Raw genomic sequence first — 228,878 nt, forward strand, 5'->3', positions numbered from 1 at the left:
CTGCTGGCGGCACTGGCCACCGGCACCGTCATTGAAGCCCTCGCAATTGCCTTCCTGGTGGCATCGACATGAGCGACGACAGTGGCCTCTGGCTGTTGGCGGCAGGACCAGCCGGCGCAACCGCGCTGTACTGGGCGCTGTACCGCTATTACCGCAACACCGACAAATCGCATTCCTTCGAGCACGAGACCGCGATCGAGGCCAAGCCGGTCACCGGCTCGGACCAGCAGGTGGGCCGGGTTACCGGCACCGAGGAGAAGCGCATCCGCGGTGACAACGTGTATGAGTACCGGAAACGGGTGGTAAGGGTGAAGCCCGAAGAATAGAGCAAGGCCATGCCTGGCTGCGGGCGGTGCCGGGCGCTGGCCGGCTCTCCTTTGACGCCCAGAGACCGAAGAAATGCCGGCCAGCGGCCGGCACTACCCGTCAGCTCTTCACTGGCCTGCCTCAGGGCGCACCCTCACACCGTCTCCCACCCCACCGGTTCGATACTCGCGCGATCCCCCCTTCCGAGGATCCTGCGATGGCTGCCCTGCTTGCCCGTAGCTGCCTGTCGGCGCTGTGCTTCCTGGCCCTGCCTGCCCTGGCCCAGGACGCCTCGTTCGGCTTCGGCGAACAGACCACCCGCACCGACCAGACCACGCAATCCAGCAGCACCCAGACCCAGAGCAGTAGCGCGGTGACCACCCAGACCACCACCAGCGGCAGCTCGCAGTCCGAATCACGCACCGAAAACAAAGAGATCGACGTGGGCTTCGGTTTCCACGACGACAACGACGACTGGAGCCATGACCGCCACCGTGGCGGCCGCGATGTGCGCGACAGCGATCTGTTCGGCAGCTGGACGCTGGGCCAGGAGAACGGCAATACCTGCACCATCGAGCTGAAGAACATGGAGTGGTTCGGCGGCTACAGTGCCTACGTGCCCGCCGGCTGCCCGGACGGCTTCTTCTCGGCCAACCGTTGGGTATTGTCGGGCAACCAGCTGCTGCTCACCGATACCAGCAACACCGTGTTCGGGCGCTTCCGCGCGTCAGGCGGTGGGCGCTGGACGGGCTACCGTGAATCGGATGGGGCGCGTTTGTACCTCAATCCCAAAGGGCGCTGATCGCGCCGTGCACGCAATGGGCACGCGCTGATCGGGAAGATCAGGCGTCCGCCTCGCCCCGCCGCCGACATGTCCGCTCCCACCGGTTCCCGTCTGGTCATCTATGCCGCCCTCGCGGGCAACCTGGCCATTGCCATCGCCAAGTTCATCGCTGCCGGCATCTCCGGCAGCTCGGCCATGCTCAGTGAGGGTGTGCATTCGCTGGTCGACACATTGAATGAACTCCTGCTGCTGTACGGGCTGCGCCGTGCCGGCAAGGCGCCGGATTCCCTGCATCCATTCGGCTACGGCCGCGAGCTGTACTTCTGGAGCTTCATCGTCGCCCTGCTGGTGTTCGCCGCCGGCGCCGGTGTTTCGGCCTACGAGGGCATCCAGCATATCCGCCGGCCGGAACCGGCCACCAACCATGCACTGAGCTACAGCGTGCTGGGCATCTCCATCCTGTTCGAGGGTGCCTCCTGGTGGGTGGCGCTGCGCGAGTTCCGGCGTACCAAAGGCAAGCTTGGCTACTTCGAAGCCTTCCGCCGCAGCAAGGATCCTTCCACCTTCACCGTACTGCTGGAAGACAGCGCTGCGTTGCTCGGGCTGGGCTTCGCGTTGATCGGCCTGGTGGCTGCGCAGGCGCTGGATATGCCGGTGCTTGATGGTGTGGCGTCGCTGTGCATCGCCGGCGTGCTGGCCGCAACCGCCTTCCTCCTGGCCCGTGAAACCAAGGGCCTGCTGGTTGGAGAGCCGGCCCACCCGGCGGTGGCCCAGCGGATCATGGCGGTGGCGGAAACTGATCCGGACCTTCGCCGCGCGAACGGCGTGACCACCATGCAGATGGGACCGGAACAGGTCGTAGCCATGCTCAGCGCCGAGTTCGAGGATGACCGGAAGACGCCCCAGATCGAGGCGTGCATCACCCGCATCGAAACGGCGGTGAAGCGCGAGTATCCGGAACTGGTGGCACTGTTCATCAAACCGCAGACACCCGAGGTCTATGCCGCCCGGCGCGCCGCGCTGGCTGCACCGCCCGCGCCGGAATGACACTGCGTCTGCGCCCGTTTCACCAGCCCAATGCCACAGTGCCACCAACATTTGCCCGAGCCTGCCTCTACCGTGCCGGATTGGTTGCCCGCCGCTCTTCAGATCCTCCCGCGCAGCTTCTACCGGCGCCCGCCCGTCGAGGTTGCGCCCGAGCTGCTCAACAAACTTCTGGTCCGTGACGATGGCCGAACGGGTCGCATCGTTGAAGTCGAAGCGTACGCGGGCAGCGTCGATCCGGCGGCGCATTCCTATCGCGGGCAGACGCCGCGCACGGCCAGCATGTTCGGTGAGGCCGGGCACCTGTATGTCTACTTCACCTACGGCATGCACTGGGGCAGCAACGTGGTCTGCGGAGAGGTCGGTGAAGGGGTGGCGGTGCTGCTGCGGGCCGTCGAGCCGCTGGCGGGCCTTGAGCGAATGCACGAACTGCGCCCCGCCGCGCGCCGGGACCACGATCTGGCCAGCGGCCCCGGCAAGCTCTCGCAGGCATTCGGGCTGGACCGCAGTTTCGACGGTGCCGACCTGGTGACTGGCAGCCACGGCATTGTCATCGCCAGCGATGGCGTGCAGCCCCCGGAGGATCCAGTGGTCGGGCCCCGCATCGGCATCAGCCGCGCTGTTGATTTCCCCTGGCGGTGGCACATCCGTGATCACCGTCACGTATCGATCCAGCCACGTCGCGCTTCCGCCCCCGCGAGGAAACGATGATGACCCCGCTCGACAAACCACTGCGCCGCGAACTGGACATTGATGGCCTGCCCTATACCCTCACCGTGGACCCTGAAGGCCTCAAGCTGGTTGAGAAGGGGCGACGCAAGGGCATCATCCTACGCTGGCAGGACCTGGTATCCGGAGACGCTGCGCTGGCCGCCGCCTTGCAGGCATCGCTCCAACAACACTGAGCCGGCGCGCCCACCTCACATCGGCATCACCCCGCCGTGGCGATACATAACGGCGCGCGCACTAGCGTAGCGCCAGACAGCCGCCGCAACCGCCCTCGCCACCCAGCCCTGAAAAGCGCCATGGACGAAGCCGAACGACTGCTCGAAATCGAACGACTGCATCTGCTGGATACGCCCCCGGAGCCGGTGTTCGATGCCATCGTCGCGGCGGCCCGCGCCGCGACCGGCCTGACCATGGGGCTGATTACCGTGGTGGCCGAAGACCGCCAATGGTTCAAGGCCAACATCGGCCTGGAGGGCGTCAGCGAAACGGCGCGCGAGATTTCATTCTGCACTCATGCCATACGCCAGGACGAGCTGTTCGAGATACCCGACGCGCGTCAGGACCCACGATTTTCCACCAATCCACTGGTCACCGGTGGGCCGCGCATCCGCCACTACGCCGGTATCCCTCTGGGTTCGGCCCATGGTGCACGCATTGGCACGCTGTGCCTGCTCGACCCGATGCCCGGTGTGCTGTCGCCCTCGCAGCGCGAACTGATGGTTCACCTGGCACGGGTCACCACCCAGGTGCTGGAACAGCGCAGCACCCTGATGGCGCAGGTTGCCCAGGCCAAAGCACTGCATCGCGAGTTGAAACGCAGTGAAGACTTTCTGGAGCGCACAAACCGCGCGGCGCGGGTGGGCGGCTGGGAGATGGACCTGCTCACCAACGAAGTGCGCTGGACCCGCGAAACCAAGCAACTGCACGGCGTGCGCAGCAACTTCGAGCCCACGTTGGAGACCGCACTCTCGTTCTATCGCGAGGACAGCCGCAACATCATCCAGGCGGCGGTACAGCGTTGCATCGACGAGGGGATATCCTGGGAAGTTCAGCTACCGATGACCACGGCCGACGGGCGCGCGATCTGGACCCGGGTGGTCGGCAGCCGGCAGCAGGTCGATGGCCGCCCGCGGCTGGTCGGGGCGATCCAGGACATCACCGAAGAGCGCGCCGCGCTGGATGCGCTGGAAGCCAGCGAGACGCGCTACCGCCGCCTGTTCCACTACAGCCTCGGCCTGATCTGCACACATACGCTGGACGGCACATTGACCTCGGTGAATCCGGCGGCGGTGCAGTCGCTGGGCTTCGAGGAAAGCCAGATGATCGGGCGCAGTCTGTGTGACTTGATGCCGCCGGAAAAACGCGAGGGTTTCAAGGCCTACCTCGCCCGGATCCAGGCCAACCACACCGACGCTGGCGTGATCGAGCTGATTGCCGCCGATGGTACGCGTCACTACTGGGCATACCACAACGTGCTCGACAACGAGGCCACTCCGCCCTATGTGCTGGGACATGCCCAGGACGTCACCGCGTTGCGGATGCAGGAACAGCAGCTGCGCGACATGTCCTTCAAAGACCCACTCACGCAGTGCTACAACCGGCGTTACCTGCATCGGCTGGATGAACTGATTGGCGAGCGCTGGGCCTGCGTGATGTTCGATCTGGACCATTTCAAGCACATCAACGACACCCAGGGCCACCGCCGTGGCGACGCTGTCCTGGTCGAGTTCGCCACCTTCCTGCGTTCACCCCTGGGCAAGGACGAGACTGTGGTACGGCTGGGGGGTGACGAGTTCATGGTGGTGCTGGTCGCGCCCGCGCATGGCCGGTTGAGCCAGCTGGAGCATTGGTACCAGGACCACGCCGCGCGCGCGCCCTGCGCGTTCTCGATGGGTGCGGCCATCAACACGCCCGGCGAGCCGGTGGCCGACACCATCCAGAAAGCGGACAGCCGCCTGTACCGCACCCGCGCACGGGTGCGCCGCGAGCGACGCGAAGACCCGGCCGCACGCTGATCACGCTCTGACGGTCACCCAGACCGGCGCGTGGTCGCTGGCCTTTTCCTGCAGACGTACCCAGCGGTCGACACCGGCGTCCTTCAGTCGCTCCGCCAGTACCGGATTCAACAGCAGATGATCGATGCGCAGCCCACGGTCGCGCTCGGCATGCTGGCGGAAATAGTCCCAGAAGGTATAGATCGTGGCGTCTCCGTGCACCTTCCGCACCGCATCGGTCCAGCCCTGCGCCAGCAGTCGTTCAAAGGCTTCGCGCACCTCTGGCTGGAACAGCGCATCGCGGCGCCACGACTTGGGATCATAGACATCGGCATCTGTGGGAATCACGTTGAAATCACCCAGCAGCAGCGCCGGGTGCGGCAGCTCAACCAAGCTGCGTGCATGCCGGGTCAGGCGCTCCATCCAGCGCAGCTTGTAGTCGAACTTGGGCCCAGGCTGCGGGTTGCCGTTGGGCAGGTAAAGGGCACCCACGATGACGCCGTGCACTGCCGCCTCCAGGTAGCGGCTCTGGGTGTCCTTGGGCTCGCCCGGCAATCGGCGGCGGCTCTCGACCGGTGTAGTCCCTCGGGCAAGCAGAGCCACCCCGTTCCACCGCGCCTCACCCTGCCAGAGCGCGCCGTAGCCAGCCTCTTCCAATGCCGCAGCCGGAAACGCGGCGTCGGTCGCCTTCAGTTCCTGCAGGGCAACCACGTCCGGCGACTCCCTGTGCAGCCAGTCCAGCAGCTGTGGCAGGCGCGTGCCGATGCCGTTGACGTTGAACGTCGCAATACGAAGCGTTTTGCGGCGGGGCATGGATAATGGCTCCTCGGCGCAGCGGGACGAGCATTCACTCTGCGCGCCCGGACATGCACGGGCCGTGGATACCACGTCATGATGCGGTGCCATTCGGTTCACGAACCGCTGCCATGACGCACAGCAGGCTGGTCACCCGTAAAATGTGCCGGAGAAGCCCCATGGCCGTGCGTCCGCTGCGCGCGATCTACCAGGTCGACCCGTATCTGTTCCGCGACAGCCAAGGCCGCGGCTGGGGCACCCTGGATGGCATCACCGAAAAGCTGGACTACCTGCAGTGGCTCGGCATCAGCCATGTGTGGCTGCTGCCGTTCTACTGCAACGCCGGCCGTGATGGCGGCTACGACGTCACCGATCACTACCGCATCGATCCACGCTTGGGCGACGAGACCGCCTTCCAGCGCCTGGTCGATGCGGCCGACGCGTGCGGCATCGGCATCATCGTCGAACTGGTGATGCAGCACACCGCCAGCGCGCACCCGTGGTTCGTCGCCGCGCAGCAGGGCGACCCGGCATGGCGTCGCTGGTACCTGTGGAGCGACCACATGCCTGACGACGGCCTGCAGCCGATGTTCCCGCCGATCGAGGCCTCGGCCTGGACATGGGATGCCGAGGCCGGCGCGTTCAACCGGCACATGTTCTACCGGCACGAGCCAGACCTCGACCTGGCCCATGCGCCGGTACGCGAGGAACTGCTGCGGGTAATGACGTTCTGGCTGCAGCGCGGCGTGGCCGGCTTCCGCGTGGACGCCGTTCCGTACATGGTCGAGCGCGCCCGCCGCGCCGACCCGCGTGACGGCGGGCTGTGGCTGCTGGAGGCGATGCGCGCCACGGCAGACGCGCAGCAGCCAGGCTTGCCACTGATCGGCGAAGCGGATGTCCGCGCGTCCCACTACGGTGACTTCCTGTGCCACGGGCGGCGGCTTTCGCACCTGCTGGATTTCCACCTCAACAATCATTTCTTCCTGGCACTGGCACGCGGCGATGCCAGCGAAGTGGCCCGGGTCATGGCCGAGTACGGCCCGCACGCGCAGCCGGACACACGCATTGCCTGGCTGCGCAACAATGACGAACTGGACCTTGAGCAGTTGGAACCGGAGGAGCGCGAAGCGGTGATGGAACGCTTCGCCCCTGAGCGTGGCATGCGCATCTATGGCCGTGGCATCCGCCGCCGGCTGGCACCGATGCTGGAGGGCGACATCGCATGGCAGGCCATGGCCTGGGCGGCGCTGCTGTCGCTGGGCCAGGTGCCGGTGATCCGCTATGGCGAAGAGATCGGCCTCGGTGATTGCCTGGAGCTGCCCGAACGCAATGCCGTGCGCATGCCGATGCACTGGCATGCCGGCCCAGGGGCTGGGTTCACCGACCAACCGCGGCATGCCTGGCGCGCGCCACCGGCAGACGGCCCCTATGGTTACCGGATGGTGAATGTCGAGGCGCAACGCGCGACGCCGGATTCACTGCTGCTGCGGGTGCGCGAGCTGCTGCAGCAGCGCACTGCACATCCCGTGCTGCAGCAGGGTCCTCACACGCTCGACCCACCCTCACCTGCGCTGCTGATGCTCCGCTACGGTGAGGCACCCCATCAGGCACTGGCACTGATCAACTTCGGCGACGAGCCGGTTGAGGTGGACGTGCCCCTGCGCGGTCCGTTGAACACGTTGGTGGGCCACGGCGCCAAGCTGCAGGATCGCCGCTGTTACCTGCAGGGCCATGGCTATACGTGGCTGGCTGCCGAGGGTGCCTGAGTGCGCAGCGCAGGCAGTAGGTGTTCGGCGAAATCATCGATGAAGCGTTCCTGCTCGCGGTTCACGTTGTGCAGGTAGATGCGATCGAACCCCAGTCCCTGCAGTTCCTGCAGCCAAGCCCGATGCTGGCCCAGGTCTGCCGAGACATGCACGTGCTGGCGCACCACCTCAGCGCTGACAGACCGGGCGTGTGTTTCGAACTGTTCGGGCTGGTCCAGGCCTTCGGCCAGTTCCGGCGGCAGCACGTTGGCGCTCCACTGCTCCATCGCACCTTCCAGCGCCGCCTGTTCGGCGCGCGCGTAGGAGAGCTTGGCCTGCAGGTACATCGGCTTGCCCCTGCCGCCGCCCGCCTCGAACGCTGCCACCACACGCTGTAACTGTGCCAGCGGTTGGCTGATGGTGATCAGGCCATCGGCCCAGCCCCCCATCCAACGTGCGGTCTCCTCCGTGACTGCTGCACCCAGCAGCGGCAGGGGAAGCGCCGGTCGGCTGTACAGGCGTGCCTTGCGCACCTGGAAGCCACCGTCGTGGTCGACCTGCTCGCCACCCCACAGCCGCCGCATCACCCCGGCCGCATCGCGCAGTGCCTTCTGCCGCTCCCGCTTGGCTGGCCACGGCTGGCCGGTGATGCGCTCGTTCAGGGCCTCGCCGGTACCCAGCGCCAGCCAGATCCGGCCCGGCGCCAACTGCTCCAGCGTCGCCGCTGCCTGCGCCACCAATGCAGGGTGCTGGCGCAGCATCGGGCAGGTCACCATGCCCAGGGTCAACGCGCTCTGCACCGCCAGCGCACCGGCCCACACCCAGCTGTGGCCGGACTGCCCTTGCGCAGTTGTCCATGGGTGGAAATGGTCCGAGCACATCACGGCGTCGAATCCCGCCTGTTCGGCGCGCAGCGCCAGGCCCAGCAAGGTGGCTGGCGGGAACTGCTCATGCGATGCGTGGTAGCCGATGGTCATCACGGATTCCGTGCGGGGACTGGACACGATGGCAACACCCCTCCAGCTAAAACGGCGTCATGGAAACGAACGCTTCCTGCATCGGGCATCGACGCTGGGCTATCGCCGAAGGCTACATTCCAGCCTGGAGCAACGGCCCGTCACCGGAGATGCAGAGTCACGAAACCTGCTGCCTACTCAATGCCGGCGACGAGCCTGCGCATGTCACGCTCACCCTCTACTTCGAAGACCGTGATCCGGTGGGCCCCTACCGGGTCACCGTGGCGGCGCGACGCACCTGTCACCTGCGCTTCAACGACCTGCAGGATCCGGCGCCCGTGCCGCGCGGCACCGGCTTTGCCACCCTCGTTGAATCCGACCAGCCGATCATCGTCCAGCATACGCGGCTGGATTCACGGCAACTGGCCAACAGCATCATGACCACGATCGCCCATCCGTTGTGAAGTCCCCAGCGCAGGCGTCCACGCTGCAACGACACCGCGCCCTCTGGCCGTTTACCCGCATGGAGGGAGACTGGCGCCGGTTTCCTTACGGAGAGTGACGATGGCCCTGCCCGACTACCCACGCCCGCCCTTCCCCGCCCAACAGCAATCCTTCCCCGGCAAGACCACGCAGATGCAACCGCGTCCGGACCACGGCGAAGACAGCTACCGCGGCCATGGCCTGCTGCAGGGCAAGAAGGCACTGATCACCGGCGGTGACAGCGGCATCGGCGCAGCCGTGGCCATCGCCTTTGCGCGCGAAGGCGCCGACGTTGCCATCGCGTTCCTCGATGGTGAACAGGACGATGCCCGCCATGTGCAGCAGCAGATCGAACAGGCCGGGCGCAAGGCCGTGCTAGTGCCCTGTGACATCAGCGACCCGGCACAGGCGCGCTCGCTCGTGGACCGCGTGGCCAGCGAGCTGGACGGTCTCGACATCCTGGTGAACAACGCGGCCTACCAGCGCTACTACGAGCACTTCGACGACATCACCCTGGATGACTGGAAGCGGACGTTCGATACCAATGTCCATGCGGTGTTCAATCTGACCCGGTTGTGCGTTCCGCACTTGCGCGGTGGCGGCACGATCATCAACACCGCATCGGTCAATTCCAAGCGACCGACTCCGAACATCCTTCCGTACTCCGCGACCAAGGGCGCCGTGGCCAACCTGACACTGGGGCTGGCGGGCCTGCTGGCCGAGCACCAGATCCGCGTCAATGCGGTGCTGCCCGGCCCGATCTGGACGCCGTTCATTCCGGCAGGCATGGCCGCCGAGGAGGTCGAGCAGTTCGGCTCGCAGACGCCGTTCGGCCGCCCCGGGCAGCCAGCCGAACTGGCATCGGCCTATGTGATGCTGGCTTCGGACAGTGCCAGTTATACCTCTGGTGCACTGCTGACCATTTCTGGCGGCGCGGCGACGCTGTAGCCTCCATGACCGGATTGCCTGCCTGGATCGAGGACTGGCTGACCGTGGTTGTGCCGGTGGCGGAGGTGCTGGCCATTCTCGGCGTCGCATGGATGATGGTGCGTGCGCTGGCGTGGCTGCTGGTGCAGGCCCGGCAACGCGGCAGGCTGGCTCCAGAGCTTCATGTGGGTCTGCGCCGCGGCGGTGCCCTGCTGCTGTATCTGGCGGCCGCGCTGCTGATACTGGAGCGACTGGGCGTGTCGCGCTCGGTGCTGTGGACCGCGCTGACCGGGTTCATGGCGGTCGGTGCGGTGGCGTTCTTCGCCGCATGGAGCGTGTTGTCCAACCTGTTCTGTTCGTTCCTGATCGTCGCCACACGCCCGTTCCGCATCAATGACACGATCGAAGTGCTGGAAAGCGTGGACAAGCCGGGCCTGTGCGGTCAGGTGGTGGACATCAACCTGATCTACACCACGCTGAGTGATCGTGGCGAAGGCGGGCGCGGTTGCCTGCTGCGCGTGCCTAACTCGTTGTTCTTCCAGCGCATTACCCGGCACTGGGGTGACAGCGGCTATCCGCGACTGCCAGGAAGCATGCCGATCAAAGGCAAGGTGCGCTGAGTCGCTGTAGAGCCGAGCCCAAGCTCGGCTCGCTGCACACAGCGCAGGGTGCCTTGCGGTCTGCACCGAGAGCAGCCAAGCGCGGGCTCGGCTCTACAGGTACCACGGCGGTCGACACTACTCCGCCGCCAATGCCTGGATAGGGTCCAGTTGTGCGGCATTGCGCGCCGGGAAGTAACCGAAGCCGAGACCGATGGCAGACGAGCATGCCAGCGCGGCAAGTACCGGTCCAGGCGTGAACAGGAACGGCACCCCCAGCGACAGCAGGCTGGACAGGGCGCCCGCACCCAACGCGAACAACACGCCCAGCACGCCGCCGAACAGGCAGATCAATACAGCCTCGATCAGGAACTGACGCAGGATGTCGCCCTGCCGGGCACCCACCGCCAGCCGCACGCCGATCTCGCGCACGCGCTCTTTCACCGACACCAGCATGATGTTCATCACGCCCACGCCACCGACCACCAGCGCCACCGCCGCAATCGCCGAAACCAGTGCCGCCAGCGTCTGGCTGGACTTCATCACCGCTTTGCGGATCTGGTCCGAGTTGTAGATGAAAAAATCCCGACGCCCATGCAGCCGCTGCAGTTCCGCACCCAGCGAGACCTCCGCTGCACGGGTCGGAACGTCATCGCGCACACGCACGGTAATGCTCTCCAGCCGCTGGCTGCCAAGCAGGCGCGAGGCCGCCGAGGTGTAAGGCACGTAGACGCTGGGCGTCGCGCCGCCTGCGAATGCACTGGCACCCACCACACCGATCACGTCCACCGGCATGCCGCCCAGCAGCACCGTGCCGCCGATCGGATTGCCGTTGAACAACGTCTTGGCCGCCTTCTGGTCGAGCACGGCCACCGCGCGATGCGCAGCCACCTCGGCATCGGTGAAGAACCGGCCCGCCTTCAGGCGCAGCCCGCGCACGCGAGGTAGATCAGCACCCACGCCAAGGACCTGTGTGTTGGCGCGCCGGTTGCCCTGCAGAGCGGCCACCGAGCTGCTCAGGTTGGGGCTTACGCTGTCGACATAACTCAATGCGGCCAGGTGATCGGCATCGTCCACGACCAGCGTTTCAATCTCGGCCGAGCGCGGGTCGCCGAAATCCGTACCCGGGAAGATCTCCAGCGTACTGGCGCCCAGTTCGTTGATCTGTGACTCGACCTGCGCCTGTGCGCCCTTGCCCAACGCCACCACGGTCACCACCGCGGCCACGCCGATGATGATGCCCAGCATGGTCAGCAAGGTGCGCAGGCGATGGGCCAGCATCGAACGTACCGCCATCCGTGCAGCTTCCCTGATTGCATCCAGGCGCGCGCGGCGCTCGGCGCCCGGTTCCGTGCAGCGCTCGGGCGCGACGGCTTGGCGTGCAACCGCGGGATCACCCGTACCACGGTCGGATACGACCCGGCCGTCTGCGATCTCGATCACGCGTGAAGCGTGCGCGGCAATCGCCGCATCGTGGGTCACCAGGATCACGGTATGGCCCTGCGCATGCAGGCGCTTGAGTTCGGCCATCACCTGCTGGCCACTGGCATGGTCCAGCGCACCGGTCGGCTCATCGGCCAGCACGATCGCGCCGCCGTTCATCAGCGAGCGCGCGATGGAGACGCGCTGCTGCTGGCCGCCGGACAGCTGACTGGGCCGGTTCGTGGTGCGCTCACCCAGCCCCAGCGTTTCCAGCAGCATGCGCGCACGGGTGGTGCGCGCATCGGCATCCACGCCGGCATAGACCGCCGGCAGCGCCACGTTCTCGGTAGCGCTCAGGTTTTCCATCAGGTTGTAGCGCTGGAAGATGAAACCGAAATGCTCGCGACGCAGGTGCGCCAGTTCATCGGGTGACATCTGCTCGGTTGGTGCGCCCTGCACGCGGTAGCTGCCTTCGGTTGGACGGTCCAGGCAGCCCAGGATGTTCATCAGCGTGGATTTGCCCGAACCGGACGGGCCGATGATGGCGATGAACTCGCCCGCCAGGATGCGCAGCGACACGTCTTTCAACACCGCCACCTCGCCGGCGGCCGAGCGATAGGCGCGCGATACGCCATGCAGTTCAAGCAGCGCGTCGGCCATGCTCACATCCCCAGCAGGCTGGTGGGCTCGGCTTCCGCGCCACTGGGCGCCTGCCCGACCACCACGTTCTCGCCTGCCTTGAGGCCGGACAGGATCTGCACCGCAGTAGCGGTGCGCAGGCCGGTCGTCACCGCGCGCTCGCGGGCACGGCCCTTGGCATCGATCACCTGCACGGTCGCGCGGTTGCCCGCCCTGTCATCGCTCTCGGACACTGCCGTCAACGGCACCTGCAGCGCGTTGGCGGCGCGCGCCAGCTGGATCGTCACCTTCACCGTCATCGACGGCTTCAGTTTCAGGCCCGGATTGGGTACGTCAAACAGCCCGGCGTAGTACACCGCCTTCGGCGTCTGCGCCGATCCACCGGTGTTGCCGGTGGCCACGTCGGCAATCGACGACGGCGCGGGTTCAAGCTGCTGCAGATGCGATTCGTAGCGGCGCCCGCCCGGTCCCAGCGTGGAGAACCACAGGGGTTGGCCAGGCGCGATCAACTCCACGTCGGCCTCCGCGATCTCGGCGCGTACGGTCATCGTGTCCATCTGTGCCAGCACTACGATGGTCGGCGTGGTCTGCATAGAGTTCAGCGTCTGCCCGGCCTTGGTGACGATAGCCACGATGTAGCCGTCGGAAGGCGATACGATGCGGGTGTAGCCCAGGTTGATCCGCGCCGTTTCCACCTGGGTCACCGCCTGGTCGATCTGGGCCTGGAGCGCTGCGACGTCAGAGCGCGCCGCTTCCCGCGCCACCCGCGCGGACTCGAAACCTTCCTGCGAGACCAGCCGCGACGCCACCAGCTGCGACTGGCGCTCATGCACGCGGATGGCCTGGGCGTAGCGCGCCTGGCTGGCCGCATGCTGGGCACGCAGCGCATTGGCAGCCGCTTCGGCGCTGCGCAAGGCGATGCGCTGCGGCTGCGAATCCACTTCGGCAATCAGATCGCCAGCGTGCACACGCTGGCCCAGCACCACATGCAGGCGCTTGACCTGGCCGGACACCTGCGCGCCCACCGCCACCAACTCTTTCGGGTTGACCCGGCCCACCGCCTGTACGGTCTTCTCCAGGTCCGCAACCCTTGCCGGCGCAGTGATCAGCGCGGCATCATCGCCGACTGTGAATGCCCACCAGCCGGCGGTGCCTGCAACGGCAGCTACGGCCGCGGCAATGATCCAGGTCCTGCGGTTGTTCATTGAAACGCCCGGCTTCGGGCGGCCACCCAGTGCGACCGCTGAGGCCGCAGTCTGCGAGCCCGGAGTGGACGTTTCTTGGAGCCACTGTGGAGATTGCATGGAGACGTGGCCGCCGTTCAGGCGCGCCACCGCCGGCTGAATCGCGCTCCCCGCGTCCACGCAATCTCGACACAATCTCGACCGAGTCTCCATCAATGGAGGCTAGCCTCGGCGCCCTTGTCGACTGCCTGCGCGCCGTGACCCGACCCTATCCAGATATGCCCTCGATCGACGTGCGTCGCGCCTATCTGGCCTGCTGCGCGCCTTCGCCGTGGCTGCTCGTGCTGGTGCTGGCCTCAACCGGCGTCTGCACGCTGGCCAGCCAGCACGCGCTGCCGTCCCTGCTGGCAGGCTTCGGCGCCGCCGCACTGGTGTGGTTCCACAGCGATGGCCCCGGCCGATTGAACCACCTCGGGTCGCCCGCTGCGTTGGCCCTGATCGGCCTGGCGGCATGGTGGGCGACCCACCCGGCAAGCGGTACTGCGCTGCATCTGCTGATCACCGCTGCCGCCGTACTGGTCATCGCCCTGGCGGCCCTCCGTCTGCGCACCGTCCTGCACATGGCAATGCGCCTGCAGGCGCGGGTGGATGCAACCACGATGGCGGCGCGCTGGATCAAGCTGCCCGCCGCCTTATCCGCACTCGCTGTACAGCAGCTGCTCAGCAAGGACCCGATGCAACCGTCATTGCATCGCACCCTGGTGCTGGCAACGCTGGCGTGGGCCGCCAATGAGGAAGCACAGGCCATGGAGCGCCGGCGATGACGCTGCCCCTGCCGACGCATCTGCCCACTCTCTTTCCGAATCCGCAGCACCCCATGAAACACGATCTCCGCACCCGACAACCACCTCTGGTATTGATTGCCGAAGATGAGGGTGAGATCGCAGACATTCTCGGCGCCTACCTGGCCCGCTCCGGGTTGCGCAGCGCCCGCGCCGCCGATGGCGAGGCCGCCCTGGCCAGCCACCGCCAACTGCGCCCGGACCTGGTGCTGCTGGATGTGCAGATGCCCAAACTCGATGGCTGGCAGGTGCTGAGCGAGCTGCGCCGGCGCGGCAACACGCCGGTGATCATGCTCACCGCGCTCGACCAGGACGTGGACAAGCTGACCGGACTGCGCGTCGGTGCCGATGACTATGTGGCCAAGCCCTTCAATCCGGCCGAGATCGTCGCCCGTATACAGGCGGTGCTGCGCCGAAGCGCGAAGCCTGTCGCCGAGGAGCCGGACGGGGTGATCCGCCTGGGACCATTCGAGATCGACCTGCGCAGCCACGAGGTCGCCGTGCGCACCGGGGATCATGTGCACGCGTTGAACTTCACGCTTACCGAGTTTCGCCTGCTGGTGCATATGGCCCGTGCACCGCGTCAGGTGCACAGCCGGCTGGACCTGTTGCAGACCTGCCTGCCTGAGGGCGATGCGCAGGAACGCACCGTGGACAGCCATGTCAGCAAGCTGCGTCGCAAGCTGGAAGAGGTAGGTGTCATTGGCATTCCTGCCACCATCCGTGGCGTTGGCTACCGCTTCCTGGACTGAATGATGAATCCCAAGGGCAAGAGCATCGGTCGTCAGATCACGCTGTCCATCACCGTCGCCTCGTTGTGCTCAACGGTGCTGTCGATCAGCGGTTTCTACCTGTTCTACTACCTGATGGAGGTGTTCTATCCGCGGTGGTACGACGAGCCGGAAACCATCATGCCGTCCGGACTGGAATGGCTGTGGATCGGGTTGACCGCCACCGTGGTGGTGGCGCTGGCCACGTTGATCGCTTCGCGCCTGACCCGGCGCATCATCACCCCGCTGAACTCGGTGGCCGCAAGCCTGCGTCGCGTGGCCAGCGGTGACCTGGAGGCGCGTGCGCGCGGCGGAGACACCTCGATGACAGAGGCCGCCACGCTGGTCAGCGACTTCAACTCCATGGCCGAGCGATTGAGCCGGATGTCTGAGAACCGCGTGTTCTGGAACGCGGCCATCGCACACGAGCTGCGCACGCCGATGACCATCCTGCGTGGCCGCCTGCAGGGTATCGCCGAGGGCGTGTTCGAGCCCGGCCCCGAGCAGTTCAACAGCATGCTCACCCAGCTGGAGGGCCTGACCCGCATCATCGAGGACCTGCGCGTGGTCAGCCTGGCCGAGAGTGGCCACCTCGATCTGCGCCTGCAACGCAGCGACGTCAGCGTGCAGGTCGCGGCGGTGGTGGAGGCGATGTCCGAGGCGCTGACCGAGAGTGGTTTCTCGGTGACGTTGGACGCACGGCCCTCGCTTGCCGACTGCGATCCGGCACGCATCCGCCAGGCGGTGCTGGCACTGCTGGAAAACGCACGCCGACATGCCATTCCCTGCCCGCTGCAAGTACACGTGTCGCTGGCTGAAGGCCATTGCACCGTGACCGTTGAAGATGGTGGCCCCGGCGTGCCAGACGACCTGCGCGACAGCATTTTCGAAGCCTTCCAGCGCACCGATGTGTCGCGCTCACGGCAGAGCGGTGGCTCAGGTCTCGGCTTGGCCGTGGTACGGGCGATTGCAGTGGCTCATCACGGAACAGCGCAGTGCCGTCCAACCGAACGCGGCGGCAGCGCGTTCGAGATCCGCTGGCCGGTGCATGCGCGTCGTTGACATTGCAACGCCAACCAACGTCGGCCACTAACGTTGCGCTGGTAGCGGCCCATCTTGGTGGGCGCCAGGTATCACGACGCCACGCGCGTTGCTTCGGCACCTGGGCCCGCGCAAACAACAGCCGAGCATGGCTCGGCGCTACAGGAAATCCGCCATGCGCTGAAGCTCGTCTTCGAGCGCGCCACGAAATACCTTGTCGCGGGCCAGCGACTTCCCGGCATAGCCCACGTTCGACATCAACTCACCCTCGCGCACGCTCAGGTTGGCCCAGCCCACCACCTGCTCATGCCACAACACTGGCAGCGCGTAGTAGCCGTACTGGCGCTTCGGTGCAGGCGTATACGCCTCGAATTTGTACACCCAGCCCCACAGCAGCTCGAAGCGGCGGCGGTCCCACACCACGGGGTCGAACGGCGCCAGCAGGCGCACCTGGTCGTCCGGCGCATGGCGGCGCGAGCGCGGGTTCTCGTCCGCCGGCCAGTACCAGGTAGTGCCCTCCAGCGTGCAGCTGGCCAGTTGTTGCCTGGCCAACGCCAACGCCTGACGGGTCTGCTCGGACAGGTGCGGTGCGCCATAGCCCAGCAGGCGCACCAGATAGGTCAGGCTCGCCGAGGGCAGCGGCGCGTACTTGCGCACCACCAGATCGATCAGGGCGGCAGCACGTTCGATCTGCGCCTGTTCGCTGGAATCGGGCTCGGCATGCTCAGCCACCGCGTAGATGCGCGTACCGCTGTCGCGTCGCTGCACCCGCAGCAGACCACGGTAGTGCATGCCGTCCAGTAGATGCGTGCTGGCATTGCTGGTGCCTCCCCAGTAGTTGGTCACCCGCCCATGCGCGAACGCCTGGTCGACCTCACGCGGGTGCACGCTGCCGCGCTCGCGCACGAAGGCCAGCACGTCGGCGGCGCGGCGATGGGTCTCGGCATCCCACTCGCGCTTGGAAACCCGTGGGTGCATCAGCGCCAGATGTTCACGCGGCAGGAAGCCGTAGTTCACCAGGCAGTCCTCTTCCACCGGCAGACGCGTGTAGCGCCGCTCAAGATCGCCCGCGCGGTAGTCCTTTACCCGGTGCCGAAGGGTCAGGTCCTGCGCGCGTGCCGGTGCACGGATCGGGTCGGCCTGCACGAAGCCCAGCCGTCGTATCGCGGTCAGCAGCGTGGTCGGCTTGAACAGGGTGCGCGCCACCGCGTGGCGGCGAAGATCATCGAGAGTAGGCGTGGCAGGCATGGCCGCATTGTAGAGTCGAGCCATGCTCGACTGCATTCATCGGGAAGATCCGTCGATCATGGCTCGACCCTGCAGGGCGCCGTCCGCCTCCACTAGCTGCAACGAGCCGATCACCAACGCCCGCATGCCCTGCTTGAACTCGGTGATCACCTGCCCTTCTTCATCGTCCGCAATCGCGTAGATGGTGTCGGCGCCGGCGATGCAGTAGAAGGCGATCGTGGCCAGCAGCCAGCGCGCCTTGTCCACCGGCAGGCCGAACACATCAGCCACGTGCGCCTGGTGCGAGGCGATCTTTTCCAGCATCGACGCGGTCGCCACCGTGCGCCGCAGGAGGTATGGGGGCAACCCGGGATGCGCCTTCACCACCTCGCACAGTGACTCCACGAACCCCATCAGGTAGGCCTCCAGCCCACCCGGTGCATCGACCGACGCAAGCGGAATCTGCCAGCGCTGGAACACCGTCTCCGCCACCAGGCGCTTCAATGCCTCCAGGTTGGCCACGCGCTTGTACAGCGCCGCCTGGGTCACCGCCAGTTCGGCGGCCACGTTGGCCATGGTCAGGTTGGGCAGGCCCAGGCGGATGCCGATGTCGGCCAGGCGCTCCGGGGTGATGGTCGGTGGGCGGCCACGGGTCGGCGCCGTTGGATCTGGGTGCGTGCTCATACCCTGCTGAGGGTGCCAGTAAAGGGACCCCCTTGTCCGCTTCGATTGATTTAGTTTAATTTACTCAACTAATTCGGAATGCGTCCAGCACGCTGCCCGTAGTCGAGCCCATGGCTCACCTCCCGCCAGGTCCCCACCCAGCCAACAACCCTGCGCTGCGCCTTCTTCCCGTGCTTGCCGTCGGCAGCGCGCCAGGCGCGCTCGCGCCTGCGATTCACAGGAATCTGGCATGAACGTGTACGACTTCTCTTCTCCGCAGCATCCTGCTGCCGCCCCCTTCTCCGGTCAGATGCATCCGCCGGGCATGCCCCTGCGCTACCGGGTGTCAGCCCTCACGCTGGGGCTGCTTGCCTCGTTCGCCGCGCTGGCCGACACCGCACCGTCCACCCTGCCCTCGGTGCAGGTGCAGGAACAGCGCCGGGTCACTGCGGACTACGCGGGCGGGCAAGTGGCTGCCGGCAGCCGCGTCGGCCTGCTTGGCGACAAGGACTTCATGGACACGCCGTTCAGTACGGTCAGCTACACCGAGTCCTTCATCCGCGACCGCCAGGCCAAGGACCTGACCGACGTCATCGCCGCCACCGACCCTACGGTGTTCAGCAACGGCGTCACCGGTTCGTGGAGCGAGAACTACGCGATCCGCGGATTCGCCTCCAACACCAGCGACACCACCTTCAATGGCCTGAGCGGCATGGCGCCGTACTACCGCACCTCGCCGGAAATGTTCGAGCGCATCGAGGTGCTGAAGGGCCCCTCCGCGCTGCTCAACGGCATGCCGCCGGGCGGTTCGGTTGGTGGCAGCGTCAATCTGGTCCCCAAGCGTGCCGGCGATCAACCGCTGCTGCGCGTCAGCGCCAACTTTGCCTCCGATGCGCAGTTCGGCACCCATGTGGATATGGGCCGTCGCCTGGGCGCCGACAAGCAGTTCGGCATCCGCTTCAACGGTGCCTACCGTGATGGCGATGGCGCGGTCGGCAAGCAGCGCAAGAAGGTACAGCTCGGCGCACTGGCGCTGGACTGGCGCGGCGAACGTGCGCGGCTGTCGGCCGATCTGTACAGCGCCGATGACCGTGTTGACGGTCCTGCACGTGGCGTCGGCCTGGCACCGGGCGTCGCCATTCCGCGCCCGCCGCGTGGCGATACGCTGATCAACCCGGACTGGGCCTACGTGGACAGCCAGGACAAGGGCGCGATGCTGCGCGGCGAGCTGGACATCAACGATAGCCTGACGACCTACCTCGCGTATGGCACCAGTAAGACCGACTACCGCTACAACGGTTCGATCAGCGCGCAGATCCTCAATCCAGCCGGCGACTTCAGCACGGTGATCGGCCAGCTCGCCTTCGATATCAAGAAGCAATCCGCAGATGCTGGCCTGCGTGGCAGCTTCCGTACCGGCGCTGTCGGCCACCAGTGGGCTGCCGACGTGACCCATTACCAGCACACCCAGAACGACTACGGCCGCCGCAGCGTGCCGGGCTGGGACTGGACCACCAACCTGTACAACCCGGTGTGGGGCCCGGCCGCGCCGTTCGTGGCACCGCACATCTCGCATACCGAGCTGAAGCTGGACAGCCTCGGTTTCGCCGACACCCTCGCCTTCGCCGATGACCGCGTGCAGCTGACGCTGGGCGTGCGCCGCCAGGAGGTGGTCAGCGAGACCTTCGACGTGTCCACGGGTGCACGCATCTCGCGCTACGTCGAGAGCGCCACCACGCCGGCAGCGGCCCTGCTGGTGAAAGCCACCGACACGATCTCCCTCTACACCAACTACATCGAAGGCCTCAGTCAGGGCGTCACCGCGCCGATGACCGCAGCCAACGCAGGCGAAGTGTTCGCACCGTTCCGCACCAAGCAGAAGGAGCTGGGCCTGAAGCTGGACCTGGGCAGCTTCGCGCACACCTTCAGCCTGTACGAGATCAAGCGACCGAGCAGCTACACCGACCCGGTCACGAATATCTTCTCGTTTGGCGGCGAGCAACGTAATCGCGGCGTGGAATGGGGCTTCTTCGGTGCGCCGCTGGATGGTGTGCGCCTGCTCGGTGGCGTGGCCTATGTACAGCCGAAGCTGACCCGCACGGCCGGCGGTGTGAATGAGGGGCGAATCGCCACTGCCGTAGCGCAACGGCAGGCCAAGCTGGGTGTGGAATGGGATGTGCCGACCTTGCAGGGCCTCACCCTGACCGGCAATGCCACGACGATGTCGAAGCAATACATCAGTGCTGACAATAGCCTGTCTGTGCCGGGACGCACGTTGTTCGATGTGGGGGCGCGCTACAGCACCACCGTGGCGGGTCGACCGCTTGCGCTGCGGGCCAGCGTGAACAACGTGACCAACAAGGCGTACTGGGGCATGCCGTTGCTGTCGAGTCTGGCGCTGGGTGCTCCGAGGACGGTGCTGGTGTCGGCGACGATGGATTTCTGAGCCGGGCGGCCTCCGCGCCAGACATGCATCGCCTGTAGAGTCGAGCCATGCTCGACCCGCTTTGCCGGTGACGTGTAGAGCCGAGCCATGCTCGGCTCGCCTCGTCAGTAGAGCCAGGCCATGCCTGCTGGCGCCATGTCGATCCAACGACAGCATTCACGCATGACGTGGATCTGTATTTCATTCCGGAAGCAGACGATAGATGGCATGGCTGGTCAACGCCAACACCGCCAGATGCCCCACGTAGTACCCATAAAATGCCCAGCGCCAGCGCGGCAGCTGCCACGGCACCCGCGCGGCCAACAGCACCACCGGAACAGCCAGCAGTGCCCAGCCGTTGTGGTTGGCCCAGCACACCGCCGCAAGCGCGACCAGCAGCGGCCACCACGCCCGATGCCGGAACGCGATCCAGGCCAGCAGCACGGAGCCAACGCCGGCCCACTGGTAGTCCACGAACATCGGCAGCACGCCGGCAGCCAGCAACAGCCGCACCGGCCGATTGTTCGCCAGCGCATGCACGGCCACCGCCGCCACAGTGAAGGTGAGCAGGATGTTGAGCGGAAGCCAGGAACCGAACGCGAGTGCGTGCAATGGCTGCGCGATCAGCCCCCATAGCGCGAGCCGGCGTATCGATTTGCGCAGGTCGGCTCCGGGCTGGGCCAGGTTGCAGGCCATCACCAGCGCGAACAGCGGGAACGCGATACGCCCCAGTTCGCTGACCACCGGCACGTAGCCGCCGAAGACCACCTTGGCCACATGATCGCCGGTCATGGCCAGCAGCGCGATCCACTTCAACAGCTCGCGCGCGCCGCTGCTGAGGCCGAGGTCGAAGGTGAACATCCGTGTCGGGGTTGCTTGCATCATCGAAGCTTATGCGCATCGGCAAGCGCATTTCCATCGCCGGGCAGGCAACCAGCGCTGCCGGATGCCACGGGTGGGGGTATGCTGGCCGCCCCTGCTTGTGAGGCCCCGCCATGCGTACCCTGTACCCCGCCATCGAGCCCTACCGTGAGTTCACCCTGCCGGTGAGCGATCTGCATACCCTGCATATCGAAGAGTGCGGCACGCCGGAGGGCATCCCGGTGGTGTACCTGCACGGCGGCCCGGGCGCTGGCATCTCGCCGACCCATCGCCGCTTCTTCGACCCGGCACGTTACCGCATCGTGCTGATCGACCAGCGCGGCAGCGGCCACTCCACGCCGTTCGGCGAGCTGCGCGACAACACCACGCAGGACCTGGTGGCCGACATCGAGAAGGTGCGCGAGCACCTGGGCATCGAGCGTTGGCTGGTCTATGGCGGCTCCTGGGGTTCAACTCTCTCGCTGGCCTACGCGCAGGCGCATCCCGAGCGCGCCACCGGCCTGATCGTGCGTGGCGTGTTCCTCGGTCGCGAGATCGAGAACCGCTGGTTTGCCGAGGCCAACGGTGGTGCGCGCTGGATCTTCCCGGAGCGCTGGGACCGCTATGAGGCCTACATTCCGGAAGCCGAGCGTAGCGACATGATCGCGGCCTACTGGGCGCGCTTGGATGGCCCGGACGAGGCGACCCGCATCGAAGCCGCGCAGGCCTGGCTGGGCTGGGAAGACAACGCCGCCACCCTGCAGCACGATGTGGATGCCGAATCCACCGATGATCCGCTGGATACGCTGGCGAAGGCCCGTATTGAAGCGCACTACTTCCGCAACGGCATCTTCCTGGAACACGACCAGTTGCTGCGCGACATCGATCGCATCCGCCACCTGCCCGGCGTGATCGTGCAGGGGCGCTACGACATCATCTGCCCGCCGCGCAGCGCATGGGACCTGGCCAAGGCCTGGCCGGAAGCGCGCCTTGAGATGGTGACCTCCGGCCACAGCGCGAACGAACCGGCCACGGTCGACGCTCTGGTGCGGGCGACGGATGTGTTTGCCGACCGGTTCGGCAACGGCACCTGAGCCGCAGCGTCAGCACGCCACCGTGAATCCCACCGTGGTCAGCCCGTCGCGGCTGGCCACGAACACATCCCCGCCGTGCAGCACGGCGATGGCCTTGACGATCGACAGGCCCAGGCCGTGATGGCGTTCGCCCCGGTACTCGCGGGCCTCGTCAACCCGGTAGAAGCGCTCGAACAGCAGCGGCAGGTGCTCGGCTGCAACGCCCTCGCCTTCATTCAACACGGCGATGCGCGCGCCCTCGCCGTTGGCCTGCAGCTGTACCCACACCTCGGTTGCGGGCCGCGCATGCTGTACCGCGTTGTGCAGCAGGTTGGTCAGGGCGCGCCGGAACAGCGAGGGATCGATGCTGGCAGTCGCATCACCTTCGATGCGCAGGGTCAGCCCGGCTTCCTCGAACAGGAACTCCAGGAAGTCCCCGGCGGCGGCCACTTCGTCGGCCAGGGCCACCGGCCGGGTCTCCATCGCGATATCGCCCTGCCCGGCCCGCGACAGGAACAGCATGTCGTTGACGATGGCGCGCAGCCGCTCCAGCTCCTCGAGGTTGGACTGCATGACCTCCTGCAACTGCGCGTTGTCGCGCGGACGTGACAGGGCCACCTGGGTCTGTCCCATCAGGTTGGCCAGCGGCGTGCGCAGCTCATGGGCCACATCTGCGTTGAATCCATCCAGACGCGTGTAGGCGGCCTCCAGGCGATCCAGTGCACCGTTGAAGGCATGCGTCAGGTGCCCCAGCTCTGCCGGCAGCGCCTGTGTGCCGAGCCGCTGGGACAGCCGCTGCGGGCTGAGCGAGCGCGCCTCGTCCGAAAGCGCGCGCAACGGTGCCAGTCCCAGGCGGGCGATCCAGTAACCGAGGCCGGCCACCAGCAGCACGCCCAGCACGCCGGCGATCCACAGCGCCACGGCGAAACGCTGCAACGCATGGGTGTAGGGCTCGGAATCAATACCGATCCACAGGTCCACCGCCGGCCGCACGCCTTTGCCGGGCACGCGCTCATACAGCGTGCGCAGCGGATGCTGGCCCTCGCGCTGCAACGTGCCCATGCCGCTGTCGTGGCCATTGGGTGGCTGCACCCGTGGGGGCTCGGCACCGATGCGGAAGGTCGGGTCCTCACTCCAGGCCCAGACCAGCGTGTCGCGGTCGCCGGAAATCAGGTTGCCGACCTTGTCGCGGACCTTGTTCCAGCGTTCGCGGGTATCGCACATCGCCACACTGCCGCTGACCGCGTGCAGCTTGGTCTGCAGCTCGGCGTGCTGGTAACGCACTACCTGCCGTTCCAGTACGCCGTACACGCCGATGCCCAGCAGGGTGAACACCAGCAGCGCGGCCAGCGCGAACATCGCCGACAGGCGCTGGGCGATCGACCACCTCATCGGCCATCGCCCTCGTCTTCGCGCACCTCCAGCACGTAGCCCATGCCGCGCACGGTATGCAGCAGCTTGCTGGGGTACGGACCATCGAGCTTGCCGCGCAGGCGCTTGATCGCCACTTCCACCACGTTGGTGTTGCTGTCGAAATTGATGTCCCAGACCTGCGCGGCGATCACCGTCTTGGACAGGATCTGCCCGCGCCGTTGCGCGAGCAGGGCCAGCAACGCAAATTCCTTGCCGGTCAGGTCCAGTCGCGCGCCGTCACGATAGGCGCGGCGCGCCAGCAGGTTGACCTGCAGGTCGCCCACCTGCAGTTCGGTCGGCTCCTGCTGGCGACCGCGCCGGACCAGCGCCTGAAGGCGCGCCAGCAGTTCGATGAACGAGAAAGGCTTGACCAGGTAGTCATCGGCACCCTGCCCCAGCCCATGCACACGGTCGTCCACGCGGTCGCGCGCGGTCAGCATGATCACCGGGGTCTGCTTGCTGCGGCGCAGTTCGCGCAGCACGTTGAAGCCGTCCATGCCGGGCAGCATCACGTCCAGCACGATCACGTCGTAGTCGAACTCGCGGGCAAGGTGCAGGCCGGTCACGCCGTCGGCGGCCAGGTCCACTGCCCAGCCCTGTTCGCCCAGACCGGTGCGCAGGTAGTGGGCGGTCTTGCTCTCATCCTCGACGATCAGCAGTTTCATCCGGGCTCCGTCAGCGCGGCACCGGCCGCCGCCCTGCGCTCGCGTCGGCGCTGCAGGAACAGCCGGTCCAGGGCCAGGTAGATCACCGGGGTACTGTACAGGGTCAGCAACTGGCTGATCAGCAGGCCACCGACCACCGCCACGCCCAGTGGCTGGCGCAGCTCCGAACCGGTGCCGAAGCCGATCATCAGCGGAATCGCACCCAGCAGCGCCGCCAGCGTGGTCATCATGATCGGGCGGAAGCGGGTCAGGCAGGCCTCATGGATGGCCTGCAGCGGGGTCAGCCCGCGGCTGCGCTGGGCATCCAGCGCGAAGTCGACCATCAGGATGCCGTTCTTCTTGACGATGCCGATCAGCAGCACGATGCCGATCAACGCCATGATCGAGAAATCCAGCCCCCACAGCCACAGCATCAGCACGGCACCGATACCGGCCGACGGCAGCGTGGACAGGATGGTGAGCGGGTGCACGAAGCTCTCGTACAGCACGCCGAGGATGATGTAGACGGCGAGCAGTGCGGCCAGGATCAGCAGCGGCTGACTGGCCAGCGATTCCTGGAACGCCTGTGCGGTGCCCTGGAAGCGCCCGTTGATGCTGTCGGGCATGCCGATCTGCGCCTGCGCCTGCTCAACCAGGGTGACTGCCTCACCCAGCGAGACGCCCGGCGCCAGGTTGAACGACAGGTTCACTGCCGGCAGCATGCCGTTGTGGCTGATCGACAGTGGCCCGTTGCCGGGCGGCTGCACCTGCGCCACCGCCGACAGCGGCACCATCTGCCCGGTCAGCGGCGAACGCAGGTGGAAGTAGGACAGCGCATCGACCTCGCCAAGCAGGCCGGGCGCGATCTCCAGGATCACCCGGTACTGGTTGGTCTCGGTCTGGAACTCGTTGATCTGGCGCTGGCCGAACGCATCGTAGAGCACCTGGTCGATATCGTTGGCGGTCAGGCCGAAGCGGGCCGCAGCGGTGCGATCGATCTGCAGTCGGGTAACGCTGGCGCCCACCTGCTGGTCGTTGGACACGTCGCGCAGCTGCGGCAGCCCGCGCAGGCGTTCGGTCAGCTGCTCGGCCCAGCGTGACAGATCGCGGCTGTCCTGGCCGCGCAGTGCGTACTGGTACTGCGTGCGCGCCGGCCCCGCGCCCAGGTTGATGTCCTGCGCGGCACGCATGTACACGGTGATACCCGGCACGCTGGCCATCTTCGCGCGCAGCCGGTCGATGAAGCCGTGCACATCCACGTCGCGGTCGCCACGGTCCTTCAGGATGAACCAGAAGCGGCCGTTGGAGAGGGTCTGGCTGCCACCGGTGGCGCCCACCGCATGGTTGTAGGCCTGCAGCGCCGGATCCTCGGCGGCGATCTTCGCCAGCTGCTGGTGCTTGGCGGCCATCTCCTCGAAGCCGATGTCCTGTGCCGCTTCGGTGGTGGCGAACACGAAGGCCGTGTCCTGCAGCGGGAAGAAGCCCTTGGGGATCACCACATACGAGGCCACCGCTACCGCTACCGTCGCACCGAAGCCGAGCAGCACCAGCCGCTGTTGGCCCAGCGCCCACTGCAGGCTGCGGTCGTAGCCGGCCAGCAGGCGACCGGCCAGCGTGTCCTGGCCGTCGCGATGGGCCGGCATGCGCTTCATCAGGTGCGCAGCCATCATCGGCGCCAGGGTCAGCGACGCGACGATGGAGATCAGGATCGCGACCGTGATCGTCAGCGCGAATTCGGCGAACAGGCGCCCGACCACTCCACCCATGAACAGCAACGGGATGAACGCCGCGATCAGCGACAGGCTGATCGAGACCACGGTGAAGCCGATCTCGCCCGCACCCTTCAGCGCCGCCTCCACCGGTCCCAGCCCAGCCTCGCGATGGCGGTGGATGTTCTCCACCACCACGATGGCGTCGTCCACCACGAAGCCGACCGCCACCACCAACGCCACCAGCGTGAGGTTGTTGAGGCTGAAGCCAGCCACATACATCGCTGCGAACGTGGCGACCAGCGCTACGACCAGCACCGCACCGACGATGAGCGTGGCCGAGAGCTGGCGCAGGAACAGCCCCATCACCAGCACCACCAGCACGATGGTCAGCACCAGGGTCAGCTCCACCTCGTGCAGCGACGCGCGGATGGTGCGCGTGCGATCGTTGAGCACGTCCACGTCGACGCTGGCCGGCAGGTTCGCGCGCAGCTCCGGCAAGGCGGCCAGCACGGCATCGGTGGTGCGAACGATATTCGCGCCCGGCTGCCGGCTGATGATCAGGCCCACGCCCGGCTGCCCGTTCGGCCACGCCTGCACATAGGCGTTCTCGGCACCGTCGACCACCTGCGCGACATCACCCAGGGTGACCGGTGAACCCTGCCGATAGGCGACCACCAGCTGGCGGTAGTCCTGGGCATCGAACAGCTGGTCGTTGGCCTCGAAGGTGGACGTGCGCTGTTCGCCCATCAGCGCGCCCTTGGCCTGGTTGAGACTGGCGTTCCGGGCCACGCCGCGCAGGTCGGACAGGGTCATGCCCATTGCCGCCAGCCGCTCCGGTTGCGCCTGGATGCGGATGGCCGGGCGCTGCTGGCCGACGATGTTGACCTCGGACACGCCACTGATCTGGCTGATTGAACGCGCCAGGCGGCTCTCGGCCAGATCGCTCAACTCGGTCATCGACATCTGTGCCGAGACCACGCTGAGCACCAGGATCGGGCTGTCGGCCGGATTGACCTTGCGCCAGGTTGGCAGGTTCGGCAGGTCGCTGGGCAGGCGCCCGGCCGCGGCGTTGATCGCCGCCTGTACTTCCTGGGCGGCAGTATCGATGTTCTTTTCCAGGTCGAACTGCAACGTGATCGAGGTACTGCCGAGCGCACTGGTGGAGGTCATCTCGATGATGCCGGGCACGCCGGTCAGCTGCGTTTCCAGCGGCGTGGCCACCGCCGATGCCATGGTCTCGGCACTGGCGCCGGGCAGGCTGGCATTGACGCGGATGGTCGGGAATTCCGCTTCCGGCAATGGCGCCACGGGCAACCGCGGCAACGCGGCCACACCCAGCAGTATCACCGCCAGCGTCAGCAGCGTGGTGGCCACCGGATGCCGAACAAACCAGCTGGACAGCGAAACGCGGGGACTCATGGTGCGACTCCGGCCTTGGCAGCCGGTGCGCCAGCCTCGGTAACAACCACGCCCGGACGCAGGCGTGACTGGCCATCGCGCACGATCACATCGCCCACCCGCAATTCACCCTGGACGGCCACCCACCCGTTCTCGGCTTCACCGACGGTGACCGGCAGCACTTCGACGCTCCCATCGGCCACTACGCGGTAGACGAAGCTGCCCTCGACACCACGCTGGATTGCGGCAGCGTCCACCACCAGTGCGCCCGTGCTCTGGCCGATGCGTACCCGCACGCTGACCAGCTGCCCGGGCCACAGCCGGTCGTCGGCATTGGCGAAGCGGGCACGCAACCGCACCGTGCCGGAGGTCTCGTCGATCTGATTGTCGATCACCTGCAGCGTGCCTTCGGCGAGGCGCTGGCCACCATCGCGGTCCAGCGCCTGCACCGCCACGTCGCCCGCAGCCAGTGCCTCCCGCAGCTGCGGCAGCGCGTCCTGCGGCAGCGCGAACACCACCGAGATCGGATCGGTCTGCTGCACTGTCACCAGCCCCTGCGTGTCGGTGGCACGCACCAGGTTGCCGGGGTCCACCTGGCGCAGGCCGATGCGGCCATCCATCGGCGCCAGGATACGGGTGTACGACAGCTGCACCTGTGCGGCATCCACCGCCGATTGGTTGCCACGCCCGGTGGCCTGCAGCTGCTGCACCGTGGCCGCCTGCTGCTCCAGCATCTGCCGCGAAACCAGCTGGTCGATAGACAGGTGCTGCAGCCGCGCCAGGTCCGAGCGCGCGGCATCCAGCGTGGCCCGGTCGCGAACCACCGCAGCCTGTGCGCCACCCAGATCGGCACGGATCGCGCGATCATCGATACGGGCCAGCAACTGGCCCTTGCGCACCTTCTGGCCCTCCTCGAACAGCACCTCGGACAGCACGCCATCGACCTGCGGCCGCAGCACGGTGCTCTGCAACGACTGCACCGTGCCCACGCCGCTGCGCCAATGCGCCACATCACGCTGCTCGACACGGCCGGTCACCACCGGTACCGGCGGCGGCGCATTGGCCGGTTGCGCGTCGCTGCGCGACACACCCTGGAACAGCATCACCAGCGACAACACCACCAGCAGCAACACGCCCAGGACAAGGTGGCGGCGACGCATTCGCGGGGACAGGAAGGGAATTCGCATGACAGGGGTCCATACCGGTGCCGGCGCGGGGGCTGCGCAGGCCTGATGCCATCCTCCCGGCTGGCCTCCGGCGCCTTGCTGTCGCCTGCCTGACAATTTCGTCAGGTGCCGCCTGTGCACGCATGGGGCGTGCGGGTGAACGGTGGCCCACCGCCACTTGGCGACCCTGTCGGTTCTTCGCAGCTCGCTTACAGACCCGGGCCGAAGATCCGGCCGTGGCCATCCACAACCATGGCCCACGTCCCCTCTTCTGGAGCCTGTCATGACCGGTATTCGCTACGTTCCTGCTGTCCTCATCATCACCATCGGCCTGCTGCTGGGCGCCTGCTCCAAGCCCCAGGAGGCCAGCAGACCCACCGCCGCCGAGGACGTGACCGAAGTGAAGCTCATCCCTGCCTACGAAACGCTGGACAAGGACAAGGATGGCATTGTCACGCTGGCCGAGGTGGATGCGGTGGCGCCGGACTGGGCCGAACGCCTGCATGCCTGCGATACCGACCGTGACAAGACGTTGACCCGCGGCGAGTACGACGTGTGCAAGCAGACCAGCGCTTCGCAATGATCCATCACTGAACCCTCGATTGGCGCTGCGCATGCCCGGCTATACCAAGGTATAGCCCGGCTAACCCACGAGCCTCTAGGCCTGCCCCATTCAGGGGCGGACAATAGCGCCACTGGCCAGGGCAATCCTGGCCGGCACCCTCGCCTCATGGAGACGCAGATGGACCCCGACCCTGCCGGGCGCACCGCGCCCCGGATGACCGCTTGTTGCCTGTTCCTGGCGCCTGCCCGCCGGTCCCTGCCTGCCTGAGTGACGGGGGACCGCCAGGCGCCGCCTGCCTGGAGATCGCCCCCATGTCCTACAAGATCCTCTACATCACCCTGCGCCGCCTGATTGGCGAGCGCGATGTTGCCGCCCTGCGCAGCCAGCTGCTGCAGCACGGCCCCGTGATGTTCGCCCGTTCGCTGTCGCTCGGTTCGCCGCGCGTGGTGGCTGACGCCCTGTCGCTGCTGCCGATCAGCGAGCGCATCACTGTGCTGCGCCATCTGCCCTATCCCCTGCGCGATGCGATGAAGCCACTGTGCATCGGTGGCAGCCAGCGCCTGCACATGCAGCCGTGGTCGCCGGCGGTGCTGGCGATGCGCCACGCCTGACCTTTCCAACTATGCCGTTCGTGTTCCGGCTGCGGCCGGCTCTGACATTCGAGGAGCGTCCCATGAGCCTGCTCAACGCCTGGTTCAACGCCTTCCTGCGCAGCCGTCGCGCAGGCAATCTGTTCCGCCGCCGTGCGATGCCCGAAGCCGGATTTGGCCCGGGTAGCACTGAAGCAGCGCCGTTCGCGCTCACCACCGGCCTGGTCACCCTCGCCCAGCAGGATGAAACCCAGCTGCTGCTCACGCTGGATTCGCATGCCGATGGCCTCAGCCCGCATGAGGCCGAGGAGCGGCTGGCGACGCTCGGTCCCAACGAGGTGGATCACGAAAAGCCGCTACCGTGGTGGCGGCACCTTTGGCAGTGCTACCGCAATCCGTTCAACCTGCTGCTGACCGTGCTGGCGGCGGTGTCCTGGCTGACCGAGGACATCAAGGCCACCATGGTGATCGGTGCAATGGTGCTGCTGTCCACGCTGATCCGCTTCGTGCAGGAGGGTCGCTCCAATCGCGCGGCCGAGCGGCTGAAGGCACTGGTCGGCAACACCGCCCGCGTGCTGCGCCGCAATCCCGGCACCGAAGCTGCGGACGTGGCCGACCAGTACTTCGGCGCGCACCTGCACAGCCGGCGCCCGGCACGCCTGCTGGACCTGCCGATCCGCGAACTGGTGCCCGGCGACCACATCGTGCTGTCGGCCGGCGACATGATTCCGGCCGATTGCCGCGTGTTGACCGCCAAGGACCTGTTCGTGGCGCAGGCAGCGATGACCGGCGAATCACTGCCGGTAGAAAAATTCGCGCACCCGGGCGACGGGCTGGCCGGCCTGCTGGAACAGCACAACCTGCTGTTCATGGGCACCAATGTGGTCTCCGGTACGGCCACTGCCATCGTGCTTGCCACCGGCAACCGCACCTACTTCGGCACGCTGGCCCAGCGCAGCACCGCTACCGACCGCGCGCCGACCGCGTTCCAGGCCGGCGTCAACAGCGTCAGCTGGCTGCTGATCCGCTTCGCGCTGGTGATGGTGCCGTTCGTGCTGCTGATCAACGGCTGGACCAAGGGCGACTGGACCGAGGCGTTCCTGTTCGCGCTGTCGGTGGCGGTCGGCCTGACCCCGGAAATGCTGCCGATGATCGTCACCTCCACCCTGGCCAAGGGCGCGGTGCTGCTGTCGCGGCGCAAGGTGATCGTCAAGCGCCTGGATGCGATCCAGAACTTCGGCGCGATGGAAGTGCTGTGCACCGACAAGACCGGCACGCTCACCCAGGACAGGATCGCGCTGGAACGTCACACCGATGTGTTCGGTCACGATTCGGAAGACGTGCTGAAGTTCGCCTATCTCAACAGCCACTTCCAGACTGGCCTGATCAATCTGCTGGACCGTGCGGTACTGGAACACGTGGAGCTGCAGAGTTCGCTGCGGCTGTCCCAGGACTACCACAAGGTGGACGAGATTCCGTTCGATTTCGAGCGCCGTCGCATGTCGGTGGTGGTGTCCGAGCGCGAGGACCACCACGAGCTGATCTGCAAGGGCGCGGTGGAAGAGATGCTGGCGGTATGCAGCACCGTGCGCGAGAACGGCCAGGACATGCCGCTGGACGAGCACCGCCTGGCGCGGGTGCGGCAGACCACCGAGGAACTGAACGAACAGGGCCTGCGCGTGGTGGCGGTGGCGATGAAGGAGACCGCTGCCAGCCAGACTGTGTACACGCAGGCCGACGAGCGCGGCCTGACCCTGGTCGGCTACGTGGCCTTCCTGGACCCGCCGAAGGAATCGGCTGCACAGGCGCTGCAGGCGCTGGCCGCGCATGGCGTGGAAGTGAAGGTCTTCACCGGCGACAACGAGCTGGTGACCGCCCGCGTCTGCGCGCAGGTGGGGCTGGACGCGGACACCATCCTGACCGGCCCGCAGATCGAGCGCATGGATGATGGCGCGCTGTCACGGGCGCTGCACCATCACCGCGTGTTTGCCCGCCTGACCCCGCTGCACAAGGAACGCCTGGTACGCGAGCTGCGCGCACAGGGCAAGGTGGTCGGCTTCCTCGGCGACGGCATCAACGATGCACCCGCGGTGCGCGCGGCCGATATCGGCATCAGCGTGGACAGCGCGGTAGACATCGCAAAGGAGGCGGCCGACATCATCCTGCTGGAAAAGAACCTGATGGTGCTGGAGGAAGGCGTCATCCAGGGCCGGCGCACGTTCAACAACATGCTGAAGTACATCCGCATGACCGCCAGCTCCAACTTCGGCAACGTGTTCTCGGTGCTGGTGGCCTCGGCTTTCCTGCCGTTCCTGCCGATGCTGCCGCTTCAGCTGCTGGTACAGAACCTGCTGTACGACATCTCGCAGATCGCCATTCCATTCGACAACGTGGACGAGGAGCTGGTACGCAAGCCGCTGAAGTGGAACCCGGCGGACATCGGCCGCTTCATGGTGTTCTTCGGGCCGATCAGCTCGATCTTCGACCTGACCTGTTTCGCGCTGATGTGGTACGTGTTCGATGCGCGCACGCCGGCCGACCAGGGCCTGTTCCAGTCCGGCTGGTTCGTGGTCGGCCTGCTGACCCAGACACTGATCGTGCACATGATCCGCACGCCGAAGGTGCCGTTCCTGCAGAGCATCGCCGCGCCGCCACTGCTGCTGATGACCGGCCTGATCATGGCAATCGGCGTGGCCCTGCCGATGAGCCCGCTGGCCGGCTACTTCAAGCTGCAGGCGCTGCCGGCCGGCTACTGGCCGTTCCTGGTGGCGATCCTGTTCGGCTATGCGGTGCTGACCACCGCACTGAAGAAGTTCTACATCCGTCGCTACGGCTGGCAGTAGGCGCCCGCCGCCTTGTCCAGGGAGAATCACAATGGACATCAATCCGAACCTGCCGGCGTTCAACGCCGGCGCAACCCTGAGTTCGCTGATCAGCCTGTCGGTGGCGTTCGTGCTGGGCACGGTCATCGGCCTGGAGCGGCAACTGCGGCAACGCACTGCCGGCCTGCGCACCAACACGCTGGTGGCGGTGGGTGCGGCAGTGTTCGTCGATCTGGCGGTGCGCTTCCATGACCTGTACGGCGGCCCACCGTCACCGCTGCATGTGGTTGCGTATGTGATCTCCGGCGTCGGCTTCCTCGGTGCCGGCGCGATCATGAAGGACGGCGCCCAGGTGTCCGGCCTGAACACCGCCGCCACTCTGTGGGGATCGGCGGCGGTGGGTGCGTGTGCCGGTATCAAGCTGCTGCCGGAGGCGGTACTGGCGGCTGTATTCGTGCTGGCCGCCAACACCCTGCTGCGACCGGTGGTGAACCGCATCCAGCGGCAGCCGCTGCCGGAAGCGTTCAGCGAGGCGACCTATGCGATCAACGTGGTCTGCCAGCGCGAACAGCAGGCCGAGGTGCTGGACCAGCTGTTGCTGCTGCTCGAGCAGGCGCAGTACCCGGTGCGCGCGGTGGACCAGCGCCCGTTCGGCGAGCGCGACGTGGAGATCGAAGCGGTGCTGTATGCCACCACCGTGGATGCCGGTGAGCTCGATGCCGTGCTGGCAACGCTGGCGACCACGCCCGGCGTGCTGCAGGGGTTCTGGAACGCCAGCCTGGAGGAATAGTGCCGGCCGCTGGCCGACAACACCGTGCACCGCTTTGGTAGGTGCCGACCGTTGGTCGGCACAGAACTATCAGATGCCATGCCTCCTGCGAGAGCCTGCCGACCAAGGTCGGCATCTACCAACAGCCCGCATGCATCGCTTTGGTGGGTGCCGACCGTTGGTCGGCACAAACCCTCATCGCCCCGCCGTTCAAGTGCTGTGCCGACCAACGGTCGGCACCTACCAGGAGCCGGCACCCAGGGCACAAGAGCACGCCGACCAGGGCCGGCATCGACCGACGATGGCTTTGCTATCCTTTCCGCCCACGCCAGGGAGCCGTCCCGATGCCATCGCTGTCGCCCCGCCGCCCGCTGGTGCTGCTGGCCCTGATCGTCGTGATGGCGGCGATCTTCCTGATCGACACCGTCACCGATTACGCGGTCGCCGCCGCCTGCTTCTACGCGGCGGTCATCCTCGCCGCAGCGCGCGTACTGAGCGCGCGCGGGCTGATCACCCTGGCCGTCGCCTGCATCGCACTCACCGGGCTGAGCTTCTTCCTGACCCGCTTCGGCACCTACCGCATCGGCCTGGTCAATTCGGTGATCGGCATGCTGGTGATCGGCATCACCACCTATCTCGCCCTGAACATGGAAGCGGCCAAGGCCGCCGTGCAGGAAGCGCAGGGCCGTCTGCTGCGGGTGGCGCGCGCCTCCACCGTGGGCGAGCTCACCACCTCCATCGCCCATGAAGTGAACCAGCCGCTGGCGGCCATCGCCAGCAGCGCCGAGGCCTGCCAACGCTGGCTGGCCCAGGACCCACCGAACGTGGACAAGGCACGCCAGACCGTAGCCCGCATCCTGGCCGATGCGCACCGCGCCGGTGACGTGATCGTCCGCATCCGCGGCCTGACCCAGGGCGCGGCACCCGAACGACGGGCCTTCGACCTGAACCAGGCGGTGGAGGAGATGCTGGCGCTGTCGCGCAGTGAACTGGACCAGCACGGCGTGGCGGTGGCCCTGCTGCTGGATGCCGACCTGCCGCTGGTGCAGGCCGACCGCGTGCAGGTGCAGCAGGTAATTGGCAACCTGATCCTCAATGCGGTGGACGCGATGGAGTCAGTCCCCGCCGCCGACCGTCGGCTGTCCCTGCTGACCCGGCGTGACGGCCAGCGGGTCAGTCTCAGCGTGCGCGACCGGGGCGTGGGCCTGCCCTCCGATCATCCCGAGCGCGTATTCGATGCATTCTGGACCACCAAATCACATGGGCTCGGCCTGGGCCTCAGCCTGAGCCGTTCGATGATCGAGGCCAACGACGGCCAGATCCGCGCCGAACGACCAGCAGGCGGCGGTGCCTGCTTCGTCTTCGACCTGCCCATCGCCACGGACGTTCAACATGCGTAAGCCCGCTGCCCCAGCCATCGATCCAGCACCCATCGTCTACGTGATCGACGACGACCCGTCGGTGCGCGCGGCACTGGAAGACCTGCTGGCCTCGATGGGCCTGCAGGTGCGGGCGTTCGCTTCCACCCAGGCCTTCCTCGAACACGAACTGGAAGATGCACCGGCCTGCCTGGTGCTGGACGTGCGCATGCCCGGCCAGAGTGGGCTGGAGTTCCATCGCACGATGGGCAGTCACGGCCTGCAGCTGCCGGTGGTGTTCATCACCGGCCACGGCGACATTGCGATGGGCGTCAACGCGATCAAGGACGGTGCCATCGAGTTCCTGACCAAGCCCTTCCGTGACCAGGAGCTGCTGGATGCCATCCACAAGGGCATCGAGATCGACCGCCAGCGCCGCCGCGACGGCGAGGCACTCGGCGCGCTGCAACTGCGCTGGGACACTCTCAACGCCGGCGAGCGCGAGGTGGTCGACGGTGTGGTACGCGGCCGCCTCAACAAGCAGATCGCCGGCGACCTCGGGGTCAGCGAGATCACGGTGAAGGTGCGCCGCGCGCAGGTGATGCGCAAGATGGGTGCGCGCACCCTGGTCGACCTTGTGCGGATGTATGACCGCCTGCAGGCAGGTACTGCGTGAACGCATCGGAGCCGGTAGAGTCGACTGTCAGGTGACTGCTGGTCGTCCGGATGCTGGAAACCTCACGCCTTGCGCATTAGTCGACTGACAGTCGACTCTACACGTGGGTACCGCGCGCTTCGCCCTGCATCCTGCCCCCCCTCGTTGATGGGTTTGAACGCTGCTACTTCTTCGTCGCCAGTACGATCACCCCGGCCAGCACAAGGCCGATGCCGCTCCACTCCCGCAGGGTCGGACGTTCGCCCAGCAGCAGGTAGGCCAGCACGATCACCAGCACCACACTGAATTTGTCGACCACTGCGACCTTGGCCAGCTCACCACTCTGCAGCGCGCGGAAATAGAACAGCCATGAAGCGCCGGTGGCCAGTGCCGACAGCACCAGGAACAGCTGGGTGCGGCCCGGCAGCAGCAACGGATTGGACCATTTACCGGTGACCACCACCAGCGGCAGGATCACCGCGGCCACCACCAGGGTGCGGATCGCCATGGCCAGGTCCGAGTCGACGCCCTTGACGCCAATCCTGGCAAACAGCGCGGTCAACGCTGCGAACACGGCAGACAGTCCGGCCCACAACAACCATTGCGGCAGGTTCTGCATGAAGTGCTGCTCCCGGTTCAAAGGGGGGTGCCGACAACGCTACTCTCATCGCCCGCCCACGCAAGTACAGCAACGGCGCGTGCGGATCATGCGCGCTGCAGGCGACGCTTCAACTGCGTATCCATCAAGCCCACCGCCAGCAGCACCGCGCTGGTCAGCCAGCCAGCGGCCAGCAGATGGGTGTGCGGCAGAACCACGCCCAACACGACCAACGCCACTGCACCGACCAGATGCGAATACGGGGCGCGCCCGTACACAATGCGCTTGTACAAGGCGCTGCCAAGCAGGTAGATCAACGGTCCGGCAACCAGCACCGCAGCGTAGACCGGGGTCACCGCCGCACCAGGATGGTCCATGACCAGATCATTGCCGACCGCGGTGGCGATGATGCCGGCGATCAGCAGCGCATGCACGTAGTGGAAGTTGGCCCCCATCCGCCCGGGGTCCTCGGAATGGGTGATCGCCACGGTGGCATCGCGGCTGGAGATGCCGAAATACAACCACCACATGGCGATGGTGCCGGCGAAGGTGGCCAGCACCGCCGAGACCACATCGCCGCTCCAGTGCTCGACCTCGCTGAGCACGCCGCCGGTGGCCAGCAACGTCTCACCCAGTGCGACGATGACGAACAGCTGGCAACGCTCGGCCAGGTGCCCGCCTTCGATGGTCCACTCGCGGGTGTGCGAACGGCCCAACCCCGGAAACGCGAAGCCGAACATCGGCGAGACGTATTCGCAGGCCACCGCCACCGCCCACAGTGCGAGCCGCAGATTGCCCTCGGCTGCAGCGCCGGCCAGCCAGAAGCAGGCCGACACGCTTACCCACGCCAGCATGCGGCGGAAATTGGGCGCCAGCGGGTGGCGCCGCCCGACCTCCAGCAGCACGAACACCGTGCGCCCGACCTGCATGGTGGCGTAGGCCCCCGCGAAGACCCAGGCGCGATCAGCGAAGGCCTCGGGAATGGACGAGGACATCAGCAGCGCCAGCAGCATGGTGACGAACAGCAGGCTGCGGATGCGTGGCGCCTCCGGATCGAACCAGTTGCTGACCCAGCAGGCGTACTGCCAGCCCAGCCAGACCGCGAACCACAGCACCAGCGTCTGCATGACGCCGGCCAGGTCCAGGTGGTGCAGCAGATGGTGGCTGAGCTGGGTAACCGCAAATACGTAGACGAGGTCGAAGAACAGCTCTCCGTAGGTCACGCGGGCGTGGTGGCCATCGCGCTGGCGCAGGGCGGGCAGTCTCTGTTGTGTGCTCATGACCGTCCTTCAACGCGCCAGGCGCCAGTACAGCAGACCGGCCAGCAAGGCCGGCACGGCGAATACCAGCAGCAGGATCGGCAGTTCCTCCCGCACGGCGTAGCCGGCCCTGCTCACGCCCACCCACATGTTGGCCACCGTCACCAGCAGCCAGGTGGCGATGAACGCGATCAGGGCCGTGGGCAGCTGTGACTGGCCTACGCTCCACAGCCGCCCGAAGAGCAGGAACACCCCCAACAACAGCACCCCACCCACCATCACCAGAAGCACGTGCATGGTCCATCTCCCTGAGCCTGCTGGCAGGCTAGCCGCGCCCGATTCTGCGCTCCAGCCGATGATCGTGGTTTCACTTTCCAGCCCCGCCGAACAATCCCGATCTCCGCGCCACATGGCAAACGCGAACGGTTCCCATTAGTATTGCGTCATCGCGCAGGGATGCCCTCCCCGTGCCCGCCCATTGCCCTTGCTTCCGGTCCGGATGTCCCAGCTGCCTTCCCCACACCCTCCTGCGCTGCCGCTGGTGTCCTCGCTGGTGCGCCACTACGAGGAACTGGTGGAGTACCTGCGCTGCCGTTTCCGTTCGCCAGGGCTGGCCCGTGAAGTGGTGCACGATGTCTGCGTGCGGCTGCTCGAACGCCCGGTCGCCTACGATGCACGGCATCCCATCGCGCTGCTGCGGCGCATCGCCCACGATGCGGCGGTGGACCGCTGCCGCGCCGAGGATCTGCGCCGGCACTGGGTGGAGGCGCGCGCCGAATTGCCCGATGACGCCTGCCCACGCCCAGGCCCCGAGCAGCAGGCGCACGCACAGCAGGCCTTGCAGCGCCTGAGCGCCACCATCGAGCGCATGCCCTGCCGGCGCCAGCAGGTCTTCATCCTGCACAAGATCCATGAGCTGCCGCAGGCCGACGTCGCGCGGCGCATGGGCATCGGCCTGAAGGCGGTTGAGCGCCACCTGCGCCTGGCCATGGCCGATTGCCGCCAGCAGGGAGCACTGCAATGAGCAATACACCTGCACCACCGCCGCCGCCCGAGGTTCCCACTACCGACCAGGTCCTGGACCAGCATCGGGACGCCCTGAAGCAACGCTTCCCGCTGCCGGAGCCGGAAATGCTGCGCCGCCGCGGTGGCGGCGCGAAGCGGGTACTACCCGTGTTGCTGGTGCTGGCCGGTGCCGTGTTCGTGGCCGACCCGGCCTGGCAGGTCCGCGACTACCAGACCGGCGTAGGCGAACGCCGCGAACTCGTCCTGGCCGACGGCAGTCGGGTACAGCTGGATGCGATCACCCGCGTACAGGTGCGCCGCCATCTACGCTCCCGGCAGGTACTGCTGGAACAAGGGCGGGCACGCTTCGAGGTACAGCACTCGACCTGGCGGCGCTTCGAGGTGGATGCCGGCCCGGTCCACGTGCGCAACTACGGTACGGTGTTCGACGTCGACCGCCAGGGTGAACTGAGCGAGGTGACACTGTGGCGCGGCGAGGTTGGCGTACGCGTCGACGAGGGCAACAGCGAACAGCGGCTGAAGCCCGGACAGCGCCTGTTGGCCCAGCGTGGATCGCTGTCTCCTCCGGAGGCCATCGATCCAGAGCAGGCGGACTGGACCACCGGACGCCTGCAGTTCGACCGCATGCCACTGAGCGAGGTCCTGCGCATCCTGCAGCGCTATCACGACCGTCCCATCGTATTGGATGACCCAACGCTGGGGCCTCTGCAGGTGTCGGGCGTGTTCGATGCCGACCACGCAGAGACCGTACTCACGCTGCTGCCCGAGATCCTGCCGGTGCAGGTGCACGCCGCTTCCGATGGCAGCCTGCATCTGCGCGCCCGCGATTGAATGCCACACCGAGGGTGGGTTGCGCGCCGTCCCATCCGGCAAGTGCTTGAACCCTTCCGAAGGACCCCCGCATGACCCGCCCTGTTCCGCCTGCCGCCCTGCGCCGGCTGGCCCCCACCCTGCTCGCTGCCTGCCTGTGTGCCGCCCTGCCCGCCACGGCGCAGACCGCTGCGTCCGCGCCCGTCGAGCTGCATCTGCCGGCCGGCCCGTTGCAGGCTTCGCTCAGCTCGCTTGCCCGGCGGAGTGGCATCCAGCTGCTGTTCGCAGCCGACAGCGTGAGCGGCCGCAATGCGCCCGCCCTCGACGGCCGTTACACCCCGCACGACGCCCTGCAGCGCCTGCTGGCCGGGCAGGGCCTGGCGATGCAGGAACGTTCGCCAGGTGTGTTCGTGGTGAATGCCGCGCCAGCGCACGCGCCGGCCACGCCGCGCACCCCGGCCCGGGCCGCGTCATCAGCGCCGTCATCTGCCACGACAACCTCGCTGGCCCGCGTCACGGTCTCGGCCTCGACCGCGCGCATGCCGCAGGGCGAGACGGCCATGCCCAATACCATCACGGTGCTGACCCGCGAGGACATCGCCCAGCAGCTGGCGCTGGGTTCGGATGTGTCGCGGGTGCTGTCGTCACAGATTCCGGCGTTTGCCCCGGCGCGCGAGAAGATGTCCAACTACGGCGAAACCATGCGCGGCCGCGGCATCCTGTACATGGTCGACGGCGTGCCGCAGTCGACGCCGCTGCGCGATGGCTCGCGTGATTCGCACACCATCGACCCGGCGATGATCGAGCGCATCGAGGTCATCCACGGTGCCAATGCGCTGCAGGGCATCGGCGGTACCGGCGGCATCGTCAACATCATCACCCGCAGTGCGCCCAGTGAGCCGGGCGCGTTCCTGCTGGACACCAACGTCAGCTACAGCGCTGCCCTGCCCAGCCGCCACGATGACAATGGCCAGCGCGGCTCGGCCCTGGTAGGCGTGCGTGGTGAGCAGTTCGACCTGCTCGCCGGCCTGGCCTATGAGAAGCAGGGCCTGTACCACGACGGCGCGGGCCGATCGATCGGCACCAACGCGCAGGGCGAGCTGATGGACTCGACCTCATCGAACGTGTTTGCCAAGCTGGGCTGGAACATCGCCGAGGGCCACCGCCTGCAGGTGATGGCCAACCGCTACGAACTGCGCGGGCTGGACAACTACCTGGCCATCAACGGTGACTACCGGACTGGTCGCCCGACCATTTCGGTTCCCGGTGATACGCCGCTCGATCCGCCGATGAACCGCTCGCGTTCGCTGACGGTGGACTACAGCGCCGCCGACCTGCTCGGTGGCCGTTTCCAGGCGCAGGCCTTCGCGGTGGATTTCGAAGGCCGCTACGGTGCCAGCCAGTGGGATCCGTGGGGCAACACCGGCGCCAATGCCGCCTGGGACCAGACCCAGAATGAATCGGACAAGCGCGGCTTCAAGCTGACCCAGAGCTGGAGCCGCATCGCCGACACCACGCTGGACGTGACCCTGGGCCTGGACGGCCTGCGCGACCGCACCCACCAGGTGCTGCTGGCCAGTGGCATGAACTGGGTGCCGCAGACCACCTACCAGAGCCTGTCACCGCTGCTGCAGCTGCACTGGTGGCCGACCGATCACCTGATGCTGTCCGGCGGCCTGCGTTACGAAAAGGGCGAGCTGGAAGTGGGTGACTACACCACCCTGCCCCGTTACGGCGCACGCAAGGTGGCCGGTGGCAAGCCGACGATGAGCGAGACCCTGCCCAACTTCGGCGCGGTCTGGTACATCAACGACCGCCTGAACGCCTATGCCTCGTACTCGGAAGGCTACACCGTAGCCGACGTCGGCCGTGTGCTGCGCGCGATCAACCGCGACGGCCAGCGCGTGGACAGCCTCATCGACCTGTCACCGGTAGTGTCTGACAACCGCGAGATCGGACTGGAGTACGACGATGGCCGCTTCAGCGGTGACATTGCCTACTACACCTCCGAATCCAAGCTCGGCTCGGTACTGATCTACGATCCGGGCATCGATGCCTATGCGGTGCAGCGCCAGGCCACCCGCGTGGAAGGCTTTGAAAGCAACCTGCGCCTGCGGTTGGGCAGCAGCCGCCTCGGCCTGGGCTATGCACGCGCCAACGGCCGCTACGACGCCGACGTCGACGGTCGCCTCGACAGCGACCTGGCTGGTGTGAACATCGCACCGAACCGGTTGACTGCGTTCTGGGAACAGAGCTGGACGCCGCAGCTCAGCACCCGCCTGCAGGCCAGCCATGCCTTCGACCGAGACTTCGACCTGCGTGGTGCGCGGGTGGCCGAGTTCAAGGGTTACACCACTTTGGATCTGGTCGCGCGCTACACGCTGGACAAGCATGCCTTCACGCTGGGCGTGCAGAACCTGGCTGACAAGCAGTACATCAGCTACTACTCGCAGACCACGCCGTCGAACCCGAGCTATTTCTCCGGTCGCGGCCGGGTGCTGACGCTGGGGTGGCAGTACCGGTACTGATCCATGGCGTGCTTATGGGAGCCATGAAATCTATGCGAGACGCGATGAAGGAGGCCCATGCTAGTTTCTGGGCCTCCTTCAAGCGGACGTGAATCATGCGTTTTACCCTGCTCGCCTTCGCACTGGCCGTCGCTCTTCCGGCCGCCCACGCCAGCGCCGCCGAGGCACCGCTGCCACAGCTGCGGGCCTACACCGTGGATGCGTCCTGGCTGCAGCCGATGGCGCCGCTGCAGATTGCCGACCACACCTGGCAGATCGGCACCGAGGACCTGACTGCGCTGCTGGTGCAGACCGCCGAGGGCGCAGTACTGCTGGATGGCGGCATGCCGCAGATGGCCAGCCACCTCATCAGCAACATGAAGGTGCGCGGCGTGGCCCCGCAGGACCTGCGGTTGATCCTGCTCAGCCATGCGCATGCCGACCACGCCGGCCCGGTCGCCGAGCTCAAGCGTCGAACCGGCGCGCATGTGGCGGCCAATGCCGAATCGGCGGTGCTGCTGGCGCGCGGCGGTAGCAACGACCTGCACTTTGCCGACGGCATAACGTATCCGCCGGCCAGCGCCGACCGGATCATCATGGATGGTGAAGCGGTCACGGTGGGCGGCATCACATTCACCGCGCACTTCATGCCAGGGCATACCCCGGGCAGCACCGCCTGGACCTGGACCGACACCCGCGATGGCAAGCCGGTGCGCATCGCCTACGCCGACAGCCTGAGTGCACCGGGGTATCAGCTGAAGGGCAACCCCCGCTATCCGCGCCTGATCGAGGACTACAAGCGCAGCTTCACCACCGTGCGCGGTCTGCCCTGCGATCTGCTGCTGACCCCGCATCCGGGTGCCAGCAACTGGAACTATGCCGCCGGCAGTAAGGCCAGCGCCAATGCACTGACCTGCAGCGCCTACGCGGATGCGGCCGAGAAGAAATTCGACGCGCAGCTGGCCAAGGAAACGGCCGGGGACCGCTGATTCTGCAAATCCTGTAGAGCCGAGCCTACGCTCGGCTTGCCGGCCGAACACAGCCGAGCATAGGCTCGGCTCTACACAAGGCGCGTCGAAAGGTGCCGGCCAGGACGACCGGCACCCACCGTCTATCAGCCGCGCTGCCCGTGCTGTGCAAACGACTCGGTGCTGCCGTCGGTCCGCACCAGCTCGACGGTGTATGGCTGCACGTAGCCATCCGGCATTTCCATGCCCGGCGAACCGGCCGGCATGCCGGGCAGCACCAGCCCACGCGCCGCCGGACGTTCGGCCAGCAGGCGCTTGATGTCCTCAGCCGGGATGTGGCCCTCGACCATATACCCGCCAATCTCGGCGGTATGGCACGACGCCTTGCCGACCGGCACACCCAGCCGGACCTTGATCGGATTCATGTCATCGGTGTCGCGCACGTCGACCTGGAAGCCGGCGGCCTTCAGGTGGTCGACCCATATGCCGCAGCAACCGCAGCTGGCGGTCTTGTGCACGATGGCCACCGGCAAGGCCGGATCGACCTTGGCCGGGCTGGCCTGGGCCGGCGCATCGCTGGCGACCGGCGCCGCAGCGGATTCTTCGGCGGCACGAGCGCAGGCGGTCGTGGCCAAGACGGTGCCCAGCAGCAGGCCGAGGGAGAGAGTACGGTTCATTGAGTGATTCCTTTGCAAGGACGGGCAACGCTGCCCGTCGCCCGCGCATCGAAGGCGCGGGCAGAGTCGAGAGAAAGTCGAGCAGTCATGGCAGGCGCTTGAGGCCTGCGGGGAGTCACGCGATGGGGGGACGCAACGGATCCGGCATCGGAGGCGATGCGCGTTGCTGGATGTTGGCCGGAACAGGCGCTTCGCGCCAGGGCGAGGCCGGTGTTCCGTTCAACGTCGCCAGCATGCCGAGGCAGGCCGGCGGGCATTCGCACTCACCGCTCTGGCAGGCCGCCGGGGCCGCATCATCGCAGCAGCCCGCGGCCGCCATCGCGGCCGAATGCGGTACAGCGCAATGCGCCTGGCTGGCCGGGCCGCTGTACGAAGACGCGGCGAGCGCCAGTGCCGGTGCATTCAGCACCAGGGCGACAAGCAACATCCAACGCAGCAGCAGATCAGTCAGGTTCACACGCCGATGATAGCCGATGCACGCACTACGCAATCGCCGCCGCCATCGCCAGCACCCGCACCGGAATCGACTTCGCTGCGGGCGTGCCGCTGATGCGGTCGTAGTAGTCCAGCGGCAGCAAGGGGTTCAGTTCCGGGTAGTAGCCGGCCAGCGCACCGCGCGGCATCGGGTAGTCCAGCACGGTCAGGCCCTCGATGCGCCGCTGCACGCCATCGCCGCTGATCGTCTCCAGGCTGACCAAGGCTTCCTTGTGCAGCCCGCGCGCCAGCCGGTCTTCGATGTTCATGAACAGCACCATGCGATCGTTGTACACGCCGCGATAGCGGTCGTTGTAGCTGTAGATGGTGGTGTTGTACTGGTCATGCGAGCGCACGGTGGCCAGCCGCAGCATGTCCGGATCGTGTACGGGATCGTCCACGTCCAGGCCAGGCATCACCAGGATGTTGGCCTTGCCATTGGGCGTGGGCCAGACGCGGCGGCGCGGCGGGATGTCCAGATGGAAGCCATGCGGCTGCTGGATGCGCTCGTTGAAGCCAGTGTAGATCTCCGGGTACACGGCCGCGATCAGCTCACGGATGGGTCCGTAGTCATGCATGCAACCCGCCCAGTCGACCCTGCTGCGTGGCAGCGCGGCCATCGCCATGCGGCAGACGATCTCGACCTCGGGCAACACATCGGCACTGACCGGCTCGAGCACGCCGCGCGAGGCGGTCACGTTGGACATCGCGTCTTCAATGGTGACGAACTGCTCGCCGGCCGGCGTGACGATGCGCTCCGAGCGCGCCACCACCGGCAGGATCAGCGCATCGCGGCCATGAACAAGATGACCGCGATTGAGCTTGGTGGCGATCCCCACGGTCAGGTCGAGGCCGCGCATCGCTTCGTACGCACGCGGGGTATCGGGCACCGCATGGATGAAGTTGCCACCCAGGCCGATGAACACCTTGGCACTGCCATCCAGCATCGCCTCGATGGATTCGACCACATGGTGGCCATGCTCGCGCGGCGGGTCGAAGCCGAACACCTGCTGCACGCGGTCCAGATAGGCCTGCTTGGGCTTTTCGTCGATGCCGACGGTGCGGTCGCCCTGCACATTGGAATGGCCCCGGATCGGCCCGATGCCAGCACCGGGCTTGCCGAAATTGCCACGCAGCAACAGCAGGTTGGCGACCTGCTGCAGCAGGCGCGAGCCGTACTGGTGCTGGGTCAGCCCCATGCCGTAGCAGATCACGGTGGCATTGGAGCGGATGTAGATCTCCGCACAGCGACGGATCTGCGCCTGCGAAATGCCGGACACCTGCACGATCTCATCCCAGTCCTGCGCCATCACGTCTTCGCGCAGCCCCTCCAGGCCCACCGTGTGTTCTGACAGGAAATCATGGTCGAGCACGCGCTCGCCCTGCGCCTCGCGCTCGAACATCACCTTCATCATGCCCTTGATCAGGGCCAGGTCGCCGCCGATGCGGATGTGCACGAACTCGCTGGTGATTTCGGTCGAACCGAACGTGGCCATCTGCACCATGTCCTGCGGTTCGGCGAAACGGATCAGCGCGCGCTCGGGCATCGGGTTGACCGCCACGATCGGAATGCCACGTTTGCGCGCGTCGACCAGGTTGCTCATCATCCGCGGTGAATTGGTGCCGGTGTTCTGCCCGATCACGAAGATCGCCTCGGCATGCTCGAAATCCTGCAGCACGATGGTGCCCTTGCCCACCCCGATGGCTGGCGGCAGGCCACGGCTGGTCGGCTCGTGGCACATGTTCGAGCAGTCCGGGAAATTATTGGTGCCGAACTCGCGCACGAAGATCGAATACAGGAACGCGGCTTCGTTGGGCGTGCGGCCGGACGTGTAGAACTCGGCCTGGTGCGGGCTGTCCAGCGCCTGCAGGTGGCGGCCGATCAGCGCGAAGGCATCGTCCCAGCTGCACGGCACATAGTAGTCGGTGGCTGCGTCGTAGCGCATCGGCTCGGTCAGCCGGCCCTGCATCTCCAGCCAGTAGTCGGTCTGCGCCATCAGTTCGGTCACGGTATACCGGGCGAACAGTTCGCGGCCGGCGCGGAACTGGGTGGCTTCCCAGGCCAGTGCCTTCGCGCCGTTCTCGCAGAACTCCAGCTTCCTGCGTTCGTCAGCGTCAGGGAACGCGCAACTGGGGCACTTGAAGCCGCCGGGCTGGTTCATCGCCAGCAACGCCTTCGACCCCTTGCCGATCACGCTCTGCTGCAGCAGCACCTTGGCCGTGGCGCCGGCGGCACCCCAGCCACCGGCAGGCTGGTTGTAGGGCTTGTAACGCGGCGGCTTCTGCTCGGACATGTTCGGGAACCTTACGGGAGGAACGCGGCAACAATGGGCACATCGCAGTCCGGCGGCGCCTTCAATCGCACGGCCAGCCCCACAGTCAAACACGGCCCGCACGGCTTCGCCAGTGGCTGCACCCTGTTTTCAGCGCAGCCTGCCATGACAACGGTTACACCTGCGTCAGCGCATGGCCACTGCGCTATTCTCGATGCCGTGGGTGGTCCACCACCTGCGTATCTCCCTAGCCCGGACGCGCTGCATGCCTGATTCGCCCCCACCGCACACCCCGCCTGCCGGCACGGCCCAGCGTCCGTTGCAGCACTGGCGCGGCGGCACGCAACAGCAGCAGGTCGACGTGGTGGCCGAAGAAGTGCCGGTGGCGCTGCGCTACAACGATGCTGCCTTTGCAGTGATGATGGCCACGCCGTGCGACCTGGAGGACTTCGCGCTCGGCTTTTCGCTCAGCGAAGGCCTGATCAACGCGCCCGCGCAGCTGCTGTCGATCGATGTCCACCCGCAGCTGGAAGGCATCGAGCTTCAGATGACGGTGGCCCAGGATGCGCCCGGCGCAAACCTGGACCCGGCCAATGGACGCCTGCTGCCCGGCCGTGGCGGCTGTGGCCTGTGTGGCACGCGCCAGCTGGAAGAGGTGCTGCGCCCACTGCCACAGATCCGCGAGCGCCGCAGCTATTCCGCTGCTGCCCTGCAACGGGCGTTGGCCACCTTGGCGCAGCACCAGCCGATGAATGCGGTAAGCGGCTCCACCCACGCCGCGGCCTGGGCCGATGCCAGCGGGCGGATCGGCTGGGTGCGCGAGGACGTCGGTCGCCACAATGCGCTGGACAAGCTGATCGGCGCGCTGCACCACAACGAACACGCCATTGAAGGCGGCCTGCTGGTGATTTCCAGCCGGGCCAGCTACGAAATGGTCAGCAAGGCGGTGCGCGCCAGTGCCAGCGTGCTGGCCGCAGTCTCGGCACCGACCGCGCTGGCGATCGACCTGGCCCGCGGTGCAGGCCTGTGCCTGGTCGGGTTCGCACGGGAGAGCGGGTTCAATGTGTATACCCATCCCGAGCGGCTGCAGGCGGACGACAAGTAGAGTCGACTGTCAGTCGACTGCTCTTCGTTCAGCCCCCGAAAACCCCACGCTGCGCGCGATGGACGACTGACAGTCGAGTCTACCCGGTCGGCTCCATTCAGACCGGCCCGGGCGGCCCGCTGCCACCCGGGCCGAACCGCATCTCAGCGCAGCGCGACCTTCGGGAAGTCCACCGGTACGTCGAACGCTACGTTGACGTAGTTGGTGAACAGGTTGAGCGCCACGTGGGCGAGGATCTCAACGATCTGCTCGTCATCGAAGCCAGCCGCACGCAGCGCCTGCACATCACCGTCGGCGATCTGCGCACGCTGCTCGACCACCTTCAGCGCGAAGTCCAATGCCGCCGAGGTGGCCGGATCGCTGGACTGGCCGATCTGCGCGGCGGCCATCTGCTCGCTGCTGGCACCGGCCTTGCGGCCCAGCGCGGTGTGGGCGGCCAGGCAGTATTCGCAGGCGTTGCGGTTGGCGATGGCGACGGCGATCTGCTCACCCAGCAGCGGCGACAGGCGACCGCCGCCCAGCGCGCCGAACGAACCCCACATGCTCTGCAGGGCGGCTGGCGAGTTGGCCACGGCGCGGAACATGGCCGGGGTGGCGCCGAAGGCAGCGTGGACCTGACCCAGCAGGGCCTGGCGGTCGGCGGTGGTGTTGGCGGCATCGATCAGGGGGACACGGGACATGGTGGATCTCCTTGGGAAAGCGCCCGGGATTGGACGACCCGCTCATCGTAGGTAGACTCCGTGGACGCGTCAGGCATAATTCGCCACACATGTTGTCCATTCATCCATGAGCCTACCCACCGACACTTCCGCACCCGACCGTCTCTCCTCTCTGTTGGAACGCTTCCGGGTGCAGGCCGCGCTGTTTCACAGCGGCCCGCTGTGCGGCCACCATGTCTTCGAGCCGCAGCCCGGTCGTGCCTTCCTGCACATCCTGCGCCAGGGTGAAATGGAGGTCCGTCATCCCGACGGCGATATCGCGCTGCCCCGGTTGAAGATCGACACACCCAGCCTGCTGCTGTATCCGCAGCCGGTGCACCATGTGTTCTTCAATGCACCGCTGGATGGTCCGGATTTCACCTGCGCCACGCTGGATTTCGATGGCGGCGCGCGCAATCCGATCGTGCAGTCGCTGCCACCGGTGATGGTGGTGCCGCTGGCCGCAATCGGCGAACTGGATGACACCCTGCACCTGCTGTTCGCCGAGGCCGATCGCCAGCGCTGCGGGTCACGGCTGCTGACCAACCGCCTGTTCGAGGTGGCGCTGATCCAGATCCTGCGCTGGGTGGTCGATCACCCGGATGCAGCGGGCGTCAGTCATGGGCTCATGCGGGGCCTGTCCGATGCGCGGCTGGCCCGCACGCTGGTGGCGATGCACCAGGCGCCGCAGGACGAATGGACGCTGCCGCGCATGGCCGCGACTGCCGGCATGTCGCGGAGCGCGTTCGCGGCCGTGTTCAAGGACGTGATGCAGGCAACGCCAGCCAGCTACCTGCTGGACTGGCGGCTGAGCCTGGCCTGCGCGCAGCTGCGGGCCGGCGTGGCGGTCAAGCAGGTGGCGATCGAGATGGGGTTCGCCGATACCGCCTCGCTGTCGAAGGCGTTCCGCAAGCGGCTGGGGGCATCGCCGCGGGCGTGGTTGGCCGCGAGCGCAGCGCAGGTTGGGTGAACGGGTAAGGAGTGGAGTCGGCTGTCAGTCGACTATCGCGCGAAGCGCGGGGTTTCGTTGTCTGAGCGAAGAGCAGTCGACTAACAGTCGACTCTACAAGTGCGGTGACCCATCAGACTTCGCCAGCAGCCCGGCGATGCGCTCGGCTACCAGGGCACGTACGCCGTCGTCCAGCTGGCCTTCGTACATTGCCTCGTAGATCCACAGGCCATCGGCGGCCAGCCGCGCCACGAAATTGTCGAGCGCGGCGCTGTCTTCCGCTGCACCTGCCTCCGGCGGCAGCGGTGCCCAGCGACGTACCGCCGGCCCCCAGGGACGCTCGGCGTCCGGGTCGGCCGATTCGAGCATGAACATCAGTTCGGCACGGGTGGCACTCTGTGCCGATACGCGCACGAAGGTCTGGTAGCGCTCCAGTGCCGTCGCTTCATCCGCGCGCTTGCCGAGCAGCGTTTCCATCGACGTTTCCCAGGCCTGCACCAGGTGCTCGTCGATGCCGCGCAGCAGCGCCTCGCGCGAAGGGAAGTGGTACAGCAGGCCACCGCGGGTCAGCTGGGCCTCGGCCGCCACCGACTCGAAGGTCACCGCACGCACGCCGTCACGATTGATCACGTTGACGGCGGCGTCGAGGATGCGGTCGCGCTTGCTGGTTCTCATTGCCTCATTTTACGCGATCGGCCGCGCCCTCGCGGCTGCCAACGCGGCCCCGCAACAGGCGCGCCAGGATCGTCGCGCCCATCGCCAGCACCGCCGTGATCACCAGCAGCACGATCTGGTAGCCACGGTCATACGCGGCCGCAGCCAGTGCGAACCACTCGCCCTGCCCGCTCTCGCGCGCGGCATGCAGCGCCTGGGTGAAACCCTCACGGGCAAGCGCGGGCATATCTGCCGAGACCGGCAGGAACGCGCTGTACATCGCGGCGCTCAGGCTGCCCAGCATCGCCACCGCCAGCAGGCCGCCGAACTCGTAGGACACTTCTTCCACCGAAGACGCCATGCCCGCACGGTGCGCCGGCACGTTATTGAGGATGGCAGTGGACGCCACCGAGATGGCCGAACCCATGCCGAAGCCGGTGATGGCCATGCCAGCCACCACCCAACCGAGGCCATGCGGAAAACCGAACGCCACCGCGCCGACGCCCAGCGCACCTGCCGCCAGGCCGCCGCAGATCAGCGGGCGCAGGCCCACCCGGTGCAGGATGCTGCCACCCAGCAGCGCACTGGGCAGGCTGCCCAGCGCCGCCACTGATACCAGCAGGCCCGCCTGCAGCGGCGTGAAACCCGCCACCAGCTGGAAGCGCTGCGTGGTGACCAGTTGCAGGCCGGCCATCGCGAACAGGGTGAACACCGCCGACAGCGTGCCGGCCAGGAACGCCGGGTTGCGGAAGATCGCAAAATCCAGCAGCGGGTACGGCAGCTGCTGCTGGCGGCGTGCGAACGCCGCACCGCTGACGACGGCCAGCAGCAGCGCGCCCGCGCCCAGCGCATACGACGGCGGCGTAGCGATCAACGACTTGATCGCCAGCACCAGGCCGGATAGTGCAGCCAATGCCAGCACCGAGGACACAAAGTCCCATGGCCGCGAGGTGTCGCGCTGTCCTTCCGGCGCCAGCAGCAGCGTGGCCACGAACGCGACCACCACCACCGGCACGTTGATCAGGAACACCGAGCCCCACCAGAAGTGCTGCAGCAGCCAGCCGCCAATGATCGGGCCGAGCGCCGCACCGACGATGGCCACCGAACCCCAGATCGCGATGGCGATGTTGCGTTCGCGCTCTTCGTGGAAGCTCAGGCCGATCAGCGCCAACGTGGCCGGCATCATCGCGGCCGCGCCGACCGCGAGGAAGGCTCGTGCGGCAATCAGCTGCGCTGCGGTGTCGGCGAACGCCGCTGCCAGCGAGGCGACGCCGAACACCACCAGGCCGATCAGGAACATGCGGCGATGGCCGATGCGGTCGCCCAGCGTGCCCGCACCCAGCAGCAGGCCGGCCATCACCAGCGGATAGGCGTTGATGATCCACAGCGCCTGTCCGGCACTGGCCGAGAGTTCTTCGGTAAGGGTGGGCAGCGCGGTGTAGAGCACGGAGTTGTCGAGCGTGACCAGCAGCAGGCCAGCGGCGACGGTGAACAACAGCGCCCAGCGACGGGCACGCGACAGGGCCGGAGCACCGGCCAAGGGCTGGGACAAAGCCATGGGAGAACCTGATGGGGGTAGAGTACGGCCATAACTATACAGGATATCCTGTATAGTTATGGCGTTCTGGATCAGCCGATTCAGCTTTTGTAGAGGCGAGCTTGCTCGACTGAACGGTCAGCCAGGCATGGCCTGGCTCTACTGAAACGGGACTGGCATGGCCTGGCGCTACTGGCGCACCTCTACCGGCAGTCTTCCGGCAGCGCGGCGATCGCCGATACCACCGCCGCCTGCATGCCTTGCCCGACGGCCGTGTCCAGCTCCCCACCTGTACTCCCATGCTGGCGCCGCAATTCGTCCTCGCACAGCCCGCGCACGCGCGCCCGCGCATTCGCGCGCAGGCTGCTGCACCGCCAGTCGGTGCCACCCAGCGGCAGCACCGAATACACCACGCTGTTGCAGGCGTTGCCGGCGCGCTGCTGCAGCGACAGCCCACCGAAATCCCGCGGTTCACTGCTGCGTTGCGGGTCGAAGTAGCTGTCCGGGAACGTCCGCGCGTACTGTTCGATGTCCACGGCCATGCTGCGCCCACCGGCCAGCGGCATCTTCAGCGGCTGCCCGCACTGCGTCGCATCGGCGCGGTGCTGGATGTACTGGTAGATCGGCCGGTCCAGCGATGGGTCCTGCTGGGTCACCGCGCTGACCGCGGCCAGCACCGGCAGCGATGCACGATTGGCCATGCGCGCCAGCAGTCCCGCCTGCGCCGGCTGGCAGCGGTCGCGCAATGTCGCCGCGAGCAGGAACAGCACGTCGTTGCGGAATGCGGGGTCATTGCCCAGACGCTGTTCGATGCGCTGGCTGGCGCCGGACGCAGGTGCCGGAAACGCGACCGCGGGCGGCGCGGTGGGTGCGCGCTGCCGCTGCCACCACACCAGCAGCACCACCGGGCCCACGAGCAGCCCGGCAGCCATGATCCATCGCCTGCGCATCAGTTGCGGATCGCCGTCAGCGTGGCTGCCGCGGCATCGTAGGACGCGCTGGCGATATCCGCGTCGAAACGCTTCACCTGCAGGCGGCCGGCAAGCCGGTGCGGATCCCACAGATCGCCCAGCGCGATCGGTGTCGCCAGGGTCACGTGGATGATCTGGTTGGGCGGCGGTGGTGGCACATGGATGCAGGCACCGTAGAACGGCACGAACAGCAGTTCATCGACCAGGCCGGCATCGTTGGTACCGAGCGGTACCACGTACCCATCCAGATCCACCGTGCGACCATCGACAGCATCGACCACGCGCGAAGAGCCGAACTGCTTGGCGCGGTCGGGGCTGGAATGGTCGATTTCCTGCCCCGGTGGCGTGCCCGAACCAGTGTCGTCAATCAGGCCACCCACGCCGTCCATGCCATTGCGTGACAGGCCGATCTGCGGCGGCGGCCGCTGGTAGGTTACTTCGTCGGGCCGCAAGGCGTCCCAACGGTCGATAGGGGCTTCGGCCCTGGCGGAGGGCACCGGCTTGTCCTGCGGCGTGACCACTACGGCGTCGCCGCCCGGCGCCGCACAGCCCGCCAACCACAGGCAGCCCAACGCCAGCAACAGGTGACTACGGTTCATAGGGCCTCAGCTGTGCGTCACGCATGGTGTAGGCCGAACCGGCCAGATCGTCATCCAACCGTTCGGCGCGCAGGGTGCCCACCAGGAAGAACGGCGAGTACATGTCCGGCATCTCGATCGGGCGTGGCAGCACAACGTGTACGATCTGGTTCGGTGGTGGTGGTGGCACGTGGATGCAGGCGCCGTAGTACGGCACGAACAGGAATTCGCTCAGCCGGCCGTCCTGCGCGTTGGCCAGCGGCACCACGTAGCCCGGCAGGCGCACCGGCCGCTGCAGTACCGTGTCCACCGTGCGGAAGGTGCCGAACTGCGGCATGCGCCGATTGCCGTTGTGTTCGACCTCCGGGCCCTCGCCCCGCTCCAGCGCGGCCAGCTCGTCCTTGGGCATCATCTGCAGCCAGTCCAGCTCCTGCTCCGCAGCGTCTGCAGGGTCATCGCGGTCAACAACCGGCGCGGGTGGCAAGGCCTGCACGCCGGTATCCACCGGCCGCTCGCAGGCGGCCAGTGCCAGCACCATCGACAGCGACAGCGACAGCGACAGCGACAGCATCCAGCGCATGCTCAGACTCCCGGCGACAGGCCATCGGCCAGCGTGCGCCGGTAGGCCAGCAATGCCGGCACCAGCCCGGCCACCGCGCTGATCGCCAGCACGCCTGCCACCCAGGCCAGCTCGCGGCCGTCCGGCCAGACATGGGTGATCGACAGACCGAAGGTGGCCAGTACCCAGCCGCGCCCGGCCATGCTGGCGACCACCAGCAGCGACAGGGCCAGTACGCAGGCCACCGCACTGGTCGCCATCGCTTCCACCACGAGCAGGCCGGCGATGTAACCCGGCCGCGCGCCGGTGGCACGCAGGATGGCCATCTCACGCCGCCGCTCCTGCAGGGTCGAGACCAGCAGCGCCACCAGCGAGACCATGCCCAGCAGCACCACCATCGCACTGATCAGCTGCAGCGCCCGCTCGGCGGTGCCCAGCGACTGCCACAGCTGCTGCAGGGTCACGCCGGGCAGGATCGCCAGCATCGCCTCGTCCGGATACTCGTTGATCCTGCGCTGTACCGAGAACGTGGCGATGCGCGAATTCAGGCCGAGCATGAAGGCGGTGATGCTGGCCGGGGTCAGGTCCAGGTGGCGCGCCTGCTCGGCGCTGACGCGCTGGCTGCGTAGCTGAACGCCCGAACGCCAGTCCACATGGATCGCCTCGATGGCCGGCAGCGAGACCAGCAGCGACGAGTCCACCGGCGTGCCGGTGCGCTGCAGGATGCCGGCAACACGGAACGGCTTGTCGGCATGCGTGGCCAGGGTGACCGCGCCGGTGCCGTGCGCCAGCACGATCTCATCGCCGAGACCTACCCTCTGTGCCTGTGCCACCTCGGCACCGATCACCACGTCATACAGGTCATCGAACGGCCGTCCGTCCGCGAACGCAAGCGCGTGCCCGGCGCCGTAGCGGTAATGCTCGAAATAGCCACCGCTGGTGCCGACCACGCGGTAGCCGCGCCAGGAATCGCCCAGCGAAAGCGGCACCGCCCACTTCACCTGTGGCAACGCGGACAGCTCCTGGTAGGACTGCCAGGACACGTTGTTGGTCGGGTCGCCGATATGGAACACCGAGTACAGCAGCAGGTTCACCGGTCCCGAACGCGCACCGACGATCAGGTCGGTGCCCGATACGGTGCTGGCGAACCCCTCGTGCGCCTGCGTGCGCACACGCTCGACGCCCAGCAGCAGCAGAACGCTGAGGGTGATGACCAGCACGGTCAGGCCGACACTCAACGCGCGGCTGCGCAGGCTGGCCCAGGCTAGCTCAAGCATGGCCGGCACCTGCCTGGTTGATCTCGGACAGTGAAATGGTGCGGTCGAACAACGGCTGCAGGCTGTGGTCATGGCTGACCACCAGCACCGTGGTGCCGGCCGCCTGGCACTGCGCGGACATCAGCTGCAGGAAGGCGGTCGCCGCATCGCGATCGAGCGCTGAGGTGGGCTCATCGGCGAGCAGCAACGCCGGGCGACCGATCAGGGCGCGTGCCGCCGCCACGCGCTGTTGCTGGCCAACACTCAGCGTACCCGCGCGCCGCTGCATCAGCGCCGGGTCCAGCTGCAGGGCCTGCAGCAGACGGGCTATCTCGGCATTCAGTGGCCCACTGATGCGCGCACTGCGCAGGCGCGAGAAGCACAGGCCCAGCGCGATGTTGTCGCGCACGGTGAGGAACGGCAGCAGATTGAACTGCTGGAAGATCACGCCCAGCTGATCGGCACGGAAACGGTCCCGCGCCGCACCTCCCATGTCCTGCAGTGCCTGGCGGGCCACCTCGACACGGCCCTTGCCGGGCAGCAGCACACCCGCCAGCAGCCCCAGCAGGGTGCTTTTACCGCCACCGCTGATTCCGCGCAGCAGCACGCTGCTGCCCTGCTCTATCAGAAGATGTGGGATATCCAGCACCAGGCGTGTTGCGTAACCGAACTGCACATTCTCCAGCGCGATCACCGGCGACGTGCTCACGGTACCAGCACCACGCGCAGATTATCGGGCGTCAGCACGCTGCGATCCTGGCCATTGGTGGTTGCGCTGTTGACGATGACTTCGTGCAGGCCCGGGAACAGCACGGGCAGGCGAATCACCAGGGCGCGAAGCGCCGCCGTATTCGCACAGCGGTATTGCAGGTTCGCACTGAAGCCGGCATGACGATGCTGCCCGGCCATGGGTGCGGCAGCCGTCGCATCGAAGCCTTCGGCCTTGGCATCACCACTGACCAGACGACAATGGGCCGCCGTGGGCAAGGTGACCCAGTTGCCGCTCTTCAGCACGGCGGTGGCACGTGCCAGCGCGGCCTGCTCGGCTGCATTGGCCGGCGGTCGCTCGTAGTCGAGGATCCCTATGCCGGGGGCCTGAAGGGCGAATTCCAGGGACTGCTGGTCAAGCGCAACATCGACGGTGGCCTGGCCGTGCACATGTGCGCCCAGCTGGCGCACGTCATGGGCCTGCGCGGCGCTGGCAGCCAGCAGCAGGAAAAGAGCAGCGGGAAGCTTCATGGGAAAGACTCCAATTGTTACTATGTAACATTATGGACCACATTCCCACGACCCCCGCAAGGGCCCTGGCCCAGCCGCCAACATCGGCACGCTGGCACCCCCGCTTCGATCTTGCCGGTGCCTGGCTGTCCCTGGCCTGCGCCGCCCACTGCATCGCCCTGCCCCTGCTGCTGGCCTTCGTGCCGGCAGCGATGATGGCGCTGCGCTCGTTCCAGCATCCCGGCCATGGCGCGATGACATTGCTGCTGATGATGTCGCGCTGGGAATGGCTGTTCGCGCTGCTGGCCTCCTCGTTGGCCTTGGCGAGTACCTCGGCCGGCGTGCACCGGCATGGGCGCTGGGGGCCTGCAAGATTGGCCTGCGTTGGCGCCATCCTGCTGCTGTCAGCCTCTCTGTATCTGCCGCTGAAGGAATCGCTGCTCTGGCATGGTGTGGCCACCGCGTGCGGCGGCGTGTTGCTGGCGGCGGCGCACATCGGCAATCGGCGGGCGTTGCGCACCCGGTAGCGCCGGGCGCTGGCCGGCAACCGCGAGGATCAGGCAGCCGGCCAGCGCCCGGCTCTACCCCTCCCTATTCGTCGAACGGACGCTGCCCCAGCGTCTGCGTCACATGGTCGACGAAACAGGTGATGCGCGCGGCCAGCGCGGTGTTGCGGTAGTAGACCGCGTTGATCGGCTGCCGCACTTCCTGCGTCTGCTTGGCGAACAGCTGTACCAGGCGGCCATCACGCCGGTCCTGGCGGGTCAGGAAGTCGGACAGGCAGGCGATGCCCAGCCCGGCCACCGCCATCTGCCGCAGCGTCTCGCCACTGGACGAAGCGATCGCCGGCTCGATCACGAAAGGCCCACCATCGGCATCCTGCAGCGGCCATTCGTTCAATGAACTGGGCTGGGTGAAGCCCAGCAGGTCGTGCTCGCGCAGCTGCTCCACCCGCGTGGGCGTGCCGTGCCGGCGCAGGTACTCGGGGCTTGCCACCACGCGGATGCGGCTATGGCCGATCGGTCGCGCATGCAGGGTGGAATCGCGCAGCACGCCGATGCGGAACGCTACGTCGGTGCGCTTCTCGATCAGGTCGGTGATGCCTTCATTGGAATTCAGCTCCAGCTCCACCTGCGGGTAGCGCTCACGGAACCCTTCAAGCAGCGGCACGATCACGTGCAGCATGAAGGGTGTGGCCGCATCCACGCGCAGGCGCCCGACCGGCTGCAGCCGCCGCGCGGCCATCTGTTCTTCGGCCTCGTCCACCGTGGCCAGGATCGTGCGCGCGTACTCCAGGAACGCCGCGCCTTCCTCGGTCAGTTCCAGTCGCCGCGTGGTCCGCCGCAGCAGCGTGGTCTGCAGCTTGTCCTCCAGCCGCGCCAGAGTGCGGCTGGTAGCCGAGATGGTCAGTTCCAGCGCCTCGGCCGCCGCCGTGATGGAACCACTGTCGACCACGGCCACAAAGGCCTTCAGCTCATCCAGAGTGGTTTTCATTTTTTACCTCAGCGCAAAAGCGTTTCCCGTATACACGGCTTAATCAACAAATGTAAAGCGCCCACACTTCGCCCTGTCCCGAGCCCACCGGCTCTCAACGAAGTCCCTGGAGTCCATCATGAGCGTTCCTTCCTTTGGCGTCGGCACCTTCCGCCTGACCGGCCAGACCGTCATCGATTCGGTGCGCAACGCCCTCGAGGTCGGCTACCGTGCGGTCGATACCGCGCAGATCTACGGCAATGAAGCCGAAGTCGGCCAGGCCATCGCCGAATCCGGCGTAGCACGCGACCAGCTGTTCCTGACTACCAAGATCTGGGTGGACAACTACGCCGCTGACAAGCTGATCCCGAGCCTGCGCGACAGCCTGGCCAAGCTGCGCACCGACTACGTGGACCTGCTGCTGATCCACTGGCCGGCGCCGGGCAATGGCGTTGAACTGCGCGAGTACATGACCGCGCTGGCCGACGCCAAGGCGCAGGGCCTGACCCGACAGATCGGTGTGTCCAACTTCAACATCGAGCTGACCCGGCAGGCCATCGAGGTGGTCGGCGCCAGCGAGATCGCCACCAATCAGATCGAACTGAGCCCCTACCTGCAGAACCCGGCACTGACTGCCTTCCTGCAGGACCAGGGCATCACCGTGACCTCCTACATGACCCTGGCCTACGGCAAGGTGCTGAAGGATCCGGTGCTGGCCGCCATCGCCGACAAGCACCAGGCCACTGTGGCCCAGGTTGCGCTGGCGTGGGCACTGCAGCGGGGTTACTCGGTCATCCCGTCCTCGACCAAGCGCGAGAACCTGGCCAGCAACCTGCTCGCCCAGGACCTGCACCTGGATGCCGATGACATGGCCGCAATCGCCGCGCTTGACCGCAACGGCCGCGAAGTCGATCCGCCGGGCCTGGCCCCGGCCTGGGACTGAGGAGCCTCGCCATGCGCAGTGCGTTGGCGCGGCTGCAGGCCGGTGGTTTCAGCATCGGCATCGAAGCACCGCTGGACAATGACTGGACGCCGCTGGGCGAACAGGCACGACGCGCCGCGCGACGCCTGCCCGGCGAACCGGACCTGCAGCGCCATGCAGAACTGGCACGGTTGGCCGACCGCCTCGGCTTCCGTGCGCTGTGGGTGCGCGACGTGCCGGTGTACGACCCGGCCTTCGGCGATGCGGCGCAGGTGTTCGAGGTATTCAGTTACCTCGGCTATCTGGCCGGCATCACCGAGGACATCCTGCTGGGCACCGGTGCGGTGGTGCTGCCGATCCGCGAGCCGCTGCTGACCCTGAAGTCGGCGCGCAGCGTGCAGCGGCTCAGCGGTGACCGCCTGCTGCTGGGCGTGGCCAGTGGCGACCGCCCGGTGGAGTACCCGCTGTTCGGCCGCGACTTCGACACCCGCGGCAGCCGCTTCCGCGAGCAGATCGCACTGCTGCGCGAAGGCGCCGCTTCGCATCTGCCGCAGGGCCTGGACGTGCTGCCCGCGGATGGCCCGGCCCTGCCGCTGTTCGTGGCCGGGCTGGCCCAGCAGCAGCCGGCGTGGGTCGGCCAGCACATGGATGGTTGCCTGGCTTACCCGGGCACGCCACAGGACCATGCGCAACGCGTGGCGGCCTGGCGCGCCGTGGCCGGCAACAAGCCCTATGCCAGCTTCATCCACCTGGACCTGGTGGCCGATGCCGATGCCCCCCTGCAGCGCTGGCGCTTCGGCCTGCGCGGCGGCCGCAACGCCCTGCTGTCCGAACTGCACGCCCTGCAGGCGGCCGGTGTCGACCACATCGGCCTGCAGTTCCGCCGCAACGAACGGCCGCTGGCCGAAACCTTCCACGAAATCGCCGAGTACGTGCTGCCTCACGTCCCGGCCGATGCCGGCGCCGCCGCGACGGCCTGACAGTTACCGGAGCTTTGCCATGAAGATGAAGACCCTGGCCGCGCTTGCGCTGGCCACCCTGCCGCTGTCCTTCCAGGCTACTGCCGAGGACTGGTACCCCTCTGCCTACGGCGCCAACGACGAGATCGGCGCGGCCAACCTGCTGACCGCGGACGTGGTCAAGCACGCGGTATCGCTGGTCAGGACCGGCAAGACCTATCCGCTGGCGGTGCCGGTGGACAAGAACCTGCCCGCGTTCCGCCACCGCAGCTTCCGCCTGTACAACGTGCAGGTCGGCCAGCAGGCCGGCAAGTCGCTGGGCCCCAACAAGTTCACCTTCAACGATGAACTGGTGAACGCCTGGACCGGCGTTGGCACCCAGCTCAACGGCATCAGCCATATCGGCATCGACAACGTCTACTACAACGGCAACAAGGCCGCCGACTTCGTCACCGTGGACGGCGTACGCAAGCTCGGCGTCGAGAAGGTGCCGCCAATGGTCACCCGCGGCGTCGTGCTGGACATGACCGCGTACTACGGCAAGGCGATCGTGCCCGGCGGCACCGAGTTCACCGTGGCCGACATCCAGGCCGTGCTGAAGAAGCAGGGCCTGAGCCTGCGCAAGGGCGACGTGGTGCTGTTCAACACCGGCTGGCTGGAACTGATCGGAAAGGACGACAAACAGTTCCTGGAAGTGGAACCGGGTATCGGCATGGACGCCGCGAAGTGGCTGGCCGACCAGGGCATCGTCGCCTTCGGTGGCGACACCTGGGCCTCGGAGGTCTACCCGAACCCGAACGGTGCCGAAGAGTTCCCGATCAACCAGTACATGCTGGCCAAGCGCGGCATCTACAACCTGGAGCTGATCGACAGCCGCGCGCTGGTGCGCGACAAGGCCTGGGAATTCCTGTTCGTACTTGGCCAGCCGCTGTACGTCGGCTCGACCCAGGTCAATATCAACCCGGTGGCGATCCGATGAACACCGCCGCTGATCTTCCCGTGTTCGCCGGCCGCCGCTTCCGCGTCAGCTATGACGGGCTGGCCGCCGACAATGTCTACAGCGCCGATGGCCGCCACGTGCAGTACGCCATCGTCTCCGGCGCCTATGCCGGTGCGCAGGGCGAAGCTGCCTGTGAGTGGCAGCGGATCAGCGAAGGGGTCTATGCCATTTCGTGGCAGGAAGCCGATGGCGCTACGGTCGTGCATGTCGACGATTTCGTGGGTGGGCGTTCGCTGGCCTGGTTCACCGCCACCGATGGCAGTTTCCATCGCATGCAAGGGCCGCTGGCAGCGCTGTGATGCCGGCCAGCGGCCGGCACTACCTTGTTGGTGGGCCGAACATTACAGATCGGTAATGTGCGGGTCAGGGCAGCGAAAGGCGCTGCCCTCCACCCTGTGGGCCACGTCTTCCACAGGTGTCCCGCGCATGACCCGCCCCCTGCTCCGCTCCACCACCCTTGTTCTTCTCCTGTCCGGCCTCGCGGCTGCGCCGCTGGCGCTGGCCCATCCCAGCCTGGTGCGCTCGACGCCGGCCGCCGACGCCACCATTGCCCCGGCGAGCGAGATCGCGCTGCAGTTCAGCGAGAAGGTGATGCCGCGTGCCACCCGCATCGAGCTGAGCATGGACCATGGCCGCATGAAGATGGCCATGCCCACCACCGCGCAGGAGCTCTCCGAAGATGGCCACACCCTGCGTGCGCGCTTCGCCACGCCGCTGCCGGCAGGCAGCTACGCACTGCAGTGGCGCGCGGTCGGCCAGGACAGCCACCCGATCACTGGCACGTACCGTTTCACCGTGAAGTAAGACTGCCGTCGTGGCCGAGCTCTCGCCGTATGCGCTGCGGCTGGCGCTGTACCTGGTGCTGATGCTGCTGTTCGGGCGGCTGCTGTTCGTCCGTCCGAGGCTGCCGCGTGGCGTCTCGCTGGGGCTCGCCCTGATCGCGTTGGCCTTGGTGGTCACCGATGCCATCACCCGGTTGTCCGGTGTCCTCGGCATCGCGCCGGCCGACATCGACCCTGCAACGGCGCACTGGTTCCTCACCGGTACGCCGGTGGGTAAAGCCGGCCTGCTGCGTACCGTGGCGGTGCTGGCGATGCTGCCCCTGCTGGCATTCGCCACGCCGCTGCAGAGCCTGCGCCGCGTGGCCCTGCTCGCATTGTCTGCCACGGCGTTGGCCAGCCTGTCCTGGAACGGCCATGCCGCTGCGGGGGATGGGTTCGGTGGCACGCTGCGGCTGCTGGCCGGCATCGTGCACCTGCTGGCCGCCGGCGCCTGGGTCGGTGCGATCGCCGCCATTCTGCAGCTGGCGCTGCGTCCACAAGGCCTGCACCTGCGCGAACGCACCCATGCACTGTGGCAGGCCGCCCACAGCTTCGCCCTGCCCGGCACGGTCATCGTCGCCACCCTGGCGATGACCGGCACCTATACCTATGTCGATCTCGGAGGGTCCGTGCAGACCCTGACCGGTACCGCACACGGGCGCTGGCTGCTGCTCAAGCTGGCCCTGGTGGGCGGCATGCTGGGGCTCGCAGCGTTGCATCGCTGGCGATTGGTACCGGCCTTGGCCACCTCCATCCGCGAAGGCTGGCAACCGCGGCCACTACGCTCCCTGCGCCACAGCCTGGCCTGCGAGTCGGCCTTGGCGCTGCTGGTGCTGGCCTGCGTGGCGGTGCTTGGTACGCTGGACCCGTTGGCGTGAGCCTGCGCAGCCAGCCCACGTGCAAGCTGCGATGATGGGCGCATCATGAAACTGCTGATCGTCGAAGACGAACCCAAGACCGGCAACTACCTGCGCCAGGGCCTGATCGAGGCCGGCTACGTGGTCGATCTCGCCTGCAACGGCGTCGACGGGCTGCACCTGGCCGGCAGCGGCGAGTACCAGCTGGTCATCCTCGACGTGATGCTGCCCGGCCTGGATGGCTGGAGCGTGCTGTCACGGCTGCGCGAGGCCGGATGGCAGGTGCCGGTGCTGTTCCTGACCGCACGCAGCAGCATCGCCGACCGCGTGCAGGGCCTGGAGCTGGGCGCGGATGACTACCTGGCCAAACCATTCGCCTTCGCCGAGCTGCTGGCGCGCGTGCGCACCCTGCTGCGTCGCGGCCAGGCACTGCCGCAGGCCGAGCGCATCGTCATCGCCGACCTGGTGGTGGACACCCTGCGCCGGCGGGTCGAACGCAGCGGCCAGCGCATCCCCCTCAGCCAGAAGGAATACACCCTGCTGGAACTGCTGGCGCGCCGACGTGGTGAAGTACTGCCTCGCTCGCTGATCGCATCGCAGGTGTGGGACATGAACTTCGATAGCGACACCAACGTGATCGACGTGGCGATCCGTCGCCTGCGCGCGAAGATCGACGATGACTTCGATGCCAAGCTGATCGTCACCGTGCGCGGCATGGGCTACGTGCTCGAGGCGCCGGACGACGGCGCAGTGCACAGCGGATGAGCCTGCGTCGTTCCATCGCGGTACGGCTGACACTGCTGTTCGCCACCGTGGCCACGCTGGTACTGGCTGCATTGGGCGTGGCGATCTATGTCAGCGCCCGCCACGACCTGGTGGCCCAGGACTTCATTGAACTGGAAAACAAGGTTGCGCTGATCCGTGACCTGGCCGGCAATGGAGCTGCTTCCGAGCGCGGGCAGCGATTGGCAGAGGCGCTGGGCCACCATCCAGATATCGCCTTCCATATTGTTGATGGGAGCGGCGCGGTGCTCTTCTCCACCGCACCGACACTGTTGCGCCAGCATGCACGCGGCCAACCGATCGACGCCGCGCCACGCCGGCACGACTGGATCCTCACTGATGGCCGCTGCATGCATGCCCTGCACCTGCGCCAGACGCTGGCCGACGGCAGCCAGCTGGTCATCCTGCTGGCCATCGATGACAACCGCCATGCCGATTTCCTGCAGCGCTTCCGCCATCTGCTGGCGATCGCGATCATCGGCGCCGCCGTGGCCAGCAGCCTGCTCGGCGGTTATGTGGTGCGGCGTACGCTGCGACCGCTGCGCACGCTGGCCGATGAAGCCCGGCAGATCACCGCCGGCCGCCTGCAGCGGCGCTTGAGCGCACGCAGCGCCCCGGCCGAGCTGGAACAGCTGGCGCAGACCCTGAACGGCATGCTGGCACGGCTGCAGCAGGATTTCGCGCGGCTGACCGAATTCTCTGGTGATCTCGCCCACGAGCTGCGCACGCCGATCACCAACATGCTGACCCAGGTGCAGGTGGTGCTGGCCCACCCGCGCAGCAACGAGGCCTATCGCGAGACGCTGGCGTCGTGTGCCGAGGAACTGCAGCAGCTGGCGCAGACCGTGGGCGACCTGCTGTACCTGGCGCAGGCCGAAGCGCCGGGGGCACTGCCTTCGCGCGAGCCGGTGGCGCTGGATAAGGTGGTGGATTCACTGCTGGAGTTCTACGACCTGCTGGCCGAGGACCGGCAGTTGACCCTGCGCCGCGAAGGTGTGGCGAGCGTGGAAGGCAACCGCTTGATGCTGCACCGGGCGATTGCCAACCTGCTGTCCAACGCGTTGAAGCACGCAGCCGTGGGCAGCGAAGTGCGGGTGCGGCTGGTCGAGGCCGATGGCGTGTGCAGGGTCAGCGTGCACAACGTCGGCACGCCGATTTCCGCCGAAGCGCTGCCGCGCCTGTTCGATCGTTTCTACCGCGGCGAGCGTGGCCGCCACGAAGGTGCCGGACTGGGCCTGGCGATCACCCGCGCGATTGCACAGGCGCACGGCGGCAGCGTGAGTGTTGTGTCGGATGGCACCGGCACCCTGTTCGAGCTGGTGCTGCCGGACGCCGCAGCCCGGTAGTGCCGGCCGCTGGCCGGCACTACCGGTGCACCAAGCGAATCGCAGTTGCCGGCCAGCGGCCGGCACTACCCCCCACACAGCCATTCCGTCGTGGCGTTTCAGGAGCGCCGCTTTGGTAATGCCGGCCGCTGGCCGGCAACCCCGGTCTGCTCGAACACCCCGGCCACCCAGTCGATGAACACCCGCAAGCGTGGCGACGGCGTGCGGTTGCGCGGGTAGACCAGGCTCAACGGGCTCGGCGTCGGCGGCATCTCGGGCAACAGCTCCACCAACTGCCCGCGCGCGATGTACGGGTCCATCCGGTAACGCGGCGCCTGGATGATGCCAAGGCCCGCCAGCGCGGCACCAAGGAACGCGTCCGCACCGGACACTCGCACCCGCGCCGGCAGCGGCACGTAGCGCACCTGCCCGCCCTGCTGGAACTCCAGCGGAATCAGCTGGCCGGTGGCGCTGGAGCGATAGCCAACCATTTCGTGGCCGTCCAGCAGGGACTCGATGCTGCCTGGCACGCCCTTGCCCTGCAGGTAACCCGGCGAGGCCACCGTGACCTCGCGCAGCATCGTCAACCGGCGCGCCGCAAGATCGCTGTCGGCCAGCGTCCCCACCCGCAACGCCGCATCCACGCCTTCGCGCAGCAGGTCGACATAGCGGTCGCCTTCGCTGACCTCCAGCTCGATCTCCGGGTAGTGCTGCAGGAATTCCGGCAGGTGCGGGAACAGCAGGTGCCGGCCCAGCGTGCCATGCACGTCGATACGCAGCGGGCCGCGCGGCGGCGCGTCACGGAACGCGGCCTCGGCATCGTCCATGTCGGCGATCAGGCGCAGGCAACGGCCATAGAAGGCCTCGCCTTCCAGCGTCGGCACCACCAGCCGCGTGGTCCGGTGCAGCAGGCGCACGCCCAGCCGCTGTTCGAGCGCCTTGATCGCGTCGGTCACCGTGGCCCGCGGCAGGCCCAGGTCCTCGGAGGCCCGGGTGAAGCTGCGGCGCTCGACGATACGGACGAAGGCGCGCATGGCCGTGAAGCGGTCCATTGTTCGGTTGTCCGGATGATGTTGACGGATTATGCAGGATTATCCGAAAAGACAATGTCGCGAAGATGGCCCTGCGCCACTCCGGCGTGCCCTGCTGGAAGCCACCATGACCCTCCCCCCCGCCCGCTCTGTCGCCCTGGTCACCGGCGGTTCCCGTGGCATCGGCGCGGCCATCTCCCGCCGCCTGGCTGCCTATGGCCACGCGGTCGCCATCAACTATGCGGGGCGCCGCGACGACGCCGAAGCCTTGGCTGCCGAACTCAACGCGGCCGGTGCGCAGGCCATCGCGTTGCAGGCCGATGTGGCCGATTCACAGGCGGTCAACCAGCTGTTCGACGCCATCGAGGCCCGTTTCGGCGGCATCGACGTGGTGGTCAACAGCGCCGGCGTATTGCAGCTGGCGCCGCTGGCCGACAGCGACGACGCGCTGTTCGAGCGGGTGATCGGCATCAACCTCAGGGGCGCCTTCAACGTGCTGCGCGAAAGCGCGCGACGGGTGCGCGATGGTGGCCGGCTGATCATCCTGTCCACCAGCGTGGTCGGTATCAAGCTGGAGAACTACAGCGTGTATGCCGCCAGCAAGGCAGCGGTGGAGACGATGGGCGCGATTCTCAGCAAGGAGCTGCGCGGGCGCAACATCACCGTGAACGCAGTGGCGCCGGGCCCGACCGCCACCGACCTGTTCCTGGACGGCAAGTCACCGGAACTGATCGAGCGGCTGGCGAAGATGAACCCCCTGGAGCGGCTGGGTACGCCGGAGGACATCGCCGGTGCGGTTGCGTTCCTGGCAGGCACCGATGGCGGGTGGATCAATGGCCAGGTGCTGCGCGCCAACGGCGGGATGGTGTAGATCGCGCGGCCGGCTTCCACGCATGGCGTGGATCGCATCTGCGCATGTCGCGGGGGGTAGAGCCGAGCCCATGCTCGGCTGCTCTCCGCGCAAAGGCCAGAAGCAGCCGAGCATGGCTCGGCTCTACATTATCGTCAGCCCGCGCGGGCCTCGCGGCGCCGGTGTACCCAGTAATACAGCGTGGGCAATACCAGCAGGGTCAGCAGCATTGCCGACAGCAGGCCACCGATCACCACCACCGCCAGCGGTTTCTGGGTCTCGGCACCGATCGCATGCGAGGTGGCCATCGGCAGCAGGCCGAACATCGCCAGCAGTGCGGTCATCAGCACGGTACGCAGGCGCTGCAGCGAACCCTGTACCACCGACTGCAGCAGATCCATGCCCTGCTGTCGCAGCTGCGCGAAGCGACTGAGCATGACCACCCCGTTCAGCACCGCTTGCCCGAACAATGCAATGAAACCGATCGCCGCCGACACCGACAGCGGGATGCCGGTCAACCACAGGGCGAGGATGCCGCCGATCATCGCCAGCGGCACGTTGGCCAGGATCAGCGCGGCGCTGCTTATGTCCTTGAAGGCATCGAACAGCAGCACGAAGATGATCAGCACCGACAGCGGGATCACCCAGCCCAGCCGCTTCATTGCACGTTGCTGGTTCTCGAACTCGCCGGACCATTCCAGCCGGTAGCCTTCCGGCAGCTGCACGCTGGCATCCACGCGCGTGCGCATATCGGCCACCACGCTGCCCATGTCGCGGCCGGCGATGAAGATGCTCACCGCCTTCACCCGCTGCGCGTTCTCGCGCGAGATGTTGATCGCGCCGCTGGCCATGCGGAAATCAGCTACGTCGGACAGCGTCACGGCATGACCGTCACCGATGCCGACCGGCACCGTGCGCAGCCGTTGCAGGTCCCGGTCGGCGTCGTCCAGGCGCAGCGTGATCGGGAACTTGCGGTCGCCCTCCCACAGCTCGCCGACCTGGCGCCCGCCCAGCGCAGTCTCGATCACCTCGTCGATGTCGCGCACGTTCAGGCCATAGCGTGCGGCACGGTCACGGTCGATCTCGATCTGCAGCTGCGGCAACGACCCGTCGCGGTCGATGAAGGCGCTCTCCACGCCCTCCACGCCACGTACCTGGCCCAGAATCGTCTGTGCCTGCTGGTTCAGCACGTCAAGATCCGAGCCACTGACCTTGATCACCACCTGGCCCTTGATCTGCGAGATGCTCTCCAGGATGTTGTCGCGCACCGGCTGCGAGATCGAGAACTCCGGCCCCGGAATGCGCTGCTCCAGCGTGCGCTGCAGGTCGCTCACCAGCTGCCGCTTGTCCACCCCCTTCGGCCACTCCTTCTCCGGCTTCAACGCCACCAGCGCCTCGATCTGGTTGGCGCCCTTGGCATCGGAGCCGTCTTCCGGGCGCCCCAGCTTGGCCACCACCGTCGACACCTGCGGGAAGGTGCCGACCAGCTCACGGATGCGCCGCGACTGCTGCTGCGCCTCGGCCAGGCTGGTGCTGGGGTCGAGGGTGGCGGTCAACCAGATCGAGCCTTCGTCCAGCTCGGGCAGGAACTCCGAACCCAGGCGGGTACCCAGTGCCAGCGTGCCGACCAGCAGCGCGACCGCAGTCAGCACCACCGCACGCGGGCGAGCCAGTGCGCGCTCCAGTACCGGCCGATACCAGCCGGTCAGGCGGTCCATCAGCGGATTGCCGTCGCGCATGCGGTCGCGCCGCAGCCACCAGTAGCAGAACAACGGCACCACGGTCAGCGCCAGGATCAATGCACCGATCAACGCCGAAGTCACCGAATAAGCCATCGGCGCGAACATGCGGCCCTCCTGGCGCTGCAGGGTGAAGATCGGGATGTGTGCGGCGATGATGATCAACATCGAGAAGAACGTCGGCCGCCCCACTTCCGATGCGGCTGAAAGAATGGTCGAGAACCGTGTCTTCCGGTCGGCCGCAGGGGGCAGCTTCGACAATCGCGAGACGATGTGCTCGGTGACGATCACTGCGCCATCGATGATGATGCCGAAGTCCATCGCACCCAACGACAGCAGGTTGGCCGGTACGCCCCACAGATGCAGGCCGAGGAAGGTCGACAGCAGCGCAAGCGGCATCATCGCCGCCACGATCAGTGCGGCGCGGGCGTTGTACAGGAACAGCCACAGCACCAGGAACACCAGCACCGCGCCTTCCAGCAGGTTGCGGAAGACGGTTTGCAGCGTGGTCGAGACCAGCCACGAGCGGTCGTAGAACGGCTCGATGCTGACCCCATGCGGCAGCTGGTTGGCTTCGATCTCCGCGATGCGCGCATGCAGGGCGTCGAGCACGTCGGACGGATTCTCGCCCTTGCGCATCAGCACCATGCCGAACACCGCATCGTCATTGTCGTCCTGGCCGACCAGGCCCTGCCGGGGCAGGCCGGTGTCGGCGATGCCGGCCAGGTCACGCACCAGGATCGGCGTGCCCCCGCGCTGTGCGACCACCACATTGCCGATGTCGGCCGGCGAGCGCATCAGGCCCACGCCGCGGATCAGGAACTGCTGCTGGCCGCGTTCGACATAACCGCCACCCGCATTCGAGCTGCCCTTCTCCAACGCCTCGGCGAACTCACCCAGGCTGATGCCGCGGTCGCGGAGCTTGTCCAGGTCCGGCTTGACCTGGAAGGTGCGCGCGAAGCCGCCGAAACTGATCACATCGGCCACGCCCGGCACGGTGCGCAGGCTGCGCTCCATCGTCCATTCCTGCACGGTGCGCAGCTGGGTCGGCGTCATGTGCGGGCCTTTCAGCACATAACGGTAGATCTCACCTACCGCCGAACTCATCGCCTCCAGTTCCGGCGATACCCCTTCCGGCAGCTCCACGCCCTGCAGGCGCTCCAGCACCTGCTGGCGCGCGAAGTAGTCATCGGCCTTGTCGTCGAAGGTCAGGATGATCATCGACAGGCCGAACTGCGTATGCGAGAACACCCGCACCGAATGCGGAATACCGGACAGCGCCACTTCCAGCGGCATCGTCACCTCGCGCTCCACCTCTTCGGCCGCGCGCCCAGGGTGCAGCGATACCACTGTCACCTGGGTATCGGACACATCCGGAAAGGCCTCCACAGGCAGCACGCGGAACGCGGCAATGCCAGCGCCGATGAACAGCAACAGTGCGAGCATCACCATCAACGGCTGGCGCAGGCAGTAGGCAATCAGGCGATCGATCATGGGGCGGCGTGCCCTGTGCCGATGCTGGCGGTGGCGGGCGCGCTGTCCGCCAGCTGCTGCAGCAGCAGGCCGCCCTCGACCACCACCCTGGCGCCTGCGGCCAGACCCTCACGCACCCACAGGCGGCCGTCGCCCAGTTCCTCGGCATGCACGGCGTGACGCACGAAGCGGCCCTTGCCCTCCTCCACGAACACCACCTGCTTGCCGTCGATCAACAACACGGCTGCATCCGGCAGCGAGACACCGCCCTCGGCCGGCAACGCCACCTGGGCGCGCACGTACTGCCCTGCCTTGAAGCCGCGCGCGCGGTTGTCCAGCTCGGCGCGCGCCTGCACCACGCGGCGTTCGCTGTCGACGAAATCATCCACGTGCTGCAGGGTCGCCTGCAGCGGCTGTCCATCGGCGCCGGGCACGCTCACCTGCATGCCCGCCTGCAAGCGTCCAGCCAGGCTCTCGGGAACATCCAGCAGCAGCCACAAGCGGTCCGGATCACCAATCACCGCCAACGGCTGCTCGCTGTCGGGGCTGACTGCCATGCCCGGGCTCATCCGCCGCTCCACCAGCACGCCATCGATCGGCGCGCGGAGCGGCAGGCGCTGGTCGACGTGCTGGCCATTGCCATACGCCCTGGCGAAGGCGGTTGCACGCGCATGATCGGCCTGGCTGCCGGCGAAATTGGCCTCGGCCTCGTCCAGTTCGCGGCCCGACGCCACACCCGCCGCATGCAGCTCGCGGGTACGCTCCAGCTCCTTTCGCGCCTGCTGCAGCTCGGCGTGGCCGCGCACGCCGTCGGCCTGGGCCTGGCCGAATTCGGGCGAGGTGATCCAGGCGATCACCTGGCCAGCCTTCACTTTCTGCCCCGGCTGCGCCTCGATGCGCGCCACCTGCCCCGCCAGCGGCGTGCGCAGCGCGCTGGAGCGCGTCTCGTCCCAGACCACCCGGCCCGGCAGCTGCAGGCTGGCGCTGGCGCCGGCGGCCACCGCCTCGCTGCGCAGCACGTCCAACTGCCGGCTGCCGGCAGGAAACTGGATCTGGCCAGCACTGATCTGCGGCGCATCCTCGGTGTAGGACGCCGGCTCGCGGCCACAGCCGCCCAGCAGGGCCAGCGCCAGCAAGGCCGGCAGCACGGCGTGTCGCGCCCGCGGGCGATGGGCGACGGTGGACTTCATCGGGACTCTCCTTCAGCAACGGATGTGGCCGCTTCCCAGCGCGCCAGGGCAATGGCATGGTCGGCACGCGCATCGATCAGCGCGGTCTCGAACTCGCGCCAGCTGCGGCGCGCATCCAGCAGATCGGTCAGGCTGGCGGCGCCGCGGCGGTAGGCCAGTTCGATGCCCTGCACTGCCTTGCGTGCAGCGTCGGACTGCAGCCCTTCGTAGTCGCTGCGGCGCTGCGCGGCGGACTGCGCGCTGGCCTGCAGCTGGTCCAGTTCGACGCGTGCTTCGCGCTGCCGCACCTGCAGCTCCAGCGCGGCATTGTCACGGTCGGCCTCGGCACGCTGGATCGCGCCGCGTGCACGTAACGGGCCGCCGAGCGGAATTGTCAATGACACACCCCAGGTGACGCCGCTGATGTCGGTGGGCTCGCGCTCGGCCTCCACGCCCAACTGGATGTCGCGGTGGCGCTCACTGCGCGCCAGTGCCACACCGGCGTCGGCCGCGGCCAGGCGCGAACGTGCCGCGCGCAGATCGGCGCGCTGCTGCGGATCGAACGCACGCGCATCGGCCCTGCCCGCGGGGTCTGGCCACGGATCATCGGCGCTGAGGTCATGGCTGTCGTCGCGGCCGAGCAGCAGTCCCAGCGCATGCCGCGCATCGCGCAGATCCAGCGCCGCCTCGCGCGCCGCATCGGCCACCGCCAGGTCGTCCACCGCCAGCCGCGCGCGGTCGACCGGCGCCATCGCCCCTGTCGCAACCTGCTTGTCCGCCGCCGCCATCTGCTCGGCCGAACTCTGGCGGTTGGCATCGGCGATCTGCGCCCGCTCCTGGGCGCCCTTCAGGCCGAAATAGGTTTCATGCAGCGCCACCTGCTGGCGGCGCCGCGCATCAAGCATCTCCAGCCCGGCCACTTCCAGCAACGCATCGGCCTGGCGGATGCGCAACGCGCGCTTGCCACCGCGCTCCCAGGTCCAGCCCAGGCCCACGGTGCTGTCCACCCGCTTGTCCTGCCAGCGCCCAGGGCCGATGCCATGCTTGGGGCTGATCTTGCTGGTGCCGATCGACAGTTCGGTGGCCGGGCGCAACGCCGCTGTCTGCGCATCGCCCTGTACCCCGCGCAACTCCAGCGCCGCCGCGCGCAGGTCCGGGTTATGTGCTTCCATCGCGCGCTGCGCATCCTGCAGGGACAGCGCCGATGCTACGGGTGCGCACAGGAGGGCGGCCAACACGGCCGCAAGACGAGGGGAGAAATTCATGCACGTCACGGTAAGGTGACGCACTTGCGCCAAACTTGCCCCAACCTTGCACGAAGCTTGCAATGCGAATCCTGCTGATCGAAGACGACGCCGCTCTGGCCGATGGACTGATACGCGCCCTGCAGGGTGCCGGCCATCTGTGCGACCACCTTTCGCGCGGGCTGCACGCACCCGCTGCACTGGCCAGCGCGCCGTATGACGTAATGGTGCTCGACCTTTCATTGCCCGACGTCGATGGCCTGGACCTGCTCTCGCGCCTGCGCAACGACGGCGCCACCCTGCCGGTGCTGATCCTCACGGCGCGCGATGGTGTGGAGGACCGTATCCTCGGTCTTGACCGGGGTGGCGATGATTACCTGGCCAAGCCGTTCGCACTCGGTGAGCTGGAAGCCCGCCTGCGTGCACTGTCGCGCCGCCGCAGCGATGCACCGGCGCAGAAACGGCTGGGCCGGTTGTGCTTCGACAGCATCCGCAATGAAGTGCAGGTTGAAGGCCAGCGCATCGAGCTGACCGCGCGCGAGCTGTCGCTGGTCGAGGCACTGATGCAGCATCCCGGCCGCACGGTTACCAAGCAGCGCTTGTTCGACGCGCTGTACAGCTGGGATCACGAGGCCAACCTGTCGGTGATCGAAGTGCATGTCAGCCGCCTGCGCCGCAAGCTGGAACAGGCGCACGCCGGCGTCGGCATCCGCATGCTGCGTGGGCTTGGATACCGGCTGGAGGCCGTGGGTGACTGAGCGCGTGCACAGCCTGCGTGGCCTGCTGCTTAGGCGCCTGTGGCTGCCATTGCTGGTACTGCTGCTGTGCAGCGCAGTGGGTTCATTTGCGCTGGCCCGGTTCTATGCCGGCCAGGTCTACGACCGCTGGCTGCTGGACTCGGCGATGTCGTTGTCCGAGCTGGTGACGGTGCAGGAGGGTCGCGCTTCGATCGAGATCACCCCGGCGGTCTCGCGCATGTTCACCTGGGACACCGCCGACGAAGTGCATGGTGAGGTTGTCGACGCCGCGGGTGGGCGCCTGTATGGCGACCTGCCCGAAGCACTGCCCCGCCCCGCAGTCGCCGCCGGAAATGATGACGATGCCGTCTACTACGACGCGCGCCTGCGCGGGCAGCCGGTGCGCATGGTCGAAGTCGTCGTCAGCACCGGGCCGGGCCATGACATCCGGCTGCGCGTGGCCGAGACACTGCGCAAACGCCACCGGCTGGAGCGCAAACTGCTGCTGACCAGCGTTCCGTTCCAGGCTGCGATCCTGGCACTGGCGGCGTGGCTGGCGTGGTCCGGTACAGGCGCTGCCGCACGCCATGCCAACCTGGTCGCACGGCGCTTGGCCAGCCCCCGCCCAGACCCGCTGGCGCCGTTGGATCCTACACAAGAGGCGCCGCGCGAGCTGTGGCCGGCAGTGGAGGCATACAACGCACTACTGCAGCGACTGGACGCCATGCAGGCCGCGCAACGCCGCTTTGTCAGCAATGCCGCGCACCAACTGCGCACGCCGCTGGCGGCAATGCAGGTGGAGCTGGAGAGTTCCTTGCGCCAGCACGATCCGCAGGCCCAGCAACTGGCGTTGTCCGGCACGCTGGCCGGGCTGGCGCGGCTGCAGCACCTGGTCAACCAGCTGCTGATGCTCAGCCGATCGGAAGATCCGCATGGCAGTGGACTGCCACTGCAACCGGTGGACCTGGCGGCGTTGGCACGCGGCGTGGTGGAGCGCTACGCCGACCGTTCGTTGGAGGCGGGCGTGGACCTGGGCTACGAGGGGCCCGACGACGGCGTGTCGATAGAGGGCGATCCGCAGCTGCTGCGCGAAGCGTTGGGCAATCTGCTGGACAACGCGCTGCGCTACGGTGCCTCGCGCGGGGTGATCACCCTCGGCGTTCGGCAGGAGGTCGAATACGTATTGGTGTGGGTGGACGATAACGGCGCCGGCATTGCCGAAGCCGAGCGCTCGCGCGTCACGGAACGCTTCTACCGGGCCAGCAGCGAGGGCGATGGCTGCGGCCTGGGACTGGCGATCGTGGCCGAGATCGCGCAGCGGTATGGGGCGACCCTGATGATTGATACCGCCCCGATCGGCGGCGCGCGGGTGGGGTTGCGGTTTCGCTGACCTTTGTCGAATTGCCCTTGTAGAGCCGAGCCCATGCTCGGCTCAAGCACCGTGCCAAAAGCAGCCGAGCATGGGCTCGGCCCTATAGGTTCAAGGTCAGCCGTGAAACGTGCGCATCACCGGCTCATCGAGTACGGCGCCTGAGCGCCCTGCCCCGGCCAATCCTTGTTCGGCTCGGCCTGCATGGTGAAACGCAGCTCGCCACCTGCCAGGATCTCATCATGGCGCAGGAAGGTGCGCTGCAGCGGCTTGCCGTTGAGGCTACGGAACGCTTCTACCGGGCCAGCAGCGAGGGCGATGGCTGCGGCCTGGGACTGGCGATCGTGGCCGAGATCGCGCAGCGGCATGGGGCGACCCTGATGATTGATACCGCCCCGATCGGTGGCGCGCAGGTGGGGTTGCGGTTTCGCTGACCTTTGTCGAATCGCCCTTGTAGAGCCGAGCCCATGCTCGGCTCAGGCACCGTGCCAAAAGCAGCCGAGCATGGGCTCGGCTCTACAGGTTCCAGGTCACCCGTGAAACGTGCCGACCAAGGTCGGCACCTACCACGTGCGCATCACCGGCTCATCGAGTACGGCGCCTGAGCGCCCTGCCCCGGCCAATCCTTGTTCGGCTCGGCCTGCATGGTGAAACGCAGCTCGCCACCTGCCAGGATCTCATCATGGCGCAGGAAGGTGCGCTGCAGCGGCTTGCCGTTGAGGCTCACGCTGCCAACGTACGTGTGCTTGTCATCCAGGCCCTCGGCCACGATGGTGAACGTCTTGCCGTTCGGCAGGCGCATCGCGGTCTTCGGCAGGAACGGGCGGCCGAGGATGTACTCGCCCGAGCCCGGTGCCACCGGGTAGAAGCCCAGCGCGGTGAACACGTACCACGCTGACATCTGGCCGACATCATCGTTGCCGGCCAGGCCATCCGGACGGTCGGCGTACTGGGTGTCCATGATCTGCTTCAGGCGCGCCTGGGTGCGCCACGGCTGGCCGGCGTACGAGTACAGGTAAGCCACATGGTGACTGGGTTCGTTGCCATGTGCATACCAGCCGATCAGCCCGGTGATGTCTTCCATGTGCTCGAAGATGGACGGATCCACCTTGGCGTTGAACACCTCGTCCAGCCGCGCGAGCAGCTTGTCGCTGCCACCGTGCGCTGCCGCCAGGCCGGCGACGTCCTGCGGCACGTACCACGAATACTGCCAGGCGTTGCCCTCGGTGTAGTCGGTGCCATAACCGCTGGCGCTGGGGTCGAACGGAGTGCGGAAGCTGCCATCGCGCTTGCGTGCGCGCATGAAGCCGGTGTCCTTGTCGAAGGCGTTGCGCCAGTTGCCGGCACGCTTGTCGAAGGCCGCCGCGATATCGCCCTTGCCCATCGCCTGCGCCATGCGTGCGATGGTCCAATCATCGAAGGCGTATTCCAGCGTCTTGCTGGCCGCTTCACCTTCCTCGTCGATCGGCACATAGCCCAGCTCGCGGTACTGCGCGATGCCGTCATAGGGGCCGTAGTTGGCGGTCTCGACCATCGCCTTCAATGCCTTGTCGGCGTCGAAACCGCGGATGCCCTTCACGTAGGCGTCGGCAATCACCGGCACGGCGTGGTAGCCGATCATGCACCAGTCTTCCAGGCCATGGAACGACCACACCGGCAGCATGCCGTAGGGACTATGCTCATGGTGCGCCAGCATCGAATTGACGAAGTCGCTGTTGCGCTTCTCCGGCTGCACCAGCGTCAGCAACGGATGCAGCGCGCGGTAGGTGTCCCACAGCGAGAACGTGGAATAGTTCGTGAAGCCATCAGCCTTGTGCACGGCATTGTCCGAGCCGCGGTACTGGCCATCGGCATCCATGAAGAGCGTCGGTCCCAGCATCGTGTGGTACAGCGCGGTATAGGCGCTTCGCCGCGCGTGCTCCGGTGCATCGATATCGAGCACCGACAGCGCCTGCGTCCATTCCTGTTTTGCCTGCGCACGCACACGGTCGAAATCGAAGTCGGCCACTTCCGCGTCGAGGTTGGCAATGGCGCCGGCCTCGCTGACGGGTGAGATTGCGACCTTGACCACCAGCGGTGCGTCCAGCTTGCCGAATGCGAAGGTACCCACCAGCTGCCGACCTTCGATCTGTGCGCGCTGTGACGGATCCTTCTCGCCCGGGGGCGGGAAACCCTTGTAGACGACATCCTGCTCGGTGTTGTGCAGCTCATGCCCGGCCAGCGGGCGCGAGAAACGCATCGCAAAGTACAGCTGGCGGCCCGGCGCCCAACCGCGGGTTTCGCGGAAGCCGGTCACCGTGCCGTCGGCACGCACCCGTACCCGCGACCACAGCACCTTGCCCGGGTAGTCGTACATGCTGGTGCGCATGTCCAGCAGCACCTTGGCGTCGGCGCTCTTGGGGAAGGCGTAGCGATGCACGCCCACGCGCGTACTGGTGGTCAGCTCAGCGCGCACCTTGTAGTCGTCCAGGGTGACCGCGTAATAGCCCGGCTCGGCCTTCTCGTCAGCGTGGCGGAACCGTGAGGCATAACCGCTGCGCGGCTTCTCCGGATCGCCCCGCTCCAGGCCAGGATTGCCGGTGAACGGCATCAGCAGGATGTCGCCCAGATCGGAATGGCCGGTGCCGGAGAAATGCGTGTGCGAGAAACCGACGATGCTGCTGTCGTCGTAGCGGTAGCCGGCCGCCCAACCGTAGGCTTTCTCGCGTGGCTGGATACGCGTATCCGGGCTCAGCTGGACCATGCCGAACGGCACCGTTGCACCCGGATAGGTGTGGCCTTCCCCACCGGTGCCGATGAACGGGTCGACCGAGGCATAGGCCTTGTCGGCGGCAGTTCTGGCAGGCGCAGCCGAAGCCAGGCCGGAAGCGAGCATCGCCGTGGCGGCGACAGCGATCAGGAGACGACGGTCCAGCGTGGGCATCGGCATTTGGATCGATTCAGGTGATAGTCAGATCCTAGCACCGGGCCTGTCACGCCGCATGCTGCAGTGCGACTGCCCGGCTTCCCATGCCCGGTTCAATCTTCAATCGGGAAGCGCGCTCTGCAACGACGTCAGGTCCGCACGATCCAGCGGCCTTACCACCCGCGCAACCTCTTCTCCATCGTGCAGCAGCACCACCGTCGGCCACAGCTTTACCTTGAATGCTCGCCCCAACGGCCTTCCCTTGCCATCCTCGATCTTCCAGTGCGGCAGATCGTTCGCTTCGACAAAGGCCTGCAATGCAGCCTGCGCGGCCTGGCAATGGCCGCACCAGGGTGCACCGAACTCGAGAAGCTGCCAGCCGACCTGCGCCTCCACATCCGAGCGGTCGGGCTCCGCCGACAAGTGATCGCGCATGAAAGGCATCCGCGCTACGCCGCCAGCGCCTTCTGGATATCCGCCAGCGGTGCGTTGGTCAGGTCCTTGGCGATGTCGCCCAGCAGGCGGGCCTGGGTTTCCTTGTGCAGCAGCGGCCGGATGCGACCCAGCGTGGTCGGATCCGCGATCAACACCAGATGTGCATAGCGGTTCTTCAACGCATCCTCATTGAGCTGTTCCGCCACCTGCTTGGCGAACGTGGCCTCATTGAGCTGCGAGACCGACATATCCTTCGGCACTGCACCCGCAGGCCCCTGCCCGGACACGCCCTGCTCGCTGATGTCCTGCAGGCGCAGTTCCCCTTCCTGCTTCAAGGTCAATTGGTGGTTGCTGCCCACGTTGGTGAACACCCGTGCCGAACCACCGTCGGCAACCACGATCAGGGTTCCTTCGGGAATCGTCCGCGCCATTGCATCCTCCATCAATCCGAAAAGTGGGTGTGCGCTCCACCTTATGCACGCCGATGTCACCAGCGCGCGCACAGGATGTGATCCCGTCATCGCAATCTGCAATCAGCGCTAAATTTGTCCGGATGCCTGCCGCTATGGCCTCCATCATCGCGAGGAACCTCTGTGTACGCTGGCTCACTGTTCCACGTCTGCTTTGCCACCAGCCTGGCGATCGCCGGCTGCGCAGGCTGCATCCATCAGTTCCTGCTGGGCAGACCGCTGTTCGCATTGGCCATCATGTTCTCCGTACTGACGATGATCGGCGCTGCTCTGGTCTCGCGCCGGCTGGCGCTGCCCGGCGCACTGGCCATGGCCTGCACCGTATTCGGGTTGATGGCGAAATCGGCCTGAGGCCTCTGAACAGGCAGCGTGGAACACAGCGTGCAGATCAGCCCGCTTCGCTGCACGCTCACGCCGATGCCGTTATGATGAATCAATGATCGACACTACCCACTACGTGACGGGCGAACCTGTTACGTGGGAAGCACTGCCGACCGGCGCTTCGTTTGCCACGAATGCTCCCGCCCTGCATTTCCATCGCATTGCGCTGGATCCCGGCGGATGACGCCCGCGGGCCTTCTGCCTGCCCCCTACGCTGATCTGATACCCGGCCGCTGACTGCGCGGCCGCGGTGATCCCGTTGCTGCGTTTCCGCCCCTGCGGCGGTGCATTACCGTGCGCGTGGCGCTCCGCCTGCACACATTCCCCGGCCCTCACGCCACCCATCGATGCCCCTGCGCCACTTGCGCCCGCATCGCCGTTTCCGATTTCCGGGACACACCACACCGCCCATTCCCCTATTCCATACCTACAAGGGAGCCCCCATGCAGGACACGCCCGAGGCACATGCCCATTTCGGCTGGTTCAAACGCCGCCGCCACCTGAAGGTCGATGAGATCACCGTCGTCGACAAGCCCATGCTGAAGCGCGCCGTAGGCGCCGCCGCACTCGGCAATGCCATGGAGTGGTTCGACTTCGGTGTATACGGCTATCTCGCCGTCACCATCGGCCAGGTGTTCTTCCCGTCCAGCAACCCTACGGCACAGGTAATCGCGGCCTTCGCCACCTTCACCGTGGCGTTCCTGGTGCGGCCGCTCGGCGGCCTTGTGTTCGGCCCTCTCGGCGACCGCTATGGGCGCCAGAAAGTGCTGGCGTTCACCATGATCCTGATGGCACTGGGTACGTTCTCGATCGGCCTGATTCCCTCCTACGAGCGCATCGGCATCTGGGCACCGGTGCTGTTGCTGCTGGCGCGCGTGGTGCAGGGCTTCTCCACCGGTGGCGAGTACGGCGGCGCGGCAACCTTCATCGCCGAGTATTCCACCGACCGCAACCGCGGCCTGATGGGCAGCTGGCTGGAGTTCGGCACGCTGGGCGGCTACATCGCCGGCGCGGGCACGGTCACCGCACTGCACATGCTGTTGAGCAACGCGCAGATGCTGGACTGGGGCTGGCGCATTCCGTTCCTGGTGGCCGGCCCACTCGGCCTGCTCGGCCTGTACATGCGCATGAAACTGGAAGAGACGCCGGCGTTCCGCGCCTTTGCCGAGGAAGCCGAGAAGCGCGAGCATGATCGCCCCGGGCTGGGTGCACTGTTCCAGGTACACGGCCGCCAGCTGCTGGTGTGCATGGGCCTGGTGCTGGTGTTCAACGTCACCGATTACATGCTGCTGACCTACATGCCCAGCTACCTCAGCGTCACCATGGGCTACGCCGAGAGCAAGGGCCTGCTGCTGATCATCATCGTGATGCTGGTGATGATGCCGCTGAACATCGTCGGCGGGTTGTTCAGTGACAAACTGGGGCGCCGCCCGATGATCATCGGTGCCTGCATCGCGCTGCTGGTGCTGGCGGTGCCTTGCCTGCTGCTGGTCGGCAGCGGCAACGACTGGATGATCTTCCTGGGCCTGATGCTGCTGGGCCTGGCACTGGTGTGCTTCACCAGTTCGATGCCGTCCACACTGCCAGCCCTGTTCTATACCCCGGTGCGCTACAGCGCGCTGTCGATCGCCTTCAATGTGTCGGTGTCGCTGTTCGGTGGCACCACGCCGCTGGTGACCGCATGGCTGGTGGAACGTACCGGCGATCCGCTGGTGCCGGCCTACTACCTGATGGGCGCGGCGGTGATCGGCCTGGTGACCATGCTGTTCGTGAAGGAGACCGCGGGCCTGCCGCTGCGCGGTTCACCGCCGGCGGTCGGCAGCGACAGGGAAGCTGCCGCGCTGCTGAAGAGCGATGTACCCGTGACGGTGGACCCGATCTTGCCGCCGCTGCCGGACGTTGCGGAGCCCGAGCAGGTGAAGCCGGCCTGAGGCCGGGTGCAACCAGCGCTGTAGAGCCGAGCCCGCGCTCGGCTGCCTTTCGGGGATCAGCCGAGCATGGGCTCGGCTCTACACCCCTGCGCCCTCAATCACGCGGGGTGTCCAACGCCATCGCACGCATTACGATGGGTTTGGCCCAGTCCGGCGTATGCAGCAGCTCGGCCACCGAGACCGGGTACTGCAGCTGGCCATGCGCCATCGCCAGCACCGGCAGCGGCTCGACGCAGCCGTCGGCGTCGGCGGGAGCGCTGTTGTCGTAGACATGCAGCTCGGCCAGGTGTGGCAGCAGGTCCAGCAGGTTCTCCCGCGCCGAATCGAAGCGGGCGTGGATCTTCTCCACTGGAATGTCATGGCCGCCGGCGGCCACCCGCGCTGCAACGCGGGCAATATGCAGCTCCACCGTGGCCAGGCCGCAGAACCAGATCGCAACGTGATGGTGTTCGCAGGCCTCGCGCAGCAGGCGCGGGATGGTATTGCCGCCCAGCGTGGTCTCGAAGGCGAAATCCGTGCCATCGGCCATTGCCTGGCGCAGACGGCGAGTGCCTTCCTGCCAGGCCTCGGCATTCGCATCGGGCAGCGGCCAACCAGCCTCCACCAGGCGGCGGGTGAACGAATCGGGGTTGAACCAGCCCAGGCCCTCGGCTTCCAGCCAGGTTCCCAGCAGCGAACTCTTGCCGGCGCCGTTGACGCCGGCCAGCACCAGGATCCGCCCCATCGGTCAGAGCGGACGGCCGAGGGTGACCTTGCGGCCGCGCCGAATCGGCTGGCCCAGCACTTTGCCCAGCCCCTCACCGCGCTGCAGGCCGGCCAGAGTCTGGTCGAATTCGCTGCGCAGGCGCAGCAGTTCTTCACTGCGCTCACCGGCATCGCTGCCGGCGGCCTTGGCCAACAGCTCCTGGTAGGTGCGGATATCCACGATCACCGCTTCGGGGTGGTTGTGGTTGGTGATGACCAGCGCCTGCTTCTCACGCACCGTACGCATCAGGCTCGGCCAGCCCTTGGTCTTCACAGACGAGGCCGGCGCCTTCTCAAGTCCAGGCAGATCCAGTGGCAGGGTCATGGCACGGCTCCAGGCAGAAGTGGATAATGGCCACTATACCCAATTTGGCCAAATTGGATATAAATGCCATTTCACGCACCGGAGCCGGTCTGTGGCGCATCGGTCTGCAGCAGGCTGTCACGCTCGCGCAGTGGGAAGCGGATCCAGGCATCCAGCCCCTGCGGGTCGAAGTGCAGTTCACCACTGCCGGCCAGTTCATAGGGCACGCGCTGCTCGATCAGCGCACGGCCCAGGCCGCGCTGGCGCGGCAGCTCCCAGTCTTCCACGGCGGCATGGCGTTCACACCAGTGCAGGCCCAGCCATGGCTGTCCGTCCTGCACCTGCAGGTGCCAGGACACGTCGATCCGGCCATCCTCATGGGTCAGCGCACCATGCCGCAGGGCATTGCTCGCCAGCTCGTGGATCGCCAGGGACAGTACTTCGGCCGCCTTCGGCGGCAGCAGCACATCCTCGCCCTGCAGGCGGTAGGCCGCCGCTGCCGGCGTCTGCGCCGAGATCTCCTCATCGAGCATGCCACGCAGGCAGACCCCGGCATTGGCGCCGCGGGTCAGAAGGCTCTGCGTGCGCGCCAGCGACATCAGTCGCCCGCACAACCGTTCAGCGTATTCATCCACGCTGCTGACCGACTCGCGGGTCCGCCAGGCAATGGCATGGATGGTGGACATGATGTTGCGCACCCGGTGCTGCAGTTCGGCCAGCAATACAGACTGGCGCTCGGTGGCACGCTTGAGATCGTCGATGTCCACGGCGATGGCAAATACGCCGCTGACCTCACCGTCGCCATCGCGCAGGGGCGCGGCCGCGACCCGGGTCCAGCGCGCGCGCCCATCGTCATGCAGATACTGGAACTCCAGCCCCGGCACCACGGTCTCGCCGCGCATCGCACGGGCGATGGCGAAATCCTCCGGCCCGATGGCGCTGCCGTCCGCATGCCAGCCACGCCAGCGATGCAGGTTCACCTCATCCGTGGAGGGCACCTTGCCGCTGGGCAGGTAGGCACGCATCTGGTCGTTGGACAGCTGCAGGCGCCCTTCGGTGTCGACAATGCAGACGCCCACCGGCAGCACCTTGAAGGCCAATGCCAGGCGCCGGTCCGCCTCCCGCCGCTTCTGCTCTTCGCGCTCGCGTGCCGATTGGGCCACATGCGCCGCTGTGGTCTCGAACATGGTCACGAGCACGCCGTTGATGCGCCCTTCCTCGCCACGGATCGGGCTGTAGGCAATGGTGAACCAGACATCCTCCAACCGCCCGCGTCGCGCCAGGGGATAGAGTTTGTCCTCGTAGGTGATGGTTTCGCCCTGCCAGACGCGCTGGTAGATCGGCCCGTTGATATGCCACACCTCGGGCCAGCATTCACGGGTCGGCTGGCCGAGTCCGCCGGGATGCTTGTCGGCCAGGATCTCGGCATAGCCATCGTTGTAGAGCTGCACCAGCTGCTCGCCCCACAGCACGATCATCGGGAAACCATGGGCCAGCATCAGGTCGACGGTGGCGCGCAGGTGTGGCGGCCACCGCTCGTACGCTCCCAGCGGCGTGGATGACCAGTCATGGCGGGCGATGCGCGCAGCCATGCCATCGTGGCGCCCGTGCGGGTGCGCTGCAGGTGGCATGCCGCCACGCAGCTCGGTGGCGCGGATGCCTTCAGGACGGCGCGACATGCCGCGCGATCAGGCGATGCCCGCAGAGACCTGCGGCGTCGCCACCAGCCCGGCCAGCTGCTGCACCAGGGCTTCAATGTGATACGGCTTGGTACAGCGCGGCGCGCTGGCGAAGCGGCTTGGCAGGTTGTCGTCGTAGCCGGAGGTCAGCAGGAACGGGGTGCCGGCCTCGGCCAGGCGGTCGGCCAACGGATAGACCTGCTCGCCGCCCAGATTGATGTCCAGCAACGCCACATCGATGGGATGGGTATCGACCAACCGCCCCAGCGCCTGCAGGTCGCCAGCAGGGCCCACTACCTGCGCGCCCTTCAGCTCGAGGTAATCGACCAGGAACATCGCGATGGCGAATTCATCCTCTGCCACCAGTACGCGCAGCCCCTTCAAGCCCTCCGTCTTGTTGCCCACTTCCAGCACGCCCTACGCTCCTCGATGCACGCGACCTGCCTGCGGTCGCAACGCGGTCAGAATGCGCGATCCGGCCTGCAAGAACGCGTGACGATCGATGAAGGCCTTGGGTGGGCGGCCGTACCCCGGCAGCCCAGCCAAATCAGCTGGCCATCAGGTCAGAACGCGCGCTCCCACTTGAGGCTGAGCAGGCTGCGGTCGTGGCTGTACAGCCAGCCGACGTTGCTGTCGATGCGCGCGTAGCGCAGGCTCAGGCTGGGTACCAGCCCGGCCACGGCCAGGCGCTCGCTGCGGACGATGGCGATCAGGTTCTGTTCGTCGTCCTGCCTGCGCGCCTCCAGCAACGGACTCCAGGCGTCGTAGTCGCGATGGCGCAGCGACACGAACACGGTGGCGGTGGTGCCCGTCCACTGGCACGCCGCCCCAAGGCGCAGGCCATGCTGGCGGTAACCGTTGGCCGGGTCGGCGGCGCTGCTGCCGGTGACATCCAGCCCGGCGAAGACCGTCCAGCGCGGGTTGAGCGCGCGGAACCAGGTGGCATACGCCGATGCCAGCTCGCCGTCGTAGTTGCTGGCCAGGCCCTGCTGGCGATAGCGCTGGCGCTTCCAGTCGGCCTCCAGCTTGAGCAGGCTGCGCGCGTCCAAGGCGTACTGCCATTCCGCGTGCACGCCACTGCCGCCCTGCAGCGCCCGGTTGCCCAGGCCCTGGTAGTCATGGCTGGGGGCGAGCAGCACGGTCTGCCGCGCGCTGCGCCAGCTGTAACCCGCCTGTACGTTGGCATTGAGCTCGTTGTACGCACTGTGCCCGCGCCAGGTCTGACCAAAGGCGAGACCGCGCACGTACAGCCCATGATGCCCGCTGAGCACCCAGCGCCGTTCCAGGCTGGCGTCGTAGTCAAGACCCGCCGCGCGCTGGGCGTCGGGCAGCTTCCGTTCGATGATGCAGGCGTCGCCCACGCCGAACAGGCAGGTGCGGCTGGCCGAGCTGCGGTTGATGTTGTCACTCCATGCCGGGCCGGCGGACAGCGCGCCTTTCCAGCGCTGGCGCGCCTGCAGGGCACCCAGGTAGCCGTCCACGCGCGCGCGGACGCCGGCCGTGGCCGGATCATCGGCATTGATGCCTGCAGCGATGGCCGTGAACAGCGCGACCGCATCGCGATCGCGCTGGTCTTCCGCATAGACACGCGCCAGCTCGAGGCGGGCTGGCAGAAAATCCGGCTGCGCAGCCAGCAGGGCTTCGTACTCCTTCGCCGCGCGACGATGGTTGCCGGCCACCCGTGCCAGCGCTCCCTGCGCATGGTGGCGCAGCAGGGGATCATGCCCAGGCAGTTCGATGTACTCGTCGAGAAACGCAGCGGCGGCCTGCCATTGCTGATGCTGCAGAGACAGGTAGAGAGCCTGGCCGAGATCATCGACGGTGCGCTCCACGCGCAGCGTCTGGCCGTCGATGGTGATGGTCGGCCGAACCGACTCGGCCTGCTGCAGGCGCTGCTGGTCCTGCTGCTGGTGGCGCAGCTCAGTGCCCTGTTCAAGCGCGCGTCGAAGATCGTCCTGCTGGGCGCGCACCTCGGTGGCAGCCAACAGCAGTACGACAAGGAAGATGGAATGGCGCATGGTCGATCCGTGGTGGTGCATGCAGCGGGCCGAAGCAGGGACTGGCGGATCGCGGCTTGTCCCTGCCCTGCCCCGTCAGGGGCGTGGCGATCAGTTCTTGCTGCCGCCGAAGGCGGTGTCGTACTGGCTGTTGCCGGTGAACGTGGCGATACCGGCCAGGGTGGCGGCGTTGGCGCCGAAGAACTGGCCCTGGGTGGAGCCGGCAACGCTGCCGTTGGCGGTGGCGGTACCCGCGAACGAGGCGTTGGCGCTGTTGATGTTGGCGTTGACGTTGATCGCCAGGCCACCACCGGTCAGGCCGCCGAGCAGCTTGCCGCTGCCGAAGTCCGCACGGAAGGTGCCCGACAGCAGGTTGCTGCCGTTGAACTTGTTCAGGCCCGCGACGCTGTAGGTGGCCACACCGGCCGGCAGCGTGGTACCGGCACGGTCACCGACGAAGTAGACCTGGCGGTTGTTGAAGCCACCCGCGGCGCCATCCTTGGACCACTCACCGAACCACACATCGCCGCTGCCGACCTTGACGAAGTTGAAGTGGCCCATGCCGGCATGGCTGCCTGGTGCGCCGGTGATCGGCATGGCGAGCGTGCGCACCGCGGTGCCATTGACGGTGGTGGTGCCCGAGTACAGGCTCAGGCCCTGGAAATCGACGGGCTTGGCGTTGGAGACGGTGCCGACGCCGATACCGGCCTTGCCTGCCTGGTGCGGGCCACCGTTGACCTGCGATTCGCCGACGGCGACGTACAACTCGGCATTGGTCACCGGGCTGGCCGCACCAACGATGTCAGCGGCATGCGCGGCGCCGGCCAGGGCAAAGGTGGCAGCAACGGCGAGCACCGAACGGGAGATCATCTTCATGGTATTACTCCTTGGGTTGTGGGAACTACGGGTACAACGCTTGAAAGCGGAAGGTCAGAAGCGCGCGGTGATGCCGAGCTTGAGGGTGCGGCCTGGCGCCGGCAGCGTGGAGCGCGTGGCCGGATCGACGTAGTAGCGGTTGCCGAGGTTGCTGCCCACCAGCTCGACGCTGGCGTGCTCGTTGAAGCGCCAGCGCGCGTATGCATCGACGGTGGTGATGTTGCCCCAGGTGAACGGCACGTTCTGCCACAGCATGCTGCTGCCACCGGCCAGCAACCGGTCGCGGTAGGCCTGTAGATCGGGGTTTTCGTGGCGCTGGTAGTGCACGATGCGGCTGCCCAGTTCCAACCGCTCATCGAACAGGCGCGTACCGAGCGACAGGTTCACCGACAACTTCGGAATCGCCTGGGTCAGCAGGTAGCCACTGACGAAACCGTCCTGCACGCAGTTCGGCACCAGGCCACGGTTGGCATCCAGCAGCACGGCCGTGCTTTCGTCGCACACCTCGTTTTCGAGGATGCGGCTGATGCCCAGATCAGTGAAGAAGCGCCGGTTGTCGAAGCGTGCCTGCAGCTCGATGCCGCGGATGGTTTGCTTGTCGATATTGTCGAACAGGAAGGAGGCGTCGCGCTCGATCACGTTGCGGGTCATGTGCACGTAGTAGGCCAGCTTGACGTCGGCATCGGCGGTGTTGCCGAACAGGCCCGACAGGTTGTGCACGTAGCCCAGCTCGTAGTTGTAGGCATGCTCGGGCTTGAGCGTGTACAGCGGGTTGAGGCTGCTGGAGAAAGCGATGGTGCTTTCGAACATGCTGGGGAAGCGCACTGCTTCGCTGTAGCGCAGGTAGACGCGCGCGGCCTTGGACAGGTTCACCGTGGCCGAGAAAGTGGGCAACCACGCGTAATCGCGGCGGCGGCCATTGCGCCCGTCCACCGGCCGCGACTGCATGGTGTTGCCGATGTTGCAGACCAGGTCGCTGCCGGGGTAGACCGGCAGCACACCGGGTATGGCCGCCACCCGGCCGTTGAGACAGGGGTTGGTCGCACGGGCATAGTTGCCGTTGGCATCGGGCAACCACGGAAGCCGATGTTCCACCGCCTGCGGCGTCTCGTAGTACGCCAGCAGGCCATGCAGTGCATCGTCAACCACCGAACCCATGCCGATGCTGTCCCAGAACTCGCGTTCGGCCTCCAGTGCGTCGATCTCCGCCTGCAGGCTGGCCGGCCGCTCGGGCAGTTCATTCGTCCGGTAGGTCGCCTCCTTGCTGCCCACGCCCTTGGTCAGCAGCTCCGGATGCGCCTGCAGGAAATCGTCGAAGGCCCAGTAGCGGCTGTAGCGCACCCCTGCATTGAGGGTGAGGAAGTCGACCGGCCGCCACTCCAGGCTGAGGTAGCCTTCACCCTCCTGGCGACGCCCGGCACGCGGGAACATGCGCCAGCCATCGGTGATGCCGAAGTACGGGTCACGCGAGCCGAGCTTTTCGTATTGCCAGTTGCCACCCACGGTCAGGTCGAGGGTGGAATGCAACGCGAAGCGGTTGCTCAGGGTCAGGCCGGTGCGGTCGTTGCGCGCATTGGCCAACGCGGTGTTGCGCAGGATCGGGCTGGCGTCCGGGTTCCATACCGGATTGCCGGGGGCGAAGTTCGGAAAGCCACCTGCGGTGTAGGTATCGCTGTCCGTCTCCGTGCGCCACAGGTTGGCGTAGAGGTCCAGCCAACGGCTGCCGGCCGGCTGGAAGCGGTACTCCAGGTTCCAGGCATCGGACGCAACCCGGCTGAGCGGCCACTGGATGCGCCCATAGTCCGGCGCGGACAGGATGCGCGACGGCATGATCTCGCCGTAGTGCGACAGCGTGCGCCGCCAGGTCACCTTCAACTGCTGGTCATCGTTGATCTGCCAGCTGCCCTTGACCAGCCAGGATTCCTGTTCGCTGGAAGTATTGGGCACTTCATCGCCTGGCTTGAAGTAGCGCGCCAGTGTGGTGATGTAGTCGATGCCCTGGTACTCGAACTGCTCGCGCCGGTCCTGGTCGTAGTAGGCGCTACCGTTGGACCCGGAGAAGTAGTTGCCGCGCTTGCGCCAGGCATAGGCGGCCATCAGGTCGACGTTGTTGCCACGCACGCCCAGCGCCAGGCGCCAGGCCTGGTCCTCGCCATCGAAGGGGTTGTTGCCACTACGCGATTTCACCGGCACCACCAGGGTGCGGTCGTCGTAGGGTGAGTTCGGCGAGCCCTGCGGGAACCCCGGCACGGTACGGTAATCCTCGCCGGTGTGCAGCCGCGGCAGGCGCGGCGCCACCGCATTGCTGCTGCCTTCGATCTTCAGCTCCCCGCCGAAGCGCTCACCCGCTTCCACGATGTCATCGACGTCGATGGTCTTGATCACCAGCGCGCCACCGATCCCGCTGTGCACATCGCGCACCAGCCCTGGCCCCTTGATGACCTGGATGCCACCTATCAGGTTGGGATCGATGTAATTGCGGTTGCTGACGCCGTTGTAACCGCGCCAGACCGTGAGCGCCTGCTCACCACCGTCGATGCTGACCGGCACCCGCCCCGGCCCCTGGATGCCACGGATGTTGATGTCCAGCGCGCCGCTGTTGCGCGCATCGCCACTGAACACACCGACCAGATCCTTGACCACGTCGGCCGGGTTGGAGCCGCGGTAGCGCTCCACCCGGTCGCGCCCCGAATACGCCGTGGTCAGGTCCAGCGCGAACACATCATCGTAGCCGCGCCGATCACGCGCCTCGCCCCCTTCCGACTGCAGTCGACCGGCCACGTCCAGTGTTTCGGTCAGCCGCACCCCTTCCCCTTCACCCGCCTCCGCTGCGGCCCGCAGGCTCCAGGTGCCGTCCATGCCGCGCTGTGCGCGCACGCCACTCCCGCGCAACAGCTGCTGCAGCGCCTGCATCTGGCTGTACTCGCCTTTCACCGCACTGGAGCGGCGGCCCTCCACCAGGTCACTGCGGAACACCACCTGCACATCGGCCTGGCGGCCAAAGGCACGCACAGCGTCGGCCAGGGGCTGTTCCGGAATCGTGTACTGGCGCAACGGCGCGACGACCGCCGGTTGCGCCTGCACGCCCGGCGCCCAGGCCAGCGGCAGCAATGCAGTGGAGATGGCCAGGGCCAGAACGGTGACGCGACGATGACAGGCGGATGCCGTGGACGGCATGGACAGGAACTCCTCAAGCGTGGCGGGACCACGGGCACATCCGGTGCCGGTGGCATGTCTGGCTTGAGGAGAAACGGTGTTTCGCTCTGGCTATACCTCTATAGACAGCGCGATGTGGCGATTGCCCACGGTTTTTTCATGTTTTTTTCATGCGACCGGTTCATCCGGGCATTGCGCGAGCCTCACCACACCACCAGCGCGCCGCCGGGCAAGCGCTGCACACGCAGCCCTGCCTGCGCGGCCACCGCATCGATGGCGGCCTCCGGTTGCTGCAGATGGAACAGACCACTGACCCGTACGTCCGCGCCCTGCCCGCCCAGTACCCAGACCGGTGCACGACGGTAGCGCGCGAGATCAGCGATGGCCTGCGCGGCCGGCTGATCGTCGATCACTACCTCGCCACGCCGCCACGGCGCCATCGTCTCGAGATCTTCCAGTTGCACCGGCCGCAGCCAGCGACCGTCACGGAACACCCGTGCCTGCCCGGCATGCAGGCGCTGCACGCTGCCATCGCCGGGGCGCACATCGACCACGCCCTCGCTGACCTGAGTCACGACCGTGGTGTCCTGCATCGACACGCTGAAGGCGGTGCCGATGTCACGGATCTGGCCACCGCCGGCCTCGACCTGGAACGGTCGCTGTTCATGCACCACCTGGAACCAGGCCTGGCCGCGCAGCAGGTGCAGGCGCCGCCGCTGGCCATCGAACTCAACCGCCAATGCGGTGCCCGCATCGAGTACGGCGGTGCTGCCGTCCTCCAGCTGCACCACGCGCGGTGCATCGCTGCTGTGCAGGTCACTGCGTGCCAGCAGCAACGCCTGCGGTGCGGCCGCGACCACCAGTACCACGGAGGCGGCACTGGCCAACAGCCACGGCAGGCGGCGGCGCGGTGCGATCGGACGCAGCCCTTGGCGATCAGCCGTCAGCCCGGGCAGTGCGGCCAGCACCTCCGGCCCAACGGCATCCAGCCCCTGCCAGAAGGCCTGCTGCTGGCGCCATGCCAGCGCATGGCGGGGATCGGCCTGCAGCCAGCGCTGCAGGGTTCGTTGTTGGCGTTCCGGCAGCGGGCCTGCACTGCACCGGATCACCCAGCGCAACGCCTGCCTGGCCTGACGCGGCGAGGGTTCGGACGTGTTCATGGTTGTGGCCTGCCGCACCCCGAACGGGTGCGCCTTCCTGTTGTGACAACGGCGGGCGCGATCTGCCCACGGCAATCGCAGCTCATCAATGCACTCCCTGCTGATGCTGCTGGATCAACAGCGCCGCGCGCAGCACATGCTTGCCGACCAGGCTCTTGGAAATACCCAGCCGGGCGGCGATCTCGCGCTCGCTCAGGCCCAGGTAGCGGTTGAGCACGAAGCACTCACGCACCTGGGCCGGCAGCGCGAGGATGGTCTGGGTGATCTCGCGCAGCTGCGCTTGGTCCAGCGCCTGCGCCTCGCCATCGCGGCTGGCCTCGGCCATGTCGAGGGCGTACTCGGCCATCGCACGCCGCTCGCGGGCGTCGGACTGGCTGCGGTTGAGCGCGTGGTGGTAGGCCATCCGGTACAGATAGCCGCGCGGCTCGAGGATGGGCGGGTCGCCGGGCACGCTGCTGGCCTTCAGGTACAGGTTCTGCAGGGTGTCCTCGGTACTGGCCGGGTCGAGATAGCGCGCGATGAAGCGAGACAACGCACGGCGCTCGCGGATCAGCAGCTCGACCAGCGCCAGGGCATTGGGAGACATAGGTGCCAAGGCCGGACCGGGGAATGATGGGCGTGATGGCGACGGTCCGGACGTGGATTGTGGGCTGCGCGGCCGCAGGCGGCAAGCAGAAGCCCGACAGCATCCACGCATGGTGTGGATGGAAGACCTAGGGTTCCTCCAGCGCCTCGAAGCGCTCGGCGAGGTAATCGATCAGCGCACGCACCGCGGGCAGCAAGCCACGTCGCGACGGGAACACCGCGTGCACGATGCCATGCTTTGGCACCCACTCCGGCAGTACCGGCACCAGCGCACCGCTGGCCAGTTCGCCGCTGATCATCATCTGCGGCAGCATCAGCAGGCCCACCCCGGCCACCGCAGCGGTGCGCAGCGCGATCATGTCATCGCTGACCAGCCGCGGGCGATGGTGCACGCTGGCCAGCACATCGTCCGGCCCGGTGTATTCCCAGACATGCTGCTGGCTGGGCGATGCCAGATCGACGGTCGGCATCATCGCCAGATCGGCCGGCACCTGCGGCGCGCCCAGCCGCTGCAGCAGCGCCGGACTGGCACTGGTGCACCAGACCCGGCGCGCCAGCACGCGTACCACCAGGTCACTGTCCTCCAGCGGCGGCGGTCGCACGCGGATCGCCACGTCCACACCCTCACCCACCACGTCGACGCGCCGGTTGGTGGCATCCAGCTGCACCGTCACCTGCGGGTGCAGGGCGAGGAAATCGGCCAGCATCGTGCCGATGCGTGCATGCAGGATCGCGATCGGGCACGCCAGGCGGATCGTGCCGCGCGGCTCGGCGCGTGACATTGCAATGGCTTCTTCGGCCGCTTCGGCCTCGACCAGCATGGCCTTGCAATGGCGGTAGTAGTCCTGGCCGACCTCGGTGACCGAGAAGCGCCGGGTCGAACGCTGGATCAGGCGCACGCCCAACCGTTCCTCCAGCAGCGCGATACGCCGGCTCAGTTTCGACTTCGGCATGGCCAGCGCACGACCGGCCTGCGAGAAGCCGCCATGCTCGACCACCATGGCGAAGTAGAACAGGTCGTTGAGGTCACAACGGCGGATATCTGCGATGAACACGGGGCGATCTCCTGCAGCCCATGGCCTGCGACCATTGTTCACCAGATAGGACTATGACGGCAAATATTGGCGCCTACCGGCCCCATTGTCGCGGCGATATCGTCTTCGCAACGAAGAACAGCGGCCGGCAGCCCCGGCCAGGAGATCGCCATGAAGCGTGTCACCGGTACCTACAGCGCCCCCCGCCCGCACTGGGTGGGCGACGGATTCCCCGCCCGCTCGATGTTTTCCTACAACACCCACGGCCAGCATCTGAGTCCGTTCCTGCTGCTGGACTATGCCGGCCCCTACACCTTCGCCCCCAGCGATACCCCGCGTGGCGTGGGCCAGCATCCGCATCGCGGTTTCGAGACCGTCACCATCGTCTATGAGGGCGAGGTGGCCCACCGCGATTCGACCGGGGCCGGCGGCACCATCGGCCCGGGTGACGTGCAGTGGATGACCGCTGCCTCCGGCATCCTCCACGAGGAATTCCACACGCCGGAATTCAGCAAGCGCGGCGGCACGCTGGACATGGTCCAGCTGTGGGTCAACCTGCCGGCACGCGACAAGATGGGGGCACCGGGCTACCAGACCCTGCTCGACGCAGCGATTCCCTCGGTGGATCTGCCCGATGGCGCTGGGCGCGTGCGTGTCATCGCCGGCCGTTTCGACGGCCACACCGGTCCGGCCCGCACCCATACGCCGATGGATGTCTGGGACATCCGCCTGCAGCAGGGGCACCACGCCGAACTGGCGGTGGCCGATGGCCGCACGCTGGCGCTGGTGGTGCTGAAGGGCACGGTGCGGATCAACGGTGGCCAGCCGGTCGGCGAGGCACAGCTGGTCACCTTCGATCGCAGCGGCGAGGACGTGTTCGTCGACGCCGACAGTGACGCCACCCTGCTGCTGCTCAGCGGTGAGCCGATCGACGAGCCGGTGGTGGGCTATGGCCCGTTCGTGATGAACAGCCAGGCCGAGATCGCGCAGGCGGTCAACGACTTCAACAGCGGCCGCTTCGGCCAGATCGCGCACTGATCGTTTCAATGCGGCGGGCACCGGCCCGCCGCACCTTCCGGGCCATCGCCCACCTTCTCCAGGAGACTGACCATGAGTACCCCCGCCAACTTCAACGGTGCCCGCCCGGTGATCGATCCGGACAACGCCGCGATGCTGCTGATCGACCATCAGAGCGGCCTGTTCCAGACCATCGGTGACATGCCGTTCACCAGTGTGCGCGCCCACGCCACCGCGCTGGCGAAGATGGCCACGCTGGCAAAGATGCCGGTGATCACCACCGCCTCTGTGCCGCAGGGCCCGAATGGCCCGCTGATCCCGGAGATCCACGACGCGGCCCCGCACGCCCAGTACGTGGCGCGCAAGGGTGAGATCAACGCCTGGGACAACCCGGAATTCGTTGCCGCGGCGAAGGCCACCGGCCGCAGGCAGCTGATCATTGCCGGCACCATCACCAGCGTGTGCATGGCCTTCCCGTCGATCGCCGCCGTTGCCGATGGCTACCAGGTGTTCGCGGTCATCGACGCGTCGGGTACCTACTCGAAGATGGCCGAGGAGATCACCCTGGCCCGCGTGGTGCAGGCCGGCGTCGTGCCGATGGACACCGCCGCGGTGGCCTCGGAGATCCAGCGCACCTGGAACCGCGACGATGCACAGCAGTGGGCCGAGGTCTACACGAAGATCTTCCCGAACTACCAGCTGCTGATCGAAAGCTACCTGAAGGCGCAGGACGTGCAGAAGAACCACGAACAACTGGATTCGCAGCGCAGCTGAGCTGCCCCGGTTGACAGCCGATCCTTGGCACTCCCCCGTACAGGAGACCCACCATGTCCAGTGAACCGATCCGCGACCCGGCCAGCGATCATCTGCTGACCCCGCAGAATTCCGCCTTCATCATCATCGACTACCAGCCGGTGCAGGTGAACTCCATCGCCTCGATGGACCGCCAGCTGCTGGTCAACAACATCGTCGGCACGGCCAAAGCCGCCGTCGCCTACAGCCTGCCGATCGTGCATTCGACGGTGAACGTCAAGACCGGCCTGAACAAGCCGCCGATCCCGCAGCTGCGCAAGGTGCTGGGTGACTACCCCACCTACGACCGCACTACCATCAACTCCTGGGAGGACGTCGAGTTCCGCAGGGCGGTGGAAGCCACCGGCCGCCGCAAGCTGATCATGACCGCGCTGTGGACCGAGGCGTGCCTGACTTTCCCGGCCCTGGATGCGTTGAAGGAAGGCTATGAGGTGTATGTGGTGGTCGACGCCGTCGGCGGCACCTCGCTGGCCGCGCACGATGCCGCGCTGCGCCGCATCGAACAGGCCGGTGGCCAGCTGATCAGCGTGCCGCAGCTCTTCTGTGAGCTGCAGCGCGACTGGGCCCGCTCGGCAACGGTTCCGGATTTCATGAACCTTTTCATTGAAACCGGTGGTACGGCGGGCATCCAGTTCTCGTACGATCGTACCGAGTGATTGGGTGGCGGCGCCGGTCCTGGCTGGCGCCGCCTTTTGCAGCAGTCGAGCATGGCTCGACTCTACCGACAGATGGAGAACGTGATGGCCTACGCACGCATTGTTTCAAGCGCCGACAACTACCTGCACCACATCAGCAATGGCAGCTTCGATGTGGACGCGGACGAGCCCGTCTCGTTGGGTGGTCAGGGCAAGGGCTTCGCACCGTTCGACCTGTACCTGGCCTCGCTGGCGGCCTGCACCGCCATCACCCTGCGCATGTATGCGCAGCGCAAGGGCTGGGATCTGGGCGAGTTCCATGCCGAGCTGCGCTCGGAACGTGACGCGGATGGTCGCTTCCATGTGCACCGCGTACTGCATGCCAGCGCCGTGCTGAGCGATGCGCAGTGGCAGCGGTTGCTGGAGGTGGTGGAAAAGACCCCGGTGACCCTGGTGATGCGCGAAGGCGCACGCATCACCAGCGAGCGTGGGGGCGCAGCGTAACCCCATCCACGCGTGGCGTGGATCTGCTTCAGCGCCGTGAATGCAGCACGGTGCGCTGGCGCATCGCATTGAATTCCTGCTCCACCTGCTGGATGTCTTCGGCCTGGAACCCGGCCGCATCCAGCAGCTGGTCGGCGGCGGCGGCCGCCAGCGGATCATCGTCACGCTGGCGCCAGCAGCGCGCCGGCAGGAAATAGCCCACTTCGCTGCGCCCGCGCATGATCACCACCGGCCGGCCCGCATACAGCAGGAACTCGGCCAGGTGCTGGCGCAGGCCCTCCACGGAAACATAGGCCGGTCCAACACCCAGCATCTGGCTGGACGGTTCGGAACTCTCGAACAGCTTGCGACGGCTCATCCACTCCTCCTTTTGAACAACGCGTGGTCTCCTTTCCTTAGACGGGCGCATCGCTGCGCCCCCGCCACGCACTACGTGATCCGCATCACGCCGCCACTCAGAAGCCGGTATTGAACTCCAGCTGGAACACGTCGATCGACAGCGGCGCGCCGGACACTTCCTTGGCCGCCATCCACTTGCCGCTGATCCAGCTGCGCGCGTCCAGCGCGTAGGCACCGCCCACGTAGTAGCCGCGGGCGTTGGTGCCGCCGAGGTGGAAGTTCGGATCGTTGTAGGCGTCGGGCAGCGCATCGGCCTCGATGTGCTTGTAGCCCAGCAACGCCTGCCACTGGCCCTTCTCCTTCAGCTCGGTGGCACCGAAGGTGGCCTGCACCATCCACGCCGTGTCACCGCTGCGGAAGGTATCGATGCTGGCGGTGCCGCCGGCGCCGTAGTTGTTGACGATGCCGTTGTTGGCGCGGCTGAACATGGCCTGCTTGTCGTAGGCCAGGTTGCGGATGTAGTCGCCGTCCAGGCGCAGGCCGATGCCCTGTGCCAGCTGCGTATCCCAGCGCAGGTTCAGCGTGGCCAGGCGGAAGGCCGAGGCCAGGCCGACGTACTGCGGGGTGGGCGTATTGGCCGGATCCAGCGGGTTGCGCGCGATGTCGCGGATCAGCATCAGGGTGTTGCCCTTCTGCATGAACGCCGGGCGCGACCAGTCGGTGTCGCAGCCCACCGCGCCCGCATACAGCGCGCACGGCGAGGACAGGCGGCCGCTGATGTTCTTGAAGTCGTAGTAGCCCAATGCAGCGCGCAACGCATTCTCGTCGTTGAAGCGCCAGTTCACGCCCACCTGGGCACCGGACAGCCACTTGTTCTCGTTCGGAGTCTTGACCTTGCTCTGGCTCGGCGAGCTGTCGGAGGTGTACTCCAGCGGCACCACCGCAAGGTTGCCGAACAGGTCGAGATCTCCCCCGTTGAAGTCGTATTTCAGGTTGGTGGCCAGGCCGTCGAAGTTCAGGTCATTGGAGAACAGCGTATCGCTGGTCCAGAACGGATTGCCGAAGCGGCCGCCACGCACCGTCACCCAGTCGGCCGGGCTGTAGGCCAGCCATGCCTGGTCCAGCCATACATCCTTCTTGCTCAGGCCGCCACCCAGCTGTTCGGTGGTCGACACCGGGCCATTGCTGCTGCCGCTGGCCAGGCGCACGCCGGCCGTGGTGTGCTGGCCGATGGTGGCCTCGATACCCAGGCGCGCGCGGATGCGCCACAGGTTGCGGCGGTCCTGGCGGGAGTTCAGCAGCGGCGGCAGCTGCAGGTTGGTGTTGGTGTTGGTGTCGAAGCCGTTGCCGGAATTGATCGACGACCAGGTGCTCACGATGTCGCTGTTGCGTTCGGAGAAGAAGCGCGACTCGCTGCGCACGCGCATGTCACCGGTGACCTTGATGCGCTTGGTCCACTCAGCCACTTCGTTCGGTGCCGCCCAGCCCTCGGACCTGGCCTGCGCCATCACATCCTGGCGCACTTCGTCACGAATGCCGTCGCGCACGCTCTGCGGCACGTAGGGCACGCGCACGTCGCCGGCTTCCAGGGCCACGCCACCACTGGCGGCCGAAGGTGCGGTGGTCGCGGTGCGCGATGCGGCCGCTGCTTCAGCCTCGGCCTGCACCAGCAATGCCTGGCCGTCTTCGGGCTTCAGCGCGCCACTGGCGATCAGGCCCTTGATCAGCTTGACCATGGTGGTTTCTGCGGCCATCGCACCGGCCGGGGCGGCCAGGCTGAGCAGCACAGCGCAGCACAGCAGCGCCCGTCGGGCCGGCCGCGGGCGGCGGGAGTCGGTTCGTGCGCGGACGTGGTCGTTCATCACGGTTCTCATCGAAAGAAGGGAAATCACGGAGGTCGGGAATCAGGCCCCGGGCCGGCGGCCCTGGATCAGCACGCGGGCGGGGAAATCGAGCGACGGCGGCGGTGCCTGGTCGACCTTGCCGATGCGTCGCAGCGCATCGAGCACGGCCGCGTCGGCCTCCTCGTTGCCACTGCCGCGCACCAGCTCGACCTTTTCCAGGCGGCCATCGTTGGACAGCCACACGTTCACCTGCAGCTGGAACGCCAGGCGCTTGACCTTGTCGTCGCGCGAGATCGCCTGCTGCATCAGATAGCCGAGGTAGCGCCCATAGGTGGCATTGCCGGCGCCGCCACGGCCGACGCCGGACGAACCGCCACCACTGCCGGACTGGATGCCGAAGTTGTCACCACCGGCCTGCGCATCGGCGTTCATCGTTACCGGGTCGGCGTTGTCCGGGGTCGGGGTCGGCTCTTCTGCCGGCGTCGGCTGATCCAGCGGCTCCGGCTCGGGAATGGTCTCTTCCGGCGGCGTTTCCGGTTCCGGCGGCTTTTCCGGTGGCGGCGGGGGCGGCGGAGGGGGCGGTGGCAGCGCCAGCATCGGCGGCTGCACCACCGGCCGGCGGGTGCTGGCGGTGTCCTTGAACAGCATCCACCACACGGCGATGCCGAGCACCAGCAACGCGGCCAGCACCAGCGCGACGGTCACCAGCAACGGGCGACCGCGCATGCCGGGCTCCGGCCGAGGGGGTTGATGGGCCGTCATGCCTCAGCCCTGCGCCTTGCCGGTGACCAAGCCGACCTGGGCCAGCTCCAGCCGCCGCAGCAGGTCCAGCACCTCGACCACGCGGGCGTACTGCACCTGCGCATCACCGCGCACGATCACCGGGAAATCCGGCGTGGTCGCGCGCTCGGTGCGCAGGCGGTCTTCCAGCTCGGCCATCGTCACCGGGTAGGCATCCAGGAACACCTGGCCACTGGGGTCGATGGTGATCGCCTTGGTCTTCGGCTTCTCCAGCGCGACGCTGTTGCTGGCCTTCGGCAGGTTGACCTCGATGCCGGGTATGGAGGCGTTGCTGGTCAGGATGAAGATCACCAGCACCACCAGCAGCACGTCGACGAAAGGCGTCACGTTGATGCCCTTCTCGCGCTTCTTGATGCCGAACTTCGCCTTCTGGCCCATGGCGCGCCCCTCAGCCCTGGACCGCGGCCGGGCCGCGCCCGTCCTGCTCTTCGGCCAGGCGTGCGGCGAACTCGTCGATGAACACCGCCATGTCCGCGCCGATCGCCTCGGCACGCGCGCCCAGGTAGTTGTAGCCGAACAGCGCCGGGATCGCGACACCAAGGCCGGCGGCGGTACACAGCAGCGCCGCGGCCATGCCCGGTGCCACCGAATTGATGTCCACCGCGCCGGCCATCGCCGCCACCACGAACACCAGCATGATGCCGATCACGGTACCGAACAGGCCCACGTATGGCGCGCCTTCGATGGTGGTCGACAGCCAGTTCATGCGCCGCGCCATCGCCTCCTGCTCGCGCACCATCACCGCGTCCATCGAGGCGCGGATCGCCGCAATGGTGGCGCCACTGAGGTAACCACTGTTGCCGTCGCGCTGGTGGCGCTGCTGCATTTCATCGATGGCCACCTGGTAGATGCGCCACAGCGAACCTTCATGCATCGCGGTCGGTGCCTTGCCCTGGCGGTCCATGTCGGACAGGGTGCGCAGCGGCACGCCGGACAGCTTGCCGAAGCTCTCGGTGAACACCGCATTGGCCTTGCTGGTACGGCCGAAGTGGCGCCCCTTGGCGATCATGATCGCCCACGACAGCAGCATCATCAGGCCGAGGATGGCGACCACCACCCAGGCGTCGAACGGCATCGCCTTGAGGATGAAGGCGAAGTGGCTCTGCCCGGCCGACTGCTCGTCGGCGCCGTAGCTGATCAGGCGCGAATCGGCGCCCTGTGCGGTGGCATCGGCCAGCAGCAGTGCCGCCGGCCGTGCCACGCGCGAGATACGCAGCTCATCCAGTGCGCCCTCGAAATTGGCCAGCGGCTGCACCGCGCCCGGCGCATCGGCGCCCACCACCGGCGCGGTGGTCAGCGCCGGCAGCTCGCCGCTCAGCTGGGCGACCACGCGCCCATTGAGGTACAGCTGCAGAGCGCCCTTCTCCGCAGTCAGCGCAACGTGGGCCCACTGCCCTTCCGGAATCGGCTGCGCCGGCGTGCTGCGCTGGCCATTGAGCTGCACGAACGGCACACGGTTCTCGATGCCCAGCACCAGCTCGGACGCGCCGTCGCGACGGGCGTAGATCGCCTGAGCCGCATTGTTGCTGCCCGGCTTGATCCAGGCCGAAACGGTGAGCGGCGCGCCCCCCTCCTGTGCGAGCGATGCGCTGGCCGGCAGCGGCAGCGGGCCTGCGCCCAGCTGAACGCCGCGGCCGATCACCGAGCCTTCGGACGGCGGCGCCACGGCACCGGCGTTGTTGCCATAGGCGGTGGTGTCGCGTGCCGGCGCGTTGGCCTCGGCAAAGTGGTAGACCAGCGTGTAGTCCGGGTCGAACACCTGCTGGCCATTGCCGCTGGCCGGGGCCTTCTCGTTGCCGTAGTACATCCAGATCGTCTGCGGTGCGGCGGAGCTGACTGCCGGCACGTCCACCCAGACCAGGGCCAGCCCCAGCTTGGGATCGAACTGTTCGATCTGGTGGGCCAGCACGGTACGCCCATCACCCGAGACAAAGCGCAGGTCGTTGCCCGCGTCCTGGGTGCCGTCAAAAGCGAAGTTGCCGGTATGCAGGCGCAGCAGCAGCGGCGTGCGCCCCGGGTCACCGGCAAGGCCCGCGCCCTGCGGGCCGGCGTCGACGGTGATCGGCTTGCGGTACTTCCATTCGGCCTGCCACCAATTGGCATCGGCCGCAGCAGCAGGCAACGCAACCAGCGCGGCCAGCAGCAGCAACACTCGGGAAAGCAAACGGTCCATGCGAAGGGTCTCCGGAGAACGCATGTTCAAGGGAAGGGTCAGTAACTGGTGCTGATGTTGAAATGCAGGCGCGGATCGTCCTTGCGCGTGACCGGGCCATCGGCGTAGGGCCAGGCATAGTCCAGGCGCAGTTGCAGGTGTTCGCCCAGGCGCAGCTGTGCGCCCAGGCCGACCGAGGCCAGGTTGTACTTGTCACGCTGTTCGGGCAGCGGCTGGCGCAGACGCAGGTAGGCCGCGTCGGCAAAGCTGTAGACGCGCAGATCGGTACCGCTCCACAGCGACCATGCCGGGGTACGCCATTCCAGGCTGGCCAGGCCGCCGTAATCACCGATCGCTTCGGCCGACAGGTAGCCACGCACGGTGTACATGCCACCGGCGGCGAACTGCTCGGCCGACACCAGCGGCGCATCGGTCACCTGCAACGACCCGCGTGCATACCACTGCCAGTCGCTGCCGAAGGTATGCGTGTTGGCGACGTCCGCCTTGAACGCGACGAAGCTGGGGTCCGCCCAGTAGCGCTTCTGCCCGAACCCCAAGGCATCGCTGCCATAGCCGAACAGGCGGCGGGTACCGGCCACCAGCTGGGTGTTGATGCTCAACTGATCCTGCTCGCCCTGGCGCACGCCGACAAACCCCAAGGTGATCGGCGCGTACTTCAGCGGTGTCTTCAGGCTGTCCTTGCCCATCTGCGTGTCTTCCTCGGTGTCCTTGAAATCCACACCGAGGCTGAGCTGGCGCCACCACTGGCTGCTGCCGGCAAGGCGGTAGTTGAGCTTGAGGCCGATCGAATGGCCGTTCCCGATCACATTGGTACCGGTGCCGGTACCGACCTGCCCGCCGGCATTCAACACGCGGCTGTCGGACGTGTAGCCGGACGCTTCCAGGCTCCACGGCGTGCCTTCGAACGGCATCGTGTACGAGGCCGAGAACACCTTGGCCTGCTTTGTATCTTCCGGCGCCATGTACACGCTGAGGGTGGCGCTGTGCCCGCGCTTCCACAGGTTGTCGTAGGCCAGCGACGCACTCAGGCGCAGCTTCTCGGTGTCGGCGCTGTGGTCGTTGTTGAGTGACGCACTGGCACGCCACGGCGACTTCTCTTCGACCTGCAGGTCCACATCCATCGTGCCCGGCGCCTGGCCCTCGCGCACCAGCGGCATCACCTGGCGGCGCCCGCCCTCGTTCAGCGCAGTCAGTTCCTTCTGCGCCTGGTCGAAGTCCGGCACCTTGCCTTCCGCCAGCGCCGGCACGCGTTCGCGGATGCGCTCGGGCGATTCGTGCTTGGTCCCCACAACCCGCAGCTGGCCGATCGGCGTCTGCTGCACTTTCAGCAGCACCACGCCGCCACTGACCTGCTGCTCGGGCAGCTCCACGTAGACCGACTGGTAGCCCGCCTGCTGGTACAGCGCATTGACAGCGTCGCGTGCCTTCTCGACATCGGCCAGAGTCCTTGCCGGGCCGAGGAACGGCTCCACCGCGCGCTCGATCTGGCGCGGATCGAGCACGGTGTTGCCGCGCACGATGTATTCATTGATGTTCACGCTGGGGGCAGGCGCCGCCTCCTGCGCTAACAATGGCAGCGGCATCGCCGCCAGGGCCAGCACCAGTGGATGCAGGCGCAAGGGAAGACGGACGGCTCGGCACGGAACAGGATTCATCGAAGGCATCGCGTCGTATCGAAGGGAGTGGACAGGGAGCGGCGCGTGGGTCTACCAACAGGACGTGTACGTCGCGTCAAAGCCGCCAACAGTTTTGTGACAGCACTGTCATCTTTTGAAAGCGGCAGAACGCTCGCTGGCGGACCCCGCCTTCGCCACACGTCTTCATTGCAGAACGTCGATTGCTGCGGGAGATCCGAGATGCGTGAATCGTTGATGGCGGGCCTGCGCGCTGCCCTCACCCTTGCGCTGCTGGTGTTGTCCCCGGCGCGCGCTGACGAGACGAAGAAGCAGGAAGACGCCGCGCCCTGCATCGAAGTACAGGTCAATGGCGAGCGCATTCCGGCGTGGGACTGCCTGCAGCGCAAACTTGCGCCGGCATCGAAAGCGGCGAAATCACCGGCGCTCCCCGAGGCCGAACGGCTGATGCGGCAGCCCGGCAACCAGCTGATGCAGTACAACCTGGAAGGCACACGACAGCGCATGGGCGATGCCTTTGGTCGTTCGGTGGTACCGCAGCGTCCGGCGCGCTGAGCCCATGCCTCTGTAGAGCCGAGCCCACGCTCGGCTGCTCCTGCACACCTTTCAACAGCCATGCAAAGGCAGCCGAGCGCGGGCTCGGCTCTACAGAGCGCCGCCCTGCCGAGCGGCCGGCACGATGCCATCGCCTGGCAACGGCGGCAGCTCAGGCACCGGCAGGCTGCGCGATTGCCCGGCCTGGTTCAATTCGACCGCGCTGGCACTGATGCTGGTCAGCACCGTGCAGGGTCCGAGTCGTTGGCCGGGCGCATACGCTTCCGCCGGGCGTCCATCCACCGAAAGCAGGGCCAAAGGCGCGTGGTCACCAGCCAGCACGCCCAGCACCACCACCTCGGTCTGCACCGCACCGGGGGACAGCAGCTGCACCAGAGGCAGGCTGGCCACTGCATCGAACATCGGCCGCACCGGCGCCTCGGCTTTCGCTTCGCTGGCCGTAGCCGCTGGCGCCACCGCAGACAGGGTGACGCTCCAATAGGCCACCACGGCCAGCAGCAGCGCCGCCGCCAGCAGGGTCAACATTCGATTGCGATCCCAGCGCCTGCCATCCATGTTCCGCACCATCGCCACGTTCGTGTCCGCCTACGCTAGCAGCTGCGGCTGACGCTTTTGTTTCATCATGCCGGCCTACGCTGGCAGGTATCGACCCGGACAGGAGGCAACGTCGATGCAGCGCGTGCCGCGTGGCTTCACCCTGCTGGAACTGATGGTTGTGCTGGTGATCATCGGCATCTGCACGGCCGGGATCGGGCTGGGCCTGGGCAGCCTGCTCGACCCGGGCCGGCAGCTGCGACAGGAAGCCGAGCGGTTGGCGCAGCGCCTGCAGGTGGCGCGCGATGAGGCGCGCATCGATGGCCGCCCGCTGCGTTGGCAGGCCGACGCCAACGGCTATCGTTTCAGCCGCCGCGAAGGCAGCCGCTGGGTGACCGTTGAACGCGATGATCTGCTGCGCCCGCAGAGGTGGCAGGCGACGGGCATCGCGGTGCAGCCCGCCAACCCCATTGAGCTGAGCCCGGAGTGGATCGGTATCGCCTGGGAGCTTGGACTGTCGCTGGATGGCCGCAGACTGCGTCTTCGTGATGATGGCAGCGGACAGTTGCAGGTCGTGCAATGAAACAGGCGGCGCGCGGATTCACCCTCATCGAAGTGCTGATTGCGTTGGCGATCGTATCGATTGCGCTGGCAGCGGTGATGCGCTCGGTGGCAGTGGCGACCGACGATCAGTCACGGCTGCGGGATCGCCGCCTGGCACTGATGTGCGCGCAGGACCGCTGGCAGGAACTGCGCCTGAGCGGACAGGAACCGCGGGATGCCCGGCAGCGCTGCGTGCAGGGGCGCGGCAGCTTCCTGGTGCTTCAGCATCTGGGCACGGGCAGCGACGGCCAGCCGCAGCTGGAACTGAGTGTGGTTGCCGAGGATGCTCCGCGGCAGTCGCTGGCGCGAATGCAGTTGCCGTGGACGGCGGCGCAATGAACCGTTCCGTGCGCGGTTTCACCCTGATCGAGGTGATGATTGCGATCACCATCATGGGTGTACTGGCACTGATCTGCTGGCGGGCGCTCGACAGCGTGGCCAGCAGCGACCAGCGCCTGCGCCAGGCCGATGCCGAGACCACGACGGCACTGCGCGTGCTGCAGCAGTTCCAGCGCGATATCGAGATGCGTGCGGACGATGCGCTGATGAATGGCGCGGTGCGCCCGGCCGACCAACCGCAGCGGCTGCTGCCTCCTTCGCTGGTGAGCGAGCGGCATCCGGATGGGAGCTTCGCGCTGGAGGTCACCCGCAGTGTCGGCAGCGATGGGCTGCACTGGCAACGTGTGCGCTGGTGGCGGCAAGGCAATACGCTGTGGCGGGCCAGTGGTGCGGCCACGGACCGGTATCCGCTGCCGGCGCCGGATCTGTCGAAGGGAATCGCGGTTGCGCGCGATGTGCAGCGGTTCGAGGTGCGGGCGTGGCAGCCGGGCGCTGGGTGGGCAATGCTGCCGAGCGAAGGCGAGGTGCTGCCAGCCACCGGGCTGGAACTGTGGTTGGGCCTGCGCGATGGGCGTGGGCCATTGAGTTACCGGCGGGTGCTGGAGCTTTAGGATTCCTCCCAGGCAAAGCATCCACGCATGGCGTGGATCTACTGCCCCGCCCGCTCTGGTGGGTGCCGACCTTGGTCGGCACTGAAGCTGGCCCAGCCATCCACGCATGGCGTGGATCTACTGCCGAGCGGCGCCTGCTGCCACGCCTGCTCTGGTGGGTGCCGACCTTGGTCGGCACTGAAGCTGGCCAAGCCATCGACGCATGCCGTGGATCTACCGACCAAGGTCGGAATCCACCGTGACACATGCGCGCGTCCCTCCTGCCGCCGGGTGCTCTCCCGCACCCGGCGGCGCCGTGTCGGTGGTCCTCACCGCTGATGGCCGCTCCCTGCCCTCGGTGCCGTCCTGGCTGGGGCCGCCACCGTTCCGTGGCGGCTGGCCCGATGCTGTCTGTTCCTGCAGTCCAGCGACATCCACGCATGGCGTGGATCTACTGCCGACCAAGGTCGGCACCTCCCGGGATCGTGTGATGCCTAGCGGCGCTGCGTGCCCTCGTCGCGACTTGCCTGCGGGAACTGGAAGGCACTGTTGGCGTCATAACCGCTGTTGGCAGTGTTGCCACGCGCCGGCGGGTTGATGCTGCTGGTGCCGCTGCCGAAGCCGAGAATCTGCACGCTGATCACCGACGGCTGGTTGCGCCGTGCGTCGTCCTGGCTCTTGCGCATCACGTCCTGTGCCGCCTGGCTGGCGCTGTTCGCTGCCGCACTGGCCGAGGCCAGCGCGTTGACGTTGACCGTTGCCAGTACCGGCAGGCCCTTGCTCTCACCCTGCACCTGGATGTTGGCGGCGTTGAGTACCTGCAACGCCGCCAGGTTGATGTTGCCCGAGACACGGATGCCAGCCTCGCCCGCGTCGATGGTGCCCAGCGGCGCGATCAGGTCGACGTCGCCCGGGGGCACTTCGGCAATGGGGTTCAACGTCGCGATGCCTGCGCCACTGGCGGGAGCCTGCGGCGACAGGATCACATTGCCCCAGCCGTCATAGACGCGGCGCGGTGGCGTGTACAGCAGCGTAGTCTGCGAACCGCGTCCAGCATTGATGTCACCCTGCTCCGACCAGGCCAGGATGTCACCGCCGAACGTCGTCATCACCCGCGACAGGCCCAGCAGCACGCTGTCCTGGCTGAACAGCCGGATATCACCTTGCCCCTGGGTCACCAGTCCGGCACTGGGCGGCGGCACCACGCCCTGCACACCGATCACGATCTGCCCACCCGGTGCCATCAGCTCGATGTTGCCGCCGGCTTCGGTACGCACGCCGGAGCCGCCATACATCAGGATATCGCCAGTGCGTTGGATCATCGCACCCGCTGCATCCTTGTCCGGCATCAGCGTGGCGATGGCCTCGCGGCCGCGCAGGTAAGAACCAACGCGTGGCCCATTCCGATCGTTGTACTCGCGGCCACCTTCGCGCAGCTCAGCGTAATAGACCTGGCGCAGGAAGATCCGCTGCTGCTCCTTCGGCAACCGGTCGAACGCAGCCAGTGCCTCGGCGCCGTCGGCGGCCAGACCGAAGCGCTGCTGCAGCCACTGCTTCAACTCCTCGTCATAGATCTTCACCCCCTTGCCGGGCTGCGATGCCAGCGACTGCGCCGGGTCGGCCAGGTTGGCCGGATCCAGGTAACGCGCGCGCAGTGCATCGAAGTCGATGCTCTGATTGCCGGCAGTCACTGCGATGCTGGCACCGGGACGGGCATCGCCCTGGACGACGCCACCCAGGCTCACGATGCTTCCGGCCTCTTCCTGGCGCAGCTGCCGGCCCGCACTCACTTCGACGTTGCCGGGGCCGGCCACCGTCAGGTTGCTGCGGATGATGTCCCGGCCCGCCTCGATCCCGCTGATATCGGTACCGCTGGTGTTGAGCGCGGTGACGTTCGCATTGATCACGTCGCGACCAGCGCGCAGCTGTACGGCCGAGCCCGCTTCGTACCAGTCGAACAGTGTCCTGCTCTCCTCGCCGATGTTCCGCCTCAATTGCCGGCGGCCGCCGCTGCCCAACCCGATGATGTCACCGGCAACAGCATAGAAGCGGCTGGGCGACGTGGGCCGGGACGTCAGCGCACCCGTGGTCGGGGTACTGGGGCCGAACGCGAACAAGGGCAGGATCGCCGACGGATCCGCTCCCTGCACCCCATCGTCGGAGAGATTGTGGCCAACCCGGGTCAGGCTGACGCCCCGCTGGGCCATGAATGCAGGATCAAACGGGCCAGGCAGGCGGGCGTCGCTACCGGAACGTGCAATGCCGGTGGCGTTGATCGCGGCATGGATCGAGCCTCCGGCCAGAACATCGAGCTGGCCGCTGGCCGAAGGCGCGAGCAGGATCACATCGCCCGTAGTCGCCCCCGGTCCGAGACCTCGAAGCGAGGCGCTGATGATGTCACCACTCGCTGCCACCGCGCTGAACCTGGACGGATACAGCCAGTAATTGATGCTGGCGGGAACGGATTGCTCGCGCAGCGCGATGCCTTCAGCGAACATGTTGCTACCGGTTGCATGCAGACTTCCGGCCAGGCTGGGTGCGAGATTTCCGCCTGCCGAGAACAGATCCAGTGCCGTGCCTCGGGTCCAGAGCGAGAACCACGTCGTGCCAGCTGCATGCTGGTCATCGCCCAGAACCATGTCGTTGTAGTTGGCTGTGGGTACGCGCCCCGCATCCGCGGCGCCACCGAGAACAATGTCACCACGGGCCAGCAGGCGGGCGGTGGAATCACCCAGGATGAGCACCGGCCCCGCCATCGCCACCGGCGCGTCGGCCACGAACGGATTCTTCAGGCCCAGCGTTCCGTAGCTGCTCTGTATGGTACTGAGGCCACCGATGCGTGCCGCCTGCAGCAGGGTGCTGCCGCGCAGGTTGGTCACCGCGCCATTGAGATCCAGATCCTGCAGGAACCCTTCGGGCTGCTGCGCGCTGGCGCGCAGGCCGGGGTTGAGCGCTCCGCCGCTTCGCAGGGTCAGGTCGCCGCCCCCCGTCAGATGCAGCTCACCGTTGCTGACGCGCCCGGTCGACCCGACCGCAGCAACAATCGCGCTGGAATGAGGCGCGGTCAGCAGACCCAGGGCATTGCCCATCGCGTCGAGCACACCCGCGTGGCGGCCCGCTTCCAGTGACAGATTGCCGCCTCCCAGCGTGCCGAAGCCGGTGAAGCCGACCATGCGGGGAGCTGCGTCCGCTTCGGCGCCCACGGTGCTGTACGTGCCGAAGTTGATCCACCAACTCGTCGGTGTCACCTGGACGCCTTCGGTGGTGCCCGAACCCTGCCGCCACAACCAGCCGCCCACGGCTGCGCTTGAATGCCCCGCCTGGTCGCGCTGCGCCGTACCCGATTCAGACCGGGCGGTCCAGGCGTCGCCAATGATGTCGCGCCCGGCTTCAACCCTGAGATCGCCGCCATGGTCGGGATACCAGGCATGGTAACTGGCCAGCGCCGCATCATAGTTGCCCGAGACCTGGTTCCTGCCCAGCAGCGAGGTGTGCCAGGGCGCAGCCGTACGCACCGGATTGAACTGGGGGTCGCTGCCATCGCCCAGTAGCGTCGGCGCACCTGCGGTGTACACGCCGAAGCCGGACTTCATGCGCACGTCCTGCGCGGCCAGCAGTGCCAGATCACCCTTGCCGGTACGCAGCACGCTCCAAGCCGGCGAGCCCAGGCGCTTGCCGTAGGTGGTGACTTCGGTAAGCGTACCGCCGCCGTAGCAGTAGCCCATTGCCGCGCAGATCTCTTCCTCCGACATACCCATCTCGGCACCCAGTTCCGTAGCCGGGCGGCCGACCCAGGATTCATCACCCCACCATGCCAGCGAGCCTTCCTTGTCCACCAGTCGCGGGGCGGGGCCGCAATTGGGTCCGGAGTCACAGACTTCGTTCTCGGTCAAACCCAGCTCCCGGGCCAGATCAGCCACGGGCTTCCCGACCCACGATTCGTCACCCCACAGATTCAACGAGCCGTCCACGGTGATCACGCGATCACCCTTCCATTCCGTCGTCGTGGTCACTGTGCCGATAGTGCTGTAGTGGCTGTCGGCCAGCACGATGCTGCCGTCACTCCCCCAGCGGCGGGTACGTGGATCTGCAGCCGTCGTATCCGCACCCGCCACCGCGGTCAGATCCCACGAGGTGGTGCCTTCGGGCAGCATCGCCGCCAGCGCCCAATTGCGTCCCTGGCGCCCGCTGGCGTCGGCAGGCCGCAGTTTCACCGGCGCATCGCCGGCCAGCTCCACCTTGGTCATCGACGGGATGATCGCGCCGGCATGCAGGTCCAGCGCGCCTGACAGCTTCATCGCTATCGGCAGCGCGACGCCGGCCGGCCACACCTGTGCGGCCACCGGCGCCGGCGTGCGCAGGCGGAAACCGGCACCCAGTCGGGCACCGGACTGCAACGCCAGCGCCTGTGCCAGCACGGTGCCGGCCGCCATCACCTGCCCGCTGTCTGTGGTCACTACCGCTCCCAGCACGGTACCGGCGGGCAGCAGGAGCGGCCCGGACAACACCATCTCCGCCGGCAGCACGGTTCCCGCTGGCAAGGTCACGGCCTCGAAGGGCAGTGCATAGTTCAGCGTCGCGCCAGTACGGAATTCGGTGCCGCGCTGCAGCTGTACACCTTCGCCGGGCACGATCAGGTCGCCACCGAACGCCGTGTTGGGCGTACCGGCACTGCGCCCTTCCAGCAGCACCCAGCCGTCCTCATCGGGGTTGGCAGGCGGCGGCGCGAAGCCGTCGTTGATGCTGCCGTAGACGTTGATATCACCCTCGGCACGCAGCATCAGCGCGGCCGATTCACCGAAGCCACGGCGCGCAGGATCGGTGCGGTTCGACTGTGGTCCGTAGCGGTAGCCGGACAGATCGATATCGCCGGCCACGACCAGATCGCCACGCGGGTTGTCACTGCTGGTCCGCGCCACGATCTGCACGCCGGGGCGCAGGCGGAAGCTGCCCAATGCGGCAGTGCGCTGCTGCAAGCCCGCATTGGTCAGCGCGGCGTTCATCCACTGGCTGTTGTCCGGGTCTACCACGGTGTCCAGCCAATGTTGGTTGATTACCTGCGGACGATGGCCATGCACATCCGGAGCGCTGGCCAGCGACGCCGAATCATAGCTGCGGAAGGCGTTGACCTGGAGATCGCCGGCACCGGCGATGCGGAGTCCGCTGGCCACGTCAATCGCAGCGTCGTTGCTGCCCACGCGTGGCACGTTGAGCTTGACGCTGCCGCGTGCGCGGCCATCGTTCTGGCCAGGGCTGCTACCCGTGGCCACCGAGGTACCGGCGCGCAGGTCCATCGATGAGGTCGCGCCCAGCTGCAGGCTGCCACTGGCCGAGGTCAGTTCGATCATCGCCCGGTTCGGGCTGTCGATGATCTTGCCGTAACTGTCGACGCGCAAGGCGCTGCCATGCGCGTCCAATGTGCCATCGATACGCAACAGATCGCGGGCGGACAGGCGGATGCTGCCGACCTGTTCGCCACTGGCATCAATGCGGCCATTGACGAGCAGGCTGCCGCCATCGACGCTGATATCAACGTTGCGTGCCTTGACTTCATCGCCGATCACCAGGTCGCCTTCGCTCAACTGGAAGGTCCGGCCACCGGTAATGCCACCGGCGGTAAGCCGTGTATTGAGCCCGGAGAAGTCCTGCAGCTGACGTGCGCGCACCACCACTTCGCCACCGTCATAGGGCACCACGGTGCCACCGGCGTCGTAGCGGCCGCTGGCACCGCCAAGCAGCGTGCCCGACAGATCCACACGGCCGCCCTGCGGGCCTTGCGCAGAGACCGTCAAGCGGCCGCCGCGGTTGTTGCGGGCGGAAAGATCGATGCGCGACGCCGCATCGGCAACGATGTCACCTTCGCGGCTCGACAGCGCCACGTCACCGCCCCAGCTGTACTTGTCCACGTCGAACAGGCTGACCTTGCGGCCGGCCATATCCAGCACCGCATTGCTGCCAAGCGCGACGTCCTGACGGGCATTGGCTTCGAAGCGGCCGGACGCCAGCGCCACCCGGCTGTCGATCACAACGCGCTCGGCCGTGATGGACAACTCCGCACCCAACGCATCGCTGCCCGCAGTCGCCGCGGCGCCACGCAGCTGCACCGTTCCGCCATTGCGGATGGCCAGCTGCGCACCCGCGTTACCAGTAAGCAGCGGGGTGACGATATCCAGCGCGCCGCCGCTGAACTGCCAGCCGCTGCCTGCCACGTAGTCGCCCTGGCGCTGGAAGACATCCAGGCTGCCCTTGCCGGAGAACAACATGCGATCCGACGCTGCCAGGGTAACGCCGGCGAAGCCAAGCACCTGGCGATCCGCGGCCACCGACGAACTGGGCCGGGTGAAGGGCGCACGCCCCAGTTCCAGCACCCGCGTATTGATTTCCAGCTGCCCTTGGCCAAGCCGACCCACCATGGCCTCGCCGGCCGGCTGGGTCTGCTCACCGCCGGGCAACGTGGTGCCGGCCAGCGTACCGTCCCAGATCAGCGTATCGGCGAAGATGCGGGCGCGGTCGGTCGCAGTGCCGTAACCATGAATGGCAGGGGCACCCAGCACCAGACTGCGTAGACTGCTGCGGCCGGTCGCACTGTCACGCGTATCCAGGTCCACGCTGCCGAACACATTGATGGCATCGCGCGCGGTCAGGCTCAGCGCCTCCAGCGCCGGCGCGCCGGTGGCGGTGTTTCCACGCAGCAATCGCTGCAGGACCTCCTGGTTCATGGTCATGCCCGCCGGCAGGCCGCCGGCTGCCGCTGCCGCCGCAATGGCTTCGGCGCTGCCGAGATTGAGCGCCGACATGCCCAGGCCGAGCTGGCGCGTGCCGTAGCTCACCGCGTCGCCAATGCTCAGCGCGCCGTCGGTGACCACGTTGATGCTGCCTGCCGACAGCAACCGGGTCTGGCCATTGCAGTCCACCACGCATCCGCCGATGTCGATCGCCACCGGACCGCCGGCACTACCGCCCTGCGCACTGAGCGCCGTCAAGCGCTGGTTGGACACGGCAAGCAGGCCGCCCGACACCAGGTAGGGTGCCGTGGGCTGCGCCACGCGCGAGGGATCGGCCCCGGCCAAGGTATCGATCGAAGCGCCCTGCTCGACCAGGATCCCCTTGCCCCCGAACGCAGCCGACAGCAGCACTTCCTGCGCCGTCAGGTTGACGCCGTTGCGCACCACGATGTGCTGCGCGCTGCCCTCCAACGAATAAGTCGTCGCGTCACGTCGCAGCACGCCGCCGATCAGCATCGTTTCCGGGCGGAACGCATTGAGCGCCGAATCGAAGAGGGTGGCGCCGCTGCCGCTGCCGGCACTACCGCCCTGGGTGGCAATCTCCAGCGTTGCCTCATTGGAGGCGAGCAGATTGACTGAAAGCGTGCCCCCGCGTCCGTCATTGCTGCCGGCGTTGAAGCGTGACACGCCCTGGAAGATCGCGGCCGGCACGCTCGAACGTCCGGCGCCATCGCCCAACAGCAGGTTGAGGTTGCCAGCGTCGGTTGGCCGCCAGCGCAGCGCTTCACCACGCCGCTCAGCCACGCCTTGTACGAAAGTGCTGTAGGAGGTCTCGTTGTAGCTGGCATGGCGGCGCACCACATCCGCCGGCGTCAGCACCAGATCGGTGAGCAGCGATGAGACTCCACCGCCCAGGCTCTGCGCCTGGTGTCCACTGACGCGCCAGGAACCCGTGCCGGTCGCCACTGCCTGGCGGCTGCCGACGGCGCTTTCGGCGCCGACTTCGACGCGGAATGCGCCCTTCTGCAGTGCGTAGCTGGCCGGCAGCAGCGTGTAGGTTCCGGCCGGGAGGCCGGGAACCCCGGCAGGAATGACAATCTGCTGGCCGATGCGCGGATCGGCGCTGCCGTCAGCGACCGCCTGCGGCGCCTGCGTGCCCGAGCGTCCCGGCATGATCGCGTAGACCGCATTGTCACTGCCGCTGAAGCGGTAGCGCGGGTTCGCATCCGCCAGCGCGTGCCGCAGGATGTCCACCGAGCCGCCGCGCCCCGCCACGAATGCGGCACCGGACAGCTCGCCTCCGCCGGAGACGTCCAGCACGCTGCCCGCCACGCCATTGAAAGCGTTGGCGACGATGTCGATACCGATCGGGATGTTGGTCGAGCCGGGGCCCAGCACATCGAAGTCGGCACCGTTACGGCGCCAGCCCACACCATCCACGGTACCGCCAAACGGCAGCTGCAGGCCGGCACCGCTCACCGACGTCACGCTGCCTGCAAGCAGGTCGACGCGGCTGGCCGCATCGGCGTTGAATTCCCTGCCACCCAGCTGTACATGGCCCCACGGCGCCTGCACATTGCCGCCCTGCACCACCGTCGCCGCCACCAGCTCCAGGCTTCCGAACGCAGAGTCCGGTGCCGGTTGCGCGCCGCCTGCAATGCCATGGATGCGCAGTACGGCGTCGGGGTTCTGCCAGGACAGGCCTGAAGGACCGATGTCGGGGACGCCCGCGACGATGCGTCCCTTGGCCCGGGCCGCCGGATACATACGCGCGGCGCTGATATCGATCGAACCCGGGCTTGCCAGCGTGGAGACGAGTGAACTGCTGGCGACCGGGGCCAGCATGCGGATGTCACCGCGACTGCGCAGCGCGACCTGGTCAAATCCCGCCAGCCAGGTGACGTCTCGCAGGTCGATCAGATCGGCGCTCACGTCCAGGCGATGCTGCCGGCCGCTGTCGAACGCTGCCTCCAGTGGGCGCAACGTGCCTTCCCCGGCCGGCTGCCACCAGCGCCCCTGCGCAAGGCGCACATACGGCGCGTCCAGTTGCAGGCGGCCGCCCTCGCTGTTGCCCGGGACGAGGCCGAGGTAACGCTCATTCAAGCCTTGGATGCGCAGGCTCTGGTCCATGCGCAGATTGATATCTCCCTGGGCGCGGATGTCGCCGAACAGGGCCAGATGATCGAAACCACCGGCCTCGATCTGCCCCACCGACAGTGCCGCATGGCCGTACTCAAGGCGTGCAGGCAGGTCCGCCGTCTGCGCGGCGTGCTGGTTCAACGAGATCACCCGCGGTGCCAGCACCTCCTTGCCGTCTGCCGTTCTGCCGTAGGTGCCACCACCGAAGGCAACCCCCAAGGTGCCGCCGCGCGCGCCGTCGCCGCCCGCTGCTGCGTCCAGTTCGCCGTGCAGGTACAGCGCATTGCCCGCGCGCAGTACGATGCTGCCGCCGTCGCTGTCCACCCGGGTGCGTCCGCTGCCATCAATGTCCAGCAGCGCCGAAGCACCGGACGCGTCCAGCCGCGCACCGCGCTCCACCACCACGAAGGTATCGGGCGGCAGGTGGCGTACGTTGTCCTGGTCTTCCCAGTCCAGCGCCCCCCCGATCTCGATCGTTCCACCCTTGCGCACCTGTCCGCGCAATGTCCGGCGCGCGTCGGGCAGGGAAATGCTATCGCCACTCACGTCAAGCAGTGCGCCATCAGCGATTGTCCACTGGCGCTCGCGGCGTGCATCGCCGCGCACACCGGTCGGGTCGAATGCCTCGTCCAGGCGGATGCGGCCGCCGGCCGCCTTCAGACTGCCAGCCACGTCCAGGTTGCCGGCGCTGAACAGTTCGATCGACTGGCCGGCATCGACCTCGATCCTTGCACCCTTGCCAACGCGCAGATCGGCCGTGGACAGCAGATGCCCTGCGCGCAGTGCCAGGCTCGCGCCGCCGCGCTGCGATACACGCCCGCTGGCCGGATCCGCCTCATACAGCGACGGCGTCCAGGCCTGAACGCCCTGCTCGCGGGCCAGTGCCTGCTGTGCGCCCTCGGCCAGGCGCAGCGCCGGTCGTTCCACCTGCAGCTGGGTACCTTCTTCAACCATCAAACCGTTGTGACCAGCGATGTCATAGCCGGCGAAGCCACTCCTGAACAGTGCGGACTGCAATCGCAACGACGCCGCCGATGCATCCGTGCCAGGCGCGCCGATGGACACCGCACCGCCAGTTGCCAACGTGAAGTTGCCGCTGCCATTGCCGAGCGCGCTGAAGCGTGCGCCATCGCCGATACGGATGCGCCCGCTGCCGTCGGTGGCAACCTCGGTGCTGGCCGCGAGCAGGCCGACACTGCCGCCCTTGCCTACGCGCCCTTTGCCACTGGCATCGATCGCCCCGCCGGCATCGACAAGAATCGCTGCCCCTTCACCCACACGGATGTCGTGGCTGCTGTTGAAGCGCATCTGTCCACCGTCGATCCACGCCTGCGCGGTGTCGCCATCCGGCGCAGCAAGCGCGTTGCTCCAACTGCCGCCAAGATCGATCCGTGCGCCCGCCGCAACATCCACCGCGCCGCGTCCTGACCTCAGCAGGGCCGTGGGCCCGCCGAGCGCCGGAAGCAGGTTGCCGGCCTCCACCTGCCCGCCGGCAATCTGCACCGTTCCACCGAAGCTGACGCGGCTTGCAGTGAGCCCAAGCCGGCCGCCCTCCTGCAACCTGAGCGTGCCATCCAGGTCGATACGGCCCGCCGAAGCGAGGTCCACCCGCCCCCAACGCTGGGCGCTCAGGACCTCACTGTCCAACCACACGGTATTGCGCTGTGTTTCCCCGATCGGAGCCTGCAACGTCCATGACCGGGAGTCGGCCTGCAGCGCTCCGATGCGGATCTGCGAATCGAACACTGCACTTCGGCCGTTGTTGTCGAAACGCCCCAGCCAGAGCTGTGCGTTGCGGGCCGCCGCCGTCTGTGCCTGCGCGTACCCGTCCTGCCCCTGGTCGGGGCGGCGCGTCTGCTGCAGGCCCTGAAAGGCCACGGTATCCACCTGGCCCTGCAGGACAGCCGTGGGCGCCGAGATCAGCAGACGGCCAGCATCGCGTCCCACGGTATAGCCATTGTCGAACCGCTGGATGGGTGCCACCAGTGGATTGCGGAACGATTCGGTCACCCCCCACCGTTCCTGCTTCACTTCATAGCCCTGGTACAGACCGTCGTACAGCATCTCGGCCGGTGCATCATCAAGCCGATACAACTGCCCGTCGCGGCCACGCAGCCAGCTCTGCTGCACCACGCCGGACTGCACATCCAGGCTGCCACCGGCCAGATTGATGCGCGAACCGGCGTGGCTGACGACTTCCTTGCCTGCCAGCTGGACGGTGCCGGCCTGCGCTGCCCATTCGCTGATCGAATGCCCCTGATTGTCCAGGTAGCCCCCCACTTCCAGCAGGCCGCCGCCGGCATACCAGCGCGTACCTTCATAGCCGCCGGTACCGGCGGCGACTTCGGTCAACTGGCGGCGGTCGATCCACACCTCGCTGCTGATCAGCTTGCCGCTGTCACGGTTGTCCGGCGAATCGCGCAACTCATTGCCCTGCACCTTCACCTTGACGTTGTTGCTTTCCATCGCCACCTGCACGCCCACCGCACCGGAGACGTCCACGCGTGCACCATCATCCAGATAGCTGCGCCGGCCGGCGTCGGCGATCACCTGGCCGCCGGTGGCCACCGCCAGCGAGCCGGCCTGGAAGTTCACATCGCCGCCGGAGACGACTTCGATGCGCGATTGCTCGCGGCGGTCCTGCAGGCGCGAAAGATTGTCGAAGGTGCCACTGTTGCTGGAACCGCGCAGCTTGTCCTGCTCGGTGGATTCCCTGATGAGGGCATCGCGCTGGCTGTCCAGCGCCGTGCTCTTGCCATCGTCTTCCAGCAGCACTGCAGTGGTCGAACCGGAAGCCAGGGTCACGCGGCCCGCCGCATCGGACGCCGAGTTCAGCAGGTGTACGGTGCCGCGCTGATTCAGCGTGGTGGACGCAACCGCAACGCCGGCCTGTTCGACCGTGCGGCCGGCCAGGGTGATGTCGCCCTCGCGCGCCTGGATCAGCCCACTGTTGCGAACGCCGCCCGCCGTGCTGTCAGCGATGAAGCGCGGGGCAATCTCATTGCCTCGGGTGGTGGACGCGGTGTTCTGGGCGGTGCCCACACCACGGCGGATCACGAAACTGTCGCCGGCGGCAAGCTGGGTCTGGCCTTTGCGCGTCTCGATCTGGCCCGCGTTCTCCACGCTGTGCCCAGCCAGCAGCACGTAACCACCGCCCCGCGTTGCCGTGGTCGGCTCGTGCGTGGTGATGCGCGCACCGCGTTCGACCATGACCTTGCCTACGGCGTCGGTCAGCGCCGAGGTGTTCGCGTCGGCACTGTACAGACCCTGCTCACGGAACTGCGCGTCGCTGATGCGCGCTGCCGCCGCCACCAGGTTGCGGACATTGACCTGGCTGTTGTTGCCGAACACCACGCCATTGCGGTTGGCAACGAACACCGTGCCATTGGCCTTCAGCTGGCCAAGAATCTGGCTGGGCCGTGCGGCGGGATCATTGACCCGGTTCAACACGGCCCAATCGGCGTTCTGCAGGAAATTCAGCGTGGTGTTGCCACCTATGTTGAAGGTTTCCCAGTTCAGGATCGCCTGGTCGGCGGTCTGCTCGATGTTGACCAGCACCCGCCCGTCGGCCGCCTGCGACTGGATCGCTTCGCGCGCATTGATCCATCCACGCGTCAATGGATTCTCGTCAACCTTCAGGCCATCCTTGCCCAGGCCATCGGCCACTACGAAACCCGCCTCGCGGCGCGCCTGCCGTGCCTGCTCCTGCAGGCGCTGCTGCAGGGCGATGGCCTGCGCGGCCGTACCGAGGTTGTCGATCGACTGCTGCAGCTTCTGCCGTGCCGCATCCTGCTGCTGCGCGGGCAGCTGGAACTGGATCGGCACGCCATTGGGCATGCGCCCGCTCTGTGCCGCCGCGCCCTGTGCCGCACCGCGCTCGGCGAACCAGCCGGGGCTGAACGCCTGTTGGGCCTGAGTGGCCGGCGCCACCACGCTGCCCAGGGCCACTGCGACGGCCCAGGCCATCGGGTGGCTGCGCCACACGGCAGCAGGGAAGCGGGCGGTGGGCGAATGCGGGTGCGACATCGGGGACCTCGTCAACCTGATGGGCCGCGCTGGCGGCGGCGTGTACGGATGGGCCTGCGCGAGGCACGCCCTGCACCTCATAGACGGTGGCGGCGGCGTGAAGACGACAGGCGCATCACTGTCATGCAGCGGACATACGCAGAAGGCGCCGGCATTGCTGCCGGCGCCCTTGTGCGTCTCCTGCAACTACAGAAGCAATTGCAGTTACAGCGGACGGCCGATGCCCGAGCAGGTGCTCGGATTGTTCACCGCACCAGCGTTGGTGGCGGTGGCGAAGCGAGCACGGACCGCATCGCGCCAGGCCTTGGTCAGCGGGATGAACTTGTGCGCGCGGATGGCGGCGTCGTTCGGGCCCTGCTCGACACCGTTGACCACGGTGCTGCCGTAATGGCGGGTCAGGAAGCCGCGCACGTTGGCGCCCACGGTGGCGTTCTTGTAGCACTGGCCGAACACGAAGTTGGTGTAGCCAGCGATCGGATAGCCCGCGCTCGGGTTGCCGAACACCGGCACCCAGTTCGCCGGGTTCTCGGCAGCGGCACCGGTCGGCGGCGCAGCGGTTTCCAGCGTGGCCTGCACGCTCACTTCATCCGGCGAGAAGCCCTTGACCTTGGCGACCTTGGTGGCATCGGTCAGGCTCGGGATGACGTCCGGGCCGACGTAGCCGACGCGGCCGTCAACGGCATAGACAGCGTTGTACAGCGCGGTGCCGCCGGTGGCCGGGGCAGCGACGAAGTTCGACGGCACACTGGTGAACAGGTTGGCGAAGGTCGACTGCACCGAGAACGCCGGCACCCCGTTGGCCAGCTTCAGGTTGGTGCCCGACACGTCAGCCGGCTGGCAGGCGCTGGTCAGGAAGCGGGTCAGCAGTTCGCTGGTGCCGCTGCTCTCGCCACGGTAGACAACCTGGATGGCACCGGTACGGCCCAGGCCTGCCAGCTGGCTCCAGTCGTTGATCTTGCCGGAGAAGATGCCGCAGATCTGGGTCACCGACAGGTCAACGGCCGAACCGGCCTTGTTGAACGGAATCGTGACCGAGGTGGCCACCGACGGGATCTGCACCAGCGCGCCGTAGCGGTTTGCATCGCCGGACACGTTGTAGGTGCTGTTGTAGGTGTTCAGCTCGGTGCTGCTCAGCACCGAATCGCTACCGGCGAAGTGCACGGTACCGGTGGTGGAGAACAACGCCGAGTTGTTTTCCAGGAAGGCCTTCTTGCCGGTACCCGAGCCGGTCACGGCGTAGCTGAAGTTGGCCGGCAGGATGCTGTCGGCCGAACCCTTGTAGAGGTCGGCCGGCAGCGAGGCGCCGCCACCGGTGACGGCAGTCTGCGCCGAAGCGGCACCGGCGGTGGCCAGCAGCGCGGTGGCAACCAGCGCGGCCAGGGTCTTGTACTTGTTCATGATCTTCTCCTGAAGGGTTTACTGCGAAGGGAAACACCAAGGGAGGAACGGTCACTACACGCCTGCTGCCGCCGAGGGCCTCCCAGCCCACTCTGCGGCGACGTGTCCATGCTGGTCCGCGCCGATGACAGGCCGCTTAAGAAACCTGTGGAAGATCGAAAAAAGGTGTGGAGGATTGTGTGGAGAATCGGCCCATGCCCCATTACAACGACGCCGCTCGATCGACTGGTGAAATCGACTGGGTGGAATCGACCGGATGGAATCGACTGGATGGAACCGACTGGGTAGAGTCGACTGTTAGTCGACTGCTTATCACACGCAGTAGCCGCACGCGCTCCGCGCGCTAGTCGACTGACAGTCGATTCCGCCCGTGATGTGCGTTGCGCATCACTGCACCAACTGGTTCATTTCCATGATCGGCATCAGCACGGCCAGCACGATCGTCAGCACCACGCCGCCCATCACCAGGATCATGGTCGGTTCCAGCAGCGCGGTGAGTGCCATTGCGCGACGCTCGATCTCGCGCGAGATGGTCTGTGCGGCGCGATCCAGCAGCGGTGCCAGCGAACCGGTCTTCTCGCCGCTGGCCACCAGATGCACCAGGATCGGCGGATACACCTTCTGCACCTTCAGCGCAGAGCCAAGCGCGGCACCTTCGCGCACGCGCGCAGATACGTCATCGGCACAGCGCGCCAGCAACGCATTGCCCAGGGTCTGCCGCGCAGCTTCAAGCGCACGCAGCAGCGGTACGCCGGCATCCAGCAGGATCGCCAGTGTCGAGGCGAAGCGAGCACTGTTCACACCCAGCACGAAACGACCGATCATCGGCACCCGCAGCAGCATCGCGTCCCAGCGCAGGCGCAGCTCGGGCCTGCGCAGAACCAACCGCCAAGCCACCACCAAAGCAGTGACGCCCAGCCCCACCCACACGCCCCAGCTGCGCACGAACGCGCTGGCGGCCAGCATCACCTTGGTCAACATCGGTAGCGTCTGCCGCGCCTGCACGAACGCGGTCACCACCTGCGGCACCACGTAGCTGAGCAGAAAGATCACGATCGCCACTGACACCAGGCTGATCGCCGCCGGATAGATGAAGGCGGTCAGCACCTTGGCCTGCAGCGCATTGCGCTCTTCGATGTAGTCCGCCAGGCGTTCCATCACCCGTGCGAGGTCACCGGAGTCTTCACCTGCACCCACCAGTGCCCGATAGATCGGTGGAAAGTCGCGCGGGCGCGCGGCCAGCGCCACGGTCAGGCGCTGGCCAGCGCGCACGTCGGCGCGTACCGCGGTGAGTGCCTGGGCCACGTGCGGACGTTCTGCCTGTTCAATCACCGCACTCAATGCACTTTCCAACGGCAGGCTGGCGGCCAGCAGACTGGCCAGCTGCCGAGTAGCCCAGGCCAGCTCGCTGGCAGACAGCCGGCGGGCGCCCCAGCCATTGCCCGCAGTGCGCGCCGCACTGACCTGCACCGGTGTCAGCCCACGACCGCGCAGCAACTGGCGCGCACCGCGCGGGCTGTCGGCATCCAATTGGCCCTTCTCGATGCGGCCCTGCGCATTGGCAGCCTGGTAGTCGAACAGTGCCATGCAGGCCTCAATCGTCGCCGGTGACGCGCAGGATCTCTTCCAGCGTGGTCACCCCGCTGTCGACCCAGCGCTGGCCATCCTGCCGCAACGTCCGCATGCCGGCGCGCCGTGCTGCCTCGCGCAGCGCGGGCTCACCCCGCCCTTCATGGATCAACGCGCGCACGCGGTCGTCGACCACGAACAGCTCATGGATGCCGGTGCGTCCGCGATAGCCGCTGTGGGCGCAGGCCGCGCAGCCCACCGCACGCCATACGGTGCGGCCCTCGCCATCCACCTCGGCGCGCCGGCAGTGCGTGCATAGCCGCCGCACCAGACGCTGCGCCAGCACGCCGCGCAACGAGGACGCCAGCAGAAAAGGCTCCACACCCATATCGGCCAAGCGGGTCACCGCCGAGATCGCATCGTTGGTGTGCAGCGAGGCCAGCACGCCATGCCCGGTCAGCGACGACTGCACGGCGATCTGCGCGGTTTCCAGGTCGCGGATCTCACCGATCATGATGGTGTCCGGGTCCTGGCGCAGGATCGCGCGCAATGCCGTGCCGAAGCTCATGCCGATGCGCGCGTTGACCTGGATCTGGCCGATGCCGGCGAAGTCGTACTCCACCGGGTCTTCCACGGTGAGGATGTTGCTGGTGGTGCTGTCGAGCTGGCCCAGCGCGGCGTACAGCGAGGTGGTTTTGCCGCTGCCGGTCGGGCCGGTGACCAGCACGATGCCATGCGGCTGCCGGATCAATCCGGTGAACGTGGCCAGGGTGTCATCGGCCATGCCGAGGCGCTGCAGCTGCAGCCGGCCGGCGTCCTTTTCCAACAATCGCAGCACGGCGCGTTCGCCATGCCCGGTCGGCACCGTGGAGACACGGATATCCAGCGGACGCCCGCCCACGCGGATCGCGATGCGCCCGTCCTGTGGCAGGCGCTTTTCGGCAATATCCAGGTGCGCCATGATCTTGATGCGTGACACCAGCGCCGCGTGCAGTGCGCGCCGTGGCTGCACCATGTCGCGCAGGGTGCCGTCCACGCGGTAGCGCACCACCGAATGGGTCTCGAACGGTTCGATGTGCAGATCGCTGGCGCCATCGCGTGCAGCCTGTGCCAGCAACGCATTGATCATGCGGATCACCGGCGCATCGTCCTGCGCATCCAGCAGATCGGTGACTTCCGGCATGTCCTGCATCAACCGGTCCAGATCGACTTCGCTTTCAGCGGCACCGACCACGGCAGCGGCATCACCGCCATCACGGTACTGCTCACCCAACCGCTGCTGCCAGGTCGCCGCATCCAGCGCCTGGAACGGCAGCGGACCATGCCGGCGGCGCAGTTCGGCCACGGCCCACGCCGCGGTGTCGGCGGTGCCCAGCAACACGGGCTCGCCGCCCGCCTCGGACAGCATCACACCATGGCTGCGCACCCAGGCGTACGGCAGCGGCGCGGCGGCGCTCACGGCCCGATCACCAGTTCCGGCGTGTAGCCCAGTCCGCGCAGCTGCTGCAGCGCCGGGTCCAGCGTCGCCGGATCGCGCGGCAATCGCACGCGCAGGCGCTGCCCGTTCTCGCCCGGCGTCGCTTCGGCATAGGCCTGCAGGCCCAGTGCCCGCACCTGTGCCACGCCCTGGCTTGCACGCGCCGGGTCCAGCCCCTGTGCGAACTGCACCAGCTGGGCATCGCCCTCTCCGGCCGGATACAACGCCGCCAGGCTGGTGTTCTGCAGTGGCTGGCCCTGGCCATCGCGCGCATTGCCCTGGCCGAGTACAGACAGGTCCTGCGGCGGCAGCTGCGGTGCGGACAGGGCCGGCAATGCCCAGCTCTGGACCGGCTGCGCGCTGGCCTGCGCGTTGCGCATGTAGTCGTAGCGGTCGCGGGTCAGGCGCTGGCCGGCGGCCGGGTCACGCACCACGTGCGGGCGCAGGAAGACCATCAGGTTGGTCTTGGCGCGCTTGCGCGTGTCGCTGCGGAACAATGCGCCCAGCACCGGGATCCTGCCCAGCCCCGGCACCGCATCACGGCCATGACTGACGCTGTCTTCCAGCAGGCCGCCGAGCACCATGATCTGGCCATCGTCCAGCAGCACGCTGGTATCCAGCGCACGCTTGTTGGTGATGATGCCGGCCGTGCTGCTGGCACTCTGCGCGTCGATGCTGCTGACTTCCTGGTAGATGTCCAGCTTCACCGTGCCGCCCTCGGAAATCTGCGGGCGCACCCGCAGCTTCAGGCCCACGTCCTCGCGCACGATGGTCTGGAACGGGTTGTTGCTGCCGCCACCACCGTCGGTCACGTAGCGGCCGCTGACGAACGGCACGGTCTGGCCGACCATGATGCTGGCCGCTTCGTTGTCCAGCGTCATCAGGTTCGGCGTGGACAGGATGTTGGCGCCGCCCTTGCTCTGCAGCGCATTGGCCAGCGCTTTCATGTTGAGGATCTGGCCGACACCGGGCAGGTTGATGGTGCCGTCGATCACGCCGATCTTCAGGCCATCCTTGGGCAGCACGTCCAGCGTGGTGCGCGCACCGTTGTTGAGCCCGCTGCCGCCGGTGGCGCCACCAAAGTGGGTGCCGCCAAAGGTGCGGCCATTGCCCAGCATCCATTGCACGCCCAGCTCGGCCGCGTCGGTCTGGTTGACCTCCACGATCAGGCTTTCCACCAGCACCTGCGCACGGCGTTGGTCGAGCTGGTCGATCACACGCCGCAGGTTGCGGTACACCGGCTCCGGTGCCGAGATCAGCAGCGTGTTGGTGGCCACGTCCGCCTGCACGGAGATGCCGTTCTGGCTGAAGCCGGTGCTTCCCGCATCGATCGGGTCACGCCGGCTCGGGTCGAGCCGCTGCGATTCCAGCGCATTGCCTCCGGTCTTGGCCTGCTGCGGTTGCGACGGCTGCGCGGGCGTGGAACGGTTGGCGTCACCCGGCAGTGGTGTGATGCCTTCATTGCTGCCCATCGCGGGTGCATCGCTCTGCCCGGCCACCACGCCACGCAGCACACCGGCCAGCTGGTTGGCCTGCGCATTGCGCAGGTAGACCACATGCAGGTTGCCGGACTCGTCCTGGGCACGGTCCAGCTTTTCCACCAGCTGCCGTGCCAGACGGGTGCGGCCGGGGCTGCTGGAACGCAGCAGCACGCTGTTGCTGCGCGGGTCGGCCATCACCACCACCTTCTGGGTGGGCTCGGCACCCTGCGCATCCAGCAGCGGCGCGACCATCGCCGCTACGTCAACGGCAATGCCCTGCTGCAGCTTCACCACGTCGGTGTCCATGCCAGCCGGTGTATCGACGCTGGCGATCACCTGCGCGATGCGCTCCAGGTTGTCGGCGTAGTCGGTGATCACCAGGGTGTTGTTGCCAGGATTGGCGGTGATCGGATTGTCCGGACTGATCATCGGCCGCAGCACTGCTACCAGCGCGGCCGCGTTCTCGTAGCGCAGTGCGAAGGTGCGCGTGGCGACCTCGCCCCCTGCACCACCGCTACCGACCCGGCCACCGAGCAGCTTGGCATCGGCCTGCGGCACCACCCGGCTCACGCCGCCGTTCTCGACCACCGCGAAGCCACGCATGCGCAGTGCGCCGAGCAGCAACTGGTAGGCCTGGGTCCGGCTGACCGGGCCGTCGGAAACCACGGTCATCTTGCCGCTCACCCGCGGATCGACCAGGAACTGGCGCCCGGTGAAGCGTGCCGCCATGCGCAGCACGCCGCCGATATCGGTATCCACCAGGTTCAACTGCACCGGCTCATCGCGGGCGTCCTGCGCCATCACCGGCGCCGGCACGTGGGCCATGCACACGATCAAGGCCAACGCACTACTGCAGGCAAGGTTGCGCGTCGCCCTCATGGATGGGCACCCGCGTTGAGCGCCATCACGATGTTTCCGGAAATCCGTGCCGCCGGCATGTTCGCATCCCCTGTGCGTGTCAGTTGCAGCTGCTGCAGTTCGATGGCCGGATCGGCCAGCACGGGCAGCAGCCAGTTCCACAGCGCGTCAGCGGGCACCGCCTGCACCTGCAGGTGCCAACGCCCGCCGCGCGCTTCGATGTGCAGTCCGTCGGCGAGGCCGGCCGACATGATTCCGTTACGCAGCCTGGCCGTCGTCGGGCGCTGCCCCTGGGTCTGCTGCTGGCGCTCGCGTGCGTGCAGAAGGGGTGCCAGTACACGCGCCTGCGCCTGCAGCCGCGGCAGCTCGGCCTGCCAGTGCGTGCGCTGCTTCAGCAGTGGCTCCAGCCACAACATCCACAGGCCCGCCGCCAGCAGCGCCACCACCATCACCCACAGCATCAGCCGGTCGCGCGGCGGCAGGCGTTGCCAGCGCTGCTGCAGGCCCGCCAGTTGCCCGCCCAGCCGCAAGGTACGGGTCGTCACTGTCCCGCTCCGCGAACCCGCAGGCGTCCACCCGCTTCGCGCGCCAACAGCAAGCCCTGCGCCTGCAGCGCCTGCTGCCAGTGCTCAAGCCGCTGTGGATCATCGGCCAATGCCTGGGCGTCGGCATCCAGCTCCATGTCCAGTTGCCCGGGTTGGTAATGCAGGCTGCGCACTTGTCCCGCCAGCTCCGGAACCGCCTGCAGCGTGCCGGCCACCTGACGCTGCAGCGGCGGCAACGGCGGCGCCGGCGGTGGCACTGCAAGTGCTCGCCTTGCCTGCAACACCGGGTCCACCACATCGGTGATCTCCGGGAAGCGCGCGCTGAACTGCCGTGCCATGTCCTGCTGCAGCGCTTCACCCTCGATCCGCCAACGCGAGACCTGCAGCTGCAGGCCGAGTGCAGCCAGCAGCACTGCCGCCAATGCCAGTCCGATCGCAAGCCGCGGCGTTTTCTGGCCCGTGCCGGGCAGCGGCAATGACCAGCCTGGCAGGGGGCCACAGACCTGCCGTTCATGCGTGACGGCGGTGGCCGGCAGGCTGTCCGGCCACGCCGGCGGCACGCTGTCGATCCATTGCACGGCCTGCACGCCGGCCTGTTGCAAGCGCACGGCCAGCGCCTGCATCACCGCACAGGCGTCACGTCCGCCACACCATTGGACGAAACCCCGATCGCGCCCGCTGCGTACCAAGAGGTGCTCGCCGCTGATCTGCAGCGTGGCATGGCCGTCCTGCCAGGGCAGCAGCAGCGGCGTCGGATACAGTGCCTGCAGCCGCAGTGCACACGAAGCCAGCAACTGCTGCGCCTGCAGAAGCGCCTGCTGGCCCAGCCAGGTCACAGGAACCGTGCCGTCCGCCGCCTGAGCGCCATGGGCCAGCGCCACCTCCTGCAGGTCATCCAGCAGCATCGCCTCCACCTCGCCCTGCAACGCCGACTGCAGGCGGCGCCCGGACAACGGCGGCAGCTGCAGTTCCAGCAGGATCAGGTCGCTCGGATCGAGGCAGGCATGCACCGCAGCCTGCGGAAGCCGCAGGCCCAGCGCCGCCAGCCTGTCGCGGCCATGAGCCAGCACCTCGCCCTTGTGCAGCTGCGCCCAGTCCAGCTCGCTGTCGCCGCGCAGACGTTCAAGCGCCGGCAGGCGCACGCGAAGCTGCACGTTCATGCGCCGATCCTCGTCCATACGCGCTGCACACGCACGCCATCGTCGCGGTACTCGCGCCAGAGCAGCGCGCGAAAATCAACCGCGCTGCCGTCAGCCTGCACCTGGCCGACGGCCAGGAACCACTCGCTATGGATACCCAGGGGAAGCACGGCCATCTGTTCATTGCTCAGTTGGAGTCGGTTGGCGATGTCGCCGCGATTGAGCAACCAATGGCCAGCGTCGCGCTCACCGAGCAACGCCTGCAGCCGTGCGGGCTCGACCGCAGGCGTCACCGCCTGCAGAACGTTCAGGTCGCTGGTGTTGGCATTGACCAGGGTCTGCGCCGGCAAAACCACGGTGCGCCGCGCCAGCGCCTGCAACGCCACCGGATCGACACCCGGCAGCGCCTGTTCGATCAGTGATTCGCGCGGCAGCGGTGCCTGGGCCTGGATGTCGCCGTCGCGCAGGCGCGCCTGGATGTGGTCCGCTGCCGACGCGCAGGCACCTTGGCCCAGTCCCTGCCCGGCACACAGCGCGATGAACGCGTGCCGTGCCACAGGATCCGGCCTGCCATGTGCCAGCAGATTGCGCAGGTTGAACATCGACTGCGCATCCACAAGCTGCAGCTGCACCGGCAACGGTGCCTGCAGTTCCAACGGGCGCGCCCAGCGCCCGCTGCGCACCGTGGTCAGCTGTTCCTTTACATCCTCACGCAGCTGCTGCGCCGCACGCTCCAGCGTGGCGTCCACGGCCATGCGTACCTGCGCGCGCAGCTGGTCGCCGCGCAGCGCACGCAGCTGCGCCGACTGCCGGGTCAGCAGCGCGGTGGCAATCACAGCCACCAACGCCACCACCAACAGCGCGACGATCACCGCCATGCCACGCTGGCGGATGCACGAGACCGAACGCCTCCGGGCTGCCATCAGCGCGCCTCACAGCTGCCAGGAGCCGATATCCGCATTCCCGGCGTCGCCACCGGGCTTGCTGTCCGCTCCCAGCGAGAACACATCAATGTCGCCGTGGGTTCCGGGTACCTGGTACTGGTACGGATGGCCCCACGGATCATTCGGCAGGCGATCCAGATACGGCGTCACCGGCAATCCACCGCTGCCCTGCGGCGGCTTCACCAGCGCCTGCAGGCCCTGCTCGGCACTGGGATAGCGACCGTTGTCCAGCTTGAACAGTTTCAATGCCTGCATCAATGCAGCGATGTCCTGGCGTGCCGCGACCACGCGCGCCTGGTCAGGACGGTCCATCAGACGCGGCACGATCAATGCGGCGAGGATGCCGATGATCACGACTACCACCATGATTTCGATCAGGCTGAAACCCTGCTGCCGAGCTTTGCGACCACGAACCTGCCTTGCCATTGTTCCGCCCTCGTCATCCTGGAAGAGACCGCTGCACCATGGTCAGCGGTGCATGTGTCAGTACGATAAACATCCGCCGGCAATTCGCTGCGCGTGTGCCTGCGCTGGCGCCGTGCGTGCAGCCGGTGCACATGCCGCCTCGAACAGGTGCCGCGGCACCCTTGCCAGCGTTTCGTCGATGCAGCCGCGCAGCAACGGGTGCGCGCAGGCCTGCAGCAGGCGCACGCACTGCATCGGCGACCACGCTGTCCCATGATCGAGGCCGATGAACATCCGATAGGCCTGGTGATAGCGCAGGTCGTCGTACACCCGCTGGGCACTGCTCAGATCGCGCACGACCAGCAGCAGGGCCGCGCGCTGCAGCAGCCGCGCGTCGCCTGCATCAAGCGGCAGCGGGCTCATGGCCGTTTCGGGCCAGGGCCGCAGCTGCAGGTCGAGGGCGCTTCGCAGCGCCATCAGTGGGTGCGCGCTACCATCCAGTGCCGCCCAACGCGCCGCATCCGCCCACGCGTCACTGGACAGTACCCATACCCAGGAGTGTCCATAGCGCTGCACGTTCAATGGCGCATGTCGTGCCTGCTCCAGTGACTGGCTCAGGTGACGATCCAGCTCCAGCATGCTGATCCTGCGACTGTCTGCCATCGGCGCCGCCCGTGTTCCGCGACGCGTGGTGCGCCGTACTCTGGAGAAGACGTCAGCACGGCAGGTGAAGCGACAGCGCGCATGCAGCTCTGTGCGCTGCGTGGCGCTTCATCAGCAACGTCATCGCAGCGTCATTCGCCTGCAGGCTTCGCGCTCCAGTCGCGGTGCTTCACCACCACAACGACGTGCCAGTACCGCTACGTCGCTGCGCGCGGCGAACGCGACCAGTGCGTCGGTCATGTCCACGTCATCACACCATGACGCCATCGCGATGCGCAACGCGGGCAGCTGCCAGCCGTCCATCACGCCATGGCTACCCGCCACGAACCAATGCCACAGCCGATGGTGCAGCACCTGCTCGTGCAGCTGCGCCAGATCGTCAATGCCATGCACCCCCGTCAACAGCAGAGCGCGCGCGAGGACCGCGGGTGACAACGCCCCGGCTTCAGACAGCGGAAGCGCCTGCTGCTGCAGGCGCAGCAGCATCGCCAGCGGGTGCGACTGCGGATCGAAATCCAGCAGCACCGCCTGTTGCTGCCACTGCGCATCGGACACCACGCACACCCACGGCGAGCCATAGCGATGCACCATCAATGGCCGTCGCTGCGTGGTTTCCAGCAGCGCCGACAGATTGCGACGCAGATCCAGCACACCGATGGTCTCGTTGCGCATCCTTGGCCTCTCCTCGCTTGCAACAGCCCTGCGCGGCGCGCAGGGCCAGCGTCTTCACCTATCCAAGGACGGCAATGCCACCCGGAAAGCGACGCAGATCCAGCGACATCGTCAGTCGCAGCTGCTCCAGTGCCGCGTCTGGATCATCAATACGGAAGCGACCGCTGACCGGCGCGCGCGCCAACGCCGATTCTCCCAGCAGCACCTTGCCGCGGCGGTAGCGGTTGATCTCGTCCACCACCTCGCGCAGCGGTGCGCGGCGGAACACCAGCATGCCTTCGGTCCAGGCGCTCACCTCAGAAGCCACGGCTTCGGCCACCAGGCCACTGAGGCGCTCGTCGTACTGGGTCTGCTGACCTGCCTGTAGCCGCAGCCGGCCCTGCGGATGCTCGATGCGGGCGCTGCCCTGCAGGCAGGTCACCCGTACCTGGCCGTGGGTGTTGCGCACATCCAGGCGCACCGCGCCTTCATCGGCAATCACGCAACCCGGGCCCGCGAACAGCGCCAGGCGCAGGCCAGCCCCGGTTTCGATCGCGGCCTGGCCCTGCACCAGCTCGAAGCCTTCGCCCTGCGCGTCCGCGCGGCGGCGCAGGCTGCTCTGCGTATCCAGTTCGATCTTCAGCTGCGGCAAGGGCGCGATCTGCAGCCGTTCACCGGTGCCGGTGTGGAAATCGGCCGTCATCGCCGTCACCGAGGGCCACAATCCCAGCGGCGGGCGGATCGCCGCCACCACCACCAGGCTGGCCGGGGCGGCAATCGCCGCGCCCAGGAAGGCGCGCCGGCTCCAGCGCTGGGCCGGCGTCGGCGCCACCGGTTGGCGCGCGGCGGCGGGCAGCTGCTCGCCGGCCAGCCGTACCTGCTCCCATTGCCGGCGCGCACGGCCAAACGCTTCGCGATGGCGCGGGTCAGCCTCACACCAGGTACGGAACCTGCGCCCGTCGGCGGCGGTCGCCTCGCCCGAGGTCAGCCGCACCACCCACGCGTGCGCCTGACGCTCGACGGCATCCAGCGGGCGTTGCGGGCGATCGTCAGGATCCATGGGGGCTCATGCCGCTCCCGCACGCTGCGGGGTTCTGCTCGGCGTCAAAGTGTAGACGGATGCCGCCGTTCAGAACCGCACCTGGCGCCCCTGCCCGCTGCGCTCGGCCAGATAGTCCTGGGCCGCCTTCAGCTCACGCTGCACCAGCCGCAGCGACACGCCAAGGTGATCGGCGACGTCCCGCTGCTGCAGGCCATCGACGCGGATCGCCAGCAGGATGCGGCGACGGCGCTCGGGCATGCGCTGCAGGAGGCCGACCATGTCTTCCAACGCGAAGTCCAGTTCGGCCGCCTGCGCCGGGCCGGGTGCAGGGTCGGCCATGTCCATCAGCGTATCCACCTCCTCCAGGCTCAGCAGGCGGTGGTCTGCACGTTGGCGGTCGATCACGGTATTCATCGCCATGCGCAGCAGGTAGGCCGCGGGGTTCTGTACGGCGTCCAGGCGATCACGTCGCGCGCTCAGGCGCATCCAGGTGTCCTGCAGCGCGTCGCCGGCCAACTCTTCCGAGCCCAGCTTGCGCACCAGCCGGCGCTTCAGCTCATCGTAGGCACCCAGAAGGTGGTCCATCAGGTCAACTGCCCCAGCCGTACCGTTGCTCATGTTCGAATCCTTGAAGTCATGGAAGGGGCGCGCGCCGGCCGCAGTCGTGGTCGGTGCCGGAAGGTCGGATCTGCAGCGTTACCGGCTGCGGCAGTGCGGCGGCCTCCGCCGCCAGCACCAGGCCCTGCAGCGCCTGCAGCAGGCGTGCATCGCGGCGTGTGCTGCCACTGCCTGACAGCAGCTCGGGCGCATGCACCTGGCCTTCGCTGTCGACATGGAAACGCAGCGTCGCGGCATAGCGGCCGGGCGCGATCTCGGGGTCGTCACAGAACGCCGCACGCAGCCGCTGCTGCAGCCCGCCGTAGCGACGCCGACGTTCGGCCTCAGGAAGTTCCGCGCCGACACCGGGTTCGGCAGCCAAGCGCGTGCTCCGGCGCAGCACCACACGCTGCTCGCCGATCACCTCGGCCTCGATGCCAGAGTCCTGCAACAGCACCTGTAACGCAGGCAGCGGCGCCAGGCTGGCGCGCAGCGCATGGCTGCTGCGGCCTGAGGCCAGGTCGCCCGGGTACATCACCGACCACCCGCTGATGACGCTGAAGCGCTCGACCGCCTGTTCCAGCGGCAGCGCGGGGATGTCGTAGGCATGAACAGCGTCCTGCGCGGCAGTGGAAAAGGACAGCAGCAGCCATGCGACGATGGCCACCTTCCAAGTTCTGACCGCGTGGTGTCCATTCAGCCCCCTGACGTAGAACACATGACCCTCGGCAGCGACAGCAGCTGCAGTGGACGCGCGCCACGACCGGAACCCCGGCCCGCGCGCGACCCGCAAGCGGGCTCAAACCGTACCGGTGCCAGATGTCATTGCGATGACCGCCGCCACGGCTGACGCCGAGGCAGACTCCGTGGAGCCAGTCATGCATCAGGAATCAATGAACCGAGCAGATTCATCTGCGCACGGGATCCGACCCCGACAGATCGCAGGAAGCTGTCAGGCGGCGGGGCGGTATGGCCAGGCAGGACCGTTGGCGCCATGGATGGCGCCATCGAGCCCCCAAGGAAGGGTTTCGGCGTGTCCTGCCTGGCCATACCGTCCCGCCGCCCCACGGAGAATCGTTGTTGCTGTTGCTGTTGCTCCTGAGGTTGCCGGCCAGCGGCCGGCACTACCCGCAGGTGCCGGGTGCAACCCGGCCGCAACCACCCATCCCTCAAAGCGGCAACTGGGTCGTCTGCTTGATCCGCTGCATCGGAATCTCGGTCTTGGTGTTCTGCACCCCGGCGATCCGGTTCAGGTGCTGCATCTGGAACTGCCGGTAGGCATCCAGGTCGGCCACCGCCACCCGCAGCAGGAAATCGCAGTCACCGGCCATCAGATGGCATTCAAGCACTTCCGGGAATGACTTGATGCTGTTGATGAAGTGGTTGGTGGTGTCCTCGTCCTGCCCGCGCAGCCAGACCCGCACGAACACCGTGAAGCCACGGCCCACCTTGGCCTCGTTCAACAAGGCCACATAGCGGTCGATGTAGCCACCCTCCTCCAGCAACCGCACCCGGCGCAGGCAGGCCGACGGTGACAGCCCGACCAGACGGGCCAGCTCCAGGTTCTGCAGGCGGCCGTCGCGCTGCAGGGCGTCGAGGATGCGCCGATCGAGGTTGTCGAGCTGATACTGCATGGGATTTCGCCCTTGTCACTTCTGACCGCATTGAATATCAATCATCCAGAATCCAGTAGCATCAACGCAACCCGATTTCGCGATCGGACCGCTAGCATGGGCCACCCCCATCTCGTTGTGCCGTTCCATGGACGCCCGTACCACCCTCCCCCTGCCCGACGCCTGCGACACCGCGCCGCGTGCCGAATTCCTGCGCGGCCTGCGCGCCGCCGTGCCGGTGATGATCGGCTTCATTCCCTTCGCCCTGGTGCTCGGCGCGCAGGCGGCCCAGAAAGGCCTGAGCGCACTGGAAGTGCCGCTGATGACCGGCCTCAACTTCGCTGGCGGCTCGGAGTTCGCCGCCGTCGAACTGTGGACCTCGCCGCCACACATCGCCCTGATCGTGGCGATCACCGCGCTGGTCAACAGCCGCCACCTGCTGATGGGCGCCAGCCTGGCCCCGCTGCTGCAGCACCTGCCACGCCGCCGGGTGCTGCCGGCGCTGTTCTTCATGTGCGACGAAAGCTGGGCGATGGGCGTGGCCGATGCGCGCCGCCGTGCGCTCGGCTTCAGCCTGGCCTACTACCTTGGCGTGTCGGCAGGCCTGTACACGGTCTGGGTGGCCTGTACCGCGCTGGGCGCGATCGTCGGGCCGATGCTGGGCGACATCCACGCCTACGGTTTCGACATGGCCTTCCCCGCCGTGTTCCTGGTGCTGCTGCGCGGCATGTGGCAGGGCATGAAGGCGGCGCGGCCGTGGCTGGTCAGCCTGGTCGTGGCCGCCGCCACCTACCTGCTGATTCCGGGTGCCTGGTACGTAGCCAGCGGCGCATTGGCCGGCCTGGCGGCCGCCTGGCTGCTGGCGGAGGACGCAGCATGATCTTCAATGAACTGATCCACTGGACCTCGGTGCTGACCATCGTGCTGATGGCCGCCGCCACCTACCTGACCCGCATCGTCGGCTTCCTCGCGCTGCGCAACCGCACGTTGAGCAAACGCGCAGTGACGGTGATGGAGGCCGCGCCGGGCTGCGTGCTGATCTCGGTGATCGCCCCGGACTTCGTCGCCGACAAGCCGGCCGACCTGGCCGCGCTGGCCATCACCCTGCTGGCCGCCACGCGGCTGTCGATGCTGCCGACCGTGCTGATCGGCGTGGTCTCGGCGGGTGTGTTGCGCTATCTGATGGGGTAGCTACCGGTACGCCGGGCAACGCCCGGCGAACCGTAGTGGCGCAGCAGTGCAATCACGCGCCGCTGCTCGCCGCCAGCAGGCACAGGCTGCGCGGCGGCAGCGTCCAGGCGCCTTCCTCATCCGGCTCCACTGGCGCTTCGTCGGTCTGCAGCAGTACGCGCCGGAACGACAGGGCGTCGTCTGACACACAGAATCGCTGCGGCTGCTCCCCGGCGTTGAGCAGCAGTGCAAGGCTGACATGCCGCCCGGGCTCGCGCAGGCCACTGTCCGGGCTGCGACCGTCCAGCACGATCAGCAGCGCACGCAGCCCTGCGTCATGCCAGTCCGCTTCCTCCATGCCGCGACCATCGGGATGCCGCCAGTCGATATCGCGCAGGCCCAGTGCCTCATCGTACTCGCCGCGCAGGAACCGGTTCCGGCGCAGCAGGCCGTAGCGCCGGCGCAGCGACAGCGCCCGCCGCACGAACGCCACCTGCGCCTGTGCAGCCGGCAATGCTGCGCGCTCCCAGTCGATCCAGCTCAGTGGATTGTCCTGGCAGTAGGCGTTGTTGTTGCCCTGCTGCGAATGGCCGAACTCATCGCCTGCCAGCAGCATCGGCGTCCCCTGCGCCAGCAGCAGCGTGGCCAGCAGGTTGCGCATCTGCCGCGCACGCAACGAAAGGATCGCCGCATCATCGGTGTCTCCCTCCACGCCGTGGTTGCTGGAAAGGTTGTGTGAGTGGCCGTCACGGTTGTCCTCGCCGTTGGCCTCGTTGTGGCGATCGTTGTAGCTGACCAGATCGTGCAGGGTGAATCCATCATGCGCCGTCACCAGATTGATGCTGGCCGACGGTCGCCTGCCGTGGTGTTCGAACAGGTCGGCCGAGCCGGTGAAGCGCGTGGCAAACTCCGCCAGCTGCCCGCCATCGCCACGCCACAGCGCGCGCACCGTGTCGCGGAAGCGGTCGTTCCACTCGGCCCAGCCCGGCGGAAACTGGCCCAGCTGGTAGCCGCCCGGGCCGATGTCCCATGGCTCGGCAATCAGTTTCACCTGGCTCAGGATCGGGTCCTGGCGTACCGCATCGAGGAAGCTGCCCGAGGCGTCGAAGCCATGCCGTTCGCGGCCGAGGATGGTTGCCAGGTCGAAGCGGAACCCATCCACCCGCATCTCGGTCACCCAGTAGCGCAGGGAGTCCATGACCATGCGCAGCGCACCGGCATTGGTCAGGTCGAAGGTATTGCCGGTACCCGTATCGTTGATGTAATAGCGGCGATCATCGGCCAAACGGTAGTAGCTGGCGTTGTCGATGCCCTTGAACGACAGCGTAGGGCCCAGCTCGTTGCCTTCGGCCGTGTGGTTATACACAACGTCCAGGATGACCTCGATGCCCGCGTTGTGCAGGCGCGCGACCATCTGCTTGAACTCGGCCACGGTGCCCAGCGACAGATAGCGTGCCTGCGGCGCGAAGAAGCCGATGGTGTTGTATCCCCAGTAGTTGCGCAGCCCGCGCTCGAGCAGCTGCTGGTCATCCACGTAGGCATGCACCGGCAGCAGCTCGATGGCGGTCACCCCCAGATGGCTGAGGTGGTCGACCACCGCATCGTGCCGCAACGCGGAGAAGGTACCGCGCTCGGCCTGCGGGACGTCGGGATGCTGCATGGTCAGTCCGCGCACGTGGGCTTCGTAGATCACGGTCCGGTCCCAGGGCGTGGCAGGTGCACGCTCGACGCCCCAGCTGAAAGCCGGATCGATCACGGCACAGCGTGGCATGTAACCGGCGCTGTCGCGGCGGTCGAAACTGAGATCGCCATCGCGGTGACCCAGGGTGTAGCCGAACAGGTGTGGGGCCCACTTCAGTTCGCCGACGATCTGCTTGGCGTAGGGGTCCAGCAGCAGCTTGTTGGGATTGAAGCGATGGCCCTCTTCCGGGGCATACGGGCCGTGCACCCGGTAGCCATAACGTTGCCCGGGCCGCACGTCCGGCAGGTAGCCGTGCCAGATCTCGTTGGTGTACTCGGGCAGCGCGATACGCTCGACTTCACGGTTGCGCGCGTCGAACAGGCAGAGTTCCACCCGGGTGGCGTGCCGCGAGTACAGCGCGAAGTTCACACCCAATCCGTCCCAGGTCGCCCCCAGCGGGAACGGCCGGCCTTCGCGCACCCGCGAGGTCTGCGTCCACTTACGGCTGGCCATCGCTTCCCTCCTCGTCGCGCGCAGCGGCAATCTCGGCTTCCACCAGGCGCTCGGCCATGTGCCAATGCCGCTGCTGCTGGTCGTCCGGCCGCCCTTCCGCTTCCCATATCTGGTGGGCCAATGCCTCAATCCGCTGCCGTCGTTCCCTGCTGTCCATTCCTGTCCGTCTCCTCGTTGATCCATACCGCCAACGGGCTGCCAGCCAGAAGCCGTGCCGCGTCCCCGGTTGCCTTGAAATGCTCGATGCGCCCGTCCAGCAGGTTGCGCATGGGGCCTGCTGGCAGCCCGCGCAGCGTCACGTCGGTACCGACGTCGTGCGCCGTGTGCAGGCCGGGACCGCGCATGGCGGTGGGCGAACCACGCCGCACGATCACCAGCAGCACCTGCGCCTCATGCCTGCGCGTGAACGCCAGCCAGGGCGAGCGCGCAGGCAGGGACAGCGACTGCAGTTGGCCGCGCAGGAACAGCTGCGGGTGCCTGCGGCGGCAATCCAGCAACTGCCGGAGCAGAAATGCCTTGATACCACCGTCCCGCCAGTCTTCCAGCAGCGTGGGCCACGTGCGCGCGTCGCGCAGCCACGCCTGCTGCGCCGGGTAATCCACGGCATGCCGATTGTCCGGATCCACCAGGCTCAGGTCCCAGCCCTCGCCGCCGTGGTAGAGGTCGGGCACACCGGGCATGCAGTGCTGCAGGCACAGCTGTGCCAATCCGTTGCAGGCGCCTGCCGGCGCGATGCGCGCCACGAAGGTCGCCAGCGCCTGCCGCACCGGCTGCAATGGTGCTGCATCCAGAAGCGCGTGCAGCCACTGCGCGGCGGCCTCCTCCACCGCCACGTCCGGATCGGACCAGCTGCTGACCCGTTTGCCCTCACGCAACGCCTTGATCAGCCACTGCTCCATCCTCGATGCGAAGTCAGCGCCCGGGGCGCCGTGCATCGGCCACGCCGCAACGAGCGCCTGCCACAGCGCATATGCCTCCGCGCCCGGCAACGGCATCGGCATCCCGGCCTTGGCGGTCATCCGGCCCCAGCGCTGTACCGCGGCACGCCAGTCCGTCGTGCAGGTGCTGAGCACCGCCAGCCGCGCGCGGCTGTCGGCCCCGCGCTTGTGATCGTGGGTCGCCAGCGCAAGCAATGCCCGCGGATGGCGCTGCAGGCGTCCCACTGCGTGTTCCAGCAGCTCTCGTCCCTCCATGCCCAACCGCTGCGGATCACTTCCGACTTCGTTGCGCGACAGCAGCCTGAAATAGCGATAGAACCCGGTATCTTCCACCGACTTGGCATTCAACGGCGCGGTCAGTTGACCGAAGCGCACGCGCAGCGCGCTATCGGCCAGCGCGTCGCCCGGAAGTGCCCGCAGCAGCAGATCCAGCGCCACACGTGCCGCACCGTCCAGTGCCTCGCGTGCCGACGCGGCGGCGTCCACCAGCGCCTTTCGTTCACCCGCACCCTGCAGCGAATAGGGGCGGTAGGTACGGTAGTGCCGCAGCAGCGCAGCCAATGCACGGGCCAGCGCAGCGGCTCCGATATCGGCTTCGGCCAGCCGGGGCTGCAGCACCTGCTGCGCGCTGCGCAGCAGTCGCTGGAAGTCGGCGTGAAGCGACGTGCGCAGCAGCATGCCGCGGGCATCCTGCTGCAGGTCGTCAAAGCTGCGCGCGTCGCCACTCGCCGCTTGCCAGGCGCGGGAGAGCGCGGGGGCAGCTGCCGGATCATGCAGCCACGCGCCGACTTGGTCCATGAAGTCATAGCCGGTCGTGCCGTCGCAGGCCCAGCCATCGGGCAGCTGTTCGTCCTCCGCCAGTATCTTCTCCACATGCACGCTCACTGCCTGTGCGTCACGACCGCCGGCCGCGCAGGCCGCGTCGAGCGACGCCCGCAGGCGTTGCAGATAGGCACCGGGTGACGACAGGCCATCCACATGGTCAATGCGCAGGCCGTCCACCCAGCCCTCGCGTACCAACCGCAGGGGCAGTGCATGCACCGCCTCGAACACATCGTCGCGCTCCACCCGCAACGCGGCCAGCTCGTTGATGTCGAAGAAGCGCCGGTAGTTCACCCGGTCACCCGCCGTGCGCCACCAGGCCAGCCGGTAATGCTGCCGCTGCAGCAGCGCGTGCAACCGTTCGACGCTGCGGTTGCAGCGCTCGGCCCAGGCTGGCCACTGCGCGGGTGCCAGCGGATGGCTGCGCGGCGACAAGGGCAATGCCAGCCCATGGTGGCGCAGCACGGGCCGCGCGTTGTCCACCACCACGTGTACCACCCCATCGCGCACGGCGTCGTGCAATGGCCGGTCCAGTACGGGCAGCCAGAGCCGACCCTCGCAGTCCGGCGCCTCCCATTCGATGTCGAACCACCCTGCGTGGGGGCTTCGACGCCCGTGCAGCAGCACATCGCTCCACCACGGCGTGTGCGGGGACGCCGCCAGGTGGTTGGGCACGATGTCCAGGATCAGGCCCATGCCATGCGAGCGCGCCCTTGTCGCCAGCTGCAGGAAGCCCGCTTCGCCGCCGAGGTCCGGATTGATGCTGGCCGGATCGATGCCATCGTAGCCATGCGTGGACCCCGGCATCGCAGCAGCGATCGGTGACAGGTAAAGGTGACTGACGCCCAGCGCGGCGTAGTACGGAAGCTGCGCCGAGGCGGCCTCGAAGTTGAAGCCTGCATGCAGCTGCAGGCGTGCGGTGGCACGCAACCCGGTCATCGCCTCACCTTCCGCCGCGTGGCGCTGAATCGGGCAATACGCGCGTCGGCCGCGTCCTTGTCCCACGCCAGCGGCAACCGACGGCGCCAGTTGGGGTGGCCGTTGACGGTACCGGGCAGGTTCACCTGCGCGCGGCTGCCCAGCGCATCTTCCAGCGGCAGCAACGCCAACCGTGAAGGTGCGTGCGCGACCAGTGACAGCGCACGCGCTTCCAGCGTCGCGCCCTCGCCCCGGGCGACTGCGGACAGCGCCTGCACTTCACTGGCACGCGCGTGCAGCGCCGCGGGGAGCTCCGTCAGCTCACCCAGGCATGCACGCCAGCGCAGGTCGCGCCCGCGCAGCCAGCCGGCCAGCGGTGGCAGATCATGGGTGGAGGGCATGGCCACCGCATCGCGGCGCCAACGTGGCGCCGGCAGGAAGCGCTCGCCGTTGCGGGCGAACGGGAGCACCTCAAGCCCCAGCACGCCACGGGCGGCCAGTCGCTGGCGGATACCCGGAGGAACCACGCCAAGGTCCTCACCGATCAGCACGCAGCGATGGCGCCACGATTCCAGAACCAGCAGGTTGATCAGATCATCGAACGGATAGCGCAGGTACACGCCCTGCCCGGCGCCCGCACCGCGGGGGAGCACCCACAGCCGCTGCAGGCCCAGGACGTGATCGATGCGCAGCCCGCCACGGCCAGCCATCACGGCGCGCAGCACGCGGATGAACGGTTCAAACCCCTCGCGCTGCAGCGCAGAAGGTGACCAGCTGGTGATACCCCAGGCCTGGCCCAGCGGATTGAATGCGTCCGGCGGCGCGCCCAGTTCAAGGCCCTGCAGCAGATGGTCGCCGCCGGTACGGGCTTCGACGCCCTGCGGCGCGCAGCCCACCGCCAGATCCGCGATCAGTCCGATCGACGCGCCATCATTGCGTAGCGCAGCCTGCACCTGTGCCCAGCCCTGCTGTGCCAGCCACTGCGCAAACGCATGGTCGTCCGCGCCGCCGGTGAACCGGTCGGCGGCATGCTGGCAATAGTCCCGCAGCGGATCGCCCTGCGCGGCACGCCAGCTTTCGATCTGCGCGTACTGCGCTGGCACCTGCAGCCGAAGCCATTGGTGTACCTGCCGCAGCCAGCGCCACTTCACTGCCGCCGAGTTCGGCCAGTCGATGCGGCGTGCTGCGGTACCCGCTTCAACGGCCGTCGCCAGTGCTTCGTCCTCGCGCAACACGCTGCTGGCAGCGTCCGGCAATACCTGCGGCAGCGACACCTGCAGCGGATCGAGCCAGCGCCGGTCGCTGGGCGAGTAAGGACTGTAGCCCGGGCCCGGTGGCAGGCCGGCGTGCAGCGGACTCAATGCCAGTGCATCGCCCCCGTGACGGTGCAGCAGCTCGCTCCATCGCGCACAGCCGGCGCTGTCACCGATGCCGGCATCACCGGGCGCGCGCAGGCTGTACACCTGCGCCGACAGGCCCCAGCCGCGCAGCATGCCCTGCGGCCACCAGGCACGCTGCGGTGCCACCGCAACCGCCTGTTGCTGACCGCCCTGGCGCCACTGCCAATAGCCTGGTTGATCCGGCACACGCCAGCGCCCTTGCGCATCCGCACGTGCAGGCAACTCTGTGCCCTGCTCATCCACCCAGCACGCCGCTCCCGTTGCCGCAGGCAGGGCCAGGAGCTGACCACAGCAAGCGGTGAGCAACGGGTGGGCCACCGGCGCACCGTCGCACGCGAACTCCGCCAGCACGGCGCGCAGGATGTCCGGCGCAACCTCGCGCTCGGCACCAGCTACGTCGGTCCAGCGAACCAGAAGGCCCGCACGGCGTGCCGCGTCCCGCACCGTCGCATCCGTATTCATGCGGCGACCCAGCAGGCAAGCACACCGCCGCCTGCCGGCAGCACCCCGGCCGCGTCCGGCCCCACGACGCACTCGCCGGCCGGCATCGCGTGCGCCACTGGCGATGGACCCACATTGATCGCAATCCACCACTGGCCTGACGGCAGCTGCCAGCCCGCCTGCACCGCGCCCTCGCCCAGCACCTGTGCACCCAGCGACCGCGCCTGCAGCAGGCCAGGCTGCAGATAGCGCCTGCGCAGGACGAGGAACTCACCCGTGCAGCGCAGCCAGTGCTGCGACCAGGGATCATCGCCGGGTGGCAGCGTGTACGAGGCCTGCAGGGTCGCCGGGTCGTTCGGGTCGGGAATGCGCTCGCGCGAGGCGACATCGGCAAAGGCGCTGAAACCCGCGAATTCGCGGCGACGTCCTTCGCGCACTGCCTCGTCCAGCGGCGGCGCGTAGTCGGTGAAGAACAGGAATGGCGATTGCGCCTGCCAGGGTTCACCCATGAACAGCAGCGGGATCATCGGCGTCAGCAGGGTCAGGGCCAGTGCCGCGCGCAGCGGCGCGGGATCGACCAGCATCGACAGGCGCTCGCCGAAGGCACGGTTGCCCACCTGGTCATGGTTCTGCGCGAACACCACGAAACGCGCGGGCGACAGGTCGGCGCTCGGTTCGCCGCGGGGATGGCCATGCAGATCCGGTTCGCCCTGCCAGGCGAATCCTTCGGCCAGGCAGCGCGCCAGCAGTGCTTCGGCGCGCCCGGCATAGGCCGCGTAATAGCCTTCCTGCTCGCCGGTCAGCATCACATGCAGCGCGTTGTGGAAGTCGTCGTTCCACTGCCCCTGATAGGCGCCGCGCAGCCACCGCGCCTGGTTGCGTTCGTTCTCCAACACCAGGTGCGCCTGCGGCACCGTCGCGCGTACCTCATCGGCCAGCTGCTGCAGGAACCGGTCGTCGTCAATGGCATGCACCGCATCCAGGCGCAGGCCATCGAAGCCGTAATCGCGCAACCACATCAACGCATTGTCGACGAAGAACCGCCGCACCCATGGCTGGCGGAAGTCGATGGCCTCGCCCCAAGGGGTGGTGCGGTCGTCACGGAAGAACCCCCGTGCGTAGTCGCGCAGACGGTTGCCCTGCGGCCCGAAGTGGTTGTAGACCACATCCAGCAGCACGGAAAGCCCGGCCTCATGCGCGACGTCGACAAAGGCCTTCAAGGCTGCCGGCCCGCCGTAGGCATGCGCCGGCGCATAGGGAAACACGCCGTCGTAGCCCCAGTTGCGCTGGCCGGGGAACTGCGCGACCGGCATCAGTTCAATGGCGGTGATGCCCAGGGCCGCCAGCATCGGCAGCTGCGCGGTCAACGCCGCGAAGCCGCCGCCCGCTTCGACATGCACTTCACAGATCACCAGGTCCTGCCAGGCACGCCCCTGCCACGTGGGCCGTGCTCCATCCATGCCCAGCACCACCGCGCTGTCGCCATCGATGCCGTCCGGCTGCCAGCGCGAGGCCGGGTCGGGTACGTCCTGGCCGGACGGCAGGCGGAAACGGTACCGGTCGCCATGCGACGCTGGCGTTCGCAGCCAGTGGCAGCCATCCCGGTCGCGTTGCATCGGCCGCTGGGCGCCCTGCAGGCACAGCGCCACCGTGTCCACGTCCGGCGCCCACACGCGGAACTCCACCTCTTCGCCGGCCACCGGCCATGCGCCCAGGCGCGGGGCCACTGTGGTCATGCATCAACCTGCAGGTACAGCGTAGACAGCGGCGGCAGGGTCAGCCGCAGCGACTGGGCGTGACCATGCATCGCACTCGGCTCGGTAAGCACCGCGCCGAGGTTTCCCACATTGTCGCCACCGTAATACCCGCTGTCGGTGTTCAGACGTTCGGTCCAACGCCCCGGTTGCGGCACACCTACCCGGTACCCGTCGCGCTGCACCGGGGTGAAGTTGCTCACCACCAGCAGGGTGCGGCCGCTGCCGGCAGGATCCCGGCGGATGAAGGCATAGACGCTGTTGCGGTTGTCGTCCGCCACGCTCCAGGCGAAACCGCGTTCGTCGCGCTCGTCACGATACAGCGCGGGTTCGGCGCGCAGCACGGCATTGAGGTCGCCCACCAGACGCGACAGACCCCGGCCCTCACCGCTGGCCGCCTGTGCCCAGTCCAGTGCCGCATCGTGCGACCACTCATGGCCCTGGCCGAACTCGCCGCCCATGAACAGCAGTTTGCTGCCCGGGTGCGCCCACATGAAACCGTAGTACGCGCGCAGCTGGGCCAGCCGCTGCGCCGGCTCGCCGGCCATCTTGGCGAGCAGCGCCCCCTTGCCGTGCACCACCTCGTCGTGGGACAGCGGCAGCACGAACCGTTCGGAGAAGGCGTAGACCAGGCCGAAGCTGATCTCGCTGTGGTGATGCGGGCGATGGACCGGGTCGCGCCCCAGGTACTGTAGGGTATCGTGCATCCAGCCCATGTTCCATTTGTGGGTGAAGCCAAGCCCACCCTCCTCCACCGGCGCGGTCACCCCCGGCCATGCGGTGGATTCCTCGGCGATCACCAGCACGTCCGGAAAGCGCTCGCGCAGCGCCTGGTTCATCCGCCGCAGGAACGCGACCGCCTGCAGGTTCTCGCGTCCGCCCTGCTCGTTGGGTATCCACTCCCCCTCGGCACGGCTGTAATCCCGGTACAGCATCGAGGCCACTGCATCCACGCGCAGACCGTCGATGTGGAAGCGCTCCACCCACTCCAATGCGCTGCCGATCAGGTAGGCGGCCACTTCGTTGCGGCCAAAGTTGTAGATCAACGTGTCCCAGTCGGCGTGCACCCCTTCGCGCGGATCGGCATGCTCGTACAGCGCGGTGCCATCGAACCCGGCCAGGCCATGCGCATCGTTGGGGAAGTGCGCGCTCACCCAGTCCACGATCACTCCCACGCCGGCCTGGTGACAGCGGTCCACGAAGCGTGCGAAGGCCTGCGGGGTGCCGTGGCGCGCCGTCGGCGCGTAGATCCCCAGCGGCTGGTAGCCCCAGGAACCGCCGAAAGGATGCTCGCTGACTGGCAACAGTTCGATATGGGTGAAGCCCAGCCCGGCCACGTACGGAATCAACCGCTCGGCCAGGGCATCCCAGTCCAGCGGCGCACCCTCGTCGCTGCGCTGCCAGGAGCCCGCATGCACTTCGTAGATCGACAACGGTGCGCGGGTTCCGGCCTGGCGGCGGGCCGCCAACCATGCGTCATCGTGCCACTGCATCGGCACAGCCGAAGGCACCCGCGATGCTGTCGCCGGTGGTAGTTCGGCCCAGCGCGCCATCGGATCGAACTTGTCGGGCATCACCCGGCCGTCGGCGCCGACGATGCGGAATTTGTAACGGGCACCGGCCTGCACGCCCGGCAGGAACAGCTCCCACACGCCGGCGGTGTGACGCAGCCGCATCGGATGGCGTCGGCCGTCCCACCCGTTGAAATCGCCAACCACGGCGACCCGCCGGGCATTGGGCGCCCACACCGCGAAGCGCACGCCCGCAATGCCCTGCACCTGCATCGGCACCGCACCCAGCTGCCGCGCTGCATCAGCATCACCGGCATGAAAGCGCTGCAGAAGCGCCTCGTCCAGCAGCGGGCCGAAGGAATAGACATCGTGCACCTGCTCCACACCCTGCTCGAAATGCAGGGCGAGCAGCGGCACAGGCGCTTCGCCAGCCGGCCCCTCGAACAGCCCGGGCAAAGGGCCCGGCTGCAGACCCCAGCGCCGCTCCGGGCCCGCAATCACTTCCACGCGATGCGCGTGGGGAACCAGTACGCGCAGCTGTCGCTGGCCATCCGGTTGTTGATGCGGCCCGAGCCAGGCAAATGCATCGGCAGGTCGTGCATGGACAAGGTCTTCCAATGCCGGCGCCGCGCGCTCGTCCAGTCCGGCGCCCACCATGGCTTGGTCGTCAAGGCTGGCCGGATGCAGGCTGTCGTGGCTCATGCGGCCACCTGGCAAGTCTGCTGGTACAGCGCCAGATACGCACGCCCCGCCGCATCCCAGCCACCTGGCCGGAGCATGGCGGCGCGGCGCATGGCCTGCAGCAGGCCCGGCAGGCGGAAGGTGCGCATCGCCCGTTCCACGCAACGGCGCAGGCCATCAGCATTGGCGCCGTGGAACAGGAATCCGGTCACGCCATCCTCGACGGTATCCACCAAGCCGCCGGTCGCGTGCGCGATGGGCAGGCAGCCGAAGCGCTGCGCGTACATCTGGCTCAGCCCGCAGGGTTCGAAACGCGAAGGCATCAGCAGGAAGTCGGCGCCGGCAAACATCTGGCGGGCCAGCGCCTCTTCGAAGCCGATGAATGCGCCCACCCGTCCAGGGTAGCGCCGGGCCAGCGCCTGCACCTGTGCTTCCACCTGCGGCTCGCCGCCTCCGATGATGACCAGCTGGCCGCCGGCCGCCACGATCTGTGGCGCCACGTCGCAGGTGATGTCCAGGCCCTTCTGGTGCACCAGGCGGGAGACCACCGCGAACAGCGGGCCAGCGGAGGGCGCCAGGCCGAATGCACTGCGCACCGCGTGCGCATTGGTGGCGCGCCCGGTCCACTCACCAATGCCGAAGTGGGCCTTGAGATGGATGTCACGACGCGGGTCCCAGCTGGCGTCGATGCCGTTGACGATGCCGCTGAGGTGGCCACCAGCCGCTCGCCGCGCCAACAGGTCGTGCAACCCGCAACCATCGTCCGGGGCAGTGATCTGCTGCGCGTAGCGCAGGCTGACCGTGTTCAGGCGCGTGGCATTGGTGATCCCGCCCTGCAGGAACGACATCTGCCCGTGGAAGTGAAGCTCATCCAGGTGTTCGGCCGGTACGCCCAGCGCAGGGGCAAGCGCGTACGGAAACAGCCCCTGGTAAGCCAGGTTGTGGATCGTCAGCAGGGTCGGCACGGCTGTCCGGTCCCAGCGCACGTATGCCGCAGCCAGCGCCACGGGCCAGTCGTTCAGGTGCAGCAGCTGCGGCGACCAGTCCAGCCCGGCGCGCCCCGCCGCGATCTCCGCGGCCGCGTGTGAGAGCGTGGCGAAGCGAACCGCGTTGTCCTTCCACTCCTGGCCCTGCCCGTCGACGTAGGGCGATCCTTCACGCTCGTACAGCTCAGGCGAAAGCAGCACATAGATCGGAAGACCGTCTGCCTGCACCGCCATGCCGATCGTGCACGCTGGCAAGCCGGCCCGCGAGCTGACCTGCCCCACCCGCTGCAGCTGTGGCAGGCGCTGCAGTACCTCCGGGTAGCCGGGCAGCAGCACGCGCGAATCACAGGCGCCGCGTACCGCACGCGGCAGGGCTGCGGCCACGTCGCCCAGGCCTCCGGCCTTGATGAAGTCGGCCATCTCGGTGGCGACGAACAACACGCGCTGTACCAGTTCCGGCAGCTGCAGTGGTTGCGAGTGGCCACGGCGGGTGCCGATCGGCACGAGCGAACCGGAAGAGGTCGCAACAGATGAAGCGGACTGGACAGCGCTGGCCATGGGAGGGTCTCTCGGGTGTTTCAGGCAGACGGACGCCAGCGGCGCCCTGATGGGCGCTGATGGTGGGGAGGAAGTCGACGCAGGACGTGGGGGACGTCAGCGAGAGGCTCAGGACGACAATAGCCCTGCATGCGATCAATCAACCGTGAAGCCATGGCGATTTCTTTGTGACAACACGTCATGAGCTCAGTACATGACATGCGCCCGCCGCCTGCCCGTGTCTCTCATGTAGAGCCGAGCCCACGCTCGGCTGCTGGCAATCCCGTTTGCCGCGTGAGCCGAGCATGGACTCGGCGCTACAGAGATTCTCCCTGCGACACCCGGTCGCAGGCCTTCGCGCCACGGGCTTGACCAATGTCAAACCGCCCGCCGCCGCGCGGGCGTATTCCTATGCAGGACCCGAACACGCCGGCGCGGCCGGCATCCACAAGGACCCTGCGATGAGCTACACCCCCGACAACGCCCAGCTGCTGAACGCCATGCAGAACGTCATGGTGATTTCCACCACCGACCTGCAGGGCAACATCACCTACGCCAACGACCTGTTCTGCACGCTCACCGGCTTCGCCCGCGAGGAACTGATCGGCCAGCCGCACAGCATCGTGCGCCATCCGGATGTTCCCAAGGCCGTCTACAAGGACATGTGGGACACCATCAAGGCCGGCAAGACCTGGACCGGCATCGTGCCCAACCTTGGAAAAGGCGGCGTGCTCTACGTGGTCGACACGACCGTGCAGCCGCTGTTCGACGCCGATGGCAACATCACTTCGTACATCAGCATCCGCCGCGTGGTGAACGACCTGATGCAGAACTACGACCTGGTCGAGTTCAGCAAGGAAAAGTTCGACGACTTCTACGAGGCCGCGTGAACGCCATCCCGACCAGTACGCCCTTCAGCCGCCTGCTGGTGGGTTTCGCGTCCGAGTCGGGCAATGCCCGCGCCCTGGCCCAGCGCCTGGGCGCGGATCTGCAGCCGCACGCGCCGCAGGTGCTTCCGTTCAACGACATCGACGTGGCCAGTCTCGGCCACGGCGATGTGCTGCTGGCGATCTCCAGCTCGTTCGGCGATGGCGAACCGCCGGCCAACGGCGAGCAGTTCTTCGAAACGCTGCGCCAGACCCCGACACTGAGTGGCCTGCGCTATGCGGTGTTCGGCCTCGGTGACACCGGCTACCCGAGCTTCTGCGGCTTTACCAAGGCGCTGGATGCCGCCCTGCGCGAGCGCCAGGCGCAGCCACTGCTGCGCCGCGTGGATGCCGACCTGGGCTACGAGCAGTTCTTCCAGCAATGGCAGCCGGTGCTGGGCCAGGTGTTGGATGGCGACCTCAACGCTGGCCAGGATCTGCACCTGCAGGTCACCGCTTATGGCGAAGACAATGCCTTTGCCGCGCCTATTCTCGAACGCCGCCGCTTGAACAGCAGCGACCCGGCGGCGTGGCACCTGCAGTTGGACATTGCCGGCAGCGGCATGGCCTACCGCGCGGGCGACACCCTGCACGTGGTGCCCGAGAACGACCCTGCCCTGCTGCAGGCATTGGCCGCTTGGTATGGTGACACCGCCGCCGTGGCCGCCCTGCATGATCGGGAGCTGCGCCTGCTGAGCAAGGGCGTGCTGCGCGAACTGGCCAGGCTCAGTGGCAGCGATGTACTGAAGGGCCTGTTGAAGGTCAGCCAGAAGCGCGAGCTGGACGCCTACCTGCACGGCCTGGACCTGCTGGACGTGCTGCAGGACCACGCCACCCCGGACAGCGTGCCGCTGGCCCGGCTGCGCGAACTGCTGTCACCGCGCCTGCCGCGTGCCTATTCCATCGCCTCGCACCCGTGCGACGACCAGCTGAGCCTGTGCGTGCGCGAAGTGCGCTACAGCCTGCGCGGCCGCGAGCGCTTCGGTACTGCCACCGGCAGCCTGCTGCATGGCGGCGACCATGCCCGTGTGTACTGCCGCTCCAACCCCGGCTTCCACCTGCCCGATACCGGCGAGGCACCGCTGCTGCTGGTCGGCACCGGTACCGGCATTGCACCGCTGATGGGCCTGATGCAGGAGCTGCAGGCCAACGCCCACGAGCGCGAGGTGCACCTGGTATTCGGCGAGAAGCACAGCAAGCACGACTACCTCTACCGCGAACAACTGCAGGACTGGCACACGCGTGGCGTGCTGACCGGCCTGCATACTGCGTTCTCGCGCGACGGCGCGGAAAAGGTCTATGTGCAGCATGTGCTGCAGCAGCGCGCCAGCGAAGTGCGCGATGTCCTGGCCCGCGGCGGGCATCTGTACCTGTGCGGCAACAAGCGCCACCTGGAAAGCGCGGTGCGCGAAGCCATCGATGCCATCGGTGGCGAAGGGCACTGGGACGCGCTGCGGGGCGAAGGTCGCACGCACTGTGAGTTGTATTGATCTGTTGATCCTGTAGAGCCGAGCATGGGCTCGGCTCTACAACCGCAGCTCAACCACCGACGATGCGACCATCCACCACGCGCGCCACCTGCTGGCCGAACATCGCCACATCCTGTGGATCGTGGCTGATCAACAGCAACGGGATCCCGGTCTTGTCCAGCACCGCCTCCAGCTCCTGGCGCAGGTGCTGGCGCAGGTCGTGGTCCAGAGCGGAGAACGGCTCATCCAGCAGCAGCGCCTGTGGCTGCGTCACCAAAGCCCGCGCCAGGGCGGTACGCTGACGTTGGCCACCCGATACCTGCGACGGCAGCAGATCGCCCACCGTGTCGATGCGGAATGCGTGCAACCACTGCTCCACCGCATCGATGCGCCGGCTGCGCGATGGATTGAACCAGCCGCGCTCCAGCCCGAACGCCACGTTCTGGCGCACGCTCAGGTGCGGGAACAACGCGTAGTCCTGAAAGACATAGCCCAACCGGCGGCGCTGCGGCGGCAGATCAACGCCGGTGGCCGCATCGAACAGGGTCTGCCCCTGCAGCCGTACATGCCCCTGCCCCGGCCGCAGCAGCCCGGCCACCGCCTTCAGGGTCAGGCTCTTGCCCGCGCCCGAGGGCCCGAACAGCACCACCTGGCGCTGCGTGCACTGCAGCGCGACATCCAGCACGAATTCCTGCCCTGCTGCCAGCAGGCGGCGCTGCACCTGCAGGTCAAGCCACATCGCGCAGCTCCCGGCGAGGTCCGCCCACCAGCCGCGCAGCCAGCAACAGGATCACGATGCAGACCACCGAGGTCAGGATCACCAGCGCGTTGGCCTTGCCATCCTGACCGGCCTGCACCGCCTCGTAGATGGCGATCGACAGCGTCTGCGTGCGGCCGGGAATGCTGCCGGCCACCATCAGCGTCGCGCCGAATTCGCCCATCGCGCGTGCAAACGCCAGCAACAGTCCGGCAAGAATGCCGCGCCAGGCCAGCGGCAACGTGATGCGGAAGAACACCGCTGCTTCGGACACTCCAAGCGTGCGCGCGGCCTGCTCCAGCTGACTGTCCACTTCCTCGAACGCCGCGCGTGCCGGCTTGAATACCAGCGGCAGCGAAGCCACTGCCGCGGCGATCACCGCTGCCTGCCAGGTGAACACGAGGTTGATGCCGAACCAGGACTGCAGCCACGCGCCGATCGGGCCGTTGCGGCCGATCAGCACCAGCAGGTAGTACCCCAGCACCGTCGGCGGCAGCACCATCGGCAAGGTCAGCAACGAATCCAGCAGCTCACGGCCGGGAAAACGCCGACGCGCCAGCAGCGCGCCCAGTGCCACGCCCAGCACCAGATTGATCGCGGTGGCCCAGCCGGCCACCTTCAGCGACAACCCCAATGCGCTCCAGTCCAGATCCATGCCTCAGGGCTTGCCGAACCCGTGTTTGGCCAGGATCGCCTGGCCCTGTGCCGAACGCACGAAGGCGGTGAAGCGCTTGGCTTCCGCCTGCTGTGGGCTGGCCTTGACCACGGCCAGCGGATAGGCAATGCGCCCAGACACCGGCACCGCAAAGGCGCGGCGCACCCGGTCGGGCATCGCCTGCGCATCGGTGGCATAGACGAAGCCGGCGTCCACTTCACCGCGCGCCACGTAATCCAGCGACTGACGAACGTTCTGGGTGGTAATGGTCTTGCCCTGCACCGACGGCCACAGGCCTGCCGCTTCCAGCGCACTCTTGGCATAGCGGCCGACCGGCACGCTGTCCGGGTTGCCCAGCGCAACGCGCTGCACACCGGCACCGGCCAGGTCCTTCAGGGTGCGCGGCGCGGCCTTGGCCTGCGGCGGCACCACCACCCACAGCGCATTCACCGCAAACACCTCGCGGCTGCCGGCCGCCAGCAGATCCTGCCGCTGGGCCTGGTCCATCGTGGTTTCATCGGCCGAGGCGAACACATCCACCGGCGCGCCACGGCTGATCTGCTGCAGCAGCACGCCGGAGGCGGCGAAGTTGAAATCGACCCTGGTTCCCGGGTGCGCCTTCTCATACGCCGCGCCGAGTTCGCGGAAGCTCTCGGTCAGGCTCGATGCCGCCGACACCGTCAGCTCAGCCGCCCAGGCCGGCACCGTGGCCAGCAGTCCCAGCAACAACAATGCCGCTCGCTTCATGCCCAGCCCTCTGCCTGATCAGTCCAGTCCGGCCTCCCGGGCTACGGCCAGTTCCGCCAGCCGGTCCGGGTCCAGCAACAGCATCTCACGTTGGTTCACCGCAATCACACCCTCTTCGCTCAAACGGCGCAGCACGCGGCTCACCGTCTCCGGCGCCATCCGCAGGTAGTTGGCGATTTCGGTGCGGGCCATGCTCAGGTTGAATCGGGTCGCCGAGAAGCCCCGCCGGGCATAGCGCTCGGAAAGATCCAGCAGGAACGCCGCCATGCGCTCCTCGGTGCGATGGTTGGCGGCCAGCGTGGCCACCTTGCCGATCTCGGCGCTGAGCAGGCTGAACAGCCGCGCCTGCAGCCCCGGCATGCGGGTGGCCAGCAGGCTCAATCGCGGGAACGAGATCCGGCACAGGTAGACGGTGTCCAGCGCCACGGCGTTGCACGGGAAGCGCGCGCCGTGGATGGCATTGAGCCCGATCACCTCGCCCGGCAGGCTGAAACCCAGCACCTGCTCGTTGCCCTGGCTGTCATCGACAAAGGTCTTGACCATGCCCGCGCGGACCGCTGCGATCGAATCGAACGGATCGCCCGCACGGAAAAGATAGTCGCCGGCCTGGAACGGGCCGACGTGGTCGACCAGCACATGAAGCTCGCCCAGCGCGGTCTTGTCGTAGCCCTGCGACATGCAGGCGTCGGAGAACGCACAGGTACTGCAGAAGTGCAGCGCGTCACCGTCATCGGCCGCTGCCGGATTGGGCGTAGCCGGTCGGGACGCAGAGGGAGCGGAGGGGTTCAGGGGCATTGCAGCAACGCAGGAACGAAAGCCGTCATCATACGACAGCGGGGCGCCCCACCCTGCGCACCATGCGCCTACTCTGGCGCAGGTTCAGAACGCCGCTGCGGGCCACGCTGGCGCATGCTGTCGCGCACGTCCACGTCGAACTGCAGCTGCAGCATGCTGTCATCGTCCAACGCGATACCGAAGCCCAGGCCATCGCGGCAGGGCAGCCGCCCCGCCAGCGACTCGACGGCGTGGCGTGGCAGCACCAACCGGCAGAATGTCCCGCCATCGAGCAGCACCGCCTGATCGCCAGCATGCAGCGACAGCGCTGCGCCCCAGCCACCGCTGCCACCAAAGCGCGTCAGGTTCTCCACCGATTCACCGGCCAGCAGTCGTGCCAGTTCTTCTTCACCCACGCGCAGGCGCATCGATTGCTGTTGCAGCTGGACCTTCATGCTGTGATGGACTCCCATTCCGACGGGGTATTGCAGTTGAGCAGCAACGCCTGATCCTCCGGCGCCAGCGGCAACCGTGTCACGCCCAGGCGTTCCTGCAGGGCGCGCAGTGAACGGCGCGCCGTCGGGTCATCGATCAAGGCCTGCAGCACGCGGCGGCAATGATCATCGATCTGCAACCGCATCGGCAATGGTTCATCGGCGAACACCGCGCAGGCAGTGTCTTCCGCCAGGCGCAGTCGCTGCAGCAGTGCCGCGCTCAACCGTGGCGTATCCACCGGCACTACCCAGGCAGGGCCATCAGGCATCTGCATCGCCACGCTATAGAGGCCGCCCAGTGGTCCGCAGCGCGCAACCCGATCCGGGATCCCGCCAAACGCCGGGTAGTCACCGCTGACCCAGACCTCGCGCGCGCCCGCCTGCTTCAACAGGCCGCGCATGTGTTCCAGCAATGTGCGCCCCTGCCAGGGCAGCAGTGCCTTGTCGCGGCCCATGCGCGCGGACAGGCCACCGGCCAGCACGATGCCGTTGATGGTTCCATTCATGGTAGAGCCACGCCATGCGTGGCTGCGCCCACCGGATTCATCGGGAGAGCCTCATCCACGCATGGCGTGGATCTACTGGACACGGCGCCCTGCTAAGGGCGCGGTCAATGCCCGTGGTCATGTGTGTGTTCATGGGAGTGCGAAGCTTCGCCGTCGGCATGGCACAGGCTGCAACCTTCGCTCCACTGGCTGTCGCCGTCTTCGTAATGCTCCTGCTTCCAGATCGGGCACTGGTGCTTGACCACCTCGATCAACTGCCGGCAGGCCCGGAACGCCTCGTCACGGTGCGGGCTGCCGGCGGCCACCACCACCGCCACATCACCAATGCCCAACCGGCCCTTGGCATGCGCCACGTACAGCTTCAGCTTCGGACCGAACGTGGCCTCGACCTCGGCCGCCAACCGCTTGAACTCGTTCAGCACCAGCGGTTCGAACAGATCGTAGGTGATCCCGGTCACCCGCCGGCCCACATTGACGTCACGCACCTTGCCGATGAACACATCGATGCCGCCGAAGCCGGGATCGGAGACCGCCGCGATGCCTTCGGCCGGATCGATCGCCGCCTGCGCGCGGTCCACGACCTTGGCGATGATCTTCTCGCTCATCGCTCAGCCCCCACTTACCGGCGGCAGGATCGCCACCCGGCCGTCGTCGGGCAGCGCGTCATGGTCGCGCAGCACGCGTTGCTGATCGGCGAACGCCGAGTAATCCAGCAAGCCGGCACGGAAACCCGGCCACCGCACCGGCAGCAGCTCACGCAGCGCCTGGCGCAGATCGGCCACAGTGCCGCCAGCCACTTCCACCGCGATTTCGCGGCTGGCGTCCAGATCGGAAAACGCACCGAACAACTGCAGATTCACCTGTCTCATCACGACTCCTGGCTCGCCAGCTGCACGGGGTTCTGATGACCCCAGCCCTGCACGCGCACTGGCGTGCCGGCAGCGACCACGCCGCCCTCGCCTTCCAGCACCACCCAGGCGTTGGCCTGCAGCATGGACATCAAACGGAACGACTCCTGCCCGGCCAGCACGCGCGCACTCAGGCGGCCCTGCGCGTCCACTTCCACCCGCGCCCGCGCATGGAAGCGCAGGCCCGGCGGCGTGCGCACGTCGGCCTGCAGGGGCAACGTCAACACCTGCTCGGGTGCCAGCCCCAGCAGGCGGCGCAGCACCGGCTCGACGAAGAAACGCTGGCCCACGGCGGCCGACACCGGGTTGCCCGGCAGGCCGAAATACAGCGCGCCATTGGGCAGCACCGCGAACAGCAACGGCTTGCCGGGGCGGATCGCCACCTTGTGGAACACGATGCGCGCCCCCCGGCCGCGCAGCGCGTCGGGAATGAAATCGTAGCGGCCGGCCGATACCGCGCCAGTGCTGATCAACAGCTGCGCACCCGCGTCCAGCGCTTCATCCAGTACCGCGTTGAACGCGGCCACCTCATCGCCCACCGTGCCCTGCCAGACCACCTCGGCACCGGCGGCCTGCAGGCGGCCGACCAGGTACGGCCGGTTGCTGTCACGGATCTGGCCGGATTCCAGCGTCTGCGCCGCCTCGGTCACAAGTTCCTTACCGGTGGCGATCACCGCGGCCCTCGGCCGCGCCACCACCGCCACCTGGCCCACGCCGATCGCATGCAGCAGGGTGCGCGCGTTGATGTCCAGCACCTGCCCGGCCTGCAGCACACGCTCGCCGTCGCTCACATCCTCGCCGCGCAAGCGCACGTTCTGGCCGGGCTTCACCGATGCTTTCAGGGCGATGCGGATCGGGCGGCCGCCCTCGCTGGCGAGGATGTCCACGTTCTCAACCGGTACCACCGTATCCAGCCCAACCGGCATGCGCGCACCGGTCATGATTTCCCAGGCCCCTTCGCCGCCCTCGGCGCCGGCATCGCCGGCCGCCTGCCAGCCCTGTACCGCGAATTCGGTACCGGCCTCGAACGCCGCGCCGTTGGCGCGCAGCGCGAAGCCGTCCATTGCCGAATTGTCGAACGGCGGCAGCGACTGCCCGCTGTGGATGTCACCGGCCAGGGTGCGGCCACCGGCCTCATGCAGCGGCAGACGCTCGGCCGGCAGCGGCGTGGCCGCGTCCAGCAGGTGCTGCAGGGCTTCGCTGTAGGCAATCATCAGTGGCCACCACCATCGACCATCGCCAGGGCGTGGCCCAGCACCGGCGCCAGAATATCGAGGCACTGCGCCGCCGCCTTCGGGCTGCCGGGCAATGCGAACACCAGCATGTTGCCCAGCTGCACCACCTCGGCGCGGCTCAACCAGGCCATCGGCGTGTGCTGTGCACTCAGTGCCCGCACCATCTGCGCCAGGCCATGCACCGGCCGCGCATTCAACGAACGCAGCGCCTCCGGGGTCAGGTCACGCGGGCCCAGCCCGGTACCGCCGGTACACAGGCACAAGCGCACGCCGTCGGCTGCCAAGGCCAGCAGGCGGCCCGCCAATGGCTCGATGCCATCGGGCAAGACCTCGGCGACCACCACCTCGCCACCCAGCTTCTTCAGCCCGGTCACCAGGGTCGGTCCAGAGATATCCTCATAGGTGCCTTCGCTGGCGCGATCGCTCAGCGTGATCACCGCGCAGGCCGCGCCCTCCAGGCCCTTCGGCGCACGCGGCTTGAAACGCGCGCGCTCCGCATCGTCCATGCCGTCGGGGTGCAGCCAGACACCGCGCTTGCCGCCTTCCTTGAACAGCAGGCGGATGCCTTCGATGCGCAGGGCCGGTTCCACCGGCTTGCTCAGGTCGTACAGGGTCAGCAGCGCCGCGTTGACCCCGGCCAGCGCCTCCATCTCCACGCCGGTGCGCGCCTCGCTGGCGCACTCGCACCACACGCGGATCGCCTGCCGTTCCGGTACCGGCGCGCAGAACACCTGCACCAGTTCCAGCGGCAGCGGGTGGCACAGCGGCATCAGCATCGAGGCCATCTTGGCGCCCTGCAGGCCGGCAATCTCGGCCATCACCAGCGCGTCGCCCTTGGGCAGGCGGCGCTCGACGATCAGCGGATAGGCCACAGGACCGGCATGCAGCTCGCCCACCGCCACCGCACGGCGGCGGGTGATGCGCTTGTCGCGGACATCGGCCATGTGGAAGGCCGCATTCAATTCCCCACTCATCGTGTTGCTCATCCTCCAATGGAGGCCAGGTGCGGGGTCAGCCCGGTCTGGCCCTGGTGCAGTCCATGCCCGGCCGCTTTCAGGCCAAGCTGGGTGGTGATGCGTGCCAGCAGCGCGTCTTGGTCCTCGTCGCGCTGCAGCAGCGGGCGCAGCGGTACGCCGAACTCGCCGAACAAGCACAGCCGCAGGTCGCCCTTGGCGGTCACCCGCAGGCGGTTGCAGCCCTTGCAGAAGTCACGCGAATACGGCGCGATGATGCCGATGCTGCCCCGATGGTCGGGGTGGCCGAACTCGCGTGCAGGACCGGCATCGGCGGCGCGCGGACGCTCTTGCCAGCCCGCGGCCAGCAGCTGCTCGACCACCACGTCGGCGCGCAGGTGGTGGCGCTGGAAATAGGCTTCGTTGTCGCCGGTGCGCATCAGTTCGATGAAGCGCACGCTGAAGGGCCGGTCACGCAGGTAGTCCATCCACTGCGGCAGCTCGTCGTCGTTCAGGCCACGCAGCAGCACCGCGTTGAGCTTGATCGCCGGCAGGCCCAACGCCTTCGCCAGGGCCAGGCCCTGCTGGATCTCCGGCAGGCGGTCGTGCCCGGTGATGGTGTGGAAACGCTCGCGTTGCAGGCTGTCCATGCTCACGTTCAGCGCGGTCAGGCCGGCCCGGTGCCAGCCCGGCAGGCGCCGCGGCAGCAGCGTGCCATTGGTGGTGATGGCCACCTTGCGGATACCCGGCACCGCCGCCACGGTGGCGATGATCTCATCCAGGTCCTTGCGCAGGCTGGGCTCGCCACCGGTCAGGCGGATCTTGCTCATGCCCAGCGCGGCAAACGCACGCACCAGGCGCGCGATCTCATCCACCTGCAGGAAGCGCGGGCGGCCATCGGCCTGGTAACCATCGGGCAGGCAGTAGCTGCACCGGAAGTTGCAGGCTTCGGTGAGCGACAAGCGCAGGTACGGAAAGCTGCGTCCGAAACCGTCGGTGAGTTGGCTCATGGCTGTTCCGCCTCCTGGTACCACCCTGCAGCCCTGCCCCTGAACGGGTTGTCGACCCCAGCCCGCAGAGTGCGCTGGGGCGTTGAAAGCGTCAACCCGGGAGGCACGCAGCCTGAATTGGCGCCACCTGTCGCGATAGGCCCTCCCCGCCCGTCCCGTTCGCCGTGGCAACCTCGACACCTGTCGCAGATTGCACGATGCGGGCGGATCCCCACGCCAGCCAGCGCTGGCGGTGCTCAACTGCATGTGAGAATGCCAAAAGCGTCTCCAATCGAGTGATGTTTGCAACTCTTCTGATTGGCATTGCACAGCGCCAGGGGCTCAGATGGGCGTGCCACCGGAAAAGGGGTGGCCGGGCTTCGAATCCCGTGTTGGCTTTGAGTAAGTGCGCTTGCCAGCCGGCGTCACCATGCGTGGCGCCGGCTGGCAATCCGTCTGCCGGCTATGGCGGGCGGTGCGTTGGGGGCGTTCGCGCCCGCCGGCTTGAAGCCAACCCGGATTCGAACCACGTACCGCCCGCCACCTTTCGGGTGGCGGCTACCGATTGCCCTGCACGGAGCCTTGCCATGAACGAATCGGACTTCCCGCATCTGCACGCCTACCGCAGCACCGCCCGCGACGACGGTTCGCCACAGGCTGCGCCTGCAGTGGACAGAAACATCTTCATTGCCAATCTCAACCGCATCGGCTCCGGTGCAGCAGCCGACGGACAACCCTGGCCGGAGCGGCATCAACTACCCGGCCGCTGCCTGGCCCTCGCCGATGCCGATTGCGCACTGAACGGGTTGCGGGTGGTGCTGGAAATGCTGCTGGCGGCGGAACGCACCCGGCAGAACGGCGAACCGGAAGAGTACGTGGGCGACCGGGTGATGGAGGGGTTGGTCATGGCCTGCCAGTCGTTGTGCGCGCAGGCGGTGGGGCGGTTGCAGATTGATCCGTAATGGCAGCGGACGATCAGGCTGCTCCCTCCATCATCCGACATAGGCTCTTTCATCGCGCGAGCGATTGTTGCCTGCCCGCCCGACATGCCAGCGGCGTAGCGCCCTTGTCCGGTGGAATCGCGAGTACATTCCAGCGCTCGGCCAAGGTGCGTTCGACACGGGAAGAAAATGACTGGGCCTCGGCAGGCTTCCTCCCTTCAGAGAAGCCGATGGCTATTTCGAAGCGATCCAATCCGAGGTTCCCCGCCTCCAGTCCGGAGCCATCTTCCCGCTTGACTCCGACGTAGACGACAGGACGCTTCACGTCCACCTTTGACCTGGCAAGCTGGCGATCCAATTCAGCACTGCCATCAAAGAACTGCATTCTTTCGTCCTTGGCGATAGCGCTGAGGGTCTGCTTGAACAGATCCAAGCCCTCTTGGTCGTGCACGCAGAACTGGATCATCTTGAAGGGCCGTTTTCCGATGGCGCAAGCGCCATCGGATAATCCAAATCCCACTCCAATCAGAAGTACCACTGTCAGGAGCTTTACCATCAACGTGGCCCAACGATGCAAAGCGTTGCGGCCAATGTCGCCGCCGGACCAAAAATCAGGAAACCAAGCGCATCGTTGAGTATCGGATTGGGCCCGGATCCTTCGCCCACGATTGTGATCTGCGAGCCGATTCCCAGCGGCCCAGGCGCCACCTTCCACGATACCGTACCCGGATGGAACTGATGGCCCGGACGGGTTGAATTTACGATCGTCATGTTCTTTGAGTCCACCCACTGAGTAATGTGGTTTCGTCCACCGTTCCCGACAAGCTCAACGTCCGGAGTGAACCCCTCTCGGGCCGGCGGCGCACCTGGAGCACTTACCACTCTCGCAGCTCTGAATGCGGACTGCGGAGAGCAGAAACTGAATCGATCAATGCGGTAGACGTGATCATCCTCGCACAGACCAAACGGATCAGCAGCACCAAGCGGACCCGACGATACGTATGCGTAAGTCGTCATCCCCGCGCTCAGCCCGAGTGGGTCGCTCTGCGAGTACCGCCCCACTGCGGGGTCATACTCGCGCTGGTAGTTGTAGAACAGCCCACTCGCATCCGTCGCCTGCTGCCCGGCGAAGCGCAGCGCCAGCTCGAACGCCACACCGTCACCATCCGGGTCAGCACTCGGAATCTGGTTGCCGAATACTTCGCTCTTGTTGCTCCACTCCCACATCGTGACATCCCGCACCGGATCAATCACTACACGTGGCGTACCCAGATGATCCGGCTGGACGTAGGCCAGCTCCGGCACGCCGGTACTCGGCACATTGATCAGCGCCACCGGGTAGTTGTCCAGCCAGATGGCCTGCTGCTGCGCCTGGCCAGTGGCTGAGTAGTTGCCCAGCCACTGCCCTGCTTCGTCGTACAGCGTGATCTGGGCAGTTCCACCGGTCGGGGTGCGCAGCACGCGCTCCCCACGATGGTTGTAGGCGTAGCTTTCAAGTACGGCATTGCCCTGCTTCACCGCGTTCATGCGGTTGGCATCGTTGTAGGTGAACGCCTTGCTGCCAATACCGGTGGTGTTGCCCGCTGCGTCATGGTTGCGTGCTTCGCCATCCACCGCAGTCAGGCGATGGCTGGTTGCTGGATAGGTGTAGCTGGCAGTGCCCGCCGAAGTGGTCAGCGAAGTGCGATTACCCGTGGTGTCGTAGGCATAGGTTTCGATCGGCGTGCCGGTCGTACCGTCCTGGGTCTGGGTCAGGCGGCCCAGCGTGTCGTAGGCGTACTTGGCCAGCACCGTCGAGCCTGTGCCGTTCTTCAGTTCGGTGATCGAACCGACCGGGTCGTAGCCATAGCCCAGCGACAGGCCGCCTGCGGCCGGGTCATGCACCGCCTGCGGGCGATAGTCCAGATCCAGCGGACGCTGCAACTGGCGGCCATTGCCGTAGGTCCAGCCAGTGGCCGGGCCGAAGGCCGCGTAGGTCACGTTGTTCACCACGATCTGGCGCGCCTGGCCGGTTCGGGTCAGGCCGACCTGGCTGATGCGGCCCTGAATATCGCGCACGTAGTCGGCCACGGTGCCGTCGGGGTAGGTCAACGCGCTCAGGCGACCCGACTTGCTGTAGGCATAGCGCAGCGTGCTGGCGACACCATTAACGGTCTGCACCTTGCGGGTGACCTGCCCGAAGCGGTCATGGCAGTACTGGGTGCTGCCATTGGCGTGCAGCACCTGCCCCAGACGCCCCTTGGCGAAGCGCTCGTCTGCGGCGCAGGCTGCTGGCGCCACGTCATAGCTGTAGCCCACATCCAGATTTGGGTCTGGATAAGCGATGCCGATCAGGCGGTTGAGTGCATCGTAGTGATAGGTGGCGGTGACGCCGCGTGCATCGGTAGCTGTCTTGCGGTTGCCTGCCGCATCGACGGTGAAGCTGCTGGCGCCACTGTCCGGGCTGACCTGCCCGATCAGATTACCGAAACCGTTGTAGGCGTAGGTGGTGTGCAGTCCCTTCGGGTCGGTGATCTGGGTGACTTGGTCCAGCGCGTTGTACTGGCTGCGGATCTCCGCCGCCACGCCGCCGAGGTCCTGCAGGGTCTGGGCCAGGCGGTTCAGCGGATCGAACTGCTGGCTGGTCACGCGCTGCAGGGCGTCGATCACGGTCTGCGGGTTGCCGTTGGCATCGTACGCAAAGCCGGTGGCGTGATTGCCTGCGTCCTTCAGCGCGGTCAGCTGGCCGAGCGTGTTGAACGTCCTTGCCAGGGTGCGACGCAGGGTGCCGCCGGTATCCAGCGTGTCTTCCTTGAGGCGGTTGCCGGCGTTGTCCAGCGTGTAGTGAATCGTGTTGCCTACGTTGTCCTCGATGTCAGTCAAGCGCAGGGCAGCATCGTAGACGTAGGAAACGCTACTGCCATCCGGCTCGGTGATTTTCTGCACCTGGCCGGTTGGCCAGTAGCTCAGCTGGGTAACGCGGTCCTCGGCCATGCTGGCACCGCGTACGGTGATCGAAGTCGGCCAGCCGCGGGCATGGTAGGTGTAGTCGGTGACCACGCCGTTGGCGTCCTTGACCGACAACGGCCGCCCGAACGCGTCGTAGGCCAAGGTCTCGACCGTCTGGCCCAGCGCATTAGTCACGCTGCGCAGGTCGCCCTTGCGATAGCTGCAGGCGCCATTGGCCGCGCATCCCGCATCATCCGCCGGGTAGTAGGCGTAGGTAACGGCATCAGCCACATCCGTGCGCGGGCCATCCACGCTCTTCAGCAACCCTTCCACGGGGCAGCTGCCTGCAGCAGCCACGTCCGCGGCTTCGCAGTAGGTATAGCTGGTAATGCGCGTCTGGCCGGACGCGGTGTCGGTTACCGTGTTGGTCGTTGGCTGGCGCCGGGCATTGAAGGCCGTGCGGGTTTCGCGGCTGCCAATCCGGGTGGTCAGTACCGCATTGGTTTCGATGTCGCGCGCGGTGGTCACCACACGCTGTTCGGGCAGGCCGACCGCTTCGGTCACGGTATGGATGCTGACGGCGCGACTGCTCACCGGATCGGTGCCCTGCGCATAGGTGTGCTTGGTCTGGATACCGCGGCGATCGGTGTAGGTATCCAGGCGCCGGCGGAAGTCGACACTCTGGTCGTAGTAGGTTCGGCTGACAGTTCCCTGCGAATCCGTCAGGCCGGTCACCTTGCGCGACGGAGCGCTATCGCCGCCGGGTGTCAGGGTGTAGTCGGTCTGCCGCCCCAGCGCGTCGGTCACCACCGCACCGCCATTGGGGCTGTAGGCCAGTGTCACACCATCGGCACCGCCAGCGTGTTGACTGGAAATGACACGACCGTCGGAATCATAGACAAAGGTGCTGTAGCGACGCCCATCTTCCGCCGTAATGCCGGTCAGGTGCTGGGGGAAATCCTGGTTCTCATAGTGATACGTGCGCACGCCGCCACCCGCATAGGTCACCGTAGCAACCTGGTTCTGCGGCGTGTAGGTATAGGTGGCGAGCGGAATGCCTTCGACCAGCACCGAACTGATCAGCGCCTCATAGTCGTTGGACTGATAGACGAACTCCAGTGTGCGGCCACTGCTGTGGGTGACGGCCGCAAGGCGGTCGCTGTCGTCGTAGATGTAGGTCAGAGACGTGCCATCCGGGAAGCGCTTGGCGGTCAGACGCCCGTCCGCGCCGAAGATCGAGATGGAGCCCGCCGAATACAGTGTCCAGTTGCCGTTCTGGACGAGACGATCACCACTGTCGTCGTCCGCCTCATAGGCTTGCCCGATTTTCTTGAATGCCCTTTGGAAACCGGTACTTTCAATGATGCCAACACTGTCAACACCATCCAGTGCCAGTTGGGCGCCCAGCGAATGGGTCCAGCCATGACCGAAGCCACCGGAGGACGTGGAGATGCCGGAGTGATAGAAACGCGTCAGTGCGATCCAGCCAAGATCGAAGTCCCGCGCGATCTCATACTTTTCACCGGTCTTGACATCGCAGGGGTTGCCGACATTGCCGTCGCAGGTACCGCCGTTGGAAGCCGGGTCATTGTCGGGAATCGGACTCATGTTCGCCGCTGTATCGTTGCGGGACATGGGGCAGCTACCGGTGCCGCCGTGCTTGTCGCACTTCTGCGACTTCGAGGTGATGGTCGCAACGAATTCTTCGCTGACGCAGGCGTTGTGCTTGTTGGACCACTGCGTAAGCGGAATCGGGCAGTTCAAGCGCCGGGTACGCGCGACCGCCACCGTTCCGGTGTACGGCGTGCAGGGTGATTCAGCCGTATTGTTGCCAGCCATTGAAGTCAGATCGTAGTAGCGCGACTCGATGACACCTTCCTGATCGGGCGAAGCCGCAAACCAATCGCCTGAAGGAGTGACTGCCGCACCAGGGCACACGGGATTGCTGGCCTGTTGGTCCGCGAGAAAATCGGCAACCATCGCCTCTTCCGTCGGGAATATGTCACGCCCTATGTAGGACCAGTCCGGGTCGGTGGGCTGCGTCTTTCCCATCCAGTAGGTAATCGACGTGTTTCCGTTCAAGTCCACGACTTTCGACTTGATCTTGTCGACAGACTGCCAGCCGAACTGGAACTCCGGCGGGAACGGGCTGGGTGCGGGAAGGCTCTTGATCGCCTGCACCGCCTGCTGCTGGGTCTTGTACTGCGTCGAATTGCCGCCGGGCTGCGAGATACGCCAGGTGATCCTGCTTTCCTGCGCCTGTGCCACTGCGGGGGCGAAGCAGCCAACGGCAACGATCGCCAGCACGGCACACGAAATGGTCTTCAGTCGTTCCAACATCCCTGTTCTCCTTCCTGGACGAACACAGCGCCGGCGGGAACGAGAACGCGGAGCTGAGCCCCGCGTCATGCTTCGGATCGTCCCTGGTCCGGAATGCGGCAGTGCCACATACCGCCTTTATCGTTGAGGACGCTTGCACATTCAAGTGTGGAGTCGCGTAACCGATCACAGATTCAAGCATCCAACGCCGTTCAGCGGACTACGCCCTGTCGCATGACTTCCTGCACGGGGAATTGGTGTTATACATAACTACATTACCAGCACGACTTGTCGCGAGGTCGGCAGGCTGTGGCACTCCGCTGCAGACCTGACCCATCGGAAGGGCTGGCACGCGTCACGGCCCAGGGGAATGGCAATGAAAAGCAGCCGAGTGACGTTGTGGGCGCTGGCCGCCATGATGGCCACAGTGGGCACCGCGCACGCAGGGGAAATCCAGGTGCAACGAGGCGCTTACGCACTGCAGGCCGAAGAGACGGGGGCCGGCCCGATCACCGTGGTCTTTGAATCCGGTTTCGGGCAGGGCGCGGGCGCCTGGAATGAGGTGGTTGCGGGTCTGGGGAGCGACTACCACAGCATCACCTACGCCCGTGCAGGACTCGGCAAGTCCGGCAGCGACGGTAACCCCAAGCGCATCGATGCGCATCTGGCCGACCTCACGGCAGTGATCGATACGCTCGCACCCGGTCGCCGCGTTGTGCTGGTGGGTCATTCCTATGGCGGCCTGCTGGCCACGGAGTTTGCACGCCGCCATCCGGAGCGCCTGCAGGGCCTGGTACTGGTGGATCCGGCCACGATGGGGCAGCGCCATGCGTTCAAGCAGGCCGACAGTGCCCGCGTGCAGGCAGACGATGCCCAGCTGCGGGCAATGCTGCCGCCGGCCATGGCTGCCGACTACGCCGTGCTGACCGAACAACTGGATGCACCCGGTGCGGAGACCCCGCGCACGATGCCGGACGTGCCGGTGGTGCTGCTGACTGCAACCCAGCTGGCTGCCGAACCGCTGTTCTTCGAGGAAACCGCAGCGGGCAAGGCACTCTGGAAGGCGCAGCACGCCCTGCTCTTCTCGGGCTTCACGCGTGGCTCGCATCGCTACCTGGCAACCGGCCACACCCTCCAGCGCGAGGACCCCGCTGCGGTGGTGGCCGCGATTCAATCCGTCTCCGGCACCTTGAAGTAGCCGTTCCAGGCAACGGCTTTCCGGGTTGCTCCCTGCTACTGCCCACGCAGGCGCACCGCAAAGTACCGCGTCGGGGAAAGGCCAAGCGCCTTCTTGAACATCGTGATGAAGGCCGTCACCGACTCATAGCCCAGCGTCTCGGAAACGCGTTGTACTGGGGCACCACCGGCGAGTTCACGAATGGCGATGAGCAGATGCAGCTGCTGCCGCCAGCGCCCGAAGGACAAACCCGTTTCTCGCTCAATCAGCCGGGTCAACGTGCGCTCGCCCAGGGCCAGGCGCACGGCCCACTGGCGGATGGTGCTGCGGTCTGCCGGATCAGCCGACAATGCCGCAGCCAATGCACGCACCTTCGGGTGATCGCTGACTGGCAACGACAGATGCTCGGCCGGCATCTGCACCAGTTCGTCCAGCAGCACCCGCGCGAGCCGATCGATGTGGCTGCCATGCGGGTAGTCCAGCGGCGCATCGGCCAGGTGCAGGATCATCTCGCGCAGCATCGGGGAGATCGCCAGCGTCACGCACTGAGCAGGCAGTTCGACGACGCCAGGCTCGACGAACAGGTAGCACAGGCGCGCGTTGGCGGTGGCGCGATTGCTGTGCGGCATGCCGCCCGGAATCCAGACACCACACTGGGGCGGCACGATCCACAGCGCGTTGGCCACTTCGCAGGTCACCGCCCCGTGCAACGCAAGAATGAGCTGGCCCTTGCGGTGCTCATGCACGGGAATCTCCGCGTCGTGCTCGGCTACCTGCAGGCGGCTGGCGACCGCCGGGCGATCGGTCTCGTCCGGGTCCAGGTCAAAGCCGGGGAGCGAAATGCGAGCCATTCTCACATTGACCGGTTTTAGCGATTGATTGTCATTGTAGCGAAATTCGCCAGTGCGGCCGATCACTAGCATGACCCGCATGCACCTCCCCACACCTTTCCTTCCCCACCTGTTCCAGGCATTTGCCCGGTTGAAAAGCCCTGCCCTCCGGACCGACCAGGAGGCGGTGCTGTTCTCGCTCAAATGCCTGCTCGCCGCCTCGCTGGGGCTGTATGTCTCTCTGCGGATCGGCCTGAACCGCCCGTTCTGGGTGGTCGGCACGGTCTATCTGGTGTCGCAACCGCTGTCCGGCGCAACGCTCAGCCGCGGACTGTTCCGTCTGCTCGGTACCGTGGGCGGGGCCGTCGCCACCGTCGCGCTGGTGCCACGCTTCGCCAATGAACCCCTGGTGCTGAGCGCCGCGCTCGCCACGTGGATGGCCCTGTGCCTGTATCTGGCGATGCTCGACCGCACGCCACGTGCGTACGCGTTCCTGCTGGCCGGCTATACCACCAGCCTGATCGGGTTTCCTGCGGTGATGGTGCCGGGAGACGTGTTCACCATTGCCATCACGCGGGTGCAGGAAATCGCCATCGGCATCCTGGCCGCCACGCTGGTACATGCGTTGGTGTTGCCGCGCCGGGTCTCGATGCGCGTGCACGCACGGGTTGCTGCCGTGCTGGAAGATGCGGAACGATGGACACGCGACCTGCGCGCCAGTGCATCGGACACGGTGCTGGCGACGGACCGCTCGAAAGTGGCAACCGACCTGCTCGAACTGCATGTGCTGTCGATCCACCTGCCCTTCGACAGTGCCCACGGCGTGGCCCAGGTACAGATCCTGCGCGCCCTGCATGACCGGATGCTGGACGTACTGTTGCTGTCCAGCGCGGTGGAAGATTCCATCACCCGGCTGCGTTCACCACAGGCCGGCGCGATGGATGCAACGGGCTGGCGCGATCTGCTGCAGGCCAGCCTGGTCGCGCAACAGGCCGAGCTCGACCTCGCCCACGCCGACTGCCGCGTACTGCAGGCGCAACTATGCGCTGCCCGCCCCGACTGGCGCCTGCATGTACCTGCTCGCCTTGCGCGACATGCACAGGGTGCGGTACTTCACCGGGATCATCGGCTCGCCCTGCGCAGCGCGCTGGGCGCGTTCGTCGGCATCCTGCTGAGCTGCGTTCTGTGGATCGTTACCGGCTGGTCGGACGGCGCCACGGCGGTGTCCATCATCGGCACGGCGTGCGTGCTGTTCGGCACGATCGAAGCGCCTGCGCCGCATGTCATGCGCTATCTGGTGGGGTCGTTGATCGGCGTTGCCGTCGGCCTGCTCTACGGTCTACTGATCTTCCCCGCGCTCTCCGATTTCGTCGGCCTGATTGCCGCGCTCGCGCCGGTGCTGCTGCTGTGCGGATCCTTCCTGGCCCGGCCACCCTTCACCATGGCTGCCCTGGGCGTGGTGCTGACGTTTCCGCTCATCGCCGGCCTGGGCGCGACCAATACGGTCAACATCGTCGGTGCACTCAACAACAGCGTGGCGTTGTTCGTCGGTACGGCAATGGCACTGTGCAGCATGCAGCTATTCCAGACCATCGATGCGGGCCGCAACCGCGCACGGTTGGAGCATTCGATCCGTCGGGACATCGCGCGGCACGCCGCCGGACGAGGTGATGTGACCCGCGCCTGGCTCAGCCGCATGCTGGATCGCATCGGGCTGCTCGCTCCCAGGTTGCAGGGCCGTACCAGCCCAGCACACGACCTGCGAGCGTTGTTTGCGGACGTTCGTGCGGCACGTGCATCCAACCAACTCCGCGCACTGGACACGCGCCTGCAGGATCCGCGCATGCAAGAGCTTCAGGCGACGCTGATCGAACGCGTCGCAGCACATTTCAGGATCCGCGCCCACGCGCCACGCCGTGTCGACGCCCATCTCCTGGAACTGCTCGACCGCATGCGAGAAGCAGCGGTGGCCGGCAGCGCGGATCGGGAGCATCTGTCGCACCTGCTCTGCGGGTTGCGCCGCGACCTGCTGGCACCCCCGCTCACCCATCGGCACTGACCTCATGTTTTCTGATCTTTCCATTGATGGCGTGCTCATTCCTGGCCTGCTCGCCGTGGCCGCCGCCGCGCTGGCGCTATCGATGCTGACCTCACGTCTGCTCGCCAGCCTCGGTCTGTACCGCTGGTTCGCCGCACGGCCGCTGGTAGGCCTTTCCCTGTTCGTGATCCTGGCGGAGCTGATGATCCGGCTTGCGCCTCTGTTCGAGAAATGAAATGAAACACACGCTTGCTGTCATCGGGCGCTGGAGCGCAACGCTGGTTGTATTCGCGATTGCTGTCGTCGCTGCACTGTCCCTCTGGAATCGTTACGAAACACGCCCGTGGACGCGTGATGGACGGGTGCGCGCCGATGTGGTGCGCGTCGCGTCGGACATGGGAGGCCTGGTCACCCAGGTGCTGGTGCACGACAACCAGCGGGTCAGCGCCGGACAGCTGCTGCTGGTGCTGGATCAACCGCGCTTCGCTGCCGCGCTTGAGAAGGCCGACGCAGCGGTCAGCAGTGCACGAGCGACGCTGGCGCTGGCCCGCCGCGAATCGACGCGCGACAACGCACTTGGCAACCTGGTCGCCTCGGAAACACGCGAACGCAACGCCGCCAAGGTCGATACCGAGCTGGCCGCCCTTGCCCAGGCACGAGCCGAACAGCGCGTAGCCCAGCTCAACGTGCGACGTACCGAGGTGCGCGCGACTACCGATGGCATCGTCACCAATCTGGACCTGCACGCGGGCGACTACCTGCAACCCGGTGCGCAGGCGCTGGCGCTGATCGACACCGGCAGCCTGCGTATCGAAGGCTACTTCGAGGAAACCAAACTGGGCTGCATCACCGAGGGTGATGCCGCCGTGGCCCGGCTGATGGGCGACACCCGCGATGTCCGCGGACACGTGGACACCATTGCCGCCGGCATTGCCGACGATCAGCGCTCGAGCACGCACAACCTGCTGCCGGCCGTGGCGCCGACCTACACCTGGGTGAGGCTGGCACAGCGCATCCCGGTACGCATCCACATCGATGATGCGCCGGCGGATACGCGTCTGATCGTGGGTCGTACTGCGAACGTGACCATCACGCCCTCGGCCCAGGGAGCCTGCAAGTGAGCGTGCGAACCATACGTGGTGGGCTGCTTGCCCTGCTGCTGCCGATGACGGCCTGCGTATCCGGCCCTGACTATCACCTGCCTGGGAATGCCGTCGCAGCCTCCCCCCGGGCGGCGCGGGCGTTCGTCTCAGGCCAGGACGCATCGTTCAGTCACGATGTGCCACCGGATCGGTGGTGGCAACTGTATGGCGACCCCCAGCTTGACGCCTACGTACGCGAAGCACTGGCGGCCAATACCGACCTGCGCGCCGCCGATGCCAACCTCCGGCGCGCCAGCGCTACCGTGCTGGAGTACCGTGCGCGCGGTGCCGTGCAAGCGGACGTGAATGCATCGGGCACGCTCACCCATGCTGGTGGCTACACCCAGGCGTCGGCCGCGTCGCAGTCGTATGCGCTGGGCCTGCACCTCTCCTATCCGCTGGACCTCGCAGGCGGCATCCGCCGCGGCATCGAAGCCGCCAACGCGAACGCGGAGGCGGTTGCTGCGGCACGGGACCAGGTCCGCGTGGTTGTCGCTGCGGCCGTCACCCGTGCCTATCTCCAGGTGTGCACCCGCAATCACACGCTCGCCGCAACCCGGCAAGTGCTGGCGATACAGCGCGCCACGCTGGAGGCAACCCGACGCCTGGCTGCAGGCGGGCGCGGAACGGACTTCGATGTCAGCCGTGCCGGTGCCGCCGTCAACCGCAGCGCGGCGGGGATACCGCACCTGCTGGCGGAACGGCAGGCCTCACTGTTCGAACTGGCCGCACTGATGGGCAGGCTCCCGGCAGACTATCCCAGGGAAGCGGAAGGGTGCCCACAGCCCCCTGAGCTGGCGCAAGCATTGCCGGTCGGTGACGGCTGGCAGCTGCTCCAGCGGCGCCCTGACGTACGCGCAGCCGAACGCAGCCTGGCCGCCGCGACTGCAATGATCGGTGTCGAGACGGCGGGGCTCTATCCGCAGATCACTCTGGGCGCCTCTTCGGGCGTGGCTGGCACACCGGCGCATCTGCTGTCAGCCGACAGCTTCGGTGCGAGCATCGGCCCCGTGCTGTCATGGCACTGGCCCAACCGCCGCGCAGCCAAGGCCCGCATCGCAGCGGCTGGTGCCAATGCAGATACTGCTCTCGCTTCGTTTGACGGCATCGTGCTGCGGGCACTGCGCCAGACCGAGACCGCGCTTTCTGCCTGCACGCAGGAGCTTGAACGCGAGCGCAGCCTGGCGCAGGCGCGGATGGACGCAGCGCGGGCCGCCGGGCAGGCACAGCAACTCTACCGTTTCGGCAGGATCGATTTTCTCGACGTGCTTTCGGCCCAGGCCGCGCTGGCAGATGCGGAGTCCGCATTGGCCAACTCGCGCGCGGAGCGGGTCGACCGTCAGATGGAACTGTTCCTGTCACTGGGCGGCGGTTGGGCTGCGGGCGACACAGCCGATGGTGCGACACGCTGAGATCATCTTCGCAGCAGCAGGCGCAACCCGATCTGTTCATGAACGGCATGCCGACACCCGTATTCATTCACGTGGCCTGCCCTACATTCGCGTTCACAGCGCCGCATACCGCGGCCATGACGGAGGCATCCCGATGACATCCATACGTCTGCTTGCCCTTGCCGTGAGTACGGCCGCAGCACTCGCCGCAGCTCCCGCCTTCGCGGATCCGCCGCACCACGCCCGCGGCAACGGCCCGCCGCCGCATGCCGGCGGCCCCCATAACCGTGATGCGCCGCCGCCGGGCTGGCAGAAGAAGGCCTGGCGACGCGGTGATCGCCTGCCGTGGTCCGAAGTGGATCGCCGATACTGGGTGGACGACTATGCGCGCTATCACCTGCGTGAGCCGGGCCGTGACCGGCGTTGGGTGCGCCAGTCCGACAACGAGTACCTGTTGGTGGAGATCGCAACTGGCTTGATTGTTGACGCGCTGCATCGTTGAATGTGGAGCGCGCCGGGGCCCTGTAGCCGTGGCCCCGGCGACGCTCCTACCCTGCTGCGACCCACGTCAATGATGCGAACCATCGGATTCAAAGGCGCGCTTCTCGCTGCCTTCCTCGTCGCAGGCCAGCCGGCCCACGCAACCCAGCACCCATCAGCGGCGGATGTAAAAGCGATCGAACAGGTGGTCGAATCGTTCCGCACCTCGCTGATCAACAAGGACAAGCCGACCTACATGGGCCTGTTCTTTTCGGACAAACCGGAAGATATCGGCTGGCAGTTCGTCTCCGAGGACGCGCGCCTGCAGGACATCCGCAAGGCCAAGCCCGATGCGATCAAGGCTCGGCAGATTCCCACCAACAACTTCATCGCGCTGATCGACGGAGCGGTGGCTTCGCCCAAGCCAAAAGAAGAGACATTCTCCAACACCAAGATCGAGACGGATGGCGATGTGGCCTCGGTGTCGTTCGACTACAGCTTCCACGACGATGGGGTGAAGACCAACTGGGGCAGGGAAATGTGGCAGCTGATCCGGACCGAGCAGGGCTGGAAGATCTTCTCGGTGATCTACTCGGTCCGCGATTCACGCAGCCCGGCCGATTGAACGTCGCTTGAGGGGGCCGAACCCGGGCCGCGATCCATTCAGCCTGCGCATTGGCAATCAGTCAGGGATCGGGCACAGTTCGGCCACGCGCAAGGACGCACGCCATGACCCGCCTGCTGATCATCGAAGACAACCCCGAACTCGTAGCCAACCTGTACGCCTTCTTCGAGCCTCTCGGCTACGTGCTGGACGACGCCCGCGACGGTGCCAGCGGCCTGCGCCGGGCCACGCAGCACGACTACGACGCCATCCTGCTGGACCTGATGCTGCCACGCCTGGATGGCATGACGCTGTGCCAGAAGCTGCGCCAGGAGTTCCAGAACCCGGTGCCGATCCTGATGCTGACCGCGCGCGATCCGGTCGAAGACCGGGTTCAGGGCCTTGCGTTGGGTGCGGACGACTACCTGGTCAAACCGTTCTCGCTGACGGAACTGGATGCGCGGATCAAGGCCCTGGTGCGACGGGCGCAGGGTCGTCAGGTCCAGAGCGTGCTGGCGTGGAAGGATCTGCAGGTGGACACGCGCTCGCCACAGGCCTGGCGGCAAGGCCGCTGCATTACGCTGACGCCCACGTCGCACAAGCTGCTGATGTGCCTGGTGCGTGCGGCTCCCGCGGTGGTGCGCAAGCAGGAGATGCAGTACCTGGTCTGGGGCGACGAGCCACCGGACAGCGGCGCGCTGCGAACACACATCCATGAGCTGCGCCTGCAGGTGGACCGGAGCTTTGACACCGCGCTGATTACCACGGTGCACAGCGTCGGCTGGCGCATGCTGGCGTGAGCCCTGCTTCCCTCTACCGCCGGCTGAGCCTGCGCACCCGCATCACGATCTCGTTCGTGCTGTTGATGGCCGGTGCAATGGGTTTCATCGTCCTGGCCGAACAGGTCGACTACGACCAGGTCAGGGCCGCCGTCATCGCGCGGACCCAGGATAGTGCCGTGCAGAAGCTGCAGGGAGCACTGGCCCGTGGCGAACACCCCGCCCTGCCCTCGGGTAGCCAGTTGTACGACAGCCATAGCGTGCCGATGGTCCTGCGCCAGTACGGTCCGGGCTACCACGGCGAAGCAGCACCCAACGAGTGGCACCTGCGTGTGTTCGACAGTGGCGACCAACGTTATTACCTGCTGCAGGACGCTGCCCCCTATGGCTACCTGGAACACCTGATCAATGCCTTTGCGGCGCTGGTCATCTCGATCTGCGTGCTGGGCGCCTTCCTGATCGGTCGCAAGGTGGCGACGCACGTCATCGCGCCCATCACGCGCTTGGCGGACGCGGTGCAGGACGGCCAGAAGCCCTTTCCCTATCAGGACGCGCGCGACGAGATTGGTGTACTCGCCCGCGCCTTCGCCCGGCACAGCGACGAGCTCGAACGGTTCCTGCATCGCGAGCAGTGCTTCAGTGGCGATGCCAGCCACGAGCTGCGCACGCCGCTGGCCATCATCGGAGGCGCCGCAGAGACGCTCGCCTGCCAGCTTCCGGCCGACAGCCACCTGGTTCCCAGTGCCGAGCGTATCCTGCGCACCACCCAGGAGATGCAGCGCCAGCTGACCTGCCTGCTGCTGCTCTCGCGCGCCCCCAGTACCGTGCCGCGCAACCCGGTGGCCCTGCGTCCGCTGATCGAATCCTGCATGGAGCGCTGCGAGCCCTGGCTTTCCGGCAAGCCGGTGAACGTTGCGTTTGATGCCCTGCACGACACCGTGCTGGACACCAACGCGAATCTGGCGCACAGCGTGATCTGGAACCTGCTGCGCAACGCCTGCCAGTACACCGAATGCGGCGAAGTGCGGATCACCCTCCACGACGCCGCACTCATCGTCGCCGACACGGGCCCCGGCCTGCCCTCCAGTATCGACCCACAGCAGTTCGAGCGTTTCCTGCCCGGCAACCCGCACAGTGGCGAGGGACTAGGGCTGTCGATCGTGCAGCGCATCGTCGAGCATCTGGGCTGGAGGATGACGGTGCATTCCTCGCAGCAGGGATGCCGGTTCAGCCTGGAGTGGCCCCTCTGACGGTTTCCTGACGCGCGCGTGCACATGCTGGGATGGCTCACTTCACGGCGGAACCCGCATGCAGCACCCCAAGGACAGCGGCAAGTACCCGCACGGCAAGACCGGCCTGAGCCGCATCTTCCACACCCTCATCCATTCGCGCGATGGTTTCATCGCCACCTTCCGCGGCGAGGCAGCCTTTCGTCAGCTGCTGCTTCTGCACGCGCTGCTGATCATTGCAGCGTTCGTGCTGGACATCAGCGCGGTCGAGCGCGCGATAGTGCTGGCGGTCTGTTTCATCAGCCTGCTGGTGGAACTGCTCAACTCGGCGATCGAGGCGGTGGTTGATCGCATCTCTCTGGAACAGCATCCGCTGTCCAAGAATGCCAAGGACATGGGCAGTGCCGCGCAGACCACCGCGTTGTTGATGGTCGGCGCTGTGTGGGGCGTGATCCTGCTGGGGTAAGCCGCCAATCCTGACAACTTCCTGATAAAGCGGTTTCGATACTGCGCGCACTCCCGTTCCGCGGAATCTGCTCGTGCGTCAATGCCTCCGTTTTCCACGGCCCCATCCGATCGTTCTGGTCTGGGCCGCCGCACTGTTCTTCACCACGATTGGAAACATCGCCCTCTGGAAGACGCTGTGGGGGCTGATCGACCTCAACAGCCTGCGCAGCGTGCTGTTCCTGGCCAGCTTGCCGGTGGTGCTGTTCTGCCTGTTCAACCTGATGCTGACGCCACTGCTGGCACTGCCGTTCCTGCGCAGGCCGCTGCTGGTGCTGCTCGTTGTCGTCAGCGCCGCCTGCAGCTATTTCATGCTGCACTACAACGTGCTGATCGATCGCAGCATGGTGCAGAACGTGTTCGAGACCAACCAGGCCGAGCTGAACGCCTATCTCTCGCTGCCACTGCTGTTGACCCTGCTGGTGCTGGGCGTGCTGCCCGCTGCCGGGCTGGCCCTGGTGCGCACCACCAGCGGGGCCGGTTCGATACGTTCGCTGCTGGTGTGGCCGGCCAGCGTTCTGGCGTCATTGCTGGTACTGCTGGCAGTCGGCTTCGCGTTCTACAAGGACTACTCCTCGCTGCTGCGAAACAATCGTTACATCCGTGACCAGGTGCTGCCGATGAACATCGTGCGCCATACCCACGGTTATCTGAAAGGCCTCTACAGCACCCGCCAGCAACCCTTGCGCCCGATCGGCATGGACGCACGGCGCGTACCGGGGCCGCGCCCGAAGCTGGTAGTCATGGTCGTCGGCGAGACCGCGCGATCACAGAACTTCCAGCTCAACGGCTACCCACGCGCGACCAATCCCCGGCTCTCGCGCAAGGAAGGCGTCATCAGCTTCAGTGATGTTTCCTCATGCGGAACCGCAACGGCGATCTCGGTGCCGTGCATGTTCTCGCAGATGACCCGCCGCCAGTACGACGATGTCCGCGCAGCGACCGAGGAGAACGTGCTCGACATCCTGCAGCGCACCGGCATCCGCGTGCTCTGGCGCAACAACAACAACGGCGGTTGCAAGGGCGTGTGCGAACGCGTGCCGACCGAGGACATGCCCGCGCTGAAGGTAGCCGGCCAGTGTGTCAACGCCGACGGCACCTGCTACGACGAGGTGCTGCTGCATCAGCTTGGCGCACGCATCGACGCCATCCACGGCGATGCCCTGGTCGTGCTGCACCAGCTGGGCAGCCACGGCCCGACCTATTTCGAACGCTACCCCCCACAGTCGCGGGCATTCAGTCCGACCTGCGACAGCAACCAGATCCAGCGTTGCAGCAACGAGGCGCTGGTCAACACCTACGACAACACCCTGGTCCATACCGACCGCATGCTTGGCAAGACCATTGACCTGCTGCAGGGGTATGCGGACCAGCGTGATGTCGCACTGATCTATGTGTCCGACCATGGCGAGTCGCTGGGCGAACGGGGCATGTACCTGCACGGTACGCCTTACTTCATCGCACCGCGCGAGCAGACCCAGGTGCCGATGGTGATGTGGTTCCCACCGGAATTCAGCCGCAACGCGGGCGTGGACCTGGCCTGCCTGCGCGAGAACGCCCTGCACCGGGCGCACAGCCACGACAACGTCTTCCACTCGCTGCTGGGCCTGTTCGGGGTCAACAGCACCGTGTACCAAGGCGATCTGGATGTGTTCGCCGGATGCCGCGCGTCGGCTTCGCCGGCTGTGGGCCCCTCGCCAGCAAGGCAGCGCCGGCTGATGCCGGTCGCTGCCCGCAACGTGGCGCGTTACTGCGCCGCCAGGGCGAAATCCAGGCCCGCGCACACCGCCGCCACCTGGGCGTCGTTGCATTCCTGCGGGTTGGTGCGCGGGCTGTCCGGGTAGACCTCGGTGGTGGTGGCAAAGCGTGCATCGGTGAAGCCGGCGCAGGCACCAATCGAACGCGATTCGCCCCAGACCACGCCCGGCGACTGCAACGGCAGGCCGACCAGGTTGCCCTCGGCGTCGGCCGGGGCGATATGGGTGACCGGGGCGACGGCGGCGATCAGGGCCTTCTGGAACTCGGCCTGCGGATCTTCGCTGTTGCCGATCACGTAGAAGCCGTCCGGAATGGTGTCGCGCTCGAACGGCTTGCCGTCGCGGGCACAGCGCGCCGGATCGAACTCGTGCAGATCGCTGTCGGTGGTCTCGTGCAAGTCCAGGTGCACCAGCAGGTTCGGCTTGCGCTCGGCCACCCAGGCCATCAGCGCGGCCGCTTCCTCGATCTGGCCGCCGTCACGGAAGCTGCGGTTGGGGTCGATGGCATCCGGGTTCCAGCGCTGGATGCGCTCGTAGCCCCACGGGCTGACGCACGGCGCCACGATCAGGTTCAGCCGGCCCAGGTAACGCTCGGCCTGCTGTTCCAGGAACTGCAGGGCGCCATGCACGCCGCTGGTCTCGTAGCCATGCACGCCACCGGTGATCAGCGCGGTCGGCAGTGCCGGGTTCCAGTCGTGGTTGACCACGGCAAACAGCGGGTAATGGTCCGGCGCATAGTCCAACTGGCCGTACTGGATCACGTCGAAACTGTCGTCCAGGCGCTCAAGGGCGGCCACCACGTCATCGTGGTAACTGCGCTGACGCTGCTGGCGGGCCCGCCACTGTGCGCGTTCCGCGTCGCCCCAGGGCTGTCCGGGGGTGCCGATCGGGTAGAACTGCGCAACGGTCATTGGGGAACTCCAGGGGTCGAACGGATGGGTGCAGCCGGACATTCTAAGCCTTGTCGCGCCTGCGGGCGCCCCCGCCCGGCCCCCGCCTTCATCCAGGCCGGGTCATCTGGTTGTAAAATCAACGGTTTTTGGCCCCAACCCCTTGATGGCGAACGCAGCGCAGCCGGTCCTGGGCGGACCGGAGTTCCTCCGCCTGCTCGCCCGTCTCAGCGACGGCGCGATGCCGGCCACCAGTCCCGCCCTGACCGATCGCCTCGGCCAGTGGGTGGACTGGAGCCGTGCCGTGGCCCTGTCCGGGGCGCTCGGCGGACGCCTGCCCGAGCCCGGTGAAGCCGCCGAAGCGCTCGAGGATGTGCTGGCCGACTGCGCGCAGGCGCACGCCAGCCTGCTGGCCTCGATCAGTGAGGATGCCGAAGCCGAGCGCCTGCTGGACCTGGCCGAAGCCGCCGCTGTACCCAACTTCGCCTCGCTGCGCCAGCGCTACCGGGTGCTGCAGCAGGCCATCCAGACCGCCACCGGGCGCCTGCGCGGCCGCCTGCGCGACCAGCTGGTGCAGGTTTCGCCCGAGCTGGCGCGGCTGGCCGAGGTCGATGCGGTGATAGAACAGACCCTTACCCCACGCGAACACAGCCTGCTGGCCACGGCGCCGGCGGTGCTCGGCGCCCGTTTTGAACGCGTGCACGGCCAGCCCGGTTGGCGCGCGGCCTTCCGCCAAGACATGCGCACGCTGCTGCTCGCCGAACTGCAGCTGCGCTTCCACCCGATCGAAGGGCTGCAAGACGCCCTGCGCTCCCACTGACCGGAACACCATGTCCAGAACTGCTTTCCATGTCGTTGTTTTCCTTGTCGGCCTGCTGGCCGTGTGCTGGATCGGCATTGGCTACGTTTCGGTGCACCCGCTGGGTGCAGCGGTGGCGGCGATCATCGCGGCCTGCTACATCGCCGGTGGCGTGGAGCTGTACCGCTACCGCCAGGCCAGCAACGGCCTGCGCGCCGCACTGAACGATCTGTCCAGCGCGAAGGAAAGCCTCGCCCCCTGGCTGGAGCGCGTGCCGGTGGGCCTGCGCAACGCCGTGCGCCTGCGCGTGGAAGGCGAGCGCACTGCCCTGCCCGCACCGGTACTGACCCCGTACCTCGTTGGCCTGCTGGTGCTGCTGGGCATGCTCGGCACCCTGCTGGGCATGATGGACACGCTGCGTGGCACCGGACTGGCCCTGCAGAGCGCGACCGACATGGCCGCGATCCGCGGCTCGCTGGCCTCGCCGGTGCAGGGCCTGGCGGTGGCCTTCGGTACCTCGATCGCCGGTGTGGCCAGCTCGGCCATGCTCGGCTTGCTGGCAGCGCTGCTGCGTCGTGACCGCCTGCAGGCCGTGCAGCAGCTGGACCGCGCCATTGCCGGTGACCTGCATCCGTACTCGCAGGCCTGGCAGCGCGCCGAATCGCTGCGCCTGCTGCAGGCACAGTCCGCGGCGCTGCCGGCGCTGGTCGACCGCCTGCAGGCAATGACCAGCACCTTTGAACAGCACAGTTCGGCCGCCAATGAACGCCTGCTGGCCGGCCAGGCCGAGTTCCTGACTCAGAGCCAGGCGCTGCAGGAGCGCCTGGCGGTCTCGCTGCAGCAGTCGCTGCGCGAAGGGGCTGAAGCCAGCGCCGCCGCCATCGGTGGCGCGCTGCAGCCGATGGCCGAGACCACCCTGGCAGGCCTGGCCCGTCACGGCGAAGCACTGCACGCCCGCGTCGAGCAGGCCGTGCAGCAGCAGCTGGCCGGCCTGAGCGACGGTTTCGAGCGCAGCCGCGTCGCCACCGAGGCCAGCTGGGCCAAGGTGGTGAGTGAACAGACCCAGGCACAACAGGCACTGGTGGGTGATCTGCGCCAGCACCTGCAGGCCTTCAGCGATGGCCAGGCCACGCATGCCGAAGCGCTGGTCGCGCGCATCGGCGAGCGCCTGCAGGCCGATGCACAGGGCAATGCAGAGGCCTTGCGCGCCGCCGCCGAACAGCAGCAGGCCCTGAACAGCGCGCTGGTCGAGCGCCAGCAGCAGGCGCTGCTCGCAGCCGGTCAGCAGCTGGAGGAGCACGCGCAGGCGTTGCTGCAGGCACTGGAGCAGCAGCACAGCGCCAGCCAGTCGCTGCTGCAGGACCACGAACAGCAGCGCTCGCAGGATTGGCAGGCCGCGCAGGCCGCCGCCGCGACCGCGCATGCCGAACTGCAGGCCAGCCTGGACAGCCGCGAACAGCAACGCCAGGCACGCTGGGACGCGGTCAGCGCCGAGCTGCAGCAGGCCCACGCCACGCTGCAGGCGCAGCTGCAGGCCGGCGACGAACAGCGCCTGCAACGCTGGAGCGATGCCTTGCAGCACGTTTCCGCCGAGCTGGCCGAGCGCCTGCAGGCCAATGGCGAGCGCCTGGCTGCGCAGCAGCAGCAGGTCTGCGACACGCTGGCCGCCACCGCTCAGCAGATCGGCGAGAACGGTCGTGCACAGGCCAGCGCAACGCTGGCCGAAGTGTCGACCCTGCTGCAGACTGCCGCCGCCGCGCCGAAGGCTGCTGTCGACGTCATCAACGAGCTGCGCAGCACGCTCTCTGAAAGCCTGGCGCGTGACAACGCGATGCTGGAAGAGCGCGGACGCCTGCTGGCCACCGTGCAGACCCTGCTCGATGCGATCAACCATGCTTCGCACGAACAGCGCACCGCGGTGGACGCGCTGGTCGGTGGTTCGGCCGAGCTGCTGGAGCGCGTCGGCAACCGCTTCACCGACCATATCGCCGCCGAGACCGGGAAGCTGGACGGCATCGCCGCAGCGCTCAACGTCAGCGCCGGTGAAGTGGGCCAGTTGGCCAGCACCTTTGGTGAGGCGGTCGCGCAGTTCGGCAGCGCCTCCACCGAGCTGTCCGGCCGCCTGGAACAGATTGGTGGTGCACTGGATGCCTCGCTGGCCCGCAGCGATGAGCAGCTGGCCTACTACGTGGCGCAGGCGCGCGAGGTGGTCGACCTCAGCCTGCTGTCGCAGAAGCAGGTGATGGAAGAACTGCAGCAGCTGGCCACACGCCGCGGCAAGGCCGGTAGCGCATGAGCGACGAGCTGGAAGTCGACGGCGGCTCGCATGCCCCGATCTGGGCCGCCTTTGGCGACCTGATGTCGGTGCTGCTGGGCGCGTTCGTGCTGATCCTGGTCGGCGTGGTTGCCGTGCAGCTGGAACTGTCGCAGCGGCTGGACCAGGAAGTGAAGCAGCGCCAGGCCGAAGCCAAGCGCCTGCAGACCCTGGAGCAGGCACTGGCCGGCCCGCTGGCCGCCGGTCGCGTGACGCTGGTGGATGGCCGCATCGGCATCAGCGGCAGCGTGCTGTTCGCGCTGAACTCCGACCAGCTGCAGCCGGAAGGCCAGGAGCTGCTGCGCAGCCTGGCCGCACCGCTGGCCGCCTACCTGGGCAGCCGCGAAGAGATCCTGATGGTCAGCGGCTTCACCGATGACGCGCCGGTGCGCGAAGGCAACCGGCGTTTCGCCGACAACTGGGAGCTGTCGGCGCAGCGGTCGCTGACCGTGACCCGCACCCTGATCACCGATGGCGTACCGGCCGACGCCGTGTTCGCCGCCGCGTTCGGCAGCGAGCAGCCGGTCAGTTCCAATGCCAATGAAGAAGGCCGCGCACGCAACCGCCGCGTGGAGATCGCGCCGATTCCCAAGCCCAAGGCGCCGGATGCCAAGTAAGCCGCCAGCGCTCGAAGGCCTGCGCGCACTGGTGCGCGACCTCGATGCGGGGTCGCGCTCGCTGCCGCATTACCCGCAGGTGCCGATGCTGCAGCAGGTGCAGCGTGAATGGTCGGAGCTGCGCAGCGAACTGCAGGTGCGTCGCTCACTGCGCGCCGAAGCCCCGGCCGACGGCGGCCCGCTGAACTCGGCGGTGCTGGTGCAGCGCATGCTGGACACGATGCAGGCGACCAGCCCCGGCTACCTGCGCCACTTCATCGATTACGTGGATACGTTGTCCTGGCTGCAGGCGCTGCAGGATGGCGCCGCCAGCGGCGGTGACAACGCAAAGCCGAAGCGCACGCGCAAGCCGCGCAACGCGGGTTGATCGCACACTGACGCCGACCTCGTTCGGCGTTCCTGGATACGACAATCCTGATCCGCGCTTCTGGTAGACGCCAACCTTGGTTGGCGCTCCACCAACGACGCCGCGCATGCCAACCAAGGTTGGCATCCACCAATGCATGCGTCGACATGCCACGCGTGTAGCGGTGTCACCAGACAGTCATCTGTCTAGCGCACCATTTTCACGTTGACCCACGGCGCCTGCAGTGCCTGCCGGTCGCATCGGCTATCTCCCTCTTCAAACGCCATGAGCTCCGCGCCCACGCGGCGGCTCGTGCCTGCCTGAGTGTCCGTAACATGACGAAAACTTTGTTGGCCGCCGCGCTGTCGATCGCGCTCGCTCCTGCCGCCTGGGCGCAGGATGCTGCCCCGACCTCCAGCACACCCTCCGCCACCACCCTCGATGCGGTCTCGGTGATCGGCAGCGGTGAAGCGCGCCAGGTGCAGCGCATCACCCGCGAGAACCTCGACATCCTGCCGCCGGGGACCAGCCTGCAGAAGACCCTGAACCTGCTGCCGGGCGTCAACGCGCAGTCGGCCGATGCGCTGGGCACCAACGAGCAGTCGATGACGCTCAGCCTGCGCGGCTTCAACTCCACCCGTCTCGGTTACACGTTGGACGGCGTGCCGCTGGGCGATGGCGCGTACAACAACTACAACGGCCTGACCATCAACCGTGCGCTGATCAGCGAGAACATGGCCGGCGCCGAGCTGGCGGTGGGCATCGGCAGCCTCGGCACGCCGTCCACCAGCAACCTCGGTGGCACCATCTCGTACACCTCCGACCGCCCGGCCCAGGAACTCGGCGGCCGCGTGGCGCAGACCTTCGGCAGCGATGCCAATCGTCGCACTTTCGTGCGCGTGGACAGCGGCGAGTACAACGGTTTCTCCGGCTACGTCTCCGGCATGAATGCCGTCTCCGATCTGTGGAACGACCAGACCGCCTACAACAAATCCACCACCAAGCAGTTCAATGCCAAGGGCGTGTGGAACTTCGGCCGCGGCCAGATCACCGGTTTCGTCGATACCTCGCGGACCACGCAGGCTGACTACTTCTACCTGTCCAAGGACGAGATGTCGCGCGGCCTCGGCTGGGACTGGGGCGGCTACGCGCCGGACTGGAACAAGGCCGTGGCCAAAGCCTACTGCAACACTGCCAGCTTCAACGCGAAGAAGTGCGACAACAGCGGCCCGGACAAGGATGCCGATGGTGCCTTCACCGCCGGGCAGATCCTGCGCGATGACAACCTGTACTACCTGGCCGGCGACTTCTTCCTGGCCGATGGCTTCAGCCTGCGGGCGCTGGCCTACCACCACGATGACCGTGGCGAAGGCCACAACTGGAACAGTGGCGCGTGGTCGAACAAGGGCACGGCGCAGGAGATTCCGATCATCTTCCGCAACACCATCTACACCATCGACCGCGATGGCGGCACGCTGTCGTTCGACTGGGAGCTGGGCGCACATCGCATCGAAGGCGGCGTCTGGTACGAGCGCAATACCAGCAGCGCCGAGCGCTACCAGACCGCCGTGGATGGCCCGCGCGACCTGAGTGGCATGAACACCCTGCCCTCCGACGTCGGCGTGTTCGCCCAGCGCACGCGCTGGAAGACCCATCAGTTCTTCCTGAAAGACACCTGGCGCCTGCTTGATGATCGCCTGACGCTGGAATTCGGCGCCAAGAGCCCACATGCCACCTCCGATGCACAGGCCCTGCCCGGTGACGCGAAGACGCCGATCCCGCCGGCCTCGAACAACCAGTTCGCCACCGGCTCGTTGAAGGCCAGCAAAAACTTCCTGCCCAGCATCGGTGCCAATTTCCGCCTGGCCGAGCACCATGAAGTGTTCGCCAGCTACGCCGAGAACATCGCCATGTTCCAGGGCGGGTTCAAGCTGGGCCCGCAGGCGGTCAGCCAGGCCACCTGGAATGCGCAGGGCAACCTGAAGCCGGAGGAATCGCGCTCACTCGAAGCCGGCTACCGCTTCGTCACCAATACCCTGCAGGCCTCGGTCGCGGCCTACAGCGTGCGCTTCGACAACCGCCTGCTGCAGTACAACCCCTGCGACTCGCGGCAGCCGGTCGGCCCGACCTGCGGCAACCGCTTCTACAACGTGGGCGGCGTCGACAGCCGTGGTGCCGAGCTGACCGTGCTGTGGACCCCCAACGAGCACTTCAGCTGGTACACCTCGGCCTCGCTGAACCGCTCGACCTATGCGTCGAACTACGTGCAGGCCGGCGTCGAGCAGCAGATCAAGGGCAAGATCCAGACCGATACACCCAAGCAGCTGCTGGCCACCGAGATCACCTGGCGCGACAACGGCTGGTTTGCCAGCCTGCGCGGCAAGTACACCGGCGAACGCTTCTACACTTACACCAACGACCAGGGCTTCGGCGGCTTTACCGTGTTCGATCTGGCCGGTGGCTATGACTTCGGCCAGGTCGGCTTCGCCAAGGGCGCGCGCCTGTCGTTCAACGTGACCAACCTGACCAACAAGCGCTATGCCAGCAACCTGGATTCGAGCGTGTTCGCGCCCAGCGACCCTGCCGGCAAGCTGTATGTGTTCCATGCCTCGGCACCGCGCCAGGTGTTCGGTACGATCGACCTTCGCTTCTGATTGACCGCCCGGAGTCCACCGATGCTCACGACCGCCCTGCTGCTGGCCACGCTCTCCGCCAGCGGATACTCCGCTCCGCATGAGGCGACGGGCGCAGCGCCGCGCACCCTGCAGCTGGGCGGTCGCACCTATGTGGACAAAGGCCTGGTCGCCGCCGGGCGGCTGCCGGCGGGCACGGTGGACTTCCTGGGCGACACGCTGGGATCGTTCTCGTCGCTGGCGGTGCAGCCCGGCACCTGGAAGCGCACTGCCAACGGCTACGAAGGCGTGCTGTGGACCCTGCCCGACCGCGGCCGCAACGATCCCGAGGCAGGCCTGTTCTACGACTACACCGGCCGCGTCGAGCGCATGCAGCTGCGCATCGACGTTTCCCCGGGAAAGCCCGAGCTTGGCACGTTGACGATGGTGCCCGACAAGGGCGTGGTACTGAAGGATTTCAACGGGCAGCCGTTCACCGGTGCCGACCCGGGTGACCACACGGTCACCCAGCGCCAGGTGGTGCTGCCTTCGCCGGCCAGCGGCGCCGGTGCGGGCAAGGTCTCGCTGGATGCTGAGTCACTGCAGTTCACCGCAGATGGCCACTTCTATATCGGCGACGAGTACACCGCCAACGTCTACTACTTCGATGCGCACGGCCAGTTGCAGGGTGTGATCGTGGCACCGCCCGCGATCCGTCCGCAGCGCGACGGCAAGCCGGCGTTCGGTTCGCTGGCGCCACCGCAGACCGGCCGACGCAACAACCAGGGCGTGGAAGGCATGGGCCTGTCACCCGACGGCACCCGCCTGTTCGTCGCCCTGCAGAGCGCTACGCTGCAGGACAGCGCGCAGGGCAACGCGGCGGGCCGCATCAACACCCGCGTACTGGTCTACGACGTGACGGCCTCGCCAACGCCACAGCAGCCGATCGGCCATTACGTGATGGCCCTGCCCGCCTACGCGCACGATGGCAAGCGCAAGCTGGACCGCACCGCCGCGCAGAGCGAGCTGCGTGCGCTGGATGCCACCCGCTTCCTGCTGCTGGCCCGCGATGGCAACGGGCTGGGCAAGGACGGCGACGACCCGATCGTCTACAAGTCGGTGCTGCTGGTGGATGTGGGCGATGCCAGCAACCTGGCGGGAAGCAACCATGAGTCCGGTACGGCCTCGGTGCTGGCCGACCCGGCGGGTACCGCGCTGAAGGCCGACATCGTGCCCGCACGCAGCGACGAGCTGCTGAACCTGCTCGACCGCCCGCAGTTGGCCCGTGCCGGGCTGGACCTGGACACAAAGCGCGGCCCACATGCCGGACTGCTGTCAGAGAAGTGGGAAGCCATGGACGTGCTGCCGGCGCTGGACCCGCAGCACCCGAACGACGTACTGCTGCTGATCGGCAACGACAACGACTTCATCGCCCGCCATTGCCGCATGCAGGGCCAGGCCTGCGACAGCCCGTACGACAACGACAACCGCGTGCTGGTCTACCGCCTGACCCTGCCTTGACCGCAAACCGATGTCACGCTCTCTGTAAAGCCGAGCCCATGCTCGGCTGCTTTTCCTTCAGGCATCCGTATCTCTGAAGGAACAGCCGAGCATGGGCTCGGCTCTACAGAAGCTCACCCACGCAGGGTGGCGCCGCCGTCCACATACAGGTCGCTCATCGCCACATGCCCGGCCTGTTCGGACAGCAGGAACATCACCGAGTGCGCGATGTCCTCCGGGGTGGCGAGTTTGCGCAGTGGAATGCCGGCCTTGTAGGTCTCCAGGTTGCCGGCGATCACGCGCTCGGCACCGTGCTCGTCCTGCCACATGCCGGTCTGCATCGGGGTCAGTGTTGAACCCGGGGCGACGATGTTGCAGCGGATGCCCAGTGGCGCCAGTTCCAACCCAAGGCAACGCGTGAACATGGTGGCCGCAGCCTTGGAGGCCGCATAGGCAGCCATACCGTGCCGCGGCACGCCGGCCGCGTTCGAGCTGACGGTAACGATCGCGCCCTGCCGACGCGGTGACATCACCCGCGCCAACGCCCTTCCGACATGGAACACGCCATCGGCATTGACTGCAAACACCCGGCGCCAGTCGTCGTCGGTGGTCCCGGTGACGCCGCCCACATGCAGTACGCCGGCCACGCTGGCGGCCAGCATGATCGGCCCGATGCTGGACTCGACCTGATCCACCAAGGCGTCCACGGCGGCGCTGTCGGTTACATCGAGTGCGAGCGACGTCACCCGGGTATCGGCCACGCGCGGCGTCTCGCGATCAGTCGCCACCACCGTGCAGCCGGCCTCGGCCAGCAACCGAACCAGTGCCTCTCCGATGCCGCCGGAAGCGCCGGTCACCAACGCCACGCGGCCTTCAAAACCGGTCAACTGCATGCTGCGATCTCCTGTTGCTCGTCCCATTGGCGCAGTCGCGCCGACAACCACGGTGCCAGCTGCGCCACCGCATCGCGGCCGGTCAATTCGGCATGCAGGAACGGCAGTTCCAGCGCCTGCACCTTGCGCGCGTGCGTCCGCCACAACGCCGACTGCAGCTGCGGTCGCGCCTGGTGATCCCGGCCCGCACGGACGTGCACCAGCGTGCCGTCAAACGGTTGATGGATGTGTTCGCGGATCAGTCGATTGGTGCCGGTCACGGCCCGCACCACGCCATCGAGCACCACATCCGGCAGGCTGCCGAGTGCACTGCCGCCACGACGCAGAAACGCCAGAATGCGTTCACGGCTGTCCAGTTCCGGATGCGCATCCGGGTCATGACCGGCAATCGCCAGCAGTGCCCGCAATGCGGCGATGGCATCGGGTTCCGGCTCGGCCCGCCAGCACTCGCTGGGATAAGCGTCCAGCAGCACCAGCTCGCCGACGTCGCGGCCGATCTCATGCAGGCGCACCGCCATCGCCTGGGCGAGGATGCCACCCACCGACCAGCCCAGCAGATGCACCGGCCCCTTCGGCTGCAATGCGACCACGCGCTGTACGTAGTCGTTGGCCATCGCCTCGATGCTGCTCGGCAGCGGCTGCCGCGCGTCCAGTGCCGGCGACTGCAGGCCGTACACCGGGCGTGCCGGCTGCAGTGCCCGGGCCAGGGTGCGGTAGTTCCAGGCGATGCCCCCGGCCGGATGCAGCACGAACAGCGGCGAAGGACCGGCGGCGTCGGGCTCGGCCAATGCGATCACCGGCCCCAGTGCGTGATCGGCCAGCACGGGCGGTTCGGCAATACGAACCGCCAGCGCGGCCACGGTGGGCTGCGCAAACAAAACACCCAGACCCAGATCGCGGCGCCAGCGCTGCTCGATCGCCAGCAGCAGGTGCACCGCCGACAGCGAGTCACCGCCGAGACTGAAGAAGTCCGCATCCACCGCCACCGGCGCCTCACGCCCAAGCGCCTGTGCGAACAGCAACGCGAGTTCCTGTTCCAACGGCGTGCGCGGCGCCAAGCCGACGACTTCAAGTTGCGGTGGCTTCGGCAACGCGTTGCGGTCGAGCTTGCCGTTGGCGGTTACCGGCCAGTGGTCCACGCCGACAAACGCCGAGGGCACCATGTAGTCCGGCACCCGCGCGGCCAGGTGGCTGCGCAGCGTCACGGCGTCGGCAAGCGCGGTTGGCACGTAGGCCACCAGCCGGGCGTCTCCCGGGGCATCCTGGCGCAGCAGCACTTCCACCCGCTCCATGCCGGGCAGATCGCGCAGTGCCGCCTCTATCTCGCCCAGCTCGATACGCAGGCCGCGCAGTTTTACCTGATGGTCACTGCGGCCGAGATACTCGACCGCACCATCGCGGCGCCAACGGGCTACGTCGCCGGTGCGGTAGATACGCTCGCCCGCCCGGAACGGATCCGCGATGAAGCGTTCGGCAGTCAGATCTTCGCGACCGAGATAGCCGCGTGCCAGCTGCACCCCGCCCAGGTAAAGGTCACCGGCCACACCGACCGGCACCGGCTGCATCCGGGCGTCCAGCACGTACAGGCGGGTATTCCAGACCGGGAACCCGATCGGCACCGGTCGCGAGCGATCCTGCGCCGACGCCGGCCAGTAGCTGACATCCACCGCCGCCTCGGTCGGGCCGTACAGGTTGTGCAGCTCTGCGTGCACGCGTGTGTGGAAACGGTCGCGCAATGAAGCGTCCAGCGCCTCACCGCTGGTGAACACCCGGCGCAGCTGCAGCCCCGCCGAGGCCGGCGCAGCGAGGAAGGCATCGAGCATCGACGGCACGAAATGCGCCGTGGTGATGCCATGCCCACGGATCAAGCGCGCCAGTTCAGTGGGATCGCGGTGCGCGTCCGGCCCGGCGACCACCAGGGTGGCCCCGCACAGCAGCGGCAGGAAGAACTCCCAGACCGAGACATCGAAGGTGGCCGGGGTCTTCTGCAGCACGCGGTCGTCGGCACGGATGCCGTAGTGCTCGCGCATCCACAGCAGGCGGTTGACGATGGCACGGTGTTCGATGACCACGCCCTTGGGCTCGCCGGTCGAACCGGAGGTGTAGATCACATAGGCTGCATCGCTGGGCGAAGGATCGGCCCACGGCGCGGCGAAGCTCAGCGCGGTCCACTGGTCCGGCGCGAGCACCGCTACGCCAGCCATGCGCGCCGAAACCTCGGAAGCAGCCAGTACGCACACAGGCTGTGCCGAGGCGAGGATACGCGCCAGCCGCTCATCGGGATGGGCAAGGTCCAGCGGAAGATAGGCCGCGCCTGCGCGCAGCACCGCAACCAGCGCGATCACCAGCTCCAGCGAGCGCGGCAATGCCACCGCCACCACGCTGCCCGGGCCGACATCCATCGCCCGCAGCTGTGCCGCCAGCGCGAAACTGCGCGCTTCCAGCGTTGCGTAATCCAAAGCAGCGTCGCCGAACACCAGCGCCGGCGCGTGCGGGTCCCGATCCATGCCCTGCTGCAGCAGCTCGACCAGGGTCGTCTCCGGCAGCGCGTGCGCGGTGGCATTGAAACCATGCAGCACCTGCTGCGCCTCCACGGGCGTCGCCAGAGGCACGGCTGCGATATCGTCAGCCTGCACTGCCGCGGACACGAAATGCAGCAACCGCGCCGCATGCGCCTCGACATCCTCGCGACTGTACAGCGCGGGATTGGCCTCGATCTCCAGATCCAGCAGACTCTGGCCGTCGCCACGGAAGCCCAGCGTCAGGTCATCCACCGGCCCGGTGCACAGCACCTCCAGCGTGGCCTGCACGCCGGTCAGCGCCAACGGCTTGTAGAACGGCTGTACATTCACCAGCGGGCCGTACAGGCGCTGCTGCGCGCCGACCAGGCCCAGGTCCCGGCGCAGCTGCTCGCCGCGGTAGCGGCCGTGCTTGCGGCCCTGGCCGAGCTGCCGGCCCAGCCCACGGGTAAAGGCCTCGACGCTGCCCTCGCCGGCCGCCACGCGAAGCGGCAGTACATTCATCACCATCGCCGGCACCCGCGCTGACGCGTTGCCGAGCCGCCCCATGTAGGGCACGCCCAGCACCACTTCATCGGCCGCGCTCATCCGCCGCAGGTACTCGGCCGACAACGCGGCCAGCACATCCGGCCATGGCTGCAGCCAACGTGCCGAGGCCTGCAGCAGCTGCTCACGGAAGGCCGCATCGAGCGGCTGCACCCGGCGCAGCGCGTCGTCACTGGCCGCGAGCGTGCCGGCCAGGCCCACGCCTGCCGGTGCGCCCTGCATGTGCTCGCGCCACCATTGCCCGGCCTGCGTGCGGCGCGGGTCGGCACGATAAGCGGCATCATCGGCCAGCACGCCCGCCAGCCCCGGCAGTGGCTCACCCATGCGGCCGGCGTACAACGCGCAGACGCGATCGGTGAACAGCGCCATGCCGTATCCATCGGCGGCCAGATGATGCACGCGCAGGTACCAGACCCAGCGCTGCCCGCCCAGCTCAAGCAGCACCTGCTGGCTGATCCGGTCGCGGGTGGGGTCGACCGGGCTCATCCGGTCAGCGTGCATCAGGCTGCGTGCGGCTGCGGAGGGATCCGCCGCGGCGGAAACATCACGCACCGAAAGCAGCGGCACGTGTGCCGGGTCATGCCACTGCAGCGGCTGGCCATCGGCCCCTTCGGCAAAGCGCAGCGCGAAGGCCTGCGCCTCGCCCGCAGCCTGGTCTGCCGCTGCAACGAACGCGGCCACGTCCAGCGGGCCGTCGATCCACACCGCATGCGCGGTATTGAATGACGGGTTGTCCGGTGCCAACCGCTGTGCGAACCACAGTCCGGCCTGGGCCTCGGTCAATGCCACCGGCGTGGCCAGCGCGGCGGCGTTCATGCGTTCTGCGCGGCCTGCAGTTGCTGCACCACACTCCACCACTGGCGCAGCGTGGTGTGCTCGGCCAACTGCGAGAACTCAATCGGCAGGCCGGTGTTGCCCCAGGCCAGGACCAGGCCAAGCATGCGCATCGAGTCCAGGTCCAGGTCGATCAGGTTGTCGTCGTCACCGATCTCTGCTGGCTCGCACTCCAGAACGCGCGCCACGTCGGCACGCATCCGCTCCAGATCCAGCACCTCACCCGTGGCAGCCATCACAGCACCTCCAGCAGCTGGTCGGTGGTCATCGGCACCCCGCTGGTGCGCGCGATCCAGTGCAGCGCCTGATCGTGATCGGCACGCGAGAAGTCCGCCACCGCATCGGCGGCGATGAAGGCCTCGATATCGCGCTGGAAGGCCTCGACCACGGTCGCGGTGCAGCCGATATGGGCGTACACGCCGGTCACCAGCAACTGGTCGCGGCCACGCACCCGCATCAGCGTCTCCAGGTTGCTGCGCTGGAACGCGCTGTAGCGGTGCTTGACCAGCACGTGCTCGCCCGGCTGCGGTGCCAGCGCCTCGATGATCGGTTCATGGTCGGCGCTACGGCGCATGCCCGGCCCCCACAGGTCGGCCTGCAGGCCACGGTCACGGCGATCCTGGTCGCCATGCTGGGCGGTGTAGAACACCGGAATACCGTGCGCGCGGCAATGCGTCAGCAGGCGTGCGATGTTGTCCACGGCCGGCCGCAGCGGTGCGTTGCCGGCGTCGAATGCAGCCAGGAAGTAGCGCTGCATGTCGTGCACCAGCAAGGCGACACGATCGCGCTGCGGGCGCCACGGGCCGCGCGCCTGCGGCAGTTCGGCGGCGGTCGGCAAGGGGTAATCGGTGATACGGGGCAGCGCCATCAGCGCGTTCCTCCTGTCTGTTGCAGATGACGCGCACGCAACTGCGCGCGCAGTTCGCGGCGGCTGATCTTGCCGACCGCGGTTGTATCGAAACTGTCGACGAACAAGACCTGATCGGGCACCTTGAACGCCGCCAGGCCACGACCGCGCATCCAGGACTTCAGCGCCGGCGCCTTGAACGGTTCGCCCTGCGGAATCACGAAGGCGCAGCTGCGCTCGCCCAGGTACTCATCGGGAATGGAGACCACGGCGGCATCGAACACACCCGGATGTGCCAGCAGGTGGTCTTCGATCTCCTCGGCGGAGATCTTTTCGCCGGCACGGTTGATGTGGTCACCGGCGCGGCCCTGCACCACCAGGTAGCCTCCGGGCAGCTGCTGCACGCGGTCGCCGGTGCGATAGAAGCCATCGTCGGTGAACGAACGCGCATTGGCCACCGCATCGTTGTGGTAGCCGCGGATGGTGTACGGGCCACGGGTGAGCAGATGCCCCACCTCGCCTTCGGCCACCGGCTGGTCATGGTCATCGACCACGCGCACTTCATCGTCCGGACTGATCGGCCGGCCCTGGCAGGCCACGATCAGTTCCTCCGGATCATCCAGCCGGGTGTAGTTGACCAGGCCTTCGGCCATGCCGAACACCTGCTGCAGTGTGCAGCCCAAGCCGTCGATTACGCGCCGCGCCGCCTCCGGCACCAGTTTGGCGCCGCCTACCTGCAGTACCTGCAGGCTGGACAGGTCATGCTTGCTGGTGGCGGCGGCCTGTGCCCACAGCAACGCCAGCGGCGGCACCAGCCCACAGCAGGTCACCTGCTCGCGGGCGATCAGCGGGAAGGCCGCGTCCGGACCGGGGCCGGGACTGAGCACCACTCGGGCACCCGCATACAGCGCGCCGAAGAAACCGGGCGAGCTCATCGGGAAATTGTGCGCGGCCGGCAGCGCGACCAGGTAGACGCTGTCGCGGTCGATACCGCAGAGGTCATTGCTGGCGCGGAACGAGTAGATGTAATCGTCGTGGGTACGCGGAATCAGCTTGGACAGCCCGGTGCTGCCTCCGGAAATCTGCAGGAACGCCACCGACTGCGGGTCCGGATCGGCCGGCAGCTGGCTGCGATCGCCCTGCAGTGCCTCCAGCGCGATGAACTCCGCCGCATCGCCGTCGATCACCACATGGCGCACGGCCGGTATTTCGGCCTGCAGCGCCCGCGCCAGCCCGCGATGATCGAAGCCATCGTACAGTGCGGTGGTGATGTAGGCACTGGCTTCAGCCTTGTTGGCGAAGTGGACCAGCTCGGTGATGCGGTGCGCCGGCAACGCATACACCGGCACCAGCCCGGCACGGAACAGGCCGCAGACCGTGGTGATGAAGCCTGCCGTGTTACCCAGCTGCACCAGCACCCGTTCGCCCGGCTGCAGGCCGAGCGCCAGCAGGCCCGCGCCGATGCGTCCTGCCTCGTGCCACAGCTGCGCGTAACTCAGGCGGACATCACCGGCGACCACCGCGATGTCGTCGGCATAGCGTTCCGCCCGCTCGCGCAGGAACGTCGGGAAGGTCTCGCCACGCCAATGACCGGCCTCGCGATAGCGCGCCATCAGGTCATCCGGCCACACCTGCTGCAGTGGCAGGCGGGAAAAGTCAGTGGAGGTACTCATGCGGCAGGCTCGATGGCGGGCGCGGATTCATGGACACCCAGCGCGTTCAACAGGGCAGCGAACTTCGCTGCGGTTTCGGCCACCTCGGCCTCGGGTTGCGACTCGGCGACGATGCCGGCACCGGCATACAGGCGCAGCTGCGTGCCCTGCAGGCGCGCGCAGCGGATCGCCACGTACCAGTCACCGTCACCCTGCGCGTCCAACCAGCCCACGGCGCCGGCATAGAAGCCACGCGGCACCGGCTCCAGTTCGCGGATGCGCTGCAGCGCCGCCAACCGCGGCGTACCGCAGACCGCCGGCGTGGGGTGCAGCTGCGCCAGCAGTTCGGCGGCCGACGTCTGCGGATCCTTCAGGGTGGCGTGGATGCGGGTGCCCAGATGCCACATGCTGGCGGTGGCATGCAGCACCGGCCGCGGCTGCGCATCGATGTGGCTGCAGTACGGTGCCAGCCCCTCGACGATGGCTTCGACCACGTGGCGGTGCTCGTCGTGGTCCTTGGTCGAGGCCAGCAGCGCCTGCGCCGCACGCTCGTCCTCGGCGGCATCGGCGCTGCGCCGCGCGGAACCGGCCAGCGGATGCGACAACAGCTCGGCGCCGCGCTTGCGCAGCAGCAGTTCCGGGGTTGCCCCCACCAGCCATGCTGGCGCCTGCCCTGGCTCCACCGGCAACGGCACCGCGTAGGTCGCCACCGACGGATCCGCGCCCAGACGTGCCAGCAGCACGTCCGGGAACAGCGCCTGGCGGGTGCGCGCCAGCAGGCTGCGCGCCAGCACCACCTTCTGGAGGTTCAGTTCGGGCGCGCGCAGTACCTGCACCGCCGCGGCAACCGCTGACGCATAGTCCTGCGGCGCAGGCTCGGCCTTCAGGGAACCGTCCAGCGGCGGTGCGGCCTGCGGCTGCAGTGCCAGCCCCGGCAGCAGGCGCTCGGGCTGGTACAACGCGTCGTCCGCACGCGGTTCGAACGGCACCGCCCCCACCAGCAGGCCCGGGCCGCCACGCTGCTGGGCAAAGAACGCCGCAACGCGCTCTGCCAAGGTCGCCAGCGCACCGGCCGGCAGCGTGGCGCGACAGCCGCGTGCGTGCACGTGCTGGCCCGCATGCTGCAACAGGAACAGCGACGCGTCGTCGGTGCTCTCCTGCGGCACTGGCGCAGCCTCCGGCCACGCGCCCTGCATCAGGGAATCGTTCATGGGGTCTCCTTCATCCGATGCGCTGCAGCCAGCGCGCACAGCAACAGCAGCAGCGCGCCGACCAGCAGGTAAGGCAGGCTTGGCCCGCCGCGATACAACAGCGTGCCGAGCATCGGCCCGGCCACCATGCCCAGCCCCTGCGCGGCAGCGACGGTGCCGGCGGCGGCGCCCTGCTCGTGCGCCTCCACCGCATCGGCGGCCAGCGCCTGGAACGAGGGGAATACGAAGCCCATGCCAAACGCGGCCAGCGCATACGCCGCCGGCAACTGCCAGGCCTGCTGCACGCCCGCCACCGAGGCAAAGCCAATGCCGGAAATCAGGGCGCCAAGGACGATCCAGCGGCGTGGATGTACCTCCAGCTTCATCACCAGCGCCTGCGCCAGGATCAGGCCGACGCCGACCGCTGTGAGTGCAATGCCGGCCATGCGTGCACCGGCCGCCGCATCCAGGCCCAGGCGATCAATCGCGAAGAAGCCGACCGTGACCTGCGCGATGGTCACCGAGACCATCGCGATGAACGCCGCCAGCTGCGGCAGGCGCAGGCGCGTGTCGAGGCGACTCATCGGCGTGCGGCGTTGTGCGTTGCCAGCCGCTGCCGGGGGTGTCGCCGGCAGCCGCCAGGCCAGCAACGCCAGTGCCAGCAACGGCAGCAGCGCGGCCACGTACAGCGCCAGCGACAGGTTGGTATAGGCCAGCCAGCCCGCGGCGGCCGGGCCGAGCACCATGCCCAGCGCGTTGGCGCTGCCCAGGCGGGCGAGGAATTTCGCACGTTGGCCGGTCGGTGCCTTGTCGGCGATGAGCGCGGCTGCGGTAGGAGGCACCGCCGCATAGAACAGGCCGATCAGGCCACGCGCGCCGACCAGCACCAGCACTGACACCAGTACCGGCGGCACCGCCTGCAAGGCAATGTCGATGAACACCGCCAGCGCGATGTAGACCACGGTGTAGGCACTCATCGCCAGCATCAGCACGCGCTTGCGGCCGATGCGGTCGCTGAGCTGGCCCCAGGGGCGCGCGGCCAGCATCCACAACACGCCTGCGGCAGTGACCGACAGGCCGGCATGCCACTCGGACAGGCCGAGCATGCGGACCACCGGGCCGATCACAGCGACGAAGGACATCATCGCCATGGTGCCGATCAGGGCAGCCAACACCAGCGCCGGCAAGCCGGGAACGACGGGACGTGCGTGCATGGAACACCAGCCGTAACAGGAAAGGATGGCCGGGCGCGCCTGCGCGCCCCGCCCGGCGCCGGCCCTGCTCGGGACCAGACACCACCTTTAAATGATAACGGCTCGTATTTGCATTTGATACCCATTCTCTTGAATGGGCATGCAACAGCGGGTTCAGCGCATCGCACGCAGGCCCAGCAGGCCACGGCGCTTGAACCACCACTCCAGCGGCAGCGTCACCAGCGGCGGGATCGCCGCCAGCAGCGCCAGGGCGCTGGCCCACCACGGCCAGCGCAGGCGAACCGCCGCAAACAGGGTGACTGCCACATAGACCAGGAAGGCCACGCCGTGCAGCGGCCCGAACAGCTTCACCAGCGCCACGCTGGCCATTGGGCCGTACTTCATCCACATGCCGATGAGCAGGCCGGCCCAGGTCACAGCCTCGATGAAAGCGACCGCGGCGAACAGACGTCCGGTCGGGTGCATGGGGGAACGTTGGGTCACGCGAAGCTCCGGCATCGGGGTATCAAATGCGAATGATACGCAGATGCGAACCTCATGTAGAGTCGGGCCGTGCTCGACTGCTGGAACGTGTCCACCCAGGTGGACACCTACCGGAGCATGTACGGCAGAACCTGCTCCCCGATCTCGCGCAGCACCGCGTCCATCGGTCGCCCGTTGTCGACCAGGTTGAACATCACATGCGCCACGCCCTGCGCATGCACGCGCAGCAGGTAGTCACGCAGGCCATCGCGGCCAACCTTCAGGCCCAGCGGCAGCGGCTCGGCTGGCGCCTGCGGATCCGCCTGCAGATCCAGCAGCATCGACTGCACGAACGGCTTGCCTGGTCCGCCGCGCTGCGCCAGCGCCTGCTGCCACAGGCCGATGCGTCCTTCCTGCGCGACCTCCTCGCGGTGATAGGTGGCCCAGCCTTCGGCCTCGCGCGCGATCCACTGCAGGCTCTGCCGCGCGGTACCCACCACCAGCATCGGAATGCGCGCTGCCGGCGCCGGCAGCACGTCGAAGCCCCCCGTGGCCTGCAGTACGGCGCTCCGCTCATCGGCCTCCGCTGACAACGCCGCGCGCAGCAACATCCAGCGCTCACGGAACGTCGCCGCCCTGCCCTCCAGATCCTCACCGAAGGCGGCGAATTCTTCCGGGCGGTCGCCCGAACCCAGGCCCAGCACGAACCGTCCGCCGCTGATCCGGTCCAGGCTCAAGGCCGACTTCGCCACCTGCAGCGGCTGCCGCAATGGCAGCACGATGGCCGCGCTACCGATCACGATGCGATCGGTCGCGGCAGCCAGCATGCCCAGCCACAGAAACGGGTCATCCAGCGCGCTGGCTATCGCGTCCGGACCCTGCGGCACCATCAGTGGTACATCACGCGTCCACAATGCGGCAAAGCCCAGATCATCGGCCAGTCGCGCAATGCGCCGCGCCTCATGCGGATCGGCCAGTCCATGCGCGGCGACAGGCGTCATAAGGCCCAGGCTCAGGCCCTGTTGCGGAAACAAGGCAGCGTAAGCAGGATTGAAATCACTCATGCCGCCAGCTTAGCGTGCAGGCCTGCGGCAACGATGACGCGCCACCCACTACCGGAAGAACACTGCATGCCGATGATCCGCCCTGCCCACGTCGATGACCTGCCCGCGATCAGTGCGGTGTGCCTGGCTGCATTCACTGCGGCGGTCGCGCCTTCGCTCAGCGCGGCCGGCATCGCCACCTTCGGCAGTGTCGCCGCAGCCGAAGCGTTCGGCGCGCGCCTGCACGGCGACAACCACATCCTGGTGGCCGAGCAGGACGGCCGTGTCGTCGGCGTGATCGAACTGAAGGAGGGTCGGCACCTTGCGATGTTGTTCGTCGATCCCGCCTGCCAGGGCCAGGGCATCGGTCATGCTTTGTTCGGGGCGGTGCTTCCACAGGTGCGCGCGCCGGTCCTGACCGTGCGCGCCTCGCTCAATGCAGTACCGACCTACCTGCGCTATGGCTTCGTGCTGGACGGCGACGTCGGCGAGTTCAATGGGCTGGTGTATCAACAGATGGTGCGGGCAGCGGCCTGAAGGCATCCGCCGGGCATGCCCGGCAATGCCCGGCGGGCGTCATGCCCTGCGGCACGCCCGTCATAAGCAAACTGAATCAGCGGGCTCCCCGGCGGTTCCTACAATGGCCTGTCACCCTGCCCTTCGAGATGCTGCCGATGCGCGTCGCGCTTTCCGTGTTGCTGCTGGCTTCGGCGCTGAGCGCCTGCACCCCGGCCCCGGTTTCCACCGCCAACTCCGCCGAGGCGCCCGCGCCGGCCAAGGCAATCGCCTGGCGCCAGGGCGATGTCGACGATGCCTTCGCCGAGGCTGCCGACAGCGGCAAGCCGGTGCTGCTGTACTGGGGTGCCGTCTGGTGCCCGCCGTGCAACCAGCTCAAAGCAGGCTTGTTCAAGGATCCGGCCTTCATCGCGCTGACCAGCAAATTCGTTCCTGTCTATCTGGATGGCGACGAGGAAGGGGCGCAGGCTTGGGGCGAGCGCTTCGGCGTACGCGGCTATCCGACCCTGATCGTATTGGACCCACAGCGCAACGAAATCACCCGCGTGGCCGGCGGCAACGACGCCGCCGAACTGACCCGGGCACTGACCGTTGCCGCAGGCCGCCGCAGTGCTGTTGCCGCCACCCTGGCCACAGCGCTGGCGACGCCGGGCAAGCTGGCTGCCGAAGACTGGCAGGTGCTGGGCGACTACGGCTGGGAAGTGGACGCCAACCGCTTGGCCGGCGAGCGCAGGAGCCAGGACGTGCTGCGCCAGCTGTCCAAGGCGGCACCGGATGCCGCCCTGCAGCGCCGCTTCGCTCTGCTTGCCTTGGCGACGGCCGAAAAGCCCGATGCCTCGCCCACCGAAGTGCGCGAACTGCTGCAGGCGGTGCTGGCGCAGCCCGCCGAAGTACGCCGCAACCGCGAGTTGCTGGGCTATGCCGGCGCCAACCTGGTGAAGCAGGCCAGCACAGGCCCGGCCACGTCCAACACCCTGGGCCAGCAACTGCTGGTCGCACTGGAGCGGGCAGACGCCGATCGCGGCGACCGCGCCGACGACGCGTTGTCGCGCGCGCTGACCGAAGTGTCGCTGGCCCGTCAGCAGCAGCCCGAGGGTGCACTGCCCGCGCCGCTGGTTGATCGGGTCAAGCAGCGCGTGGCCGCTGCCGATGCCGCCGCCACCGATGCGCATGCGCGCCAGGCTACGATCAGCAGCGCTGTCCATGCCCTGCGCGAGGTTGGCGACGACGCCGGTGCCGAGGCGCTGTTGCTGGCCGAGCTGAAGCGCAGCGAACAGCCGTACTACTACATGCCCGAGCTGGCCGAACTGGCCGAGCAACGCGGCGATACCGCCGGGGCGCTGGAGTGGTTGAAGCGTGCCTACGACGGTGCGCAGGGTCCGGCCACCCGCGTGCAGTGGGGCGTGCTGTACGTAGAGGGCCTGCTGAAGCTGGCGCCGGACGACGCACCACGCATCGAGCAGGCCACCGCCTCGCTGATCGCCGAACTGGAAGCACAGCCTTCGGGCTACCACCAGCGCACCCGTCAGCGCTTCGAGCGCCTGGCCGGGCAGTTGAAGACATGGAGCGGCAAGCACCAGGGTGCGGAGACACTGGCGCGGCTGCAGCAGCGGATGCAGCAGGCGTGCGGCGACCAGGTGGATGGTGCGTGCAAGGATTGGTTGAGTTGAGTTGATGAAGGCGCTGGCGGCGGGTTCGTCTGCCGGCGCTTTTGTTGATATCGGTTGTGGCGGGGGAAGGGGCTGGCCGGGGCACGCCGTAAACCCACGGGCAACACATCAGCGCGCTGGTGAGGTTCGAAAAGCGGGTTCTGGTAGTGCCGGCCGCTGGCCGGCAACCCGACCTTGCCTGTCTGCCGGCCAGCGGCCGGCACTACCATGCCGCTCCTGCCCTTGCCTTTGACTCCGTCTCCGCGCCGCCGCAGGGAGCAGTCCTGCAGAGATTGATGGAAGGAATCAAAGCGACGAACGCGCACGCATTTCAATGCCGCCCCTTGACCTCAACCAATGTTGAGGTGCGATAACAATCTCCCCACGGCCAGCCTTCTGGCCTTCCCCACGGAGATTGCTTCGATGTCGTACTCGCTTCCCCCGCTGCCCTATGCCTACGACGCCCTCGAGCCGCATTTCGATGCGCGCACGATGGAGATCCACCACAGCAAGCACCACCAGACTTACGTCAACAACCTCAACACCGCCATCGATCAGGCCGGCATCGCCGCACAGCCGGTCGAGGCGCTGATCGCCAACCTCGATGCCGTGCCCGAGGCGCAGCGTGGCGCGGTCCGCAACAACGGCGGTGGCCACGCCAACCACAGCCTGTTCTGGACCGTACTCAGCACCAACGGTGGTGCACCCTATGATGAACTGGCCGCCGCCATCAACCGCGATCTCGGCGGCTTCGATGCCTTCAAGGACGCCTTCACCAAGGCGGCGCAGACCCGCTTCGGCAGCGGCTGGGCCTGGCTGACCAGCGATCGCGATGGCCGCCTGCAGGTGGAAAGCAGCGCCAACCAGGACAGCCCGCTGATGGGCGCAGCCGTCGGCCTGTCGGGCAACACCCCGATCCTCGCACTGGATGTCTGGGAACACGCCTACTATCTGCACTACCAGAACCGCCGCCCGGACTACATCGGTGCGTTCTTCAACATCATCAACTGGGCCGAGGTCGGCCGGCGCTACCGCCAGGCCCGGGCCTCATGAGCGGCGAGACACTGCCGTACGCCGGGCCGTGGGCGGGGGTCTTCCCCGCCCCCGCCCCGGTGCCGTCGGTCGAGATGCCGCCGCGTGCCCTGCGGCGGCTGCTCGGCCACTTTCCTACCGGCGTGGCCATCGTCTGCGCACGCGATGCGCAGGGCAAACCCATCGGCCTCACCATCAATTCGTTCGTGCCGGTGTCATTGCAGCCGCCCCTGGTGCTGTGGAACCTGGCGTTGCATGCGCAGAGCCTGTCCACCTTCCAGCGCGCCACCCGCTTTGCGATCAGCGTGCTGGCGGCCGACCAGGAGGCGCTGGCCCGGCGCTTTGCCGATCCACAGGTGCGCAACCGCTTCGACGGCCTGGCATTGCTGGATGACGATGAGAACGCCCCGCCACGCATCGCCGGTGCGGTCGCCCATCTCACCTGTACCCGCCACGGACAGTGGCCGGTGGGCGATCACCTGCTGCTGGCCGGCCGCATCATCGAAGTGCACGAGAACGGCGGCGCGCCGCTGCTGTTCCATCGGGGCCGCTTCCAGCCCGGCCCCACCGAACTGCTGGTGGAGGTGCGCTGATGAACATCGAAGCCCTGGAATGCATGCTTGCGGCCGGCAAGGACGGCGCGCTGCTGCGCTTCGGTCTGGGCAAGGGCTGGCTGGATGCCGGCAACCCGGTGCGCGCGGCCACCCATCTGGGCCGTTGCGTGGTGCTTGATCCGCAATACTCGGCCGCCTGGAAGCTGCTGGGCAAAGCCTGGCTGGCCAGCGGCCAGCCGCAGGCGGCGCGCGAAGCATGGCAACGCGGCTTGAGCGTGGCCGGCAGCAAGGGCGACCAGCAGGCACGCAAGGAAATGCAGGTGTTCCTGCGACGCCTGGACCGCGAGCAGGCGGACCTGGCGAAGGCGGGCTGAGTCGATCAGCCCGCGTTGGCCGATGCCGGTGTGGACATGATGTCCGACATCGGCAGGCGGCGCGGCTTGCTCGGGAACGCGTGACGCAGGATGCGCCAGACCACCTGGCCGAACTGGCGCGGCAGCGAGCCGTTGTTGTAGTGCTGGCCGTAACGGCGGCAGATGTCCTTCACTTCCTTGGCAATGGCCGCATAGCGGTTGGCCGGCAGGTCCGGGTAGAAGTGATGCTCGATCTGGTGGCTGAGGTTGCCCGACAGCACGTTGATCAGGAAGCCGCCGCTGATGTTGGACGAACCGCGCAGCTGGCGCAGGTACCAGTGGCCGCGCGATTCATTGCGCAGGCATTCCTTCGGGAAGGTTTCCGACTCGGCGGTGAAGTGGCCGCAGAAGATGATCACGTAGGTCCAGATGTTGCGCAGGCCGTTGGCCACCATGTTGCCCAGCATCACGGTGAGGAAGAACGGGCCGGCCAGCAGCGGGAAGAACACGTAGTCCTTCAGCACCTGGCGGGCCATTTTCCGCGCCACCGGGCGGGTCTGCATCCACATCGCACGGCCGCTGATGCGGCCCTTCAGCCAACGGCCCAGGCGCAGGTCCTGCGCGGCCACGCCCCACTGGAACAGCAGCGCGAAGATCGGCGCGATGATCGGCTGCAGCAGGTAGAACGGCTTCCAGCGCTGCTCCGGGAAGATGCGCAGCAGGCCGTAGCCGATGTCATCGTCCATGCCACGCACGTTGGTGTAGGTGTGGTGGCGGAAATTGTGGGTCTTGCGCCAGTTGTCGGCGGTGGCAACGATATCCCATTCGTAGGTATTGCCATTGAGTTTGGGGTCGCCGGTCCAGTCGAACTGGCCGTGCATGACATTGTGGCCCAGCTCCATGTTCTCCAGGATCTTCGACAGCGCCAGCAGCAGCGTGCCGGTGATCGCGGCCGGCCACAGCAGTGGCATCCAGAACAGCGGCGAGAATGCCGCCAGGAACAGCAGGCCGCGGCCACCCACGCCGAACCAGCGCACGGCGGCAGCCACCCGGCGGATGTAGCGGGTATCGGAGGCGCCGAGGCTGCCGATCACACGGTCGCGGATCGCGTCGAGTTCCTCACCGAAGGCATGCATCTCGGCTGTACTCAGGGCACGGTCGGTAGCGCGGGTCATGGCAGGCGTCCTCAGAGATCCAGGGTCAGGTCGGTAGTCGGCGCGCTCACGCAGATCCGCACCGGCTGTGCCGATTCGGACTGCAGGTCGCCGGTGCGCAGGTGGCGGGTGGCGCCACTGACGCGGTCACAGCTGCAGCTGTTGCAGATGCCCATGCGGCAGCCATGCTTGGGCTTGATGCCATGGGCTTCCAGGCTTTCCAGCAGCGAGCGGCCACGCGGCACGCTCAGCTGACGGCCACTGCGCGCAAGCGTCAGCGACACCTCACCTTCGCTGCTGGCATCGCGCAGCGGCGCCGGCGGGGTGAAGGCTTCGGCCTGGAAGCCGGCCACCTGGTGCGCCAGACGTTCGCGCGCAGCGGCAACGAAGCCGTCTGGGCCGCAGGCCAGCACATGGCGCTGCGCCAGCGGCGTGTCATCACCGGCCACCTGCAGATCATGGGTATCGATGCGCGCGGCCGGCGCCTGACCCTCACGGGTGGTCAGCAGATGCACGCGCAGGTTCGGATGCGCCGCAGCCATCGCCTGCAGTTCATCGCGAAACTGCAGGTGGGCGGCGGTGCGCTCCCAATAGAACAGGTCCACCGGTGCTGCCAGCGGGCGCTGGCAGGCGTCGCGCAACAGGCTGCGCATCGGCGTGATGCCACTGCCGGCAGCCAGCAGCAACACCGGCGCGGCGGCAGGCATATGGAATTCGCCGAAGGCGGCATCGAGGCGGAACAGTTCGCCCGGCTGCGCATGGTGGACCAGATGCTGGCTGACCCGGCCACCCTCGATCGCCTTGATGGTGATCGCCAGCTCACGCCGACCCAGTGCGGTGGGGCTGTAGCTGCGCTGCCACAAGCGTCCTTCAATCTCGACGCCCAGGGTGACGTGCTGGCCAGCGCGCATGCCGGCCCAGTGCCGGTTGGTGCGCAGGACCAAGGTCGCCGCGCCCTCGCCGGCCGGCTCACGCCGGACCAGGCGGGCCACCGGCTCGCGCAGGGTCCACAGGGGATTGAGCTGGCCCGCCCAGAAATCGAACAGCGACGGCGAGACCCAGCGGTACGGAGAGAACAGGGACGGACGGACGACAGCGTTCATGGGTGAACTATACGGGCGCACATACACCTGTGTATACATGTGTATATTGAACCGGATTGGGTATGATTCAGCCTCGCCCCACCGGAACCCCCATGGCCGCCGCCACCGTCTTGTCGACGCCCGAAGATGCCAACAGCCCGGCCCGCCGTACGGTGAGCCGCGAGGATCTGCTGGCCGCCGCCCTGAAACTGATCGGGCCGCACCGCAGCCTGTCCACGCTCAGCCTGCGCGAAGTGGCTCGTGAGGCCGGCATCGCGCCGAACAGCTTCTACCGGCAGTTCCGCGACATGGACGAACTGGCCGTGGCACTGATCGATGCAGCCGGCCGCTCGCTGCGCACCATCATCGGCGAGGCCCGCCAACGCGCCACCTCCACCGCCACCAGCGTGGTGCGGGTCTCGGTGGAGACCTTCATGGAGCAGCTGCGCGCCGACGACAAGCTGCTGCACGTACTGCTGCGAGAAGGCGCGGTCGGCTCGGACGACTTCAAGCACGCGGTCGAACGCGAGCTGCACTATTTCGAGGAAGAGCTGCAGCACGACCTGGTGCGCCTGGCGGCACTGGATGGCGCCGTACTGCATGCCCCGGAACTGGTGGCCAAGGCCATCACCCGGCTGGTGTTCGCGATGGGCGCCACCGCCATGGATCTGCCACCGGAGAAGGATCCGGAACTGGTCGAACAGATCTCCACGATGATCCGCATGATCATCGTCGGCGCCCGTACCCCCGCCGCATTCCGCCGCGGCTGACGATCGGTACCCGGGGTCGGATCCCTTTCCAAGGAAAGGGCTCTGACTCCGTCTCCCTGCCCCACACGGCAATTCCATCCTCCGCATATGACCACCGGCAGGGTCGCAGCCGTTATATGTAATGTTATAACACTCCCATGATCTGACTCGGCCGGCGCTCCACTCGGAATTGATGCGGCTTCGTTATATAGCACTTGCTATATTGATAAGCCACTGCTTTCATATGCGTCAGCCAGGTCGCCCTCGCCGCCTTTCTTCCCCCAAGGACGACGCCCTCATGCCCGTTGCCACACCCCTCATCCGTCGGCTGCCCCTGGCCGCCGCCATTGCCCTGACCCTGCCGCTGCCCGCACTGGCCGCCACTCCGAAACCGACCGAGCTGGACCGCGTGCAGGTGAAGGTCAGCACCGCCACCCGCAGCGAACGCCTGCTGTCGGACGTGCCGATCCGCACCGAAGTGCTGCGCAAGGAAGACATCGCGCTGCGCGCGGCCACCGACTTCTCGCGCGCAGCCGAGCTGATCAACGGCCTGCGCGTGGAGAGCAACTGCCAGAACTGCAACACCAGCGAAGTACAGCTGCTGGGACTGCCCGGCGCCTACAACCAGCTGTTGTTCGATGGCATTCCGCTACTGTCCACGCTGGGCAGCGTGTATGGCCTGGAACAGATCCCGGCCGGGTTCGTCGATCGCATCGAAGTGGTCAAGGGTGGTGGCTCGGCGCTGTACGGCCCGGGTGCGGTTGCCGGTGTGATCAACCTGGTTCCGCCGCTGCCGGCGCGCAGCGGTGGCCATGTGCAGGCCGGCGTGGATGTCCTGAAAGGCACGCCGCAGAAGAACGCCGATGTGCGGCTGGACCTGCTGGCCAAGGAAGCAGACGCCGGCCTGTCGGTGATTGCCCAGCGCAACTGGAACAGCGGCATCGACTACAACGGTGATGGCTACACCGAGATCACCCGCAAGAACCTCAAGGTCGGCGGGCTGCAGGCCTGGTACGCGCCCACGCCGGGCACGCGGCTGCGCCTGGACCTGCAGGTGACCGATGAAACCCGCCGCGGCGGCAACCGCCTGGACCAGCCCGAGTATCTGGCCAACATCGCCGAATCGCTGGATACGAAATACCGCCGAGGCAGCGTGTCGTGGGATCAGGAAGTCAACGCCGACGTCGATTTCCGCCTGGCCTACGCCTTCGCCGACATCGATCGCGACAGTTTCTATGGCGGCCTTGGCAACGTGGTCACCGATCCGTCCGCGCCCGGCTATGCCCCCTCGCAGCTGGACCGCAACGTGGCCGGCAGCGCGGCCTCGCGTTCGTGGCGCCAGTACGGCCGCACCCACAACCCGCTGCACTACATCGACAGCCAGTTGAACTGGCGGCTGGGCGCGCACGCGCTGGCCTTCGGCGTGCAGTACAAGCACGAGGCGCTGCGGGACGACAACCGCACCGGTGACGGCCGGCGTCTTGCCGTGCTGGAGGATGCGACCTTCCACAACCTGGGCGCCTTCATCCAGGACGAATGGAGCCTGCGCGACAACGTCGACCTGGTGCTGGGCGCACGCGTGGACAAGAGCTCGGAGCTGGACAATGCGGTGTTCTCGCCGCGCATCGCGCTGGCCTGGCAGGCCAACCCGAACCTGAAATGGCGGGCGGGCATTGCCACCGGCTTCCGTGCACCGGAGATCTTCGTCGAGGATGTGCACGTCGATACCCTCGGCGGCGAGCAGGTGCGCGTGCGCAACACCGAAGGCCTGAAGGAGGAGCGCGCGTTGACCACCCTGTTCGGCTTCGACTGGCGATCGGACCCGGCCAATCCGGTGTGGAGCTGGGATGCCACCGCCTCCTATGCACGCATCCGCGACACCTTCGCGCTGGGCGAGATCCAGCGTGGCGATGACGGACAACTGAGCCAACTGCGCTACAACGCCTCCGGCTCCAACGTGCTGGGCGCGGAAACCAACCTCGGCTGGCAACCCTCGCCGCAGTGGCGCCTGACCGCCGGTGCCTCGTGGTACCGCTCGCGCTTCCGCGAACCGCAGCGCATCTTCGACGACACCGGCGATGGTGGCGACACCGTGATCGAAAGCCGCGACTACCTGAAGACCCCGCGCTGGACTGGTCTGGCCCAGCTCAGCTGGATGCCCGCCGAGCCCTGGGAAACCTTCGTCGCGCTGCGCCATACCGGACCGATGTCGGTGCTGAACAACCGGCTGGGCGCGTTGCACCGCACGCGCTCGTTCCTGGTCACCGACCTCGGTGCGCGCTGGCACCGGCATCTGGGCGCGCAGGCGCAGCAGGAAGTGTCGGTGGCCGCAGGCGTCAAGAACGTGTTCGATCAGCGCCAGAAGGACCTGGAAGTGGGCGCGCTGCGTGACAGCGACTATGTCTATGGGCCGCGTTTCGCGCGTTCGTGGTACGTCAACCTGCGCTATGCGTTCTGATCCACTACGAGCGCTGTTGCTGGCCTGTGCCGTGCTGCCGGCCTCACCGGCGATGGCTGCGGACCTGCACGCGCAGGTCTCGGCCTCGCTGATGCGGCCGGAGCAGCGTTCGCTGCGGCCGATGCAGTGGACGCCGCCGCCGAAACTGGTGGCGCTGTACTTCGGTGCCGACTGGTGTGCACCGTGCCACGCCTTCGTACCCACGCTGCGCAGCGTGCGCGACGCGTTGCGCGAGGCCGGCGCCGATACCGAAGTGGTGTACGTCAGCCTGGATGAAAGCGAGGCCGCGCTGCGCCGCTACATGCACGCGCAGGACATGCCGTGGCCGGTGCTGGACCCACGCCGCGCCGCGCGCATGCCGGCGCTGCAGGCATTGGCCGGGCTGGCACCGCCGAATCTGGTACTGATCGATGCCGACGGCAGGGTGCTGGCCAATGGTTGGCACGGCCGGCGCTATGAAGGCCTGCAGCCGGTGTTGAAGGAATGGGCGAAACGGGCGTGCGCGCAGCAGCAGGCCCGTTGCCCGCCCGAATTGTAGAGTCGAGCCACGCTCGACTCATTCCATCACCGCGCGAACAGCAGTCGAGCATGGCTCGACTCTACAAAAATCGGGATCGCGCGAAATGCCGCCGGGCATGGCCCGGCGCTACCGTCACGGCGCCCCGCCCTCGGCCTTGCGCACGAACGCTTCAAACAAGGCCAGCGTCTGCTCGCTCACATGGTGCTCGATGCCCTCGGCATCACGCCGTGCGGTATCCGGATCCACCCCGAGCGCCAGCAGGAAACGCTCCACGGTCTGATGACGCTGGCGGCTGGCATGCGCCAGCGCCTCGCCTTCCGGGGTCAGGAACACGCCGCGGTACGGTCGCTGCACCACCCAGCCATCACGGGCCAGCCGCCGCAGCATCTTCGCCACGGTGGGCTGGGCCACGCCCAGGCGGGTCGCGATGTCGACCTGGCGGGCCTCGCCGCCGTCGGCCAGCAGATCCGAGATCAGCTCGACATAGTCCTCCACCAGCTCCATCCGGTGCGCCTCGCGCACTTGCCGGAAGCTCTCGACCTGGCGCTCGGCCTCGATCAAGGGGGTGCTTTTCAGCGATGTCGAATCGTCGGTCTTGCCCACGCCTGCGCCTGTCCTTCCGGTGTAATCCGGTGTTGAACCTGAATTCTGGACCAGTAACGCGATAAAGACGATTGTTTCACATTGCTAATGACTATAGCAGGAGCTATATTCGGACCCATGAACACCCTGGCACCCCGCGACCCTTCGGCCTCCACTCCGGCCAGCCTGGGCGCGCTCAACGCCTCGGTCGCGGTGCCCGACAAGGGGCACTGGTGGTTCCGCCTGCTGGCCTTCCTCGGCCCGGGCTACATGATCTCGGTCGGCTACATGGACCCGGGCAACTGGGCCACCGACCTCGCCGGCGGTTCGCGCTTCGGCTACCTGCTGCTGTCGGTCATCCTCATCTCCAACCTGATGGCGGTGATCCTGCAGGCGCTGTCGGCGCGGCTCGGCATCGCCACCGGCATGGACCTGGCCCAGGCCTGCCGAGCGCGCTACCCGAAACCGGTAAACCTGGCGCTGTGGGCGCTGTGCGAGGCGGCGATCATCGCCTGCGACCTGGCCGAGGTGATCGGCACCGCGATCGCACTGAAACTGCTGTTCGATCTGCCACTGCTGTGGGGCGCGGTCATCACCGCCCTGGACACCCTGCTGGTGCTGCTGCTGATGAACCGCGGTTTCCGTGCGCTGGAAGCCTTTGTGATCGCGCTGCTGATGGTGATCTTCGGCTGCTTCATGGTGCAGATCGCGCTGGCCGCACCGCCGGTGATGGACGTGCTGGGCGGATTCATTCCGCGCACTCAGGTGGTAACTGATCCGCACGCCCTGTACATCGCCATCGGCATCATTGGTGCCACGGTGATGCCGCACAACCTCTATCTGCATTCGTCCATCGTGCAGACCCGCGCCTATCCGCGTACCGACGAGGGCCGTCGCAGTGCCCTGCGCTGGGCAGTGACCGACAGTACCCTCGCGCTGACCCTCGCACTGTTCATCAACGCCAGCATCCTGATCCTGGCGGCGGCGGTGTTCCATGCCAATGGCCGCTTTGATGTGGAAGACATCGAACAGGCGCACCAGCTGCTGGCACCGATGCTGGGCGTGGGCGCCGCAGCGACACTGTTTGCCGTCGCCCTGCTGGCCTCCGGCCTGAATTCGACGGTGACCGCGACGCTGGCCGGGCAGATCGTGATGGAAGGCTTCCTGCACCTGCGCCTGCCGCCGTGGCTGCGTCGACTGATCACACGCGCACTGGCAATCATTCCAGTGGTGGTGGTGATCATGCTCTTCGGCGACCAGGGCGCGGTGAAGCTGCTGGTGCTGAGCCAGGTGGTGCTGTCGATGCAGCTGCCGTTCGCCATCATCCCGCTGGTGCGGATCGTGACCGACAAGGTGACGATGGGCGCGCTGGTGGCCCCGCGCTGGCTGGGCAGCATCGCCTGGGTGATCGCGCTGGTGATCGTGGTGTTGAACGTGAAACTGCTGGTGGATACCTTCAGCGGCGCATAGCGCGAAATGCCAGGGACGCCTGTGTAGAGTCGAGCCATGCTCGACTCATCGCACACCGCACGAACAGCAGCCGAGCATGCCTCGGCTCTACAAATGCAACGCGATCGCGGCCTCGATCTGCTGCGGCGACTGGAACCCGGCCAGGCGCGTACGTTCGTCACCATCACGGAACAGCGAGAGCGTCGGCGTCTGCCGCAGCCCCAACTCGCGGAAGAACGCCTCACCCAGCACTTCCAGCTGCACGCGCAGAAGGGTCGTGCCCTGCCCCGCCACGCTGTTGGCCACGCGGTGCAACGACATCTCCAGCATCCGGCAGCCCGGGCACTGGTCCTTGTGAAAATCCACCAGCACCCGCGGGTGCTCGGCCAGCAGCTGCTGGAACTGCTCAGGCGTGGTGGCGTCGATGATCTGCATCGCTGTTGCTCCAGTAATGGGCCAGGACCGTATCGATCCAGGCGTCAATGGCTTCGGCATGGCGAACGCCATGCGGCATCTGCTCGATCTCCAACGGCGGATAGTCGCTGCGGAAATAGCGGATCAGCCGGTGCACGGCGCCGCAGTAGTACTCCTGACCCCACTGCGTTTCGCCGGTGCCGAACACCGCCAGCTGCCGTGGCCGCTCGCCGCGTTCGGCGATGCCGGCCACCCACGCCTTCATCTCCGCCGGCGTGCGGCCTGCGTTGTCGGTCCAGCTGCCCAGCAGGACCAGATCGGCCTCGCCGGCGGCCAGTGGCGGCGCCTGGCGCAGGTCGTCGACCTCCTGCCAGTGCACCGCATGGCCGGCACCGCGAAAGCGCTCGGCGATCTGTCGGCCGAGTTCGCGGGTGTTGCCGCTCAACGAGGCGACCACCACCAGGATGCTCAGCCCGGCGCTGGGCTCAGAGATCGTCGAAGCCGTTGTCGACGTTGGTCTTCTTGTAGCTTGCATTGCGCATCTCGAAGAAGTCGGTCTTGGTTTCAGTGAAGTTGTCGGCGTAGGCCTTGATCCACGGCATCACGTTGTCGGTGGTGTCGCTGTACAGGCGCTCGATGCCGAGCATGCCGGCCATCTTGTTGGCGCGGTACTTCACGTAGCGCACCATCTCGTCCACGTCGATGCCGTCGATGCCGTCCAGCACCTCCGACGACCACTGCGTCTCCAGCTCGATCGCGTGTTCGAACGATTGGTGCACGTAGGTGGTCAACTCGTTGGTCTGCAACTCCGGGTTCTCGCCGATGATGGCGCGGATCAGCTCGCTGATGAACTTGGTATGCGCCAGTTCGTCGCGGTTGATGAAGCTGATGATCTTGCCGGTGCCGTTCATGCGGTTCTGCCGCACCATGTTGTAGAAGTACGCAAATCCGGAGTAGAAGTTGATGCCTTCAAGGATCGAGGACTGGATCAGCGACTTGAGCAGGGTCTCGGCGGTCTTCTCGCGCATGAAGTCGTCGTACGCCCCCATGATCGGCGCGTTGCGCTTGATGATGGTCGGGTGGGTACGGGCGATCTCGAAGATGCGGTTCTGGTTTGGCAGATCGGTGATCGAGGCCAGCACGTAGCTGTAGCTCTCGTTGTGGATCACTTCCTGCTGGCCGATGATCGCCGCGTTGGCATGCGCGGCCGGGTCGGTGATGTACTCGGCCACGTTATAGATGAAGCGCGTCTGCGGTGAATCGAGCGTGGCCAGCAGGCCGATGATCGAGTCGTACGCGTTCTTTTCGCGCGCGTTGAGCTCGCCGTACTGGCGGGCGTCCAGCTTCATGTCGACCTCGTCGGGAATCCAGAAGTTGGTCGACAGCTCCTTGTAGGCCCGGTAGAACGACGGGTACGGGATGTCGTTCCAGTTGAGGATGCCACTGGTGCGGCCGTTGATGATGCCGGTGCTGCGGTTGGGATGGCGCGGTTCGAGGATCTTGATGCGGTCGAGGGGGGTTGCCATGGTCGTCTACCTTCGTATTACGTGCATTGCGGATGTAGCGCCGAGCCCATGCTCGGCTGCTCTTCGCGTCTGAGCCAAGCGCGGGCTCGGTTCTACAAGGGGCGCAGCGATCAGCTGGAGCACCATTCGCATTCGCTGATGTCGATGTCGTTGGAGCGCACGTAGTACGTGGTCTTCAGGCCTTCGCGCCAGGCGCTCAGGTGCAGTTCCAGCAGCGTGCTCGCGCGGATGGTGCTGGGCACGTACAGGTTGAAGCTGATCGACTGGTCGACATGGCGCTGGCGGCGGGCGTTCTGGCGCACGCTGGCGAACTGGTCGACCTTGTAGGCACCCTTCTCGTAGTACGGCCAGGTTTCCAGCGACAGGCCCGGCGCTGCCACCGGCCGCCGGAAGTCCTTCTTTTCCTCGTAGTAGAACGCGCTGTAGATCGGGTCGATGGAGGCGGTGGAACCGGCAATCTGCGCGGTGCTCATGTTCGGTGCCACGGCCAGCAGCCAGCCGTTGCGCAGGCCGTGCGTGGCGACCTCGTGGGCCAGGCTGTCCCATGCGGCGCCACTGTAGTCGCGGTCACGGAAGTAACGCCCGTTGTGCCAGTCACTACCCGCGAACATCGGGTAGCTGCCCTTCTCCTTCGCCAGCTGCGCGCTGGCCTGGATGGTCAGGAAGTTGATGCGTTCGTAGAGACGGTCGGCCAGTTCTTCGGCATCCGGTGATTCCCACTGGATCGCCTGCTGCGCCAGCAGGTGGTGCCAACCGAACGTGCCCAGGCCGATGGCGCGGTACTTGCGGTTGGTGATGGTGGCCTGCGGCACCGGCAGCGCGTTGAGGTCGATCACGTTGTCGAGCATGCGCACCTGGATCGGGATCAGGCGCTCCAGCACATCGGTGGCCAGCAGGTCATCCGGCGCGCTGATCGCGCGGCCGAGGTTGATCGAGGACAGGTTGCAGACCACGAAGTCACCGGCGCGGCGTGTGGTGACGATCTGGTCGCCACTGACGATCTCCTGGATCATCCGCGTCGGGCTCATGTTCTGCAGGATCTCGGTGCACAGGTTGCTGGAATAGATCATGCCCGCGTGCTTGTTCGGATTCCTGCGATTGACCTCGTCGCGGTAGAACAGGAACGGATTGCCGGTCTCCAGCTGGCTGAGCATGATCCGCTTGAACAGATCGATGGCCTTCACCGTGCGTCGGCTGATGCGCTCGTCGGCCACCAGTTCGGCGTAGCGGTCGCGGAAGCTGCCCGCACCGCGCGTCTCGTCATAGAAGTCCTGCAGGTACCAGCCCTTGGCCTGCTTCACCTCGTGCGGATCGAACAGGTACCAGTCGGCGCGACGCTCCACCGCCTCCATGAACAGGTCGGGCACGCATACCGAGGTGAACACATCGTGCGCGCGCAGGCGCTGGTCGCCATTGTTCAGGCGCAGGTCCATGAAGGCTTCGATGTCGCGGTGCCAGATGTCCAGGTACACCGCCACCGCGCCCTTGCGCTGGCCGAGCTGGTCGACCGACACCGCGGTGTTGTTGAGCTGCTTGATCCACGGCACCACGCCACCGGAGGAATTGGCCACGCCCCGGATCGGTGCGCCGCTGCTGCGCACATAGCCCAGGTAGGCGCCAACGCCGCCGCCATGCTTGGACACACGGGCGATATCGGTGTTGGAGTCATAGATGCCCTGCAGGCTGTCGTCCACCGTGTCGATGAAGCAGCTGGACAGCTGCCCACCTACCTTGCCGGCATTGGCCAGGGTCGGAGTGGCGACGGTCATGTACAGGTTGGACAGCGCCCAGTACGCCTCGCCGACCAGCTGCATGCGCCGCTCGCGCGGCTTTTCCTCCTGCATCAGGTACAGCGCGATGGTCAGCCAGCGCTCCTGCGGCAGTTCATAAACCTCGCGGCTGCGGTCGCTGGCCAGATAGCGCGTGGCCAGCAGGTACAGGCCGTTGTAGGCGAACAGTCGATCGCGTTCCGGATCGATCATCTCGCCGGCCTGCTGCAATTCTTCCTTCGAGTAGCAGCGCAGGATGTCGTTGCTGTAGATGCCACGGTCAGCCAGGCTTTCCTGCAGGCCCACATACGAGCCGTACTTCAGGCCGACGTCGTAGAAGCGGTTGCGGCTGGCGCGCTTGTACAGGCGGCGCAGGTAGATGCGTGCGGCAAACTGCTCCCACTCGGGTGCGACCAGGTCCACCCGCGACTCGGCCTCGCGGATCAGCAGATCGACCAGGTCATCGGCGCTGATGCTCGGCTTGCGCTCGACCATCGCCTGCACCACGCGGCGGTAGTCGCTCACATCCAGCTGCGGGAACTCGGCATGCACGGCATCGATGCTGCGCTGCAGGCGTTCGGCCTCGAACGGCAGGCGGCGGTTGCCGGCCTCCTTGGTGATCCAGGTCGGCACACGCTCGCCGCCGGCGCGCAAGGCGTCGCCAGCGCCGGCCAGATCGGCCACGCGGAAGGTACTGTCGGTCATGGTGGTGGAACTCCAGGCTCGCACGCGCGTAGCGGTCGATGCCGTGGCGGCCCTGCACGCGATACCGGCGCACGGGGCGGTCGGGGTGGGATGCCATAGCGCGGGAACACCAGGTCGTCGGCAATTGCCTGCGCCTGCGGCCGGTATCCGGGCCGTGGGGGCGATCTGGGTCCGCGCGATGGCGGCCGCGTCGACACGGCAAGCCTCAGGGGCGGGCCGCGGGACGTTTGCTGCATGTCCGGCGGCGGCGGCTGACCGGGAGTGACGGCCACAACATAGTGGGGATACTCGAAGCCGTCAACACAAGATGCGGTGATCACTACATGCCGCGACGATCAGTCGCAGGATGCCGTGTTGCACCTGCGGCGCCTTGTCGACAACGCCTGCGCCCCCAGTTCGGTACAACATCCACTTTCCCCGGAACACCGTCCATGCGCGCTGCCCAGTACCCCTCCTTCGGCGACCCGGCCGACGTCCTTGCCATTGCCGATGCGCCGCTGCCCGAGCCCGGCCCCGGCGAGGTGCGCATCCGCACCGTGCTGGCCTCGATCCATAACCACGACCTGCTGACCGTGCGTGGCCTGTACGGCTACAAGCCGACGCTGCCGGCGATCGGTGGCAGTGAAGCACTGGGCGTGGTCGATGCACTCGGCGCCGGTGTCGACGGCCTGCAGATCGGCCAGCGGGTCGCCGCCGCCTCGGTGCACGGCACCTGGGCCGAAGCGTTCATTGCGCCGGCACGCATGGTGATCCCGATGCCGGAGGCGATCCCGGACGAGATGGCCGCGCAGTTGATCGCGATGCCGCTGAGCGCGCTGATGCTGCTGGAGTTCCTGCACGTCGAGGCGGGCCAGTGGATCGTGCAGAACACCGCCAACGGTGCGGTGGGCAAGTCACTGGCGATGCTGGCGCGGGCGCGTGGCGTGCACGTGGCCAACCTGGTGCGCAATGCCGATGCGGTCGCACAGTTGCAGGCGCTGGGCATCGATCATGTGTTCGACACGTCGGTGGACGGCTGGAAGGATCGCGTGCGTGAGGCAACCGGCGAAGCACAGGCCGCGGCCGCAGTGGATTCCATCGGCGGCGACGCCAGCGGTGACCTGGTCGACCTGCTCGGCCACCACGGCACCCTGGTGTCGTTCGGTGTGATGAGCGGCGAACCGATGCGCATCCCCGCCGGTGGACTGATCTACAAGGAAGCCACGGTGAAGGGATTCTGGGGCAGCAAGGTCAGCCAGGCGATGGCGGTGGAAGACAAGCGCCGGCTGGTTGGCGAACTGCTGAAGCGTGCGGCGAGCGGCGAACTGACCCTGCCGGTGGAGCAGATCTTCGCACTGGACGACATCGCCCAGGCGGCGAAGGCCGGCGCCGGTTCGGGCCGTAACGGCAAGGTGCTGCTGCGGCCTTGATCGGCTGACATTGCCTTCTGTAGAGCCGAGCCATGCTCGGCTGCTTTCCGGTCAGTGTGTGGAGCGGAGCGTAGGCTCGGCTCTACAGGGGAGTGCGGACCAACGGTCCGCACCCACCGAGTGGGTCTGCTCAAACGGAGGCACCGACTTTCGTTAAGAACCTGTGATGTATAACTGAATGCGCTTTCGTCATTGGAAGACGCATGTGCCTGCGTGCGGTACTGACGGCTCCTCCCCCGTTCGGCGTTGTCGCTTCCATGTACCGCACCACCCTGAACCTGCTTGCCGGCGCCATTGCGCTGGGCCTCACCGCCGGCGCTGCCGGCGCCGCTGAATCGGCCGATAGCGGCAAGGACAGCACCACCCTCGGCACCGTGCTGGTGACCGGCTCCAACATCAAGCGCAGCGACACTGCCGGGCCGAACCCGGTGCAGATCGTCAGCCGCGAACAGATCGAGCAGACCGGCCGCTCCACGCTCACCGACGTGCTGCGCAACCTGTCGGCCAATGCCGGCAACAGCTTCGACGAGCAGTACACCGGCAGCTTTGCCGCGGGCTCGGCTTCGATCGGCCTGCGTGGCCTGTCGCCGAAGAACACGCTGGTGCTGGTCAATGGCTACCGCGTGTCCAACTTCGGCTTCGCGCTCAACACCCAGGACACCTTCGTCGACCTCAATGCGCTGCCGATCAGCGCGGTCGAGCGCATCGAAGTGCTGAAGGATGGTGCCTCGGCGGTGTACGGTTCCGACGCCATCGCCGGCGTCATCAATATCATCCTGCGCAAGAACTTCCAGGGCGTGGAAGTCGGCGGCGGCTTCGGTACCGCCACCCGGGGCGGTCTCGACGAACGCAAGGCCAGCCTGCTGGCCGGCTTCGGTGACCTCGAACAGCAAGGCTGGAACGTGCTGTTCGGGCTGGACCTGCTCAAGCGTGATCGCCTCGACGCCGACCAGCGTGCCTACACCCGCAGCGGCGATTTCCGCGACAAGCCCGGTGGCCGCCTGGCCGGCTGGTCCACTGCCGGTGGCAACTGGCTGTCCAACCCGCGCGCGCCGCAACCGTTCGCCAACTGCCCGGATGGCAGCCAGCTGCGCCCGTACAGCGATTTCGGCAGCACCCTGCCCGGCCAGGCCTGCGCCTTCAACGCGCAGCCGTTCAAGACCCTGCAGCCCGGCGCCGAGCGCCTGCAGGCGTCGTTGAGCGCGACCTACCGTTTCAATGACAGCGTCGAAGCGTTCGCCGACGTGCTGTACAGCCACAACAAGGCCGACCAGATCTTCAGCGCGCCGCTGACCGTCGGCCCGGGCCTGCGTGCCTACAACCCGGCCACCGGCACCCTGATCGACGTGCCGGCGGTGCTGCCGGTCGGCCACCCGAACAACCCGGGCAGCACGCCATTGCCGTTCGAGTACACCTTCTTCGACATCGGCCCGCGCCTGAAGGACAACACCCAGGTGTTCTACCGTGCCCTGGCCGGCGTGCGCGGCAGTGGCGAGCGCTGGGACTGGGAAGTGGCGGCGCTGACTTCGCAGAGCGCGCAGCGAGAATACGTCGACAATTTCGTCAACCGCTACGCGTTCGAACAGATCCTGCGCGATGGCAGTTACAACTTCCTCAACCCGTCCGCCACGCCGGGCGCGCTGGATGCACTGCGCCTGCAGACCAAGCGGCCAGGCTGGTACAAGCTGCACTCGTTGAACCTGAAGGCCTCGACCTCGCTGTGGGAGATGCCAGCCGGTACGGTCGGCTTTGCCTGGGGTGCGGAGTTCCGCAAGGAATCACTGGATGCGCGCACCAGCGCGCAGGTGCTGTCGGGCACCGAACTGCGCCCGGCCATCAACGTGGTCAACGGCGAGCGCCAGGTCAGCGCCGCCTATGCGGAACTGAGCGTGCCGCTGCACCGCACGCTGGAGCTGCAGGTGGCCGGTCGTGGCGACCACTATGACGACTTCGGCAAGGCGTTCTCGCCGAAGGTAGCGCTGCGCTGGCAGCCGCTGGACAGCCTGCTGCTGCGTGGTTCGTTCTCGCGCGGGTTCCGCGCACCGTCGCTGCCGGAGATCGCGCCCGGCCAGACCGTCAGCTATGGCTCGGTAATCGATCCGCTGGATCCGCTGCAGCCCGGCGGCAGCCGCGGTGTCACCAACATCCGCACCGGCAACCCGGACCTGAAGGCCGAACGCTCGCGCAACTTCAACGTGGGCGCGGTGTGGTCGCCCGATGGCGATACCAGCATCGGCCTGGACTGGTACCGCATCGAGCAGGACAACCTGGTCAAGCCGGACAGCGCGCAGTTCATCGTCGACAACCCGACGCTGTTCCCCGGCCGTGTGCAACGTGATGCACAGGGGCGCATCCAGTTCATCACCAACCAGTATGCCAACCAGGGCGAGCTGACCACCTCGGGTCTGGACCTGGAAGCCAACCGCACCTTCCGCACCGACGGCTGGGGCAACTTCACCGTGGCCGGCAGCTGGACCCATCTGCTCAGCTTCAAGCAGCCGCTGGTGGCCGGTCAGGCACCGTATGAAGGGGCCGGCAACAACCGCCACGGCGCACTGCCGCGCACCCGCGGCACCACCTCGCTGAACTGGGCGGTGGGCGACTGGAGCAGCACGCTGAGCCTGCAGTACGTGAGCGGCTACGACCAGCGCGTGGCGACGGCGACCAGCAACCCCGGCCTGCGTGACCGCATCAAGCCGTATCACCAGCTGGACCTGTACGTGGCGTACGAAGGCATTCCCAACACCACGCTGTCGCTGTCAGTGCTGAACCTGACCGACAAGGACCCGCCGTTCGACCCGGCCGGTGGCTCCAATGGTTTCGACATCAGCCAGTACAACCTGCGCGGGCAGTTCGTCTCGCTGGGTGCGCGCTACCGGTTCTGATGCGCCAACGGGGCGGCGGTGATGCGCCGCCCCGTTCCCGGTAGAGTCGACTGTCAGTCGACTCGCGCGCAAAGCGCGGGCATTTCGATGTCCGCAATCAGGAGCAGTCGACTGACAGTCGACTCTACCCAACCAGGCATCCCGGCATCACCGGCTCAGGTGCAGGAACTGCAGGTGCCGTTCGTACTGGCTGATGATGTCATTGATGATCTGCTTGCGGCTGTAGCCCACCAGGTCGTAGTCCTGGCTGCCTTCGAACAGATGCACTTCAGCGCGGTAGTAACGCTGGTTGCGCAACTGCTGTGCGGCGAACGACGGGGTCAGGTAGCCGCTCAGGATCACCCTGTACAGGAAGTCCTGCTGCTCGCCGTGATTCACCGTCAGCTCCATGTCGCCGGCCTCGAAGCGCGTGGACACGTCCCAGCCCTGGCCGCGCAGCTGTTCGGCCACCGCCTCCATCGCCGGCTTCACCGTGTCGTCCATGAAGCGGTAGACCTGGTCGCGCACCGGGAAATGCATCGCCTGGCTCAGGCGCTGGCGCCAGCCCTGGTGGTGGCGGTCGTCGCCGATCAGCGGCGATGGCCGGTACTGCAGCGCGCGCTTGCGGTGCGATTCGTCACTGAAGGCGCGGGTCAGCCCCCACATCATCAGCAGCAGCACCGCCGAGAACGGCAGCGACGCCAGCACCACCGCCGATTTGAGCGCATCGATGCTGCCGGCCAGCAGCAACCCGGCGGTCAGCACCGCGATCACCGTGCCCCAGAACACGCGAAGCCAACGCGGACCATCATCCTCCGGCGCACCGCCGTGCGAGGACAGCGTGGACAACACCACCGCCCCCGAGTCGGCCGACGTCACGAAGAAGATGAAGCTGACCAGCACCGTCACCGCGACCACCGTGCGGCTCCACGGGTAGCCATCGAGCAGTGCATACAGCACCGTCGGTGGGTCATCCACCGCCAGCTGCGCCAGTTGCTGCTGGCCGTGGTGCAGCACCTGGTCCAGCGCGCTGTTGCCGAAGATCGACAGCCAGGCCAGGGTGAAGCCCAGCGGGATGAGCAGCACGCCGAACACGAATTCGCGGATGGTGCGGCCACGCGAGATGCGCGCGATGAACAGGCCAACGAACGGCGCCCAGCCGATCCACCAGGCCCAGTAGAACACCGTCCAGCCACCCAGCCATTCCGGTCGGCCGCCATAGGCGTACACATCGAAACTCTTGCCGACCACGCTGCCCAGGTAGTCGCCCAGGTTCTGCATCAGCGTGCTGAGCAGGTATTGGGTGGGGCCGGCGCACAGCATGAACAGCACCAGCGCGATCGCCAGCAGCATGTTGATGTTGGCCATCCAGCGCACGCCCTTCTCCACCCCGGACACAGCCACGGCCACCGCCGCGCCCATCATGCTGACCACCAGGATGATCTGCACCAGGTTGGAGTGCGGGATGTTGAACAGGTGCGACAGGCCGGCGTTGAGGTGCAGCACGCCGAAGCCCATGTCGGCACCGATGCCGAACACGGTGGCGACAATGCCCAGCGCGTCCACGGTGTAACCGATCGGCCCGTTGATGCGCTTTCCGATCAGCGGATACAGCGCCGAGCGCAGGGCCAGTGGCAGGTTGTGGCGGTAGGCGAAGTAGGCCATCGCCATCGCCGCCAGCGCGAACACGCCCCAACCATGCAGGCCCCAATGCAGGAACAGCAGCTGCATGGCCTGGCGCGCACCAGCCTCGCCCGCGGCCGCATCGCCCTGCGGCGGTTGCAGGTAGTGGGTCAGCGGCTCGGAAACGCAGAAGAAGAACAGGGTGATGCTGATGCCGGCGGCGAACAGCATGCCGGCCCAGGAGAGGTAGCTGAACTCCGGCTCGTCATGGTCGGCGCCGAGCTTGATGCCACCGTATTTGGACAGCGCCACGCCGACCACGAACACCAGGTACAGGGTCATCGCCAGCAGGTAGTACCAGCCGACATTCAGTGCGGCCCAGTCCTGCGCCTTGACCAGAAGGCGCCCCGCACCGAGCGGGAACAGGCTGACGAACAGCGCGAACGCCACGACAACGATCGCCGCGAAGGCGAACACAGGCCGAAGGGTGCGCACCGGGGATTGTTGCGGCTCCAGTACATCCATGGGGCGGCGTTCTCCGGTAGATCAAAGGGTTAGCCGGCCGATTCTGACTGAACCGCAGTGGACAGAGCATGAAGTTGCCGCCTGCGGTCACAGGCCCGTCCCGCGATTCCGTGTTATCACGCGCGCGCTGCTGCGTGCCTCCGCCCGCCGGCACCGCGCGGGCCACGTTGATCGCAGCCGCGCGCGTACTGTCCAATCACGACATCACATGCACCGCGCACAGCTTGTTGCCGTCCGGGTCGCGCAGGTAGGCCAGGAACAGCCAGCGCCCGGCCATGCTGCGGATCCCGGCCGGATCTTCGATGGCGGTGCCACCGTGGGCGACACCGGCGTCCTGCCAGCCACGCACGGCCTCGGCGCTGTCGAGGGTGAAACCAATCGTGCCGCCGTTGGCATGGCATGCGGGCTGACCGTCGATCGGTGCGGTGACGATGAACATGCGGCCATCCTTGAAGTACACCAGCCGGCCCTTGTCATCGAAGACGCCCGGACGTGCGCCCAAGGCGCCGAACAACGCATCGTAGAAGCGATGCGCGACGTCCATGTCGTTCGTTCCAACGGTGATGTGGCTGAACATGCGGGCACTCCTTGTGAGAAGAGCGCAGTGTCGGCGAGCGCTGCAGGCATCGCAAATCCTCCGCCCGTGTCCGCTGCCAACTGCCCAGGAATTTGTCGTGCGCCGCCCGATCACCCTATAATGCGAATCATTATCATTAATGACCGATACCGATGGCCGTGCCCGCCACCTCCAGCACCGCGCTGGCGGGGTTCTACCGCGAACACCATGGCTGGCTGCTGGGCTGGCTGCGCCGCCGCACCCACAACGCCGACTGCGCCGCCGACCTGACCCAGGACACCTTCCTGCGCCTGCTCAGCCGGCGCGTCGATCCGTCCGAACTGCGCCTGCCGCGCGCCTATCTCAGCACCATCGCGCACGCGCTGCTGGTCAACCACTGGCAGCGCGCGGACCTGGAGCGCGCCTATCTGACCGCGCTGGCCGCACAACCGGAGCCGGTGCATCCCTCGGCAGAGGAGCGCACGCAGGCGCTGCAGCTGCTGCATGCCATCGCCGACATGTTGTCCGGCCTGGCCGAGCGGCCACGGCGTGCCTTCCTGCTGGCGCGGCTGTCCGGCCTGGGCTATGCGGAGATCGGCGTGCAGCTCGGCGTGTCCGAACGCATGGTCAAGAAGTACATGGTGCAGGCCATGCTGCACTGCCTGCGCCTGTCCGGAGACACGGCGGCATGAGTGTGGCATTGGCCAGCCCGGCGCTGGAACAGGCAGCCGAATGGTTCGCGCTGCGCCAACAGGGCTGGAACGACGGCGACCAGCGGCGCTGGCACGTCTGGCTGCAGGCCGATGCTGGTCACGCCGATGCCTGGCGACGGGTCGAGGCGGTCTGGCAATCGTTCGCCCCGCTGTCGGCACCGGCGGCAGCAACGGCGCTCGATGCCGCCGGCCATCGCCGCCGCCGCGCGCTTCGCAGTCTCGGCGGCGCACTCGGCATCGGTGCGGTCTCAATTCTCGGCCTGCACGGGCTGCAGGCGCAGCGCCACCTGCAAACGCAACGCACCGCTGCCGGGCACACCGGTCATTGGACGCTGGCCGATGGCAGCCAGTTGTGGCTCAACGCCAACAGCGAAGTGACCATCGACATCGGCAACGGCCACCGCGCCCTGCATCTGCTGCGCGGCGAACTGCTGCTGCAGACCGGACATCACCCCGCATTCTCCGGGCTGCCCCTGACCGTGCATGTCCCTGGCGCGAGTCTGCGGCCGATCGGCACCCGCTTCGCGGTCGGCCGCGAAGCGCAGGACAGCCGATTGGACGTGTTCGAAGGCGTGGTGCGCTGCCTGCCGATGTTCGGTGCGGCGCTGGATGTGCCCGCGGGAAGTGCGCTGCAGATCGGACCGATGGGGGGACTGACATCGGTGGCTGCCGATCCTCTGCGCGGCAACTGGCAGGACGGACGACTGCGGGTGCAGGACACGCAGCTGATCCGGGTGATCGACGAACTGGCCCGCCACCATGGTGGCTATCTGGGCTGTGATCCGGCGCTGTCCGCATTGAATGTCACTGCGGTACTGCCACGCCTGGACAGCCTGCAGGCCCTGAAACTGCTGGCGCGCGCCCTGCCGATCCGCATCGAGCAACGCTGGCCATGGTGGACCGTTGTGCGTCCACGTTGAAATGGCGGTTCCCTTTCTGCGCGCTCGGCGGGCACTACAAGGGAACCCATTGCGGATGTTGCCGCCCCCTTATGAAGCTCCCCTGCCCCTCCTCTCGCCCGCTGGCCATCGCGCTGTGCCTGGCCCTGACCACGTCGTGCCTGTTGCCGGCCGCCGCCCATGCACAGGATGCTGCCGCTGCCGTTCGCTGGCAGATCCCGGCCGGACCGCTCGACCAGGCCTTGACCACGTTCGGCCAGCAGTCTGGCCTGTCCATCGCTGCCGATGCGCGCCTGACCCGCGGCCGCCACAGCGGTGGCGTGCAGGCCTCGCTCAACACCGAAGCCGCACTGGCGCAGCTGCTCGCTGGCACCGGCCTGGCGTTCCAGCGTGATGCCAGCGGCGTGGTGCTGCAGGCCGCCCCCGCCACCGATGCCGGCGTGCGCCAGATCGGCACCCTGCGTGTGGCCGGCCAGGCCAGCGACGGTGCGTCGCCGTGGGGCCTGGCCGATGCCGATGCCGTTTACCGTGACAGCGGCTCGCGCGTGCATCTGGACCGCCAGCAGCTGGAACGCTTCCGCGGCCAGTCGATTGGCGATGTGCTGGCCGGCGCAGTCGGCGTGCACACCGGAGATGTACGCAATGGTGGTGCGCTGGACGTCAACATCCGCGGCCTGCAGGGCCAGAACCGGGTGCCGGTGATCATCGACGGCGGCCAGCAGGCCATCGATGTCTATCGCGGCTATGCCGGCGTACAGCAACGCAGCTACCTCGACCCGGACCTGATCAGCGCGATCAGCATCGAGAAGGGGCCGAGCCTGGCCGCCAATGCCGCCAGCGCGATCGGTGGCGTGGTCTACATGGAAACGCTGAAGGCCGATGACATCCTCGACGACGGCCAGGACTGGGGCCTGCGCCTGCGCGGCGGTGTGGCCGACAACAGCATCGACCGCACCCGCACCTTCAAGCAGATCGCGCGTGGCAGCGACAACCGCAACAGCCTGCGCGACCCGCGCGACTGGAACGGCAGCGTGGCCTTCGCCCAGCGCGGCGAAGACTGGCAGCTGGTCGCGGCCTATGCACGGCGCCGTCAGGGCAACTACTTCGCCGGCAGCAACGGCGCGCATCGCTACGACGACCAGCATCTGTCCAGCGGCGGTACCGGCATGTCAAGCCAGGCCGTTTCCAAGCTGTACCACCCGGGCGATGAAGTCCTGAACACGCACACCGACAACGAATCGGCGCTGCTGAAATTCACCTGGGCACCCAACCCCGACCAGCGCCTGGAGCTGAGCCACCGCTACTTCAATTCCAGCTTCGGCGAAATCATGCCGTCGGCGATCGGCCGCGTGGGCGAGTCCAACCAGTGGGTGACCTACGTGGACAAGGCCAACACCATGTTCCAGTTCGAGCCCGGCAAGATGCGGGTCAACGCTACCTCGCTGCGCCATCGTTACCGCCCCGAGGTGCACCCGTGGCTGGACCTGAGCAGCACGCTGTGGTTCACCACCGCCACCAGCCGCATGTTCAACAGCAACATCGCCAACACGCCGCTGTTCAAGGACGTGCCCAACGACCAGATGCCCGACACGCTGGGTGAGACCTACGGCCCCGGCCTGCAGTCGGACGTGAAGACCCGGCGCTGGGGCGTGGACAGCAGCAACACCACGCGTTTCAGCAATGCGCTGGGCGACTGGACGCTGCGCTATGGCGCGTCCTTGCAGCACGAAGACACCGCACCGAACTCGCCGGTGCTGCCGGTGGACTACAACAACAACCGTTACCTGCGCTCGGGCACGCGCCGCGAGGCCAGCGCGGTGGCATCGTTGCAATGGCAGCCGTGGGACTGGCTGTCGCTGACGGCCGGCGGCCGCTTCATCGACTACCGCACCCGCGACCGCAATCGCGTGGCCTTCGTCAGTGAATCGCGCGACCTGCGCTATACCTTCGCGCGCCTGAGCAAGGGCGGCCAGCTGCTGCCAGGCTGGTACAAGGAGTGGTACCCGGATGCACGGGGCAACTATACGTATGACTCGCTGCGCGCCACGCCCTATGGCGACAGCACGCTGGGCCAGACCTACGACTTCGACGGCTTCATCCGTGACCCGCGCGGTGCCAACGGCTTCTACACCAAGCAGATTCCCACCGCCTGGGGCTACAAGCCGGCGATCCGTCGCTCGGGCCACGGCGTTGCGCCCTATGCAGAAGCGCGCTTCAACCTCGACGCGGACATGTTCTTCTACGTGAAGTATGCGCAGGGCTGGAAGATGCCCAGCCTGTTCGAGTCGACGCTGGGCAACAGCACCTCGGCCCCGGTGGCCGACCTGAAGCCGGAGAAGAACCGTTCCTGGGACATCGGCTTCAGCCTGCTCAAGCAGGACCTGTGGCGTGACGGTGATCGCCTGGCGTTCAAGGTGGCCTGGTTCAAGAACGATATCGACAACGCCATCACCCGCCGCTTCGATTCCAGCAACTGGGCCTTCTACGTCGACAATGTCGACAACTACACGGTGTCCGGCTACGAGCTGCAGTCCGGCTATGACGCCGGCATCGCCTACCTGGACCTGTCGGCCAGCTACTACCAGCGCGCACGCACCTGCGACGCGGCCACCGCCAAGCGCCTGCGCGAAGACCCGTATGCGAAGTGGAGCAAGCTGGACACCACGCCGGACTGCGTGGACGGCGGCTTTGGCACCTCGTTCGTCAACGCGCAGAACCCGCCGAAGTACTCGATCCACAGCACGCTGGGCTTCCGCCTGTTCGATCGCCGCCTGGATACCGGTATCCGGCGTACCTACAACAGCGGCCCTACCCATGAACTCGACAAGCCCTGGAACACCACCGGCTCGACCGGCCTGCAGAACATCTACCTGCCGACCGCGATCTACGACTTCTATGCACGCTGGCAGTTCACCCCGCGCAGCGAAGTGGAACTGGTGGTCAGCAACCTGCGCAACACCTACTACATGGACACGCTGGCGATGAGCCTGATGCCGGGCCCGGGCCGCACCACGCGGCTGAACTTCACCGCACGCTTCTAACTGCTGCAGAAACATCAGCGCCCCGGAGAGATCCTCCCCGGGGCGCTTGCCTGCGGCGGCTCACGCTCTGGCAGGTGCCAGCCCTGGTTGGCTTAGCGCCGGTAGGTGCCAACCTTGGTTGGCACAGCGACTGAGCACCGGTAGGTGCCAACCTTGGTTGGCACAGCGACGCGTTACTTCGCAGTACTCAGCAACAGCACCGCAACAGTGACCAGACCGATGCCGACCCAGCCGATCGGACGCAGGCGGTTGCCGAACAGCAGGCGGCCGCAGGTGGCGGTACCGATCACGCCGATCGCTCCCCACATCGCATAGGCCGTTGCCAGATCCATGTATCGCACGGCCTGGCCCAGCAGGGCGAAGGCGATCCAGACCAGGACAATCGCGCCGACGCCCCAACGCCAGCGGCGGAAGCCTTCCGACTTGGCGACCATCATGTTGGCGGCGACATCGATCAGTGCCGAACAGATCACGAAAAACAGGGCCAGGGTATTCATCAGTGCGCCTCCCCGAGAGTGACGCAGACGATGCCGACCACCGCCAGTACCAGGCCGACCAGCTGCTGCAGCGACAGGCTCTCACCGAAGACGGTGAGGCCGACCACGGTCAGCAGGGTCAGGCCCAGGCCTTCCCACACTGCGTAGGCCACGCCCACGGCGATGCGGCGCACCGACTGCGCCAGGAAATAGTAGGACAGCGCCAACGCGCCGGCCATGATCAGGTAGCCGGTCCAGCCGCCATCGCGGGCGGCATGGGCCATGAACGAGGTGCCGACCACTTCGGCGACGATCGCCACGGTCAGGCAGGCCCAGGCGACCAGCGCGCCACGGGCGGGGACAGTACGGGACATGTGAAGCTCCTTGCAGGGCGGGGACCGCGCCGCCTTTTCAATAGATCCACGCGATGCGTGGAGGGTCCGGAGCGCCCCGCAGACAGGGGCGATGGCGACCAGTATCATCGCCTTTTACGGTGGTATCAAAATGGATTCCATCGACAGGAGCGATGGATCAATGCCCTACTCCCCTGAATCCCTGCAGGCCTTCGTGGAAGCCGCCGCGCTGGGCTCGTTTTCGGCCGCGGCACGGCGGTTGCGCAAAACGCAGTCGACGGTCAGCACCGCCATTGCCCACCTGGAGGCCGACCTGGGCGTGAGCCTGTTCGATCGCAGTGGGCGCTACCCGCAGCTGACCGAGGCCGGGCGCCAGGTACTTGGCCACGCGCAGGAGATCCTGGCCGCCGATGCGCGCCTGCAACAGTTGAGCGTGCGCCTGGCCGCACCGGTCGAGTCGCGCCTGACCGTGGTGTTTTCCGATGTCTACCAGCTCGATCCCGGGCAGCGGATCCTGCAGCGCTTCGCCGAGGCGTTCCCGGAGATCGAACTGGAATGGCTGGATGCCGAGGGCGAGGACGTACTGGAGCTGGTCGGCAGTGGTCGCGCCGGACTGGGCCTGCTGCCCAGGCAGGAGCGCTATCCCGATGGGCTGGTCGCCCGACCGCTGGCCCACCACAGCGAACTATCGGTGTACGTGGCTCGCGAACACCCGCTGGCCCGCGCCGGGCGTCGCGCCGCCGCACAACTGGCGCGGCATCGGCAGGTGCGGTTGAGTGCGGAAGTCGATCAATTCCGCTTGGTCACCGGCCTGGCCTGGACCGCCACCGACTATCTGATGGTGATGGAGATGGCCGAGGACGGCATCGGCTGGGCCGAACTGCCCCGTGCATTGGTACAGCGCTACGACCGTGGGCGGCTGGTGGAACTGGTGCTGCCCGGCTGGCCGCGGCGCATCCACAGCGACCTGCTGTGGCGCCGCGACACGCCGCCGGGACCGGCCGCACTGTGGTGGGCCGACGCGCTTGGATGAACCGAAAAAGGGGACGGAGGGGATTAAGTCGTTTGTGGCACAAACGACTTAATCCCCTCCGTCCCCTTTTTCATCAACGATGGGCGAGCGCGTAATCCAGCGCCGAGCACACCGCTGCCACCTGTGCATCGTTGCACTGCTGCGGGGTCGCCCGCGGGCTGTCCGGGTAGACCTCGGTGGTGGTGGTGTACTTCGCGCCGGTAATGCCGGCGCACAGGCCCAGCTTCACCAGCGGGTACTCGATCACGCCATGGGCCACCACCGGCGAACCGATGATCTCGCCCTTGTCGTCGGCCGGTGCGATATGGGTGACCTTCTCCACCGCAGCAATCACCGCCTGCTGGAAGGCCGCCTGCGGGTTTTCGCTGTCGTCCACCAGGTAGAAGCCATCGGGAATCAGGCCCGGCTCGAACGGTTTGCCGTCACGCGCGGCCAGCGCCGGGCGGAACTCGCTTTCATCGCTGTCGGTGGTCTCGTGCAGGTCGATGTGCAGCACGAACTGGCCCTTGATCGGTGTGATCAGCTCGATCAGCGCGGTCGACTCGTGGGCCGGGCCATCGGCGCGGAAGTTGCGGTTGGGGTCGATCGCATCGAAGTTCCAGCGGTTGATGCGCTCGAAGCCCCACGGATTCACGCATGGCGCCACCAGCAGGTTGGCCTTGCCGGCATAGTCGGCGGCGTGCTTTTCGAGGAACTCCAGCGCGCCCATCACGCCGCTGGTCTCATAGCCGTGCACGCCACCGGTGACCAGAGCAGCCGGCAGCGCCGGGTTCCAGTCGCGGCTGCGCAGGGCGAACAGGGTGTAGGCCTCGCCCGCGTAGTCGAGCTGGCCGTAGGCCACCTTGTCAAAGCGCGAAGCCAGCGCCGCGATGCGCGGCAGCACCTCTTCGTCATAGCGACGCAGGCGCTGCTGGCGGCCACGCCACGCCTCCCGCTCCGCCGCTCCCCACGGCTGGCCAGGGGTTCCGACGGGGTAGAAAGCAGCTTGGGACATGGCGGATCTCAGCGGGTCAGGAAGCAATCGCCCACTCTACCACCGGGGCATCGGCATGAACCGGAGGCGCATTCCAATAGCGAATGGAATCAGCAATAATTCTCATTTACGACCTTCCACGATCTGCATCGATGCCCATCCACGCCCTGCAACCGGCCCGCCTGCCCCTGGCTGCCGCCCTCGCCCTGTGCCTGCTCCCGGCCACCCGTGCCTTCGCCCAGGACGGCGCCACCACGCTGGACAGCATCCAGGTGTCCGGCAGCTGGCTGGGCACCGGCCTGCATGACAGCGTCAAGAGCTTCGCCGGCGCGCGCACGGTGGTCGACCGCCAGCGCATCGAGGCCAGCGGCGCGGCCAGCATCGGCGATGCCATGCGCCGCATCCCCGGCGTGCAGGTCACCGACAACTCCGGCACGGCCGGCAGCTCGGTCTCGCTGAACATCGGCGTGCGCGGCCTGACCGGGCGCTACTCGCCGCGCTCGACCGTACTGCTGGACGGCGTACCGCTGGCGGTGGCGCCGTATGGCCAGCCGCAGCTGTCGTTCGCGCCGACCAGCCTGTCCAACATCGAATCGATCGACGTGGTGCGCGGCGGCGGCGCGGTGCGCTACGGCCCGCAGAACGTGGGCGGCATCATCAACTTCAGCACCCGCGCCATTCCCACCGAGGCAGGCCTGCACGGCGAAGCGGGCGTGCGCTACACCGCCTACGACCATGGCGGCGGTGACAGCACCCAGTACAACGCCTTCCTCGGCGGTACCGGCGACAACGGGCTGGGCGCCGCCCTGCTCTACTCCGGCCAGGATGGCCGCGGCTGGCGACAGGGCAGCGATGACCGTTTCAACGATCTCGCTCTGAAGTTCGCCTACGCCATCGACGAACAGCAGGAGCTGCGCGCCAAACTGTCGTACTACGACGTGCGCTCGCTGACCCCGGGCGGCCTGACCCGCGCGCAGTACGAGGCCGATCCTTTCCAGAACACCCGCCCCACTGATTTCTGGAAGGGCCACCGCACCGGCATCGACCTGGGCTACACCAACACGCTGTCGGCCAACAGCGAGTTCGAGGTGCTGGCCTATTACAACGAAAGCAACCGTGCCAGCTCGCTGATCAATGCCGCCAATACCCAGTTGACCGTGCAGCCGCGCGACTACCGCGTGCTCGGCATCGAGCCGCGCTACACCCAGCGCCTGCACTGGGGCGCCAGCGTGCACGACATCACCGCCGGCTACCGCTTTCTGCGCGAGCGCGGCAACGACCGCAGCTACACCGTCACCCGCCGCACCGGCGTGGCCAGTGCCACCACCCGCTTTGACAACGCCACCGATGCCCATGCGTTCTACATCGACGACCGCATCGCGATCGGCCAATGGCGGATCACTCCGGGCGTGCGCATGGAGTGGATCGATATGGACCGCCGCCAGGCCGGGGGCACGGCGACCTTCAGCAGCCGCAACGACAAGGCCCTGCCCTCGCTCAACGTCGCCTACCTGCTGACGCCGCAGCTGACCGTGTTCGGCAACTACACCACGTCGTTCGGGCCGGTGCAGAATATCCAGCTGAACTCGCAGACCGCCAGCAATCCGCTCAATCCGGAAGTGGCAAAGACCGCCGAACTGGGCGCGCGCTGGCAGGACGGCGCACTGCGCGCGGAAGTGACCGTGTTCAAGATGCGCTTCGACAACCAGATCCTGCAGGTGCCGGGTATCACCCCGCCCACCTTCCAGAACATTGGTGCCACCGACCACAAGGGTGTGGAGAGCGCGCTGGAGTACCGCTTCGCCGAGGACAGCGCACTGGCCGGGCTGGAACTGTACGCCAACTACACCTGGACCAAGGCGATCCAGCAGTCCGGTGACAACCGCGGCCTGGACGTGCCCTTCTACTCGCGCGACACCGACAGCGTCGGCGCCCGCTACGCCCTGGCCGGCTGGACGTTCAATGTCTCCAGCACCCACCAGAGCGGTCAGTTCTCCGATGCCGCCAACACCTGGGAAGAAACCGCCGATGCGCGCGTGGGCCGCGTGCCGGGCGTGCGCCTGTGGAACGCGCAGGTGGCCTGGCAGGTGCCCGGGCTGGGTGACAGCGAGATCGCGCTGGGCGTGAACAACCTGGCCGACAAGCGCTGGTATACCCGCAACGTCGATGGCAACGCCGGCCGCATGGCAGCCGCGCCGCGCACGTTCTACGTGCAGGGCCGCTACCGCTTCTGAAGCGGTAATCGCCCGATGCAGTGACGGTGGCGATCACGGTGGCGGCGTATCATGCCGCCACCATGTCACCGTCTGCTTTGCCATCGCGCCTGCATCTGGCCTTCCAGGGCCTGCGCCTGCGACTGCGCGGCAGCGACCTCTGGTTCATCGCACTTGCGCTGCTGGTCGGCCTGATCGCCGGCTACCTGACCCTGCTGCAGTCCGGCATCGCACGCTGGCTACAGGGCACCCTGTACGGGCTGGATGAAGGCATGCGCCTGAGCTCCCTGCCCTCGCTGACCTGGACTGCGTTGCTGGTGCTGCCGCTGGGTGGCCTGCTGGTCGGGCTGGTCAGCCTGGCCGCGACCCGGCTCAAGCGCCCCCTGCTTGATGCGGTGGAAGCCAATGCCCTGCATGGCGGCCGTATGTCGATGCGCGACAACCTTATCGTTCTGACACAGACCCTGCTGTCCAATGGTTGCGGCGCCTCGGTCGGGCTGGAGGCTTCCTATACGCAGATGGGCGCCGGCAGCGGTTCGCAGCTGGGCCGGGTGATGCGCCTGCGCCGCAATGACGTGCGCATCCTGGTCGGCGCCGGTGCCGCCGGTGCAATCGCCGCCGCCTTCGGTGCGCCCCTGGCTGGTGCGTTCTATGCCTTCGAAATCGTCATTGGCGCCTACACCCCGGCCGCACTGGCGCCGGTGGCGGTTGCCGCACTGGCCGGCGCGTTCGTGGCCGACCAGGCCGGCATCGAGGCCTACCTGCTGCCTGCCGCCTCGACCATCGACGTGCGCGCAGCGGACTACGCCATCTACGGCCTGCTCGGCTGCTGCTGCGCGATGGTCGGTATTGTCATCATGCGCTTGATCGCCTCCATCGAAGGCACGGTCAAGCGCAGTCCGCTGCCGCTGTGGGGACGGCCGGTGGTGGGCGGCCTGCTGCTGATTCCGCTGGCCCTGGCCAGCCCACAGGTGCTGTCGTCCGGACATGGCGCGCTGCACCTGGACCTGACCACGCATCTGCCGCTTATCTGGATCGGCGGCCTGCTGACCCTGAAGTGCCTGGCCTCGGGCATCTCATTGGGCTTCGGCTTCCGGGGCGGCCTGTTCTTCGCCTCGCTGTTCATGGGCACCCTGGTCGGTGCGTTGTTCGCCGGCCTGCTGGCCATGGCCACCGGCGTGCCGGTGATCGACGCCACCTCGGCCGCGCTGGCCGGCATGGCGGCGCTGGCCGCGGCAGTGGTCGGCGCGCCGATGACCATGGCCATGCTGGTGCTGGAAGGCACCCATGACTTCCTGCTGACCAGCGTGGTGATGAGCGCGGTGCTGGTGTCCAGCACGCTGGTACGGCAGTGGTTCGGCTATTCGTTCTCGACCTGGCGCATGCACCTGCGCGGCGAGACCATCAAGAGTGCCCGCGACGTGGGCTGGGTGCAGAACCTCAACGCCGGTCGGCTGATGCGCAAAGGCGTGGCCACCGCCCCGGCCGATCTCGATGCCGCCGCGTTCCGCCAGCGCTTCCCGCTGGGCTCGGGCAGCCGGGTGATCCTGATCGACAGCGAGGGCCACTACGCCGGCATCGTGCAGATTCCACGCGTCTACGGCGACGGCGTGAAGCCGGAAACCATGATCGGCGAGCTGGCCGAGAACCGGGACGTGTCGCTGTCACCAGCCGCGGACGTGGTCAGCGTGATGCAGCGCTTCGACCAGACCCAGGCCGACGAACTGGCCGTGGTCGCCGCCGACGGCCAGGTCCTGGGTGTGGTTTCCGAAGCCTTCGTACGCAAGCGCTACGCCGAGGAACTGGACAAGCGCCAGCGCGAACTGATGGGCGAGCGCGTCGACGACACCGACTGACCCCGAAAAAAGGGGACGGAGGGGATTAAGTCGTTTCTGACACTTTTGAAATTCACGCATGGCGTGGATCTCTTGTCACTTCGACGCGATAGACTCCTGCCATGCGTTTCATTGAAACCTTCCAGGCCGGCCCCTTCGCCGACACCGTGGTCAGCCTGCTGGCCGCCTTCGTGCTGGGCACGCTGATCGGCGCCGAGCGCCAGTACCGGCAACGCACGGCCGGCCTGCGCACCAACGTGCTGGTGGCAGTCGGTGCCGCTGCCTTCGTCGACCTGGGCATGCGCATCGCCGGCAGCGCCGAGGCAGTGCGGGTGATCTCCTACGTGGTCTCCGGGGTCGGCTTCCTCGGCGCCGGCGTGATCATGAAGGAAGGCATGAACGTGCGCGGCCTGAACACCGCCGCCACCCTGTGGTGCTCGGCAGCGGTGGGCAGCTGCACCGGCGCGGACATGCTGGCCGAAGGCGTGCTGCTGACCGTACTGATCATCGCCGGCAATACCCTGCTGCGGCCGCTGGTGAATGCAATCAACCGCATCCCGATCAACGAGGCGGCGACCGAAGCCACCTACGAAGTGCGTCTGAGCGTGGATGCCGAAGCGGTGCCGCGGGTGCGCGAGCGCCTGGTCGATGCGCTGGAAGCGGCGCAGTATCCGGTTGGCGATGTGCAGTTGGTCGAGCACGCCGATGCGCCCACCGATGTGATCGCGGTGCTGGTCAGTACCGCCGTGAGTGCCGATGAGCTGGACGTGGTGCTGGCGCGGATGGAGCATGTGCCGGGCGTGCTGCATGCCACCTGGGAAGTCAGTACCCGCGATTGAACGGGCACCAGCGACTCATCTACCCGCCCTGCGCTGCTGCGCGCGCAACAATTTCTGGAATGAACCGCACTG

201 protein-coding genes and 1 pseudogene (2 of these 202 cut by a window edge) are annotated in these 228,878 nt (G+C 67.1%); 92 read left to right on the forward strand and 110 right to left on the reverse strand.

What is annotated here, in order from left to right; all coding sequences use genetic code 11:
• The 7 genes from HLA98_RS07485 to HLA98_RS07515 all read left to right on the forward strand — a co-directional run.
• Window positions 1–72, forward strand: partial view of a hypothetical protein gene (locus HLA98_RS07485; protein WP_057499424.1) — the final stretch only. The gene continues 1,281 nt to the left of window position 1, outside the view; only the last 72 of its 1,353 coding nucleotides appear in the window; the start codon falls outside the window, past its left edge; the stop codon is at window positions 70–72.
• Window positions 69–326: a hypothetical protein gene (locus tag HLA98_RS07490; protein ID WP_057499425.1), complete on the forward strand. Its 258-nt coding sequence runs from the start codon at window positions 69–71 to the stop codon at window positions 324–326. The genes HLA98_RS07485 and HLA98_RS07490 overlap by 4 nt, the downstream gene beginning before the upstream one ends.
• Window positions 327–523: 197 nt before the next feature.
• A complete protein-coding gene (locus HLA98_RS07495; RefSeq protein ID WP_057499426.1) occupies window positions 524–1,108 on the forward strand; it encodes an AprI/Inh family metalloprotease inhibitor in 585 nt (194 codons plus the stop codon).
• 69 nt (window positions 1,109–1,177) lie between these two features.
• Complete coding sequence (locus HLA98_RS07500) at window positions 1,178–2,137, forward strand: cation diffusion facilitator family transporter (RefSeq protein ID WP_057499427.1); 960 nt, start codon at window positions 1,178–1,180, stop codon at window positions 2,135–2,137.
• A gap of 72 nt (window positions 2,138–2,209) precedes the next feature.
• Window positions 2,210–2,845: a DNA-3-methyladenine glycosylase gene (locus HLA98_RS07505; RefSeq protein WP_057499428.1), complete on the forward strand. Its 636-nt coding sequence runs from the start codon at window positions 2,210–2,212 to the stop codon at window positions 2,843–2,845.
• Window positions 2,845–3,039 carry a hypothetical protein gene (locus HLA98_RS07510; protein WP_057499429.1) on the forward strand — a complete coding sequence of 65 codons (195 nt, stop codon included), beginning with the start codon at window positions 2,845–2,847 and terminating at the stop codon, window positions 3,037–3,039. The genes HLA98_RS07505 and HLA98_RS07510 overlap by 1 nt, the downstream gene beginning before the upstream one ends.
• 120 nt (window positions 3,040–3,159) lie before the next feature.
• Complete coding sequence (locus tag HLA98_RS07515; protein WP_057499430.1) at window positions 3,160–4,878, forward strand: sensor domain-containing diguanylate cyclase; 1,719 nt, start codon at window positions 3,160–3,162, stop codon at window positions 4,876–4,878.
• Here HLA98_RS07515 and xth read toward each other — a convergent pair whose 3' ends face one another.
• Window positions 4,879–5,670 (reverse strand): exodeoxyribonuclease III, encoded by a 792-nt coding sequence (gene xth, locus HLA98_RS07520; RefSeq protein ID WP_057499431.1) that lies wholly within the window; start codon window positions 5,668–5,670, stop codon window positions 4,879–4,881.
• A 161-nt stretch (window positions 5,671–5,831) separates the two neighbouring features.
• Between xth and HLA98_RS07525 the strand changes: the two genes are divergently transcribed.
• On the forward strand, window positions 5,832–7,418 hold the full coding sequence (locus HLA98_RS07525) for an alpha-amylase family glycosyl hydrolase (protein WP_057499432.1): 1,587 nt from the start codon (window positions 5,832–5,834) through the stop codon (window positions 7,416–7,418).
• Here the strand turns inward: HLA98_RS07525 and HLA98_RS07530 are convergent.
• Window positions 7,388–8,374, reverse strand: coding sequence for a TIGR03885 family FMN-dependent LLM class oxidoreductase (locus HLA98_RS07530; RefSeq protein ID WP_057499433.1), 987 nt, complete (start codon window positions 8,372–8,374; stop codon window positions 7,388–7,390). The two genes, HLA98_RS07525 and HLA98_RS07530, sit on opposite strands and share 31 nt — an antisense overlap.
• A gap of 59 nt (window positions 8,375–8,433) precedes the next feature.
• Between HLA98_RS07530 and HLA98_RS07535 the strand changes: the two genes are divergently transcribed.
• The 3 genes from HLA98_RS07535 (at window position 8,434) to HLA98_RS07545 (ending at window position 10,383) form a co-directional block, all read left to right on the forward strand.
• A complete protein-coding gene (locus HLA98_RS07535; RefSeq protein ID WP_057499434.1) occupies window positions 8,434–8,817 on the forward strand; it encodes a sensory rhodopsin transducer in 384 nt (127 codons plus the stop codon).
• 100 nt (window positions 8,818–8,917) lie between these two features.
• Window positions 8,918–9,784, forward strand: a complete 867-nt coding sequence (locus tag HLA98_RS07540) for a glucose 1-dehydrogenase (protein WP_057499435.1) — start codon at window positions 8,918–8,920, stop codon at window positions 9,782–9,784.
• Window positions 9,785–9,789: 5 nt separating this feature from the next.
• On the forward strand, window positions 9,790–10,383 hold the full coding sequence (locus HLA98_RS07545; protein ID WP_057499436.1) for a mechanosensitive ion channel domain-containing protein: 594 nt from the start codon (window positions 9,790–9,792) through the stop codon (window positions 10,381–10,383).
• A gap of 117 nt (window positions 10,384–10,500) precedes the next feature.
• Here the strand turns inward: HLA98_RS07545 and HLA98_RS07550 are convergent, their stop codons facing one another.
• Both HLA98_RS07550 and HLA98_RS07555 read right to left on the reverse strand, forming a co-directional pair.
• Window positions 10,501–12,444: a MacB family efflux pump subunit gene (locus HLA98_RS07550; RefSeq protein WP_057499437.1), complete on the reverse strand. Its 1,944-nt coding sequence runs from the start codon at window positions 12,442–12,444 to the stop codon at window positions 10,501–10,503.
• A gap of 2 nt (window positions 12,445–12,446) precedes the next feature.
• Window positions 12,447–13,628: an efflux RND transporter periplasmic adaptor subunit gene (locus HLA98_RS07555; protein WP_057499438.1), complete on the reverse strand. Its 1,182-nt coding sequence runs from the start codon at window positions 13,626–13,628 to the stop codon at window positions 12,447–12,449.
• A gap of 257 nt (window positions 13,629–13,885) precedes the next feature.
• Between HLA98_RS07555 and HLA98_RS07560 the strand changes: the two genes are divergently transcribed.
• From HLA98_RS07560 to HLA98_RS07570, 3 genes are read left to right on the forward strand one after another with little or no spacing between them, the layout of a single operon-like run.
• Entirely contained in the window at window positions 13,886–14,431 is a 546-nt protein-coding gene (locus HLA98_RS07560; protein WP_232015523.1) for a hypothetical protein, read from the forward strand.
• Between the two features lie 53 nt (window positions 14,432–14,484).
• Window positions 14,485–15,201, forward strand: a complete 717-nt coding sequence (locus HLA98_RS07565) for a response regulator (RefSeq protein ID WP_057499440.1) — start codon at window positions 14,485–14,487, stop codon at window positions 15,199–15,201.
• Window positions 15,202–15,204: 3 nt separating this feature from the next.
• Complete coding sequence (locus HLA98_RS07570; protein ID WP_057499441.1) at window positions 15,205–16,281, forward strand: ATP-binding protein; 1,077 nt, start codon at window positions 15,205–15,207, stop codon at window positions 16,279–16,281.
• Window positions 16,282–16,419: 138 nt separating this feature from the next.
• On the opposite strand, the gene HLA98_RS07575 is transcribed toward HLA98_RS07570, so the two are convergent.
• Together HLA98_RS07575 and HLA98_RS07580 are read right to left on the reverse strand one after the other, a co-directional pair.
• Window positions 16,420–17,532: a DNA glycosylase AlkZ-like family protein gene (locus HLA98_RS07575; RefSeq protein ID WP_232015522.1), complete on the reverse strand. Its 1,113-nt coding sequence runs from the start codon at window positions 17,530–17,532 to the stop codon at window positions 16,420–16,422.
• Window positions 17,533–17,544: 12 nt separating this feature from the next.
• The gene (locus HLA98_RS07580) at window positions 17,545–18,171 is read right to left on the reverse strand and encodes a TetR/AcrR family transcriptional regulator (protein ID WP_057501546.1); all 627 of its coding nucleotides are present in this window, start codon (window positions 18,169–18,171) and stop codon (window positions 17,545–17,547) included.
• Window positions 18,172–18,400: 229 nt separating this feature from the next.
• Here HLA98_RS07580 and HLA98_RS07585 point away from each other — a divergent pair, with 229 nt between their 5' ends.
• Window positions 18,401–20,596, forward strand: a complete 2,196-nt coding sequence (locus HLA98_RS07585; protein ID WP_057501545.1) for a TonB-dependent receptor — start codon at window positions 18,401–18,403, stop codon at window positions 20,594–20,596.
• Window positions 20,597–20,776: 180 nt separating this feature from the next.
• Here the strand turns inward: HLA98_RS07585 and HLA98_RS07590 are convergent, their stop codons facing one another.
• On the reverse strand, window positions 20,777–21,457 hold the full coding sequence (locus tag HLA98_RS07590; protein WP_057501550.1) for a TraX family protein: 681 nt from the start codon (window positions 21,455–21,457) through the stop codon (window positions 20,777–20,779).
• A gap of 113 nt (window positions 21,458–21,570) precedes the next feature.
• Here HLA98_RS07590 and pip point away from each other — a divergent pair, with 113 nt between their 5' ends.
• Window positions 21,571–22,530: a prolyl aminopeptidase gene (gene pip, locus HLA98_RS07595; protein WP_057501544.1), complete on the forward strand. Its 960-nt coding sequence runs from the start codon at window positions 21,571–21,573 to the stop codon at window positions 22,528–22,530.
• 9 nt (window positions 22,531–22,539) lie between these two features.
• Here pip and HLA98_RS07600 read toward each other — a convergent pair whose 3' ends face one another.
• Genes HLA98_RS07600 through HLA98_RS07615 form a run of 4 tightly spaced genes read right to left on the reverse strand, consistent with a single transcriptional unit; the run spans window position 22,540 to window position 28,863 of the window.
• Window positions 22,540–23,901, reverse strand: a complete 1,362-nt coding sequence (locus HLA98_RS07600) for a heavy metal sensor histidine kinase (protein WP_057501543.1) — start codon at window positions 23,899–23,901, stop codon at window positions 22,540–22,542.
• Complete coding sequence (locus HLA98_RS07605) at window positions 23,898–24,587, reverse strand: heavy metal response regulator transcription factor (protein WP_057501542.1); 690 nt, start codon at window positions 24,585–24,587, stop codon at window positions 23,898–23,900. Before HLA98_RS07605 ends, HLA98_RS07600 begins: the two co-directional genes overlap by 4 nt.
• Window positions 24,584–27,697, reverse strand: coding sequence for a multidrug efflux RND transporter permease subunit (locus HLA98_RS07610; protein WP_057501541.1), 3,114 nt, complete (start codon window positions 27,695–27,697; stop codon window positions 24,584–24,586). Before HLA98_RS07610 ends, HLA98_RS07605 begins: the two co-directional genes overlap by 4 nt.
• On the reverse strand, window positions 27,694–28,863 hold the full coding sequence (locus HLA98_RS07615) for an efflux RND transporter periplasmic adaptor subunit (protein ID WP_057501540.1): 1,170 nt from the start codon (window positions 28,861–28,863) through the stop codon (window positions 27,694–27,696). The genes HLA98_RS07610 and HLA98_RS07615 overlap by 4 nt, the downstream gene beginning before the upstream one ends.
• Before the next feature lie 262 nt (window positions 28,864–29,125).
• On the opposite strand from HLA98_RS07615, the gene HLA98_RS07620 reads away from it, so the two are divergent.
• From HLA98_RS07620 to HLA98_RS07645, 6 genes are all read left to right on the forward strand, one after another.
• Window positions 29,126–29,425, forward strand: coding sequence for an EF-hand domain-containing protein (locus HLA98_RS07620; protein WP_057501539.1), 300 nt, complete (start codon window positions 29,126–29,128; stop codon window positions 29,423–29,425).
• Between the two features lie 293 nt (window positions 29,426–29,718).
• The gene (locus HLA98_RS07625; RefSeq protein ID WP_005413574.1) at window positions 29,719–30,018 is read left to right on the forward strand and encodes a hypothetical protein; all 300 of its coding nucleotides are present in this window, start codon (window positions 29,719–29,721) and stop codon (window positions 30,016–30,018) included.
• A gap of 62 nt (window positions 30,019–30,080) precedes the next feature.
• Window positions 30,081–32,840 (forward strand): magnesium-translocating P-type ATPase, encoded by a 2,760-nt coding sequence (mgtA, locus tag HLA98_RS07630; RefSeq protein WP_057501538.1) that lies wholly within the window; start codon window positions 30,081–30,083, stop codon window positions 32,838–32,840.
• Between the two features lie 31 nt (window positions 32,841–32,871).
• Complete coding sequence (locus HLA98_RS07635) at window positions 32,872–33,609, forward strand: MgtC/SapB family protein (protein WP_005416700.1); 738 nt, start codon at window positions 32,872–32,874, stop codon at window positions 33,607–33,609.
• A 323-nt stretch (window positions 33,610–33,932) separates the two neighbouring features.
• Window positions 33,933–34,988 (forward strand): sensor histidine kinase, encoded by a 1,056-nt coding sequence (locus HLA98_RS07640; RefSeq protein ID WP_057501537.1) that lies wholly within the window; start codon window positions 33,933–33,935, stop codon window positions 34,986–34,988.
• Window positions 34,981–35,622, forward strand: a complete 642-nt coding sequence (locus HLA98_RS07645) for a response regulator transcription factor (protein WP_057501536.1) — start codon at window positions 34,981–34,983, stop codon at window positions 35,620–35,622. The genes HLA98_RS07640 and HLA98_RS07645 overlap by 8 nt, the downstream gene beginning before the upstream one ends.
• Before the next feature lie 163 nt (window positions 35,623–35,785).
• Here the strand turns inward: HLA98_RS07645 and HLA98_RS07650 are convergent, their stop codons facing one another.
• The 3 genes from HLA98_RS07650 to HLA98_RS07660 form a co-directional block, all read right to left on the reverse strand.
• Entirely contained in the window at window positions 35,786–36,220 is a 435-nt protein-coding gene (locus HLA98_RS07650) for an EamA family transporter (protein WP_057501549.1), read from the reverse strand.
• Between the two features lie 86 nt (window positions 36,221–36,306).
• On the reverse strand, window positions 36,307–37,479 hold the full coding sequence (locus tag HLA98_RS07655) for a low temperature requirement protein A (RefSeq protein ID WP_057501535.1): 1,173 nt from the start codon (window positions 37,477–37,479) through the stop codon (window positions 36,307–36,309).
• Window positions 37,480–37,488: 9 nt separating this feature from the next.
• A complete protein-coding gene (locus tag HLA98_RS07660; protein WP_049448081.1) occupies window positions 37,489–37,755 on the reverse strand; it encodes a hypothetical protein in 267 nt (88 codons plus the stop codon).
• Between the two features lie 202 nt (window positions 37,756–37,957).
• Between HLA98_RS07660 and HLA98_RS07665 the strand changes: the two genes are divergently transcribed.
• From HLA98_RS07665 to blaL1, 4 genes are all read left to right on the forward strand, one after another.
• The gene (locus HLA98_RS07665) at window positions 37,958–38,482 is read left to right on the forward strand and encodes an RNA polymerase sigma factor (protein WP_057501534.1); all 525 of its coding nucleotides are present in this window, start codon (window positions 37,958–37,960) and stop codon (window positions 38,480–38,482) included.
• On the forward strand, window positions 38,479–39,315 hold the full coding sequence (locus tag HLA98_RS07670) for a FecR family protein (protein WP_057501533.1): 837 nt from the start codon (window positions 38,479–38,481) through the stop codon (window positions 39,313–39,315). The genes HLA98_RS07665 and HLA98_RS07670 overlap by 4 nt, the downstream gene beginning before the upstream one ends.
• 71 nt (window positions 39,316–39,386) lie before the next feature.
• Entirely contained in the window at window positions 39,387–41,822 is a 2,436-nt protein-coding gene (locus HLA98_RS07675) for a TonB-dependent receptor (protein WP_057501532.1), read from the forward strand.
• Between the two features lie 95 nt (window positions 41,823–41,917).
• Window positions 41,918–42,790, forward strand: a complete 873-nt coding sequence (blaL1, locus tag HLA98_RS07680) for a L1 family subclass B3 metallo-beta-lactamase (protein WP_057501531.1) — start codon at window positions 41,918–41,920, stop codon at window positions 42,788–42,790.
• A gap of 125 nt (window positions 42,791–42,915) precedes the next feature.
• Here blaL1 and HLA98_RS07685 read toward each other — a convergent pair whose 3' ends face one another.
• From HLA98_RS07685 to HLA98_RS07695, 3 genes are all read right to left on the reverse strand, one after another.
• Window positions 42,916–43,446 carry a DUF411 domain-containing protein gene (locus tag HLA98_RS07685; RefSeq protein WP_080392929.1) on the reverse strand — a complete coding sequence of 177 codons (531 nt, stop codon included), beginning with the start codon at window positions 43,444–43,446 and terminating at the stop codon, window positions 42,916–42,918.
• A 115-nt stretch (window positions 43,447–43,561) separates the two neighbouring features.
• A complete protein-coding gene (locus tag HLA98_RS07690) occupies window positions 43,562–43,903 on the reverse strand; it encodes a hypothetical protein (protein ID WP_057501530.1) in 342 nt (113 codons plus the stop codon).
• 25 nt (window positions 43,904–43,928) lie between these two features.
• A complete protein-coding gene (locus HLA98_RS07695; RefSeq protein WP_057501529.1) occupies window positions 43,929–46,214 on the reverse strand; it encodes an FdhF/YdeP family oxidoreductase in 2,286 nt (761 codons plus the stop codon).
• A 244-nt stretch (window positions 46,215–46,458) separates the two neighbouring features.
• Here HLA98_RS07695 and fdhD point away from each other — a divergent pair, with 244 nt between their 5' ends.
• The gene (gene fdhD / locus HLA98_RS07700) at window positions 46,459–47,298 is read left to right on the forward strand and encodes a formate dehydrogenase accessory sulfurtransferase FdhD (protein ID WP_057501528.1); all 840 of its coding nucleotides are present in this window, start codon (window positions 46,459–46,461) and stop codon (window positions 47,296–47,298) included.
• Between the two features lie 143 nt (window positions 47,299–47,441).
• On the opposite strand, the gene HLA98_RS07705 is transcribed toward fdhD, so the two are convergent.
• Complete coding sequence (locus HLA98_RS07705) at window positions 47,442–47,978, reverse strand: carboxymuconolactone decarboxylase family protein (protein WP_049396107.1); 537 nt, start codon at window positions 47,976–47,978, stop codon at window positions 47,442–47,444.
• Between the two features lie 106 nt (window positions 47,979–48,084).
• Here HLA98_RS07705 and HLA98_RS07710 point away from each other — a divergent pair, with 106 nt between their 5' ends.
• Window positions 48,085–48,966, forward strand: coding sequence for an AraC family transcriptional regulator (locus HLA98_RS07710; protein WP_057501527.1), 882 nt, complete (start codon window positions 48,085–48,087; stop codon window positions 48,964–48,966).
• Between the two features lie 93 nt (window positions 48,967–49,059).
• Here HLA98_RS07710 and HLA98_RS07715 read toward each other — a convergent pair whose 3' ends face one another.
• The 8 genes from HLA98_RS07715 to HLA98_RS07750 all read right to left on the reverse strand — a co-directional run bounded on the left by HLA98_RS07715 (window position 49,060) and on the right by HLA98_RS07750 (window position 55,739).
• Window positions 49,060–49,620 (reverse strand): TetR/AcrR family transcriptional regulator, encoded by a 561-nt coding sequence (locus HLA98_RS07715; RefSeq protein ID WP_057501526.1) that lies wholly within the window; start codon window positions 49,618–49,620, stop codon window positions 49,060–49,062.
• A 4-nt stretch (window positions 49,621–49,624) separates the two neighbouring features.
• A complete protein-coding gene (locus HLA98_RS07720; protein WP_057501525.1) occupies window positions 49,625–51,157 on the reverse strand; it encodes an MFS transporter in 1,533 nt (510 codons plus the stop codon).
• A gap of 182 nt (window positions 51,158–51,339) precedes the next feature.
• Complete coding sequence (locus tag HLA98_RS07725) at window positions 51,340–52,086, reverse strand: hypothetical protein (RefSeq protein WP_057501524.1); 747 nt, start codon at window positions 52,084–52,086, stop codon at window positions 51,340–51,342.
• Window positions 52,086–52,706 (reverse strand): DUF3299 domain-containing protein, encoded by a 621-nt coding sequence (locus HLA98_RS07730; RefSeq protein WP_057501523.1) that lies wholly within the window; start codon window positions 52,704–52,706, stop codon window positions 52,086–52,088. The genes HLA98_RS07725 and HLA98_RS07730 overlap by 1 nt, the downstream gene beginning before the upstream one ends.
• The gene (locus HLA98_RS07735; protein WP_057501522.1) at window positions 52,696–53,265 is read right to left on the reverse strand and encodes a DUF3299 domain-containing protein; all 570 of its coding nucleotides are present in this window, start codon (window positions 53,263–53,265) and stop codon (window positions 52,696–52,698) included. The genes HLA98_RS07730 and HLA98_RS07735 overlap by 11 nt, the downstream gene beginning before the upstream one ends.
• Window positions 53,266–53,267: 2 nt before the next feature.
• Entirely contained in the window at window positions 53,268–54,521 is a 1,254-nt protein-coding gene (locus tag HLA98_RS07740; protein WP_057501521.1) for an ABC transporter permease, read from the reverse strand.
• Window positions 54,514–55,209, reverse strand: a complete 696-nt coding sequence (locus tag HLA98_RS07745; RefSeq protein WP_057501520.1) for an ATP-binding cassette domain-containing protein — start codon at window positions 55,207–55,209, stop codon at window positions 54,514–54,516. The genes HLA98_RS07740 and HLA98_RS07745 overlap by 8 nt, the downstream gene beginning before the upstream one ends.
• Window positions 55,206–55,739, reverse strand: coding sequence for a ZrgA family zinc uptake protein (locus tag HLA98_RS07750; RefSeq protein WP_057501519.1), 534 nt, complete (start codon window positions 55,737–55,739; stop codon window positions 55,206–55,208). The genes HLA98_RS07745 and HLA98_RS07750 overlap by 4 nt, the downstream gene beginning before the upstream one ends.
• 32 nt (window positions 55,740–55,771) lie before the next feature.
• Between HLA98_RS07750 and HLA98_RS07755 the strand changes: the two genes are divergently transcribed.
• On the forward strand, window positions 55,772–56,245 hold the full coding sequence (locus HLA98_RS07755; RefSeq protein ID WP_057501518.1) for a MerC domain-containing protein: 474 nt from the start codon (window positions 55,772–55,774) through the stop codon (window positions 56,243–56,245).
• A gap of 64 nt (window positions 56,246–56,309) precedes the next feature.
• Here the strand turns inward: HLA98_RS07755 and HLA98_RS07760 are convergent, their stop codons facing one another.
• Window positions 56,310–57,212, reverse strand: coding sequence for a LysR family transcriptional regulator (locus tag HLA98_RS07760; protein WP_057501517.1), 903 nt, complete (start codon window positions 57,210–57,212; stop codon window positions 56,310–56,312).
• 118 nt (window positions 57,213–57,330) lie between these two features.
• On the opposite strand from HLA98_RS07760, the gene dkgB reads away from it, so the two are divergent.
• From dkgB to HLA98_RS07800, 8 genes are all read left to right on the forward strand, one after another.
• Entirely contained in the window at window positions 57,331–58,134 is an 804-nt protein-coding gene (gene dkgB / locus HLA98_RS07765) for a 2,5-didehydrogluconate reductase DkgB (protein ID WP_057501516.1), read from the forward strand.
• 11 nt (window positions 58,135–58,145) lie between these two features.
• Window positions 58,146–59,093 (forward strand): TIGR03571 family LLM class oxidoreductase, encoded by a 948-nt coding sequence (locus HLA98_RS07770; RefSeq protein WP_057501515.1) that lies wholly within the window; start codon window positions 58,146–58,148, stop codon window positions 59,091–59,093.
• 19 nt (window positions 59,094–59,112) lie between these two features.
• The gene (locus HLA98_RS07775) at window positions 59,113–60,051 is read left to right on the forward strand and encodes a cyclase family protein (protein WP_080392928.1); all 939 of its coding nucleotides are present in this window, start codon (window positions 59,113–59,115) and stop codon (window positions 60,049–60,051) included.
• Window positions 60,048–60,371, forward strand: a complete 324-nt coding sequence (locus HLA98_RS07780; RefSeq protein WP_049448058.1) for a MoaF-related domain-containing protein — start codon at window positions 60,048–60,050, stop codon at window positions 60,369–60,371. Before HLA98_RS07775 ends, HLA98_RS07780 begins: the two co-directional genes overlap by 4 nt.
• Window positions 60,372–60,498: 127 nt before the next feature.
• Window positions 60,499–60,876 (forward strand): copper homeostasis periplasmic binding protein CopC, encoded by a 378-nt coding sequence (gene copC / locus HLA98_RS07785; protein WP_057501514.1) that lies wholly within the window; start codon window positions 60,499–60,501, stop codon window positions 60,874–60,876.
• A gap of 10 nt (window positions 60,877–60,886) precedes the next feature.
• Window positions 60,887–61,771, forward strand: coding sequence for a copper homeostasis membrane protein CopD (gene copD, locus HLA98_RS07790; protein ID WP_057501513.1), 885 nt, complete (start codon window positions 60,887–60,889; stop codon window positions 61,769–61,771).
• Between the two features lie 45 nt (window positions 61,772–61,816).
• Window positions 61,817–62,515: a heavy metal response regulator transcription factor gene (locus tag HLA98_RS07795; RefSeq protein ID WP_057501512.1), complete on the forward strand. Its 699-nt coding sequence runs from the start codon at window positions 61,817–61,819 to the stop codon at window positions 62,513–62,515.
• A complete protein-coding gene (locus HLA98_RS07800) occupies window positions 62,512–63,879 on the forward strand; it encodes a heavy metal sensor histidine kinase (RefSeq protein WP_057501511.1) in 1,368 nt (455 codons plus the stop codon). The genes HLA98_RS07795 and HLA98_RS07800 overlap by 4 nt, the downstream gene beginning before the upstream one ends.
• Window positions 63,880–63,977: 98 nt before the next feature.
• On the opposite strand, the gene HLA98_RS07805 is transcribed toward HLA98_RS07800, so the two are convergent.
• Entirely contained in the window at window positions 63,978–64,910 is a 933-nt protein-coding gene (locus HLA98_RS07805) for a LysR family transcriptional regulator (RefSeq protein ID WP_129550518.1), read from the reverse strand.
• A gap of 106 nt (window positions 64,911–65,016) precedes the next feature.
• Here HLA98_RS07805 and HLA98_RS07810 point away from each other — a divergent pair, with 106 nt between their 5' ends.
• On the forward strand, window positions 65,017–65,760 hold the full coding sequence (locus HLA98_RS07810; protein WP_129550517.1) for an SDR family oxidoreductase: 744 nt from the start codon (window positions 65,017–65,019) through the stop codon (window positions 65,758–65,760).
• A 134-nt stretch (window positions 65,761–65,894) separates the two neighbouring features.
• On the opposite strand, the gene HLA98_RS07815 is transcribed toward HLA98_RS07810, so the two are convergent.
• Genes HLA98_RS07815 through HLA98_RS07825 form a run of 3 tightly spaced genes read right to left on the reverse strand, consistent with a single transcriptional unit; the run spans window position 65,895 to window position 71,385 of the window.
• On the reverse strand, window positions 65,895–68,972 hold the full coding sequence (locus HLA98_RS07815; RefSeq protein WP_057501578.1) for an efflux RND transporter permease subunit: 3,078 nt from the start codon (window positions 68,970–68,972) through the stop codon (window positions 65,895–65,897).
• Window positions 68,969–70,141, reverse strand: coding sequence for an efflux RND transporter periplasmic adaptor subunit (locus tag HLA98_RS07820; protein ID WP_057501577.1), 1,173 nt, complete (start codon window positions 70,139–70,141; stop codon window positions 68,969–68,971). The genes HLA98_RS07815 and HLA98_RS07820 overlap by 4 nt, the downstream gene beginning before the upstream one ends.
• A complete protein-coding gene (locus HLA98_RS07825; RefSeq protein ID WP_057501576.1) occupies window positions 70,138–71,385 on the reverse strand; it encodes a TolC family protein in 1,248 nt (415 codons plus the stop codon). The genes HLA98_RS07820 and HLA98_RS07825 overlap by 4 nt, the downstream gene beginning before the upstream one ends.
• A gap of 62 nt (window positions 71,386–71,447) precedes the next feature.
• On the opposite strand from HLA98_RS07825, the gene HLA98_RS07830 reads away from it, so the two are divergent.
• From HLA98_RS07830 to HLA98_RS21230, 3 genes and pseudogenes are all read left to right on the forward strand, one after another.
• Entirely contained in the window at window positions 71,448–72,122 is a 675-nt protein-coding gene (locus HLA98_RS07830) for a response regulator (protein WP_057501575.1), read from the forward strand.
• Window positions 72,115–73,491, forward strand: coding sequence for a sensor histidine kinase (locus HLA98_RS07835; protein ID WP_057501574.1), 1,377 nt, complete (start codon window positions 72,115–72,117; stop codon window positions 73,489–73,491). The genes HLA98_RS07830 and HLA98_RS07835 overlap by 8 nt, the downstream gene beginning before the upstream one ends.
• A 260-nt stretch (window positions 73,492–73,751) precedes the next feature.
• Window positions 73,752–73,904: pseudogene (locus HLA98_RS21230) on the forward strand (ATP-binding protein); the annotation flags it as partial.
• Window positions 73,905–74,047: 143 nt separating this feature from the next.
• Here the strand turns inward: HLA98_RS21230 and HLA98_RS07845 are convergent.
• The 3 genes from HLA98_RS07845 to HLA98_RS07855 all read right to left on the reverse strand — a co-directional run bounded on the left by HLA98_RS07845 (window position 74,048) and on the right by HLA98_RS07855 (window position 77,241).
• Window positions 74,048–76,399: a GH92 family glycosyl hydrolase gene (locus HLA98_RS07845; protein ID WP_057501572.1), complete on the reverse strand. Its 2,352-nt coding sequence runs from the start codon at window positions 76,397–76,399 to the stop codon at window positions 74,048–74,050.
• A gap of 96 nt (window positions 76,400–76,495) precedes the next feature.
• On the reverse strand, window positions 76,496–76,819 hold the full coding sequence (locus HLA98_RS07850; protein WP_057501571.1) for a thioredoxin family protein: 324 nt from the start codon (window positions 76,817–76,819) through the stop codon (window positions 76,496–76,498).
• A 5-nt stretch (window positions 76,820–76,824) separates the two neighbouring features.
• Window positions 76,825–77,241 carry a baeRF12 domain-containing protein gene (locus tag HLA98_RS07855; protein WP_057501570.1) on the reverse strand — a complete coding sequence of 139 codons (417 nt, stop codon included), beginning with the start codon at window positions 77,239–77,241 and terminating at the stop codon, window positions 76,825–76,827.
• A 162-nt stretch (window positions 77,242–77,403) separates the two neighbouring features.
• Between HLA98_RS07855 and HLA98_RS07860 the strand changes: the two genes are divergently transcribed.
• The 3 genes from HLA98_RS07860 to proP all read left to right on the forward strand — a co-directional run bounded on the left by HLA98_RS07860 (window position 77,404) and on the right by proP (window position 79,592).
• Window positions 77,404–77,631 carry a hypothetical protein gene (locus HLA98_RS07860; protein ID WP_049448043.1) on the forward strand — a complete coding sequence of 76 codons (228 nt, stop codon included), beginning with the start codon at window positions 77,404–77,406 and terminating at the stop codon, window positions 77,629–77,631.
• Window positions 77,632–77,716: 85 nt separating this feature from the next.
• Window positions 77,717–77,845, forward strand: a complete 129-nt coding sequence (locus HLA98_RS21360; protein ID WP_283241502.1) for a hypothetical protein — start codon at window positions 77,717–77,719, stop codon at window positions 77,843–77,845.
• Between the two features lie 259 nt (window positions 77,846–78,104).
• A complete protein-coding gene (gene proP / locus HLA98_RS07865; protein WP_057501569.1) occupies window positions 78,105–79,592 on the forward strand; it encodes a glycine betaine/L-proline transporter ProP in 1,488 nt (495 codons plus the stop codon).
• Between the two features lie 94 nt (window positions 79,593–79,686).
• On the opposite strand, the gene HLA98_RS07870 is transcribed toward proP, so the two are convergent.
• The 10 genes from HLA98_RS07870 to HLA98_RS07915 form a co-directional block, all read right to left on the reverse strand.
• Complete coding sequence (locus HLA98_RS07870) at window positions 79,687–80,316, reverse strand: ATPase (protein WP_057501568.1); 630 nt, start codon at window positions 80,314–80,316, stop codon at window positions 79,687–79,689.
• Between the two features lie 3 nt (window positions 80,317–80,319).
• Window positions 80,320–80,661: a type II toxin-antitoxin system prevent-host-death family antitoxin gene (locus tag HLA98_RS07875; RefSeq protein WP_057501567.1), complete on the reverse strand. Its 342-nt coding sequence runs from the start codon at window positions 80,659–80,661 to the stop codon at window positions 80,320–80,322.
• A 71-nt stretch (window positions 80,662–80,732) separates the two neighbouring features.
• Window positions 80,733–82,319 carry a sensor histidine kinase gene (locus HLA98_RS07880; RefSeq protein WP_057501566.1) on the reverse strand — a complete coding sequence of 529 codons (1,587 nt, stop codon included), beginning with the start codon at window positions 82,317–82,319 and terminating at the stop codon, window positions 80,733–80,735.
• A 9-nt stretch (window positions 82,320–82,328) separates the two neighbouring features.
• A complete protein-coding gene (locus HLA98_RS07885) occupies window positions 82,329–82,733 on the reverse strand; it encodes a response regulator (protein ID WP_057501565.1) in 405 nt (134 codons plus the stop codon).
• 149 nt (window positions 82,734–82,882) lie between these two features.
• On the reverse strand, window positions 82,883–84,337 hold the full coding sequence (locus HLA98_RS07890) for a porin family protein (RefSeq protein WP_057501564.1): 1,455 nt from the start codon (window positions 84,335–84,337) through the stop codon (window positions 82,883–82,885).
• A 90-nt stretch (window positions 84,338–84,427) separates the two neighbouring features.
• A complete protein-coding gene (locus HLA98_RS07895) occupies window positions 84,428–85,192 on the reverse strand; it encodes a Slam-dependent surface lipoprotein (RefSeq protein WP_057501563.1) in 765 nt (254 codons plus the stop codon).
• Between the two features lie 54 nt (window positions 85,193–85,246).
• Window positions 85,247–88,369 carry a TonB-dependent receptor gene (locus HLA98_RS07900; protein ID WP_057501562.1) on the reverse strand — a complete coding sequence of 1,041 codons (3,123 nt, stop codon included), beginning with the start codon at window positions 88,367–88,369 and terminating at the stop codon, window positions 85,247–85,249.
• Between the two features lie 182 nt (window positions 88,370–88,551).
• Window positions 88,552–89,508, reverse strand: a complete 957-nt coding sequence (locus tag HLA98_RS07905) for a FecR family protein (RefSeq protein WP_057501561.1) — start codon at window positions 89,506–89,508, stop codon at window positions 88,552–88,554.
• An 85-nt stretch (window positions 89,509–89,593) separates the two neighbouring features.
• A complete protein-coding gene (locus tag HLA98_RS07910; RefSeq protein ID WP_049450892.1) occupies window positions 89,594–90,094 on the reverse strand; it encodes an RNA polymerase sigma factor in 501 nt (166 codons plus the stop codon).
• A gap of 127 nt (window positions 90,095–90,221) precedes the next feature.
• Complete coding sequence (locus tag HLA98_RS07915; RefSeq protein ID WP_057501560.1) at window positions 90,222–91,148, reverse strand: LysR family transcriptional regulator; 927 nt, start codon at window positions 91,146–91,148, stop codon at window positions 90,222–90,224.
• Between the two features lie 150 nt (window positions 91,149–91,298).
• Here HLA98_RS07915 and HLA98_RS07920 point away from each other — a divergent pair, with 150 nt between their 5' ends.
• The 4 genes from HLA98_RS07920 (at window position 91,299) to HLA98_RS07935 (ending at window position 94,096) form a co-directional block, all read left to right on the forward strand.
• Window positions 91,299–92,165 (forward strand): pirin family protein, encoded by an 867-nt coding sequence (locus HLA98_RS07920; RefSeq protein ID WP_057501559.1) that lies wholly within the window; start codon window positions 91,299–91,301, stop codon window positions 92,163–92,165.
• Between the two features lie 72 nt (window positions 92,166–92,237).
• Window positions 92,238–92,918: a hydrolase gene (locus HLA98_RS07925; RefSeq protein ID WP_057501558.1), complete on the forward strand. Its 681-nt coding sequence runs from the start codon at window positions 92,238–92,240 to the stop codon at window positions 92,916–92,918.
• Window positions 92,919–92,971: 53 nt separating this feature from the next.
• The gene (locus HLA98_RS07930; protein ID WP_057501557.1) at window positions 92,972–93,613 is read left to right on the forward strand and encodes a hydrolase; all 642 of its coding nucleotides are present in this window, start codon (window positions 92,972–92,974) and stop codon (window positions 93,611–93,613) included.
• An 84-nt stretch (window positions 93,614–93,697) separates the two neighbouring features.
• Window positions 93,698–94,096 (forward strand): OsmC family protein, encoded by a 399-nt coding sequence (locus tag HLA98_RS07935; protein WP_057501556.1) that lies wholly within the window; start codon window positions 93,698–93,700, stop codon window positions 94,094–94,096.
• 28 nt (window positions 94,097–94,124) lie between these two features.
• On the opposite strand, the gene HLA98_RS07940 is transcribed toward HLA98_RS07935, so the two are convergent.
• From HLA98_RS07940 to HLA98_RS07965, 6 genes are all read right to left on the reverse strand, one after another.
• Window positions 94,125–94,454 carry a hypothetical protein gene (locus HLA98_RS07940; RefSeq protein ID WP_049448029.1) on the reverse strand — a complete coding sequence of 110 codons (330 nt, stop codon included), beginning with the start codon at window positions 94,452–94,454 and terminating at the stop codon, window positions 94,125–94,127.
• Window positions 94,455–94,551: 97 nt separating this feature from the next.
• Complete coding sequence (locus tag HLA98_RS07945) at window positions 94,552–96,297, reverse strand: putative porin (protein ID WP_057501555.1); 1,746 nt, start codon at window positions 96,295–96,297, stop codon at window positions 94,552–94,554.
• Between the two features lie 42 nt (window positions 96,298–96,339).
• Window positions 96,340–97,005 carry a cell envelope integrity protein TolA gene (gene tolA / locus HLA98_RS07950; RefSeq protein ID WP_129550516.1) on the reverse strand — a complete coding sequence of 222 codons (666 nt, stop codon included), beginning with the start codon at window positions 97,003–97,005 and terminating at the stop codon, window positions 96,340–96,342.
• Between the two features lie 39 nt (window positions 97,006–97,044).
• Window positions 97,045–97,458 carry an ExbD/TolR family protein gene (locus tag HLA98_RS07955; RefSeq protein ID WP_005409874.1) on the reverse strand — a complete coding sequence of 138 codons (414 nt, stop codon included), beginning with the start codon at window positions 97,456–97,458 and terminating at the stop codon, window positions 97,045–97,047.
• Window positions 97,459–97,468: 10 nt separating this feature from the next.
• Window positions 97,469–99,253: a DUF2341 domain-containing protein gene (locus tag HLA98_RS07960; RefSeq protein ID WP_057500753.1), complete on the reverse strand. Its 1,785-nt coding sequence runs from the start codon at window positions 99,251–99,253 to the stop codon at window positions 97,469–97,471.
• 38 nt (window positions 99,254–99,291) lie between these two features.
• Complete coding sequence (locus HLA98_RS07965) at window positions 99,292–100,908, reverse strand: ShlB/FhaC/HecB family hemolysin secretion/activation protein (protein WP_057500752.1); 1,617 nt, start codon at window positions 100,906–100,908, stop codon at window positions 99,292–99,294.
• A gap of 201 nt (window positions 100,909–101,109) precedes the next feature.
• Between HLA98_RS07965 and HLA98_RS07970 the strand changes: the two genes are divergently transcribed.
• On the forward strand, window positions 101,110–101,442 hold the full coding sequence (locus HLA98_RS07970) for a hypothetical protein (protein WP_057500751.1): 333 nt from the start codon (window positions 101,110–101,112) through the stop codon (window positions 101,440–101,442).
• A gap of 90 nt (window positions 101,443–101,532) precedes the next feature.
• Here the strand turns inward: HLA98_RS07970 and HLA98_RS07975 are convergent, their stop codons facing one another.
• Window positions 101,533–102,009 (reverse strand): general secretion pathway protein, encoded by a 477-nt coding sequence (locus HLA98_RS07975; protein ID WP_170272464.1) that lies wholly within the window; start codon window positions 102,007–102,009, stop codon window positions 101,533–101,535.
• A 103-nt stretch (window positions 102,010–102,112) separates the two neighbouring features.
• Between HLA98_RS07975 and gspH the strand changes: the two genes are divergently transcribed.
• The 3 genes from gspH to HLA98_RS07990 are packed head-to-tail and all read left to right on the forward strand — an operon-like array spanning window position 102,113 to window position 103,529.
• Window positions 102,113–102,559: a type II secretion system minor pseudopilin GspH gene (gene gspH, locus HLA98_RS07980; RefSeq protein ID WP_057500750.1), complete on the forward strand. Its 447-nt coding sequence runs from the start codon at window positions 102,113–102,115 to the stop codon at window positions 102,557–102,559.
• The gene (gene gspI, locus HLA98_RS07985; RefSeq protein ID WP_057500749.1) at window positions 102,556–102,918 is read left to right on the forward strand and encodes a type II secretion system minor pseudopilin GspI; all 363 of its coding nucleotides are present in this window, start codon (window positions 102,556–102,558) and stop codon (window positions 102,916–102,918) included. Before gspH ends, gspI begins: the two co-directional genes overlap by 4 nt.
• Window positions 102,915–103,529 carry a prepilin-type N-terminal cleavage/methylation domain-containing protein gene (locus tag HLA98_RS07990; protein WP_057500754.1) on the forward strand — a complete coding sequence of 205 codons (615 nt, stop codon included), beginning with the start codon at window positions 102,915–102,917 and terminating at the stop codon, window positions 103,527–103,529. Before gspI ends, HLA98_RS07990 begins: the two co-directional genes overlap by 4 nt.
• A 473-nt stretch (window positions 103,530–104,002) precedes the next feature.
• Here the strand turns inward: HLA98_RS07990 and HLA98_RS07995 are convergent, their stop codons facing one another.
• From HLA98_RS07995 to HLA98_RS08065, 15 genes are all read right to left on the reverse strand, one after another.
• Window positions 104,003–116,398, reverse strand: a complete 12,396-nt coding sequence (locus HLA98_RS07995) for a filamentous hemagglutinin family protein (RefSeq protein WP_129550515.1) — start codon at window positions 116,396–116,398, stop codon at window positions 104,003–104,005.
• Window positions 116,399–116,602: 204 nt separating this feature from the next.
• Entirely contained in the window at window positions 116,603–117,796 is a 1,194-nt protein-coding gene (locus HLA98_RS08000; RefSeq protein WP_057499676.1) for a substrate-binding domain-containing protein, read from the reverse strand.
• Between the two features lie 387 nt (window positions 117,797–118,183).
• Window positions 118,184–119,383 carry a type II secretion system inner membrane protein GspF gene (gene gspF / locus HLA98_RS08005; protein WP_057499675.1) on the reverse strand — a complete coding sequence of 400 codons (1,200 nt, stop codon included), beginning with the start codon at window positions 119,381–119,383 and terminating at the stop codon, window positions 118,184–118,186.
• A gap of 7 nt (window positions 119,384–119,390) precedes the next feature.
• Window positions 119,391–120,824, reverse strand: a complete 1,434-nt coding sequence (gene gspE / locus HLA98_RS08010; RefSeq protein WP_080392827.1) for a type II secretion system ATPase GspE — start codon at window positions 120,822–120,824, stop codon at window positions 119,391–119,393.
• A complete protein-coding gene (gspD, locus tag HLA98_RS08015) occupies window positions 120,821–123,202 on the reverse strand; it encodes a type II secretion system secretin GspD (RefSeq protein ID WP_057499674.1) in 2,382 nt (793 codons plus the stop codon). The genes gspE and gspD overlap by 4 nt, the downstream gene beginning before the upstream one ends.
• The gene (locus HLA98_RS08020; protein WP_057499673.1) at window positions 123,199–123,726 is read right to left on the reverse strand and encodes a type II secretion system protein M; all 528 of its coding nucleotides are present in this window, start codon (window positions 123,724–123,726) and stop codon (window positions 123,199–123,201) included. The genes gspD and HLA98_RS08020 overlap by 4 nt, the downstream gene beginning before the upstream one ends.
• Window positions 123,723–124,886, reverse strand: a complete 1,164-nt coding sequence (gene gspL / locus HLA98_RS08025) for a type II secretion system protein GspL (protein WP_057499672.1) — start codon at window positions 124,884–124,886, stop codon at window positions 123,723–123,725. Before gspL ends, HLA98_RS08020 begins: the two co-directional genes overlap by 4 nt.
• The gene (gspK, locus tag HLA98_RS08030; RefSeq protein ID WP_057499671.1) at window positions 124,883–125,788 is read right to left on the reverse strand and encodes a type II secretion system minor pseudopilin GspK; all 906 of its coding nucleotides are present in this window, start codon (window positions 125,786–125,788) and stop codon (window positions 124,883–124,885) included. Before gspK ends, gspL begins: the two co-directional genes overlap by 4 nt.
• 9 nt (window positions 125,789–125,797) lie before the next feature.
• Window positions 125,798–126,235, reverse strand: coding sequence for a type II secretion system major pseudopilin GspG (gspG, locus tag HLA98_RS08035; protein WP_057499670.1), 438 nt, complete (start codon window positions 126,233–126,235; stop codon window positions 125,798–125,800).
• Window positions 126,236–126,292: 57 nt separating this feature from the next.
• Window positions 126,293–126,853, reverse strand: coding sequence for a hypothetical protein (locus tag HLA98_RS08040; protein WP_236495800.1), 561 nt, complete (start codon window positions 126,851–126,853; stop codon window positions 126,293–126,295).
• Between the two features lie 144 nt (window positions 126,854–126,997).
• Window positions 126,998–127,549 (reverse strand): hypothetical protein, encoded by a 552-nt coding sequence (locus HLA98_RS08045; RefSeq protein ID WP_057499668.1) that lies wholly within the window; start codon window positions 127,547–127,549, stop codon window positions 126,998–127,000.
• A gap of 58 nt (window positions 127,550–127,607) precedes the next feature.
• Window positions 127,608–128,588, reverse strand: coding sequence for a FecR family protein (locus HLA98_RS08050; RefSeq protein ID WP_057499667.1), 981 nt, complete (start codon window positions 128,586–128,588; stop codon window positions 127,608–127,610).
• A 69-nt stretch (window positions 128,589–128,657) separates the two neighbouring features.
• On the reverse strand, window positions 128,658–129,188 hold the full coding sequence (locus HLA98_RS08055) for an RNA polymerase sigma factor (protein WP_019337777.1): 531 nt from the start codon (window positions 129,186–129,188) through the stop codon (window positions 128,658–128,660).
• A gap of 16 nt (window positions 129,189–129,204) precedes the next feature.
• Window positions 129,205–129,885, reverse strand: a complete 681-nt coding sequence (locus HLA98_RS08060; RefSeq protein WP_057499666.1) for an STN domain-containing protein — start codon at window positions 129,883–129,885, stop codon at window positions 129,205–129,207.
• A gap of 451 nt (window positions 129,886–130,336) precedes the next feature.
• Window positions 130,337–130,801 (reverse strand): Lrp/AsnC family transcriptional regulator, encoded by a 465-nt coding sequence (locus HLA98_RS08065; RefSeq protein ID WP_005413654.1) that lies wholly within the window; start codon window positions 130,799–130,801, stop codon window positions 130,337–130,339.
• A gap of 127 nt (window positions 130,802–130,928) precedes the next feature.
• Here HLA98_RS08065 and HLA98_RS08070 point away from each other — a divergent pair, with 127 nt between their 5' ends.
• Window positions 130,929–131,660: an AzlC family ABC transporter permease gene (locus tag HLA98_RS08070; RefSeq protein WP_057499665.1), complete on the forward strand. Its 732-nt coding sequence runs from the start codon at window positions 130,929–130,931 to the stop codon at window positions 131,658–131,660.
• Window positions 131,657–131,971 carry a branched-chain amino acid transport AzlD family protein gene (locus HLA98_RS08075; RefSeq protein WP_049447635.1) on the forward strand — a complete coding sequence of 105 codons (315 nt, stop codon included), beginning with the start codon at window positions 131,657–131,659 and terminating at the stop codon, window positions 131,969–131,971. Before HLA98_RS08070 ends, HLA98_RS08075 begins: the two co-directional genes overlap by 4 nt.
• Before the next feature lie 52 nt (window positions 131,972–132,023).
• Here HLA98_RS08075 and glgX read toward each other — a convergent pair whose 3' ends face one another.
• Genes glgX through glgA form a run of 7 tightly spaced genes read right to left on the reverse strand, consistent with a single transcriptional unit; the run spans window position 132,024 to window position 144,153 of the window.
• A complete protein-coding gene (glgX, locus tag HLA98_RS08080) occupies window positions 132,024–134,144 on the reverse strand; it encodes a glycogen debranching protein GlgX (protein WP_057499664.1) in 2,121 nt (706 codons plus the stop codon).
• On the reverse strand, window positions 134,131–134,301 hold the full coding sequence (locus tag HLA98_RS08085) for a DUF2934 domain-containing protein (protein ID WP_080392826.1): 171 nt from the start codon (window positions 134,299–134,301) through the stop codon (window positions 134,131–134,133). Before HLA98_RS08085 ends, glgX begins: the two co-directional genes overlap by 14 nt.
• The gene (gene treY, locus HLA98_RS08090; protein WP_057499663.1) at window positions 134,270–136,843 is read right to left on the reverse strand and encodes a malto-oligosyltrehalose synthase; all 2,574 of its coding nucleotides are present in this window, start codon (window positions 136,841–136,843) and stop codon (window positions 134,270–134,272) included. The genes HLA98_RS08085 and treY overlap by 32 nt, the downstream gene beginning before the upstream one ends.
• On the reverse strand, window positions 136,840–138,684 hold the full coding sequence (locus HLA98_RS08095; RefSeq protein ID WP_057499662.1) for a 4-alpha-glucanotransferase: 1,845 nt from the start codon (window positions 138,682–138,684) through the stop codon (window positions 136,840–136,842). The genes treY and HLA98_RS08095 overlap by 4 nt, the downstream gene beginning before the upstream one ends.
• Complete coding sequence (gene treZ / locus HLA98_RS08100; RefSeq protein ID WP_057499661.1) at window positions 138,681–140,399, reverse strand: malto-oligosyltrehalose trehalohydrolase; 1,719 nt, start codon at window positions 140,397–140,399, stop codon at window positions 138,681–138,683. Before treZ ends, HLA98_RS08095 begins: the two co-directional genes overlap by 4 nt.
• Window positions 140,396–142,630 (reverse strand): 1,4-alpha-glucan branching enzyme, encoded by a 2,235-nt coding sequence (locus tag HLA98_RS08105; RefSeq protein WP_057499660.1) that lies wholly within the window; start codon window positions 142,628–142,630, stop codon window positions 140,396–140,398. Before HLA98_RS08105 ends, treZ begins: the two co-directional genes overlap by 4 nt.
• Window positions 142,627–144,153: a glycogen synthase GlgA gene (glgA, locus tag HLA98_RS08110; RefSeq protein WP_080392825.1), complete on the reverse strand. Its 1,527-nt coding sequence runs from the start codon at window positions 144,151–144,153 to the stop codon at window positions 142,627–142,629. Before glgA ends, HLA98_RS08105 begins: the two co-directional genes overlap by 4 nt.
• A gap of 440 nt (window positions 144,154–144,593) precedes the next feature.
• On the opposite strand from glgA, the gene HLA98_RS08115 reads away from it, so the two are divergent.
• Together HLA98_RS08115 and HLA98_RS08120 are read left to right on the forward strand one after the other, a co-directional pair.
• The gene (locus tag HLA98_RS08115) at window positions 144,594–145,022 is read left to right on the forward strand and encodes a PAS domain-containing protein (RefSeq protein ID WP_005409905.1); all 429 of its coding nucleotides are present in this window, start codon (window positions 144,594–144,596) and stop codon (window positions 145,020–145,022) included.
• On the forward strand, window positions 145,019–146,548 hold the full coding sequence (locus HLA98_RS08120; protein WP_057499658.1) for a diflavin oxidoreductase: 1,530 nt from the start codon (window positions 145,019–145,021) through the stop codon (window positions 146,546–146,548). Before HLA98_RS08115 ends, HLA98_RS08120 begins: the two co-directional genes overlap by 4 nt.
• Before the next feature lie 49 nt (window positions 146,549–146,597).
• On the opposite strand, the gene HLA98_RS08125 is transcribed toward HLA98_RS08120, so the two are convergent.
• The 11 genes from HLA98_RS08125 to moaA all read right to left on the reverse strand — a co-directional run bounded on the left by HLA98_RS08125 (window position 146,598) and on the right by moaA (window position 154,566).
• Window positions 146,598–147,266, reverse strand: a complete 669-nt coding sequence (locus HLA98_RS08125) for a sulfate/molybdate ABC transporter ATP-binding protein (protein ID WP_057499657.1) — start codon at window positions 147,264–147,266, stop codon at window positions 146,598–146,600.
• Window positions 147,256–147,939 carry a molybdate ABC transporter permease subunit gene (gene modB / locus HLA98_RS08130; RefSeq protein ID WP_057499656.1) on the reverse strand — a complete coding sequence of 228 codons (684 nt, stop codon included), beginning with the start codon at window positions 147,937–147,939 and terminating at the stop codon, window positions 147,256–147,258. Before modB ends, HLA98_RS08125 begins: the two co-directional genes overlap by 11 nt.
• 3 nt (window positions 147,940–147,942) lie before the next feature.
• Entirely contained in the window at window positions 147,943–148,686 is a 744-nt protein-coding gene (gene modA, locus HLA98_RS08135; protein WP_057499655.1) for a molybdate ABC transporter substrate-binding protein, read from the reverse strand.
• Window positions 148,687–148,704: 18 nt separating this feature from the next.
• The gene (locus HLA98_RS08140) at window positions 148,705–149,481 is read right to left on the reverse strand and encodes a helix-turn-helix domain-containing protein (protein ID WP_057499654.1); all 777 of its coding nucleotides are present in this window, start codon (window positions 149,479–149,481) and stop codon (window positions 148,705–148,707) included.
• 68 nt (window positions 149,482–149,549) lie between these two features.
• Window positions 149,550–149,915 carry a hypothetical protein gene (locus tag HLA98_RS08145; RefSeq protein WP_057499653.1) on the reverse strand — a complete coding sequence of 122 codons (366 nt, stop codon included), beginning with the start codon at window positions 149,913–149,915 and terminating at the stop codon, window positions 149,550–149,552.
• Window positions 149,912–150,460, reverse strand: a complete 549-nt coding sequence (gene mobA / locus HLA98_RS08150) for a molybdenum cofactor guanylyltransferase (RefSeq protein ID WP_057499652.1) — start codon at window positions 150,458–150,460, stop codon at window positions 149,912–149,914. Before mobA ends, HLA98_RS08145 begins: the two co-directional genes overlap by 4 nt.
• A 104-nt stretch (window positions 150,461–150,564) precedes the next feature.
• Window positions 150,565–151,065 carry a molybdenum cofactor biosynthesis protein MoaE gene (locus tag HLA98_RS08155; protein WP_057499651.1) on the reverse strand — a complete coding sequence of 167 codons (501 nt, stop codon included), beginning with the start codon at window positions 151,063–151,065 and terminating at the stop codon, window positions 150,565–150,567.
• Window positions 151,066–151,068: 3 nt separating this feature from the next.
• Window positions 151,069–151,329 (reverse strand): MoaD/ThiS family protein, encoded by a 261-nt coding sequence (locus tag HLA98_RS08160; RefSeq protein ID WP_057499650.1) that lies wholly within the window; start codon window positions 151,327–151,329, stop codon window positions 151,069–151,071.
• On the reverse strand, window positions 151,329–152,582 hold the full coding sequence (locus HLA98_RS08165) for a molybdopterin molybdotransferase MoeA (RefSeq protein WP_057499649.1): 1,254 nt from the start codon (window positions 152,580–152,582) through the stop codon (window positions 151,329–151,331). Before HLA98_RS08165 ends, HLA98_RS08160 begins: the two co-directional genes overlap by 1 nt.
• Window positions 152,582–153,577 (reverse strand): bifunctional molybdenum cofactor biosynthesis protein MoaC/MoaB, encoded by a 996-nt coding sequence (moaCB, locus tag HLA98_RS08170; protein ID WP_057499648.1) that lies wholly within the window; start codon window positions 153,575–153,577, stop codon window positions 152,582–152,584. Before moaCB ends, HLA98_RS08165 begins: the two co-directional genes overlap by 1 nt.
• An 8-nt stretch (window positions 153,578–153,585) precedes the next feature.
• A complete protein-coding gene (moaA, locus tag HLA98_RS08175) occupies window positions 153,586–154,566 on the reverse strand; it encodes a GTP 3',8-cyclase MoaA (RefSeq protein WP_057499647.1) in 981 nt (326 codons plus the stop codon).
• Between the two features lie 566 nt (window positions 154,567–155,132).
• On the opposite strand from moaA, the gene HLA98_RS08180 reads away from it, so the two are divergent.
• Window positions 155,133–155,507 carry a hypothetical protein gene (locus HLA98_RS08180; RefSeq protein WP_057500418.1) on the forward strand — a complete coding sequence of 125 codons (375 nt, stop codon included), beginning with the start codon at window positions 155,133–155,135 and terminating at the stop codon, window positions 155,505–155,507.
• A gap of 49 nt (window positions 155,508–155,556) precedes the next feature.
• Here HLA98_RS08180 and HLA98_RS08185 read toward each other — a convergent pair whose 3' ends face one another.
• Together HLA98_RS08185 and HLA98_RS08190 are read right to left on the reverse strand one after the other, a co-directional pair.
• Window positions 155,557–155,952: a hypothetical protein gene (locus HLA98_RS08185; protein ID WP_057500492.1), complete on the reverse strand. Its 396-nt coding sequence runs from the start codon at window positions 155,950–155,952 to the stop codon at window positions 155,557–155,559.
• Window positions 155,953–156,041: 89 nt separating this feature from the next.
• Entirely contained in the window at window positions 156,042–160,754 is a 4,713-nt protein-coding gene (locus tag HLA98_RS08190) for an RHS repeat-associated core domain-containing protein (RefSeq protein ID WP_232015519.1), read from the reverse strand.
• A 355-nt stretch (window positions 160,755–161,109) separates the two neighbouring features.
• On the opposite strand from HLA98_RS08190, the gene HLA98_RS08195 reads away from it, so the two are divergent.
• Window positions 161,110–161,931 carry an alpha/beta fold hydrolase gene (locus HLA98_RS08195; protein WP_057500419.1) on the forward strand — a complete coding sequence of 274 codons (822 nt, stop codon included), beginning with the start codon at window positions 161,110–161,112 and terminating at the stop codon, window positions 161,929–161,931.
• Window positions 161,932–161,966: 35 nt separating this feature from the next.
• On the opposite strand, the gene HLA98_RS08200 is transcribed toward HLA98_RS08195, so the two are convergent.
• Entirely contained in the window at window positions 161,967–162,761 is a 795-nt protein-coding gene (locus tag HLA98_RS08200) for an AraC family transcriptional regulator (RefSeq protein ID WP_057500420.1), read from the reverse strand.
• A 70-nt stretch (window positions 162,762–162,831) separates the two neighbouring features.
• Between HLA98_RS08200 and HLA98_RS08205 the strand changes: the two genes are divergently transcribed.
• The 10 genes from HLA98_RS08205 to eptA all read left to right on the forward strand — a co-directional run bounded on the left by HLA98_RS08205 (window position 162,832) and on the right by eptA (window position 172,751).
• The gene (locus HLA98_RS08205; protein WP_232015518.1) at window positions 162,832–164,799 is read left to right on the forward strand and encodes an FUSC family protein; all 1,968 of its coding nucleotides are present in this window, start codon (window positions 162,832–162,834) and stop codon (window positions 164,797–164,799) included.
• Between the two features lie 4 nt (window positions 164,800–164,803).
• Window positions 164,804–165,013, forward strand: coding sequence for a DUF1656 domain-containing protein (locus tag HLA98_RS08210; protein ID WP_049447662.1), 210 nt, complete (start codon window positions 164,804–164,806; stop codon window positions 165,011–165,013).
• Window position 165,014: 1 nt separating this feature from the next.
• Entirely contained in the window at window positions 165,015–165,899 is an 885-nt protein-coding gene (locus tag HLA98_RS08215) for an HlyD family secretion protein (protein WP_057500421.1), read from the forward strand.
• Window positions 165,896–167,332, forward strand: a complete 1,437-nt coding sequence (locus HLA98_RS08220; RefSeq protein WP_057500422.1) for an efflux transporter outer membrane subunit — start codon at window positions 165,896–165,898, stop codon at window positions 167,330–167,332. Before HLA98_RS08215 ends, HLA98_RS08220 begins: the two co-directional genes overlap by 4 nt.
• 133 nt (window positions 167,333–167,465) lie before the next feature.
• Window positions 167,466–167,813: an RcnB family protein gene (locus HLA98_RS08225; protein WP_057500423.1), complete on the forward strand. Its 348-nt coding sequence runs from the start codon at window positions 167,466–167,468 to the stop codon at window positions 167,811–167,813.
• A 72-nt stretch (window positions 167,814–167,885) separates the two neighbouring features.
• Window positions 167,886–168,416, forward strand: a complete 531-nt coding sequence (locus tag HLA98_RS08230; RefSeq protein ID WP_129550649.1) for a Cif family virulence factor — start codon at window positions 167,886–167,888, stop codon at window positions 168,414–168,416.
• A 104-nt stretch (window positions 168,417–168,520) separates the two neighbouring features.
• Entirely contained in the window at window positions 168,521–169,195 is a 675-nt protein-coding gene (locus tag HLA98_RS08235) for a response regulator transcription factor (RefSeq protein WP_049447667.1), read from the forward strand.
• Entirely contained in the window at window positions 169,192–170,424 is a 1,233-nt protein-coding gene (locus HLA98_RS08240; protein ID WP_057500425.1) for a sensor histidine kinase, read from the forward strand. Before HLA98_RS08235 ends, HLA98_RS08240 begins: the two co-directional genes overlap by 4 nt.
• 58 nt (window positions 170,425–170,482) lie before the next feature.
• A complete protein-coding gene (locus HLA98_RS08245) occupies window positions 170,483–170,869 on the forward strand; it encodes a diacylglycerol kinase (RefSeq protein WP_049447669.1) in 387 nt (128 codons plus the stop codon).
• Between the two features lie 73 nt (window positions 170,870–170,942).
• Complete coding sequence (eptA, locus tag HLA98_RS08250) at window positions 170,943–172,751, forward strand: phosphoethanolamine transferase EptA (protein WP_057500426.1); 1,809 nt, start codon at window positions 170,943–170,945, stop codon at window positions 172,749–172,751.
• Here eptA and HLA98_RS08255 read toward each other — a convergent pair.
• Window positions 172,655–173,575 (reverse strand): M14 family metallopeptidase, encoded by a 921-nt coding sequence (locus tag HLA98_RS08255; protein ID WP_005409936.1) that lies wholly within the window; start codon window positions 173,573–173,575, stop codon window positions 172,655–172,657. The genes eptA and HLA98_RS08255 overlap by 97 nt on opposite strands.
• Window positions 173,576–173,720: 145 nt before the next feature.
• Here HLA98_RS08255 and HLA98_RS08260 point away from each other — a divergent pair, with 145 nt between their 5' ends.
• The 6 genes from HLA98_RS08260 (at window position 173,721) to HLA98_RS08285 (ending at window position 181,763) form a co-directional block, all read left to right on the forward strand.
• Window positions 173,721–174,374 carry a DUF3348 family protein gene (locus HLA98_RS08260; protein WP_057500427.1) on the forward strand — a complete coding sequence of 218 codons (654 nt, stop codon included), beginning with the start codon at window positions 173,721–173,723 and terminating at the stop codon, window positions 174,372–174,374.
• Window positions 174,375–174,384: 10 nt separating this feature from the next.
• Window positions 174,385–176,649 carry a DUF802 domain-containing protein gene (locus tag HLA98_RS08265; RefSeq protein ID WP_057500428.1) on the forward strand — a complete coding sequence of 755 codons (2,265 nt, stop codon included), beginning with the start codon at window positions 174,385–174,387 and terminating at the stop codon, window positions 176,647–176,649.
• Window positions 176,646–177,284 (forward strand): OmpA family protein, encoded by a 639-nt coding sequence (locus HLA98_RS08270; protein ID WP_057500429.1) that lies wholly within the window; start codon window positions 176,646–176,648, stop codon window positions 177,282–177,284. Before HLA98_RS08265 ends, HLA98_RS08270 begins: the two co-directional genes overlap by 4 nt.
• Window positions 177,274–177,651: a DUF2894 domain-containing protein gene (locus HLA98_RS08275; protein ID WP_057500430.1), complete on the forward strand. Its 378-nt coding sequence runs from the start codon at window positions 177,274–177,276 to the stop codon at window positions 177,649–177,651. Before HLA98_RS08270 ends, HLA98_RS08275 begins: the two co-directional genes overlap by 11 nt.
• A 314-nt stretch (window positions 177,652–177,965) precedes the next feature.
• On the forward strand, window positions 177,966–180,284 hold the full coding sequence (locus HLA98_RS08280) for a TonB-dependent receptor (protein WP_057500431.1): 2,319 nt from the start codon (window positions 177,966–177,968) through the stop codon (window positions 180,282–180,284).
• A gap of 21 nt (window positions 180,285–180,305) precedes the next feature.
• On the forward strand, window positions 180,306–181,763 hold the full coding sequence (locus tag HLA98_RS08285) for an esterase-like activity of phytase family protein (RefSeq protein ID WP_057500432.1): 1,458 nt from the start codon (window positions 180,306–180,308) through the stop codon (window positions 181,761–181,763).
• A gap of 113 nt (window positions 181,764–181,876) precedes the next feature.
• On the opposite strand, the gene HLA98_RS08290 is transcribed toward HLA98_RS08285, so the two are convergent.
• The 9 genes from HLA98_RS08290 to HLA98_RS08330 all read right to left on the reverse strand — a co-directional run bounded on the left by HLA98_RS08290 (window position 181,877) and on the right by HLA98_RS08330 (window position 192,963).
• A complete protein-coding gene (locus HLA98_RS08290) occupies window positions 181,877–182,635 on the reverse strand; it encodes a 2,3-dihydro-2,3-dihydroxybenzoate dehydrogenase (RefSeq protein WP_057500433.1) in 759 nt (252 codons plus the stop codon).
• Window positions 182,626–186,516 (reverse strand): enterobactin synthase subunit F, encoded by a 3,891-nt coding sequence (locus HLA98_RS08295; protein WP_057500434.1) that lies wholly within the window; start codon window positions 186,514–186,516, stop codon window positions 182,626–182,628. Before HLA98_RS08295 ends, HLA98_RS08290 begins: the two co-directional genes overlap by 10 nt.
• Complete coding sequence (locus HLA98_RS08300) at window positions 186,513–186,770, reverse strand: phosphopantetheine-binding protein (RefSeq protein WP_057500435.1); 258 nt, start codon at window positions 186,768–186,770, stop codon at window positions 186,513–186,515. The genes HLA98_RS08295 and HLA98_RS08300 overlap by 4 nt, the downstream gene beginning before the upstream one ends.
• Window positions 186,770–187,402, reverse strand: coding sequence for an isochorismatase family protein (locus HLA98_RS08305; RefSeq protein ID WP_057500437.1), 633 nt, complete (start codon window positions 187,400–187,402; stop codon window positions 186,770–186,772). The genes HLA98_RS08300 and HLA98_RS08305 overlap by 1 nt, the downstream gene beginning before the upstream one ends.
• A complete protein-coding gene (locus HLA98_RS08310; protein ID WP_057500439.1) occupies window positions 187,402–189,054 on the reverse strand; it encodes a (2,3-dihydroxybenzoyl)adenylate synthase in 1,653 nt (550 codons plus the stop codon). Before HLA98_RS08310 ends, HLA98_RS08305 begins: the two co-directional genes overlap by 1 nt.
• Complete coding sequence (locus HLA98_RS08315; RefSeq protein ID WP_057500441.1) at window positions 189,051–190,244, reverse strand: isochorismate synthase; 1,194 nt, start codon at window positions 190,242–190,244, stop codon at window positions 189,051–189,053. Before HLA98_RS08315 ends, HLA98_RS08310 begins: the two co-directional genes overlap by 4 nt.
• Window positions 190,241–191,437, reverse strand: coding sequence for an MFS transporter (locus HLA98_RS08320; protein WP_057500443.1), 1,197 nt, complete (start codon window positions 191,435–191,437; stop codon window positions 190,241–190,243). The genes HLA98_RS08315 and HLA98_RS08320 overlap by 4 nt, the downstream gene beginning before the upstream one ends.
• Window positions 191,438–191,590: 153 nt before the next feature.
• Window positions 191,591–191,902 carry a DUF3817 domain-containing protein gene (locus HLA98_RS08325; protein ID WP_049448140.1) on the reverse strand — a complete coding sequence of 104 codons (312 nt, stop codon included), beginning with the start codon at window positions 191,900–191,902 and terminating at the stop codon, window positions 191,591–191,593.
• A gap of 125 nt (window positions 191,903–192,027) precedes the next feature.
• Window positions 192,028–192,963 (reverse strand): TIGR03571 family LLM class oxidoreductase, encoded by a 936-nt coding sequence (locus HLA98_RS08330; protein ID WP_057500445.1) that lies wholly within the window; start codon window positions 192,961–192,963, stop codon window positions 192,028–192,030.
• Between the two features lie 66 nt (window positions 192,964–193,029).
• On the opposite strand from HLA98_RS08330, the gene HLA98_RS08335 reads away from it, so the two are divergent.
• The 5 genes from HLA98_RS08335 (at window position 193,030) to HLA98_RS08355 (ending at window position 197,067) form a co-directional block, all read left to right on the forward strand.
• Window positions 193,030–193,479 carry a GNAT family N-acetyltransferase gene (locus tag HLA98_RS08335; RefSeq protein ID WP_057500447.1) on the forward strand — a complete coding sequence of 150 codons (450 nt, stop codon included), beginning with the start codon at window positions 193,030–193,032 and terminating at the stop codon, window positions 193,477–193,479.
• Window positions 193,480–193,607: 128 nt separating this feature from the next.
• On the forward strand, window positions 193,608–195,128 hold the full coding sequence (locus HLA98_RS08340) for a thioredoxin family protein (protein ID WP_057500449.1): 1,521 nt from the start codon (window positions 193,608–193,610) through the stop codon (window positions 195,126–195,128).
• 402 nt (window positions 195,129–195,530) lie between these two features.
• Window positions 195,531–196,160, forward strand: coding sequence for a superoxide dismutase (locus HLA98_RS08345; RefSeq protein ID WP_057500451.1), 630 nt, complete (start codon window positions 195,531–195,533; stop codon window positions 196,158–196,160).
• Entirely contained in the window at window positions 196,157–196,732 is a 576-nt protein-coding gene (locus HLA98_RS08350; RefSeq protein ID WP_057500453.1) for a flavin reductase family protein, read from the forward strand. The genes HLA98_RS08345 and HLA98_RS08350 overlap by 4 nt, the downstream gene beginning before the upstream one ends.
• A complete protein-coding gene (locus HLA98_RS08355; RefSeq protein WP_005409958.1) occupies window positions 196,732–197,067 on the forward strand; it encodes a tetratricopeptide repeat protein in 336 nt (111 codons plus the stop codon). The genes HLA98_RS08350 and HLA98_RS08355 overlap by 1 nt, the downstream gene beginning before the upstream one ends.
• A gap of 5 nt (window positions 197,068–197,072) precedes the next feature.
• On the opposite strand, the gene HLA98_RS08360 is transcribed toward HLA98_RS08355, so the two are convergent.
• Window positions 197,073–198,221: a fatty acid desaturase family protein gene (locus HLA98_RS08360; RefSeq protein ID WP_049448133.1), complete on the reverse strand. Its 1,149-nt coding sequence runs from the start codon at window positions 198,219–198,221 to the stop codon at window positions 197,073–197,075.
• Between the two features lie 11 nt (window positions 198,222–198,232).
• Window positions 198,233–199,303, reverse strand: coding sequence for a ferredoxin reductase (locus HLA98_RS08365; RefSeq protein ID WP_057500455.1), 1,071 nt, complete (start codon window positions 199,301–199,303; stop codon window positions 198,233–198,235).
• A gap of 92 nt (window positions 199,304–199,395) precedes the next feature.
• Here HLA98_RS08365 and fabR point away from each other — a divergent pair, with 92 nt between their 5' ends.
• The 3 genes from fabR to HLA98_RS08380 all read left to right on the forward strand — a co-directional run bounded on the left by fabR (window position 199,396) and on the right by HLA98_RS08380 (window position 203,027).
• The gene (gene fabR / locus HLA98_RS08370; protein ID WP_005416927.1) at window positions 199,396–200,052 is read left to right on the forward strand and encodes an HTH-type transcriptional repressor FabR; all 657 of its coding nucleotides are present in this window, start codon (window positions 199,396–199,398) and stop codon (window positions 200,050–200,052) included.
• A 277-nt stretch (window positions 200,053–200,329) separates the two neighbouring features.
• Window positions 200,330–202,489, forward strand: coding sequence for a TonB-dependent receptor plug domain-containing protein (locus HLA98_RS08375; protein ID WP_057500458.1), 2,160 nt, complete (start codon window positions 200,330–200,332; stop codon window positions 202,487–202,489).
• Complete coding sequence (locus HLA98_RS08380; protein ID WP_057500460.1) at window positions 202,479–203,027, forward strand: thioredoxin-like domain-containing protein; 549 nt, start codon at window positions 202,479–202,481, stop codon at window positions 203,025–203,027. The genes HLA98_RS08375 and HLA98_RS08380 overlap by 11 nt, the downstream gene beginning before the upstream one ends.
• A gap of 114 nt (window positions 203,028–203,141) precedes the next feature.
• Here HLA98_RS08380 and mntR read toward each other — a convergent pair whose 3' ends face one another.
• Complete coding sequence (gene mntR / locus HLA98_RS08385; protein ID WP_014037494.1) at window positions 203,142–203,612, reverse strand: manganese-binding transcriptional regulator MntR; 471 nt, start codon at window positions 203,610–203,612, stop codon at window positions 203,142–203,144.
• Between the two features lie 117 nt (window positions 203,613–203,729).
• Here mntR and HLA98_RS08390 point away from each other — a divergent pair, with 117 nt between their 5' ends.
• Window positions 203,730–205,061 (forward strand): Nramp family divalent metal transporter, encoded by a 1,332-nt coding sequence (locus tag HLA98_RS08390; RefSeq protein ID WP_057500461.1) that lies wholly within the window; start codon window positions 203,730–203,732, stop codon window positions 205,059–205,061.
• A gap of 87 nt (window positions 205,062–205,148) precedes the next feature.
• Here HLA98_RS08390 and HLA98_RS08395 read toward each other — a convergent pair whose 3' ends face one another.
• From HLA98_RS08395 to HLA98_RS08410, 4 genes are all read right to left on the reverse strand, one after another.
• Entirely contained in the window at window positions 205,149–205,475 is a 327-nt protein-coding gene (locus HLA98_RS08395) for a thioredoxin family protein (RefSeq protein WP_005409967.1), read from the reverse strand.
• Window positions 205,447–205,914, reverse strand: coding sequence for a flavodoxin (locus HLA98_RS08400; protein ID WP_080392881.1), 468 nt, complete (start codon window positions 205,912–205,914; stop codon window positions 205,447–205,449). Before HLA98_RS08400 ends, HLA98_RS08395 begins: the two co-directional genes overlap by 29 nt.
• 25 nt (window positions 205,915–205,939) lie before the next feature.
• A complete protein-coding gene (locus HLA98_RS08405) occupies window positions 205,940–206,980 on the reverse strand; it encodes a ribonucleotide-diphosphate reductase subunit beta (RefSeq protein WP_057500462.1) in 1,041 nt (346 codons plus the stop codon).
• A gap of 110 nt (window positions 206,981–207,090) precedes the next feature.
• Entirely contained in the window at window positions 207,091–209,454 is a 2,364-nt protein-coding gene (locus HLA98_RS08410) for a ribonucleoside-diphosphate reductase subunit alpha (RefSeq protein WP_057500464.1), read from the reverse strand.
• 431 nt (window positions 209,455–209,885) lie between these two features.
• Between HLA98_RS08410 and HLA98_RS08415 the strand changes: the two genes are divergently transcribed.
• Complete coding sequence (locus HLA98_RS08415; protein ID WP_057500466.1) at window positions 209,886–210,863, forward strand: zinc-binding dehydrogenase; 978 nt, start codon at window positions 209,886–209,888, stop codon at window positions 210,861–210,863.
• 257 nt (window positions 210,864–211,120) lie between these two features.
• On the forward strand, window positions 211,121–213,748 hold the full coding sequence (locus HLA98_RS08420; RefSeq protein WP_057500467.1) for a TonB-dependent receptor: 2,628 nt from the start codon (window positions 211,121–211,123) through the stop codon (window positions 213,746–213,748).
• Window positions 213,749–213,895: 147 nt separating this feature from the next.
• Here HLA98_RS08420 and betT read toward each other — a convergent pair whose 3' ends face one another.
• Together betT and HLA98_RS08430 are read right to left on the reverse strand one after the other, a co-directional pair.
• Window positions 213,896–215,875, reverse strand: coding sequence for a choline BCCT transporter BetT (gene betT, locus HLA98_RS08425; protein WP_057500469.1), 1,980 nt, complete (start codon window positions 215,873–215,875; stop codon window positions 213,896–213,898).
• 196 nt (window positions 215,876–216,071) lie between these two features.
• Window positions 216,072–216,452: a VOC family protein gene (locus HLA98_RS08430; protein ID WP_057500471.1), complete on the reverse strand. Its 381-nt coding sequence runs from the start codon at window positions 216,450–216,452 to the stop codon at window positions 216,072–216,074.
• Window positions 216,453–216,604: 152 nt separating this feature from the next.
• Here HLA98_RS08430 and HLA98_RS08435 point away from each other — a divergent pair, with 152 nt between their 5' ends.
• From HLA98_RS08435 to HLA98_RS08445, 3 genes are all read left to right on the forward strand, one after another.
• The gene (locus HLA98_RS08435) at window positions 216,605–217,123 is read left to right on the forward strand and encodes a sigma-70 family RNA polymerase sigma factor (protein ID WP_057500473.1); all 519 of its coding nucleotides are present in this window, start codon (window positions 216,605–216,607) and stop codon (window positions 217,121–217,123) included.
• Entirely contained in the window at window positions 217,120–218,064 is a 945-nt protein-coding gene (locus HLA98_RS08440) for a FecR family protein (RefSeq protein WP_057500475.1), read from the forward strand. The genes HLA98_RS08435 and HLA98_RS08440 overlap by 4 nt, the downstream gene beginning before the upstream one ends.
• 71 nt (window positions 218,065–218,135) lie before the next feature.
• Window positions 218,136–221,084, forward strand: a complete 2,949-nt coding sequence (locus tag HLA98_RS08445; RefSeq protein WP_057500476.1) for a TonB-dependent receptor — start codon at window positions 218,136–218,138, stop codon at window positions 221,082–221,084.
• A gap of 173 nt (window positions 221,085–221,257) precedes the next feature.
• On the opposite strand, the gene HLA98_RS08450 is transcribed toward HLA98_RS08445, so the two are convergent.
• Complete coding sequence (locus HLA98_RS08450; protein WP_057500478.1) at window positions 221,258–221,581, reverse strand: DMT family transporter; 324 nt, start codon at window positions 221,579–221,581, stop codon at window positions 221,258–221,260.
• Window positions 221,581–221,934, reverse strand: a complete 354-nt coding sequence (locus tag HLA98_RS08455) for an SMR family transporter (RefSeq protein ID WP_057500480.1) — start codon at window positions 221,932–221,934, stop codon at window positions 221,581–221,583. The genes HLA98_RS08450 and HLA98_RS08455 overlap by 1 nt, the downstream gene beginning before the upstream one ends.
• 160 nt (window positions 221,935–222,094) lie before the next feature.
• Here HLA98_RS08455 and HLA98_RS08460 point away from each other — a divergent pair, with 160 nt between their 5' ends.
• Window positions 222,095–222,946 carry a LysR family transcriptional regulator gene (locus HLA98_RS08460; protein WP_057500482.1) on the forward strand — a complete coding sequence of 284 codons (852 nt, stop codon included), beginning with the start codon at window positions 222,095–222,097 and terminating at the stop codon, window positions 222,944–222,946.
• A 73-nt stretch (window positions 222,947–223,019) separates the two neighbouring features.
• Here the strand turns inward: HLA98_RS08460 and HLA98_RS08465 are convergent, their stop codons facing one another.
• Window positions 223,020–223,940, reverse strand: coding sequence for a M14 family metallopeptidase (locus tag HLA98_RS08465; protein ID WP_057500483.1), 921 nt, complete (start codon window positions 223,938–223,940; stop codon window positions 223,020–223,022).
• A 131-nt stretch (window positions 223,941–224,071) separates the two neighbouring features.
• On the opposite strand from HLA98_RS08465, the gene HLA98_RS08470 reads away from it, so the two are divergent.
• The 3 genes from HLA98_RS08470 (at window position 224,072) to HLA98_RS08480 (ending at window position 228,806) form a co-directional block, all read left to right on the forward strand.
• Window positions 224,072–226,153 (forward strand): TonB-dependent receptor family protein, encoded by a 2,082-nt coding sequence (locus HLA98_RS08470; protein ID WP_057500485.1) that lies wholly within the window; start codon window positions 224,072–224,074, stop codon window positions 226,151–226,153.
• Window positions 226,154–226,215: 62 nt separating this feature from the next.
• The gene (locus HLA98_RS08475; protein WP_057500498.1) at window positions 226,216–227,988 is read left to right on the forward strand and encodes a chloride channel protein; all 1,773 of its coding nucleotides are present in this window, start codon (window positions 226,216–226,218) and stop codon (window positions 227,986–227,988) included.
• Window positions 227,989–228,089: 101 nt separating this feature from the next.
• Window positions 228,090–228,806, forward strand: a complete 717-nt coding sequence (locus tag HLA98_RS08480; RefSeq protein WP_010485159.1) for an MgtC/SapB family protein — start codon at window positions 228,090–228,092, stop codon at window positions 228,804–228,806.
• 15 nt (window positions 228,807–228,821) lie between these two features.
• On the opposite strand, the gene HLA98_RS08485 is transcribed toward HLA98_RS08480, so the two are convergent.
• A protein-coding gene (locus HLA98_RS08485) for a MerR family transcriptional regulator (protein ID WP_057500487.1) crosses the window boundary here: on the reverse strand, window positions 228,822–228,878 show its end. It continues 351 nt past the right edge of the window; the window shows 57 of its 408 coding nt (coding positions 352–408); its start codon lies beyond the right edge, outside the window — the gene reads right to left on this strand; the stop codon is at window positions 228,822–228,824.

Origin of the sequence: Stenotrophomonas africana (assembly GCF_013004645.1) — a bacterium.
Lineage (GTDB): Bacteria > Pseudomonadota > Gammaproteobacteria > Xanthomonadales > Xanthomonadaceae > Stenotrophomonas > Stenotrophomonas africana.

Excerpts from the sequence above, each read along its gene's own strand:
- HLA98_RS07490 (WP_057499425.1), top strand. The coding sequence starts at position 69 with ATGAGCGACGACAGTGGCCTCTGGCTGTTGGCGGCAGGACCAGCCGGC.
- HLA98_RS07495 (WP_057499426.1), top strand. The coding sequence starts at position 524 with ATGGCTGCCCTGCTTGCCCGTAGCTGCCTGTCGGCGCTGTGCTTCCTG.
- HLA98_RS07500 (WP_057499427.1), top strand. The coding sequence starts at position 1,178 with ATGTCCGCTCCCACCGGTTCCCGTCTGGTCATCTATGCCGCCCTCGCG.
- HLA98_RS07510 (WP_057499429.1), top strand. The coding sequence starts at position 2,845 with ATGACCCCGCTCGACAAACCACTGCGCCGCGAACTGGACATTGATGGC.
- HLA98_RS07515 (WP_057499430.1), top strand. The coding sequence starts at position 3,160 with ATGGACGAAGCCGAACGACTGCTCGAAATCGAACGACTGCATCTGCTG.
- xth (WP_057499431.1), bottom strand. The coding sequence starts at position 5,670 with ATGCCCCGCCGCAAAACGCTTCGTATTGCGACGTTCAACGTCAACGGC.
- HLA98_RS07525 (WP_057499432.1), top strand. The coding sequence starts at position 5,832 with ATGGCCGTGCGTCCGCTGCGCGCGATCTACCAGGTCGACCCGTATCTG.
- HLA98_RS07530 (WP_057499433.1), bottom strand. The coding sequence starts at position 8,374 with ATGACCATCGGCTACCACGCATCGCATGAGCAGTTCCCGCCAGCCACC.
- HLA98_RS07535 (WP_057499434.1), top strand. The coding sequence starts at position 8,434 with ATGGAAACGAACGCTTCCTGCATCGGGCATCGACGCTGGGCTATCGCC.
- HLA98_RS07540 (WP_057499435.1), top strand. The coding sequence starts at position 8,918 with ATGGCCCTGCCCGACTACCCACGCCCGCCCTTCCCCGCCCAACAGCAA.
- HLA98_RS07545 (WP_057499436.1), top strand. The coding sequence starts at position 9,790 with ATGACCGGATTGCCTGCCTGGATCGAGGACTGGCTGACCGTGGTTGTG.
- HLA98_RS07550 (WP_057499437.1), bottom strand. The coding sequence starts at position 12,444 with ATGGCCGACGCGCTGCTTGAACTGCATGGCGTATCGCGCGCCTATCGC.
- HLA98_RS07555 (WP_057499438.1), bottom strand. The coding sequence starts at position 13,628 with ATGAACAACCGCAGGACCTGGATCATTGCCGCGGCCGTAGCTGCCGTT.
- HLA98_RS07560 (WP_232015523.1), top strand. The coding sequence starts at position 13,886 with ATGCCCTCGATCGACGTGCGTCGCGCCTATCTGGCCTGCTGCGCGCCT.
- HLA98_RS07565 (WP_057499440.1), top strand. The coding sequence starts at position 14,485 with ATGAAACACGATCTCCGCACCCGACAACCACCTCTGGTATTGATTGCC.
- HLA98_RS07570 (WP_057499441.1), top strand. The coding sequence starts at position 15,205 with ATGAATCCCAAGGGCAAGAGCATCGGTCGTCAGATCACGCTGTCCATC.
- HLA98_RS07575 (WP_232015522.1), bottom strand. The coding sequence starts at position 17,532 with ATGGCTCGACTCTACAATGCGGCCATGCCTGCCACGCCTACTCTCGAT.
- HLA98_RS07580 (WP_057501546.1), bottom strand. The coding sequence starts at position 18,171 with ATGAGCACGCACCCAGATCCAACGGCGCCGACCCGTGGCCGCCCACCG.
- HLA98_RS07585 (WP_057501545.1), top strand. The coding sequence starts at position 18,401 with ATGAACGTGTACGACTTCTCTTCTCCGCAGCATCCTGCTGCCGCCCCC.
- HLA98_RS07590 (WP_057501550.1), bottom strand. The coding sequence starts at position 21,457 with ATGCAAGCAACCCCGACACGGATGTTCACCTTCGACCTCGGCCTCAGC.
- pip (WP_057501544.1), top strand. The coding sequence starts at position 21,571 with ATGCGTACCCTGTACCCCGCCATCGAGCCCTACCGTGAGTTCACCCTG.
- HLA98_RS07600 (WP_057501543.1), bottom strand. The coding sequence starts at position 23,901 with ATGAGGTGGTCGATCGCCCAGCGCCTGTCGGCGATGTTCGCGCTGGCC.
- HLA98_RS07605 (WP_057501542.1), bottom strand. The coding sequence starts at position 24,587 with ATGAAACTGCTGATCGTCGAGGATGAGAGCAAGACCGCCCACTACCTG.
- HLA98_RS07610 (WP_057501541.1), bottom strand. The coding sequence starts at position 27,697 with ATGAGTCCCCGCGTTTCGCTGTCCAGCTGGTTTGTTCGGCATCCGGTG.
- HLA98_RS07615 (WP_057501540.1), bottom strand. The coding sequence starts at position 28,863 with ATGCGAATTCCCTTCCTGTCCCCGCGAATGCGTCGCCGCCACCTTGTC.
- HLA98_RS07620 (WP_057501539.1), top strand. The coding sequence starts at position 29,126 with ATGACCGGTATTCGCTACGTTCCTGCTGTCCTCATCATCACCATCGGC.
- HLA98_RS07625 (WP_005413574.1), top strand. The coding sequence starts at position 29,719 with ATGTCCTACAAGATCCTCTACATCACCCTGCGCCGCCTGATTGGCGAG.
- mgtA (WP_057501538.1), top strand. The coding sequence starts at position 30,081 with ATGAGCCTGCTCAACGCCTGGTTCAACGCCTTCCTGCGCAGCCGTCGC.
- HLA98_RS07635 (WP_005416700.1), top strand. The coding sequence starts at position 32,872 with ATGGACATCAATCCGAACCTGCCGGCGTTCAACGCCGGCGCAACCCTG.
- HLA98_RS07640 (WP_057501537.1), top strand. The coding sequence starts at position 33,933 with ATGCCATCGCTGTCGCCCCGCCGCCCGCTGGTGCTGCTGGCCCTGATC.
- HLA98_RS07645 (WP_057501536.1), top strand. The coding sequence starts at position 34,981 with ATGCGTAAGCCCGCTGCCCCAGCCATCGATCCAGCACCCATCGTCTAC.
- HLA98_RS07650 (WP_057501549.1), bottom strand. The coding sequence starts at position 36,220 with ATGCAGAACCTGCCGCAATGGTTGTTGTGGGCCGGACTGTCTGCCGTG.
- HLA98_RS07655 (WP_057501535.1), bottom strand. The coding sequence starts at position 37,479 with ATGAGCACACAACAGAGACTGCCCGCCCTGCGCCAGCGCGATGGCCAC.
- HLA98_RS07660 (WP_049448081.1), bottom strand. The coding sequence starts at position 37,755 with ATGCACGTGCTTCTGGTGATGGTGGGTGGGGTGCTGTTGTTGGGGGTG.
- HLA98_RS07665 (WP_057501534.1), top strand. The coding sequence starts at position 37,958 with ATGTCCCAGCTGCCTTCCCCACACCCTCCTGCGCTGCCGCTGGTGTCC.
- HLA98_RS07670 (WP_057501533.1), top strand. The coding sequence starts at position 38,479 with ATGAGCAATACACCTGCACCACCGCCGCCGCCCGAGGTTCCCACTACC.
- HLA98_RS07675 (WP_057501532.1), top strand. The coding sequence starts at position 39,387 with ATGACCCGCCCTGTTCCGCCTGCCGCCCTGCGCCGGCTGGCCCCCACC.
- blaL1 (WP_057501531.1), top strand. The coding sequence starts at position 41,918 with ATGCGTTTTACCCTGCTCGCCTTCGCACTGGCCGTCGCTCTTCCGGCC.
- HLA98_RS07685 (WP_080392929.1), bottom strand. The coding sequence starts at position 43,446 with ATGAACCGTACTCTCTCCCTCGGCCTGCTGCTGGGCACCGTCTTGGCC.
- HLA98_RS07695 (WP_057501529.1), bottom strand. The coding sequence starts at position 46,214 with ATGTCCGAGCAGAAGCCGCCGCGTTACAAGCCCTACAACCAGCCTGCC.
- fdhD (WP_057501528.1), top strand. The coding sequence starts at position 46,459 with ATGCCTGATTCGCCCCCACCGCACACCCCGCCTGCCGGCACGGCCCAG.
- HLA98_RS07705 (WP_049396107.1), bottom strand. The coding sequence starts at position 47,978 with ATGTCCCGTGTCCCCCTGATCGATGCCGCCAACACCACCGCCGACCGC.
- HLA98_RS07710 (WP_057501527.1), top strand. The coding sequence starts at position 48,085 with ATGAGCCTACCCACCGACACTTCCGCACCCGACCGTCTCTCCTCTCTG.
- HLA98_RS07715 (WP_057501526.1), bottom strand. The coding sequence starts at position 49,620 with ATGAGAACCAGCAAGCGCGACCGCATCCTCGACGCCGCCGTCAACGTG.
- HLA98_RS07720 (WP_057501525.1), bottom strand. The coding sequence starts at position 51,157 with ATGGCTTTGTCCCAGCCCTTGGCCGGTGCTCCGGCCCTGTCGCGTGCC.
- HLA98_RS07725 (WP_057501524.1), bottom strand. The coding sequence starts at position 52,086 with ATGCGCAGGCGATGGATCATGGCTGCCGGGCTGCTCGTGGGCCCGGTG.
- HLA98_RS07730 (WP_057501523.1), bottom strand. The coding sequence starts at position 52,706 with ATGAACCGTAGTCACCTGTTGCTGGCGTTGGGCTGCCTGTGGTTGGCG.
- HLA98_RS07735 (WP_057501522.1), bottom strand. The coding sequence starts at position 53,265 with ATGCGCTGGATGCTGTCGCTGTCGCTGTCGCTGTCGCTGTCGATGGTG.
- HLA98_RS07740 (WP_057501521.1), bottom strand. The coding sequence starts at position 54,521 with ATGCTTGAGCTAGCCTGGGCCAGCCTGCGCAGCCGCGCGTTGAGTGTC.
- HLA98_RS07750 (WP_057501519.1), bottom strand. The coding sequence starts at position 55,739 with ATGAAGCTTCCCGCTGCTCTTTTCCTGCTGCTGGCTGCCAGCGCCGCG.
- HLA98_RS07755 (WP_057501518.1), top strand. The coding sequence starts at position 55,772 with ATGGACCACATTCCCACGACCCCCGCAAGGGCCCTGGCCCAGCCGCCA.
- HLA98_RS07760 (WP_057501517.1), bottom strand. The coding sequence starts at position 57,212 with ATGAAAACCACTCTGGATGAGCTGAAGGCCTTTGTGGCCGTGGTCGAC.
- dkgB (WP_057501516.1), top strand. The coding sequence starts at position 57,331 with ATGAGCGTTCCTTCCTTTGGCGTCGGCACCTTCCGCCTGACCGGCCAG.
- HLA98_RS07770 (WP_057501515.1), top strand. The coding sequence starts at position 58,146 with ATGCGCAGTGCGTTGGCGCGGCTGCAGGCCGGTGGTTTCAGCATCGGC.
- HLA98_RS07775 (WP_080392928.1), top strand. The coding sequence starts at position 59,113 with ATGAAGATGAAGACCCTGGCCGCGCTTGCGCTGGCCACCCTGCCGCTG.
- HLA98_RS07780 (WP_049448058.1), top strand. The coding sequence starts at position 60,048 with ATGAACACCGCCGCTGATCTTCCCGTGTTCGCCGGCCGCCGCTTCCGC.
- copC (WP_057501514.1), top strand. The coding sequence starts at position 60,499 with ATGACCCGCCCCCTGCTCCGCTCCACCACCCTTGTTCTTCTCCTGTCC.
- HLA98_RS07795 (WP_057501512.1), top strand. The coding sequence starts at position 61,817 with ATGAAACTGCTGATCGTCGAAGACGAACCCAAGACCGGCAACTACCTG.
- HLA98_RS07800 (WP_057501511.1), top strand. The coding sequence starts at position 62,512 with ATGAGCCTGCGTCGTTCCATCGCGGTACGGCTGACACTGCTGTTCGCC.
- HLA98_RS07805 (WP_129550518.1), bottom strand. The coding sequence starts at position 64,910 with ATGGACCGCTTCACGGCCATGCGCGCCTTCGTCCGTATCGTCGAGCGC.
- HLA98_RS07810 (WP_129550517.1), top strand. The coding sequence starts at position 65,017 with ATGACCCTCCCCCCCGCCCGCTCTGTCGCCCTGGTCACCGGCGGTTCC.
- HLA98_RS07815 (WP_057501578.1), bottom strand. The coding sequence starts at position 68,972 with ATGATCGATCGCCTGATTGCCTACTGCCTGCGCCAGCCGTTGATGGTG.
- HLA98_RS07820 (WP_057501577.1), bottom strand. The coding sequence starts at position 70,141 with ATGAAGTCCACCGTCGCCCATCGCCCGCGGGCGCGACACGCCGTGCTG.
- HLA98_RS07825 (WP_057501576.1), bottom strand. The coding sequence starts at position 71,385 with ATGAATTTCTCCCCTCGTCTTGCGGCCGTGTTGGCCGCCCTCCTGTGC.
- HLA98_RS07830 (WP_057501575.1), top strand. The coding sequence starts at position 71,448 with ATGCGAATCCTGCTGATCGAAGACGACGCCGCTCTGGCCGATGGACTG.
- HLA98_RS07845 (WP_057501572.1), bottom strand. The coding sequence starts at position 76,399 with ATGCCGATGCCCACGCTGGACCGTCGTCTCCTGATCGCTGTCGCCGCC.
- HLA98_RS07850 (WP_057501571.1), bottom strand. The coding sequence starts at position 76,819 with ATGCCTTTCATGCGCGATCACTTGTCGGCGGAGCCCGACCGCTCGGAT.
- HLA98_RS07855 (WP_057501570.1), bottom strand. The coding sequence starts at position 77,241 with ATGGCGCGGACGATTCCCGAAGGAACCCTGATCGTGGTTGCCGACGGT.
- HLA98_RS21360 (WP_283241502.1), top strand. The coding sequence starts at position 77,717 with ATGATCGACACTACCCACTACGTGACGGGCGAACCTGTTACGTGGGAA.
- proP (WP_057501569.1), top strand. The coding sequence starts at position 78,105 with ATGCAGGACACGCCCGAGGCACATGCCCATTTCGGCTGGTTCAAACGC.
- HLA98_RS07870 (WP_057501568.1), bottom strand. The coding sequence starts at position 80,316 with ATGGGGCGGATCCTGGTGCTGGCCGGCGTCAACGGCGCCGGCAAGAGT.
- HLA98_RS07875 (WP_057501567.1), bottom strand. The coding sequence starts at position 80,661 with ATGACCCTGCCACTGGATCTGCCTGGACTTGAGAAGGCGCCGGCCTCG.
- HLA98_RS07880 (WP_057501566.1), bottom strand. The coding sequence starts at position 82,319 with ATGTCGCGCCGTCCTGAAGGCATCCGCGCCACCGAGCTGCGTGGCGGC.
- HLA98_RS07890 (WP_057501564.1), bottom strand. The coding sequence starts at position 84,337 with ATGCGCCATTCCATCTTCCTTGTCGTACTGCTGTTGGCTGCCACCGAG.
- HLA98_RS07895 (WP_057501563.1), bottom strand. The coding sequence starts at position 85,192 with ATGAAGATGATCTCCCGTTCGGTGCTCGCCGTTGCTGCCACCTTTGCC.
- HLA98_RS07900 (WP_057501562.1), bottom strand. The coding sequence starts at position 88,369 with ATGCCGTCCACGGCATCCGCCTGTCATCGTCGCGTCACCGTTCTGGCC.
- HLA98_RS07905 (WP_057501561.1), bottom strand. The coding sequence starts at position 89,508 with ATGAACACGTCCGAACCCTCGCCGCGTCAGGCCAGGCAGGCGTTGCGC.
- HLA98_RS07910 (WP_049450892.1), bottom strand. The coding sequence starts at position 90,094 with ATGTCTCCCAATGCCCTGGCGCTGGTCGAGCTGCTGATCCGCGAGCGC.
- HLA98_RS07920 (WP_057501559.1), top strand. The coding sequence starts at position 91,299 with ATGAAGCGTGTCACCGGTACCTACAGCGCCCCCCGCCCGCACTGGGTG.
- HLA98_RS07925 (WP_057501558.1), top strand. The coding sequence starts at position 92,238 with ATGAGTACCCCCGCCAACTTCAACGGTGCCCGCCCGGTGATCGATCCG.
- HLA98_RS07930 (WP_057501557.1), top strand. The coding sequence starts at position 92,972 with ATGTCCAGTGAACCGATCCGCGACCCGGCCAGCGATCATCTGCTGACC.
- HLA98_RS07935 (WP_057501556.1), top strand. The coding sequence starts at position 93,698 with ATGGCCTACGCACGCATTGTTTCAAGCGCCGACAACTACCTGCACCAC.
- HLA98_RS07940 (WP_049448029.1), bottom strand. The coding sequence starts at position 94,454 with ATGAGCCGTCGCAAGCTGTTCGAGAGTTCCGAACCGTCCAGCCAGATG.
- HLA98_RS07945 (WP_057501555.1), bottom strand. The coding sequence starts at position 96,297 with ATGAACGACCACGTCCGCGCACGAACCGACTCCCGCCGCCCGCGGCCG.
- tolA (WP_129550516.1), bottom strand. The coding sequence starts at position 97,005 with ATGCGCGGTCGCCCGTTGCTGGTGACCGTCGCGCTGGTGCTGGCCGCG.
- HLA98_RS07955 (WP_005409874.1), bottom strand. The coding sequence starts at position 97,458 with ATGGGCCAGAAGGCGAAGTTCGGCATCAAGAAGCGCGAGAAGGGCATC.
- HLA98_RS07960 (WP_057500753.1), bottom strand. The coding sequence starts at position 99,253 with ATGGACCGTTTGCTTTCCCGAGTGTTGCTGCTGCTGGCCGCGCTGGTT.
- HLA98_RS07965 (WP_057500752.1), bottom strand. The coding sequence starts at position 100,908 with ATGAATCCTGTTCCGTGCCGAGCCGTCCGTCTTCCCTTGCGCCTGCAT.
- HLA98_RS07970 (WP_057500751.1), top strand. The coding sequence starts at position 101,110 with ATGCGTGAATCGTTGATGGCGGGCCTGCGCGCTGCCCTCACCCTTGCG.
- HLA98_RS07975 (WP_170272464.1), bottom strand. The coding sequence starts at position 102,009 with ATGGTGCGGAACATGGATGGCAGGCGCTGGGATCGCAATCGAATGTTG.
- gspH (WP_057500750.1), top strand. The coding sequence starts at position 102,113 with ATGCAGCGCGTGCCGCGTGGCTTCACCCTGCTGGAACTGATGGTTGTG.
- gspI (WP_057500749.1), top strand. The coding sequence starts at position 102,556 with ATGAAACAGGCGGCGCGCGGATTCACCCTCATCGAAGTGCTGATTGCG.
- HLA98_RS07990 (WP_057500754.1), top strand. The coding sequence starts at position 102,915 with ATGAACCGTTCCGTGCGCGGTTTCACCCTGATCGAGGTGATGATTGCG.
- HLA98_RS07995 (WP_129550515.1), bottom strand. The coding sequence starts at position 116,398 with ATGTCGCACCCGCATTCGCCCACCGCCCGCTTCCCTGCTGCCGTGTGG.
- HLA98_RS08000 (WP_057499676.1), bottom strand. The coding sequence starts at position 117,796 with ATGAACAAGTACAAGACCCTGGCCGCGCTGGTTGCCACCGCGCTGCTG.
- gspF (WP_057499675.1), bottom strand. The coding sequence starts at position 119,383 with ATGGCACTGTTCGACTACCAGGCTGCCAATGCGCAGGGCCGCATCGAG.
- gspD (WP_057499674.1), bottom strand. The coding sequence starts at position 123,202 with ATGAGGGCGACGCGCAACCTTGCCTGCAGTAGTGCGTTGGCCTTGATC.
- gspL (WP_057499672.1), bottom strand. The coding sequence starts at position 124,886 with ATGAACGTGCAGCTTCGCGTGCGCCTGCCGGCGCTTGAACGTCTGCGC.
- gspK (WP_057499671.1), bottom strand. The coding sequence starts at position 125,788 with ATGGCAGCCCGGAGGCGTTCGGTCTCGTGCATCCGCCAGCGTGGCATG.
- gspG (WP_057499670.1), bottom strand. The coding sequence starts at position 126,235 with ATGGCAAGGCAGGTTCGTGGTCGCAAAGCTCGGCAGCAGGGTTTCAGC.
- HLA98_RS08040 (WP_236495800.1), bottom strand. The coding sequence starts at position 126,853 with ATGCTGGAGCTGGATCGTCACCTGAGCCAGTCACTGGAGCAGGCACGA.
- HLA98_RS08045 (WP_057499668.1), bottom strand. The coding sequence starts at position 127,549 with ATGCGCAACGAGACCATCGGTGTGCTGGATCTGCGTCGCAATCTGTCG.
- HLA98_RS08050 (WP_057499667.1), bottom strand. The coding sequence starts at position 128,588 with ATGGATCCTGACGATCGCCCGCAACGCCCGCTGGATGCCGTCGAGCGT.
- HLA98_RS08055 (WP_019337777.1), bottom strand. The coding sequence starts at position 129,188 with ATGAGCAACGGTACGGCTGGGGCAGTTGACCTGATGGACCACCTTCTG.
- HLA98_RS08065 (WP_005413654.1), bottom strand. The coding sequence starts at position 130,801 with ATGCAGTATCAGCTCGACAACCTCGATCGGCGCATCCTCGACGCCCTG.
- HLA98_RS08070 (WP_057499665.1), top strand. The coding sequence starts at position 130,929 with ATGGACGCCCGTACCACCCTCCCCCTGCCCGACGCCTGCGACACCGCG.
- HLA98_RS08075 (WP_049447635.1), top strand. The coding sequence starts at position 131,657 with ATGATCTTCAATGAACTGATCCACTGGACCTCGGTGCTGACCATCGTG.
- glgX (WP_057499664.1), bottom strand. The coding sequence starts at position 134,144 with ATGGCCAGCCGTAAGTGGACGCAGACCTCGCGGGTGCGCGAAGGCCGG.
- HLA98_RS08085 (WP_080392826.1), bottom strand. The coding sequence starts at position 134,301 with ATGGACAGCAGGGAACGACGGCAGCGGATTGAGGCATTGGCCCACCAG.
- treY (WP_057499663.1), bottom strand. The coding sequence starts at position 136,843 with ATGACCGGGTTGCGTGCCACCGCACGCCTGCAGCTGCATGCAGGCTTC.
- HLA98_RS08095 (WP_057499662.1), bottom strand. The coding sequence starts at position 138,684 with ATGAATACGGATGCGACGGTGCGGGACGCGGCACGCCGTGCGGGCCTT.
- treZ (WP_057499661.1), bottom strand. The coding sequence starts at position 140,399 with ATGACCACAGTGGCCCCGCGCCTGGGCGCATGGCCGGTGGCCGGCGAA.
- HLA98_RS08105 (WP_057499660.1), bottom strand. The coding sequence starts at position 142,630 with ATGAGCCACGACAGCCTGCATCCGGCCAGCCTTGACGACCAAGCCATG.
- glgA (WP_080392825.1), bottom strand. The coding sequence starts at position 144,153 with ATGGCCAGCGCTGTCCAGTCCGCTTCATCTGTTGCGACCTCTTCCGGT.
- HLA98_RS08115 (WP_005409905.1), top strand. The coding sequence starts at position 144,594 with ATGAGCTACACCCCCGACAACGCCCAGCTGCTGAACGCCATGCAGAAC.
- HLA98_RS08125 (WP_057499657.1), bottom strand. The coding sequence starts at position 147,266 with ATGTGGCTTGACCTGCAGGTGCAGCGCCGCCTGCTGGCAGCAGGGCAG.
- modB (WP_057499656.1), bottom strand. The coding sequence starts at position 147,939 with ATGGATCTGGACTGGAGCGCATTGGGGTTGTCGCTGAAGGTGGCCGGC.
- modA (WP_057499655.1), bottom strand. The coding sequence starts at position 148,686 with ATGAAGCGAGCGGCATTGTTGTTGCTGGGACTGCTGGCCACGGTGCCG.
- HLA98_RS08140 (WP_057499654.1), bottom strand. The coding sequence starts at position 149,481 with ATGCCCCTGAACCCCTCCGCTCCCTCTGCGTCCCGACCGGCTACGCCC.
- HLA98_RS08145 (WP_057499653.1), bottom strand. The coding sequence starts at position 149,915 with ATGAAGGTCCAGCTGCAACAGCAATCGATGCGCCTGCGCGTGGGTGAA.
- mobA (WP_057499652.1), bottom strand. The coding sequence starts at position 150,460 with ATGAATGGAACCATCAACGGCATCGTGCTGGCCGGTGGCCTGTCCGCG.
- HLA98_RS08155 (WP_057499651.1), bottom strand. The coding sequence starts at position 151,065 with ATGAGCGAGAAGATCATCGCCAAGGTCGTGGACCGCGCGCAGGCGGCG.
- HLA98_RS08160 (WP_057499650.1), bottom strand. The coding sequence starts at position 151,329 with ATGAGACAGGTGAATCTGCAGTTGTTCGGTGCGTTTTCCGATCTGGAC.
- HLA98_RS08165 (WP_057499649.1), bottom strand. The coding sequence starts at position 152,582 with ATGATTGCCTACAGCGAAGCCCTGCAGCACCTGCTGGACGCGGCCACG.
- moaCB (WP_057499648.1), bottom strand. The coding sequence starts at position 153,577 with ATGAGTGGGGAATTGAATGCGGCCTTCCACATGGCCGATGTCCGCGAC.
- moaA (WP_057499647.1), bottom strand. The coding sequence starts at position 154,566 with ATGAGCCAACTCACCGACGGTTTCGGACGCAGCTTTCCGTACCTGCGC.
- HLA98_RS08180 (WP_057500418.1), top strand. The coding sequence starts at position 155,133 with ATGAACGAATCGGACTTCCCGCATCTGCACGCCTACCGCAGCACCGCC.
- HLA98_RS08185 (WP_057500492.1), bottom strand. The coding sequence starts at position 155,952 with ATGATCCAGTTCTGCGTGCACGACCAAGAGGGCTTGGATCTGTTCAAG.
- HLA98_RS08190 (WP_232015519.1), bottom strand. The coding sequence starts at position 160,754 with ATGTTGGAACGACTGAAGACCATTTCGTGTGCCGTGCTGGCGATCGTT.
- HLA98_RS08195 (WP_057500419.1), top strand. The coding sequence starts at position 161,110 with ATGAAAAGCAGCCGAGTGACGTTGTGGGCGCTGGCCGCCATGATGGCC.
- HLA98_RS08200 (WP_057500420.1), bottom strand. The coding sequence starts at position 162,761 with ATGGCTCGCATTTCGCTCCCCGGCTTTGACCTGGACCCGGACGAGACC.
- HLA98_RS08205 (WP_232015518.1), top strand. The coding sequence starts at position 162,832 with ATGACCCGCATGCACCTCCCCACACCTTTCCTTCCCCACCTGTTCCAG.
- HLA98_RS08210 (WP_049447662.1), top strand. The coding sequence starts at position 164,804 with ATGTTTTCTGATCTTTCCATTGATGGCGTGCTCATTCCTGGCCTGCTC.
- HLA98_RS08215 (WP_057500421.1), top strand. The coding sequence starts at position 165,015 with ATGAAACACACGCTTGCTGTCATCGGGCGCTGGAGCGCAACGCTGGTT.
- HLA98_RS08225 (WP_057500423.1), top strand. The coding sequence starts at position 167,466 with ATGACATCCATACGTCTGCTTGCCCTTGCCGTGAGTACGGCCGCAGCA.
- HLA98_RS08230 (WP_129550649.1), top strand. The coding sequence starts at position 167,886 with ATGCGAACCATCGGATTCAAAGGCGCGCTTCTCGCTGCCTTCCTCGTC.
- HLA98_RS08235 (WP_049447667.1), top strand. The coding sequence starts at position 168,521 with ATGACCCGCCTGCTGATCATCGAAGACAACCCCGAACTCGTAGCCAAC.
- HLA98_RS08245 (WP_049447669.1), top strand. The coding sequence starts at position 170,483 with ATGCAGCACCCCAAGGACAGCGGCAAGTACCCGCACGGCAAGACCGGC.
- HLA98_RS08255 (WP_005409936.1), bottom strand. The coding sequence starts at position 173,575 with ATGACCGTTGCGCAGTTCTACCCGATCGGCACCCCCGGACAGCCCTGG.
- HLA98_RS08260 (WP_057500427.1), top strand. The coding sequence starts at position 173,721 with ATGGCGAACGCAGCGCAGCCGGTCCTGGGCGGACCGGAGTTCCTCCGC.
- HLA98_RS08265 (WP_057500428.1), top strand. The coding sequence starts at position 174,385 with ATGTCCAGAACTGCTTTCCATGTCGTTGTTTTCCTTGTCGGCCTGCTG.
- HLA98_RS08270 (WP_057500429.1), top strand. The coding sequence starts at position 176,646 with ATGAGCGACGAGCTGGAAGTCGACGGCGGCTCGCATGCCCCGATCTGG.
- HLA98_RS08275 (WP_057500430.1), top strand. The coding sequence starts at position 177,274 with ATGCCAAGTAAGCCGCCAGCGCTCGAAGGCCTGCGCGCACTGGTGCGC.
- HLA98_RS08280 (WP_057500431.1), top strand. The coding sequence starts at position 177,966 with ATGACGAAAACTTTGTTGGCCGCCGCGCTGTCGATCGCGCTCGCTCCT.
- HLA98_RS08285 (WP_057500432.1), top strand. The coding sequence starts at position 180,306 with ATGCTCACGACCGCCCTGCTGCTGGCCACGCTCTCCGCCAGCGGATAC.
- HLA98_RS08290 (WP_057500433.1), bottom strand. The coding sequence starts at position 182,635 with ATGCAGTTGACCGGTTTTGAAGGCCGCGTGGCGTTGGTGACCGGCGCT.
- HLA98_RS08295 (WP_057500434.1), bottom strand. The coding sequence starts at position 186,516 with ATGAACGCCGCCGCGCTGGCCACGCCGGTGGCATTGACCGAGGCCCAG.
- HLA98_RS08300 (WP_057500435.1), bottom strand. The coding sequence starts at position 186,770 with ATGGCTGCCACGGGTGAGGTGCTGGATCTGGAGCGGATGCGTGCCGAC.
- HLA98_RS08305 (WP_057500437.1), bottom strand. The coding sequence starts at position 187,402 with ATGGCGCTGCCCCGTATCACCGATTACCCCTTGCCGACCGCCGCCGAA.
- HLA98_RS08310 (WP_057500439.1), bottom strand. The coding sequence starts at position 189,054 with ATGAGTACCTCCACTGACTTTTCCCGCCTGCCACTGCAGCAGGTGTGG.
- HLA98_RS08315 (WP_057500441.1), bottom strand. The coding sequence starts at position 190,244 with ATGAACGATTCCCTGATGCAGGGCGCGTGGCCGGAGGCTGCGCCAGTG.
- HLA98_RS08320 (WP_057500443.1), bottom strand. The coding sequence starts at position 191,437 with ATGCACGCACGTCCCGTCGTTCCCGGCTTGCCGGCGCTGGTGTTGGCT.
- HLA98_RS08325 (WP_049448140.1), bottom strand. The coding sequence starts at position 191,902 with ATGCACCCGACCGGACGTCTGTTCGCCGCGGTCGCTTTCATCGAGGCT.
- HLA98_RS08330 (WP_057500445.1), bottom strand. The coding sequence starts at position 192,963 with ATGAGTGATTTCAATCCTGCTTACGCTGCCTTGTTTCCGCAACAGGGC.
- HLA98_RS08335 (WP_057500447.1), top strand. The coding sequence starts at position 193,030 with ATGCCGATGATCCGCCCTGCCCACGTCGATGACCTGCCCGCGATCAGT.
- HLA98_RS08340 (WP_057500449.1), top strand. The coding sequence starts at position 193,608 with ATGCTGCCGATGCGCGTCGCGCTTTCCGTGTTGCTGCTGGCTTCGGCG.
- HLA98_RS08345 (WP_057500451.1), top strand. The coding sequence starts at position 195,531 with ATGTCGTACTCGCTTCCCCCGCTGCCCTATGCCTACGACGCCCTCGAG.
- HLA98_RS08350 (WP_057500453.1), top strand. The coding sequence starts at position 196,157 with ATGAGCGGCGAGACACTGCCGTACGCCGGGCCGTGGGCGGGGGTCTTC.
- HLA98_RS08355 (WP_005409958.1), top strand. The coding sequence starts at position 196,732 with ATGAACATCGAAGCCCTGGAATGCATGCTTGCGGCCGGCAAGGACGGC.
- HLA98_RS08360 (WP_049448133.1), bottom strand. The coding sequence starts at position 198,221 with ATGACCCGCGCTACCGACCGTGCCCTGAGTACAGCCGAGATGCATGCC.
- HLA98_RS08365 (WP_057500455.1), bottom strand. The coding sequence starts at position 199,303 with ATGAACGCTGTCGTCCGTCCGTCCCTGTTCTCTCCGTACCGCTGGGTC.
- fabR (WP_005416927.1), top strand. The coding sequence starts at position 199,396 with ATGGCCGCCGCCACCGTCTTGTCGACGCCCGAAGATGCCAACAGCCCG.
- HLA98_RS08375 (WP_057500458.1), top strand. The coding sequence starts at position 200,330 with ATGCCCGTTGCCACACCCCTCATCCGTCGGCTGCCCCTGGCCGCCGCC.
- HLA98_RS08380 (WP_057500460.1), top strand. The coding sequence starts at position 202,479 with ATGCGTTCTGATCCACTACGAGCGCTGTTGCTGGCCTGTGCCGTGCTG.
- HLA98_RS08390 (WP_057500461.1), top strand. The coding sequence starts at position 203,730 with ATGAACACCCTGGCACCCCGCGACCCTTCGGCCTCCACTCCGGCCAGC.
- HLA98_RS08395 (WP_005409967.1), bottom strand. The coding sequence starts at position 205,475 with ATGCAGATCATCGACGCCACCACGCCTGAGCAGTTCCAGCAGCTGCTG.
- HLA98_RS08405 (WP_057500462.1), bottom strand. The coding sequence starts at position 206,980 with ATGGCAACCCCCCTCGACCGCATCAAGATCCTCGAACCGCGCCATCCC.
- HLA98_RS08410 (WP_057500464.1), bottom strand. The coding sequence starts at position 209,454 with ATGACCGACAGTACCTTCCGCGTGGCCGATCTGGCCGGCGCTGGCGAC.
- HLA98_RS08415 (WP_057500466.1), top strand. The coding sequence starts at position 209,886 with ATGCGCGCTGCCCAGTACCCCTCCTTCGGCGACCCGGCCGACGTCCTT.
- HLA98_RS08420 (WP_057500467.1), top strand. The coding sequence starts at position 211,121 with ATGTACCGCACCACCCTGAACCTGCTTGCCGGCGCCATTGCGCTGGGC.
- betT (WP_057500469.1), bottom strand. The coding sequence starts at position 215,875 with ATGGATGTACTGGAGCCGCAACAATCCCCGGTGCGCACCCTTCGGCCT.
- HLA98_RS08430 (WP_057500471.1), bottom strand. The coding sequence starts at position 216,452 with ATGTTCAGCCACATCACCGTTGGAACGAACGACATGGACGTCGCGCAT.
- HLA98_RS08435 (WP_057500473.1), top strand. The coding sequence starts at position 216,605 with ATGGCCGTGCCCGCCACCTCCAGCACCGCGCTGGCGGGGTTCTACCGC.
- HLA98_RS08440 (WP_057500475.1), top strand. The coding sequence starts at position 217,120 with ATGAGTGTGGCATTGGCCAGCCCGGCGCTGGAACAGGCAGCCGAATGG.
- HLA98_RS08445 (WP_057500476.1), top strand. The coding sequence starts at position 218,136 with ATGAAGCTCCCCTGCCCCTCCTCTCGCCCGCTGGCCATCGCGCTGTGC.
- HLA98_RS08450 (WP_057500478.1), bottom strand. The coding sequence starts at position 221,581 with ATGAATACCCTGGCCCTGTTTTTCGTGATCTGTTCGGCACTGATCGAT.
- HLA98_RS08455 (WP_057500480.1), bottom strand. The coding sequence starts at position 221,934 with ATGTCCCGTACTGTCCCCGCCCGTGGCGCGCTGGTCGCCTGGGCCTGC.
- HLA98_RS08460 (WP_057500482.1), top strand. The coding sequence starts at position 222,095 with ATGCCCTACTCCCCTGAATCCCTGCAGGCCTTCGTGGAAGCCGCCGCG.
- HLA98_RS08465 (WP_057500483.1), bottom strand. The coding sequence starts at position 223,940 with ATGTCCCAAGCTGCTTTCTACCCCGTCGGAACCCCTGGCCAGCCGTGG.
- HLA98_RS08470 (WP_057500485.1), top strand. The coding sequence starts at position 224,072 with ATGCCCATCCACGCCCTGCAACCGGCCCGCCTGCCCCTGGCTGCCGCC.
- HLA98_RS08475 (WP_057500498.1), top strand. The coding sequence starts at position 226,216 with ATGTCACCGTCTGCTTTGCCATCGCGCCTGCATCTGGCCTTCCAGGGC.
- HLA98_RS08480 (WP_010485159.1), top strand. The coding sequence starts at position 228,090 with ATGCGTTTCATTGAAACCTTCCAGGCCGGCCCCTTCGCCGACACCGTG.